The organism is Mycobacterium kiyosense (genome assembly GCA_021654635.1).
GTDB classification, from domain to species: Bacteria; Actinomycetota; Actinomycetes; order Mycobacteriales; family Mycobacteriaceae; genus Mycobacterium; species Mycobacterium kiyosense.
Genome location: AP025179.1, coordinates 2,302,455 through 2,532,430 on the forward strand (window position 1 = coordinate 2,302,455; position 229,976 = coordinate 2,532,430).

199 protein-coding genes, 1 tRNA gene, 1 other RNA gene and 25 pseudogenes (2 of these 226 cut by a window edge) are annotated in these 229,976 nt (G+C 67.1%); 125 read left to right on the forward strand and 101 right to left on the reverse strand.

The window, feature by feature from the left end:
• From L6444_RS10880 to L6444_RS10915, 8 genes are all read left to right on the forward strand, one after another.
• Nucleotides 1–417: the final stretch of a Rieske 2Fe-2S domain-containing protein gene (locus tag L6444_RS10880; protein WP_236982420.1), read on the forward strand. Its footprint begins 720 nt before the window's first position; 417 of the gene's 1,137 nt are visible here — the last part of the coding sequence; the start codon falls outside the window, past its left edge; the stop codon is at nt 415–417.
• Between the two features lie 11 nt (nt 418–428).
• The gene (locus tag L6444_RS10885) at nt 429–695 is read left to right on the forward strand and encodes a ferredoxin (RefSeq protein ID WP_236982422.1); all 267 of its coding nucleotides are present in this window, start codon (nt 429–431) and stop codon (nt 693–695) included.
• A gap of 125 nt (nt 696–820) precedes the next feature.
• Nucleotides 821–1,171 carry a hypothetical protein gene (locus L6444_RS10890; protein ID WP_236982424.1) on the forward strand — a complete coding sequence of 117 codons (351 nt, stop codon included), beginning with the start codon at nt 821–823 and terminating at the stop codon, nt 1,169–1,171.
• Between the two features lie 47 nt (nt 1,172–1,218).
• Nucleotides 1,219–3,675, forward strand: a complete 2,457-nt coding sequence (locus L6444_RS10895) for a TPR repeat region-containing protein (protein WP_236982426.1) — start codon at nt 1,219–1,221, stop codon at nt 3,673–3,675.
• A 1-nt stretch (nt 3,676) separates the two neighbouring features.
• On the forward strand, nt 3,677–4,375 hold the full coding sequence (locus L6444_RS10900; RefSeq protein ID WP_236982428.1) for a hypothetical protein: 699 nt from the start codon (nt 3,677–3,679) through the stop codon (nt 4,373–4,375).
• Nucleotides 4,376–4,377: 2 nt separating this feature from the next.
• Nucleotides 4,378–4,722, forward strand: coding sequence for a hypothetical protein (locus L6444_RS10905; protein WP_236982431.1), 345 nt, complete (start codon nt 4,378–4,380; stop codon nt 4,720–4,722).
• Complete coding sequence (locus L6444_RS10910) at nt 4,722–5,237, forward strand: hypothetical protein (protein ID WP_236982433.1); 516 nt, start codon at nt 4,722–4,724, stop codon at nt 5,235–5,237. The genes L6444_RS10905 and L6444_RS10910 overlap by 1 nt, the downstream gene beginning before the upstream one ends.
• The gene (locus L6444_RS10915) at nt 5,230–6,033 is read left to right on the forward strand and encodes an SDR family NAD(P)-dependent oxidoreductase (protein WP_236982440.1); all 804 of its coding nucleotides are present in this window, start codon (nt 5,230–5,232) and stop codon (nt 6,031–6,033) included. Before L6444_RS10910 ends, L6444_RS10915 begins: the two co-directional genes overlap by 8 nt.
• Nucleotides 6,034–6,095: 62 nt before the next feature.
• Here the strand turns inward: L6444_RS10915 and L6444_RS10920 are convergent, their stop codons facing one another.
• The 7 genes and pseudogenes from L6444_RS10920 to L6444_RS10950 all read right to left on the reverse strand — a co-directional run bounded on the left by L6444_RS10920 (nt 6,096) and on the right by L6444_RS10950 (nt 12,363).
• Nucleotides 6,096–7,169, reverse strand: coding sequence for a hypothetical protein (locus tag L6444_RS10920; RefSeq protein ID WP_236982443.1), 1,074 nt, complete (start codon nt 7,167–7,169; stop codon nt 6,096–6,098).
• 11 nt (nt 7,170–7,180) lie between these two features.
• Nucleotides 7,181–8,107, reverse strand: a complete 927-nt coding sequence (locus tag L6444_RS10925) for an alpha/beta hydrolase (protein ID WP_236982445.1) — start codon at nt 8,105–8,107, stop codon at nt 7,181–7,183.
• A pseudogene (locus tag L6444_RS10930) lies at nt 8,104–8,930 on the reverse strand (SDR family NAD(P)-dependent oxidoreductase). Before L6444_RS10930 ends, L6444_RS10925 begins: the two are co-directional and overlap by 4 nt.
• Nucleotides 8,927–9,406 (reverse strand): nuclear transport factor 2 family protein, encoded by a 480-nt coding sequence (locus L6444_RS10935; RefSeq protein WP_236982447.1) that lies wholly within the window; start codon nt 9,404–9,406, stop codon nt 8,927–8,929. The pseudogene L6444_RS10930 and the gene L6444_RS10935 overlap by 4 nt, the downstream one beginning before the upstream one ends.
• 64 nt (nt 9,407–9,470) lie before the next feature.
• Entirely contained in the window at nt 9,471–10,457 is a 987-nt protein-coding gene (locus tag L6444_RS10940) for an acyl-CoA dehydrogenase family protein (RefSeq protein WP_236982449.1), read from the reverse strand.
• The gene (locus L6444_RS10945) at nt 10,454–11,602 is read right to left on the reverse strand and encodes an acyl-CoA dehydrogenase family protein (protein ID WP_236982451.1); all 1,149 of its coding nucleotides are present in this window, start codon (nt 11,600–11,602) and stop codon (nt 10,454–10,456) included. Before L6444_RS10945 ends, L6444_RS10940 begins: the two co-directional genes overlap by 4 nt.
• Nucleotides 11,584–12,363, reverse strand: a complete 780-nt coding sequence (locus L6444_RS10950; RefSeq protein ID WP_236982453.1) for a crotonase/enoyl-CoA hydratase family protein — start codon at nt 12,361–12,363, stop codon at nt 11,584–11,586. Before L6444_RS10950 ends, L6444_RS10945 begins: the two co-directional genes overlap by 19 nt.
• A gap of 113 nt (nt 12,364–12,476) precedes the next feature.
• Here L6444_RS10950 and L6444_RS10955 point away from each other — a divergent pair, with 113 nt between their 5' ends.
• Both L6444_RS10955 and L6444_RS10960 read left to right on the forward strand, forming a co-directional pair.
• Nucleotides 12,477–14,366 carry a flavin-containing monooxygenase gene (locus L6444_RS10955; RefSeq protein WP_236982455.1) on the forward strand — a complete coding sequence of 630 codons (1,890 nt, stop codon included), beginning with the start codon at nt 12,477–12,479 and terminating at the stop codon, nt 14,364–14,366.
• Nucleotides 14,363–15,235 (forward strand): SDR family NAD(P)-dependent oxidoreductase, encoded by an 873-nt coding sequence (locus L6444_RS10960; RefSeq protein WP_236982461.1) that lies wholly within the window; start codon nt 14,363–14,365, stop codon nt 15,233–15,235. The genes L6444_RS10955 and L6444_RS10960 overlap by 4 nt, the downstream gene beginning before the upstream one ends.
• Nucleotides 15,236–15,244: 9 nt before the next feature.
• Here the strand turns inward: L6444_RS10960 and L6444_RS10965 are convergent, their stop codons facing one another.
• The 6 genes from L6444_RS10965 to L6444_RS10990 all read right to left on the reverse strand — a co-directional run bounded on the left by L6444_RS10965 (nt 15,245) and on the right by L6444_RS10990 (nt 20,329).
• On the reverse strand, nt 15,245–15,856 hold the full coding sequence (locus L6444_RS10965; RefSeq protein WP_236982463.1) for a Dabb family protein: 612 nt from the start codon (nt 15,854–15,856) through the stop codon (nt 15,245–15,247).
• On the reverse strand, nt 15,849–16,196 hold the full coding sequence (locus tag L6444_RS10970; protein ID WP_236982465.1) for a hypothetical protein: 348 nt from the start codon (nt 16,194–16,196) through the stop codon (nt 15,849–15,851). The genes L6444_RS10965 and L6444_RS10970 overlap by 8 nt, the downstream gene beginning before the upstream one ends.
• 64 nt (nt 16,197–16,260) lie before the next feature.
• Entirely contained in the window at nt 16,261–17,178 is a 918-nt protein-coding gene (locus L6444_RS10975; protein WP_236982467.1) for an alpha/beta hydrolase, read from the reverse strand.
• Nucleotides 17,175–18,002: an IclR family transcriptional regulator gene (locus L6444_RS10980; RefSeq protein ID WP_236982469.1), complete on the reverse strand. Its 828-nt coding sequence runs from the start codon at nt 18,000–18,002 to the stop codon at nt 17,175–17,177. The genes L6444_RS10975 and L6444_RS10980 overlap by 4 nt, the downstream gene beginning before the upstream one ends.
• Before the next feature lie 223 nt (nt 18,003–18,225).
• Nucleotides 18,226–19,134: a biphenyl-2,3-diol 1,2-dioxygenase gene (gene bphC / locus L6444_RS10985; RefSeq protein WP_236982471.1), complete on the reverse strand. Its 909-nt coding sequence runs from the start codon at nt 19,132–19,134 to the stop codon at nt 18,226–18,228.
• Between the two features lie 10 nt (nt 19,135–19,144).
• Nucleotides 19,145–20,329, reverse strand: coding sequence for an acyl-CoA dehydrogenase family protein (locus tag L6444_RS10990; RefSeq protein WP_236982473.1), 1,185 nt, complete (start codon nt 20,327–20,329; stop codon nt 19,145–19,147).
• A gap of 157 nt (nt 20,330–20,486) precedes the next feature.
• Here L6444_RS10990 and L6444_RS10995 point away from each other — a divergent pair, with 157 nt between their 5' ends.
• Nucleotides 20,487–22,100: a flavin-containing monooxygenase gene (locus L6444_RS10995; RefSeq protein ID WP_236982475.1), complete on the forward strand. Its 1,614-nt coding sequence runs from the start codon at nt 20,487–20,489 to the stop codon at nt 22,098–22,100.
• Nucleotides 22,097–22,903, forward strand: a complete 807-nt coding sequence (locus L6444_RS11000) for a mycofactocin-coupled SDR family oxidoreductase (RefSeq protein ID WP_236982477.1) — start codon at nt 22,097–22,099, stop codon at nt 22,901–22,903. The genes L6444_RS10995 and L6444_RS11000 overlap by 4 nt, the downstream gene beginning before the upstream one ends.
• A 279-nt stretch (nt 22,904–23,182) precedes the next feature.
• On the opposite strand, the gene L6444_RS11005 is transcribed toward L6444_RS11000, so the two are convergent.
• Nucleotides 23,183–24,043 carry an alpha/beta fold hydrolase gene (locus L6444_RS11005; protein WP_370652881.1) on the reverse strand — a complete coding sequence of 287 codons (861 nt, stop codon included), beginning with the start codon at nt 24,041–24,043 and terminating at the stop codon, nt 23,183–23,185.
• Nucleotides 24,044–24,171: 128 nt separating this feature from the next.
• Here L6444_RS11005 and L6444_RS11010 point away from each other — a divergent pair, with 128 nt between their 5' ends.
• The 7 genes from L6444_RS11010 to L6444_RS11040 all read left to right on the forward strand — a co-directional run bounded on the left by L6444_RS11010 (nt 24,172) and on the right by L6444_RS11040 (nt 30,994).
• Nucleotides 24,172–25,335 carry a cation:proton antiporter gene (locus L6444_RS11010; RefSeq protein WP_236982481.1) on the forward strand — a complete coding sequence of 388 codons (1,164 nt, stop codon included), beginning with the start codon at nt 24,172–24,174 and terminating at the stop codon, nt 25,333–25,335.
• A 124-nt stretch (nt 25,336–25,459) separates the two neighbouring features.
• Nucleotides 25,460–26,461, forward strand: a complete 1,002-nt coding sequence (locus tag L6444_RS11015) for an Acg family FMN-binding oxidoreductase (protein WP_236982483.1) — start codon at nt 25,460–25,462, stop codon at nt 26,459–26,461.
• Nucleotides 26,462–26,504: 43 nt separating this feature from the next.
• Complete coding sequence (locus L6444_RS11020; protein WP_236982485.1) at nt 26,505–27,638, forward strand: 4Fe-4S dicluster domain-containing protein; 1,134 nt, start codon at nt 26,505–26,507, stop codon at nt 27,636–27,638.
• Nucleotides 27,631–28,485, forward strand: a complete 855-nt coding sequence (locus L6444_RS11025) for an FAD/NAD(P)-binding protein (protein ID WP_236982487.1) — start codon at nt 27,631–27,633, stop codon at nt 28,483–28,485. Before L6444_RS11020 ends, L6444_RS11025 begins: the two co-directional genes overlap by 8 nt.
• Nucleotides 28,486–29,244 carry an NADH-quinone oxidoreductase subunit B family protein gene (locus L6444_RS11030; RefSeq protein WP_236982489.1) on the forward strand — a complete coding sequence of 253 codons (759 nt, stop codon included), beginning with the start codon at nt 28,486–28,488 and terminating at the stop codon, nt 29,242–29,244.
• A complete protein-coding gene (locus tag L6444_RS11035) occupies nt 29,241–30,527 on the forward strand; it encodes a Ni/Fe hydrogenase subunit alpha (RefSeq protein ID WP_236982497.1) in 1,287 nt (428 codons plus the stop codon). The genes L6444_RS11030 and L6444_RS11035 overlap by 4 nt, the downstream gene beginning before the upstream one ends.
• The gene (locus tag L6444_RS11040) at nt 30,524–30,994 is read left to right on the forward strand and encodes a hydrogenase maturation protease (RefSeq protein ID WP_236982499.1); all 471 of its coding nucleotides are present in this window, start codon (nt 30,524–30,526) and stop codon (nt 30,992–30,994) included. Before L6444_RS11035 ends, L6444_RS11040 begins: the two co-directional genes overlap by 4 nt.
• Here the strand turns inward: L6444_RS11040 and L6444_RS11045 are convergent.
• Together L6444_RS11045 and L6444_RS11050 are read right to left on the reverse strand one after the other, a co-directional pair.
• Nucleotides 30,981–31,442 (reverse strand): hypothetical protein, encoded by a 462-nt coding sequence (locus L6444_RS11045; RefSeq protein WP_236982501.1) that lies wholly within the window; start codon nt 31,440–31,442, stop codon nt 30,981–30,983. The two genes, L6444_RS11040 and L6444_RS11045, sit on opposite strands and share 14 nt — an antisense overlap.
• Before the next feature lie 122 nt (nt 31,443–31,564).
• Nucleotides 31,565–31,975, reverse strand: a complete 411-nt coding sequence (locus L6444_RS11050; RefSeq protein WP_236984007.1) for a pyridoxamine 5'-phosphate oxidase family protein — start codon at nt 31,973–31,975, stop codon at nt 31,565–31,567.
• 290 nt (nt 31,976–32,265) lie between these two features.
• Here L6444_RS11050 and L6444_RS31060 point away from each other — a divergent pair, with 290 nt between their 5' ends.
• From L6444_RS31060 to L6444_RS11070, 4 genes are all read left to right on the forward strand, one after another.
• Nucleotides 32,266–32,589, forward strand: a complete 324-nt coding sequence (locus L6444_RS31060) for a hypothetical protein (RefSeq protein ID WP_370652877.1) — start codon at nt 32,266–32,268, stop codon at nt 32,587–32,589.
• Between the two features lie 12 nt (nt 32,590–32,601).
• On the forward strand, nt 32,602–34,632 hold the full coding sequence (locus L6444_RS11060; protein WP_236982503.1) for an erythromycin esterase family protein: 2,031 nt from the start codon (nt 32,602–32,604) through the stop codon (nt 34,630–34,632).
• Between the two features lie 69 nt (nt 34,633–34,701).
• Complete coding sequence (locus L6444_RS11065; protein ID WP_236982511.1) at nt 34,702–35,715, forward strand: 1-phosphofructokinase family hexose kinase; 1,014 nt, start codon at nt 34,702–34,704, stop codon at nt 35,713–35,715.
• Between the two features lie 49 nt (nt 35,716–35,764).
• Nucleotides 35,765–36,535, forward strand: coding sequence for a universal stress protein (locus L6444_RS11070; RefSeq protein ID WP_236982513.1), 771 nt, complete (start codon nt 35,765–35,767; stop codon nt 36,533–36,535).
• A gap of 9 nt (nt 36,536–36,544) precedes the next feature.
• Here L6444_RS11070 and L6444_RS11075 read toward each other — a convergent pair whose 3' ends face one another.
• A complete protein-coding gene (locus tag L6444_RS11075; RefSeq protein WP_236982515.1) occupies nt 36,545–36,976 on the reverse strand; it encodes a hypothetical protein in 432 nt (143 codons plus the stop codon).
• Between the two features lie 111 nt (nt 36,977–37,087).
• On the opposite strand from L6444_RS11075, the gene L6444_RS11080 reads away from it, so the two are divergent.
• The 6 genes from L6444_RS11080 (at nt 37,088) to L6444_RS11105 (ending at nt 43,612) form a co-directional block, all read left to right on the forward strand.
• Nucleotides 37,088–37,984, forward strand: coding sequence for a universal stress protein (locus L6444_RS11080; protein ID WP_236982517.1), 897 nt, complete (start codon nt 37,088–37,090; stop codon nt 37,982–37,984).
• Between the two features lie 13 nt (nt 37,985–37,997).
• Entirely contained in the window at nt 37,998–39,506 is a 1,509-nt protein-coding gene (locus L6444_RS11085; protein WP_236982527.1) for a bifunctional aminoglycoside phosphotransferase/ATP-binding protein, read from the forward strand.
• A 95-nt stretch (nt 39,507–39,601) separates the two neighbouring features.
• Complete coding sequence (locus tag L6444_RS11090) at nt 39,602–40,588, forward strand: Acg family FMN-binding oxidoreductase (RefSeq protein ID WP_236982529.1); 987 nt, start codon at nt 39,602–39,604, stop codon at nt 40,586–40,588.
• Between the two features lie 33 nt (nt 40,589–40,621).
• Nucleotides 40,622–41,725: a 3-oxoacyl-ACP synthase III family protein gene (locus L6444_RS11095; protein ID WP_236982531.1), complete on the forward strand. Its 1,104-nt coding sequence runs from the start codon at nt 40,622–40,624 to the stop codon at nt 41,723–41,725.
• Entirely contained in the window at nt 41,709–42,620 is a 912-nt protein-coding gene (locus L6444_RS11100) for a 3-oxoacyl-[acyl-carrier-protein] synthase III C-terminal domain-containing protein (RefSeq protein WP_236982533.1), read from the forward strand. Before L6444_RS11095 ends, L6444_RS11100 begins: the two co-directional genes overlap by 17 nt.
• Nucleotides 42,621–42,742: 122 nt before the next feature.
• The gene (locus L6444_RS11105; protein ID WP_236982534.1) at nt 42,743–43,612 is read left to right on the forward strand and encodes a universal stress protein; all 870 of its coding nucleotides are present in this window, start codon (nt 42,743–42,745) and stop codon (nt 43,610–43,612) included.
• 9 nt (nt 43,613–43,621) lie between these two features.
• Here the strand turns inward: L6444_RS11105 and L6444_RS11110 are convergent, their stop codons facing one another.
• The 6 genes from L6444_RS11110 to L6444_RS11135 all read right to left on the reverse strand — a co-directional run bounded on the left by L6444_RS11110 (nt 43,622) and on the right by L6444_RS11135 (nt 49,646).
• Complete coding sequence (locus L6444_RS11110; protein ID WP_236984009.1) at nt 43,622–44,401, reverse strand: glutamate racemase; 780 nt, start codon at nt 44,399–44,401, stop codon at nt 43,622–43,624.
• Nucleotides 44,402–44,406: 5 nt separating this feature from the next.
• Nucleotides 44,407–46,341 carry a methyltransferase domain-containing protein gene (locus tag L6444_RS11115; protein WP_236982536.1) on the reverse strand — a complete coding sequence of 645 codons (1,935 nt, stop codon included), beginning with the start codon at nt 46,339–46,341 and terminating at the stop codon, nt 44,407–44,409.
• A gap of 147 nt (nt 46,342–46,488) precedes the next feature.
• Nucleotides 46,489–47,043 carry a hypothetical protein gene (locus L6444_RS11120; RefSeq protein ID WP_236984011.1) on the reverse strand — a complete coding sequence of 185 codons (555 nt, stop codon included), beginning with the start codon at nt 47,041–47,043 and terminating at the stop codon, nt 46,489–46,491.
• 183 nt (nt 47,044–47,226) lie between these two features.
• On the reverse strand, nt 47,227–48,222 hold the full coding sequence (locus L6444_RS11125) for an NAD(P)H-dependent flavin oxidoreductase (protein ID WP_255731165.1): 996 nt from the start codon (nt 48,220–48,222) through the stop codon (nt 47,227–47,229).
• 119 nt (nt 48,223–48,341) lie between these two features.
• Entirely contained in the window at nt 48,342–48,734 is a 393-nt protein-coding gene (locus tag L6444_RS11130; RefSeq protein ID WP_236982539.1) for a DoxX family protein, read from the reverse strand.
• 138 nt (nt 48,735–48,872) lie between these two features.
• Complete coding sequence (locus L6444_RS11135; RefSeq protein ID WP_309297854.1) at nt 48,873–49,646, reverse strand: SDR family oxidoreductase; 774 nt, start codon at nt 49,644–49,646, stop codon at nt 48,873–48,875.
• Between the two features lie 221 nt (nt 49,647–49,867).
• On the opposite strand from L6444_RS11135, the gene L6444_RS11140 reads away from it, so the two are divergent.
• From L6444_RS11140 to L6444_RS11155, 4 genes are all read left to right on the forward strand, one after another.
• Complete coding sequence (locus L6444_RS11140; RefSeq protein WP_236982542.1) at nt 49,868–50,302, forward strand: SRPBCC family protein; 435 nt, start codon at nt 49,868–49,870, stop codon at nt 50,300–50,302.
• 2 nt (nt 50,303–50,304) lie between these two features.
• Nucleotides 50,305–51,090, forward strand: a complete 786-nt coding sequence (locus L6444_RS11145; RefSeq protein WP_236982544.1) for an SDR family NAD(P)-dependent oxidoreductase — start codon at nt 50,305–50,307, stop codon at nt 51,088–51,090.
• A 10-nt stretch (nt 51,091–51,100) separates the two neighbouring features.
• Nucleotides 51,101–52,273 carry an acyl-CoA dehydrogenase family protein gene (locus tag L6444_RS11150; RefSeq protein ID WP_236982553.1) on the forward strand — a complete coding sequence of 391 codons (1,173 nt, stop codon included), beginning with the start codon at nt 51,101–51,103 and terminating at the stop codon, nt 52,271–52,273.
• A gap of 172 nt (nt 52,274–52,445) precedes the next feature.
• The gene (locus tag L6444_RS11155) at nt 52,446–53,180 is read left to right on the forward strand and encodes a 3'(2'),5'-bisphosphate nucleotidase CysQ (protein ID WP_236982555.1); all 735 of its coding nucleotides are present in this window, start codon (nt 52,446–52,448) and stop codon (nt 53,178–53,180) included.
• Here L6444_RS11155 and L6444_RS11160 read toward each other — a convergent pair.
• Nucleotides 53,164–54,438 (reverse strand): sulfotransferase family protein, encoded by a 1,275-nt coding sequence (locus tag L6444_RS11160; protein ID WP_370652875.1) that lies wholly within the window; start codon nt 54,436–54,438, stop codon nt 53,164–53,166. The genes L6444_RS11155 and L6444_RS11160 overlap by 17 nt on opposite strands.
• Before the next feature lie 33 nt (nt 54,439–54,471).
• Here L6444_RS11160 and L6444_RS11165 point away from each other — a divergent pair, with 33 nt between their 5' ends.
• Complete coding sequence (locus L6444_RS11165) at nt 54,472–55,620, forward strand: DUF1214 domain-containing protein (RefSeq protein ID WP_236982559.1); 1,149 nt, start codon at nt 54,472–54,474, stop codon at nt 55,618–55,620.
• 27 nt (nt 55,621–55,647) lie between these two features.
• Here L6444_RS11165 and L6444_RS11170 read toward each other — a convergent pair whose 3' ends face one another.
• Together L6444_RS11170 and L6444_RS11175 are read right to left on the reverse strand one after the other, a co-directional pair.
• Nucleotides 55,648–56,289, reverse strand: a complete 642-nt coding sequence (locus L6444_RS11170) for a TetR/AcrR family transcriptional regulator (protein WP_236982561.1) — start codon at nt 56,287–56,289, stop codon at nt 55,648–55,650.
• 25 nt (nt 56,290–56,314) lie between these two features.
• On the reverse strand, nt 56,315–57,484 hold the full coding sequence (locus L6444_RS11175) for a MalY/PatB family protein (RefSeq protein ID WP_370653189.1): 1,170 nt from the start codon (nt 57,482–57,484) through the stop codon (nt 56,315–56,317).
• Nucleotides 57,485–57,696: 212 nt separating this feature from the next.
• Here L6444_RS11175 and L6444_RS11180 point away from each other — a divergent pair.
• Both L6444_RS11180 and L6444_RS11185 read left to right on the forward strand, forming a co-directional pair.
• Nucleotides 57,697–58,586, forward strand: a pseudogene (locus L6444_RS11180) (LLM class flavin-dependent oxidoreductase).
• An 11-nt stretch (nt 58,587–58,597) separates the two neighbouring features.
• The gene (locus L6444_RS11185; RefSeq protein ID WP_236982565.1) at nt 58,598–59,659 is read left to right on the forward strand and encodes an NAD(P)H-dependent amine dehydrogenase family protein; all 1,062 of its coding nucleotides are present in this window, start codon (nt 58,598–58,600) and stop codon (nt 59,657–59,659) included.
• Nucleotides 59,660–59,674: 15 nt separating this feature from the next.
• Here L6444_RS11185 and L6444_RS11190 read toward each other — a convergent pair.
• A pseudogene (locus L6444_RS11190) lies at nt 59,675–60,522 on the reverse strand (SDR family oxidoreductase).
• A 152-nt stretch (nt 60,523–60,674) separates the two neighbouring features.
• On the opposite strand from L6444_RS11190, the gene L6444_RS11195 reads away from it, so the two are divergent.
• The 5 genes from L6444_RS11195 to efeB all read left to right on the forward strand — a co-directional run bounded on the left by L6444_RS11195 (nt 60,675) and on the right by efeB (nt 65,917).
• A complete protein-coding gene (locus L6444_RS11195; RefSeq protein ID WP_236982567.1) occupies nt 60,675–61,667 on the forward strand; it encodes an LLM class flavin-dependent oxidoreductase in 993 nt (330 codons plus the stop codon).
• Nucleotides 61,664–62,851, forward strand: coding sequence for a cytochrome P450 (locus tag L6444_RS11200; protein WP_236982569.1), 1,188 nt, complete (start codon nt 61,664–61,666; stop codon nt 62,849–62,851). The genes L6444_RS11195 and L6444_RS11200 overlap by 4 nt, the downstream gene beginning before the upstream one ends.
• 95 nt (nt 62,852–62,946) lie before the next feature.
• A complete protein-coding gene (locus L6444_RS11205) occupies nt 62,947–63,411 on the forward strand; it encodes a hypothetical protein (protein WP_236982571.1) in 465 nt (154 codons plus the stop codon).
• A 3-nt stretch (nt 63,412–63,414) separates the two neighbouring features.
• Nucleotides 63,415–64,620 carry an iron uptake system protein EfeO gene (gene efeO, locus L6444_RS11210; protein ID WP_289624974.1) on the forward strand — a complete coding sequence of 402 codons (1,206 nt, stop codon included), beginning with the start codon at nt 63,415–63,417 and terminating at the stop codon, nt 64,618–64,620.
• Nucleotide 64,621: 1 nt separating this feature from the next.
• The gene (gene efeB, locus L6444_RS11215; protein ID WP_236982581.1) at nt 64,622–65,917 is read left to right on the forward strand and encodes an iron uptake transporter deferrochelatase/peroxidase subunit; all 1,296 of its coding nucleotides are present in this window, start codon (nt 64,622–64,624) and stop codon (nt 65,915–65,917) included.
• Here the strand turns inward: efeB and L6444_RS11220 are convergent.
• Nucleotides 65,899–66,891, reverse strand: a complete 993-nt coding sequence (locus L6444_RS11220; RefSeq protein WP_236982583.1) for an alpha/beta fold hydrolase — start codon at nt 66,889–66,891, stop codon at nt 65,899–65,901. The genes efeB and L6444_RS11220 overlap by 19 nt on opposite strands.
• Nucleotides 66,892–67,067: 176 nt before the next feature.
• Here L6444_RS11220 and L6444_RS11225 point away from each other — a divergent pair, with 176 nt between their 5' ends.
• Nucleotides 67,068–68,066 carry a 5'-methylthioadenosine/S-adenosylhomocysteine nucleosidase family protein gene (locus L6444_RS11225; protein WP_236982585.1) on the forward strand — a complete coding sequence of 333 codons (999 nt, stop codon included), beginning with the start codon at nt 67,068–67,070 and terminating at the stop codon, nt 68,064–68,066.
• Between the two features lie 11 nt (nt 68,067–68,077).
• Here L6444_RS11225 and L6444_RS11230 read toward each other — a convergent pair whose 3' ends face one another.
• The 3 genes from L6444_RS11230 to L6444_RS11240 all read right to left on the reverse strand — a co-directional run bounded on the left by L6444_RS11230 (nt 68,078) and on the right by L6444_RS11240 (nt 70,588).
• A complete protein-coding gene (locus L6444_RS11230; protein WP_236982587.1) occupies nt 68,078–68,926 on the reverse strand; it encodes a sulfurtransferase in 849 nt (282 codons plus the stop codon).
• Between the two features lie 77 nt (nt 68,927–69,003).
• Nucleotides 69,004–69,522 carry a hypothetical protein gene (locus L6444_RS11235; protein WP_236982589.1) on the reverse strand — a complete coding sequence of 173 codons (519 nt, stop codon included), beginning with the start codon at nt 69,520–69,522 and terminating at the stop codon, nt 69,004–69,006.
• A 199-nt stretch (nt 69,523–69,721) separates the two neighbouring features.
• Complete coding sequence (locus L6444_RS11240; protein ID WP_236982591.1) at nt 69,722–70,588, reverse strand: TIGR03619 family F420-dependent LLM class oxidoreductase; 867 nt, start codon at nt 70,586–70,588, stop codon at nt 69,722–69,724.
• A 46-nt stretch (nt 70,589–70,634) separates the two neighbouring features.
• Between L6444_RS11240 and L6444_RS11245 the strand changes: the two genes are divergently transcribed.
• Both L6444_RS11245 and L6444_RS11250 read left to right on the forward strand, forming a co-directional pair.
• Nucleotides 70,635–71,180, forward strand: coding sequence for a TetR/AcrR family transcriptional regulator (locus L6444_RS11245; RefSeq protein ID WP_236982593.1), 546 nt, complete (start codon nt 70,635–70,637; stop codon nt 71,178–71,180).
• On the forward strand, nt 71,177–72,427 hold the full coding sequence (locus L6444_RS11250) for a cytochrome P450 (RefSeq protein ID WP_236982601.1): 1,251 nt from the start codon (nt 71,177–71,179) through the stop codon (nt 72,425–72,427). The genes L6444_RS11245 and L6444_RS11250 overlap by 4 nt, the downstream gene beginning before the upstream one ends.
• 38 nt (nt 72,428–72,465) lie before the next feature.
• Here the strand turns inward: L6444_RS11250 and L6444_RS30080 are convergent.
• The 3 genes and pseudogenes from L6444_RS30080 to L6444_RS30085 form a co-directional block, all read right to left on the reverse strand.
• Nucleotides 72,466–74,066, reverse strand: a pseudogene (locus L6444_RS30080) (Na+/H+ antiporter).
• Between the two features lie 60 nt (nt 74,067–74,126).
• A complete protein-coding gene (locus L6444_RS11260) occupies nt 74,127–75,242 on the reverse strand; it encodes a DUF5685 family protein (protein ID WP_236982604.1) in 1,116 nt (371 codons plus the stop codon).
• Nucleotides 75,243–75,340: 98 nt separating this feature from the next.
• On the reverse strand, nt 75,341–75,463 hold the full coding sequence (locus tag L6444_RS30085) for a hypothetical protein (protein ID WP_255731169.1): 123 nt from the start codon (nt 75,461–75,463) through the stop codon (nt 75,341–75,343).
• Nucleotides 75,464–75,482: 19 nt separating this feature from the next.
• On the opposite strand from L6444_RS30085, the gene L6444_RS11265 reads away from it, so the two are divergent.
• The 3 genes from L6444_RS11265 to L6444_RS11275 all read left to right on the forward strand — a co-directional run bounded on the left by L6444_RS11265 (nt 75,483) and on the right by L6444_RS11275 (nt 78,021).
• Nucleotides 75,483–75,797 carry a protease inhibitor I42 family protein gene (locus L6444_RS11265; protein ID WP_236982606.1) on the forward strand — a complete coding sequence of 105 codons (315 nt, stop codon included), beginning with the start codon at nt 75,483–75,485 and terminating at the stop codon, nt 75,795–75,797.
• Nucleotides 75,798–75,817: 20 nt separating this feature from the next.
• The gene (locus L6444_RS11270; protein WP_236982608.1) at nt 75,818–76,513 is read left to right on the forward strand and encodes a mycothiol-dependent nitroreductase Rv2466c family protein; all 696 of its coding nucleotides are present in this window, start codon (nt 75,818–75,820) and stop codon (nt 76,511–76,513) included.
• 107 nt (nt 76,514–76,620) lie between these two features.
• Entirely contained in the window at nt 76,621–78,021 is a 1,401-nt protein-coding gene (locus tag L6444_RS11275; RefSeq protein WP_236982610.1) for a serine/threonine-protein kinase, read from the forward strand.
• A gap of 49 nt (nt 78,022–78,070) precedes the next feature.
• Here the strand turns inward: L6444_RS11275 and L6444_RS11280 are convergent, their stop codons facing one another.
• Nucleotides 78,071–79,450, reverse strand: coding sequence for an FAD-binding oxidoreductase (locus L6444_RS11280; protein ID WP_236982612.1), 1,380 nt, complete (start codon nt 79,448–79,450; stop codon nt 78,071–78,073).
• 82 nt (nt 79,451–79,532) lie between these two features.
• Between L6444_RS11280 and L6444_RS11285 the strand changes: the two genes are divergently transcribed.
• The 3 genes from L6444_RS11285 (at nt 79,533) to L6444_RS11295 (ending at nt 83,531) form a co-directional block, all read left to right on the forward strand.
• Nucleotides 79,533–80,918, forward strand: a complete 1,386-nt coding sequence (locus L6444_RS11285; RefSeq protein ID WP_236982614.1) for a WS/DGAT/MGAT family O-acyltransferase — start codon at nt 79,533–79,535, stop codon at nt 80,916–80,918.
• Between the two features lie 229 nt (nt 80,919–81,147).
• Nucleotides 81,148–82,374 (forward strand): M24 family metallopeptidase, encoded by a 1,227-nt coding sequence (locus tag L6444_RS11290; RefSeq protein WP_236982616.1) that lies wholly within the window; start codon nt 81,148–81,150, stop codon nt 82,372–82,374.
• Nucleotides 82,371–83,531: a M24 family metallopeptidase gene (locus L6444_RS11295; protein ID WP_236982618.1), complete on the forward strand. Its 1,161-nt coding sequence runs from the start codon at nt 82,371–82,373 to the stop codon at nt 83,529–83,531. Before L6444_RS11290 ends, L6444_RS11295 begins: the two co-directional genes overlap by 4 nt.
• Nucleotides 83,532–83,573: 42 nt before the next feature.
• Here L6444_RS11295 and L6444_RS11300 read toward each other — a convergent pair whose 3' ends face one another.
• The 5 genes from L6444_RS11300 to L6444_RS11320 all read right to left on the reverse strand — a co-directional run bounded on the left by L6444_RS11300 (nt 83,574) and on the right by L6444_RS11320 (nt 94,276).
• A complete protein-coding gene (locus L6444_RS11300) occupies nt 83,574–85,223 on the reverse strand; it encodes an FYVE zinc finger domain-containing protein (RefSeq protein ID WP_236982620.1) in 1,650 nt (549 codons plus the stop codon).
• 767 nt (nt 85,224–85,990) lie between these two features.
• On the reverse strand, nt 85,991–90,058 hold the full coding sequence (locus L6444_RS11305; RefSeq protein WP_236982622.1) for an SNF2-related protein: 4,068 nt from the start codon (nt 90,056–90,058) through the stop codon (nt 85,991–85,993).
• Entirely contained in the window at nt 90,051–92,741 is a 2,691-nt protein-coding gene (locus L6444_RS11310; RefSeq protein WP_236982624.1) for a RecQ family ATP-dependent DNA helicase, read from the reverse strand. Before L6444_RS11310 ends, L6444_RS11305 begins: the two co-directional genes overlap by 8 nt.
• Complete coding sequence (locus tag L6444_RS11315; RefSeq protein ID WP_236982626.1) at nt 92,677–93,603, reverse strand: ATP-dependent DNA helicase DinG; 927 nt, start codon at nt 93,601–93,603, stop codon at nt 92,677–92,679. The genes L6444_RS11310 and L6444_RS11315 overlap by 65 nt, the downstream gene beginning before the upstream one ends.
• Nucleotides 93,548–94,276: a DEAD/DEAH box helicase gene (locus L6444_RS11320; RefSeq protein ID WP_236982628.1), complete on the reverse strand. Its 729-nt coding sequence runs from the start codon at nt 94,274–94,276 to the stop codon at nt 93,548–93,550. The genes L6444_RS11315 and L6444_RS11320 overlap by 56 nt, the downstream gene beginning before the upstream one ends.
• Before the next feature lie 1,802 nt (nt 94,277–96,078).
• On the opposite strand from L6444_RS11320, the gene L6444_RS11325 reads away from it, so the two are divergent.
• Together L6444_RS11325 and L6444_RS11330 are read left to right on the forward strand one after the other, a co-directional pair.
• On the forward strand, nt 96,079–97,731 hold the full coding sequence (locus tag L6444_RS11325; RefSeq protein ID WP_236982630.1) for an NERD domain-containing protein: 1,653 nt from the start codon (nt 96,079–96,081) through the stop codon (nt 97,729–97,731).
• Nucleotides 97,732–97,815: 84 nt separating this feature from the next.
• Nucleotides 97,816–98,082, forward strand: a complete 267-nt coding sequence (locus L6444_RS11330) for a hypothetical protein (RefSeq protein ID WP_236982632.1) — start codon at nt 97,816–97,818, stop codon at nt 98,080–98,082.
• A gap of 36 nt (nt 98,083–98,118) precedes the next feature.
• On the opposite strand, the gene L6444_RS11335 is transcribed toward L6444_RS11330, so the two are convergent.
• Complete coding sequence (locus L6444_RS11335) at nt 98,119–98,826, reverse strand: NUDIX hydrolase (RefSeq protein WP_236982634.1); 708 nt, start codon at nt 98,824–98,826, stop codon at nt 98,119–98,121.
• Nucleotides 98,827–98,938: 112 nt separating this feature from the next.
• On the opposite strand from L6444_RS11335, the gene L6444_RS11340 reads away from it, so the two are divergent.
• Nucleotides 98,939–100,387 (forward strand): ADP-ribosylglycohydrolase family protein, encoded by a 1,449-nt coding sequence (locus L6444_RS11340; protein ID WP_236982642.1) that lies wholly within the window; start codon nt 98,939–98,941, stop codon nt 100,385–100,387.
• A gap of 286 nt (nt 100,388–100,673) precedes the next feature.
• On the opposite strand, the pseudogene istB reads toward L6444_RS11340, so the two are convergent.
• Nucleotides 100,674–101,563: pseudogene (gene istB, locus L6444_RS11345) on the reverse strand (IS21-like element helper ATPase IstB).
• Nucleotides 101,560–103,236: an IS21 family transposase gene (istA, locus tag L6444_RS11350; RefSeq protein ID WP_055578112.1), complete on the reverse strand. Its 1,677-nt coding sequence runs from the start codon at nt 103,234–103,236 to the stop codon at nt 101,560–101,562. Before istA ends, istB begins: the two are co-directional and overlap by 4 nt.
• A gap of 216 nt (nt 103,237–103,452) precedes the next feature.
• Between istA and L6444_RS11355 the strand changes: the two genes are divergently transcribed.
• From L6444_RS11355 to L6444_RS11365, 3 genes are all read left to right on the forward strand, one after another.
• The gene (locus tag L6444_RS11355; protein ID WP_236982644.1) at nt 103,453–105,861 is read left to right on the forward strand and encodes an ATP-binding protein; all 2,409 of its coding nucleotides are present in this window, start codon (nt 103,453–103,455) and stop codon (nt 105,859–105,861) included.
• On the forward strand, nt 105,858–106,214 hold the full coding sequence (locus tag L6444_RS11360) for a hypothetical protein (RefSeq protein WP_236982646.1): 357 nt from the start codon (nt 105,858–105,860) through the stop codon (nt 106,212–106,214). Before L6444_RS11355 ends, L6444_RS11360 begins: the two co-directional genes overlap by 4 nt.
• A 297-nt stretch (nt 106,215–106,511) precedes the next feature.
• On the forward strand, nt 106,512–106,757 hold the full coding sequence (locus L6444_RS11365) for a hypothetical protein (protein WP_236982648.1): 246 nt from the start codon (nt 106,512–106,514) through the stop codon (nt 106,755–106,757).
• Nucleotides 106,758–106,816: 59 nt separating this feature from the next.
• Here the strand turns inward: L6444_RS11365 and L6444_RS11370 are convergent, their stop codons facing one another.
• On the reverse strand, nt 106,817–108,409 hold the full coding sequence (locus tag L6444_RS11370) for a serine/threonine-protein kinase (RefSeq protein ID WP_236982650.1): 1,593 nt from the start codon (nt 108,407–108,409) through the stop codon (nt 106,817–106,819).
• A 239-nt stretch (nt 108,410–108,648) separates the two neighbouring features.
• On the reverse strand, nt 108,649–109,740 hold the full coding sequence (locus L6444_RS11375; protein WP_236982652.1) for a DUF475 domain-containing protein: 1,092 nt from the start codon (nt 109,738–109,740) through the stop codon (nt 108,649–108,651).
• A 316-nt stretch (nt 109,741–110,056) separates the two neighbouring features.
• On the opposite strand from L6444_RS11375, the gene L6444_RS11380 reads away from it, so the two are divergent.
• Nucleotides 110,057–110,800, forward strand: coding sequence for an HNH endonuclease family protein (locus L6444_RS11380; protein WP_236982654.1), 744 nt, complete (start codon nt 110,057–110,059; stop codon nt 110,798–110,800).
• Between the two features lie 201 nt (nt 110,801–111,001).
• Here L6444_RS11380 and L6444_RS11385 read toward each other — a convergent pair whose 3' ends face one another.
• Nucleotides 111,002–112,975, reverse strand: a complete 1,974-nt coding sequence (locus L6444_RS11385; RefSeq protein WP_236982667.1) for a serine/threonine-protein kinase PknD — start codon at nt 112,973–112,975, stop codon at nt 111,002–111,004.
• 201 nt (nt 112,976–113,176) lie between these two features.
• On the reverse strand, nt 113,177–113,602 hold the full coding sequence (locus L6444_RS11390; RefSeq protein ID WP_236982669.1) for a DUF6636 domain-containing protein: 426 nt from the start codon (nt 113,600–113,602) through the stop codon (nt 113,177–113,179).
• A gap of 160 nt (nt 113,603–113,762) precedes the next feature.
• Here L6444_RS11390 and L6444_RS11395 point away from each other — a divergent pair, with 160 nt between their 5' ends.
• From L6444_RS11395 to L6444_RS11405, 3 genes and pseudogenes are all read left to right on the forward strand, one after another.
• A complete protein-coding gene (locus tag L6444_RS11395; RefSeq protein ID WP_236982676.1) occupies nt 113,763–114,512 on the forward strand; it encodes an Rv3717 family N-acetylmuramoyl-L-alanine amidase in 750 nt (249 codons plus the stop codon).
• Nucleotides 114,513–114,522: 10 nt separating this feature from the next.
• Nucleotides 114,523–115,497, forward strand: coding sequence for a serine hydrolase (locus L6444_RS11400; RefSeq protein ID WP_236982678.1), 975 nt, complete (start codon nt 114,523–114,525; stop codon nt 115,495–115,497).
• A pseudogene (locus L6444_RS11405) lies at nt 115,424–116,371 on the forward strand (serine/threonine-protein kinase); the annotation flags it as partial. The gene L6444_RS11400 and the pseudogene L6444_RS11405, both read left to right, overlap by 74 nt.
• A gap of 82 nt (nt 116,372–116,453) precedes the next feature.
• Here L6444_RS11405 and L6444_RS11410 read toward each other — a convergent pair.
• Nucleotides 116,454–116,639 carry a hypothetical protein gene (locus L6444_RS11410; RefSeq protein ID WP_236982680.1) on the reverse strand — a complete coding sequence of 62 codons (186 nt, stop codon included), beginning with the start codon at nt 116,637–116,639 and terminating at the stop codon, nt 116,454–116,456.
• A gap of 51 nt (nt 116,640–116,690) precedes the next feature.
• Between L6444_RS11410 and L6444_RS11415 the strand changes: the two genes are divergently transcribed.
• Nucleotides 116,691–117,020 (forward strand): hypothetical protein, encoded by a 330-nt coding sequence (locus tag L6444_RS11415; RefSeq protein WP_236982682.1) that lies wholly within the window; start codon nt 116,691–116,693, stop codon nt 117,018–117,020.
• 10 nt (nt 117,021–117,030) lie between these two features.
• Here the strand turns inward: L6444_RS11415 and L6444_RS11420 are convergent, their stop codons facing one another.
• Nucleotides 117,031–117,897 carry an alpha/beta fold hydrolase gene (locus L6444_RS11420; RefSeq protein ID WP_236982684.1) on the reverse strand — a complete coding sequence of 289 codons (867 nt, stop codon included), beginning with the start codon at nt 117,895–117,897 and terminating at the stop codon, nt 117,031–117,033.
• Nucleotides 117,898–117,965: 68 nt separating this feature from the next.
• Between L6444_RS11420 and L6444_RS11425 the strand changes: the two genes are divergently transcribed.
• The 3 genes from L6444_RS11425 to L6444_RS11430 are packed head-to-tail and all read left to right on the forward strand — an operon-like array spanning nt 117,966 to nt 119,415.
• Nucleotides 117,966–118,433: a winged helix-turn-helix transcriptional regulator gene (locus L6444_RS11425; RefSeq protein ID WP_459551920.1), complete on the forward strand. Its 468-nt coding sequence runs from the start codon at nt 117,966–117,968 to the stop codon at nt 118,431–118,433.
• Nucleotides 118,430–118,636 (forward strand): hypothetical protein, encoded by a 207-nt coding sequence (locus L6444_RS30525; RefSeq protein ID WP_459551921.1) that lies wholly within the window; start codon nt 118,430–118,432, stop codon nt 118,634–118,636. The genes L6444_RS11425 and L6444_RS30525 overlap by 4 nt, the downstream gene beginning before the upstream one ends.
• A gap of 47 nt (nt 118,637–118,683) precedes the next feature.
• Nucleotides 118,684–119,415 (forward strand): potassium channel family protein, encoded by a 732-nt coding sequence (locus tag L6444_RS11430; protein ID WP_236982686.1) that lies wholly within the window; start codon nt 118,684–118,686, stop codon nt 119,413–119,415.
• Between the two features lie 21 nt (nt 119,416–119,436).
• Here the strand turns inward: L6444_RS11430 and L6444_RS11435 are convergent.
• A pseudogene (locus tag L6444_RS11435) lies at nt 119,437–119,517 on the reverse strand (hypothetical protein); the annotation flags it as partial.
• A gap of 89 nt (nt 119,518–119,606) precedes the next feature.
• On the opposite strand from L6444_RS11435, the gene L6444_RS11440 reads away from it, so the two are divergent.
• Nucleotides 119,607–120,212 (forward strand): class I SAM-dependent methyltransferase, encoded by a 606-nt coding sequence (locus L6444_RS11440; protein WP_236982688.1) that lies wholly within the window; start codon nt 119,607–119,609, stop codon nt 120,210–120,212.
• Here L6444_RS11440 and L6444_RS11445 read toward each other — a convergent pair.
• Nucleotides 120,202–120,816, reverse strand: a complete 615-nt coding sequence (locus tag L6444_RS11445; RefSeq protein ID WP_236982690.1) for a phosphotransferase — start codon at nt 120,814–120,816, stop codon at nt 120,202–120,204. The genes L6444_RS11440 and L6444_RS11445 overlap by 11 nt on opposite strands.
• Nucleotides 120,817–121,336: 520 nt before the next feature.
• On the opposite strand from L6444_RS11445, the gene L6444_RS11450 reads away from it, so the two are divergent.
• Nucleotides 121,337–122,176, forward strand: a complete 840-nt coding sequence (locus L6444_RS11450; protein ID WP_236982692.1) for an alpha/beta fold hydrolase — start codon at nt 121,337–121,339, stop codon at nt 122,174–122,176.
• Here the strand turns inward: L6444_RS11450 and L6444_RS11455 are convergent.
• The gene (locus L6444_RS11455) at nt 122,173–122,721 is read right to left on the reverse strand and encodes a TetR/AcrR family transcriptional regulator (protein WP_236982694.1); all 549 of its coding nucleotides are present in this window, start codon (nt 122,719–122,721) and stop codon (nt 122,173–122,175) included. The two genes, L6444_RS11450 and L6444_RS11455, sit on opposite strands and share 4 nt — an antisense overlap.
• Nucleotides 122,722–122,801: 80 nt before the next feature.
• On the opposite strand from L6444_RS11455, the gene L6444_RS11460 reads away from it, so the two are divergent.
• Together L6444_RS11460 and L6444_RS11465 are read left to right on the forward strand one after the other, a co-directional pair.
• Nucleotides 122,802–123,701, forward strand: coding sequence for a metal-dependent hydrolase (locus L6444_RS11460; protein ID WP_236982696.1), 900 nt, complete (start codon nt 122,802–122,804; stop codon nt 123,699–123,701).
• Between the two features lie 33 nt (nt 123,702–123,734).
• Entirely contained in the window at nt 123,735–125,024 is a 1,290-nt protein-coding gene (locus L6444_RS11465) for a hypothetical protein (protein WP_236982698.1), read from the forward strand.
• 2 nt (nt 125,025–125,026) lie between these two features.
• Here L6444_RS11465 and L6444_RS30090 read toward each other — a convergent pair.
• Both L6444_RS30090 and L6444_RS30095 read right to left on the reverse strand, forming a co-directional pair.
• Nucleotides 125,027–125,650 (reverse strand): annotated as a pseudogene (locus L6444_RS30090) (class I adenylate-forming enzyme family protein); the annotation flags it as partial.
• On the reverse strand, nt 125,542–126,432 hold the full coding sequence (locus tag L6444_RS30095) for a class I adenylate-forming enzyme family protein (RefSeq protein ID WP_255731170.1): 891 nt from the start codon (nt 126,430–126,432) through the stop codon (nt 125,542–125,544). The gene L6444_RS30095 and the pseudogene L6444_RS30090, both read right to left, overlap by 109 nt.
• Before the next feature lie 64 nt (nt 126,433–126,496).
• Between L6444_RS30095 and L6444_RS11475 the strand changes: the two genes are divergently transcribed.
• Nucleotides 126,497–127,093 (forward strand): TetR/AcrR family transcriptional regulator, encoded by a 597-nt coding sequence (locus tag L6444_RS11475; protein ID WP_236982700.1) that lies wholly within the window; start codon nt 126,497–126,499, stop codon nt 127,091–127,093.
• 8 nt (nt 127,094–127,101) lie between these two features.
• On the opposite strand, the gene L6444_RS11480 is transcribed toward L6444_RS11475, so the two are convergent.
• A complete protein-coding gene (locus L6444_RS11480) occupies nt 127,102–128,394 on the reverse strand; it encodes a cytochrome P450 (RefSeq protein WP_236982707.1) in 1,293 nt (430 codons plus the stop codon).
• A gap of 24 nt (nt 128,395–128,418) precedes the next feature.
• Nucleotides 128,419–128,769 carry an MmpS family transport accessory protein gene (locus L6444_RS11485; protein WP_236982709.1) on the reverse strand — a complete coding sequence of 117 codons (351 nt, stop codon included), beginning with the start codon at nt 128,767–128,769 and terminating at the stop codon, nt 128,419–128,421.
• 93 nt (nt 128,770–128,862) lie between these two features.
• On the opposite strand from L6444_RS11485, the gene L6444_RS11490 reads away from it, so the two are divergent.
• Nucleotides 128,863–129,945 carry an NAD(P)H-dependent amine dehydrogenase family protein gene (locus L6444_RS11490; protein ID WP_236982712.1) on the forward strand — a complete coding sequence of 361 codons (1,083 nt, stop codon included), beginning with the start codon at nt 128,863–128,865 and terminating at the stop codon, nt 129,943–129,945.
• Nucleotides 129,946–130,088: 143 nt separating this feature from the next.
• Entirely contained in the window at nt 130,089–131,933 is a 1,845-nt protein-coding gene (locus L6444_RS11495; protein ID WP_236982714.1) for an Hsp70 family protein, read from the forward strand.
• 6 nt (nt 131,934–131,939) lie between these two features.
• On the opposite strand, the gene L6444_RS31065 is transcribed toward L6444_RS11495, so the two are convergent.
• The 3 genes from L6444_RS31065 to L6444_RS11510 all read right to left on the reverse strand — a co-directional run bounded on the left by L6444_RS31065 (nt 131,940) and on the right by L6444_RS11510 (nt 134,783).
• Nucleotides 131,940–132,647 (reverse strand): putative sodium/potassium/calcium exchanger, encoded by a 708-nt coding sequence (locus L6444_RS31065; RefSeq protein ID WP_236982716.1) that lies wholly within the window; start codon nt 132,645–132,647, stop codon nt 131,940–131,942.
• 68 nt (nt 132,648–132,715) lie between these two features.
• Entirely contained in the window at nt 132,716–133,828 is a 1,113-nt protein-coding gene (locus L6444_RS11505; protein WP_236982718.1) for a class I SAM-dependent methyltransferase, read from the reverse strand.
• A 1-nt stretch (nt 133,829) separates the two neighbouring features.
• Nucleotides 133,830–134,783: an SDR family oxidoreductase gene (locus L6444_RS11510; RefSeq protein ID WP_236982719.1), complete on the reverse strand. Its 954-nt coding sequence runs from the start codon at nt 134,781–134,783 to the stop codon at nt 133,830–133,832.
• Nucleotides 134,784–134,897: 114 nt separating this feature from the next.
• Here L6444_RS11510 and L6444_RS11515 point away from each other — a divergent pair, with 114 nt between their 5' ends.
• Nucleotides 134,898–135,623: an SHOCT domain-containing protein gene (locus L6444_RS11515; RefSeq protein WP_236982721.1), complete on the forward strand. Its 726-nt coding sequence runs from the start codon at nt 134,898–134,900 to the stop codon at nt 135,621–135,623.
• A gap of 122 nt (nt 135,624–135,745) precedes the next feature.
• Here L6444_RS11515 and L6444_RS11520 read toward each other — a convergent pair whose 3' ends face one another.
• Complete coding sequence (locus L6444_RS11520; protein WP_236982729.1) at nt 135,746–136,369, reverse strand: MBL fold metallo-hydrolase; 624 nt, start codon at nt 136,367–136,369, stop codon at nt 135,746–135,748.
• On the reverse strand, nt 136,370–137,455 hold the full coding sequence (locus L6444_RS11525; protein WP_236982731.1) for an S-(hydroxymethyl)mycothiol dehydrogenase: 1,086 nt from the start codon (nt 137,453–137,455) through the stop codon (nt 136,370–136,372).
• Between the two features lie 63 nt (nt 137,456–137,518).
• Here L6444_RS11525 and L6444_RS11530 point away from each other — a divergent pair, with 63 nt between their 5' ends.
• The 3 genes from L6444_RS11530 (at nt 137,519) to L6444_RS11540 (ending at nt 140,081) form a co-directional block, all read left to right on the forward strand.
• Nucleotides 137,519–138,577: a class I SAM-dependent methyltransferase gene (locus tag L6444_RS11530; RefSeq protein ID WP_236982733.1), complete on the forward strand. Its 1,059-nt coding sequence runs from the start codon at nt 137,519–137,521 to the stop codon at nt 138,575–138,577.
• Complete coding sequence (locus L6444_RS11535) at nt 138,574–139,395, forward strand: serine hydrolase domain-containing protein (protein ID WP_236982735.1); 822 nt, start codon at nt 138,574–138,576, stop codon at nt 139,393–139,395. The genes L6444_RS11530 and L6444_RS11535 overlap by 4 nt, the downstream gene beginning before the upstream one ends.
• A 173-nt stretch (nt 139,396–139,568) precedes the next feature.
• Entirely contained in the window at nt 139,569–140,081 is a 513-nt protein-coding gene (locus L6444_RS11540; RefSeq protein ID WP_236982737.1) for a DUF3145 domain-containing protein, read from the forward strand.
• Here L6444_RS11540 and L6444_RS11545 read toward each other — a convergent pair.
• From L6444_RS11545 to L6444_RS11555, 3 genes and pseudogenes are all read right to left on the reverse strand, one after another.
• Nucleotides 140,078–140,575, reverse strand: coding sequence for an Rv2253 family sensor-like surface protein (locus L6444_RS11545; RefSeq protein WP_309297881.1), 498 nt, complete (start codon nt 140,573–140,575; stop codon nt 140,078–140,080). The two genes, L6444_RS11540 and L6444_RS11545, sit on opposite strands and share 4 nt — an antisense overlap.
• Nucleotides 140,576–140,606: 31 nt before the next feature.
• Nucleotides 140,607–141,548, reverse strand: a complete 942-nt coding sequence (locus tag L6444_RS11550; RefSeq protein ID WP_370652872.1) for a diacylglycerol kinase — start codon at nt 141,546–141,548, stop codon at nt 140,607–140,609.
• Nucleotides 141,545–143,126 (reverse strand): annotated as a pseudogene (locus L6444_RS11555) (FAD-binding oxidoreductase). Before L6444_RS11555 ends, L6444_RS11550 begins: the two are co-directional and overlap by 4 nt.
• Nucleotides 143,127–143,173: 47 nt before the next feature.
• On the opposite strand from L6444_RS11555, the gene L6444_RS11560 reads away from it, so the two are divergent.
• The 3 genes from L6444_RS11560 (at nt 143,174) to L6444_RS11570 (ending at nt 146,729) form a co-directional block, all read left to right on the forward strand.
• Entirely contained in the window at nt 143,174–143,746 is a 573-nt protein-coding gene (locus tag L6444_RS11560; protein ID WP_236982741.1) for a TetR/AcrR family transcriptional regulator, read from the forward strand.
• Nucleotides 143,746–145,281, forward strand: a complete 1,536-nt coding sequence (locus L6444_RS11565; RefSeq protein WP_236982743.1) for a glycerol-3-phosphate dehydrogenase/oxidase — start codon at nt 143,746–143,748, stop codon at nt 145,279–145,281. Before L6444_RS11560 ends, L6444_RS11565 begins: the two co-directional genes overlap by 1 nt.
• A gap of 152 nt (nt 145,282–145,433) precedes the next feature.
• Nucleotides 145,434–146,729: an MFS transporter gene (locus L6444_RS11570; protein ID WP_236984016.1), complete on the forward strand. Its 1,296-nt coding sequence runs from the start codon at nt 145,434–145,436 to the stop codon at nt 146,727–146,729.
• A 38-nt stretch (nt 146,730–146,767) separates the two neighbouring features.
• On the opposite strand, the gene L6444_RS11575 is transcribed toward L6444_RS11570, so the two are convergent.
• The 7 genes and pseudogenes from L6444_RS11575 to aceE form a co-directional block, all read right to left on the reverse strand.
• Nucleotides 146,768–148,189 carry an acyl-CoA carboxylase subunit beta gene (locus L6444_RS11575; protein ID WP_236982745.1) on the reverse strand — a complete coding sequence of 474 codons (1,422 nt, stop codon included), beginning with the start codon at nt 148,187–148,189 and terminating at the stop codon, nt 146,768–146,770.
• Nucleotides 148,190–148,262: 73 nt separating this feature from the next.
• Nucleotides 148,263–149,518 (reverse strand): annotated as a pseudogene (gene kasB, locus L6444_RS11580) (3-oxoacyl-ACP synthase KasB).
• A gap of 81 nt (nt 149,519–149,599) precedes the next feature.
• The gene (gene kasA, locus L6444_RS11585; RefSeq protein ID WP_236982747.1) at nt 149,600–150,850 is read right to left on the reverse strand and encodes a KasA/KasB family beta-ketoacyl-ACP synthase; all 1,251 of its coding nucleotides are present in this window, start codon (nt 150,848–150,850) and stop codon (nt 149,600–149,602) included.
• Nucleotides 150,847–151,194, reverse strand: a complete 348-nt coding sequence (gene acpM, locus L6444_RS11590; protein ID WP_036359271.1) for a meromycolate extension acyl carrier protein AcpM — start codon at nt 151,192–151,194, stop codon at nt 150,847–150,849. Before acpM ends, kasA begins: the two co-directional genes overlap by 4 nt.
• A gap of 75 nt (nt 151,195–151,269) precedes the next feature.
• Nucleotides 151,270–152,178, reverse strand: a complete 909-nt coding sequence (locus tag L6444_RS11595; protein ID WP_236982750.1) for an ACP S-malonyltransferase — start codon at nt 152,176–152,178, stop codon at nt 151,270–151,272.
• A gap of 140 nt (nt 152,179–152,318) precedes the next feature.
• Nucleotides 152,319–153,647 carry a PucR family transcriptional regulator gene (locus tag L6444_RS11600; protein ID WP_236982751.1) on the reverse strand — a complete coding sequence of 443 codons (1,329 nt, stop codon included), beginning with the start codon at nt 153,645–153,647 and terminating at the stop codon, nt 152,319–152,321.
• A 284-nt stretch (nt 153,648–153,931) separates the two neighbouring features.
• On the reverse strand, nt 153,932–156,721 hold the full coding sequence (aceE, locus tag L6444_RS11605; protein ID WP_236982753.1) for a pyruvate dehydrogenase (acetyl-transferring), homodimeric type: 2,790 nt from the start codon (nt 156,719–156,721) through the stop codon (nt 153,932–153,934).
• A gap of 160 nt (nt 156,722–156,881) precedes the next feature.
• Between aceE and L6444_RS11610 the strand changes: the two genes are divergently transcribed.
• The 4 genes from L6444_RS11610 to L6444_RS11625 all read left to right on the forward strand — a co-directional run bounded on the left by L6444_RS11610 (nt 156,882) and on the right by L6444_RS11625 (nt 158,599).
• Entirely contained in the window at nt 156,882–157,472 is a 591-nt protein-coding gene (locus L6444_RS11610; protein WP_236982755.1) for a hypothetical protein, read from the forward strand.
• A 129-nt stretch (nt 157,473–157,601) separates the two neighbouring features.
• Nucleotides 157,602–158,012 (forward strand): DUF3052 domain-containing protein, encoded by a 411-nt coding sequence (locus L6444_RS11615; protein WP_180914008.1) that lies wholly within the window; start codon nt 157,602–157,604, stop codon nt 158,010–158,012.
• A complete protein-coding gene (locus L6444_RS11620) occupies nt 158,012–158,473 on the forward strand; it encodes a peroxiredoxin (RefSeq protein ID WP_236982758.1) in 462 nt (153 codons plus the stop codon). Before L6444_RS11615 ends, L6444_RS11620 begins: the two co-directional genes overlap by 1 nt.
• Nucleotides 158,474–158,524: 51 nt before the next feature.
• Nucleotides 158,525–158,599 (forward strand) — tRNA-Val (locus L6444_RS11625).
• A 101-nt stretch (nt 158,600–158,700) separates the two neighbouring features.
• Here L6444_RS11625 and L6444_RS11630 read toward each other — a convergent pair.
• Nucleotides 158,701–160,101 carry a tyrosine-type recombinase/integrase gene (locus L6444_RS11630; RefSeq protein WP_236982760.1) on the reverse strand — a complete coding sequence of 467 codons (1,401 nt, stop codon included), beginning with the start codon at nt 160,099–160,101 and terminating at the stop codon, nt 158,701–158,703.
• On the reverse strand, nt 160,098–160,700 hold the full coding sequence (locus L6444_RS11635; RefSeq protein WP_236982762.1) for a hypothetical protein: 603 nt from the start codon (nt 160,698–160,700) through the stop codon (nt 160,098–160,100). The genes L6444_RS11630 and L6444_RS11635 overlap by 4 nt, the downstream gene beginning before the upstream one ends.
• Before the next feature lie 53 nt (nt 160,701–160,753).
• On the opposite strand from L6444_RS11635, the gene L6444_RS11640 reads away from it, so the two are divergent.
• The 10 genes from L6444_RS11640 to L6444_RS11685 all read left to right on the forward strand — a co-directional run bounded on the left by L6444_RS11640 (nt 160,754) and on the right by L6444_RS11685 (nt 168,532).
• Nucleotides 160,754–160,975 (forward strand): helix-turn-helix transcriptional regulator, encoded by a 222-nt coding sequence (locus tag L6444_RS11640; protein ID WP_236982764.1) that lies wholly within the window; start codon nt 160,754–160,756, stop codon nt 160,973–160,975.
• Nucleotides 160,976–161,075: 100 nt separating this feature from the next.
• A complete protein-coding gene (locus L6444_RS11645; RefSeq protein ID WP_236982766.1) occupies nt 161,076–162,701 on the forward strand; it encodes a YfjI family protein in 1,626 nt (541 codons plus the stop codon).
• Nucleotides 162,702–163,250: 549 nt separating this feature from the next.
• Complete coding sequence (locus L6444_RS11650) at nt 163,251–163,553, forward strand: hypothetical protein (RefSeq protein ID WP_236982768.1); 303 nt, start codon at nt 163,251–163,253, stop codon at nt 163,551–163,553.
• 60 nt (nt 163,554–163,613) lie between these two features.
• Complete coding sequence (locus L6444_RS11655; RefSeq protein WP_236982770.1) at nt 163,614–164,384, forward strand: hypothetical protein; 771 nt, start codon at nt 163,614–163,616, stop codon at nt 164,382–164,384.
• A 113-nt stretch (nt 164,385–164,497) separates the two neighbouring features.
• Entirely contained in the window at nt 164,498–164,740 is a 243-nt protein-coding gene (locus L6444_RS11660) for a hypothetical protein (RefSeq protein ID WP_236982772.1), read from the forward strand.
• Entirely contained in the window at nt 164,737–165,402 is a 666-nt protein-coding gene (locus L6444_RS11665) for a hypothetical protein (RefSeq protein WP_236982774.1), read from the forward strand. Before L6444_RS11660 ends, L6444_RS11665 begins: the two co-directional genes overlap by 4 nt.
• Entirely contained in the window at nt 165,399–166,193 is a 795-nt protein-coding gene (locus L6444_RS11670) for a hypothetical protein (protein ID WP_236982776.1), read from the forward strand. The genes L6444_RS11665 and L6444_RS11670 overlap by 4 nt, the downstream gene beginning before the upstream one ends.
• Entirely contained in the window at nt 166,190–166,489 is a 300-nt protein-coding gene (locus L6444_RS11675) for a hypothetical protein (protein ID WP_236982777.1), read from the forward strand. The genes L6444_RS11670 and L6444_RS11675 overlap by 4 nt, the downstream gene beginning before the upstream one ends.
• A 21-nt stretch (nt 166,490–166,510) precedes the next feature.
• Nucleotides 166,511–167,044, forward strand: a complete 534-nt coding sequence (locus L6444_RS11680) for a M50 family metallopeptidase (protein WP_236982778.1) — start codon at nt 166,511–166,513, stop codon at nt 167,042–167,044.
• A 588-nt stretch (nt 167,045–167,632) separates the two neighbouring features.
• Nucleotides 167,633–168,532 (forward strand): SDR family NAD(P)-dependent oxidoreductase, encoded by a 900-nt coding sequence (locus L6444_RS11685; RefSeq protein ID WP_236982779.1) that lies wholly within the window; start codon nt 167,633–167,635, stop codon nt 168,530–168,532.
• Nucleotides 168,533–168,545: 13 nt separating this feature from the next.
• Here the strand turns inward: L6444_RS11685 and L6444_RS11690 are convergent, their stop codons facing one another.
• From L6444_RS11690 to L6444_RS11700, 3 genes are all read right to left on the reverse strand, one after another.
• Nucleotides 168,546–169,181 (reverse strand): OsmC family protein, encoded by a 636-nt coding sequence (locus L6444_RS11690; RefSeq protein WP_236982780.1) that lies wholly within the window; start codon nt 169,179–169,181, stop codon nt 168,546–168,548.
• A 61-nt stretch (nt 169,182–169,242) separates the two neighbouring features.
• Nucleotides 169,243–170,025, reverse strand: a complete 783-nt coding sequence (locus L6444_RS11695; RefSeq protein WP_236982781.1) for a glycine/sarcosine/betaine reductase selenoprotein B family protein — start codon at nt 170,023–170,025, stop codon at nt 169,243–169,245.
• Between the two features lie 112 nt (nt 170,026–170,137).
• Nucleotides 170,138–170,725 (reverse strand): TetR/AcrR family transcriptional regulator, encoded by a 588-nt coding sequence (locus tag L6444_RS11700; RefSeq protein WP_236982782.1) that lies wholly within the window; start codon nt 170,723–170,725, stop codon nt 170,138–170,140.
• 281 nt (nt 170,726–171,006) lie between these two features.
• Between L6444_RS11700 and L6444_RS11705 the strand changes: the two genes are divergently transcribed.
• The 6 genes and pseudogenes from L6444_RS11705 to L6444_RS11730 all read left to right on the forward strand — a co-directional run bounded on the left by L6444_RS11705 (nt 171,007) and on the right by L6444_RS11730 (nt 176,197).
• The gene (locus L6444_RS11705; protein ID WP_236982783.1) at nt 171,007–171,318 is read left to right on the forward strand and encodes a DUF732 domain-containing protein; all 312 of its coding nucleotides are present in this window, start codon (nt 171,007–171,009) and stop codon (nt 171,316–171,318) included.
• A gap of 99 nt (nt 171,319–171,417) precedes the next feature.
• Nucleotides 171,418–172,923: a GMC family oxidoreductase gene (locus tag L6444_RS11710; RefSeq protein ID WP_236982784.1), complete on the forward strand. Its 1,506-nt coding sequence runs from the start codon at nt 171,418–171,420 to the stop codon at nt 172,921–172,923.
• A gap of 121 nt (nt 172,924–173,044) precedes the next feature.
• The gene (locus tag L6444_RS11715; RefSeq protein ID WP_236982786.1) at nt 173,045–173,233 is read left to right on the forward strand and encodes a hypothetical protein; all 189 of its coding nucleotides are present in this window, start codon (nt 173,045–173,047) and stop codon (nt 173,231–173,233) included.
• Between the two features lie 43 nt (nt 173,234–173,276).
• Nucleotides 173,277–174,020 carry an alpha/beta hydrolase gene (locus L6444_RS11720; protein WP_236982787.1) on the forward strand — a complete coding sequence of 248 codons (744 nt, stop codon included), beginning with the start codon at nt 173,277–173,279 and terminating at the stop codon, nt 174,018–174,020.
• A gap of 10 nt (nt 174,021–174,030) precedes the next feature.
• A pseudogene (locus L6444_RS11725) lies at nt 174,031–175,156 on the forward strand (epoxide hydrolase family protein).
• Between the two features lie 110 nt (nt 175,157–175,266).
• Nucleotides 175,267–176,197: pseudogene (locus L6444_RS11730) on the forward strand (cation diffusion facilitator family transporter).
• Here the strand turns inward: L6444_RS11730 and L6444_RS11735 are convergent.
• A complete protein-coding gene (locus L6444_RS11735; protein WP_236982797.1) occupies nt 176,194–177,027 on the reverse strand; it encodes an oxygenase MpaB family protein in 834 nt (277 codons plus the stop codon). The pseudogene L6444_RS11730 and the gene L6444_RS11735 overlap by 4 nt on opposite strands.
• Nucleotides 177,028–177,090: 63 nt before the next feature.
• On the opposite strand from L6444_RS11735, the gene L6444_RS11740 reads away from it, so the two are divergent.
• Nucleotides 177,091–178,011: a cobalamin biosynthesis protein gene (locus L6444_RS11740; RefSeq protein WP_255731174.1), complete on the forward strand. Its 921-nt coding sequence runs from the start codon at nt 177,091–177,093 to the stop codon at nt 178,009–178,011.
• Here the strand turns inward: L6444_RS11740 and L6444_RS11745 are convergent.
• The 3 genes and pseudogenes from L6444_RS11745 to L6444_RS11755 all read right to left on the reverse strand — a co-directional run bounded on the left by L6444_RS11745 (nt 178,008) and on the right by L6444_RS11755 (nt 180,001).
• Nucleotides 178,008–178,867, reverse strand: a pseudogene (locus L6444_RS11745) (SURF1 family cytochrome oxidase biogenesis protein). The gene L6444_RS11740 and the pseudogene L6444_RS11745 overlap by 4 nt on opposite strands.
• The gene (locus tag L6444_RS11750) at nt 178,867–179,364 is read right to left on the reverse strand and encodes a low molecular weight protein-tyrosine-phosphatase (RefSeq protein WP_236982798.1); all 498 of its coding nucleotides are present in this window, start codon (nt 179,362–179,364) and stop codon (nt 178,867–178,869) included. Before L6444_RS11750 ends, L6444_RS11745 begins: the two are co-directional and overlap by 1 nt.
• Entirely contained in the window at nt 179,357–180,001 is a 645-nt protein-coding gene (locus tag L6444_RS11755; RefSeq protein ID WP_236984020.1) for an HAD-IA family hydrolase, read from the reverse strand. Before L6444_RS11755 ends, L6444_RS11750 begins: the two co-directional genes overlap by 8 nt.
• Nucleotides 180,002–180,124: 123 nt before the next feature.
• Between L6444_RS11755 and cobC the strand changes: the two genes are divergently transcribed.
• The 6 genes and pseudogenes from cobC (at nt 180,125) to L6444_RS11785 (ending at nt 186,021) form a co-directional block, all read left to right on the forward strand.
• Entirely contained in the window at nt 180,125–181,183 is a 1,059-nt protein-coding gene (cobC, locus tag L6444_RS11760) for an Rv2231c family pyridoxal phosphate-dependent protein CobC (RefSeq protein ID WP_236982799.1), read from the forward strand.
• A pseudogene (locus L6444_RS11765) lies at nt 181,180–182,308 on the forward strand (Nif3-like dinuclear metal center hexameric protein). Before cobC ends, L6444_RS11765 begins: the two are co-directional and overlap by 4 nt.
• 22 nt (nt 182,309–182,330) lie before the next feature.
• Nucleotides 182,331–183,062: a zinc ribbon domain-containing protein gene (locus L6444_RS11770; protein WP_236982802.1), complete on the forward strand. Its 732-nt coding sequence runs from the start codon at nt 182,331–182,333 to the stop codon at nt 183,060–183,062.
• A 3-nt stretch (nt 183,063–183,065) separates the two neighbouring features.
• Nucleotides 183,066–184,194, forward strand: a pseudogene (locus L6444_RS11775) (bifunctional RNase H/acid phosphatase).
• 681 nt (nt 184,195–184,875) lie between these two features.
• An RNA gene (gene rnpB, locus L6444_RS11780) (RNase P RNA component class A) lies at nt 184,876–185,286 on the forward strand.
• 108 nt (nt 185,287–185,394) lie between these two features.
• The gene (locus tag L6444_RS11785) at nt 185,395–186,021 is read left to right on the forward strand and encodes a DsbA family protein (RefSeq protein ID WP_236982804.1); all 627 of its coding nucleotides are present in this window, start codon (nt 185,395–185,397) and stop codon (nt 186,019–186,021) included.
• 105 nt (nt 186,022–186,126) lie between these two features.
• On the opposite strand, the pseudogene L6444_RS11790 reads toward L6444_RS11785, so the two are convergent.
• Both L6444_RS11790 and panB read right to left on the reverse strand, forming a co-directional pair.
• Nucleotides 186,127–187,664 (reverse strand): annotated as a pseudogene (locus tag L6444_RS11790) (CYTH and CHAD domain-containing protein).
• Between the two features lie 97 nt (nt 187,665–187,761).
• A pseudogene (gene panB, locus L6444_RS11795) lies at nt 187,762–188,615 on the reverse strand (3-methyl-2-oxobutanoate hydroxymethyltransferase).
• A 190-nt stretch (nt 188,616–188,805) separates the two neighbouring features.
• Between panB and L6444_RS11800 the strand changes: the two are divergent.
• The 6 genes from L6444_RS11800 to L6444_RS11825 all read left to right on the forward strand — a co-directional run bounded on the left by L6444_RS11800 (nt 188,806) and on the right by L6444_RS11825 (nt 198,054).
• The gene (locus L6444_RS11800; protein WP_370652867.1) at nt 188,806–190,365 is read left to right on the forward strand and encodes an alpha/beta hydrolase; all 1,560 of its coding nucleotides are present in this window, start codon (nt 188,806–188,808) and stop codon (nt 190,363–190,365) included.
• A 166-nt stretch (nt 190,366–190,531) separates the two neighbouring features.
• The gene (locus L6444_RS11805) at nt 190,532–192,094 is read left to right on the forward strand and encodes an alpha/beta hydrolase (protein ID WP_236984022.1); all 1,563 of its coding nucleotides are present in this window, start codon (nt 190,532–190,534) and stop codon (nt 192,092–192,094) included.
• Between the two features lie 68 nt (nt 192,095–192,162).
• Nucleotides 192,163–193,503: a glutamine synthetase family protein gene (locus L6444_RS11810; RefSeq protein ID WP_236982808.1), complete on the forward strand. Its 1,341-nt coding sequence runs from the start codon at nt 192,163–192,165 to the stop codon at nt 193,501–193,503.
• A 128-nt stretch (nt 193,504–193,631) separates the two neighbouring features.
• A complete protein-coding gene (locus L6444_RS11815) occupies nt 193,632–196,556 on the forward strand; it encodes a bifunctional [glutamine synthetase] adenylyltransferase/[glutamine synthetase]-adenylyl-L-tyrosine phosphorylase (RefSeq protein WP_236984024.1) in 2,925 nt (974 codons plus the stop codon).
• Between the two features lie 17 nt (nt 196,557–196,573).
• Nucleotides 196,574–197,197 carry a PaaI family thioesterase gene (locus L6444_RS11820; protein ID WP_370653187.1) on the forward strand — a complete coding sequence of 208 codons (624 nt, stop codon included), beginning with the start codon at nt 196,574–196,576 and terminating at the stop codon, nt 197,195–197,197.
• The gene (locus L6444_RS11825; RefSeq protein ID WP_236984026.1) at nt 197,194–198,054 is read left to right on the forward strand and encodes a TIGR03619 family F420-dependent LLM class oxidoreductase; all 861 of its coding nucleotides are present in this window, start codon (nt 197,194–197,196) and stop codon (nt 198,052–198,054) included. The genes L6444_RS11820 and L6444_RS11825 overlap by 4 nt, the downstream gene beginning before the upstream one ends.
• A 109-nt stretch (nt 198,055–198,163) precedes the next feature.
• On the opposite strand, the gene glnA is transcribed toward L6444_RS11825, so the two are convergent.
• Nucleotides 198,164–199,600 carry a type I glutamate--ammonia ligase gene (glnA, locus tag L6444_RS11830; RefSeq protein ID WP_236982812.1) on the reverse strand — a complete coding sequence of 479 codons (1,437 nt, stop codon included), beginning with the start codon at nt 199,598–199,600 and terminating at the stop codon, nt 198,164–198,166.
• 179 nt (nt 199,601–199,779) lie between these two features.
• Here glnA and L6444_RS11835 point away from each other — a divergent pair, with 179 nt between their 5' ends.
• Entirely contained in the window at nt 199,780–200,205 is a 426-nt protein-coding gene (locus L6444_RS11835; protein ID WP_236982814.1) for an RDD family protein, read from the forward strand.
• A 154-nt stretch (nt 200,206–200,359) separates the two neighbouring features.
• Here the strand turns inward: L6444_RS11835 and L6444_RS11840 are convergent, their stop codons facing one another.
• From L6444_RS11840 to lipB, 3 genes are read right to left on the reverse strand one after another with little or no spacing between them, the layout of a single operon-like run.
• The gene (locus L6444_RS11840; RefSeq protein ID WP_236982821.1) at nt 200,360–201,106 is read right to left on the reverse strand and encodes a DUF4191 domain-containing protein; all 747 of its coding nucleotides are present in this window, start codon (nt 201,104–201,106) and stop codon (nt 200,360–200,362) included.
• Nucleotides 201,107–201,158: 52 nt separating this feature from the next.
• Complete coding sequence (gene lipA, locus L6444_RS11845) at nt 201,159–202,094, reverse strand: lipoyl synthase (RefSeq protein ID WP_236982823.1); 936 nt, start codon at nt 202,092–202,094, stop codon at nt 201,159–201,161.
• On the reverse strand, nt 202,091–202,780 hold the full coding sequence (gene lipB / locus L6444_RS11850; protein WP_236982825.1) for a lipoyl(octanoyl) transferase LipB: 690 nt from the start codon (nt 202,778–202,780) through the stop codon (nt 202,091–202,093). Before lipB ends, lipA begins: the two co-directional genes overlap by 4 nt.
• 66 nt (nt 202,781–202,846) lie before the next feature.
• Here lipB and L6444_RS11855 point away from each other — a divergent pair, with 66 nt between their 5' ends.
• The gene (locus L6444_RS11855; RefSeq protein WP_236982827.1) at nt 202,847–203,206 is read left to right on the forward strand and encodes a DUF1622 domain-containing protein; all 360 of its coding nucleotides are present in this window, start codon (nt 202,847–202,849) and stop codon (nt 203,204–203,206) included.
• Here L6444_RS11855 and L6444_RS11860 read toward each other — a convergent pair.
• A pseudogene (locus L6444_RS11860) lies at nt 203,203–204,138 on the reverse strand (TIGR01777 family oxidoreductase). The gene L6444_RS11855 and the pseudogene L6444_RS11860 sit on opposite strands and share 4 nt — an antisense overlap.
• Nucleotides 204,139–204,142: 4 nt before the next feature.
• The gene (gene sucB / locus L6444_RS11865) at nt 204,143–205,909 is read right to left on the reverse strand and encodes a 2-oxoglutarate dehydrogenase, E2 component, dihydrolipoamide succinyltransferase (RefSeq protein WP_236982829.1); all 1,767 of its coding nucleotides are present in this window, start codon (nt 205,907–205,909) and stop codon (nt 204,143–204,145) included.
• 217 nt (nt 205,910–206,126) lie between these two features.
• On the opposite strand from sucB, the gene L6444_RS11870 reads away from it, so the two are divergent.
• A complete protein-coding gene (locus L6444_RS11870; RefSeq protein WP_236982831.1) occupies nt 206,127–207,908 on the forward strand; it encodes an SDR family oxidoreductase in 1,782 nt (593 codons plus the stop codon).
• On the opposite strand, the gene L6444_RS11875 is transcribed toward L6444_RS11870, so the two are convergent.
• Nucleotides 207,905–208,243: an aminopeptidase gene (locus L6444_RS11875; RefSeq protein ID WP_236982833.1), complete on the reverse strand. Its 339-nt coding sequence runs from the start codon at nt 208,241–208,243 to the stop codon at nt 207,905–207,907. The genes L6444_RS11870 and L6444_RS11875 overlap by 4 nt on opposite strands.
• 149 nt (nt 208,244–208,392) lie before the next feature.
• On the opposite strand from L6444_RS11875, the gene L6444_RS11880 reads away from it, so the two are divergent.
• The gene (locus L6444_RS11880; RefSeq protein ID WP_236982835.1) at nt 208,393–208,857 is read left to right on the forward strand and encodes an SRPBCC family protein; all 465 of its coding nucleotides are present in this window, start codon (nt 208,393–208,395) and stop codon (nt 208,855–208,857) included.
• 3 nt (nt 208,858–208,860) lie between these two features.
• Here the strand turns inward: L6444_RS11880 and L6444_RS11885 are convergent.
• Nucleotides 208,861–210,410, reverse strand: a pseudogene (locus tag L6444_RS11885) (leucyl aminopeptidase).
• Between the two features lie 116 nt (nt 210,411–210,526).
• Between L6444_RS11885 and gcvT the strand changes: the two are divergent.
• A pseudogene (gcvT, locus tag L6444_RS11890) lies at nt 210,527–211,626 on the forward strand (glycine cleavage system aminomethyltransferase GcvT).
• Nucleotides 211,627–211,680: 54 nt separating this feature from the next.
• Complete coding sequence (locus L6444_RS11895; RefSeq protein ID WP_236982837.1) at nt 211,681–212,784, forward strand: branched-chain amino acid aminotransferase; 1,104 nt, start codon at nt 211,681–211,683, stop codon at nt 212,782–212,784.
• Here L6444_RS11895 and L6444_RS11900 read toward each other — a convergent pair.
• The 4 genes and pseudogenes from L6444_RS11900 to L6444_RS11915 all read right to left on the reverse strand — a co-directional run bounded on the left by L6444_RS11900 (nt 212,781) and on the right by L6444_RS11915 (nt 215,829).
• Nucleotides 212,781–213,517 (reverse strand): annotated as a pseudogene (locus tag L6444_RS11900) (adenosylcobinamide-GDP ribazoletransferase). The gene L6444_RS11895 and the pseudogene L6444_RS11900 overlap by 4 nt on opposite strands.
• A complete protein-coding gene (cobT, locus tag L6444_RS11905) occupies nt 213,514–214,578 on the reverse strand; it encodes a nicotinate-nucleotide--dimethylbenzimidazole phosphoribosyltransferase (protein WP_236982839.1) in 1,065 nt (354 codons plus the stop codon). Before cobT ends, L6444_RS11900 begins: the two are co-directional and overlap by 4 nt.
• Nucleotides 214,575–215,108: a bifunctional adenosylcobinamide kinase/adenosylcobinamide-phosphate guanylyltransferase gene (locus L6444_RS11910; protein WP_236982841.1), complete on the reverse strand. Its 534-nt coding sequence runs from the start codon at nt 215,106–215,108 to the stop codon at nt 214,575–214,577. The genes cobT and L6444_RS11910 overlap by 4 nt, the downstream gene beginning before the upstream one ends.
• Nucleotides 215,109–215,136: 28 nt before the next feature.
• A complete protein-coding gene (locus L6444_RS11915) occupies nt 215,137–215,829 on the reverse strand; it encodes a DUF3043 domain-containing protein (RefSeq protein WP_370652865.1) in 693 nt (230 codons plus the stop codon).
• A gap of 150 nt (nt 215,830–215,979) precedes the next feature.
• On the opposite strand from L6444_RS11915, the gene L6444_RS11920 reads away from it, so the two are divergent.
• Nucleotides 215,980–217,056, forward strand: coding sequence for a glycerate kinase family protein (locus L6444_RS11920; protein WP_236984030.1), 1,077 nt, complete (start codon nt 215,980–215,982; stop codon nt 217,054–217,056).
• 93 nt (nt 217,057–217,149) lie between these two features.
• The gene (locus L6444_RS11925) at nt 217,150–217,506 is read left to right on the forward strand and encodes an iron-sulfur cluster assembly accessory protein (protein WP_236982843.1); all 357 of its coding nucleotides are present in this window, start codon (nt 217,150–217,152) and stop codon (nt 217,504–217,506) included.
• A gap of 41 nt (nt 217,507–217,547) precedes the next feature.
• Here the strand turns inward: L6444_RS11925 and L6444_RS11930 are convergent, their stop codons facing one another.
• A complete protein-coding gene (locus tag L6444_RS11930; protein ID WP_236982845.1) occupies nt 217,548–218,228 on the reverse strand; it encodes an Rv0361 family membrane protein in 681 nt (226 codons plus the stop codon).
• Nucleotides 218,229–218,431: 203 nt separating this feature from the next.
• Here L6444_RS11930 and L6444_RS11935 point away from each other — a divergent pair.
• Nucleotides 218,432–219,407, forward strand: a pseudogene (locus tag L6444_RS11935) (carbohydrate kinase family protein).
• A gap of 13 nt (nt 219,408–219,420) precedes the next feature.
• Here the strand turns inward: L6444_RS11935 and asnB are convergent.
• Nucleotides 219,421–221,421, reverse strand: a complete 2,001-nt coding sequence (gene asnB, locus L6444_RS11940) for an asparagine synthase (glutamine-hydrolyzing) (protein ID WP_236982846.1) — start codon at nt 221,419–221,421, stop codon at nt 219,421–219,423.
• Nucleotides 221,422–221,598: 177 nt separating this feature from the next.
• Between asnB and ctaC the strand changes: the two genes are divergently transcribed.
• The 4 genes from ctaC to L6444_RS11960 all read left to right on the forward strand — a co-directional run bounded on the left by ctaC (nt 221,599) and on the right by L6444_RS11960 (nt 224,886).
• Entirely contained in the window at nt 221,599–222,684 is a 1,086-nt protein-coding gene (ctaC, locus tag L6444_RS11945) for an aa3-type cytochrome oxidase subunit II (protein ID WP_370652863.1), read from the forward strand.
• 8 nt (nt 222,685–222,692) lie between these two features.
• Nucleotides 222,693–223,112 (forward strand): cytochrome c oxidase subunit 4, encoded by a 420-nt coding sequence (locus L6444_RS11950; RefSeq protein ID WP_236982847.1) that lies wholly within the window; start codon nt 222,693–222,695, stop codon nt 223,110–223,112.
• A gap of 182 nt (nt 223,113–223,294) precedes the next feature.
• Nucleotides 223,295–224,248 (forward strand): MmpS family transport accessory protein, encoded by a 954-nt coding sequence (locus L6444_RS11955; protein ID WP_236982848.1) that lies wholly within the window; start codon nt 223,295–223,297, stop codon nt 224,246–224,248.
• Entirely contained in the window at nt 224,248–224,886 is a 639-nt protein-coding gene (locus L6444_RS11960) for a DUF2561 family protein (protein ID WP_236982849.1), read from the forward strand. Before L6444_RS11955 ends, L6444_RS11960 begins: the two co-directional genes overlap by 1 nt.
• Before the next feature lie 50 nt (nt 224,887–224,936).
• On the opposite strand, the gene L6444_RS11965 is transcribed toward L6444_RS11960, so the two are convergent.
• The 5 genes and pseudogenes from L6444_RS11965 to ctaE form a co-directional block, all read right to left on the reverse strand.
• Complete coding sequence (locus L6444_RS11965) at nt 224,937–225,350, reverse strand: nuclear transport factor 2 family protein (protein ID WP_236982850.1); 414 nt, start codon at nt 225,348–225,350, stop codon at nt 224,937–224,939.
• 63 nt (nt 225,351–225,413) lie between these two features.
• Nucleotides 225,414–227,067 (reverse strand): annotated as a pseudogene (gene qcrB, locus L6444_RS11970) (cytochrome bc1 complex cytochrome b subunit).
• Nucleotides 227,064–228,276: pseudogene (gene qcrA, locus L6444_RS11975) on the reverse strand (cytochrome bc1 complex Rieske iron-sulfur subunit). The pseudogenes qcrB and qcrA overlap by 4 nt, the downstream one beginning before the upstream one ends.
• Nucleotides 228,273–229,139 (reverse strand): cytochrome bc1 complex diheme cytochrome c subunit, encoded by an 867-nt coding sequence (gene qcrC / locus L6444_RS11980; RefSeq protein WP_370652862.1) that lies wholly within the window; start codon nt 229,137–229,139, stop codon nt 228,273–228,275. Before qcrC ends, qcrA begins: the two are co-directional and overlap by 4 nt.
• A 49-nt stretch (nt 229,140–229,188) precedes the next feature.
• Nucleotides 229,189–229,799: pseudogene (ctaE, locus tag L6444_RS11985) on the reverse strand (aa3-type cytochrome oxidase subunit III).
• Nucleotides 229,800–229,924: 125 nt separating this feature from the next.
• Here ctaE and trpD point away from each other — a divergent pair.
• Nucleotides 229,925–229,976, forward strand: partial view of an anthranilate phosphoribosyltransferase gene (gene trpD, locus L6444_RS11990; protein WP_236982852.1) — the beginning only. It continues 1,034 nt past the right edge of the window; only the first 52 of its 1,086 coding nucleotides appear in the window; it begins with the start codon at nt 229,925–229,927; the stop codon falls past the right edge of the window.

Genomic DNA, 229,976 nt, shown 5'->3' on the forward strand with positions numbered 1-229,976 from the left:
TACCACTACGACGACGGCGACCAGCGGACCATCCTGATCAACTGCCACTATCCGATCGACGCGAGTTCCTTTGTGCTGCAATACGGAATTATCGTCAAGAAGTCGTCGAGGCTGCCCGACGAGCAGGCTATGCAGACCGCGATCAGCCTCGGCGACTACGTGAAGATGGGCTTCGAGCAAGACGTCGAGATCTGGCGGCACAAGGCGCGCATCGACAACCCGTTGCTGGTCGAGGAGGACGGACCGGTCTACCAACTGCGGCGCTGGTACGACCAGTTCTACGTCGATGTCGCCGACGTGCAGCCAGACATGGTGGACCGCTTCGAATTTGAGCTGGACACCACGCGACCGCACGAGGCATGGATGAAGGAGATCGAGGCGAACTTGGCTGCCCGCGCGGGCTCAGCCAGCCGTTAACCTCTGCAGCGATGCGGACCGACAACCGGCTCGACGACATGCCGATGGCACCTGTCGGGTGCCGCCGATGCGGTGCGCGGGTGCTGGTCCGCAAGAGCAGCTGGAACCAGACCAGCGTGCAATGGAACGCGGCGGCGTCAGACGCGTGCCTGGAACGCCGCGAGGCCGACCGGATCGCCGGGCATCATCGGGCCCCGTTCCTGGTCTGCTCGGCGCTGCGTGCATCGATCGAGGATGCCGTTGCGGCTGGAGAACTCGTCGTCGTCGACGGCTCGTAGGGGCGGACGCGGCCGAATTCTGCCGACTGAGTACACACCTGCTGCTGAATCTCGTGCGGATATTGTCCTACGCCGTGCATTAGGGTTCGATTTGGATCGCTGCGATCGTGCGGAGGGGGAGGCGAGTGGCGCCATTACTCGAGGTGAACGTGCAAAACGTGCTGGCCGGGGTGAAAACCATCGCCGCAGCCAAGACAACTGTGGCCGCGATCCACGCACCGGATACGGGAAGTGCTGCTGGTGGTTTGGCCGGCTTCGAGACCGCAGGCGCTCTGGGTGGTGTGCAGGAAGCGGTGGACGACTCGCTGCGGGTCGTCGCAGGACGATACGAGAAGTTGGCCGATATGATCCGCACGTCGGTGACCTTGATGGATGTACTTGATCAAGTATTACCCGCGCAGGCGAGGCAGGAGTTGCTGACCAGGACAGTCGGAAAGGCGATGACAGCGCTGGGTGATATGAACCCGGCTGCCTAGTTCCGGATCATTTCCTTCATAGCCGAGGACGTCCGGGGGGTTGATTCTTGACGCGTCCGCAGAAATCAGTCGTATATAAGGCAAACGCCAACGCGCTGGGTGATCTCGCCGCTCCGACGCGCGAGGTGGGCCGCAAGATGTTGGAGGCCGCCGAAAGCGTCCGTAACTCCGTGCACGGGTTGGACTGGAAGGGCGACACCCAGAACGCGTGTGACGGGCGGGCCGACCGGGAGCTGGCCCAGGATCGCAAAGTCGCCGCGGGCTACGAAGCGCTGGCCACGGCGTACGAAAACGGCAAGACGACGATGCAGCCGATGATCGACAGTCTGCGCAATCAGGCCAAGGGCCTGGAAAACGACTCTTTCAACGTCTCCGAGGACTGGGTTGTCACCGACAACTACAACTACGGCATGGGCAAGCTGGCCATGGTTCTGACGGGTAGCACCGAGCAGGACGCCCAGCACGCGATGGACGATCTCAAGGCTAAGCGCGGCGAGGAAGCCAAGACCGCGACCACGAACCTGCAGAAGCTCGCGGGCGAACTGGGGGTCGCCGATACCAACACCAAGAACGCGATCAACGCGGCGAAGAACGACATCGGTGCCGCCGCCCCGCTGGCGGCGGGCTTGGTGGGCGGACAACAGGCTCGCGACGACGCAAGTGCCGTGCTGGCCGGAAATGCGACACCCCAGCAGGTAGCTCGGGTGCGTGCCGCGTTGACATCGTGGACGCCAGAGGAATTGGCGGCGTTGGCGAGTGGCAGGCCGGCCAATATGCCCCAGGGCCAGTTCGACTACCTGACGTCGTTGATGCAAGCGATGGATGGCCAATCGCCGGCAGCCATCGACGCGGCGATGGGCAAATATGGCTTGCAGGGGGCAATGGGCGACGGCATGCGGATGATGGGCAACCCCAATATCCACACGGCGCTGGGTGGCAACGGAGGTCTGAATACGCTTCCCGCCAAGGTGCGGGAATTGCTCACCAAAGACCCGGTGACAGTGCTCGGGACCAACCCGGAGGTGGCGGCCAAGTCGATTCCGATCACGCAGTTCAACGCGATGAATGACATGCTGGGCAGGGGCAACAGAGCATTGGGCCTGGGGTCGGACGTGGACCGGGCAATGCTGAATCAGGCGTCGCGAATCGCCGCGGGCGAGCATTCGAAGGTTTCTTTGGTTTCTGATCCCGATGCGCCTAAGCGGAATGCCGGCAATTACCTCACCGAAGGCCAAATCAACAACACGGTCAGCGCGATGATGTCGAACGCTTCCATCGATCACCAAGCGGTGACCGACTTCCTGCATGCCGGACCGGCAATGGATCGGGTCAATGGTGGCCACTTCGACAACAACCAAGCATTTACTTCTCTGGCAACCGCGAAATTCGGCCCGAATGACCATGGCTGGAAAGACATGCTGGATTGGATTGGTCCCAACGCGCACACCCCCGGTTTCGAGGGACACGAGGCGGCCGTGGCCGCTGATTCGCTGGCTCACCTGACCGCAAACAATCATGAATTATTGGGCGGACGAATCCCGATCTTCGACTACGGAGACCATCCGAGCGGCCGCTTCGAAAGTCTGGGACAGCGCGATCCGGAGCTGGTTCAGGCGTTGACGCGCAACCTCACTCCCTACTTCGGCAATCTCGGCGGTGTCGAGGTGCCGGGTATCGACACGTCCGGTATTCCCGGTTTTAAGAACTCGACTGAGTTTCAGAATCTCTTCGAAGTGCTGTCGTCGGACAAAGCCTCGGCGGTGGCGCTGCAAGCTGCGGGCGCATCGTGGGATCACTACTATGCCGAGCGTTTCGGCGAGACCGGCAGAGTCGAGTATGCGCGTGCCGCCGGCCAGCTGGAAACGGCACTGCACAATGGTTACCAGGCGGAACTCGAAGACATGAAACGCAACGGCGACACCGCCCGGATCTTGGACTACAACCAGAGATCGGCCGACTGGGACAGCAGGAAAGGTATGCTCAGCGATGTTTTCGGGGCGTTGCCCTTGAGTAAGCTCCCCGGCGGTGACGCTTTGTCATTCCTCGGCAAAATGGTCATCGACGGATACAACCCGTACTTGAAACTCGACGAGATCCCCCCGGTAACGCCAGGCAATGCGCCGGTGGATCCCGTCGCAGCAGCGCTGGCTGCCAACGACCGCCAGTTCAAGGTTCTCACCGACCAGATCTATCACGACTACAGCATTGTCGAAGGCTATGAGGTTCGCGACCCGTCGGTGGTCGGCGCTTTTCAGAATGTGCAGACGCGCAACGGCCCGGTGAATTTCTTCGTGCCGGACGGTAACAATGGCTGGAAACTGGACTGGAACGCTGTCACAAAAAACAGGGACGATTTTATACAGATTTACTCGAACCTCGAACAAGGCGGCCAGCTGAAGGTTGGCGGCTGGCGCGAATCCTATGCGTACGGCACGGACAATACCGTGATCGATCCGGTCGGGCTGCCCGATCCTGGAAACGTGTCCACGCCGCCCGGGCGCTGACGTGCTCGTCGATTCAGTAATTGGCCGCGCCTTTGCGAGCATTACCTGCGCGGTGGCGGGTGTGCTGGTGTTGGTCAGCTGCTCTTGCGCGCACACCCCGGCCACTTCCAAGGTGCCGACTACTTCGATCGCCGCGCCGGCCGGCTACCAGATACCGCGCAATGTGCTGTATGCCGAGCATTGGGTGGTAACACCGGCGGTCGATTTGATGAGCTCGGAGGGCACCTACATTCGCGCCTACACCGAAGCCAATCACGTCGCCGACGACAACGTCGACCGAGCCGAAGGTTCGTATCCAGGTTTTGCCAAAGCCGCCCGGGATCGGAGCTATGACTGGTTGGGAACGGGCCTCCCGGCTAAAGGCTTCTATACCAACTGGGTGCTCAACTTCGCGGTGGCACCCGATGGTTCGGCGACGGCAACCGTCTGCTACGCCGGTGAAGTCTCGCTCAACGGTTCGTTCCCGGACAACTACGGAATTTTCAAGCGCACCATTACTTTTCAACGGACTGGGGTCGCTCCGCCCTCGAATCAGAAAGGTCCAGCGCGTGCGCCGGTCGCGTCAGTGTTCGGCGATTGGTATACGAGTAAGTTCCTCTCGATGTACCCGCCATGGGATCCTGAGTGTGCGGCCGATCCGCCCCCTGTGGACAAGGGTCCGGTTTCCTCGCCGGGTTGGCCGGATCACCTCGGGACTTAGCTGTGGCTGATACCTCGCATCTGCCTCCGGAGGTGCTCTATGCCCTGCGGACGGGCAAGCTTCCGCCGCACCTGCTCGAGGCGCACCCCGATGTCGTCACTGAGGTCGAAGAGTCGCCGGATGACCCCGATGCCGACGACTTCCGACGCAAGTATCAGGCCATGGTCAATGAAGCGATCGAGGACTGGCTTGACGACAACCCTGGTAACGGCGGTCAAATCCCGACCGACGAACGGTTGCGTATCGAGGAATACTGCGAGCGTCAGATCCAGCATCAGTGGCGGATGTTCATCCGAAAACGCGATGGACTCGACCGCGAGAACGACGACGAAGGTTATGAATTTTGATGAGCGGCAACCGAATTCACAGCGGGCGCGCAACCTACGCCCTGTTGCTGGCTGCCGCGATGGCAGGCGTTACGGCGGCCGCTCTGACACTGCTGCCGTGGGTCGTTTTCGACGGTCCGCAAGTGTCGCTGCGGTGGAACGGTCTGGGCAACTACGTCGGCGAGCACGCACGGTATTACGGCGGAGAAATCGACACCGTCGGTGCGGCCGGGTGGATCGTCCTGATCAGTTCCGTCCTAGCGGTCCTTGCCCTCATCGGAGGCACGCACCTGCGACGGCTGTGGTTTCTGGCCTGTGGATGTGCTGTCATCGCTGTTGCTACCCCGGTGTTATGCCTTACCTTTCCGGCGCTGGCGGTTCGCGAAGTGAGGGACGCGGTCGGCTTCTCTGCTGTCGACGACCGATATCTGCTCAATTCGGGGGTGCTGGTGGCCGTGGCTGCCGCCACGTCGGTGTTGTTCGTCTGCGCAGCCCTCATCGGGCCCCGCCAACCGCAGGTCGCACAAGATGACTGACTCGGCCAGGGTCGCGGTGGTAACCGGGGCCAGTCGCGGTGCGGGCCTTGGTATCGCCACGGCATTGAGTGCGCAAGGGTGGCGGGTGTATGGGACGGGACGCAGCATCACTGAGGCGCCCGCTGGGGGCGTTGCCGTTCGCGTCGACCACAGCGACGACGATGCCGTCGCCGCGCTGTTCGGGCAGGTGGCATCCGCTGAGGGGCGGCTGGATCTGCTGGTCAACAATGCCGCCGTCATCTCCGACGAACTGGTGAGCCCAAAACCGTTCTGGGAGAAGCCCCTTGCTCTCGCCGACGTGCTGAATGTCGGGCTGCGGTCTTCTTATGTGGCGTCGTGGTACGCCGCGCCGCTGCTCGTCGCGCAGCAGCGGGGCCTGATCGCCTTCACCTCGTCCCCGGGGTCGGTGTGCTACATGCACGGGCCGGCCTACGGGGCTCAGAAGGCCGGGGTGGACAAAATGGTTGCCGACATGGCCGTCGACTTCCGCGGCACGGGTGTCGCGACGGCTTCGATCTGGATGGGCATCCTGCTCACCGAGCGACTGCGCGGCGCGTTCGCCGGCAACGCAGCAGCGCTGGCGAAGACCGCCGAACATGCCGAAACCCCGGAGTTCACCGGTTATTTGATCGATGCGCTGTACGGCGACCCGGCGCTGGATGAGCTCAGCGGGCAGACGTTCATCGGCGCCGAACTGGCCGAACGCTACGGCATCACCGACGAGGGTGGCCGGCGGCCGCCGTCGCACCGGCACCTGGCCGAGCCCCGGGTGCCGAGCACGGTAGTGGTGCGGTAGCGCTTCGTTGACACTGCGCTGGCGGCGCGGTGCACTCGAACTTCTGTGCCCTCACCGCAGGATCAAATGGAAAATGCGCTGATCGGTGCGTCCTCGGGATAGACCGTCGGCCCGCCGATGTCATAGGCGGCGTTCAGCGCGGCGATGAACGCAGGATCATGCAATGGCTCGCTCGGGATGTCGAGCTTGCCGCCGCGGGCGTTGATGTCGTCGACCATGATGTCGATGGCCTTCTCGATGGTCAGGTCGTCGCAGCCTTCCATGTTCTTCTTCAGCTCGTCTCGGTCGGTGAACACCTCGGCCGACCAGTGCACCAGGAAACGCAGTTCGTCGGTGCGGTGGCGGGCGATCACCTGCTCGTCGTTCTTCAATAGCCAGCAATCTTTTTCGTCCGGATCACCGGTGAACACGGTGTCGAAGCCGAGGCCCGACGGAATCTGTTGTTCCAGTGGCCCGTTGGCCTCCCCGCGATGCACCATCATCTCGTTCTGCACCAGCACGCCGCGGTTGTAGATCGGCGGCAGCACCCGCCGCGGCGCCTTGAGTGGACCATCGGGCCAATAGGTGAAGCCGCTGGTGCCGTCCAAAGAGAACCAGGTGATCACCTGAGCCATCTTGATCAGATAGTCGCGAAACAGGCCGGACTTGCCCATCACGCTGGTGAGCCAGGTCGGTGCGTTCTCGTGCCGCACGCCGCGGAAACTCGGCGCATCCAGATGTCCCGGATCGCGATTGGCGCACGGCCCGTTGATGTTGAACAGCATCATTTCCGGCTTGGCGTACTCGGCGTTCCAGTAATCCTTGGCCAGTTGCAGGAACCGCTCGTTGTAGAAGCAGTCGTGCAGCTGCGGATAGAGCACCGCGCCGTAGTTGGCTAAATATCCGCGGAACGTCGGGGTGAGGAAAAGATCCAGCGACGGCGTGTAGCCGTCGGGGAACAGTCCGCTCATCGTCGCGATCAATTCGTCGGCCGAGGCGAAGTGCTGGGCGATAATCAACCGCCACGGCCCTTCGGTGCGCACCACGTCCAGCAGTCGTTCGCGTTGGTCGTCGGTGTAGACGTCGTCGACCTCGCGCGGCGGGGCGGCCGGGCGTAACACGTCGGAAAGTTCGCGGCGCCGCTCGTCGGTGAGCATCTGTCGTCTCCTTATGGGGTTGGCAATGACGATGTCTTGTCGCAAAAGGGCAGCGGATGAGCGAATTTGGCGCGCAGCAGGCCGCCGAGTTCGGCGATCGCCAGCCGGCCGCGTGCCGTCGCCTCGGGCCGCATCAGGAACCCGTGGTACATCCCCGGATAGCGGGTGAGGGTGGTCTGCACGCCCGCCTCGCGCAGCCGGTCGGCGTAGCGTTCGCCCCAATCCCTGATCGGGTCGCAGCCCGCCGTCACCACGATGGCCGGCGGCAGCCCGCTGAGATCCTCGGCGTAGGCCGGGACGAGATAGGGGTCGGCATCGCAGTGGGCGAGGCCGTGCAGGTAGTCGATATCGTCGCGGCACAGCATCGGGGCATCGGCCAGGTAAATGATCGACGGAGCGGTCATGTCGCGATCCAGACCGGGATACAACAACACCTGCAAGCAAATGCCCGGACCGTGGCGATCACGCGCGGCCAGCGCCACCCCGGCCGCCAAGGCGCCGCCCGCGCTGTCGCCCACGACGACGAGGTCGTCGGTCCAGGGTTGTCGGGCGGCCCACTCGGTGGCGGCGTAAGCGTCGTCGAACTGTGCCGGTGGCGGCGATTCGGGCGCCAATCGATAGTCGACGGCGACGACGATCGCTCCCGATGCTGCCGCCAGCGCGCGGGCCAGCGGTTCGAAGGAGTGATTGGACCCCATCACCAGCCCGCCGCCGTGGAAGTACACCAACACCGGACCGACGGAATCGGTTGTCGGACGATAGATCCGGACCGGAACGGAATCCGCGAGAGTCTCGGTCACGTCGCACATCGCCGGCATGTTTTCGGGCAGGGGAGCGCCTTCGATCGCCGCCCGCACCGCGGCCAGACCGCGCACCCGCATCGGCGGGAGATCACCAAATGAGGCGACCCGTGCCGCGGCGTCGGGATCCAGCGTCATTTCAGAGCCGGAGGACTTTGCGCGGCAAGCACTTCGGCTCGCTGCTTCATGGCCGAGGTGACCGAATCCTGGGTCACCAGATAGAACCGGCCCTTCGCTGCTTGCTCGAACAACGTCTGCGCGGCCGCCAGCGGATCCATGGCCGCGGCCTTAATGTCCAGCATGGCCGCGCGCTGCGCCTCGGCCGAAGCGGTGTCACCGCCCCCATCGACCCCGCCCGCCGACTCGAAGATGTTGGAAACCACGGCGCCGGGCAGCACCGCCTGCACGTGAATGTGGTTGCCGTGCCCGGCTTTCTCGACGTCGAGGCGCAGGCACTCGGTCATCGCGAGCACCGCGTGCTTGCTCATGATGTAGGGCGCCTGCAACGGGATCGCCACCACGCCGCCGACCGAGGACAGATTCCACACACCCACGCCGGATCGTCGGTAGCCATCATCTTCGGCAGAAACGCCCGGACCCCGTGGAAGACGCCGCTGATATTGACGTCGACCACGCGTTGCCAGTTGTCCAGCGGGGTGTCCCACAAGTACCCGAACTGCTCGACTCCGGCGTTGTTGACCAGTAACCGCACCGGACCGATATCGCGGTAGGTACGGTCGGCCAAGTCCTGCACCGCATCCGGGTCACGCACGTCGCACACCACATCGACGGCCCCGCCACCGAGTTCGTCGTGCAGCGCCGCGACGGCGTCGGCATCGATGTCGGCCAGGACGACGGTCATGCCCAACCGGTTCGCGTACCGCGCCAGTCCCGCACCGATCCCCGCGCCGGCGCCGGTGATCACGGCCACACCGCCGCAGAACGCGTCGCGGACGCTCACGACCCGGCGGTGCTTGCTGCGTGCCGCTCGGCCAGCAGCACCGAGTTGGTGGTGTCCAGTACAACCTCCATGTCAGTGATCTGCAGTCCGTCACCGTCGCGGCGTACCCCGACTTCGCTGATACCGCTGGACACCGCGAACGGCACGAAGTCGGCGATCTGGTTGACCAGGATGTAGAACCGTGCCCGCGTCACCACACCGTCGCTGCTGATGCGGTGCAGGTTGGTGGCGTGGTGGCGCAGCGGGTAGGGGCTCTGCTCGCGGTGCTCCGCAAGCCATTCCAGCACCGCGGCACGGCCGTGCAATTCCGGTGACATCAATTCTTCGAATGGGCTTGCGCCGCTGTCACTTCGGCTGATGTAGCGGACGTCCTGCGCGTAGCGCGCGGCCAGCTCGTCGTAGTGCGCTTCGTCGTAGTGGTACCAGAATTCGCCAATGAACTCCTGTAGTTCGGGCAGGCTGATGTCGGTGTTCATGATGGGCAGTCAACCCCGGCCCGGTCGTGGCGGCACCGCAGTTGTCCGGTGAGTGGAACAGTGATCAGGATCCGGTGATCAGCCCCCACAGTCCTCCGGCGCTCGCGTACATCGCCGAGTCGGTGACCTGGTCGTCCCAGTACCGCACCGAACCGAACTCCGACCGCCACGCCAGAGCGGCCCGGGTGAATTCGTGCAACCGGTGCTCACGGGTGGTGCCGATCGCCCCGTGCACCTGATGCGCGTTGCGCACCACCACCGAAGCCGCATGCCCTGCGCACGAACGTGCCACGGCGACAAGGAATTCCAGATTTTCCGCCGCCCAGTCGCTGGTGACCCCGACGGCCAGCGCGGCCTCGGTGGCAGCCCGGGCGAGTGCGGCCTCGGCGGCGATATCGGAGACCAGGTTCTGCACGGCCTGGAATTTCGACAGCGGACGGCCGAACTGGATGCGCGAACTCACATGCTCGATGGACAGTTGCAGAATCTGATCGAGTGCGGCACACACCTGAATGGCGCGCACCAGCCCGGACTTCAGCCGCAGCTGGGTGACCAGCGGTAAACCCACCTGCACGCCCTGCAGCCCGGTCAAAGAGGCGGCCACTTCGTCGCGGGGTTCGCCGATCAGGTTGGCGCCCGGGGTGATCGTGAGCTCCTCGGCGGCGACATCGGCGACCTGGAATCCGCCGTCACCGCGCCATACGACCACCACACGGTCGGCCGTGTCCGCCCAAGGCACGTCACGAGCGCGCCCCTGCTTGTCGAGCATGCACACCGTGCGCACCGCGCCGTCGACCGCCAGCCCGCTGGACTCCAGCAGCCAGCATGCCAATAAGTCGTGTTCCGCCAACGGGATTCGTGCTCCATGACGGGCCGCGGCACTGAGCAGTTCGGCGGCTTCGAACCAGCCGGCTCCGCTGCCGCCGTGTTCTTCGGCGCCGGTCAACCGCACCAGCCCCAGCTCATCGAGCCGCTGCCACAGCTTCGGGTCGTGGGCGTACTCGGCGAAGACGGCGCCCATCATGTCCACCAGGTCCGGGTCGACACTCATCGCATCCCCAATCCGCGCGCGATGACCCCGCGCAGCACCTCGTTGGTGCCGCCGCGCAGGGTGAAGCCGGGCCGCTGATCCACCGCTGCCCGCGTCAACTCCGTGAAGATCGCGTCGGGGGAGTCCTGCAGGTCGGCGAATTCGGCGATGTCACCCTCGGTGGTGGTGCCCAGCACTTTGACGACCGCCGCAGGCACGTCGGCCGGCTCGTGGCGCTCCAGCGCCCCGGCCACCGCGGTGGACATCTGGTGCAGGCCCGCGACCCGCGCCACCAGTCTTCCCAGACCGGCGTCGCGGGGGATGGTGTTGGCGGCCATCCGGTCGGCGCAGGCCGCCAGCAATCCGAACGTGGACAGGAATCGTTCGGGCCCGCTGCGTTCGAAGCTCAGCTCGGAGGTGACCTGCTTCCAGCCGTCGCCGATCTCGCCGAACACCATGTTGTCGGGCACGAACGCGTTGTCGAAGATGACCTCGTTGAAGTGGTGCGCGCCGTTCATCGAGATGATCGGACGCACCTCGATCCCGGGGCCGTGCAGGTCGACGAGGAACTGGCTGAGCCCGGCATGGCGGTTCGACGGGTCTACCGGCGCGGTGCGGGCCAGCGCGATGAAGGCGTGCGCCAGGTGTGCCCCCGAGGTCCACACCTTGGTGCCCGACAGCGTCCAGCCGCCCTCCACCTGCTCGGCCTTGGTGCGGACGCTGGCCAGGTCGGAGCCGGAGTCCGGTTCGCTCATCCCGATGCCGAAGAAGCACTCGCCGCGCACGATCCGCGGCAAGAAGTGCCGCTTCTGCGCTTCGGTGCCGTATTTGAGCAGCGACGGCACGATCTGGCGGTCGGCGATCCAGTGCGCGGCCACCGGGGCGCCGGCGGCCAGTAGCTCCTCGGTGACCACGAATCGCTCCAGAAACGAGCGACCGTGCCCGCCGTACTCGGCCGGCACGGTCATACCGAGCCAACCGCGCTCGGCCAACGCCGCGGTGAAGTTCTCGTCCCAGCGGGTCAGCCACGCGTCGACGGACGGGGTGAACGCGCCCGCCGCGATCTGCTCGGCGACGAACATGCGCACCTCGGCGCGTAATTCCCGGGTCGCTGCGTCGTCGATTCCGGCGGGCGGCACCAGCCTGATCACTGCCGTGTCCGCCACTTGGCGATGCGTTGCTCGTGCTCGGGATCGCGGTGGGCCAGTGGTTGCATGGCGGCGGCCATGGCCAGTGTCGTCTCCAGGGAACCGGTGCGCGACTCCTGCAACAACCGCTTGGCCATCCGCAGCGCGTGCGGGGGGTTCTTGGCGATCCGCTCGGCGAGTTCCCGCGCCGCCGGCAGCAGGTCGTCGTGCGGCACCACCCGGCTGACCAGACCCCACTCCAGGGCCGTCGCCGCGTCGACGCGGTCACCGGAGAAGGTCATCTCCGCGGCCCGCTCGTAGCCGGCGGCGCGCTGCAGAAACCAGGTGCCGCCGTCCCCGGGAATGAGGCCGAGCTGAACGAAGCTCTCCGCGAAAGACGCACGCTCGGAAGCGATTCGGATGTCGCACATCATCGCGACGTCGCAGCCGGCGCCGATCGCGGCGCCGTTGACGGCGGCGATCAGCGGTACTTCGAGGCGCCCCAGCGCCCGCGGAATGCGCTGAATTCCGTCCACGTAGGCGTAGCGCTGGTCGAGCGCGTCGAGGCCGAAGATGCTCGTCTTGTCGGCCATCTCCTTGACGTTGCCGCCGGCCGAGAAGATCTTGCCCTCACCGGTCAGGATCACCGCCCGGATCTCGGTGTCGAGGTTGGCGGAGTCCACCGCGGCTTCGAACGCGGCGATCACATCCTTGCCGGTGATCGCGTTGCCGACTGAGGGCAGGTTGATCGTCCAGGTCCGGATCGGTCCGGAGTCGGTGATTTCCAGGGGGTTGCTCATGCTGGCAACTGTAGGGACTGGCTTTTTGGCGGTTGCCGCGACACCGAGTTAGGTGTCCCGCTGAGAGGAAACGACCGCCGCAACTGCACCTGGTGCCTCCGATACTGAGCCACATGACCGTGTGCCTCGACGAACTCCGGGCCAACCTGCGCGCCGCCGATCCGGGCGTCCTGGTCGCGGTGCTGGCCCAACTCACCGGCGACCCGTCGGTGGTTGACACCTTCGGGCCGCGGATCTCCCACGTGCCCGATCCGCCCGAGCGCGCCGGGGTCACCGATCCGGCCACTGCCGAAGCTTTGGTCGACGCGGTGGTGGCCGCCCTCGGCGCCGAGCGGTCGGCGGGTGCGCTCGCCGCCGACGATCCGGCGATGTTTCGGCGGCTGCTGCCGGTGGCGCTGGGCGGCCAGGTAGACGACGAGTTCGTGCCATTGCTGCTCGAGCAGGGCGGCTTTCAGCTGTCCCAGCCGACCCTGCCACGCACCGTGCCGATTCCGCGGACCACCAACGTGGCGATCATCGGCGCCGGCCTGGCCGGCATCATCGCCGCGCTGGCCGCCGCCGATGCCGGGGTCGACTACCGGATCTTCGATCGCAACGACGAGGTCGGCGGGACCTGGCTGACCACCACCTATCCCGGAATCGGCGTGGACACCCCGTCGGCCTACTACTCGCTGTCACGCGAGGTGAACCCGGATTGGACCAGCTACTACCCGCAGGGCGCCGAATACCAGGCCTACCTGGTGGCGCTGGCCGATAAGCATGGCCTGCGCGACCGCACCCGGTTCCGCACCGAAGTCGAAGCCCTGTGGTGGGACGAGGAACGCGCGCAGTGGCAGATCCACGCGGTCGACCGCGACGGCAACCGCGACGTCAGCTACGCGCGCGTCGTGATCACCGCGGCCGGCTACCTCAACCGCCCGCGCTGGCCGGACCTGCCCGGACGAGAAACGTTCGCCGGCAACAGTATTCACTCGGCGCAGTGGGATCCTGCGCTGGATCTGGGCGGACGCCGGGTCGCGGTGATCGGCGCCGGGTGCACGGCGGTGCAGATCGTCGACGCCTGCGTCGACGAGGTCGCGCACCTGACCGTATTCCAACGGCAGCCGCACTGGGTCGCACCACGCAAGCGGCTGACCGACGACGTTCCCGAACATCGCCGCTACCTCGGCCGGCACCTGCCGTACTACGCGAACTGGAACCGGCTGAAGTCGTACTGGGGTACCGCGGACAACAACTATCCGGTCATCCTGCGGGACCCGCAATGGGCCGAAAACCACCTGTCCATCTCGGCGGCCAATGACGTGCTGCTGCAGATGTGCCTGGACTACATCGACCGGACTTTCGGTGCGGGAAGCGAATTGGCGAAGAAGGTCACCCCCGACTTCGCGCCCTACGGCAAGCGGATCATTCGCGACCCCGGTGGTTACTACGCGGCGCTGACCCGCGATCACGTCGATGTCGAGGCCAGCGAACCGGCCGCGGTCAACGCGAAAGGCATTGTCACCCAAGACGGTCGGCAGATCGACCTGGACGTCATCATTTACGCCACCGGGTATCATCTGGACTTCCTGTCCACTATCGACATTCGTGGCCGCGACGGCCGCAAGCTCGCCGACGAGTGGGGTGACAGCCCGGCCGCCTACCGCGGCGGCACCGTGCCCGGATTCCCGAACCTGTTCGTCAACTCAGCACCCAACTACAGCCCCGGCCACGGCGCGGGCGCCAACTTCTCGATGGAGGTGATGGCGCACTACGTCATCGAATGCCTGCAATTGATGGCGCTGCGCGGCGCATCGGTGATGGAAGTCACCCGGCAGGCCTACGACGACTACGTCGCAGGCATCGATCAGACGATGGCCGGCACCGTGTGGTGCCACACCCCCAGCGCGCACACCTACTACCGTTCCGGATCGGGACGGGTGGTGGTCGCCACCCCGTACCGCCTGGTCGACCTGTGGCACCAGCACCGCGCGCCCATCGAAGAACACTTCGACCTGCGATGACCCGATTGCTGCACGGCAGAACGGCTTTGGTGACCGGCAGCAGCCGCGGCATCGGCCGGGCGATCGCACAGCGGCTGGCCGCCGAAGGCGCCACCGTGGTGGTGACAGCGCGGTCCTGGTCGCCGTCGTCATCGACGCGGTCCGGTGCGGGCACGGTACTGCCCGGCACCATCGGCGAGACGATCGCGATGATCGAGGCTGCCGGTGGTCGCGCGATCGGCGTCGCGGCCGACCTCGACGACCCCGCGCAGCGCGACTCGCTGTTCGACCAGGTGATCGACCGCGCCGGCCGCATCGACATCCTGGTCAACAACGCCGGTTTCGCCGACTACGCACCGGTCGAGGACATGACACTGCAGACCTTCGACCGGACCGTCGAGCACTACCTGCGGATCCCGTTCGTCCTCACCAAAGCCGTAGTCCCGACCATGCGCGACCACGGTGGCGGCTGGATCGTCAACATCGGATCGGTCACCGGACTCCCACCGAGCCGTCCCTACCGGGACTACAACAAGACCGCCGGCGATGTGATCTATGCATCCTGCAAAGCCGCGCTGCACCGGTTCACCCAGGGTGTGGCCGCCGAACTACTCGACGACAACATCGCGGTCAACTGCGTCGGTCCATCGACGGCCGTCCGTACTCCCGGTGCGGCGCAACTGATTCCGGACACTTTCCCCACCGAGCCGGTGGAGTATCTGGCCGAGACGGTGCTGGCGATGTGTCAGCTGCCCGCCGCGCAACGCACCGGGCAGCTGGCCTTCAGCCTGCACTATCCGTGGTCGCAGCGCATCGACGTTCATTCGCTGGACGGCACCACGATCTTGGCGCCGTTGCGTCCCCCGCCGGATGCGCGAATAGACGCCTAGCACCCCGGTTCAGCGGGCGGGCAGCGCACAGAAGCTGTGACAAACCCGGTCCCGGACGATGACGTCGGGACATTCCGGGTCGAACCAACGGTCCACCACCGCCCAGTGGATCGGGTGCATCAGGTAGGGGCCGGCCAGACCGTCGACGTCGGTGAACTCCTGCTCGAAGACGTGCGTCCAGGGTGTAGCACCTACCGTTGCGGCGGCCCGGCTCAGCTGCCAGGCGGTGATGGTGTGCACATGGCGCGGTATCGAGCGTAACTCGTCTTCGAACCGCGCCAGCGTGGCGGCGCCGGTTGCCGGCATGACCCGGAGCAACAGGGTGCGGTACACGCTGCCGCGGGTGCTGCCGGTGTGGGTCAGGTCGCCGGTGTAGTCGACCCCGTTGACCCGGGTGATCGCCGAATCGGTCAGTGCCGCGTCGAAATCTTCTTGCAGCGAACGCCATTGGCTTTCGGAGGGGAACCGCAAGTGCACCAGTACGTCGCCACCGTTGCGGGACCCGGGCATGGTCGGTGCCACGATACGACGGGGCGCGTGGGCGGTGCGGGCACGGACCTCGGCAAGGATCCGGTCCCTGTCGCCGGCGTTTACGTCGAGCAGACGGGTGACGCTATACATCGCACAGGCCGTCCACGGCGTCGGCCGCTGCGGCGAACGACCGGGTTCGCTCCATCACCAATTCGGCGTTGCGAGACCACCATTCACCCAGCGCCGGATCCGGTCTGCCTTGCCAGGTCATCTCCCACCACGCCGGCACGCTGGGCAGCGTCCAGGTGATGGTGACGGTGTTGACGTCGTCGTCGAACCAGATCGGTGGGCTGACCAGCACCTCACGCAACGTCATGCCGCGCTGCCGCGCACCTGGTGCGTACTCGGCCAGATAGGTGTCGACGAACCGGCGCGCGCACCCCGGTCGGGTCACCACCCGGTCGATTACGTACACCTTGCCCTCAGTCATCGGCAACCCGCGGTCGCGAATTGGCGCGCCGGCGCGAATCTCCGGCGGGACGACAGCGGCGCCGTCACGTTCGCGACACCAGCGCGGACAGGGCAGCACATGCCTGGCCGTACGCTTGCAGGGCGATGTCCAGCATCGGCATGCTCATGAAACCGTGGATGCCGCCGTCGAATTGGAGTAGCACCACCGACACTCCCGCTGACTCGAGCGCCGCGGCGTAGGCCAGACCCTCGTCGCGCAGCGGATCGTGGCCGGCGATCACCATGACGGCCGGAGGCAATCCGGTCAGGTCGGCGTGTAGCGGCGCGGCGTAGGGATGGGTGCGGTCGCCCGGCACCGGCACGTACTGGTCCCAATACCACTGCATGGCGGTCTTCGGGTTGTAGTAGCCGCGGCCGTACCTCCGGTAGGACTCGGTGTGGAAATCGGCTGCGATCACCGGGTAGATCAGCAACTGCGCGACCAGGTCCGGGCCGCCGCGGTCCCGGGCCATCAGTGCGGTGACGGCGGCCAGGTTCCCACCCGCACTGTCACCGCCGACGGCGACCCGGCCCGCGTCGCCGCCGAACACGCCGTTGACCGCTGCCCGGGCGACGGCATAGACATCCTCGGCCGCCGCGGGCCACCGGTGTTCGGGGGCCAGCCGATACTCCACCGAAACCACAATCACACCAACGTGATTGACGATATTCCGGCATAAGGCATCGTGGCTGTCCAAGTCGCAGAACACGAACCCGCCGCCGTGGGCGTACACCAGCACCGGTAAATCGTCGCCGGGGGGCCGGTAGATGCGGACCGGGATGTCGCCGCCGGGGCCGGGCACCACGTCGTCGCGGACCTCCCCAACGGGTTCGGGTTCGGCCGCCGGGACGAACCGCGACCGGATCACCGCCCTGGCCTGTGCGCCGGTCATGGTGTGCACCGGCGGGAAGCCGGCGTCCAATGTGTCGAGCAGCGCGGCGATCTGCGGGTCGAGGTTCACGCGTATTGCAGGGCGGCGGCCGGCCGGCGGGGTGCCAAGGGCCGCAACGGTTGCAGCGTGGGAGCCACCCGCTGCGGGCCGTCCTCGGCATTGCGCCAGATGTTCATGGCCGTCATGCGTACCGGCGCGGCGAGTCGCTGGTCGAAGGCCATGCGATTCATCGGGCCGCACACCGACACCGCCGCCACGGCCTCACCCGGACCGCCGATCGGGGCCGCGACGCAACCGAAGCCGAGCAGCGATTCCTCCCGCTCGAAGGCGACGCCGTGTGCCCGGACCTTGGCCAATTCGACGGCCAGTTGAGCGCTGCCGGCAATCGAGTAGCGGGTCTTGCGGGTGTGCAGGTCCACCTCGGCGTCCGCATCGCGGTAGGCCAGCATCGCCTTGCCGACCGCGGTGCAGTGCGCAGGCTGACGACCGCCGACCCGGGTGGGCAGGCCGTCGCACACGCGGTCGCCGACCTTGTCCAGATACACCACGTCCGAACCGTCCAGAACCGCGAGATGCACGACAAGTCCTGTCGCCCGATGCAATTCGGCCAGCTGTGGTTTGGCGGCGCGGACCAGCCGGTCCTGGTGCACGGCGAGCGACCCCAGTTCGACCAGTCGCATGCCCAGCTCGTAGTCGCGGCCGCTGCGGCGCAGCCAACGTAGCTGCACCAGCCGTTCGAGCATCCGGTGCGCCGAGGAACGCGGCAGCCCGGTGCGCCGGACGATCTGGGCGAGGGTGAGCCGTCCGGGTCCGTCGAACGCATCGAGGACCAGCGAGATGCGGTCGATCACGGCGCTCGGTGTGGTTGCTTCGGCCGTCGCGGTCCCTGCCATCGGTCCTCCAAAGGGCTGTGTATCTAGCTGGCATATTCCTATTAGGAATAGCTGTTTCTACCACACGCTGTGTGCGTTGTCACACAAATCGGCAATGCGCAGGGGACCGCGGGCTGTGCGAGCCACCCGGGACTCGCGCGGGCCCCAGGACTCGCGAACGGCACCCGGATGCGATTTCGGCGCCGGATTTCTCGGTGTGGTTACGCTCGAGGGCCCAGCAGGGTCAGGGCCGCATGGCCGCCGGCAGGTCGCTCACCCACTGGTGACCCCAGTAGCTGTCAGCGGTGATTTCCTCTGCGGTGTAATAGGTTTCGTCGACGCGCATACCGTCGGTGCCGAATTCGATGTCCCAGTCCCCAGGCGTGCGGACGTAGAACGAGACCATCTTGTCGTTGGTGTGCCGGCCCAGGGTGGACGACAACTGAATGCCCTCGGCATTGATCCGGTCCAGCGCCTGCCCGACCGCGTCGAGGGTGTCGACCTCCACCATGACGTGCACGACGCCCGGGTCGCGCTGGTGCATGGCCGGGCAGATCGCCAGGCTGTGATGGCGTGCGTTGATGCCGAGGAAGCGCACCCGGATCGGGCCGAATTCCGGTGGGGCCGGAATCCGGAAAGCGCCGCGGGAACGGAAACCCAGGACGTCGGCGTAGAAGTCGAACAGCCCGCCGGGGTCGGTGGCCGGCATGACGACATGGCCCAGGCCCTGATCGCCCGTCACAAATCTCGCGCCGAACGGCGTGATCACCGGGCTGTGGTCGAGCACTGCGCCGTGGAACACCTCGAGTGTGGTGCCGGCCGGATCCTCGAAGGTGATCACCTCTTCGACGCGACGGGCGTCGGCGTCCTGCTGGGACAGTTCTTTGAAGGCCACACCGGCGCTGTCCAGGGTCGCCTTGACCCGCTGCAGGGCGCGGCGATCTCTTACCTCCCAGCCAACGGTGCGCACCCGTTCGCTGTCGCCGGGCACGAAGATGATCCGGGCCGCGCGTTCGTCCATCCGGAGATACAGCGCGTCGGGGTCGGGTCCGGAGCCCTTGGCGAAGCCCAGCACATCGAACGCGAAATGCCGCCAGCGTTCCATGTTGTTGGTCGAAACAGTGATGTAGCCAAGGCTTTTCAGGTCACTCACGGCAGGCTCCTCAGATCAGCGCACGCAGCGGTCCCATCGGGGGCTCGACGCCGAGCGAGCTCAGTGCCGATGCGTGGTAGATCGTGCCCGGGACGTGGATGGCGTGCATCTGGCCGACGTGCACGTCGCGCCAATACCGTTGCAGCGGTTTGTCCATCCGCGAGGCATTGCCGCCGGAACGGGCGAAGATCTCGTCGACGGCCGATACCGCCCGCCACACCGCGCGGACCTGGGTGCGCCGGCCGGCCGCGCGATCGGCGAACGACACCTCCTTGCCGGCGGCGACCATGTCATAGATGCGATCGGCGTTGGCCAGCAGTTCCTGGCGGGCGGCGTTGATGTCGGCGGCGGCCTCCCCGATCGCGTACATGACGTACGGGTCGTCCTTGATCGCGGTTCCGGTGGCGCCGACCCGCTCACGCTGATAATCCAGATGTGCGGCCAGCGCGCCCTCGGCGATGCCGATGGTGGCCGCCGAGATGCCCAGCGGGAACATTGTCGACCACGGCATCAGGTAGAGCGGCTCGGTCATTCCGGCCTCCCGCTGGGCGGTGCCGTCCATCACCTTCGTCGCGTCCATGGTGCGGTAGGTCGGCACGAACGCATCCTTGACGATGACGTCCTTGGAGCCGGTTCCGCGCAGCCCCACCACATTCCACGAGTCCTCGACGATCTCGTAGTCCTTACGCGGCAGGATCATGTGCAGCATCTGCGGCGGCATCAGCGGTATGCCCTTCTCGTCACCGAGCATGGCGCCCAGGATGATCCAGTCGCAGTGGTCGGTGCCCGAGCTGAATTGCCAGCGCCCGTTGAAGAGGTAGCCACCGTCGACCGGTGTCGCCACGCCTTGCGGCGCGTACGGGGACGCCATCCAGGTGTCGACGTCGTCGGCCCAGATCTCCGCGGCGACCTTCGGGTCCGCGTACGCCAACTGGTATGGGTGCACACCGACCACGCCGACGATCCAGCCGGCCGCCGGATCCAGCGCCGCCGTGGCCATGGTCGTCTCGGCGAATTCGCGCGGGTGCGCCTCGAATCCCTGGTACTGCTTGGTCTGCAGCAGCCGGATCAACCCGGCCGACTTCATCGCCTTGACCGTCTGGTCGGTGAGCCGGCCGATGCGCTCGGCTTCGGGAGCCTGCTCGCGCAGTTGGTCGGCCATCTCGACAACTCGGTCCAAAACCCGCTCGCTCATCCTGACGTCCTTTACCTGTGTGGGCCTGTGTCCGGTTTACCGCACCAGGCGCCCGGACTCACCGGGGATCCCGATGAATGGACTGAAAACCAGGATGTGTCGGCGTCCGCTGATTGGGAACGGGTCTCGGTTGCGCGCCCGCGAGGTTCTACCGTGGATGCTTGTGAACGCTGAGCAACCCCTGGACGTACTGGTCGTCGGCGCAGGCTTCGCCGGCCTGTATGCCCTGCACAAGCTGCGCGACCAAGGGCTCGCGGTGCGGGTGGTCGAGGCTGCGCCCGAGCCGGGCGGCACCTGGTACTACAACCGTTATCCCGGCGCGCGCTGCGACGTCGAGAGCGTCGACTACTGCTACTCGTTCTCCGAGGAGTTGCAGCAGGAGTGGGATTGGACCGAGAAGTACGCCACCCAGGCCGAGATCCTGCGCTACCTGAACTGGGTCGCCGACCGGCTCGACCTGCGCCGCGACATCGTTTTCAACACCCGGGTCGTCTCGGCGGTCTTCGACGAGGCGGCGCTGCGCTGGACGGTCAGCACCGACACCGGCGAGGTGTTCACCGCGCGGTTCTGTCTGATGGCGACCGGACCGCTGTCGGATGCGATGATTCCCGACTTCCCGGGACTGGACACCTTCGCCGGCGAGGTCTACCACACCGCTCACTGGCCGCACGAGCCCGTCGACTTCGCCGGCAAGCGGGTCGCGGTGATCGGCACCGGATCCTCGGGCATTCAATCGATTCCGATCATCGGCGAGCAGGCCGCGCAGCTCTACGTCTTCCAGCGCACGCCGAACTTCAGTGTGCCGGCCGGCAACAAGCCGCTGACCCCGCAGGAGTTGGCCGAGATCAAGGCCGATTACGGCGAACGGCGCCGGCTGTCGTGGCGCAGTGGCGGCGGGTCCCCCCACATCACCGCGGACCGGCCCACCATGGAGTTCAGCGCTGACGAGCGCCGCGCCGCATTCGAGAAGCGCTGGCAATTGGGCGGAGTGCTGTACTCCAAGACCTTCCCCGACCAGATGACCGACTTGGTGGCCAACGAGGAGGCGCGCCGGTTCTACGAGGAGAAGGTGCGGGCGGTGATCGACGACCCGGCCCTCGCGGACAAGTTGATCCCCAACGACCATCCGATCGGCACCAAGCGAATCTGCACCGACAGCAACTACTTTCAGACCTTCAACAAGCCCAACGTGACGCTGGTGAGTGTGCGCGATACGCCCATCGAGTCGGTCGACGCGACCGGCATCAACACCACCGAATCGCACTATGACCTCGACATGATCGTTTTTGCAACGGGTTTCGACGCGCTGACCGGCGCGCTGGCCAAGATCGACATCGTGGGACGCGACGGCCTGTCCCTGCGTGACAGCTGGGCGCACGGACCTCGCACCTACCTCGGCCTGGGTATCGACGGGTTCCCCAACCTGTTCGTCATCTCGGGTCCCGGTGCTCCGGCGGTGTTGGCGAACATGGTGTTGCACGCCGAGGCGCAGGTGAACTGGATCGCGCAGACCATCGGCTACCTGGACAGCCACGGCTACGCTGCCATCGAAGCCATCAAGGACGAGGTGGACGCCTGGGGCGCCGAATGCGCCCGACTGGCCGAGGCCACCCTGTTCACCAAGGCCGACTCCTGGTACATGGGCGCCAATGTCCCTGGAAAGCCAAGGGGTTTCATGTTGTTCGTCGGCGGATTCGCCACCTACAACCAGATCTGCGCGGAGGTGGCCGAGGCCGGCTACAAGGGATTCGAGTTGGTCAAGCAGCCGTGAGTACCGGCCTGCGCGACAAAGTCGTCCTGGTCACCGGCGCGTCCGGCGGCACCGGACGGGTGCACTGCCAGCGGTTCGCCGACGAGGGCGCCGACGTGATCGCACTGGACTTCCCGGCGGCGGCCGTCGAATTGCGGGACACCGCAACCGAAGTCGAAAACCGGGGGCGCCGCTGCGCAACCGGCCTGGCCGACGTCTCCGACCTGGCGGCGGTCACCGCCGCCGTCGACGCCGGTGTCACCGCGCTGGGACGCCTGGACGTGGTGATCGCCAACGCCGGCATCCACTCCGCGGGCGCGCCGTCCTGGGAGCTGGACCCGCAGGTGTGGCAGCGCACCCTGGACATCAATCTCACCGGGGTGTGGCACACGGTGCGCGCCGCGGTGCCGCACCTCGGCCCGGAGGGCGGATCGGTGGTTATCATCAGCTCCACCAACGGGATTCGCGGCACCGCCAACTCCGCCCACTACACCGCGAGCAAGCACGCTGTGGTGGGCCTGGCCCGCGCGCTGGCCAACGAGCTCGGCCCCCGCAACGTCAGGGTCAACACCGTGCACCCCGGGGCGGTCGCCACCCCGATGGTGCTCAACGAGAAGACGTTCCGGCGGCTGCGGCCGGACCTGGACAACCCGACCGAAGCCGACGCCGCCGAAGTGCTCAAGGCGCGCAACCTGTTGCCGGTGCCCTGGGTGCAGCCGGTCGACATCGCCAACGCGGCGATCTTCCTGGCCTCCGAGCAGGGGCGCTACATCACCGGCACCAAACTCGTCGTCGACGCCGGCCTCACCCAGAAGACGTCGTGACCGCGCTCTAACCCGCGCCGCGGTTGCCGAACGTCACGCTGGCGCAACGCGCGGCGGCGGCAGCTGCGCTGGCGTGACGCTGGGGGCATTGCGGGCGGGGTGTAGGGCAGGCCGCGGTTGCCGAACGTCACGCTGGCGCAACGCGCGGCGGCGGCAGCTGCGCTGGCGTGACGCTCGGGCATTGCGGGCGGGGTGTAGGGCAGGCCGCGGTTGCCGAACGTCACGCTGGCGCAACGCGCGGTGGCGGCAGCTGCGCTGGCGTGACGCTGGGGGCCCCGGTCATGTCCGCGAGAGGAATGCCAGCACGGTGCTCTCGAACGCCGCTTTGGCCTCGATCATCGCCCAGTGCCCGCAGTTGGGGAACACGTGCAGTTCCGCGTTCGGGATGGTGCGCATCGGTATCAGCGCCATGTCGAGCGGGCTCACCCGGTCGTCGCGGCCCCAGGTCAGCAGCGTCGGTGCGGCCACCTTGTGCATAACCGCCCACGGCATCGGCCGGTCGGTGGCGCTCATCGCCGTCATCATCGCCGAATACGCAGCCTTGCCGTACATTCGGCGCGCGGCAGCCAGCGTCTGCGGGTCGGTGGCCAGCTGCCAGCGTTCCTCGATGAGTTCGTCGGTGACCAGCGCCTGGTCGTACACCATTGACTTGAGCCAGTCGACCAACCGCTGCCGGGTCGGGTCCTCGGTGAACTCCTGCAGCAGTCGGATGCCTTCGCTGGGCCCGGGGCTGAAGGTGTTGGTGCCGATGCCGCCGATCGTCACCAACCGGTCGATGCGATCGGGATAGCGGATCGCGAAGTTGATGCCGACCCCGCCGCCCATCGAGTTGCCGACGATGTGTACCCGGTGCACGCCCAGCGCGTCCAGGAACGGCGCCACCACGCCTTGGGCGGTGAGCATCGGGTGGCCACCGAAGTCGTCGGTGACACCGAAGCCGGGGAATTCCAAGATCAGGCAACGGAAGCGCTCGGCGAAGACGGGCAGCACGCCGCGGAAATTTCGCCAGCCGGTGACGCCGGGACCCGAGCCGTGCAGGAACAACAGGGTCGCCGCCCGGTCGGCGGCAGTGTCGTAGTAGCGCAGCGTGCCGGCCGGCGTGCTGATCTCGCGCAGGTCTGATGCAGAGGTGTCGGACACGTCAGCCACCCTGTCATGACGGCCCGCATCGATGACAGCGACGTTCCGGTGACTGGGCCGCGCGCTATTACAGTCGACGTGACGTGGAACGGAGAATCGGGATGACACCGTGCTGACGGGGCGCTGACGTGCCGGAATTCGGCTTCGACACACTGGCATTGCTGACCGCGGTCGGCTTCGCCGGCCCGTTGCTCGCATCGGTACCGCGGCTGCGCATTCCGGCCGTCATCGGGGAGTTGCTCGCCGGGCTGGTGGTCGGCAAAACCGGCTTCGACGTGGTCGACATGACCAATCCGACGCTGAAGCTGCTGGCCGACATCGGGTTCGCGCTGATCATGTTCGTGGTGGGCACTCACGTCCCGGTCCGCGACAGCGCGGTGCGCACGGCGCTGCCGATGGCGCTGGCAAGGGCGGTTGCGGCCGGTGTCCTGGCGGCCGGCGTCGGGGTCGCCCTGGCGGCTGCGTTCGGAACCGGCCACGGCGCCGTCTATGCCGTGCTGATCGCCTCGTCATCGGCCGCGGTCGCGCTGCCGGTGCTCGATTCGCTGCGGTTGCAAGGTCCGCAGGTGCTCTCGGTCACCGCCCAGATCGCCATCGCCGATACCGCATGTATCGTGCTGCTGCCCTTGGTGATCGACGTCAAACGCGCACCGGTGGCAGCGCTGGGCGCGCTCGCGATCGCCGGATGCGCACTGGCACTTTTCCTCGCATTGCGGGCAGCCGACCGCAGGGGCTGGCTCAAGCGGGTTCGGAAGTACTCCGGCAGGCAGCGTTTAGCGCTGGAGCTGCGCACCAATTTGCTGTTGTTGTTCGCGCTGGCGACGTTGGCACTGCAGACTCAGGTGTCGATCATGCTGGCGGGGTTCGCGCTCGGACTGGCGATCGCCGCCGTCGGGGAGCCGCGGCGGTTGGCCCGGCAGCTGTTCGGTATCACCGAAGGTTTCTTCGGCCCGCTGTTCTTCGTCTGGCTGGGCGCCTCGCTGCAGGTCCGGGACCTGGCTGCCTACCCCGAATTCGTCCTGCTCGGCGCGGGGCTCGGACTGGGTGCCGTGCTGGTGCACGCCGTAGGGCGACTGTTCGGGCAACCCTTGACGCTGGCCGTGTGCTCCTCCGCCCAGTTGGGCGTACCGGTGGCGGCGGCCACCATCGGCACCCAGCAACACCTGCTGCGCGCCGGCGAGCCGTCGGCAATGATGTTCGGCGCCCTGCTCACCATTGCCGCCACCTCGATCGCGGGTTCGGTGGCCGCCCGACGTCTCGGTCCCGAATCGCCGGGGTTGGCGCCGGAATAGCGGGTCGCGCACCGAGCAATGGCACAAAGTCCTCACTGCAGGGGACACCGTGCTCTCGTGCCGCGGCCTGCGCAGCGCCATCTTGGAGGTAAGCAGCACGACGGCACGAATGAGGGCACCTCCGATGAACGCACATTTTCCCGACCGCGGCACCGCCGAGACCGTACTGCGGCTGGCGTCGCGGGCGCCGTCGGTCCACAACACCCAACCGTGGCGCTGGCGGGTAGGGGAGACGAGCCTGCACCTGTACTCCGACGCGACCCTGCAGCTTGCCCACACCGACCCCGAGGGCCGAGACCTGATCCTGAGCTGTGGCGCGGCGCTCAACCACTGCATCATCGGTTTGGCCGCGACCGGATGGCAGGCCAAGGTGGTCCGGCTGCCCAATCCGCACGACCCCAGCCACCTCGCCGCCATCGAGGTGGTTCCGCACCCGGCCGGCCAGCTCGACATCATGCTGGCCGCGGCGATACCGCGGCGGCGAACCGACCGCCGCTACTACAGCTTCTGGCCGGTGGCGGGTGGCGACATCGCCCTGATGGCCGCCCGCGCCGCGCGCGCCGGGGTGGCCCTGCGCCGGGTGGACGCCACCGACAAGCTGAACAGGATTGTGGCCGAATCGGTCTGGAACCACGCCGCCGATCCGGACTACCTGGCCGAACTCTCCGCGTGGAGCGGTCGGCACGCGTCCGCCGACGGTATACCGGCGCACAGCACTCCGGCGCCGGACCTGAGCGCGGCGATGCCCAACCGGCTGTTCGCCCGTCCCGAATTGCGGATGCCTTCCGGCGCCACACCGGACGTGGAGAACGCTGCGGTGCTGGCGCTGGGCACCATGACCGACGACAAGTTGGCCTGGCTGCGGACCGGCGAGGCCACCAGCGTCGTGTTGCTCACCGCGACCGCGTTGGGCCTGTCCAGCTGCCCCATCACCGAGCCACTGGAGATCGCCGAGACCCGGGAAGCGGTGCGCACAGACGTCTTCGGCGCCAACGGCTACCCGCAGATGCTGCTGCGAGTGGGCTGGGCGCCCATCGACGCCGATCCATTGCCGTCGACGCCGCGTCGTGAACTCGAGGACTTCGTCGAGTGGAGTGCCGAGCAACAACAAGCTGTCGGCCAATAGCCGGCGGTTTACAGCGCAACCCCGCGCGGGCAATGATATGTCGATGACCGGGCGGGCCGAAGACTGCGCGTTGCTGGATGTGGGCGGGCTGCACGAACTGGTCGAGTCGCTGATCGAACGCGGTTACCGGGTGGTCGGCCCGACGTTGCGGGACAACGCGATTGTGCTCGCCGAACTCGATTCCGCGGCCGATCTCCCGCGCGGCTGGGGCGTGGACGTGGGCCCGGGGCACTACCGGGTCCGGCGCCGCGACGACGAGGCGGTATTCGGGCATTCGGCCGGAGCGCAGTCGTGGAAGCAGTTCCTGCACCCGCCGCGGTTGCGGCTGTGGGCCGGAACCCGGGACGGGACAGTCCAATCCGAGCCAGAACCGCCGCGTTACGCGCTGCTCGGCGTGCATGGTTGCGACCTGGCCGCTATCGCGACCCTGGACCGCGTGCTCGGCAATGCCGACTATCCCGACGGCTCCTATGTCGGCCGCCGCCGAAACCTGTTCGTCGTGGCGGTGAACTGCACCGAGCCCGGTGGGCTGTGCTTCTGTGCGTCGATGGGTACCGGCCCTGCCGTCGGACCCGGCTACGATCTCGCGCTCACCGAGCTCCTCGACGACGGTGCCGCACCCAGCTATCTGGTCGACGTGGGATCCCCCGAAGGCGCCGAGGTGCTGGCCGGCCTACCGCAGCGCGAACCAACCCGGAGCGAAATCGATTGCGCCCGTGGTGAAGTCGACGCCGCCGCGCAACACATGGGCCGCCGGATGCCCGAGACCGACCTGCGTAACCTGCTGATCGACGCACGCGAGTCGCCGCAGTGGGAGGACGTGGCCGGGCGCTGCCTGACCTGCGGCAACTGCACCATGGTGTGCCCGACCTGTTTCTGCACCAGCACCGAGGACGTCAGCGACCTCACCGGCGAGCACGCCGAGCGGTGGCGAAACTGGGCTTCCTGCTTCGAATTCGACTTCACCTACGTCCACGGCGGCGGCAGCGTCCGGCAGTCCGGGGCGTCGCGCTACCGGCACTGGATCACCCACAAACTGGGCACCTGGCACGACCAGTTCGGCATGTCCGGCTGCGTCGGCTGCGGCCGCTGCATCGCCTGGTGTCCCACCGGCATCGACATCACCGAGGAGATGAACAAGATGGCCGGAACGCCGGAGCGGACCGGCGATGACTGAAGCGACCCGCGTGCTGCCTGCGCTGCATTCGATGGCGCCCGTTCCCTACCGGGTACGCAGTCGCGTTGTGGAGAGCCCGGATTCGGCGACCCTGTGCCTCGAGCCGGTCGGTGAGGCGCTGCGCTCGCCCGAGCCGGGCGAGTTCATGATGCTCTACGCCTTCGGCGTCGGCGAGGTCGCGATCTCGGTCTCCGGTGACCCGACCGTCACCGACGGTTCCATCACCCACACCGTGCGATCGGTCGGTGCGGTCAGTCGCGCGCTGCACGACGCCCAGCCGGGCAGTGTCATCGGCGTCCGCGGGCCATTCGGGACCACCTGGGGTTTGGCCGAGGCCGTCGGGCGGGATCTGGTGATGGTCGCCGGCGGCGTGGGGCTGTGCCCGTTGCGTCCGGCGATCCTGCAGGCGGTGGCGTTGCGGGCCCGCTATGGAACGCTGACGCTGGTGGTGGGCGCCCGCTCGAAGTCCGACTTCGTGTTCGCCGACCAACTCAAGAGGTGGGCCAACGACCCGCAGATCGATTTGCACCTGATCGTCGACGCCGCCACGCAGGGCTGGACCGGTGAGGTCGGGCTGGTCACCGCGCCGCTGCGGCGCTTGACGCTGGACCCGGGCTGCACCACCGCGTTCCTCTGCGGACCGGAAGCCATGCTGCATTTCGGCGCCGAGGAATTGATCGCCAAAGGTGTTGCCGCGCAAGATATCAAGGTTTCGCTGGAACGGAATATGCAGTGCGGCATCGGTTTATGCGGGCACTGCCAACTGGGTCCGCTGCTGCTGTGCCGCGACGGACCCGTGGTGAGCTACGACGTCGCCGGCCCGTTGCTGCGGGTGAAGGAGCTGTAGATGAGCCCACCCAAACTGGCCGTGTGGAAGTTCGCCTCGTGCGACGGTTGTCAGCTGACGCTGCTGGATTGCGAGGACGAGTTGCTCACCCTGGCCGGTCAGGTCACGATCGCCAACTTCGCGGAGGCATCCAGCGCGACCGTCGACGGCCCGTACGACGTGTCGCTGGTCGAAGGTTCGGTCACCACGCCGCACGACGAGCAACGGATCCGTGACATCCGCAAGCAGTCTCGGGTATTGGTCACCATCGGTGCGTGTGCGACGGCCGGGGGAGTGCAAGCACTGCGCAACTTCGCCGACGTCACCGAATTCACCTCGGTGGTGTACGCCCGACCCGACTACATCCAGACCCTGGCGACCTCCACGCCCGCCTCCGCGCACGTCGAGGTCGACTACCAGCTGCACGGCTGCCCGATCGACCGCGGACAGCTGCTCGACACCCTGGCCGCGTTGCTGATCGGCCGCAAACCGCGGCTGCCGGCCAAGACGGTGTGCACCGAATGCAAGATGCGTGGCGTCACCTGCCTGGTCGTCGCCGACGGCACGCCGTGCCTGGGGCCCGTCACCCACGCCGGCTGCGGTGCGCTGTGCCCCAAGCATCATCGCGGCTGCTTCGGCTGTTTCGGCCCGTCGGCGGCGCCACAGACCGCGACGCTGATTCCGTTGTTGCGCCGCGACGGCATGTCCGACGGCGACGTCGAACGGGTGTTCTCGACGTTCAACGTGACCAGTTTCGCCGCCGAACGGCAGCCGCGGTGAGCACCCGCACCCTCAGTGTCGGCACCCTGGCGCGAGTGGAAGGCGAAGGGGCGCTGCATGTCACGGTGAGAGACGGCGTGCTGGAAAGGGTGGAGCTCAACATCTACGAGCCGCCGCGGTTCTTCGAAGCCTTTCTGCGCGGCCGCGCCTACACCGAACCGCCCGACCTGACCGCACGGATTTGCGGAATCTGTCCGGTCGCTTACCAATTCAGCGCGTGCAACGCGATCGAAGACGCCTGCGGGGCGACCCTGGACGACGAGCTCGTCGCGCTGCGCCGGTTGTTGTACTGCGGCGAGTGGATGCACAGTCACGTGCTGCACATCTACCTGCTGAACGCCCCGGACTTCCTGGGCTGCCCCGACATCATCGCCATGTCGCGAAATCATGGCGCCGCGGTGCAGCGGGGCCTGTCGCTGAAGAAGGCCGGCAACGCGCTGATGGAGTTCGTCGGCGGACGCGCGATACACCCCATCAACGTGCGCGTCGGCGGCTTCTACTCGGTGCCGACCAAAGCCGAACTCGCACCGATGGCCGAACGGCTGCGCCGCGCCCTGGACGAAGCGCTGGAAACGGTGGAGTGGGTGTCGGGCTTCGAGTTTCCCGAATTCGAGATGGACCACGAGTTCCTGGCGTTGAGCACCCCGGGGCGCTACCCGATCGAGAACGGCACCATCGTGCGCAGCGCCGGCCCGTCCTTCCCGGTGGCCGATTTCACCGAGCGGGTACGCGAGCACCAGGTGCCGCACTCCTCGGCACTGCAGGCGACGCTGGACGGCGGGCGTCACCTCACCGGGCCGCTGGCCCGCTATTCGCTGAACTCCGCGGCGCTGTCACCGATCGCGGCGCAGGCCGCCGCCCGCGCCGGGCTGGGCGTGCAATGCCGAAACCCGTTCCGCAGCATCGTCGTTCGATCCGTCGAGGTGGTCTACGCGATCGAGGAAGCATTGCGCATCATCGACGAATACCAACGCCCATCCCGCCCGTACGTGGACGTCGAAGCCCGGCCCGGGGTGGGGCACGGCGTCAGTGAGGCGCCCCGCGGTCTGCTCTACCACCGGTACCGAATCGACGCTGAGGGACTGATTTCCGCGGCGACCATCGTCCCGCCCACCTCACAGAATCAGGGTGCGATCGAAGCCGACCTGGCCCGCGTCGTCTCGACCAATCTGGATATCGACGACGCGGCACTGACCCTGTTGTGCGAGAGGGTGATTCGTAACTACGACCCGTGCATCTCGTGTGCCACCCACTTCTTGACCCTCACCGTGGACGGCCGGTGACCGCGGACACCGTCGTCGTCGGACTGGGCAACCGGTTCCGGCGCGACGACGCCGTCGGCATCCTTGCCGCCGAAGCGATCGGCGAGCTGACACTGCCCGGCGTCCGGGTGATCACCGACATCTGCGATCCGATGAGCCTGTTGGAGGCGTGGTCCGGTGCGCGCCGGGCCGTGCTGATCGACGCCGCCGTCACTGCGGCGACTCGGCCGGGCCGGGTCCGCTGCTGCGCGGTGACGGATGTGGCCGCGGCCGGTGGGCTGAGTTCGCATGCCGTCGACGTCGCCGGCACATACGCCCTCGGAATGGCGCTGGGCCGGGTGCCCGATTCGGTGGTGGCGGTGACGGTCGAGGTGGCCGACACCGGGCACGGCACGGAGCTGACCCCAGCGGTCGCGGGCGCGGTGCCGCTAATGGTCAATCTGGCTGTGCGCGAGATCAATCGGCGATCGTCGGCTACGCAGCGCTAGGCAGATCCCGACTGGTTGCGTCGGACCTGACCGGCTGAGCCGGCGCAGGCCGCCAGCCGACGTAGGTCAGATACGCCCCCGCCGCGGCCACCAAGATGCTCGCGCTCATCCATGCCGAACTCATACCGATCGTGGCGTCGGCGGCTTTCATGAAAACGCCGGGGAAGGCCACCAGCAGCAGCCCGCGCGCCGTGAGCATCCACCCCAGCGCGGACACGGTGGCGGCCGGCGCGCCCCGCCAATAGGGGTGCAGGGCCACAATTACGATGCCGATCAGCAGCACGATGGTGCCGCTCATCCAGGCCCAGGCCGGGTTGGACTCGAACCCGTCGAGCAGTGCGCGCATCTCCGATCCGCGTGCCACGGTCGCGGTACCCAGGATTGCGAGGAACGGACCCAGGACGCGTGCGAACGCGTACGTTCTGGGCTGGACGTGTGTGGTGTTCATGGTGGTACCTCCGGCGACCGAGACCTTTCGTCCGGTACCTTCATTCGAGCACTGGACCCGGTTGCGCGCGAGGGACGGAAGTCCCAACTTTCAGCGTCGTGCCCCAACCTTGCCGATCTCGCTCACTGCGAGGTGAACCGGAACCGCCGGCCGGTGACCAGTTCGGGAAGCACCCGCACGTAGTGCGTTTTCGTCGCCGCGGTCCACGACAGCAGCTGCGCCCGCTCGGCCTCCTCGAGATCCTGTTCGTCGCGCACCGAGCGCGCGACGCCCTTGACGATCACGCTCCATCCCTCGGCGAGCGAGTAGTCGTCGGCCTCGAACACAACATGGTTGTTGATCGCCGTGCTGATCAGCTTGGTGCCCTCGGCGGTGCGGAAGAGCACGGTTCGGCGCTGGACGGCGAAGTTGACCGGGAAGATCTCGGGCCGGGCGTCGACACTGGTGACCAGCCGCCCGATCGGGACACTGCCCAGCAGGTCCCAGCATTCGTGCTCTGAGAGGATCGTGACTCCCTCGCCGGACACCGGCATCGATCCGCCCCCTTCGAGTCGTGGTGCGTCGTCACCGACGACGGTAGTCCGCGTGGCGGCCACCGGCGCAAGTGCGTCAGGCATCGGGCACCTGTGACGAAGGACTCTATTGCCGGATGACAGTGTGCTGCAGCCTGGAGTTCGATGGGCGTTGATCGGCATTGGTGGCCGGCAGCAGAGAGTTGGGTATTTGCCATGTTCCGAGCGGTGCCCACCGGAGGGCCGAGGTGCGGCCGATCGCTCGACTGGTGTCGCGCGGATGCGCAATGCTGCCAGAACAAAGCGGTTCCATGCAGCTGACTGACGCCGACGTCGATGCGCTGGCCTGCAGATTCCTGAACTCGCCCTATGCCGATCAGGCCGTGTACTCGAGCTGGTCACTGGACCGGCGTCTCGAGGGGTTCCTGCGTCGTAGGGATTTGACGAGGATCGCCGAGGACGGGGACGCGTTCCGGCTCATCCTGGAACGCGTCATGTCCTACATCGGTTTGGGATATCAGTCGACGGCGGCCGGGGCCGAGGACGCCGACGAAGGGCAGGGACTTCCGTCCCTTGCAGTGGTCAACCGGGACCGGTCGAATAGACATCGGCCCAAAAGTGACTTCGAAATCTAGAGAGTGCAGATCATGACCAGTGCAGCGTCGGCCTCCCCGAGGCGTGTTTTCCGTGACCGGCGTGAGGCCGGCAAGGTGCTGGCCGGGTTGTTGAGCGCCTACCGCGACCGCCCCGACGTACTCGTACTCGGCTTGGCCCGCGGCGGCGTGCCCGTCGCGTGGGAGGTGGCCGCGGGCTTGCGCGTTCCGCTGGACGCGTTCATCGTCCGAAAGCTGGGCGCACCTGGGCACGAGGAGTTCGCTCTGGGAGCGCTGGCTAGCGGCGGCCGGGTCGTCATCAACGACGACATCGTGCGCGGCCTGCGGGTCACCCCGCAGCAGCTGCGTGACGTCGCCGAACGTGAGGGCCGCGAGTTGGCTCGCCGCGAAGCGGCCTACCGGGATGGCCGCCCGCCGGTGGAGGTGGCGGGCAAGACCGTGCTGCTCGTCGACGACGGATTAGCCACCGGTGCAAGCATGTTCGCGGCGGTGCAGGCATTGCGGGAGGCCGAGCCGGCCGAGTTGGTGATCGCGGTGCCGGCCGCCCCGGAATCGACCTGCCGGGAGTTCGCCGCCTTGGTCGACGACGTGGTGTGCGCGTCGATGCCCACCCCGTTCATGGCGGTGGGGGAGTCGTATTGGGACTTCAGCCAGGTCAGCGACGAGGAGGTGCGCCGACTGCTGGCTACCCCCACGACCGGCATCCCGGTGATCAGGCCCGCGACGCCGACACCCGCGGAGGTGCTCAACGTCGCGGCGATCAACGCGCCGCAGGGCATTCCGCCGCGTGAGGTGCTGGAGGAGATCATCGGGGACGCGCGGGTGGTGCTGATCGGGGAGAGCTCGCACGGCACCCACGAGTTCTACGAGGCGCGCGCCGAGATCACCAAGTGGCTGATCGAGGAGAAGGGGTTCAGCGGGGTCGCGGCCGAGGCGGACTGGCCGGATGCCTACCGGGTGAATCGCTACGTTCGCGGCCTGGGTGAGGACGCCAACGCGGAGGAGGCGCTGCGCGGGTTCGAGCGCTTCCCGGCTTGGATGTGGCGCAACACCGTGGTTCGCGACTTCGCCGAGTGGTTGCGCGGACACAACACGCGGCACGCGGCCGCAGGCGGCCACCAAGCCGGTTTCTACGGGCTGGATCTGTACAGCCTGCATCGGTCGATGGCCGAAGTGGTCAGCTACCTCGAGAAGGTCGACCCGGTCGCGGCCGCGCGGGCCCGTAACCGCTACGCCTGCTTCGACCACAACTCCGCCGACGACGGCCAGGCCTATGGCTTCGCGGCGGCCTTCGGTGCCGGCCCCAGGTGTGAGCAGGAAGCGATCGATCAACTGGTTGAGTTGCAGCGCAACGCGTTCGCCTATCTGCGCACCGACGGACAGCTCGCCGAGGACGAACTGTTCTATGCCCAGCAGAACGCGCAAACTGTGCGCAACGCCGAGGAGTACTACCGGGCGATGTTCAGCGGACGGGTCACCTCCTGGAACCTGCGCGATCAGCACATGGCGCAAACCCTCGAGGCGCTGCTGACGCACCTGGACCGGCGCAGTGACTCGCCCGCCCGAATCGTGGTGTGGGCGCACAACTCTCACGTCGGCGATGCGACGGCCACCGAAGTTTGGGCCGACGGGCAGCTCACGCTCGGGCAGCTGGTGCGTCAGCGCTACGGCGAGCAGGCGCGGTTGATCGGGTTGAGCACCTACTCGGGTACCGTGACCGCCGCCAGCGAGTGGGGTGGCATCGCCGAGCGGAAGGTGGTCCGGCCGGCACTGGCGGGCAGCGTCGAAGAGATGTTCCACGAGACCGGGCGGGAGGCGTTCCTGGTGTCCGCGCTCGTCGACCAACGGGCCGGGGCGCCGCTGGCCGACGTGCGGCTGGGGCGCGCCATCGGAGTGATCTACCAACCGGCCACCGAACGGCAGAGCCACTATTTCCACGTGCGCCCGCTCGGGCAGTTCGACGCGATGATCCATATCGACCACACCCGCGCGCTGGAACCCCTCGAGCGCACCAGCCGGTGGATCGCGGGCGAGACACCAGAAACCTATCCGAGCGGTCTGTAGCCGCGTTCCCGCCGGTAGACCAACGCCGAGTAACTTCACCTAAGCCAGTCGAGAAACGGGCAGGGGAACATGGGAATGCCGGCCGGGCCGCTCGCGGGACTGCCGCAGATCGTCACACTGACGATGAATCCGGCGATCGACGTCACCACCGCCGTGGGGGTGGTGCGTCCGACCGAGAAACTTCGCTGCAGCTCTACCCGCTACGACCCCGGAGGGGGTGGCGTCAACGTCGCCCGGATCGCCAGGGTCCTGGGCGGTTCGGTGTTTGCGGTTTTCCCCGCGGGCGGCTCGACCGGTGGCCTGCTGACGTCGCTACTCAGCGAGGAGGAGGTGCCGTTCGCCGAGATTCCGATCACGGCTGCCATCCGGGAAAGCTTCACCGTCAATGAATCCAGTACCGGCCGCCAATACCGGTTCGTGCTTCCCGGACCCCAGCTGAGCGACCGGGAACAGGCCAGATGTCTGCAGGAGTTGCGGATGGCGGCCCGCTCGGCGCAGTTTGTGGTGGCCAGTGGCAGCCTGCCTCCCGGGGTGCCCGACGACTTCTACGACAGGGTCGCCGAGCTGTGCCACGGCGTGGGTGCCTCGCTCATTCTGGACACCTCGGGTGCGGCCCTCGAGTGTGTCTCGTCCGGGGTGTTTCTGCTGAAGGTGAGCGTGCGCGAACTACGGGAATGCGTCGGACGCGAATTGCTCACCGAGACAGATCAATTGGAGGCGGCGCAAGAGCTGATCGCACTCGGGCGCGCGCAGGCCGTGGTGGTGTCGCTCGGCTCGCACGGCGCATTGCTCGCGACCGCTCGGGAAGGCCTGCGATTTGCGGCGGTTCCCATGGCGGCCGGCAGCGGGGTGGGCGCCGGCGATGCGATGGTCGCCGGCATCACGGTGGGCTTGAGCCGGGGCTGTGCGCTGCCCGAGGCGGTGCGGCTCGGGATCGCCGCGGGCGCGGCGATGTTGTTGACCCCCGGCACGGCACCCTGCTCGGCCGCGGACGTGAACCGGTTGCTCGAGCTGGCCGCGCAGCCTTTCGACATCGCCCGCGTTGGCGTCTCAGGTGGGGCCGAACGGCCCCTGCCCAAATGACCACGCACGCCTTAGCCTGAGAGGCAACGATCGCAAGCAGGAGCCGACTATGAACCCACTTGACGCCAAGTCGGTGACCGTGGGCGTGAACGGTTCGCAAGCCGCGGTCAATGCCGCAAAGTGGGCGATCGATGAGGCGGTCAGCCGGCAGGTGCCACTTCGGCTGGTGTACGTCATCGCCAACCACGGGCTTTCCGCCGCATCCGATTGGGATCTCGAGCGCGCCGAAACGGCGCTGTCTCAAGCGGAATGCGCCGTGCTGAGCACCGCACGCAGTGAAGGGAAGTTCGTCGAGGTCGACACGGTGGTACTGTCCGGGGACCCGGCCCAGGTCCTGGTCGACGAATCGCTGGACACGGCCTTGGTCTGCGTGGGCACCGCCAGGCGGGGCTGGGCGACCGACGGGTCGCTGGGTCCCACCGCCGCCGCGCTGGTGGCGCGGGCGCACTGCCCGGTGGCGGTCATCCGCACCAACTACGACGGCTCCCCGACCCGGCTGGGGGTGATCGCGGTGGTGCTCAACGACGAGGCCGACAACGACGAAGTGGTGCGTGCGGCGATGGAGGAAGGGCGGCGCCGGCACGCGATGGTGCGCCAGATCGACCGTCGGCTGGACAGTTGGGTCCGCCGTTATCCCGACGTCCCCGTTCAGGTGGTGGCATCGGGAACCGGGCATGAGGTCAGCGGAAAACATGGCGGCGCAATAGATCTCGCTGTCATAGGCCAGAACGATGCCGATGCGTTGCCGGGCCTGGCGACGCCGAACTGTCATCCGATCCTGGGCTACCCGGACTGCTCGGTACTACTGGTGCGGCACTGATCGTCGGGGTCACCGCAACAGCGAGACGAGACTGATCACCACCAGTGCGGTCAGGGTCAGCATCTGCGGCCACGGTCGCCACGGCGTGGCCTGAATGGCGTAGGACATCTCCTTGAGCGGTGATGTCTGCGGGGGGGCGGCGCGATCGGCGGGCACCGGTGTATGGAACTGGTGGAAATACAGCTGAATGAGAGTGGCCCCGATCCACAGGCCGGCCAGGAAGCTGACCGGTTCGATGCCGCGCCATACGATCAGCGCCGCGATCGCGACGGTCAAGATCATGGCCACGAGGTCGGACACCGAGGTGGCCGAGGGCTTGGCGCCGTACTGTTTGTCCAGCGCCGCCCGACGCCGGCGGTACGGCAACGCGAAGAAGATGAACTTCACCAGGATGTGCACCCCGAGCACGACGGTCACGACGACCGCAACTGTATTGAGCATTCCCCCACCTAATCCGGAACCAAGGCCGCACGTCCACCCGGTTGAGGACTAAAGCCCCACGACCCGCGGCCGTTCGGCCAATAGCGTCATAGGTGTCGAAGGAGAACGCAGATGTCAACCTCACTGAAGCAACACGGAATCGTCGTCGGGGTTGACGGGTCGGCTGAATCGTGCGCTGCCGTCGGGTGGGCAGCGCAGGAGGCCGCGATGCGGAACCTCCCACTGACCTTGGTCCACACGTTGAATGCTTTCGTGCCGACCTTCCCGCAGGTTCCGCTGCCGGCCGGGGTGGCCGTGTGGCAGGAGGAAGACGCCCAACGGGTGCTGGAGGACGCTGCCAAGCTCGCCCAGGACGTCGTGGAGGGGGACCGGAACATCGCCATCTCAATGGATATGAGGTGCGCCCCGGCCGCGCCGACGCTGATCGACATGTCCGAAGACGCCGCAATGGTGGTGGTCGGCAGCCACGGGCGCGGCGCTGCCGGACGAGCCGTGCTGGGTTCGGTCAGCTCGGGCGTGCTGCACGGCGCCGCGTGTCCGGTAGCCGTCATCCGTGACTACGACCAACGGTCGGCCCACGAGTTGCGGCGCGTCGCGGCGCCGGTAGTGGTCGGTATCGACGGCTCACCGGTGTCCGAACTGGCGACAGCGATCGCGTTCGACGAGGCAGCGTGCCGCGGTGTCGATCTGGTGGCGGTGCACGCATGGACCGATCTCGACGCGGCCGACCTGCCGGGGCTGGACTGGCCGGCGATCAGGTCAGAAGTCGAGGAGGTGCTTGCCGAGCGGCTGGCAGGTTGGCAGGAACGTTATCCTGACGTCACCGTCCACCGCGTCGTCAGTTGCGGGCGGCCTGCCCAGGCACTCCTGGAGCACGCGAACTCGGCCCAGCTGGTGGTGCTGGGGAGCCACGGCCGGGGCGGGCTGAAACGGATGCTGTTGGGCTCGGTCAGCCACGCCGTGGTGCATTCCACCCACACGCCGATCATCGTCGCCCGGCCCACCTAGGGCGGCGCATGCCATGACGGTTGCGATCACCGGTGAGGGGCTGGCAGAGTCGGCAAAGATGGCCGCGCAGCCCTTTGTCGACGTTCATGAAACCCACACGGGTGTGGTGATTCTCGCCGGTGAGCGGGCATACAAGGCCAAGAAGCCGGTGCTGACCGACTTCCTGGACTTCCGGGCACCCGAGCAGCGTGAGCACGCCTGCCGGCGGGAAGTCGAACTGAACAGCCGGTTGTCCCCGCACAGCTACCTCGGCATCGCGCGGCTCAGCGACCCGACCGGCGGCCCCGCCGAACCGGTGGTCGTCATGCGCCGCTACAGCGACGACGACCGCCTGGCGACCAGGGTCGCGCGCGGGGAGGACGTCGAATCCATCCTGGACACGATCGCCGGGGTGCTCGCCCGCTTCCACGACCGCGCCGAGCGCGGCCCGGCGATCAGCGTGCAGGGCGGTGTCCCGGCTATCGGCCGCCGCTGGTCCGACAACCTCAACGAACTCGATCGCTTTGCACGCGAACCGCGTTCGCCGATATCGCCCGAGTCGGTGGACCGGGTGCGGCGACTGGCTGAGCAGTACCTTGCCGGCCGTGCCGCGCTGATCGACCGCCGGGTCGACGAAGGTGCCGTGGTCGACGGTCACGGCGACCTGCTGGCCGGCGACATCTTCTGGACCGACGGCCAACCGGCGTTGCTGGACTGCCTGGAGTTCGACGACCAACTGCGCTACGTCGACCGCATCGACGACGCCGCCTTTCTGGCCATGGACCTGGAATTCTTGGGGCGCAAGGATCTTGGTGAATTCTTCCTGGAGTGTTACCGCTCCTACGCCGCCGACACCGCGCCGGCCTCGTTGCGGGACTTCTACATCGCCTATCGTGCGGGCGTGCGCGCCAAGGTTGATTGTGTGCGTCGGGCGCAGGGTCACGCCGAGTCCGCAGCGGAGGCGGTCCGCCACCTCGCCATCGCCGTGGAACATCTGCGGGCCGGCGCCGTTCGGTTGGCCCTGGTCGGCGGAAACCCGGGCACCGGGAAGTCGACGGTGGCGCGCAACCTGGCGCAGGCCGTCGGGGCGCGGGTCATCTCCACCGATGACGTGCGCCGCGAGCTCCGGGAATCCGGTGCGATCGCCGGTGAATCGGGCGTGCTGAACGAGGGCCTGTACAGCGCGGACAACGTCGCGGCCGTCTACTCGGAGGTGATGCGCCGCGCGCACACCTTGGCCGGCCACGGGCAATCGGTGATCCTGGACGGCACCTGGGGCGATCCCCGGCATCGGCAGCAAGCCAATGATATTGCCGCACAAACACATTCGACGTTGATCGAAATCATGTGTAGCGCAACTTCGGACGTCGCCGCCGAACGCATCCGGACCAGGAAGCCGGGCGCTTCGGAGGTGACCGCTCCGATCGCGGGGGCGATGGCGCAGCGCCGCGACGGCTGGGCCACCGCGCACGTCGTCGACACCTCGGGCACGGTGGAGCAGGCAAAGCAAGCGGCACAAGAAGTTTGGCGACGCGCCGTCTAGGGACCCGGTTCAGCAGGAGAGGAAGATGTCGACAAGCACCGATTTGGCGAGCTACTCCGGCGGCATGCCGGCATTGACTCGGGCAGGCGGCTGAGATGCCGACCGCAGTGCCCGACCGTGGGGTCATCGAATATGCGGTAGGTCTGGCCGGCCGGGCGCCTTCGCTGCACAACAGCCAGCCCTGGCGTTGGGTAGCCCGGGCCGGGACGCTACAGCTGTGGGCCGACCCGCGGATGTCGATGCCGGGCACCGACCACAGCGGCCGGGAACTGACATTGAGCTGCGGGGCGGCGCTGGACCACCTGCGGGTCGCGCTGGCCGCCGTCGGTTGGGATACCAGCACCGAGCGGCTGCCCGATCCACACGATTCGGAACTACTGGCGACCTTGACGTTTCATCCGTTGTCCGCGGCCTCGGCGGGCGCCCAGCGCCTGGTGGAGGCGATCGGCCGGCGACGTACCGACCGGTTGCCCTACGCCGCACCCGCCCCCTGGCCGGCGCTGGCCTCCAACCTCCGCGATGTCGTGCAGCCCTACCAGGTGGGTCTGGACGTGATCGCCGACGACGAGCGCCCCCGCTTGGCCGAAGTCTCCCGCCTCACCGAGACCCTGCGTCGCTACGACACCACCTACCTGACCGAACTCCGTTGGTGGACATCGCCGTTCGACTCGGACAGCACCCGGGTTCCGGACAGCTCGCTGGTGTCCACGGCCGAGGCCGCCCGAGTGGACGTCGCCCGCGCATTCCCGCCGGCCGGCGGTGGCCACCGCCGTGCCGGCATCGACCACGACCACTCCAAGATTCTGGTGCTGTCCACGGCCGGCGACGACACCCTGGACGTGTTGCGTTGCGGCGAAGCGCTTTCGGCGGTTCTGCTCGAATGCACCGCGGCCGGCATGGCGACCTGCACGCTGACGCACCTGACCGAACTGGAACAGAGCCGCGACATCATCGCCGAGATGACCGGCCGCCACGGCCGGCCGCAGCTGCTGATCCGGGTCGGTAGATCGCCGGCGCACGAACAACACGTCGAAGCTACCGCCCGCCGCCCGGTGGCCGACATCCTCGAATTCGCCGACTGAACCCTCGTGGGATCGCGGGAAGGAGATGCCCCGATGACCAAGCACTGGCTGGTGATGGAGCCCGACGGGCAGGGCGCACCCGCACCGTACGTCGCCCGGGTGGCGGGCGCCGGGCGGTATCTGCCCGAAACCCGGCTCACCACCGACGAATTGATGGCGACCACCCGCCACCACACGCACATCGACCTGGAGCGGCTGACCGGCATCCGCGAACGCCGGGTGGCGGCGGGCGACCAGGATTCCTACACCCTGGCGGTGTCGGCGGCGCTGAACTGCCTGGCCACCGCGCAGCAGGACCCGGCGTCACTCGACGTGGTGATCAGCTGCAGCATCACCAAGTTCCAGGGCGGCCTCACCCAATGGCTGGAACCGACCATGAGTGGTGCGATCGCCCGCGGGATCGGCGCGCACGGCGCGATGACCTTCGACGTGTCCAACGCGTGTGCCGGAATGCTCACCGGCGTAACGATTCTGAACAACTGGATCCGCCAGGGGGTGGTCGAGCGGGGCCTGGTGGTCAGTGGTGAGTACATCTCCCAACTCAGCGACAACGCCGCCCGGCACATCCGCAACATCATGAGCAAGGAGTTGGCCTGCCTGACCCTCGGCGACGCCGGCGCCGCGCTGCTGCTGGAACGGGCACCGGCCGGCTCGGCGGGCATCGCGCTCGCCGGGTTCACCACCGTCGCCGACTACAGCCGGCTGTGCCTGGCGTATCCGCAGGGGCACGACCCCGGCGCGCGGATGTTCACCAACTCCCGCGGGATACAGCAGGCGGCGATCGCCAACACCCCACTGCTGCTGCACGAAGTCCTTGACGCCGTGGGTATTTCGGTGCACGACATCGACCACGTGATCACCCACCAGACGTCGGCCCGGGCGATCCGCAAGGGGATGACGCGGCTGACCGAGGAGTTCGGCGACAGCCCTCGACACGACGCGGTGATCACTGTCGACCGGTACGGCAACACGGCCTCGACCACCCACACGGTGGCCCTGGTGGAGGAACTCGAGGCCGGGCACATCGCGGCCGGGGAACGGATCGCGTTGCTGGCGCTGGCCTCCGGGCTGGAGATCGGTGTGGTGTTGGTGACTCTCGACGAGGATCTGGTGAAGCGCTATGGGCACAGTCATTGATCGGGTCGACATCGCGCGGCCCCGGTTGCGCGGACGGCACAGCTCCCTGCATCTGGCTGTCGCGGCGGCCAACAAGTGCCTGCACCATGCCCGGTGCGACCCATCCGAGTTGGACCTGGTGGTCAATGCCGGCATCTACCGCGACCGCAACCTGGGCGAACCGGCGCTGGCCGCGCTGATCCAGGACGACATCGGCGCCAACCCGGAGGACCCGCACGCCGGTGCGCACGGCACCTTCTCCTTCGACATCGCCAACGGCTCCTGCGGCGTGCTCACCGCGCTGCAGATCGTGGACGGGTTCCTGCGCAGCCGCGCCATCCGGCGCGCCCTGGTGGTGGCCGGCGACGCCGATCCGGGCCACGGCATGAGCGAGCATTTCCCGTTCTCACCGACCGGTGCCGCGCTGTTGTGCGGCTGGCGTGACGACGGCTACGGGCTGGGACCGGTGTCCTGGGTGAACGCGACCGAGAACCCCGAGCAGGCCGAATCATTGGTCGCCACAGTCGGATTCGCGGACGGCCGCAACGTGCTGCGGTTCGGCCAGTCGCCGGCGATGGACGAGAACTTCGCCGCCGCGGCCGCGCAGGCAGTGCGGGACTGCCTGGCCGCGGAGTCGCTGCGGCTCGCCGAACTCGACCGGATCGTCGCCGCTCCGGCCCGCGACGGCTTCCACTCGGCGCTGGCCGAACACCTCGGTGTGCCGAGCGAGATGATCGCCGTGGCCGGGGACCAGCGCGTGCACACCGCGGCGCTGGCGGCGGCCTACGACGAACTGCTGCCGCACCTGCGGGCCGGGGCCCGGGTGCTGTTCGTCGCCGCCGGTGCCGGCGTGACCGCGGGTGCCGCCCTGTATCGGCGGCCACCGGAGGCCGTCGGGGATCGCTCGTTCACCTGACGTAAGCCCCTTATTCATCGAGTTGAGGACTAAAGCCCCGCGACCGGGGTGGGCCCGGGCAATACCCTTCGGGTGTCAAGGGATGTCACAGGGCGTCAAGGGGTGTCCGGGAAAGGAACGACATGAACGCATCCGTGCAACGTCGCGGTGTGGTGGTGGGAGTCGACGGCTCCGCGCCGTCAAACGCTGCCGTGGTCTGGGCGGCGCGGGACGCGGCGCTACGCAATGTGCCGCTGCACCTGGTCCACATGTTCAAGAGCTACGTGGCGACCTTCCCGCAGATTCCGATGGCCGGCGGCGCGGCGGTCTGGCAGGATGACGACGGCCGGCTGATCCTCGAGGAGGCCGTCAAGCTGGCGCGGGAGTCGGCGTCCAGCCCGATCGAGATCACCAGCGAGGTCAAGGTCTCCCCGCCGGTCCCGACCATGGTGGAGCTGTCCGAAGAGGCCGAGCTGGTGGTCGTCGGCAGCAACGGACGAGGCCTGGTCGGGCGCGTCCTGCTGGGATCGGTGAGCTCGGGTGTGTTGCGTGGCACAGTCTCCCTCGTCGTCGTGCGCGACGACGCACCCGCGGTGGGCGAGGACGCGCCGGTGGTGGTCGGCATCGACGGGTCCGAGGCCTCCGAGCTCGCCACCGCCATCGCGTTCGACGAAGCGTCGCGTCGCGGGGTCGACCTGAAGGCGGTGCACGCCTGGAGCGACGCCGAAGTGCTCGATTTCACCGGCATCGACTGGGAGGCACTGCAGACCGAAGCCGAACAGATCCTGGCCGAGCGGCTGGCGGGATGGCAGGAACGCTACCCCGATGTCACCGTGCACCGCATCGTCGTCCGCGACCGCCCGGCGCAGGAGCTGATCGAGCAGGCGAAATCGGCTCAATTGCTGGTGGTAGGCAGTCACGGCCGCGGGGCGATCGGCAAGCTGCTGGGCTCGGTCAGCAACGCCGTCGTGCACTCCGTGCACACGCCGGTCATCGTGGCGCGCCCGGCGTAATTACGCCGGTCAGGAAGCCCGCGCCGGGGGTTGCAGACGCTCGACGGCGGTGGCGGTCAACACCGTGCCCCAGGCGTGCGCGGCGCTGCGCCGCATCGCCTGCGGATCCCCGGTGGTGACGAAATGGCGGGGCGCCGGGCCGGGCTGACGCAGCCGCGGATAGCGCGCCGCGACGGCCGCGGCCAGCTGCGCGGCCGGGTCGACCAGTCGGGCGTGCGGTAGTGCCGCCGCGAACCAGCGCGCGGCCGCGGGGTAGTGGGTGCAGGCCAGCACCAGCGCGTCGGCTTGTCGCAGAGGCGCGATGATCCTGTCCAGATCGGCCTGAAATCGCGGCGAGCCGGTGCGGCCGGCCTCGATGTGCGCCGACAGCGGCTGCGCGACCCGGGACACCACCGTCCGGCCGGGCCGGGCCAGGCCGCGCCGGTAGTGACCGGCGGCGATGGTGCGCCGCCCACCGACCACGGCGACGCAGACCGCGTCGTCGGGAACCGAGGCGACGCCGTGGCCGATGATGCCCTCCACCGGCACTGCGGTATTGAGTCGATCGGCCACCGTGCTGGCCGCGTTGCACGCCAGCACCACCTCGGTGGCGCCGCGCCGGGCGAGGGCGGCGACCACCGAAGTCAGGCGACCGGCCAGTTCGTCGGCGCCCATCCGGCCGTAGGGTGTGACGCCGGCGTCCGACCAGTACAGCACCGGCAACCCCGGGGCGAGGCGGTCCAGGTGGGTGAGCAGTCCGACGCCGCCGATGCCCCAGTCGACGATGCCCAGGCACGGTTCGGCGGGCATGGCGGTCACGGGTAGGACAGCGGGGCGGTCTGCCCCTTGTCCAAGGGCCCGGAGTCGAAGGCCAGTACCCGCGCCTGCAGCGTCGTCGTCAGCGTCTCCAGCCGGGTGCCGGGGAAGCGACTGCCGAAATACCAGCGGTACTCGTGTTCGGCACGGATCGGATTGTGCCGCAACATATTCCGCCAGTCCGGATGTGAGGTCAAGGCGGCCAGGTCGGCGGCGAACTGCGGCCTGCGATAACGGGTGCGCAGGTGCGCGCGCGCCGAGTGGGCCAGCAGCGGCAACTCGCGCAGTCGCACCGGTTGCTCGACCATGTCGACCACCCATAGCCGTCCGCCCGGCGCCAGCACCCGGCGGATCTCGGCCATCACCGGATCCCAGTCCAGGTAGCGGAAGGACAAAAACGAGATGACCACGTCGACGTGATTGTCGGGTACGTCCAGCGTCGGTCCGCTGACCTGGCCGAAGCGCAGCCGCGTCCGGCCGTGGCTGCGCTCGCGCGCCCGGTCCAGCATGCCGGCGGAACTGTCCAGCCCGACGGCGAAGTCGATGTCGCCGTTGTCGTCCAGGGCGCGCAGCAAAGCGCCGTTGCCGCAACCGATTTCCAGCACCCGCACCCGGCGCCCGAGGTCGGCGTGCACGGCGGTCAGTCGGTTGGCGACCCACCGCCACTCGGTATCGCGGACGCGGATGTCGGCGTAGGCGCGGTCGTACAGTTCGGCCACGCGATCGTAGGATCGCTCGGGTTGCGTTGCGGCGGGCTGGCTTTCGGTCATCGGTTCGGCAGCCGCGCCCAGGTACTTGCGTAGGCTGCCGGCCCACCCGTGCGACTTCTTCCCGGGCGCCGCGATCAGATAAAGCTTGGGGCGAGCCGCCGGTTGGCGGCCCGCCCAGGCAAACCGGTCCTTGCGAGTGGACACGGTCGTGTAGTTGTGGTTGCCGTAGGTCGCCACGCCGAAGACGTCGGCGAAAAAGGGTGCGAACCAGCGGGCGGTCCGGCAGGCGTGAAAGTAGGCGCGTCCGTTCGGGGCGAAAGGGATCGTCATGGCGCGCCACTCGTGCGGCGAAAACTGTTCGGGCCAATCGGTGGAACCGAACATGGGGCCGTACATTCCCGCATGACCGATCAAGTGGAGTTCGCTGATGACCCGGCCGGACAGGGCCAGCCAGGCCAGCTCGGTTTCGAAGTCGCCCTTGTGGTGCAGGCCGGAGACGATCACCTCGGCGTCGGGGCGTGCGGCGGCAAGCTCGCGACCCATGGTGGCCGCGGCCACCGCGAACTCGGACGAGCCGCCCCGGTAGTGGGTGGTGTGTCCGACCCAAATCACCGGCTTTCCTTGGCTTCTGGGTGCGACGTCGGCGAAGGGGATCCGCGAGTGGCTGCCCGCCGGGATCCATGCGCCGTAGTTGCCGACGAGCTCGAGCACTTCTGCGCGGTCCAGGTCGAAGACCCGCATCCCGGCCGCCGGCGGGCTGTACAGGTGCAGGGTGAGGCCGTCGGCTTCGGCGGTCATGTCGTGGATGTCGGCCGGCGAGATCGGGATCGGGACGCCCTCATCCCGGCTGATTTGTTCGGTGACGGCGAGTTGCGTTCCCCGCCAACCGAATCGACGTTCGTGGAATCGTCCCGTCAGGGGCACCACGAAGCCCCCTGAGCCGCCGTGGTCGTGCGGGGCGCAGCCGTGTCCCGGGCGCCAGCGGGCGAGCATGATCTCCACCCGGTCGTCGACCCGCAGAATCGACCGCGAATAAGGGTCGTTGTCGTTGGGGTATTTCGCCAGCGCCGCCAGCAGCGGCCGGGCCGCCGTCGTACGGGCGAGCAGGTCGGAACCGGGGACTTCGCCGCGCACGGCGACCTCGGCCAGCGCGTCCAGCAGTGCTGACACCTCGTCGAGTTGCTCGCGCCCGGTGGCAGTTGGGTGGTGCGCGATGTCGGTCATGTCCTGATCCCCTTGAGATCCGCCAGAGTCCCGGCTTGGCAGCCGGAGCGGCCGCCGTGATGATTTCGTTGCCGTTGTGATGGCAACGCTCTACTCGGGGCCTCTACAGATCCTTGGCGGATTCTTGGCGGATTCTTGGAACGCCGGTCAGTTGCAGAACGTGTTGCCGATGAACTGCCGGTCCGGCGCATCGCCTGAGTAGTTGGTCAGGTGCACCGCGGGCATGCCCTGGTATTGGGTGTTCATCTTCTCGGCGGTGGGCGGCGGAACCTGTTCGGGGAAGGCCAGGATCATGTCGGCGAAGATCTTCAGCCCGTCCGGACAGGTGGAGTCGGGGCGGGCCGGCTGCGGGTTCCAAGCGTGCACCACGACCCGGTCGGTGACCTGGTAGCCCGCGGCGCAGTTCGGGTCGCAGATCTTGAAGACCGCCGTGCCGGTGCCGTCGGCTTCCTGCGGTCCCCAGCTGCGCCAGGTCATGTTCTGCAGCGCCACGGCGACACTGGCGCAGCCGACCACGTTGAGCTTGTCGGGACGCCCGGCGGGCGGGACCGTGTGGTTATAGCAACCGGGAATGGCGAGATAAGGCGGCGGTTGGGGGGCCGTCGAGGTGGGCGGCGACGGCTTTTCCGCTGTTGACCTGGTCAGTTGCACGACCGTGACGACCAGGCCGGCGATTACCAGCGCAGCCAGTACCGCGAGGATGCGGGGCGAGAAGGGGAGGCGACGTCGTTCGGCTGGGGATAGGTCTTGGTCGTGCATACCCAACAGGTTTACCCGAATCTTTGGCCCGCCGGTCTGTTGGCCGCGAACGTAACCTGGCCGTCAATCTCAGGCCGAATGTTCGCAACCCGGTTACATTCGCGCGCTGCAGCGGCGGCCGCGCGGTCAGGCCGGGGCAGCTGCCACCGCACTCGTCATGGCGGCCAGGCGCCCGGTGATCAGCTCCTCGGCCTCGCTGACGATCCGCGACACCAACTCACCGACAGTGGGGATGTCGTTGATCAGGCCCATGGCGGTGCTGACGCTCCAGATGCCGGCGTCGACGTCGCCGTCGTCGAACACCCGCCGGCCGCGGACGCCGGCCACCAGGTCCTTGATGTCCTCGAACTGACCGCCCTTGTTGAGGATCTCGACGACTTCGCGGGACACCACGTTGGAGGCCACCCGCGCGGTGTTGTGCAGGCTGCGGAAGATCAACTCGGTGCCGCGTTCGTCGCCGGCCACGATGGCTTCCTTGACGTTCTGGTGAATGCAGGACTCGACGGTGCACATGAACCGCGAACCCATGTTGATGCCGTCGGCGCCCAGCGCCAGCGCCGCGACCAGGCCGCGGGCGTCGGCGAATCCGCCGGAGGCGATCATCGGGATCTCGATCTTGTCCGCTGCGGCGGGGATCAACACCAGACCCGGGATGTCGTCCTCACCGGGGTGGCCGGCGCATTCGAAGCCGTCGATGCTGATGCCGTCCACGCCCAGGCTCTGCGCCTTGACCGCGTGGCGCACCGAGGTGCACTTGTGCAGCACCTTGATGCCGTTGTCGTGGAACATCGGCAGGTGCGGGGCCGGGTTGGAGCCCGCGGTCTCGACGATCTTGATGCCCGCGTCGACGATCACCTTGCGGTACTCGTCGTAGGGCGGCGGGTTGATCGCCGGCAGAATGGTCAGGTTCACCCCGAACGGCTTATCGGTCAGGTCGCGGGTGCGGGCGATCTCGTTGGCCAGCTCGGCCGGGGTCGGCTGGGTGAGGGCGGTGATGAACCCCAACGCGCCCGCATTGGCAACGGCGGCAACCAGTTCCGCGCGCCCGACCCACTGCATACCGCCTTGGGCGATCGGGTGCTCGACACCGAAGGCCTCGGTGAACTTCGTCGTTAGTGCCACTGTTGTTTCTCCTGTTCGTGCGGTCGCTGCACGTTACCGCAGCCGCGCGTCCACGAGTATCACCAGGCCGCGAATCTGGCCGGCGGGCTTCCCGGTGGGGATACGTTCGCGGCAGGAGTTCAACTATTCCGGTAGACCTTCAGCGCGGTGGTGATCATCGGAATCTGCAGCGGCAGCCGGGCAATGGCAACCGCCCGCATGTACCAGGGCTTGTCCCACCACAGCCGGACCATGTTGAGGTTGCCGGGATAGACCCCGAGAAACAGTGCGACCGCGGCCAGCGCGCCCAGCCGGCGGGTGGCCGGCGCGAGCAGCAACGCGCCGACGCCGACCTCGGCGACCCCGGAGGCCAGGGTGTAGAACCGCGCGGTGCCGGGCAGCTCGACGGGGATGATCTCGTCGAACGGTTTGGGCGCCGCAAAGTGAAGGATGCCCATCCCAACCAGTCCAGCTCCCATCCGGGTCGCGGTCTTTTGGGCAGAGTCACGCTGTGCTATCTCGGTGGAGGTCATCGTCCCATTGTTACCTGCTCGACGATGGTCACCGGTATGCCGACCGTCGACGAGGGTGCTCGTCGCGGCGTGTTCGGACGGCCCGAGCCGCTCGGGAAGGTCAAGTGGTTTGCTGATTCTGTTGCGGTGCAACGTTTTTCATTGCCGGTTGGCGCGACGGTTGATCGCCCGTAACACCCAGGTGGGTGCGATGTCGGCGATCGTCATCAGCGCCTTGCCCTGCCGGCCCACGGCGTAGTGCGGGCCGTGCGGTAGTCGGGGCCGGGTCTGGGCGATGTCGAAGATGGACTCGGCGACGTCCTCGGGCGTGAGATGGACGCCCATGGTGCGCGTGCTTCCGGTTTCGACGCCGTCCACCATCCCGGTGTCGACGAAGAGCGGCCACACGGCACACACCCGGATACCGGCGTCGGCCCACTCCAGTTCGAGTGCTTCGGTGAGCCCGCGGATGGCGAACTTCGACGCCGAGTATGTCGCCAGCTCGGCCTGGCCGTACATGGCCGACGCCGACGACACGTTGATCACCTGGGCGTCGGGCGTCGCCCGCAGGTACGGGTAGGCCGAATGACAGCCGTTGAGCGTGCCGCCCACGTTGACGTCGATGATGCTGCGCTGCTGCTGCAGCGGAATCTCGGCGAAGCGGCCCGAGCTGAGGATGCCGGCGTTGTTGATCAGCACGTCGAGCCGCCCGCCGGTGTGCCCGGCCAGCTCGCTCAGCCGGGTGGTCCACGCGTCGGCGTCTTGGACTTCGAGGGAGTCGACGACGGCTTCGGGTCGCAGCGCTCGACGCAGCTCGTCGAGTGCCTGCGGGTTGCGGCCGTAGGCGGCCACCCGGTAACCCGCGCGGTCGAAACGAAGGGCCGTGGCCCGGCCGATTCCCGCTGTCGCACCGGTGATGGCGACGGTTTTCATGGTCACGGTTGCCCGCATAGAACGTCGCAGAAACGTCGCGCGGTCGTCAATGTTTCGCACTGCCCACAGGCCTTCGTGCCATCGGCGGCCGGATGAATGTTCGGCTTCTCCGCTCGGGCGCGAAATACACTGATCGGCAATTGTTTTAGATCTCGCTGACAGCACGGAAACGCTGCCGTTTAGCATGAGCGGGTACGCGCCTCCGCCAGGCAGGAGATCTCATGGTCGAGATTCACTTGGAACGAACCATCGCCGCGCCCGTGGAGCAAGTCTTCGACTGGCTGGCCGATCCCGCGAATCTGGCGGCGGCGCCGTTGGCCTTCAAAGCCGGGTGGGCCAAAGACTCTCCGGGCACCGGGGCGGGCGCGCTGCGACAGGTGGTGGGCGCCGGCACCTGGTTTCGCGAGGAGATCACCGCCTACGACCGGCCGCACAGCTACTCCTACCTGATCCTGCGGTCGTTTCCCGCGCTCGCTCACGACGGCGGCACCCTGACGTTCACCCCGTCGGGCAACGGCACCCATGTCGACTGGCTGACCAACTACACGCATCCGCTGTACGCCGGCGGCAAGGTGATGGAAAAGATCAGCCGCCCGCTGCTGCGGTCCAGCTTCCTGGCGATCCTGGACGCCTGCGCGAAAGCCCTGGAGAACTGAGCATGCATTCCGACCGGGCCCGCTCGCGCACCTTCGTGGTGACCGGCGCCGCCTCGGGCATCGGGCTGGCCACCGCCCAGCGCCTGCTCGACGAAGGCGGGACCGTAATCGGCGCCGACCTGGCCTCGCCGCCCGACCTGGGCCCCGCGTTCCACTTCGTGACGGCCGATATCAGCGACGACGAGGGCGTCGAGGCGGTGTTCGCCGCGGTGCCCGACCGGCTGGACGGCGTCGTGCATTCCGCCGGGGTGGCCGGCGGCGGCCCGGTGCATCTGCTGCCCCGATCCGAGTGGGACCGGGTGATCGGGGTCAACCTCACCGGCACGTTCCTGGTTGCCAAAGCGGCGCTGGCGCGAATGATCGAGCAACCCCGTGTCGACGGTGAACGGGGCTCGATCGTGACGCTGGCCAGTGTCGAGGGGCTCGAAGGTACGGCCGGCGGCAGCTCGTACAACGCCGCCAAGGCCGGGGTGGTGCTGCTGACGAAGAACATCGCGCTCGACTACGGGCCCAGCGGGATCCGGGCCAACGCGATCTGCCCGGGCTTCATCGAAACACCGTTGGCGGAAAGCGTATTCGGCATGCCGGGAATGGAGGGGCCGCGTGCGTCGATAACCCAGGAGCATGCCCTGCAGCGGTTGGGCCGGCCCGAGGAGGTCGCGGCGATGGCGGCGTTCCTGGTGTCGCCGGACGCGTCGTTCGTGACGGGTCAGGCGATCGCGGTCGACGGCGGATACACCGCCGGCCGCGATCATGGCGTGGTGCAGATGTTCGGCTTCCCACAGTGAGGAAACAACGATGACCGGGACCATCAGCATGCTGGGGCAGGCGTCTGGAATGCGCGAGCTGGTGCGCGCCGAAGCGGCTGGGTGTGAGGCGGCCCGCACCTTGACCGCCGCGGTCGTCGAGCAAATGTGGACCAGCGGGCTGATGACCGCGTTGGGCCCGATGCAGGCCGGCGGCATCGAGCCGTCGCTGGCCGAGATGATCGACACCTGGATCGAGATGGCTTGGCAGGACGGCTCTTTCGGCTGGATTGGGATCGCGAACATGCCGTCACGGTTCGCCGCGGCCAGCTATCTGCCCGACGACGGTTTCGCCGAGGTGTTCACCGCCCATGACAACCACGTCACCATGGGCGGACAGTTCTTTCCCAACGGGCAGGGGACCGTCGTCGACGGCGGCTACCGGCTCAGCGGGTCGTGGAGTTTCGGATCGGGCACCGGGCACTCGCAATACATCGCGGCCGGGTTCTTCCCGATGGACAACGGGGAGATGCGCTGGATCAGCGAAGGCATTCCCGACATGCAGGTGGCGGTGGTGCCGCGGCAGGAGATCCAGTTCAACGACGGCTGGCATGTGCAGGGCCTGAAAGGTACCGGGTCCTACGACTACAGCGCCGCGGATGTGTTCGTCCCGCAGTGTCGCACGTTCGGTCTGTTCGACCGCGTGCCGTTCCGCGGGACCTCGCCGGCCGCGCGGATGGGATTGATGCCGGTGACCGCGGCCGGGCACGCGTCCTGGGCGCTCGGAGTCGCCAAGAGCATGCTCGACGACGTCTCCGAACTGGCGGCGACGAAGTTCCGGATGAGCGACATGGCCTCGCTGGCCAGCCGGCCAACCTTCCAAAAGGGTCTGGCGCACCACGTTTCGGCGTGGCGGGCGGCGCGGTTGCTGGTGCTGGACGCGTTCGGGGCCGCCGAAGCCGCGGTCGCCGACGGCTCGGATCTGACCCCCACGCTGCGAGCGGACATGCGGGCGGCGGCGGTCTTCGCCACGGATGTCTCTCGCGAGTGCGCGGAGTGGGCGCATCTGGTGGCCGGCACCAGTTCGATCCGGGAGGGCAGTCGGCTTGAGCGGGCGTTCCGCGATATCTACACCGGTACGCAGCACGCGTTCATCAGCGAGAAGGTGGCCATGGACTGCGCGCAGATCTGGCTGGGCATCATCGACGACCAGTTCGGGCTCTGAATTTCGTTGCGGCGCTTGGCATTGTCGTGGCCGGGCGTGAAATGGTGGCGGTTTTCCGGTCGATTTTCCGCCCTGGTTTCACGCGCGGCGAAAAAGGACAAGGGCATCGACTACCATAGCCGGGTAAAGTCGGCTAACTTACCTAGATTACCCATGTATTGGGGGACGTGTCATGGATGACCACGCACTGGCCGCGCAGTTGGCCACCGACGCGGGCCGATTGCTGCTGCAGGTCCGCGAGGAGTTCGCCGACGCCGCGGCAGCTGAACGAAAAGCGGCGGGGGACAAGCGATCGCACGACTTCCTGATGGAGGCGTTCGGCCGCGAGCGGCCGCAGGACGCCGTGCTGTCCGAAGAGGGCGCCGACGACCCGGTACGGCTGCGCTGCGAGCGGGTGTGGATCGTCGATCCGCTGGACGGCACCCGGGAGTTCTCCGAATTCGGGCGCACCGACTGGGCGGTGCACGTCGCACTCTGGCAGTCGGGCGAACTCGTCGCCGGTGCGGTAGCGCTGCCGGCGCAGGGAATCACCCTGGCCACCCCGAATGTCGAGCCCCCGCCCGCCGCCGCCGGCAAACCGCGCATCGTGGTCTCGCGCACCCGCCCGCCGGCGATCGCGCTGGCCGTCCGCGACGCGCTGGATGGCACCCTGGTCGAAATGGGTTCCGCCGGAGCCAAAGTCGCCTCGATCGTGCAGGGGTTGTCCGACGTCTACGTGCATGCCGGCGGCCAGTTCGAATGGGACTCGGCCGCGCCCGTCGCGGTGGCCCGCGCCGCAGGTCTGTACACCTCCCGCATCGACGGATCCGCCCTGGCTTACAACCAGCCCGATCCCAAGCTGCCCGACCTGGTGGTGTGCCGACCCGAGTTGGCCGAGGCGGTGCTGGCCGTCACCCGCCAGTCGTGACGAACCGTTCGACGTAGGGCGCGAAGCGCTTTCGCAGCTGCTCCTTGTCGAGCCCGAGATCTTCGGGGTGGTACTCGACGCGTCCGAGCCGTCCGCGCCGGTGACCGGCCAGATACGCCGCCACCGCCTGTCGCGATTCGGCCGACGGCGCGTAGCCGGCGACGTCCCAAACCCGTTGCACCATCGCCAGATCGTCGGCCATGAACTCGTCGAACCGGACGTCGATGGTGCGTTCGGGCGGCAACCGGTCGTGGTCGCGCAGACACGCGCTGAGCAACTCGTCGATGCGGGTGATCCAATACTCGGCGACGGTGGGCACGTCGACCCGATCGACCGACATCCGCATGGTGTAGGTCATCATGGTGGCCATCGACACCGACACGTCGACCGGGTCGCGGTGGGTGATGATGAACGTCGCATCGGGAAAGACGTTGAGAATAGGGATGAATTGTTCGAGATGCTGCGGCGACTTGAGCACCCAGCGCCGGTCGTACCCATCCTGATGTTGCAGCACCTGCAGCATCATCCGCAGGAACTGGTAGCCGGGCGTCTGGTCGTGATCGCGCAGGTAGTCCGACCACCGCGGCAGGTGCGTCAGTGTGGTGAAGAACCCGCTGGAGAAGTCCTGGACCATCAGCCCGATGTCTTCGTGGATGTGGTCGATCGTCATCTCGTGCATCAGCTGGAAGTGCGGCATCAAGGTGTTGGAGATGTTCAGCGCATCGCCGGTGCGCTGGCGGCGCGGCTCGATGCTGCCGTCCTCGCCGGGCGCCGGCAGCGGCTCCTGGGCTTCCCAGTACGGCAGCGACCGCAGCGCCGGGTCGGCGGCGAGCAGGCTGTGCAGGTGCGTGGTGCCGGTGCGCGGCAGGCCGGCGATGACCAGCGGCGCCGCGATGTCGACGTCGAAGACCTCCGGATGCTTCTTGAGGTGGTCGATCACCCGCAACCGGCCCTTGAGGAAGGTCAGCATCAGCGAGAACGCGTAGGTACGGCCGAATGCGGTGAAATGCGGTAGCTCTTCGAAAGCTTCCAGCAGCACCGCCATTCGCTCGCGGTAGCCCTGGTCGCCGAAGTCGGTCAGGCCGGTCTGCGCGGACGCCTGCTCGTGCAGAGCATCCGGGGTCAGCGGGCAGTACTCGGCCATGGCTGCCATGCCGTCGATGATCGCCTGGGCTTCGGGGGTGAAGGTCGGCCGGGCCAGGTCGGTGATGTGCACGGCGTCGGTCACCCGACGGACCCTACCCGGTGGATTACACATTTTACAATAGATGTATTGATGTATGGTATCCGGATGGGTGCACCCGAAAGCTCGGCGGCGTGGCGTGAACTCCTCAGTGCCTTCGCCGATTTCGACGCACTGTTCCTGGAGGGTGCCAAGGCGGTGCGCGGTGAACCGGCCGTCGCCGAGGGCTACCAATTCCTGGCCACCATGCTCGGGATGGCGTTCGACGTGAACTTCTTCGCAGACCCGGTGGCGCCCCGGTTCGCCGATCTGCTGACCCCGTTTCGGCACGACCGCCGCTGGGGCGGCGACAACACCGACGCCTACTACAGCTACGCCGTCGTCGACCCGCGCCGCACCTACCGGGTCAGCGGCGCACCCAACGGCAGCGCCATGTACTCGGTCGCCGTCTACAACGAACCCGAACCCGGTGCCTGGCCCAACCGCACCATCGGCGTGCTCTACGACGAGCAGATGCCGTTGGACGCCGACGGACGGTTCAGCTGCGTGCTGGGTCCGGTGCGACCGGCCGGGTACGACGGCCCGTTCATCGCGCTGGACGGCGACGCACGCGGGGTGCTGACCCGCGACTATCACGTCGATCCCCGGCTGACGCGCCGCGTCGACTGGGCGATCGAGGTGATCGAGCACGGCGGCTTAGACGTGCAGCCGCTGAAAAGTGATGCGGCAGTTGCTCAGTCGCTACGAGCGGTGTTGCGCTGTGCCCAGGACATGTTCGCGATCGTGCCGCTGGTACTGCAGGAACGCAAGCCCGCCGAACTGGCCGACGGGCAGAATCTGTTCCAGAACACCTTCGCCCCGCCGTACCGCGCCGGTGCGGCCACGCATGGCTACTCGATGCAGAACGCGTGCTACGCGTTGGGTGCCTATGCGCTGGAACCCGACGAGGCGCTGGTGATCACCTCGACGCATCCGGCGTGCCGGTTCTGGAATCTGACGCTGTGGAATCAGTACATGGCCGCTCCGGATCTCGAATACGGCCGCGGTGGAATCAATTCCGGAACCGCGGTGCCCAACAGCGACGGCACCGTCACGATCGTGGTCAGCCGTTCGCTCCTCGAGCACCCCAACGCTCTGTCGACCAAGGACCACCCCGAGGGACTGCTGTCGTTTCGCTGGTTCCACGCCGACGAGTTGCCCGAACCGCCGGTCGCCACGCTGGTGCCTGCCGCCGAAGTTCCCCGTGCTGTCACTTGATTCCGCGCGAGCAGACGCAAAAGTCGCCTAAATGGCGCACTTTCGGGCGCCCTTGCGTCTGCTCGGCAGGGGAGGTGTCGTCACCACCGGGCCGATCCAGTGCCGCAACACCTTTCGCAACTGTGCGGGCGAGCGCGGCGGATCCGGCGGCGTCAACACCAGGGACTGGATCAGCCGCAGCAGGTACTCCACCAGGTCGTCGAACTCCCTACCCCGGTATCCCAGTGCGGCCCAATCGATTCCGGTGTGCTCGAGCATCGTCCTTGACCGGGTCAATGCGGTGCCCATCACCATCTGTCGGCTGGTCAGACGTGTCCGGTCCGCATCGAGCAGCGTCGTCAGCAGCGGGTCGTCCGGTAGTCGCTCGACCAGGTAGGCGACGGCGTCGACCAGCAGGTCGACCGGGTCGCTGAGGCCGGACGTGAGTTCGATGATCCGTCCCGTCCAGCCCGCGAGCGCGACTTCGCCCGCGGCGGTGAGCAGATCGTCGATCGTCGCGAAGTAGCGGTACACGGTGGGGCGGGTGACGCCGAGGTCGGCGGCGATGACGGAAAGGCTGGTCTGCTGCCGGCCGCGTCGTTCCAGGCTGCGGATGGCCGCATCGACGACACGCTTGCGGGCCTCCTCATCGTCGGCGGGTGGGGTTCCGCCCCAACCCTTCCGGCCCATCGTTACCGAACCCGGGGCAAGCTGATCATACGGTCAGTGTAGTGCTGTCAAATCTGTCACGCAGCGCCCCGCCCATGCGGGTGACCGCCTCGGTCAAGATCGCTTGCGAGGTAGCGAAATTCACTCGCACGTGACCGGCGCCGCCGGTGCCGAAGATGTGTCCGGAGCTGAGCGCGACGCGGGCGTGGTCGAGGAACCACCGGGCCGGCCCGGACAGCTCGGAGACCACTTTGGGGCCCTCGGTGTGCGCGTCGTCGAAACCGAGCTCGCCACAGTCCAGCCACGCCAGATAGGTGCCCTGGGGCCGCAGCAGCTGCACCCCGGGAAGGTGCTCGCCGACGAGATCAGTAAGCAGCGTGCGGTTTTCGTCGAGGCCGGTGAGCAGGGCGTCGAGCCAGTCGCCGCCGGTGCGGAAGGCTGCGGTGTGGGCGATCAGGCCGAGGTGGCTGGCGCCGTGGCCGACTTCCTCGGGCATCCGGCTCAGGTCCGCGGCGGCCTCGGGACCCGCGATCGCCAGAGCCGCCTTGAGGCCGGCCAGATTCCACGCTTTTGACGCCGAGGTCAAGGCCAGCGCGTTCTCGGCGCCGGGCACGCTGAGGTAAGGCGTGAAGTGCGTACCGGCCAGCACCAGTGGAGCGTGGATCTCGTCGGACACCACCCGGACGCCATGGCGGCGGGCAAGATCGGCAACCGCGAGCAATTCGTCGCCGGTATGCACCGCGCCGGTGGGGTTGTGCGGGTTGCACAACAGGTAGGCCACGGCGCCGGACCGCCCGGCGTGCTTGCGGGCTTGCGCGAACGAATCGTCAAGCGTGGCCAGATCGATTCGTCCGTCCGGGCCGAGCGGCGCCTCGACCACGCGCCGGCCGTCGTGCGAGACGAACGCGTAAAACGGCGCGTACACGGGCGAATTGACGATGACGTTATCGCCGCGGTCGGTGACCAGTCGCAGCATCTCGACCACACCGAGCATCACGTCGGGGACCACCCGGGTATGGCCTACCGAAAAGTCCCACCGCCAGCGCTGCGCGGCGAATTCGCTGACTGCCTGCGCGTAGCTTTTGCCGTGCGGGTAGCCGGTGTCGCCGGCGTCGACGGCGCGATGGATGGCCTCCGCGACGGTGGGGGCGAGGTGGACGTCCATCTCCGCGACCCACAACGGCAATACATCCGCCGGGTGCGCACGCCACTTCATGCTGGTGCGGGTGCGCAGCTGCTCGAGGGTGAGCTCCTCGAGAGGGTTACGCGCCACGCCTGGATTCTAACCGGGAGCCAGATAGGCCCGTGCCGAGCCGATGGCCGGAACAAACGTTAGGTTAGAGTGCTGGGGTGTTCACGCTCAGGTTCGACATGCGGGCACCCGATTGGGCGGCGCCCGCGGCGGACCTGTACGCCGCCGCCATCGACATGTGCGGGTGGGCCGAGACCCGGGGCGCGGTGCTGGCGCTGCTGTCCGAACACCACGGCGCCGACGACGGCCATCTGCCGGTGCCCCTTATACTGGCCTCCGCCATCGCCGCACGCACCCGCAATCTGGCGATTCTTGTTGCCGCGGTGCCGATTCCGTTGTGGGATCCGGTGCGGCTGGCCGAAGAGATCGCGGTGCTGGACCTGATCAGCCGGGGTCGGGTGTCCTACGCACTGGGGGTGGGGCATCGCCGGCAGGAATACGAACATTTCGGCCTCGACATGGCCACCCGGGGCGGGTGGCCGACGAGATCGTCGCGGTCCTCGGGCAGATGCTGCGCGGCGAGGCCGTCGAGTACCGTGGCCGCGCCGTCCGGGTGACGCCGCGCTGCGGATCGGAGCACGGGCCGATGATGTTGATCGCCGGGGGCAGCAAGGCGGCGGCCCGCCGCGCGGGCCGCCACGGCCTGGGTTTCATCGCCCAGACCGAGTCCGCCGGCTTGCAGGACTACTACGAAGCCCAGTGCCGCTCGCACGGCCACCCTCCCGGGATGTTTCAGGGTCCGGTTTCCGGCACTCCCACAACGGTTTTCGTTGCCGAGGACCTCGATCAGGCGTGGCAGGAACTCGGCCCGTATCTACTGCACGACGCGTTGACCGCGGCGTCGTATCGCCCACAGGACGATTCGGTGGCCAGCATCACCCGCGCGGCGAGTGTGGCCGAATTGCGCGCCGAGGCCGGCCCTTACCGGATCTTCACGCCACAGCAAGCCGCCGCCTATGTGCGCAGCGGGCGGCCGCTTCCGTTGCACCCGCTGTGCGGCGGGGTGCCGCCGCAGGTGGCGTGGCCGTATCTCGAACAAGCGGCAGCCGTATCGTCCGATCAGTAGAGGAGCAGTGCATGCGCGTCGTCGTGTGGTCCACCGGGGGAGTCGGGTCCATCGCGATCGACGCGACCTGTCGTCGGTCAGACCTGGATCTGGTTGGTGTGTGGGTGCATTCGCCCGACAAGGTCGGAAAGGATGCCGGCGAGCTGGCCGGTATCGGGCCGATCGGGGTGGCGGCGACCCACGACGCCGAGGCGCTGATCGCGTTGCGGCCCGACTGTGTGGTGTATGCGGCCAGCGGGCCCGAACGCGATGGTGCCGCCGTGCCCGACTACCTGCGCCTGCTTTCGGCCGGCGTCAATGTGGTGTCGACGACGTCGACCGGGTTGATCTATCCGCCTTCGTATTACGCGCCGGACTGGCGAGACCAGCTGCAGCAAGCCGCGCTATCCGGCGGATCATCGTTCTATGCTTCGGGCATCTTCCCCGGCTTCGCCTCCGATGAGTTGGCGCTGCTGATGACCACCCAGTCCAAGAGCATCCGCCGCATCACCGTGAGCGAGGTGGCGCTCAACGACCACTATCCGGTGGCCGACGTGATGATGGACGGGCTGGGTTTCGGTCGGCCGCTGGATTTCGAGCCGATGATGAAGACGCCGGGCTTCATCGAAATGGCCTGGCAGGCACCGCTGAACCTGATTGCCGCCGGGTTGGGCGTCGAGGTCGAGCAGGTGCGCGGCACGCTGGACCGCCAGCTCACCGACCGCGACATCGAGGTTGCGTTCGGCACCATCGCGGCCGGTACCTGTGGCGCCGTGCGCACCCGGGCTGCCGCAGTGGTGAACGGTGGTGAGGCCATCGTCCTCGAACACGTCATCCGGATGGCGCGTCACGTCGCACCCGACTGGCCGGCTTCGGATTTCGACGCCACCTACCGGGTGGAGATCGAGGGTGATCCCGACATCCACTGCATGCTGACCCTGGGCGATGCCGAAGGACACGGCGCCGGGCGCGCGGCGATGGCGGCCACCGCCATGCGGGTCGTCAACGCCGTCCCTTACGTCGTCGCCGCGGAGCCCGGTCTGCTCAGCTCACTGGACGTGCCGATGACGTTGCCGCGGTGCGTGTTCGACTAGCTCGACGAGTGCCGGTCAGGCGAGCTGGACCCGCCCGGTGATGAGGTCCATGATCGGCTTGCCGGGGGGCGAACGACCCGGTGATCGACGCCATGGCATGGCCCTGGTCGACATTGAGCGTGATGCCGTTGATCGATGCCGCGGCGGCGCTGTTGAGCATGATCATCGCCTTGCCGATGTCCTCGGGCGTCAGGGTGGCGCTGCCGGTGTCGTCGCGGTAGTCCTGGGCGAAGGTCAGCCACAGGTCGGCGTTGGCGCGGGCCAGCGGGGTGTCGGTGGGGCCGGGGCAGACCGCGTTGATCCGCACGCCCTTCTTCTGGAAGTGGTAGCCCTGCCAGGCCACATATCCGTTGATCGCCTTCTTACTGAACCCGTAGTGGATGATGCCCTGCGGCTCGCGCTCCTGCGACCAGGCCAGCGCCGACTTGTAGTCCGGAAGTGGCCAGGAAATCCTGCACCAGTTCCAGGTCGTTCTCCCAGCCCATCCCGGCGACCGAGGAGATGAAGCAGATGGCGGCGCCGCGCTGCAGCAGGTCCTTCTCGAAGAGCCGCTCGATGAGGTGGCGATGCCCGATGAAGTTGACCTGCATCAACTTTGGCCCGTCGGCGACGCCGGCGGCCGAAAACAGCGAGTGGACGGGACCGTCGAGTGCGTCGACCGCCCGGTCGATGGAATCCTGGTCGCTGAGGTCCAGCGAGATCACGCGGTCGACGTCGAACTCGACCGGCGCGAAGTCCATCACCGTGACATGGGCACCGAGGTCCTTGGCGATCTGTGCCGCGGCCGCGCCCATACCGGTCGCACCGCCGACCACCAGAACGTTCTTGCCCTCATAACCTAGTAACTCTGACGCCGTCGTCATCGCTTCCCCTTTTTTCCTGGTGGTTCGGTCCGCCGACGTTACAATATCCGGACGAGATGTAAGTTACAAACCTGGCCGTCCGGGCGGTTGACCACGATCGCGGGTCCCACGTAGCGTACGTGGCACAAATATTAGGTTGCATAGGAGAAGGCGTGTACACGCTGCGCTTCGACATGCGTGCGCCGGGATTCGGCGCCGACCCGACGGCGCTGTACGCCGCCGTTCCAGAGATGTGCGCCTGGGCGGAGAACCACGGGGCGCTGGCCGCCGTGGTCTGCGAGCACCACGGCTCCGAGGACGGCTACCTGCCATCGCCGCTGCTGCTGGCCTCCGCGATCGCCTCGCGCACCGAGCGGTTGGCACTGAGCCTGATCCTGATCCTGCCGTTCTACGACGCGGTACGCCTGGCCGAGGACATCGCGGTGCTCGACCTCATCAGCAAGGGCCGGGCGTCCTACATCTTCGCGCTGGGGTACCGGCCGGAGGAGTACGAGATCTACGGGCTGGACCTGGCCGATCGGGGGCGGTTGGCCGACGAGAAGCTGGCATTGCTGCGCAAGCTGCTGGCCGGTGAGACCGTGCTGGACGGGGACCGGCGGATCTTCGTGACGCCGCGGCCGGTGAGCTCCGGGGGGCCGGGGATGATGTGGGGCGGCGGGAGCCTGGCGGCGGCCCGGCGGGCGGGTCGGTACGGCCTGGGGATGCTGGCCAACGCGAACATCCCCGGGATGCGCGAGGCTTACGAGGCCTCCGCCCGCAAGCACGGCTACAAACCGGGGGCGGCGTTCTTCCCCGACCGCAACAACCCTTCGGTGGTTTTCGTCGCCGACGACGTGGAGCAAGCGTGGGCGGAACTCGGTGAGCACCTGCTGCATGACGCGCGCACGTATGCGTCATGGAACCCCGGTGACCAGACGACGGCGGGTTTCTCCCACGTGGACACCGTCGAGGAGTTGCGCGAGACGGGTAAGTCGCACGTGATCATCACGGTGGACGAAGCGGTTTCGCGGGTGCGCGCCGGCAAGATGCTGGCGTTGTCGCCGCTGTGCGGCGGGGTGCCGCCCGAGGTGGCGTGGCCCTATCTCAAACGGGTGGGTGAGGTGGTAGCGACCGCCGCCCAGCCTGTTGCTGCGGAGACCGCATGACGACGACCGAGATCTACTACGACCCCTTCGATTTCGACATCGACGACAATCCGTATCCCATCTGGAAGCGGATGCGTGACGAAATCCCGTTGTACTACAACGAGAAATACAACTTCTACGCGCTGAGCCGGTACGAGGACGTCGCCCCGGAGCTGACGAACTGGGAGACCTACCGGTCCGGTCGCGGCACCACGATGGACATCATCATGAGCGGCATCGAGGTGCCGCCCGGCGTCATCCTGTTCGAGGACCCCCCGCTGCACGATCTGCATCGTCGTTTGTTGTCAAGGGTTTTCACGCCCCGGCGGATGGAGGCGATCGAGCCGCTGACGCGGGACTTCTGCGTACGTGCGCTGGACCCACTGGTCGGTTCGGGCCGGTTCGATTTCATCGAGAATCTCGGGGCGATGATCCCGATGCGCACCATCGGTTATCTGTTGGGCATTCCCGAGGAGAACCAGGCCGACATCCGCGACCGCGGGGGCCGCGCGATCAATCTGCGTGAGGGCACCTTCCGGGCGGTCGACGAGGACCTGTTCGAAAAGAGCTACGAGGTGTTCTCCGACTACATCGACTGGCGGATCGAGCACCCCTCCGACGACCTGATGACGCAGTTGCTCAACGCCGAGATCGAAGACAACGGAGTGGTGCGGCGCCTGGAACGCACCGAGGTGCTGATGTACACCAGCATAATCGCCGGCGCCGGCAACGAGACGACGACGCGCCTGATCGGCTTCATCGGGCAGTTGCTGGCCGACCATCCCGACCAGTTGGCGCAGATCGTGGCCGACCCCTCGCTGATCCCGATGGCGATCGAGGAGGTGCTGCGCTTCGAGGCGCCGTCCCCGGTGCAGGCCCGCTACGTCGCCCGCGACGTCTCCTGCCACGGCACCCTGATCCAGGAGGGGTCGATCATGTTGCTGCTCAACGGATCTGCCAACCGCGACGAGCGCAGGTTCGTCGACGGCGAGCGTTTCGACATCCACCGCGGCGGGGGCCATCTGAGCTTCGGGCACGGACTGCACTTCTGCCTGGGATCGGCCTTGGCACGGATGCAGGCGCGGGTGGCACTCGAGGAGGTCATCAAGCGGTGGCCGGCCTGGGAAGTCGACTATTCGGCCGCCGAAAAGGCGCACACCAGCAGTGTGCGGGGATGGGCGAAACTTCCGGTCGTCACTGGGTAGGCCCGCGGGGAGCGGCCGTTGTCGACCGCTTGTGGGGGATCAAGGCCCCGCATTCGTTAGTCTGAGCTGATTGGATCAGACGGGAATCGGGCTACATGCAGGGCGTATTCATCGGGACCTTCTCGAGCGGCCTTCGAGAAGGCTCGGCGGCGACGCTCATCGCGAGCATCGCCGCCGCGTTCCTGACCCGAAATGGCCGGTCGACGCCTCCGATGCGCGCCGGCGTGGCCCTTGCCGTCGTCGTCGGGGTGATCGCCGTTGTCTTCGTGACCTCGATGATCCGCTGGATGAACCGCGACGACGGCCGCCTCCGGCGCGACCTCGAACGTGCAGCTCGGCACGCCATCAGCCGCCGCGGTTCGCCGGTGCCGGCCGCTGCACCCCACGCGCAGGTGCTGTCCTTCGCACCCGCCGACGGCCCACCGAACTCCGCGACCTCACCGCCGCGGGTGCGGAATACATCGACGGTGTTACGGTGCGGGTCTGGCAGGTCGCGGCCCTCTGTGTCGTCGCCGCCGGTCGTGTTGGCCGCAGCCAAGCACCGGAGAGGAGGCGAGTAGCCAATGTCGAAGCGCACCAGGCGGTTTAACCGATGGGTAGTGGTCGGCGCCGCATTGGCTGTCGCCGCCTGCAGTCGCGGAGGCACTGAGCCGCCGAAAAGCGGAGCAAACGACGTCAAGGTGACGATGAGCAACGACGGCGGCAAGGACCGCTGCGTGCTGAGCACCACCACGGTGCCGGCCGGCCCGGTGAAATTCATCGCGGCAAACGCAAACGCGCCCGGCATCACCGAAGTCGAGTTGCTCAAGGATCAGCGCATCCTCGGTGAGAAGGAGAACCTCGCGCCAGGTCTGGATCCCGTCTCGTTCACCGTCACTCTCGACGGTGGCGCCTATCAAATCTATTGCCCAGGAGCGGATATCGAGTACCAAACGCTGACGGTGACCGGGCGGGCACCCGCGCCGCCCACCGGCACGGTGGCAACCGACCTCAGTCAAGGCACGAAGGACTACGCGACGTACGTCGTCGCCCAAATCGGTCAACTTTACGACGCGGTCAAGCTGCTTGACGACGCCGTGCAATCCGGCGATGTGGCGGGCGCGAAACAGGCCTACGCGAAAGCGCGGCCGTTCTACGAGCGCGCCGAAACCAGTGTCGCAGGCTTTGTGCTGCCAGGCTTTGCGGTCGGTGACAACGAAGGCAACCTCGACTACTTGATCGACATGCGTGAGTCGACTCCGGTCGACGCCAAGATCGGCTGGAAGGGTTTCCACGCGATCGAACGCGATCTGTGGCAGGTCGGCGCCATCACCTCCGCCACCAAGGCGCTGAGCGCCGAATTGGTCGACAACGTAGGCAAATTGAAGGGCACCGTGGCCAACCTGCAGTACCGGCCCGAGGACTTGGCCAACGGCGCGGCCGACCTGATCGAGGAAGTGCAGAACACCAAGATCACCGGCGAAGAAGAGTCGTTCAGCCACTTGGACCTCGTCGACTTCGCGGCCAACGTGGAGGGCGCGCAGCAGGCGTACGCTGCGCTGCGGCCGGGACTGGAAAAGATCGACGACTACCTCGTCAACCAGATCGACCGGCAATTTCAAGACGTGCTGGCTGTGCTGAACGGCTACCGCGATCCGGCGGCCCTGGGCGGTTATCGGACCTACACCCCGGAACTGCGGGCCCGCGATGCACCGAAGCTGACCGCCGTCATCCAGCCGCTGCACCAGAGCCTGTCCATGGTTGCCCAGAAAGTCGTCGCGGTGGGATGACATGACCGACGACACTTCGGCGATCACCGAACCAGTTGACAGCACACCGGTTTCGCGGCGCCGGCTGCTCGGCGGCACCATGCTGGCCGGGCTGGCCGGCGCAGCCGCAGGCGGACTCACCGGCTACGCGGTCGCGGCCGGGCAGGACAGGGGCGACCAGAACGACGCCGTAGACCTGCGCCGCAGCTACCCCTTCTACGGGCAATCCCGTGAGGGCAGTCACCAAGGCGGAATCGCCACACCACCCCAGCGGTACTGCGTGTTCATGTCCTTCTCGCTGGCAGCCGGAGCGGGGCGAGCCGACCTACAGGGGTTGCTGGCCCGGTGGTCGGCGGCGGCCGCGGTTTTGCAGCAGGGCAATCCGGTGGGGGCGGTGCAGCCCGCGGTGGAGGTGCAGCCGCCGGCCGATACCGGCGAAGCGCAGGGCCTGAGTCCGGCCGGCCTGACCGTAACCATCGGGTTGGGTCCTTCGCTGTTCGGCGATCGCTTCGGACTGGCGGGCCGCAAACCCGCGCTGTTCGCCGATCTGCCTGCGCTCAACGGAGACAACCTCGATCCGCGGCTGCGCGGCGGCGACGTGTCGGTGCAGGCGTGCGCGGACGACCCGCAGGTGTGCTATCACGCCACCCGCAACTTGACCCGGCTGGGGCGCGACGTGGTCGCGCCGTCATGGCAGGTGCTGGGTTTCGGTCGCGCGTCGGCAGGGCCCGGCCAGGTTACGCCGCGAAACCTGATGGGATTCAAGGACGGAACCCGCAATGTCATCACCGACGAGCAGTACCGCCGATTCGTGTGGATCGACAACAGCGACCAGGCCTGGCTGAACGGCGGCAGCTACCAGGTCGTCCGCAAGATAAGGATGCTGCTCGAAACCTGGGACACCGACCGCATCGGCGACCAGCAACAGACTTTCGGCCGCAACAAACAAAGCGGCGCACCGCTGGGCGGCAAGGACGAATTCGACACCCCCGACTTCGGCGCCAGAGGCCATGACGGCAAACCGATCATCGACCCGCTGTCCCACATCGGATTGGCGGCACGGGAAAACAACGACGGCGTGATGATCCGAAGACGCTCGTACAACTACACCGACGGGCTGGACGGCGCCGGTCAGCTCGACGCCGGCCTGCTGTTCATCTCGTATCAGAACGATCCGCGCAACTTCATTCGGCTGCAGAACCGGTTGGGCGCCAGCGATCTGCTCAACGAGTACATCCGCCACATCGGGTCGGCGATCTTCGCGATACCGCCGGCGCCCGACAAGGGTCACTACATCGGTCAGTCGCTGTTCAGCTGATCCACCAGCACCGGTCCCTCAGGTTTGTCGCCGAGGGTCTGCAGTTGCAGCGCGATGGCCTTGCCCTGTGCGGTCAGCCGGATGATCTGCGCCAACTCGCGCGGGGCGTCGCATTGCACGTAATGATCGCCTGTCGGGACCACCCAGTAGCGGCTCCGACCCGGCTTGGCCCGCAGATATTTCTGCCATACGTGGTTGGCAACACGCAGCGGCGCGACCGCGTCGTGCAGGCCCCAGATCAGCGTGGTGTCGACCGGGAGCTTGGAAAGCTCTTCCAGCCAGCGCTTTTCGTCGGCGGCGCGCTCATGCAGGTACTGAATGGTGTCCGGCAGCACCCGGATGCCGTCGTTGTAGGCGAAACACTCTGCCAATGCCGAGATCTCGGGGTCGGTGGGCTTGCGACGCGGCATGAACGTGGTGACCCCCAGGCCGGCGGCCAACAGCTCCGGCGTCGTCTCCGCCGCGGTAGCCCGGCCCGTCGCAGTGTCGAGCAGCGCGGTCTGGAACGGGGTCAGGTTCGATAACGGCAGGTAGATGTTGGCGTTGGTGAGGATGAGATCAGTTGGCAGTAAATCCTTTTCGGCGAGCATCCCCAGTGCGATCATGCCGACGCTGCTGCCGCGATCGTGGGTGATCATCCGGTATTCGGTCAGTTTCCACACGTGGGTGATGGCGTGCACGAGCAGACGCGCGTCGTCGTAGAGCGAGTAGACGTAGGGCTCCGGTGGTTTGTCGGAGGCACCGTAGCCGGGGAAGTCCAGCGCGAAGATCTCGAATTCCTCACCCAACTCACGCGCCAGCGCAAAATAGTCGATGCTCGACGTCGGGAAGCCGTGCACACACACCAGCGCGGGCGCCCCCGGCTTGCCGAACCGGCGCAGGAAGATCGAGACCGTTTGCCCGGCGTTGGCGTCGGTCGTCGATCGCCAAGTCAGTTCCGTCCCGCTGCTGTGCCATTCGACGAAGAGGTCCATGCTGCCAGCTTGGCAGGTCGGATGTGCCAGTCCACGCCCAGGGGTGCCCGGACTTCGGATCACGACTCGAACGCGCTGGACAACAGAAACGATAACGATTTCCCAGCTGTGTGCCGGTTTGCGGGAAAATAGTGCGCAGCAAATTGCCGGTGAAGCCTCGGCAGAGATGGGGGACCGTGCCCAAGCGACTCCGTGCTGCGCTCGCCGTGGTGGCGGCGCTATGTTTGCCCGGTGCTGCACCGGAAGGGATTGCCGAGGTGACGACGCCGGCCTGCGAGCAACGCACGTTGGTGCTGACGGCTTTCCCGGCCGAGGCCGACGCGGTGCTCGCACACACCCAGCTGGACCCCAATGCCGTGGAAATGGTTGACCGACAGTACTTCTACCGGGGTTCGATCGCCGGCAAGAAGGTGATCGTGGCGATGACCGGCATCGGTCTGGTCAACGCGACGCGTGTGACCGAAGCCGCGCTGAACCACTTCACCTGCGCCTCCGGCACTACCGTTGGGGCAGTGATGTTTTCGGGCGTCGCGGGTGGGGCCGGGCGCACCAGCGTGGGCGATGTCGCGGTGCCGGGCCGGTGGACCCTGGACAACGGTGCCACGTTCACCGCCGTCGACCCCGGGATGCTCGCGACCGCCCAGACACTCGATGTGAGCCTCAGCGGTGTCAATAACCTGGGTAACCCGTTCTGCCTGTGTCGCAACGTTCCAACCGTCAAGCTGATCGATCTGCAGCGAGCGCCGCGGCTGTTCGTCGGCGGCGACGGCTTCAGCACCGACTCCAACAATGGCCAAGCGTTTCCCTGTGTTCCCAACGGCGGCGATGTCTTCGGCTGCCAACCATGCAGTGCGCCGGGCCGGTCGCTGTTGTACACCGGGAATTTCTTCCAGGCGATCGGGCCGTTTCTGGCCAAGGGGCTGCTGAGCAATCTGAACATCTCCACAGCGCAGAATCCCGCCTTTGACGCGGTGGATCAGGAGACCGCCGCCGCGCAGGCAGTCGCGGTGGCGCACGGTGTCCCGTTCCTGGGTGTTCGCGGCATGTCGGACGGACCCGGAGATCCGCTGGGGCTGCCCGGGTTCCCCTTTCAGTTCTTCTTCTACAAGCAGATCGCCGCGGAGAACGCGGCGCGGGTGGTCGCCGCGTTCTTGGCGACGTGGGCCGGGGCCTAAAGGCGCTGAGCTCAGCCCCGCTCGACGGGGCGTGCCGGATCCGAACTCCACTCCGACCACGACCCGGGGAATAGGGCAGCGCGTTGACCGGCCGCGGCGAGAGCGGCGACCACGACGGCGGCCGTGACTCCCGAACCGCAGTACGTCCCGACCGGGGAATCAGGCTCAATACCGTTCGCCGACAACAGATCATGCAGCTCTGCGGTACCGAGGAGCGTTCCGTCGGCGGTCAGCAAACTGCCGAAGGGAAGGTTCTTCGCGCCGGGGATGTGGCCGGCGACGGCATCGACGGGCTCGACTTCGCCCCGGTAGCGTTCGGGCGCTCGCGCGTCGAACAGCGGCATGCGCGCGGCGCCGGCCTCGTCGGCGGTCAAGGTGGGCTGGCTGCCTGCGTACAGGTTCGGTTGCGGCACAGTCACATTCCCGGTCGGGGGTGCGACGGGTCCGCTCTCCAGTTGGCCATCGGAGGCGCGCCAGGCGGAGAGGCCGCCGTCCAGAATGCGCACGTCGGTCAGCCCTGCCGCGGTCAGCACCCACCAGGCGCGTGCGGAGCCAGCGCGATTCCAGTCGTCGTAGACCACGATCGGCACCCCGTCACATACCCCGCAGCGGCGCAGCGACTCCTGCAGACTGCTGCCGGACGGCAGCGGATGGCGTCCGCGCCCGGAGACGGTGTGGTCGCTGAGATCGTCTTCCAGCGACACATACACTGCACCGGGGAGGTGACCGTCCAGGTAGGCAGGCCGGCCGTCCGGGGTGTCCAGTCGCCAGCGCACGTCGAGGATGCTGACCGGTTCCCCGGCATCGATGAGCCCGGCCAGCTCGGCGGGGCTGATCAATACTTGTTCGCGCGTGCTCACCGGTTCACCTTAGCCAGGCGTACAGCTCCGGGATGTCGACGACATACGGGTGGTGGCCGCGGCGGGGAAAGCCGAGCTCATACCCAGGCTTCCCAGCTGATCATGCTGCGCAGCGGTCCGGCGAAGACCGGTCGAACCGTTTCAGATCGCCACCGCTGTTCGACGAGAGGCGCCAGCGCAGAGGTGACGGCCAGCGGGTCTTCGTCGAGATAGACGACGGTGATGTACTGCGGATCGGTGCGCCAGCCGCGGGGCAGCGGAGCCCAGGTCGCCCCGAATGTCCAGACCCCGGCTACCCCGTGGGTGCCGAGCAGTTCCGGATAGTGTTCGGCGGCAAGCCATTCCAGCCAGGCGTCGGGGCGGGCACCGGCCGGTTCCTCGATGAGCAACAGCACACCGCGGTGCGGCCGGAACGGCACCACCTCCGCCGACACCAGGGCCCGCGGCGCGGCCTGCCACTGCAGCAGACGCAGCCCGCTGATCTGCAGCAACGGCCGGATGCTCGGCATCCGGCCGTTCTCCCGCAGCACCCGGCCCAGCTCGACGAAGTCGTCGAAGGTCTGCTGCACCGGGTCGCCGACCAGGTAGTGCACCACATTGGCGATCTCGCCGAGTGGACCGTGGAGGCCAACCTCGCCGCAGGGTAGTCGCCGTCGGCGATCCAGCGCAGCCCTGACACGATGCCGGGCAGTTGATACTGCTCGGGCATGTGGTCGAGCAGGTGCCAGCGCAGGTAGCTGCCGGCGTCGTCCGGTGATGCCGCGGTGAGGCTGAAAATGCCCGCCCTGACCCGGTTCACGAGACGTTCAACTCCGCCAGTGCCTGCAGATTCTCCAGGAAGTGCTGCAGCGAAGCATGCGCGAAGTTGGCGCTGACAATGGTCGCGCCGTGTGCGAGCGTCTCCGCGATCAGCTCCCGGGCCCGGTCGGGTGCACCGATCGGATCCAGTCGTGCCGAGGGCGCCAGCACCACGTCGAACGACGCCGGAGTCTCGAAGCGGCGCAACCAGTCTCGGGCCTGGGCGTTCGACACGGCGAACGGTGCCCACCCGTCGGCCAGCGTGACGGCGCGCCGCAGCGACCGCAGGGTCCGTCCGCCGACCCACAGCGGCACGCGGTCCTGAACGGCGCACGGGTCGACGATCATGCCGCCATAGGAGTAGAACTCGCCACGGTATTCGGGCTTGCGAACCGACAACGACGCGCGCAACGCTCGCAGCGCGTCGTCACCGCGGGCGCCGCGGTCGTCGAATGCGGCGCCGAGCAGGTCGAACTCCTCTTTGAGTGAGCCGACACCGACACCGAGGATGAGCCGGCCGTTGCTGACCACGTCCAGGGTGCCGTAGCGCTTGGCGATCTCCAGCGGATGGTGGTAACCCAGCACCAACACGTTGGTGGCCAACTTGATTCGCTGGGTGCGGGCGGCCAGGTAGCCGAAGGTGGGCAGCGGATCCCAATAGCGGGCGCCGCGGCGGGCCTGCTCGGCTGCGGGCAGCGCGATGTGTTCGCTGCAGGTCAGGTGGTGGTATCCGAGTCGGTCGGCGGCCTCGGCGACGCGGGCGACGTCGCCGATGGAGGCGTCGATCTCCCAGTCGGAGCTGGCGTCGGGGAACATCGTCACTACCGGGGTGGCGACAGACAACTTTGCGGCGGGGTTGCTCATCGCGCTAGATTCTAACAGTGCTCGAATTGATTCGAACGAAGGTCGAATGACGTCGGCGGTGCGTCGCGCCTATGGCGAACTGGACCGCGCGCAGGTGGTGTCCGCCATGCACGCGCTGGCCCGTCGGGTCGGTGTGCAACAGGTGACGATGCGATCGTTGGCCGCCGAACTCGGCGCCGCAGTGCCGTCGGTGTACTACCACGTGCCGGGCAAACAGGCCGCGCTGAATCTGCTCGCCGAGTCGGTGCTGGCCGACATTCCGGTGCCGCAGGACGGGCCGTGGGAGACCCGGCTGGCCGAGCTGTTCTGTTCGGCCCGCGAGGTGATGCTCGGCGTCCCGGGGGTGGCGGGTCTGCTGCAGACCAGCGGCGGCGGAGAGCGGGCCCGCCGGTTAGACCGGCTGAGCCGCTCGCTGCTGGCCGAATCCGGGGTTTCCAAAGCCGTTGTGGCGGCCGCTCATACCGTGCTGTACACCTACCTGCTGGGCTCGGTCAGCCTGGAGGAGTCCCGCGGCCGTCGTCAGCCCACCAAGCGGTTCCGCGCGGGCCTGGACGTGATCATCGCCGGCGTCAAGGCAATGGAGGAGTCATGACCGTTCCGAATCTGGGGTCGTTGACCGTGGAGAACCAGGACACCCCGGCGGATCGCGACGCCGCGGCGGTGCTGGACCCGGACACCTACGTCGTCGGCGCGCCGTTCGATGCGCTGAGGAGGTTGCGTGCGGACAGCCCGGTGCATCCGGTCCGGATGGCGGGTCTGCCCCGGGCGTGGCTGCTGACCAAGCACGCCGACATCCGGACCGTCAGCCGCGACACCGACACCTTCACCTCCTCGAGGGGCAACACGCTGGTCGAGGTCGAGGCCGGGCCCACCTCGGCGATGCTGCCGGGAATCGACCCGCCGCGACATGTCCACTACCGCAAGCTGATCAACCAGGGGTTCACCGCCCGCAACGTGCTGCGACTGGAACCACACATGCGCCAGGTCGCCCGCAACATCGTCGCCGACATCCTGGCGAAGGGCGAATTCGATGCCGTGCCGGACATTTCCGCGGAGATGTCGCTGCAGGTGATCGCCGGCGTGCTCGGCGTTCCGGCTGAAGACCGGATGGAGGTGTTCCGCTGGAGCAACGCCATCGGCACCCTGGGCATCGAGGACCCCGACTACGCGCCCACACCCGAGGCGCTCGGGCAGGCCGCGGCCGAGATGTTCCGGTACTGCGGTGAATTGGTGAAACACCGGCGCACGCACGGGCTCACCGACGACATCCTCTCGGCTCTGCTGGCCGCGGAGGTCGACGGTGAGAAACTCAACCGCGACCAGCTCAACGAGTTCTTTCTGCTACTGGCCATCGCCGGCAACGAGACCACCCGAAACACGTTGAGCCACGGTATTTTAGCGCTGTCGGAGCATCCCGACCAACGCGCCCTGCTCGCGCGCGACCCCGCAGCCGTCAAGCCCGCGGTCGAAGAACTGCTGCGTTGGGCCACGCCGGTGATGCACTTCCGCCGCACCGTCACCCGCGACGTGGAGATCCGCGGGCAGCGGATCCCGAAGGGCGACTGGGTGCTGATGCACTATCTTTCGGCCAACCGCGACGAGGACGTTTTCGAGCGGCCCGACGAGTTCGACGTGACCCGGGTGGATGCCGGGCACGCCGCCTTCGGCGGGGGCGGGGTGCACTTCTGCCTCGGCGCTCAGCTGGCGCGGCTGGAGCTGCGGGTGCTGCTCGAGGAGCTGTACCCGAACGTGCCCGAACTCACCGTCACCGGTGAGCCCGACCGGTTGAGGTCGTCGTTCTTCCATGGGATCAAACGACTTCCGTGCAGCACGGGCTAGCCTGTGTCCTCCGCCTATTCGGCGCGCGGCGCCAACAGCTATTCGGGGTCGGCGGGGTCGAGCAGCTGCACTTCTTCCAGGTCCATCGCCGCCTGCACCTCACGCAACACGATGTCGTCGATCAAGTTCTGGTTGCGCAACGCGGTGACGGCCTGACGTTGGCGGTCCAATACGGCCAACCGCACCTTGCGGGCCAGGGCGGAGCGTTCGGCCAAGTGGTTGGCGCAGTCGTCGTCGGGGTCGGCCAGCACGATCGCGGCCCGCTCCTCGTACTCCATGCTGAGCCGCTTGAACAGTTCGGGGCCGACCCCCAGCTCCGCGGCGATCTGCGGCAGTGCCTCGCGGGCGGTTTCGACGCTGCGGGTGCGGGCCAGCTGCAATTCGTCGGCTTGGGCGACGTCCTCGGGCAGCCGGGCCCACCGCACTACGGCGGGCAGCGTGCTGCCCTGCACCAGCACGGTGACCAGGATGACGACGACCACCACGTAGATCAGCAGGTTGCGGTCCGGGAACGGGGCGCCCTGGTGCACGGTCAACGGGACCGCCAGTGCGGCGGCCAGCGACACCGCCCCGCGGAAGCCGGCCCAGCTGGCTGGTGACGCAGCGTTGCCGGAACGGGACGTGCCGTTGGGGGCCGCTTCGCCAGCGCGTCGGTGATGCGGCCCAACACCGTGGAGAACTCCACCCAGGCGATCCGCGTCGCCACCACCACCCCGGTGACGGCCAGCGCCAGGTAGGTGGCGCGCGGCAGGCCGCCGCTGTCGACGTCGGTGATGTGGCGGATTGCGCCGGGGATCTGCACGCCGACGAACACCCACAGCGAGCCGTTGATCAGGAACGTGGTGATGTCCCAGAACGCGTAGGACTGCAGCCGCGACCGCGCCCGGATCACCCTCGGCCCGGTGTAGGTGAGCACCAGCGCCGACACCAGCACCGCGACCACACCGCTGCAATCCAGCGACTGGGCGAGCAGGAACGCCGCGAACGGGGTCAGCAGGCTCAGCGCCCCCTCCTCGAGCGGCTCGTCGATGCGCCGGCGCAGCAGCGTGACCAGCCCGCCGACCAGCAGCCCGGCCACGATCCCACCGAGGTAGGACAGCACGAACCGGACGACCAGCGCGGCGGGCCCGACCTCGCGAGCGCCCTCGGCGACCGCCACGGTCACCGCGAACAGCACCAGTGCGGTGCCGTCGTTGATCAGACTCTCGCCGCGCAGCACGGTCAGCGCGCGCCGCGGCAGCCGTTTGGCCAGGCCGGCGACGGCGGCCGCGTCGGTGGGCGACAGCACCGCACCCAGCACGGCGGCGGTGTGCGGCTCCATGCCCAGCGCGCGGGCCGTCCACGAGACGGCGAAGGCGGTCGCGATCACCAGGCCGATGCTGGACATGATGATGATGCGCAGGTTGGTGCGCATTTCCCGGAAGCTGGTGTTCAGGCTCTCCCAGTACAGGATCGCCGGCAGGAACAGCAACAGGACGATCTCGCCGTCGATCTCGACGTTGCCGAAACGCGGGATCAGCCCAAGCAGCGTGCCCAGCACGATCAGCAGGACGGGCGGACCTACCCGATAGCGCCGCCCGAGGAGCGTTCCGACGACCACGGTGGTGACCAGCGTGACGATGACGACGAGGCCGAACACCAGCCCATCGTGCCGCACGCCAGCGGCCACCGCCCGCCCGGAGGGCGCTCGGCGCGCCCGCTAGCTGCAGTCGCAGCAATCCCCGCAGTCGCAGCAGCACGAGTCGCCCTCGCCGCAGCAGGAGTCGCAGCAGCAGTCACATTCGCAGTCGCAGCAACACGCGTCGGTGCAGTTGCTCCACCAGGTTTCCTTGCGCTGTTGCTCGGGTGGCAGCTGGCCGGGCGGAATCTCGCCGGGCGGAAAGTTCCCAAACGGCTCGTTGCCGAAGTTGATCCCCTCCTGCTCCCCATGCGGCGACCCGTGGGGGTAATTGGCGTTGCGGCTGGGCTGACCGAAGGTGCGTGTGACGGCGCGGCGCAGCTCCTTGGTCAGCAGCCGGCGGGGTAGCCGCCCGTCGGTGAAGTCGACCTCGGCCAGAGCCAGTTCGATGCCCAGCACCGCGTCGTCACACAGCGCCCGGACTTCAGGCAGCGACGTTGCGGTCGCGGCCAACGGGTTCCACTTTCCCCGGACCAGGTCGTCGCGGTAGTCCTCGACCGCGTCGAGCAGATGCGCCACCCGCCCGAACAGCTGCCCGACCTCACGCAGCGGCGCCTCGTTGGCCGGGCGTCCGGCCAGCACCGCGGTGTGGGCGAACGCGGCGGCCACCGCGGTCTCGGTCGGCTCGGTCACGGCCAGCAGTGAGCTGCCCGTTCCGGCCGTCGCCTCGAGCTCGACCTGCCGGTCCATCGCGGCCACCAGCACGTCGGCGTCGAAACCCAGCGTGTGGCCGGTGTCGGTGCCGCGACGCACCCAGCGTTCGGCAATGCGACGCGCCGCGGGCCGGATGGCCGCCGCGCCGACCAGTCCGTCGCGGTCGTCGACGTGGTCGCGCACCTTGGCCGCGGCCAGCGCCAACGACACCACCGCGGCCAGCTTCACGCATTCACCGGTCGCCACGTCCGCGCGCCTCATGCCACGCAGCGGGCACGGCCCGGCGGTGCGGCGGCCCGGCTTCGCCGCGGACTGCGCTTCGACGAGCAGCGAGACGATCAGGCCGTCGTAATTGGTGGCGATCCGGGCGGCCTGACCGTAGTCGTCGCGCAGCGCCAGGCACAGGCCGCACAGTTGGGCCCGCCAGGCCGCGGAGAGTTCGCTGCCGAGCCGGTGACGGCAGGGCCGAATGATGCCAAACACGGACTGAAGCTACCCGACCAACTGGGCTTTTGCGCGCAGAACGCGGTGTCGGTAGCCGAGCCAGCAGAACTTTACTGCGATCCGCGGCGCCGAAAGCCTTAGCCGTCTCGCGTTCGCGGCATAGGGTCGATGCTGTGCAGACCCGACTCCTGGCGCTGGCCGCCGCGCTGCTGATGCTGGCGGCGTTGTTCGAGCCCGAGCAAGTCGTCGACCAAGACCATCGAGGTCTCCATCGACGACGTGTTGCAGCAGAACGTCATCACCCGCGACGGCACGCTGGCCGTCGGCGACACGCTCAAGCTGTCGCTGGGCGCCAACCACAGCACCCCGTACCGCTGGACCGCCGACCCGAAGATCGCCGACGGTACCATCCTGCGGCAGGCCAGCCACGAGTACTTCCACGGCGACACCGGCCGGGTGGGCTCGCCCGGCACCGAGGTGTGGACGTTTACCGCGTTACGGTCGGGCAAGACGACGATCGTCGCCAGCTATGGCCCGATCGTCGGTGACGCCGCGCCGTCGTGCACGTTCACCGCAAACGTGACAGTCCAATAGGTCCGACAGGGGAGACGCCGATGACGACCGTCGATTTCCACTTCGACCCGATGTGCCCGTTCGCCTATCAGACTTCGCTGTGGATCCGCGAGGTCCGCGCGCAACTGGGCATCACGATCGACTGGCGGTTCTTCAGCCTGGAGGAGGTCAACCGGGTCGAGGGCAAGAAGCACCCGTGGCAGCGCGACTGGTCCTACGGCTGGTCGCTGATGCGGATCGGCGCGTTGCTGCGCCGCACCGACATGGACCTGCTCGACCGCTGGTACGGCGCGATCGGTCACGAGCTGCACACGCTCGGCGGCAAACCGCACGATCCCTTGGTGGCGCGCGGACTGTTGGCCTCGATCGGCGTGGACGAGTCGACTCTGGATGCGGCACTTGCCGATTCGACCACCCACGACGACGTGCGTGCCGAGCACCAGCGAGTCGTCGAGGCGGGCGGCTTCGGGGTGCCGACGCTATTTCTCAACGGGCAGTGCCTGTTTGGTCCGGTGCTGGTGGACCCGCCGTCGGGTGCCGACGCCGTGAAGTTGTGGAATGTGGTCACCGGCATGGCGGAACTGCCGCACGTCTACGAGCTGCAGCGGCCCAAGTCGGCCGCGGACGCCGAGTTGATCGGCCGCAGCCTGAGACCGTATCTGGACGGTCGCGACTGGGTGAGCATCAACCGCGGTGAGGTTGTCGACGTCGAGCGGTTGGCTGGCGGGGCTTCCTGACGTCCTGACCTGGGTCGGCGCCGGATTGTGTTGTTTCGCACGTTACGCGTGCGGATCTTTTGGGCACACTGGGAGGCGATTATCGTTCCAGCGAAAGGATTTCCGTTTTGTCCTCACCGGATCACCGCTCACGTGCCGGAACCCAGTTCGGGCCGTACGAACTGCGCTCGCTGATCGGCGAGGGCGCAGCGGGCGAGGTCTACGAGGCATACGACACCCGCAAGGACCAGGCGGTGGCGGTCAAGCTGTTGCCCACCGAGTTCGCCGCGAATCCGCGCTTCCAGCAACGGTTGTCCCGGGTGGCGGCGCTGCGCGATCCGCACGTCTTGCCGGTGTACCACTTCGGTGAGATCTCCGGCGTGCCTTACCTGGACACCCGTCTGATCGATGGCGGCACGCTGCGGGACTTGCTGCGTGAGCAGGGCACGCTGGAACCGCCACGCGCGGCGCGCATTGTCGCGCAGGTGGCTGCCGCGCTGGACGCTGCGCATGCCCTGGGTTTGGTGCACGGTGACGTCCGGCCGGAGAACGTGTTGCTCACCTCGGAGGACTTCGCCTATCTCGACTTTGCTGTTGATCCGGCCGGATCCCCGGTGTATCTGGCACCGGAACGCTTGGGCGGCGGCCGAATTGGGCCCCCGAGTGACATCTATTCGCTGACGTGCGTGCTGTACGAGTGCCTCACCGGCAGGCCGCCGTTCGAGGACGACGACGAGCGGGAGGTGCTCAACGCACACATGTTCGGGGCGCCGCCACGGCCCAGCATCATGGGCCGGGCGATCAACCGCGAGTTCGACGGCATCATTGCCCAGGGGATGGCCAAACAGCCTGCGGCACGGTTTGTTTGCGCCGCCGAGTTGGCCAGCGCCGCCGGGGAGGCCGCGCTGTGGGACCAGCCGGCGCTGGTCAGCGGGCCGCCGCTGAGTGAGCCCCGGCTGAGCCCGCCGCCGAGTGAGCCGCCCAAGACGCGGCCGTTCGAGGTGGTGCGGGAGCCCTCGCGGAGGCCGCCGACGGTGAGCCGGGTCGTGCTGAGCGGGGTGACGGCCGTGCTGTTCGTCGTCGCCGTGACATTGGCGGGGGTGCTGGCTTTCACCAACCACCGGCACGCGCCGACCACCGTCGCATCGGCGCCCTCGGCGGCGCCGCCGGTGACATCGACACCTTCAGCGCCGTTCCTGTCGCACCCGGTGCAGGGCGCCGACGCCCTGGGATTCATCGGGCATTCGGCGCGCTGCGATCCTGGGAACCCGCCCGCCGCGGTGGTGCGCACGGCCAAGTCGCTGGCGGTGGTGTGCCAAACCAGCGCCGGCTATTACTACCGCGGTGAACGGATTCGGGACGGCGCCAACATCGAGATCTCCAACGCGGTGCGGTCGGCGGGGGGATTCGACGTGACCAATCCGGCCAACGGTGTCCGCTACGAGGTGCGCCCGAATCAGCTGACCATCCTTAGCGGCCGGCACGTCGACTCGGCTGAGCCGGTGTTGCAGTACGCGTCGGCAGCCTGACTTGGAGTACGGCGACAGTAGCGCCCTGGCCGGCTGAGGGAGCCGAAAATCATCCCTCGCCGAACACCACTCCCGGGTTGAGGATTCCGGCCGGGTCGAAGCTTTCCTTGATGCGACGGAGCAACGCGACCTTGGCCGGGTCTTCGAGTTCGGCGAAATACGCCGCCTTGGCCCGGCCGAGCCCATGCTCGCCGGAGATCGCGCCACCCAATTCCATTGCCAGCGCGAAGATATCGGTCATCAGTTTCTTGCGGGCCACCGGATCCTTGCACAACACCGCCAGATGCACGTTGCCGTCGCCGGCGTGCCCACAACCGGCCACCCCGCCGCCGGCCGAGGTGGCCATCTCCCGCACGGCGGCAAGGAATTGCGGCATCGCGGCGCGCGGTACCACGGTGTCGACGATGTCGTCGGCGCCGATCGCCTTCGCCGTCCAGAACGCTTTTTCGCGCGCCTCGATAAGTTTGCGCGCGGCACCGCCTTCCAGCACATAGCAGTCGACCGCGCCCAACTCGGCGAGCAGCTCGGCGACCTGCTCGACATCTTCGTCTAGGCGACCTTCATTCCGATTCTCCAGAGCCACAACAAGATACGCCTGACAGCTGTCGCTGACCTGTTCGGGGATGCCCAGCTCCAGGTGCTGGGTGTAGACGATCGCGGCCATCGTCATGTTGTCGACGTATTCCAGGATGTAGGGGGAAAGACCCTGCGCCAGCACGGCCGGCACCGCCGTCATCACCTGGTCGAAGTCGGCGAACGGCGCCAGCACGGTGGCGCTGTGCTCCAGCCGCGGATACAGCTTGACGATCACCTCGGTGGCCAGCGCCAGCGTCCCCTCGGAGCCGACGATCAATTGCGTCAGGTCGTAGCCCGTCGAGACCTTGGCGATCCGACCGCCGGTGCGGATGATCTCGCCCGTCGGCAACACCGCCTGCAACCCGAGGATGTTGTGCCGGGCCACCCCGTACTTGACCGCCTGCATCCCGCCGGCGTTGGTGCCGACGTTTCCGCCCACGCTGGACGACAGCTCACCCGGGTGCACCATGTAGCGCAGCCCGTGCGGGTCGGTCGCGGCGTCGAGTTCGGTCAGCGTCACGCCGGGCTGCACGACGGCGACCTGGTTGGTGGTGTCGACCTCCAGCACGGCGTTCATCCGTTCGAACGAGATCAGCAGCCCGCCGGGCTGCGGCCGGGCCGCACCCGACAGTCCGGATCCCGATCCGCGCGCGGTCACTGGAATGCCGTGCTCCCCGGCGGCCACCAACAACGCCGCCACTTCCTCCGCACTGGCGGGCTTGGCGACGTAGGCCGGCTTGACCGGCGCCAGCGTCAACTCCTCGTCGTGTGCGTAGTCGTCGGGAATCGCGTCGCCGGTCACCAGGTGGTGCTCTCCGACGATATGCGCCAGCCGCGCCGCTATGTCGCTCACAGCGACTCAATCTATCTTCGTCCCGCCAAGTTGGGACTTCCGACTCTCACCCGTGGGCGTACCGCGGCGAATAGTGAAAATTATGGAGCGTTTGTCAGCATTGGACGCAGCTTTCCTCGAAGTCGAAGACTCCGATCCGCACGTGAGCCTGGCGATCGGCGGCGTGTCGATCATGGAAGGGCCCGCACCGGGTTTCGACGAGTTCGTCGCCGCCTTCAGCGAACGGGTGCAGAACATTCCCCGTTGCACCCAGATGCTGCACCGGCATTCGCTCGACATCGGATCCCCGGAATGGGTGGAGGACCCGCACTTCGACATCAGCCGGCACCTGCACCACCGGGCGGTGCTGGCGCCCGGCGGGGATGCCGAGCTGTTCGAGTTGGTCGCCGCCATCATGGAACGCCGGCTGGACCGGGAACGCCCGCTGTGGGACTGCTTCGTCATCGAAGGGCTCAGCGACGGGCGCTGGGCGGTGCTGACCAAGCTGCATCACTGCATCGCCGACGGCATTGCCACCACCCAGATGCTGGCGCAATTCAGCGACGACGGCGGTGGCGAATCATTCGCCACCCACATCCACGCCGCCACCGAACCCGAGCAGCGCTGGCGCCTGACGATGAATCTCAATCCGCTGAGCTGGGCCCGCAGCGCCGTCAGCGCCGGCCGCGCCGTCGAGCACGCGGCGTGGGGTGCCGCCGGACTGACCGCCAGCCTGTTCAGCCCGGCGCCGTCCACGTCGTTGAGCGGGCCGGTCACCAAAATGCGGCGTTACGCCGTCGCGCGGGTGAAGCTGGCCGATCTGCACGAGGTCGCCGACGCCTTCGACGTGACACTCAACGACGTCGCGCTGGCCGCGATCACGTCCAGTTACCGGCGCCTGCTGCTCGAGCGCGGAGAGAAGCCCAGCCGCAACTCGCTGCGCACACTGGTCCCGGTGTCGGTGCGTGGGATGAACCACTTCAACATGACCGACAACCAGGTCTCGGCGATGCTGCCGCTGCTGCCCGTCGACGAGGACGACCCGGTCACCCAGCTGGAGCTGGTGCACGACCGGCTTACCGCGGCCAAGGGCAGCGGGCAGCGCGAGGGTGGCAACGCGGTCATCTCGCTGGCCAAGAACGTGCCGTTTGTGTTGTCCGCGTGGATGGTTCGGTTGCTGAGCCGGCTGCCGCAGCGGGCGGTGGTGGCGCTGGCGACGAATGTGCCGGGCCCGAGGACCGAACAGAAGCTGCTGGGCCGTCGGGTGCTGGAGATGCTGCCGATCCCGCCGATCGCGCTGAACCTGCGCACCGGTGTCGCGATGGTCAGTTACGCCGATAGCTTCATCTTCGGCATCACCGGCGACTACGAGAACGCACCCGATGTGACGGCGCTGGCCTCGGGAATCGAGCAGGGGGTGGCGCGGCTGGTCGAGATCACCCACGCCCTGCGGGTCAAGCGGCGCACCAAGCCCCGCGCCGCGGTGTGAAGGTGACCGGCAGCTTGGCCAGCCCCGGTCATGCGCGGGTTGCTCAGGTGGTAGTCGACGCCTTATTCGTCGACTACCCTGCCGCGCCGTGCGCTGCCTGAGGCCGCGGCGCGTGGGCGTACTGGGCTATCTTTGCACTAATACGCTCTGGGCCGATCGGAATCGCTCGGGCTCGCTCGGGTCTGTTCGGGTTCGCTCGGCTCGGCTCGGGGGCCGCTCGGAAAAGTAGGTGGGTGACATCAAGGACTGGGCGGCAGGGGCCACCATCGGCGGCGTGGCGATCCCGGACAAGCCGGACCTGACCCGGATGCGCCGGGAGCGGTTCGCGCGGCTGCAGACCGAGATGGCGACGCAGGGTCTGGACGGCCTGGTGTTGGTGACGTCGAGTGCGGTGACGTATGCGACCGGGGTCGCGATGCCGGCGATGGACGGCGACCGGGCGGCGTTGTTCCGTGCGGTGGCGATCGTGGTGCGCGGTGAGGCGATGGTGCACCTGTACTCGATGGTCGCCGACGCGGTGCCGCTGGGCGTGCATCTGCATCCGCCGCTGTTCCCGGATCTGGACGACGGTATCTCGGAGTTCGCGTCGGAGTTGTCGGAGCATTTCAAGAAGGGTGCGCGGGTGGGGATTGACCACTTCTCGCACCCGATGATCCGTGGTTTGCAGGGTGTTTCGTGCGCGGACGCGTCCGGGGTGATGGGTGCGGTGAAGTTGCTCAAGACGGTGGATGAGGTTGCCTGCATCCGGCAGGTGCAGCTGCTCAACGAGCTGGCGATGGAAGATGCGTTGCGGGCCTTGCGGGTTGGGGTGCGCCAGACCGACCTGAGTGCGGTGTTTCTGCGGCGGGTGTTCGAGCTCGGGGCGTCGGCGGGCGGGATCGACCCGATCTGGCAGGTGATGGCACCTTCGCAGGCCGCGGGACCGTGGACCTCACACGGCGATCTGGCTTATCCGACGGTCACCACGGATCGATTTTTGCGGTACGGCGACGTGGTGTGGGTGGATGCCGGGATCATGTGGGAGGGGTACGCCTCGGATTACGGACGCACCTGGTTGGTGGGCCGGGGGCCGAATGCCGTGGAGCGTAAGCAGTTTCGCCGATGGCGGACGGTGGTCGACGCGTGCCTGGACATCTTGGCGCCCGGGGTGACCGGTGCGGAGCTCACGCGCAAGGCCGTGGAGACCAACGGCGGGGTGCGGCCCTGGATGACGCATTTCTATCTGGCGCACGGGGTGGGTGTCGACAGTGCCGAGATGCCGCTGATCGGGACCGACCTCGGTGATGATTTCGATGCGCAGCTGGTGATGCAGCCGGGGACGGTGCTGGTGCTGGAGCCGGTGATCTGGGACGACGGTGAGGGCGGGTATCGCGCCGAAGACATTGTGGCGGTGACCGATCGGGGCTGGGTCAAGCTGAGCGGGTCTAATTACGATCCTTTCGGGAGCTTCTCGTGAGTCCGGCGCCGCGTGATCCCGGGGTGCGGATCGGGACGATGAGCCTCGAGGACGGGGCTCGGGTCGACTTCAGCTGGCTGCGCGGGGAGCGGCGGCTGAAAGTGTTGTCCGGCATGGACACCCAGGGTCTGGATGCGCTGATCCTGGGTGGTGCGGGCAATGTGCACTACGTGTCGGGGGCGCGGCTGTTGGGGCGGGCCGGGGTCTTGCCGTTCGGGCCGTATGCGGTGGTGGTGCGCTCGTCCGGGCGCGTGCACCTGCTGTCGACGTGGGACGAGGGCGTGCCGCCGGAGATCGACCGCGAGGATCTGTATCCGCTGAGTTGGAACCCGATGAATTTGATGGCCTCGCTGGCGGCCGTGCCCGGGCTGCGGGAGGCACGCCGGATCGGGACCGACGGGATGACGCCGTCCTTCGCGTTGCTGGCCGCGTCGTTGGGTGTGTCGGAATTCGTGGACGCCGGGCCGGTTCTGGATGTGGCGCGGCGGGTGAAGACGGCCGAGGAGATCACGTGTCTGACTGTGGCGGCCGCGATTTCGGAGTCGGCATTGAGTGTCATGGAGTCGGCGTTGCAGCCCGGGGTCACCGAGCGGGAGCTGCTGGCGGTGTACTACTCGACGGTGGCGGGGCTGGGCGTGCCGGTGGCGCCTACTGAAAGTGTTTGTTTTGCAACGCCGTTGCGGGGGTCGGTGCCGTTTCGGCATGTGCCTCGGTCTCGGGCTGTTCGCGAGGGGGAGCTGGTGGTGTTGGCGCCCTCTGCTTTATATGCCGGATATGAGGCGGGGCTGGCGTGTACGCGGATGGTGGGGGGATCCCGGTCGGTGCGCTCGACCGCGCTGGCTGGGCGGTGCGCGGCGGGGATGGATGCGCTGGTGGCGGCGTGCCGGCCGGGGGCTTTAGGTGCGGATCTGTATAAGGCTTGGGAGCGTTTGGGTTTCGGGGCGGCGTCGGTGCTGTTGGCGCACGGACTTGGGCTGGGGGCGGAGCCGCCGGTGATCGGGTTGGGGCGCGGGCTTGGGGCAGTGCTGGAGGAGGGGATGGTGTTGAGCGTGCAGTCCTGGGTTGTTCAGGCCGGCGTCGGGGGGTGCCTGGAGCGGGCGACGGTGCTGGTTTCCGCTGGCGGGGCTGAGGTGCTGTCGCGGTATGGGAGGTTGTGATTTGTATGTTGTTTCGGGGGTTGACGGCGGTGATGCGTTCCGTCAACAACCAGCAGCCCCTCGTCCTCTTCTTTCAGCCGATCTCTTGGCGGTCTTCAGCCGCGCATCGAGAAAATCTGCGACCGATGGGTTCGCCACAATCTGCTTCTCGCCGTCGGCCGCTCGGCGCGCCCAGTGATGATTGGACCGTTCGAACACCACAGTGTGCCTTGGGTCCGTGCCGATCAACATTCTGCGCGTTAACAAGATTCGGCCGTTATCGCGAGCTTCACTGCGCGTAGGCGGGCGAGACGACATACATGCTGGGCAAAGCCACAGATTTCTGTACGGTTCGCGAATGCAACGCTTGCAGATCGGGACTGCGCAGCAATCGCATAGCACGACCTTATCGACGCACAGCGCACAGGTTACGTCGCTGCAGTAACTGCATTCTGTGATTTCCAGCCCGAAATGTCCCTCGCGATCGATGAATCCGGAGTCCAGCAGAGCACCTGTGCCGAAGTCGCTGCGGCGGCCTTCGACCTCGCCGGGGGCGAGCTTGCTCTCGTAAAGCCAAGTTTGGCCACTAATCATCGTCGCCAATTGTTGGATATGAGCTCCAATGTCGAGACGCGTCCAGTCGGATACAGGGACGTGCAGTTGCTGCAGCTCGGCGCGGAATGCATTGGGGAGCGCACGTAGCTTAGGAATGCGAGTGATGTCCGATATCCCCCAGGCAGACAAAGCGCCGGCGCTGGCATCACCTGTGGCGCGCGGCGCCGTCTTCAGAACTCCGAGTGGCTTCACGCTAAGAGAAATCTTGGCTGCGTTTGCCACCGTCGAAATTCTGATTTCCGCGGGATCAGTGAATATGCCGATCTGGTCAGCGTCGCCAAGGGCAATCGACCGTGACAGTGCGGTGGAGGCGGGAGCGTCTGGGGACGCGACGATCGCGTACCACTCGGTGTGATCGATCGTGCGAATGCCAAGAGCGGCAAGCGATGCCATGGTCACAATCACGGCGTCGGTATCACCAAGCGCTGCATGCGCTCTAACTACCGGGACGGGTTCCCATTCATCCGCAATCCACTCAAATGTACTGCCGGGAAGTGCCCAGGTTGCTAGACCTTGACGCTCGGAAGATCCTTCGAAGGTAGCGCTATAGATGCCTGCAGACGTGACTGCCAATGAATATCCGAAGCGATCCCATCTCGCGACCAGCGGAAAGATTTTGGGCCTTCGCATGCCGTTAAAGATTGCGCCGACCGGCTGAGGCACAGTGTGCGCAGGCTCCGGCAATTGTCCGAGCGGAGGGAACTCGTCGGCAAGGATTGCGCAGAGTTCTCCATCGGGAGTCTTGAATGACTTTGGACTGCAGCCCGAAACTTCGAGCTCCTCGACTGACCACCCCGGCCTGAAGGATCGTTCCGACTGAATATCTAAGTAAGATTCAGCGATGGGTTGTTCCGGTCGAAGTGGAGTGACTATAGGTGCGATCTGAACTCCGAACAGCGCACTTGCGGCGAGGCGCAGTCGATAGCTGGCGTCAATGTTGTTCCTGCCGTAAGCAATCCAGCTGTCGATGGATCCGTTGCGTACGATTGCCTTCTCGAAGACTTCTCCCCTGTTGACGAGGACCACAAGGGCGTCACTGTCTTTGCCGATGAGGGCGCGGGCGCCGCGAGCTACCAGGTCCTTTGGTAGGTTGGCCAATTCGTTGTCCGTAGCCGGACGTAGTTCGTCGCATGCGCCACAAATGTCTCCGCGACGGCAGAACGCGCACATGACGCGTTGGCACCTGGCGCAAGGGACAACAGAAGGATCACGTCCACAGTCTGAGCAGGCGTGATCACCGCACAGCACGCAGATGCTCGGCGGTGCTGTGTGCTCAGACGATAAGCATCGTCGGCAAACGGATGCTGAGCAGCTGAGGCATGGCATGGTCGCTAAATGTTCGACACCGTCACAGGCCCGGCACGCCCAGGTTTGGCACGCGTCGCAGAATGCAGCCGTGCCTACCTCATAGAAGTGTCCATCTCGGCACACGCCGAAATCCATTGAGGGGGGGTCCCGCTGTCGCTCAATACAGGGGGGATGCGGCTCGCCGTTGAATGTTCGGTACGAATGAACCGCAGTGCCGTGTCCGCGCCATCGCTCGACGACTTCGAACCCGTTGAGCACCACTGCGGTGAAAGACCGCACGGCATGCTTCTGTAATGCCCGGCCCAACGAGGGAAGAAGTGGTGAAAACGCTTGAGCGGCAGTGATATCGAGAGACAATCCTAGCTTCTTGAGTGAGGCAACATCGGCTGGCATCAATACCGTGGTCGAATCGGGTTCGGCCAGGACCGAGATTGGCTCGATTTTTCGGCTGGCGAGTTGGCACTCTGACGGAGACGGGAAGTGACCAGTGATATTCAAGGCTTCGTCGGCTCGCTTTGCGAGGCGCCCCCCCGGGCATGCCTAGTGATTGGAGGCGGTCAAAGCACGCAAGTTGTAGCGCAAGCGACCGTGCGTCGGGGCAAGAGTGCCATTGAGCAGGGGGGATCAGAGTCAATTTGCCCTTCCACATATGTGGATACAACTACCGCATCATTCCGGCGTTGCAGAGCGACGAGCGCATCACTTATCACCACCTCGGCAAGCACGTCGCTATCAAGAGAGGGTTCGCGCCAAACAAGGTGAGCTTCTTGCCGATTGTTCAGTATCATTCCGCCACCGTCTGCAACCGTGACTGTCTCTCTGACTACTCGGTCGGCCTCCAAGTAGATGTCGACGAATTTGGAGCGGCGAGTGACTATGACTGCCGGTGGTGGTGGTGGGGGGACTTCAGTGCGGAGTTTTCGGAGAAACGAATTCGCATTAAACTCCCGCTCGGAGGACACTCTTACTTCGGGGTGGTGTGGCAGCTCGTTCAGTGCCGCGGGTTCGATGGACGTGGAGTGCGCCGGAATAACCGCATACTCAACGGACACCGCCGCCGCCGTTGCCAGTCGCGTGCGCGAGGGATCTCCCACATCGGAGCGCTCGGTATAATCGCGCAAAACCAATCCCGCATCGAGTGTGAGACCATTTGCTGCTGCGTATGAACGCATTTGGGCCCGATAGTGGTCATTCGCATCCTCGTCACGAACAAGATTTATCGGCTGCGATCCGTTGCGATGCAATGTCGCAACTCGTTCGCCGACCAGCAAAACAGCTCCGGCGTTAATCCGCCAAGCTATCGCTGACTCGTCATCTAATTCGGGAGCACGTTGCGCAGCGGCACAGTTCCGGCACAACCCGCCGCTCACTCGTCGGCAGCCGTTACAGCAAGTCAGGCTACAGAGAGGACATTCTTTGAAGAGTGCGTCATCGCCGCACGCGCTGCACAGATACTGATCGCAGGACTGGCAGTGGGCCGTCTCGGAAGCGTCCACCCAATGGGAATCTGAGCACAATGCCAGTACGCTAATACTTTCCGAGCTAGCATCACTAATCACTAGGGGTGCTTCCCGGCAGCTCTGGTCCCACTCATAAGTGAGCGTTCCCTCAGCGCCGTTCGGTCCCGACCAGCATTCCTCGACTAACCAGTCGTCCTCGTCGAGGACGACAGCGAGCAGCTTGGCCCGAGCACGAATGTCAGGGCGTCGGCTGAGTCGCTTCTCCTCGGAGCGTAACGCTCGTTCCAAACGGGCCCGGTCGTCGGGAGCAGCTTCGGCGATCTGCGCCGTGTAACCTTTACGGATCCTCTTGAACTCTGCTGCTTGAACGGCTTCGACTTGCTTAACCCTCTCGCCGCGTAGCGCTTCAAGCTGCCTTGCAGCGGCCTTCTCGAAGTCCACGATAATCTTGGCCGGGATATCGAACGCGGGTGGCAAAGTTTCTCCGTCTTGGAGGGGTCGGCGAGGCAACCGTCTTTCGTTGTGTCCGTTCACCTCTGCGGTGATGAGATGCTCCGTTGTCTCGGCCTCGCCGATCGTCGACCGGAACGTCGCCTGCCCGCTCCACGATCCCGACGGCACCAGCCGACGTCCTCGAAGGGTCATGGTGGGCGCATGCTCGAACGGGGTCGGGCCGATGTCATCTGGAATTACAGGGACGGTCGCATGCATGTCACCGCGCATACGTAACAGCCCAAGAAGTTCATCGAATACAGGGGAGCCGACAGCGCAGAGCTCGGCATCAGGATGTTGTTCGAGTCCAAGCCGGTCGAATGCCAGATGCAACAATGTTCGACCACCTAGCTCGTCTGTAAACTCCTCACCGAATTGCGCTGTGAGGAAGGCGCCTTCACCTGCGCCTGTGTCGTGTACCAGCTCGGCATCCAGGGCTTGCAGCACACTCCTTGTCCACTTCTGCACGCGCCGTTGTCGCCTTCGCGACCGCTCACTCACTTCAGGGGCAAGTTCGGTGGTGCCAGCCTTTGAAAGCCCCTTGCGATGCTCGAAAGCCGAATTCATCCAGCTGCTTAGGCCGCTGTCGGCGGCTATCAGAGTGGACGCGCTTTTGCGTGCCTGTTCCAACTCGGCACCGAGCTGGTTGAGGAGTCCTTCCATCTTGCTGTCGGTGTTTGCGAACAGCGCTTCTAGTACACGGGCTTCGAACGTCGCAGACTTGGCATCGTCCAGTTCACCGAGGATTGTGGTGACCTGTCCGAACAACAGCTCGAACATCCGCAGCTTTTCGGCTAATAGGCGATACACACTTTCGTCGATTGTGCGCTGTGCGTAGAGGTTCGCAATAAACACTTCATCTTTGGGCTGAGTTAACCGGTCGACACGTCCGATGCGCTGCTCGATCCGCATGGGATTCCAGGGCAGGTCAAAGTTCAGCACGCAGTTGCAGAACTGCAGGTTCTGTCCCTCTGCGCCGGCATCCGTGGAGATCATAATCGGTGCGTCTCCCGACCTGAAGGCAGCGATGGTGGTGGCGCGCTCGCCGGCCGACATGGCCCCATGAAACGAACGCGCCTTCAGTCCCTCGGCTTCCATGCGCCGGAGCAAACCGGTGACGGTGTCTGTGTGTTGGGTGAAGATGAGTACGCGACCGTGTTCACGGAGCCAATTACGCGTTATTTCAAGAGCTTTGTTTTCGCGCGCAGAGCCCACGATGTCCATCGCGAAATGGCCGACTTCGTTCAGGACGGAACGAACTCGTGCATCACGATGTCGTTCTGCCATCCGCAACGCGGATGTGCCCATCGAGAACGGGCTCGCAGTCAGCCGGAGCGCCAGACTGCGCCGACGCATGGCGTCACCCGGATCGCGCATGACATTGCGCAGCAGATCGGTGCTCAGTGTGTACAGCTCGCGCTCGCGCGGTCCGAGGTCGACTGGTACGTCCACGGCACGCCGCACCACCCGATCTACTCCGGCTTGCGCGCGCGTAGTTCGTATCATCGCGCTGCTTATCAGGCGACGAAGCGCCGCAGGATCATCTGGGGTGCGCGGGTCGTAAGAGCGCATGAACTGTCGTTTGAACTCATTGAGTGAGGTAAAGGTGCCAGGTCGAAGCAGCTCGATAAGACGGTAGAGCTCGAGCAAGTCGTTCTGCACGGGCGTGGCCGTTAGGAAAAAGGCGTACCTGCACGCCGTGGTAAGGGAGGTAATGAGGTCGCGAGTCTTACGCGCCCCCGCGCTCGCGGCGCGATGAGCTTCATCGATAATGACTATGTCCCAAGGCTTTTCCGTTAGCCTGTCGGCGACGTTGCGGCCCAGCGTCAGGCTTAAGATCAGTTTTTCCTGTTTCTGTACCTCAGATCCTCGGTATGCCACCTCGAAAGATATGTCGAATTTCTGCTGCATCTCCTCGCGCCATTGGTCGCGAAGGGGAGCCGGACACAGGATGAGGACACGCCTAGCCAGACCGCGCAGCGTGAGTTCCTTGATTGCCAGCCCAGCTTCGATTGTCTTGCCGAGACCAACTTCATCGGCTAGGACTGCACGCCCTCGAAGGCGCGACAATGCGTGGCGAGCCACAGCCTCCTGGTGTGGCATGCGGTCGACATTGGCGACATCGACGGCAAGAAGCTCCTCGAAATCATCGAGAGTCGCGAGTTCCTCGCCTTGAAGGCGGAGTTCCACAATCTCTAAAGGGTCGAATCCTGCCGCTTTCAGTTGATCGCCGAGGAGTGCACGGGCTTCCTTGAGAAATCCTATTGTTTGGTTTGCAGTCCAGTCATATTCAGTGTCCGCGTGGAACTGACGATCGACCGTGCGTCTACGAGCCGCTTTGGATCTGCTCGTTTTTGTGGTTAAAGTGTTTGGCTTGGTTTGGGTGATCCGGATAGGAGTTCCGGGCGGGAGCAACTCCAAACGGTATACGTCGTCCACTTTTCGAAGCCGGAGTAGCCCACCGTCTTGCCCGTAATCTTGCAGTCGCTCGATAAGAATGTCCCCTGTGAGCTGGCGACCCCGCCCACTCCATTGGGCGTGAAAGGCCTCTCCGTCGAGCTCCAGGACGACGGAGGAGCTGTGGGCTGGCAGGGTAAGCGCGACGGATTCACGCTCAGTCAGAGTAAGTTCGCCAGTCTCCAGCAGTTGATGAGTAATTCTTTTCTCAATCATTGTGTGACACCGCGATTCCTAGTGTTTGAGCCCCAGTCGAAGTCAGAGACAGGGTGTCGTAGGAACTTCGCGAGCTTTCGCGTTCGACGATGCGACGTTCTACAAGACCATCCGACAGCAGCTTGTTCAGTGCCTCGTGCCAGCGCTTCTCCCCATTTCGTACGTGACGCAAGGCGCCGAACTGAGGGCAACTGAGTACACCTGCACCGAGAGGGCGTCCTTCGCCCAAGGATTCCTTGCCAAGGACCGCAGCGCGTAGGCTCGCTTCGCCATAGGATCCGCGCCGGTACGACGAGGCCCAGGCGATGGCCTGAAGCACAGTGAGTTCAGCGTTCACCAGCAACTCGGGGTCGGGGACCAAGTGGTCGGCAAGGGTCGTCCATGGCGGTGACTCTTGACTGCAGCGGTCGCAGGGTGCGATGTTCCGGCTTGTGCAATCGGCGATCTGGTCTCCGAAGTGCGTTCCGATGACGACCCGTCGGCAATCCGACTGATTTGTGGCGTAGGCGATCATCGCTTTGAGGCGACGCTGCTGCCACAGCTTCCACCTGGCAGACTCTCGTTCCAGTGCGGGGCGGGATGCAACTCTAGCCAGCAGATGGACCCGGCGAAGCCGACGAGAACTCGAGAACGTCACGAGGCGGTCGAGGGACCAGTCAATCAGCTTTCGTTCTAACGTGTCTGGCTCATAACCACGCTGATCATAGAGCTGTTGGAAGTCCAGTTGAACGCGGACATTAGGGCGGGCTCGATTCGCCTTATAGAACAGTTCGCGGAACAGCCTTCTATCACTTTCTTCCGTTGGCTCTCGTGAACCGACTTCGACGGTGCCCCGCGCTGAACAATCGAGGCCCAGGCGCAGTGCGTTGACGCGTTCGAGTTGGGCTAAGTGGACGTTGATTTCGTCGTCACTGATGCCGAGCTTGTCGGCAACCTCGTCGATGTCAAATACCCTGCTCTCACCACGTTGCGGACATCGCCAAAGTTCGCTCAGCAGTTGTTGGGTGATGGCTGCGTCTGACTTCGATTCATGCCCATCGACCAAACTGCGTCGACGAGCAATATCAGCTCTCGTGTACAGCAGTAAGCACTCGCCGATGACATCGCGGGCTCGTGCCGCCCTCCCGGCCTCCTGCGCGTAGCCATCGAGTGAGTCCGGCAGGTCGTAGTGAACCACCCACGCAATATTGGGCTTGTTGATGCCCATGCCGAATGCTTTGGTAGCAACGATGATTCGGGTGGTGTCTGAGTCGAAGTCTTCCTGGACAGCGTCTCGCTGTTCGGGGACCATGCCTGCGTGGTACGCCCTCGCGGCGTGACCCGCCCGCCGTAGAACGGCTGCGACTTCCTCGGCGAGTGCACGTTTCGAGACATAAACGATGCCGGGATTGCTGCCCGACCACGTGACGAACCGCAGAAGTTCTCGAAGTCGGTCCCTCCCGTCGGCGCATTCGTGGACTCGGAACCGCAAATTAGGCCGGTCGCTGGGTTCGCGCACCGTGAGAGGATTGTGCATGTCCATGGCCGCTACGATGTCGACCTCCACCTCAGGAGTGGCCGTTGCAGTCAATCCAATACGTGATGGGCGTGTCTCGAAAGTCGCGACTGACGCCGGTACCTGCCGGAATTCGGGCCGAAAATCGTGACCCCATACCGAAACACAATGCGCCTCGTCCACTACGACTCCGTTGAGTTGCTGGCGTCCGAGCGCGCCACGCAGGACCGGATCACGGGCCAGTCGTTCAGGTGAGACATAGAGAAGACGAACCTGACCACTGGCGGTGTCACGGAGTATTTCTATCTGGACTACCCGTGAAGTGGAGCCGATGATTCCTTGCACCGGCCTGATACCTCGGCGGCCGCGCAGCTCATTGACTTGGTCTTTGATCAGCGCGACCAGCGGTGAGACGACGACAGTGGCCCGTGCTTGGGGGGCCAGCAAGGCCGGCAGTTGGAAGCAGACGGATTTGCCGAAGCCGGTTGGCAGAACGGCGAGAACATCGTTGCCTGCAGCGATCGCGCACATCACCTCCAGCTGCTTGGCGTGGAGATCAGTGATGCCAAATAGTTTCTCGGCAGCCTCGATGAATTTCGGCACAGGGTCCTCTCCCTCAACGAGGCGCAGGCTTTCCAACAGCTGACTGACGTCGTCGCGTCCGAACGAAATTGCCGCAGTCAGGTCAGGTGCAGCGCCAGTGACGAATTCGATCGCGCGCGTCCATGCGTCGTCGCGGTCGACCGCCTCGTGGATCGTAGGGTCGGGTAGTGAGCCGAGGAGGACGCGCTGTGCTTGTGTCGGTGAGTGCAGTCGGCGGTCGCACACAAGTGCGGCACCTCGGTCGGTTTCGGATCTGATCAGACGTCCGAATCCCTGAGTGAACTGCATCGCTGTCAGGGGGAGGACGTAGTCGAGGAAGGGGTCATCGCCCCGCTCGGCGATTGCGCGTTGGCGTGCGGATACCAGAGGATCATCCGGGTGTGGATATGGGGGCTTCTCGATGAAGAGATACGACAATGTTTCGCCCGGTGCGTCGAATCCTTCCCAATACGACTTTAACCCGTACAGCACTGTGCCCGGCTCGGCTTTGAACCGCTGTGCAATCTGGCTGCGTCCCTGCTCACCTTGGACGAGTAGTTCGACCCCCCCGTTCGGCAAGTTCGGCGGATTTGGTCCGAACGGCATCGGCCACCGCCTCCATGCGTACTCGCGCCGCGAAGAGTGTGAGGGTCTTTCCACCGGACAGCGACAGAAAACCGGTCTGGTCGGCGGCCATCTCCTCACAGAACTCACGTTCATTGACCGGTATCGGGATGGGCAGGTGGTTGGTCAGTATGACGACCGATTGCTGCTGATAATCGAACGGAGACGCGAGCCGAAGTGCACGAAACACGCCGTCAGCGGGTTGCGGGTCGATGCGGATACCCAATCTTGAGGCGATGTAGTCGAAGCGGCGCTCGACGGTCAACGTCGCCGAACAAAGCACCGTCGAATGCGTCCTGTCGACCACTGACTGTTGAAACGCGGGGAATACGTGAATCGGCAGCCGTTCGAAACTCCAAGCGGCGGAATCATCCTCGTCTGTGCTGAGCCGATAAACCCACAGGTGTCCGTCAGGTAGCGGCCCCAACGTGTAAAGGAGATTGATGGCGGCGTCGACTCGCTCCGAGTATCCATCAAGCCGTCGTTTGGCTGACGCGGCACCGGCCACTTGGTCCAGCGAGTGGCGAAGAGAAGTAATGGCTTTCGCGAATTGAATCAGGTTGTATCGAACCGAGGATGCGGCCTGCCGAAGTGCTCTGAACTCGGGGCGACTATCGACAAGTCCGGAACGGAGGACCGCCGTATCGGTCTTTCCGCCGTATTCATGTAGATATGTGTTGATTGCGGACGCAAGGTCGGCAGCGCTCAATCGGACGGCGCTGGAGCCCGTGGCAAGTTGTTGAATGGCATGGTCTGTTGACTGATCTCTACCAGTGCGGCAACGGATTTCACGAATCAGTTTCGACCGGGGAGATAGAGAGTTGACAAGGATCTCGAGCTCCACGGCATCGACTCGTTCTGTCCACGCAGCTGTCAAAGAGTTCCTCTAGAGCGTGAGCCTCGTCAAAGACCAGATCGGCGCGCCCCTCAGCGAGAACGTCGCCTGGAGCCTGACTTACCTTGACCCACGCTGCGATTAGTGCGTGGTTCACCGACACGACACCCGGGGATCCGCTGATGTCGTTGATCTGCTGGACGAGAGGACATACAGTGGCCCACTTGCAGTGGGAGCGTTCGCAGCCCGCGGCGGTGGTCCGTAACCGAGCACGTGTGCGCGCGTAACGGATGTCCGCGCGTCGAATGACGTCGTCGGTAACGTCATCCCAGGTGCCGTTGGGAGACTGGGCTATTGCCCGCATCGCGACGGCGATGCTGAACCCCGAGGCTTCCTGGTCCGGCAACACGTCCTCGAGCTCACGTGCGCAGACATAGTTGTTGACCCCTTGGAGCTGTCGGAATGGGGCGCTTAGCAGACCCTCTTTCTGCAGGGCCGCGGCCTCCTCTCGAAGCTGTCCCTGGAGCGCTCTTGTTGCGGTCGCGATTACGACCGGTTGTCGCGGTCTAGATGCCCGCCCGAGAGCCGGCAGAAGGTAAGCCAGTGATTTGCCCGTGCCAGTCGGTGCTTCGACAGCGAGTCTTCCGCCGCCGTCAAGCACCTCAGCTACCGCTTGGGCCATCTCCTGTTGACTCGGGCGGGGCCGGAGTCCGCGACGCTGTCGGAGCAGCGGAAAAGTGTCGCGAGTCCCTGACCACGCATCGGAGGATGGGGGGAGCGGTCGGGGTCAGCAGAGGGTCAAGAGGTCGAGTCAGTTGGGACAGGTCGGGTGCTGATTGGAGTCTCGGTAAAAGCAATGCCAAAGGATGATGGTGCGTTTCGAGGATCGCGACAGCTAGCTGCCAGCTAGCCTCAGCCATGTCGACTTCGTCAAGAAGTCTGGTGACGACCGCTGCCGTCGTCATGGCGTTGGATACGGCAAGGTGGGGTGCCTCATTAGTGACCCCATACCGCTGTGCGAGGTCGGCAAGCTGACGGTTCGGAAGCGAGATATCGACCAATAGCGAAAGGTCGATGCTGTCGGCGCTCTGGGGGGAATGGTGGGTATTGAAGTCCCTCGCGATCCGCAGCGCGCTTGAGGAACGGCAGGTCGAAGGCAAGCAGATTGTGGCCAATAAGCAAGTCCACGTCCTGTAACCGGGTAGTAAGGACGCGTACCGCATCGGCAAGCAGGAGTGCGTCTGCTGAGCTAGAGACGTTACCCGGGTGAGCAATTACGACGTCCAGGAGGATTGTGCCGTCGAGCCCCACGAGGGCTAGTTCGGTAATAAAGTCGGTAGTGCGATTTAGGCCGCTCGTTTCCAAATCCAGCACCGCGACTCGGTCGCGCGGAACCCGCACGGGTTGGGCGACATACCAGTCATCACTGGCTGCGTCATTGTCGTCTATGTCGACTGAGTGCGATTCGACGCCTCTAGGCTCTGCGCAGTGCAGGAGCCCCCCGGAAGTCACACCAAAGTGTTGCGGGAAGCGATCGGGCCATTGCTGAATCCGTTCAAGAGGCTGAGCGAAGCCCTCTTTGCGGAGCCGTTCACGAAGCTCGACCGCGGACAAAGGTCCGTGGTCGGCGAGTATTTGATGGGCTGCCTCGGCTGCCGGATGCAGTGTGCGCCGCGGTTCCGTCAATGCGGCTCCCGGCGCACCATGGGGTGCTTTCTCAAACGTGACACCCCATTACGTGGACTGAACCGTCAGCGATTCTTCGTTGCCCGGAAGGTATCCAGCCGTTGACGGCGACACTATGTCCAGCCACAGGGTATGACACCGGCTCGGCGGAGTTGTGGATCCGTGGTGCAACTGTAAGTCTGGCAGCCGCTGGGATTCGTAACGGTCTCAGTGTGTCGATCTTGGCTAGCGTTCTGGTTGGCTGCACACCTCTGAAGATGTTGAGCGCTACAGAGGCAAGAAAGCTTTCGCTGCCCACGTCGCAGAGTGTCTGGCCCAACTTGAATGATGTGTTGGGAGCGAGTCGCATGTTGGAAGAGGGCAGAGAGCAGGGTCGCTGCAGCTCAGTCTCGCTCCGGATCTGCTCGTCCTTCAATCTCGGAAACTCGCCATTGTTGACGAAGACCCTATTTAGGACACCGAAGTCCAAGGCTTCTATGACAGCTCCTTTCACTCTGGGTCGCACGTGCTGCGGGCGAACCTACTTTGGACCACCGACATATTTTGAAGATGTTCGCAGCGCTCCGTTGGGTGTTTGACGAAGGCTCTTGGTACGAGTTGGGAGCGTTCTTTGAATATCAGATGTGCCGACCTAAATTGCGGGACAACAAGACTGAGATGTGATAGTGGCCATCTGTCCGTATGCTGCATTGGCCGGTAACGACTCTGTTGTTCGCGAATTAATGTCACCTTCTCGTTGTTCAATCGTGCGATGGCGCCCACTGAATCGGTACGCTGCGATGCTTCTAAGGGGGTTACATGACCACCACCGAAACGCCACGCCTGAACAACGGCGCCGAACGCTGCATCTATCACACCCTGCTCGATCAGCTGCAGCCCGACGACCTAGTCGTCGCCAACCAGCGTGTCACCGACCATCTCAAAGACCACGAGGTCGACTTCGTGGTGGCCATCGAGGGCGCCGGCATCGCCTGCTTGGAGGTCAAGGGCGGTGAGGTGTGGCACGACGGTGACGGTTGGTGCCAATACCGCGGCGGCAAACAAGTGCGCATCGAACCGATCCGCCAAGCCCGCGAAGCCTGCTACGCGCTCAGAAACTACGTCGAGAGCGACCCTCGATGGACCCAGGGGCGGCTGCGCTGGGATCATTTCGTCGTCCTACCCAATACCGAGCTCCCGAAAGACTTTTCGCTGCCGGAGTGCCCGCGGTGGAAGATCTTCGACCGCACCGACCTACCCAGCCTCGCCCACCAGCTTCGCCACATCCTCATCCGCCAAGAGCTCGATCGGCCACTGCTCACCCAGGACGGGATCGGCCAGCTGACCACCGTGCTCATCGGCAGGGGACTGCCGCAGCGCGACGTCGTGGCCCGCGCCCTGGCTCACGAGGACGCCGCCGACACGCTCACCGGGCATCAGTCCGTCATCCTCGATGCCATCCGACTCATCAATCGTGTCGAGGTGCGCGGCGGTGCCGGCAGCGGCAAGACCTTCCTGGCCATCGAGCAGGCGCGCCGGCTCGCGCAACAAGGTCAGCGCGTCGCGCTGGTCTGCTACTCCCACGGCCTGGCGTCCTACCTCGAGCGCATCAGCGCCGCCTGGCCCCGCCGCCAGCAGCCGGCCTACGTCGGGGAGTTCCACGCCCTCGGCGTCCTGTGGGGTGCGCCCGAGGGGCCCGACGAATCGCTGCGCAACGAGCAGACCGTCCAGTTCTGGGAGCACGACCTGCCGCAGCAGATGGCTGATCTCGCAGCACAATTGGAGCCGGGCCACCGCTACGACTCGATCGTCGTCGACGAAGCCCAGGACTTCGCCGACGCGTGGTGGGACCCGCTGCTGGCCGCCCTGAAAGACGACGAGACGGGTGGGCTGTACGTCTTCAGCGACGAGGGTCAGCGGGTGTTCAACCGCCATGGCTCGCCGCCCGTTCCGCTGGTGCCGTTGATTCTCGACCACAACGTGCGCAACACCAGACAGATCGCCACCGCATTCCAGCCGCTGGTCGATCACCCGATGCGCTTCCTCGGCGGCGACGGACCTGCCGTGAAGTTCGTGGCCTGCACACGGGAGGACGCCCTGAACGCCGGCGACGACGAAGTCGAGCTACTCCTAGAGGAAGGATGGCGCCCCGAAGACGTCGCCCTGCTGACCACCGGCAGCCGACATCCCGAGCAAAAGGAACGCCAGGCTGCCGGCAACGCCGCCTACTGGGACAGCTTCTGGGATGCCGAGCAGGTGTTCTACGGCCACGTCCTGGGCTTCAAGGGCTTGGAGCGGCGAGCGGTGGTCCTCGTCGTCAACGAGGCTGCGGCGTTCGAGCGCTCCCGCGAACGGCTCTACGTGGGGCTGTCCCGCGCACGCGACCAACTCGTGGTCTGCGGCGACCCGGACTTCATCCGCGAAGTCGGTGGACCGGATCTCGCCCGCCGACTAGGTGTCCCATCCAGCTAGGGGGGTGCATAGTCGACGACATTTTGGATTTCGGTGCGCGCGCCTCACCCATAACTCTCAACTAGAGCTTTACCCTTTCGAACCATGACGGTCCGGGGGAGCTCGCTACTGCCAGAGCTCGAGATTTTGTCGGCGCTGGATTTCGACACCGAGATCCCATGCATCTGCCAGAAGTTCTGCGATGAAGCAGAGCACCGGGCGGACTGGTGGGTCACGCTGTCCTGCGGGTGCCGATACCCGTTCTGCAAGAAGGCGTTACAAATCTCCAAGATCCGGCTCAAGGTGCGACCACTGACGTGCCGGCTGTGTTCGGCGGAAGACATCACCATCAAGAGCGTCAAGCGTACGTAGCCACTGCGGCGGAGATGCGGCGTGGGGCCGGGTGGTTCAGTCGGTATCGCGAGGCATGGTCAGTTGACCTCTCCGGCGACGTCGGGCCGGCGGTGAGCCGCGCCGGAACTTCTGAGCGGGTCGACCTCTGCCCTCGTTGACGAAAGTGCCCGTAGGTTGGATCAGGGGCTCCATCAGGCGCCGGAATGCATCGCGGTCCAGGTTGTGCCCGGCCACCGCTTCATGCGCGCTGCGCAGCTCGCGCAAGGTGAATTCCTCGCCGAGCAGTCCGTCCGGGTCGGGTCGATCGACGTAGCGGGCCCGCAGGTCTGCCAGGGCGTACTCCACTATCTCCGGGTGGTCGTAGGGGAGTTTCCCCGGGTCGCGCGCCAGGGCCAAGGTAGTGCGCTCCGACGAACGCGACTCCAGTTGATGCGGCTGCACGACCTGGATATGCGCGACCGACAGCACCCAGCCGCGTTTGTCGCGACCCGGCTTGTCAAACACCTGGAGTTGGCGCGGCCGCAACCCGCGGATGTTGGCCTTGTCCTGCAGGCAACGGTCGACAGCATGCGCGAGTCGCTCCCTGTCGTGGAGAAAAGTTCCTGGCAGCGCCCACCCACGACCGCTAGGTCGACGGACCAGCAGAACCACTAACTCGTTGTCGGCGTCCAGGCTGAGCACGGCGGTGTCCACGGCGACGGACGGCTGGGGATAGTCCTCCAGCGCCTTGCCGTGGGAGTCGATGTACTTGTGATCGGTCATGTCGGTGCCTCAGAGTACAGTGCAGGTATATAGAGCGCTTAGCGCAATAAATGGTGTATGATTATTGCGGATCGCGCGTAAAATCGGACCGGCGTAGAAGGAGATGGTGGCCATGGCTGCATATGACGACAGGTTTGAAGGTGCACTGCTGGGCATGGCAGCGGGCGACGCCCTGGGTGCGCCTTACGAATTCGGGCCACCGCGCGGGCTCGACAAGGAGGTCGCGATGGTCGGCGGCCGCGGCTGGGAGGTCGGGGAGTGGACCGACGACACCGCGATGGCGATCGCCATTGCAGAAGTCGCCGCGACCGGCGCAGATCTGCGCGAGGAGTCCGCGCAGGACGCGATCGTCACCCGCTGGCTGCAATGGTCGAGGAACACCAAAGACATTGGGCTCCAGACTTCTTCGGTTCTGCGCGCCGCCACCCGGGATGGCGCGATCACGGCTGAGCGTGCCCGAACCCAGTCGCAGGCACTACATGCGCGAACCGGCCGCAGCGGCGGCAACGGTTCGCTGATGCGCACCGCACCGGTCGCCCTGGCCCACATCGACGACGAGGACGCGATGGTGCACGCCGCAACAGCGATCAGCCAGCTCACCCACTGGGAGCCGGATGCGGGCGAAGCCTGCATCATTTGGTGCGCGGCCATCCGCCACGCGGTGCTCACCGGCGAACTCGATGCCCGCATCGGGCTGCGCCACCTCGAGCCCGCACGGCATGAGCTTTGGGCACAACGACTCGATGCGGCTGAGGCGGCACCGCCGTCGTTCTTCGCCAATAACGGGTGGGTGGTGTCGGCGCTGCAGGCCGCGTGGTCGGCCATCAGCACCACGCCGGTGCCGGCCGACGACCCTGGCGCCGGTGTGTTTCGGGCCGACCATCTCCGCCGCGGAATCGATGCCGCGGTACGGGCGGGTCATGACACCGACACCGTCGCGGCGATCGCAGGAGCACTGCTAGGGGCGGCCTACGGTGCGTCCGCGGTTCCGCTCGAGTGGCGCCAGCTGCTCAACGGCTGGCCGAGCCTCGACGCGCGTGGCTTGGTCAAGCTCGCCAATGCGATTAAGCGCCAAGGGAAGCCAGACACTTTCGACTACACCTACCCGGGCTCGCCCGTCGACACGTTCGCCCGGCACCCGTACGACGACCGAGTCCTGCTCGGCGGGATCGGGGCCTTGCGTCAGCTGCGTTCGGAGGTCGATGCGGTTGTCTCGCTGTGCCTGCTGGCCGACGACGACGTCCGCAACGACATGCCGCACGTCGAGGTGCGCCTGATCGACCGGGTCGGTCGCGACGAAAATCCGCACTTGGATTACGTGCTGCTGGACGCAGTGCGCGCCGTCGAGCAGTTACGGGCCGAGGGCCGCACGGTGCTGGTGCACTGCGTCGGGGCCTACAGCCGCACCCCGACCATCGGGGCGCTGTACGGAGCGCGCCTGCGCAGCGTGGCCGTCGACACGGCGCTGCGTGATGTCACGGCGGTGTTGCCCAATGCGCATCCCAACGCTGACTTCCGGAACGCGTTGCGGCGCTTGAGGAGGTGCAGCCATGAGCGCTGAGCGCGGTTGGATCGGCGAACCGGGGTCTTCGATGAAGATCTTCGTGAGCAGTGGATCACCCGCCATCGAGAGCTGGGCCACCATCCTTATGCTGCTGCCACTGCCGAAAATCCCGAGCGTTGGGAGTGCAAGTGCGGCCCAGACGCCGACGGGACTGAAGTCTGGCGCATCCTGACGATCGAGTAGCTCAAACCGAAGTTAGGCCGCCTGAGGAACGCCAAGGCGAAGCCGCAACCGGAGCAAAAATGAAGTCCGAATCGACAACGGAGCCGGGCTTTTCTCTATGTCAACCTGACTCAGGACCACTGTGACGGCTTGATTCGGGACCACCTCGGCGAGGAGGTGGTGGCTCAGGCGTCTTCGTAGGCTGTGATCGCGAGCTGCTACCGCGGGTATGGCTGAGCCGGTATGAGGTGGTGCCGGTTTCGATGATGGTGCCGTGGAAGGTGAGTCGGTCGACGATCGCGGCGCAGAGTCGGGGGTCGGTGAAGGTTTTGGTCCAGCCGGAGAAACTCTCGTTGGATGCGATGGCTACTGACGCCTTTTCCTCGCGTTCAGTGAGTACTTGGAACAGCAACTCCGCGCCCCGGCGGTCGAGTTCCATGTAGCCGAGTTCGTCGATACATAAAGATCGACGCGGCCGTAGCGGGCGATCGTGCGGGCGAGTTGCTTTTCATCGGCGGCCTCGACGAGTTCGTTGACCAGTTTGGTCGCCAGTGTGTAGCGGACGCGGAAGCCTTGCTCGGCGGCGGCGGTGCCCACACCAATGAGCAGGTGGGACTTGCCGGTGCCCGAGTCGCCGATCAGGCAGAGCGGGTCGCCTCGGCGTATCCAATCGCCTTGGGCGACGGTATGTACGGTGGCGGCGTTGATGTTTGGGTTGGCGTCGAAATCGAAGTCGCCCAACCATTTCTGACGTGGAAACCCGGCCGCTGCGACTCGCCGCAAGGTGGATCGGCGGTCCCGGTCATCGCATTCGGCCAGGAGCAGTTCGGCGAGGAAGCCGTGGTAGGTGAGCTGTTCACGCTCGGCGACTTTCACTGCTTCGTCGATCACCGCACGCACGGTCGGCAACCGCAGGCGTCGGCATGCGGAATCGACGGCGGCTTGGGCCGCTTGTGGGGTCATCCCGCGTTGGCGGCGCAGGGTGTTGGTGACTTTCGTGGCCGTGCTCATGATCCAGTCGTTCCTTCCATTCCGTCACCGGGTGGCGGTGTTGGGGGTCTGCGTTGGAGCAGCTCGTCGTAGGCCGCGACGTCAGGCAGCGGCCGGGTGTCGGGTGGCAGGCCGGCGATCACGGTCGCTGGATCAGCCAGGCGGCGCTGGGTCAGACTGACGACCCGGTAATCGACGGTATTGGCATGGTTACCGGCGTGACGGTCTGATTCGAGACCACCACCGGCGGCATGCAGGCGTGCTTCGACCGCGACCACATCCGCTGAAACGGCACCGACCGACAGGGCGGCGTGGATCCCGGCGATCACATCGGTAGCGCGCATGCTGCGGTGCAGCAGCAGCACGTCGATTAGCGAGCGAGTCCCGCCAGCATCGCCGTCGACGCGGCGGGCCTGCTGCCAGAACGCCTCGTGCGCTGCGGTGAAAGTGCCGGCGGCGCGGGCCTGAGCAAGCGCGGTGGAGCCGGGCAACGCGCCGGGTTTGCAGTGCAACACCTCCAGATAGTGGTCGAGGTTGATCGATTGCCCGTTGCGGGTCGTGACGCGTTCATGGCGTGCGGCGATAGTGCGGCCGTCGAAGACGACCAACTCCGAGGCCCGCAGCGACACCCTGACTTTGCGTCCGATCAACCGGGCGGGAACCGAGTACTTCGCCGACCGCGCCGTGATCAGCGCCGACCGGTCCACCCGTGGATGCAGCACCAGCCCCGGGTCGAACCGCTCGGCAGGCAGAGCGGCGAGATGTTCTCGTTCGGTCTGGAAGTCCTGGCCCACGGTGTGCAGCCGGCCGGTGACCCGCCGATGATCCTCACGTGCTTCGCAGCGGCGGATGTAGTCGTTGAGCTCTGACAGCGAGTCCACTTCCGGCATGGGCGTGAGCCAGGTGCGGCGGAAACGTCCGATCTCGCCCTCGACTCCGCCTTTCTCGTGGGCGCCTTTCACTCCCGGCTGGCAGTAGAACGGGTCGAACCCGTAGAACGATCTGAACAGCACCCACCGGTCGTTCTCGACCCTGCCCCGACCGCGGCCGAACACCACCGAGGTGACCGCAGACTTCAAGTTGTCGTAGCGGATATGGCGCACCGGGATGCCGCCGATCACGTCGAATGCTTCGATGTGGCCTTCGAGGAACGCCTCCTGCGACTGAGTCGCATACACCCGATGGACTGCCTTGCCGGACATCGACATTCGAAAAACGAACATGTAGCAGCGGGTTCTGACACCAGCGAGGATGACGTGAACCTCGCCGAAATCAACCTCAGCTTCAGCGCCGGGCGGGTGTTCCTGCGGCACGAACGCTTCCTGCGCCTGCTTACCGGACTCGGCGATGATCTCCGCACGACGGACCCGGACATAGTCACGCACCGACGAATACGACACATCCTCAACGCCGTGTTCATCGGCCAGACGATTGCAAATCCTTGTCGCAGTGTGGCGTTGCTTGCGGGGCGCATCCAGATCGGTCCGCAGCATCGCATCAATCGCAGGTTTGAGCGGGCCCAGTTTCGGCGACTCCCGCACCGGTGTCTTCCGCCTCGGCGGCTCCGGATTCGCCAACGCGTGCCGGACCGTATCCCGGCCAACCTTGTACTTACGAGCAAGCGCCCGAATACCCAAACCCTCGACCCGGGCGTCCCTACGTATCTGGGCGAACAGCTCCACACGACTTCCCATCCGGAACCCTCCGACAGCGAGCCAATAATCGACACGCCAACCGTCGAGGGTGGTCCTGAATCAAACCGTCACAACACACCGGTCTGAAAGAAGGTGGTCCTGAATCAGGCCGTCACACCGGTCCTGAATCAAACTGTCATAGCCAGGCTTTCATTCCAATCGTTCTCTAAGACCAAAAAGGGCACGTCTGTCACCGGGCCGTAGTTCAATCGGGTCATGCACGAAGAGCTAGCGCCTGCGCCCAGCGAGCAGTCCACCCGGGACGTCATCCTGCAGATGCTCGCCGACGATTCCGAGACCGACGATGCGATCAAGAACGCCGTGCTCGACGCACTGGCCACGGTCGGTGACCCAACCAATGGAGATGTCCAGCAGCGCACGTCGCCCACATTTCTGACGAGTATCTCGGTGGCGGGGTTCCGCGGTATTGGGCGGCAGGCGAAGCTCGACCTCTACCCTGCCCCGGGCCTGATGGTGGTCAGTGGCCGCAACGGCTCCGGTAAATCCAGCTTCGCCGAAGCACTCGAACTGACCCTGACCGGAACCAGCTATCGCTGGCACGAGAAGAAAGAAAAGATGTGGGCGGAGTCCTGGCGGAACCTGCACCATCACGACCCGTGCGCAATCCGGATCCACTTCGCTGCGGAGGGTACTGGGCCCTTCACGCTCGGCGTGGACTGGAAAGACGACGCAACGCTGGCTGAGCGCAGCGCGTGGACACAATTCGGATCGGCCCAACGGGCGGAGGGCACCGATGGTCTGGGTTGGGCTCGCCCGTTAGAACTGTGGCGTCCCGTGCTTTCCTATGACGAACTCGGCCGCGTATTCGACGACGGGCCTGCCGCGTTGTATGACGCGCTGAACAAGTTGTTGGGCCTGGACGTGCTCGCGGATGCCGAGAAATGGCTCGCCGCCAAACTGAAGTCCACAAAGGCTGCACGCGATCAGGCGGATGACGAGCGCAAACGTCTGCTCGGCATGCTCGCCGAGTCGAGCGACGAACGCGCTGAGCGCGCAACGAAACTGCTGAAGAAGCGACCTGTTCCGCTGGATGAAGTAAGGGGGCTGGCGACTGGTTCCGATGATTCAGATCTCAAGGTCGTCCCCGCGCTTCGGGCGTTGACTCAGCTCGAAACTCCGTCGCTCGATGAGATTGACTCCGCTGCAAGCCGTTTGCGTACCGCTGCCCAGGCCGTTGCGCAGCTCGCCACCACCGTCGTCGACACGACTCGCCAACGGCTCGACCTGCTCGAGGCCGCGTTAACATTCCACGCCCACGCCGGCGACACGGACTGCCCGGTTTGCGGCAAGGGCAGGCTCGACGGCGACTGGGCGACGCAGGCGCGCGCGGATGTCTCTAGTACCGAGTCCACACTGGCCGAATATCGCGCCGCGACCAACGAACTCAATCAAGCGCGAAGTTCCGCGCGCAGGCTGCTGGTGGGCCTTGAACAAGTCAGCAAAGTGCCGGCCACCGAATTGGCCGGGTTGGCGGCGTACAACGCCGCGGTTTCTGCGGCTGTAGCTACGCCCACCGGTGATGTGGACTTGGCGTCCCACCTGGAATCTGCCCTGATCGCCGTCGGCGAAGCAGCTGAGAGTTTGCGCTCGCAGGCTGCAGAAGCGTTGACAGATCGAGAAAGTGGCTGGGCTCCGCTAGCCGCGAAGCTCGGCGGATGGGTCGGGCTCGAGGAGGATGCGCGCTCGCTCGACGACACCTTGAAGACCATGACGGCGGCTAAGAGCTGGATGAATAAGAACGGCGAGGCTTTCCGAAATTTGCGTTTGAAACCCGTTGCCGCGCAGGCACGCAAGATATGGGCGCAGCTCAGGCAGGAAAGCAACGTCGACCTTGGCGAGATCACCCTGCAGGGTAGCGCGAATCGCCGGCGCGCAGAGCTCAGTGGATCTGTGGATGGACAACCCACCAAAGCGCTGTCGGTCATGAGCCAAGGTGAGCTACACGCGCTCGCGCTGGCGTTGTTCCTGCCGCGAGCAACTGCCGCGGCCAGCCCGTTCCGGTTCGTTGTGCTCGACGATCCGATCCAGGCAATGGATCCCGCCAAGATCGACGGCTTCGTGCAGGTGCTGGGTGAGATCGCCCAGACCCATCAGGTGATCGTGTTCTCCCACGACGATCGGCTGGCCTCGGTGATTCGCGAAACCGGTGTCGACGCACGACTGGTCGAGGTGGTGCGCGAGAGCGAGTCGAAAGTGACTGTGCGCGATAACATTAACCCGGCCATTCGTCAGGTCCGCGATGTGTTCGCACTGATCAAGGACGACGGCCTTGCCGATGACGTCAAGGCGCGCGTGCTGCCGGGGCTGTTCCGGATGGCTTTGGAATCGGCTGCCAAGCAAACGTATTACACCAAGCAGTCACTGGCCGGATGTCCGCGATCGGAGTGCGAGGACGCGTGGCTGGCGACGAAGAAGACCATTCCACGGGTGGCGTTGGCGGTGCTGGGTGATGCCTCAGCCGATCTGACCAAGTGGCTGGACCAGAAACCGGAACGACGGCGTTCGACGCGACTGTGCAACGCCGTTCACAACAAGGCGACCGTGTCCATGGCTGACGCACGCGACCTGGAACGCACCGTCGAGGAAGTGCTAGCGCTGCGATGAGCGCGGCCGAACTGCTCGGCCAAGCGCGGCGGCTGTTGAACACGCGAAGCGTTGGAGGGCTGTCACCGCGCATGGCTGCATTCATTGCCCGACAGGCACTCGAAGACATTGTGGCCCAACGGTGTAGTGCGCTGGGAGTCGTGTCACCCGCTGCGAATATGCGCAGCAAGTTGCTCGTGCTGCGCGCACTCGACGAGCCCGCAGTAGCTGATGCGGCCGCCGTTGCCTGGAGTCGGCTTAGCAACGCCTGTCATCTGCACGCGTACGAGATGCAGCCGTCGCTGACGGAGGTGGAACACCTCTGCGGGCTGGTCGCTTCGTTGCTGCCGGAAGGAGTGAACAGTGGGCCGTAGATTGATTTTGCTGCAGCTTCGTCGCAGGCCAGTCCGCTGGATACGTTGGTGCACAGCGAATCTAGGGGAATCATTCTCATTGCTACCCATCGACAGCCTAGAATGGAGCAGGCCTGAGAGGGCTGATCTAACAATTGCTGATTTCTGGAGCTGCCGTGACGCATCCACCCTCACGTGCTGCCGAGCTCGACAACGCACTGCTCGGACGCATCTGCTCGGTGTAAAAGGGGGGTGGTGAAATTCCCACCTTGAGCCAGAAGCGAATGAAACAGGATCGTCGCCGTCGATCGTTCCGGCGTGTTCGTTGCAACCGACCGTTCAGATCGTCTGGGGACCGGCCCCCAACTCGTCCCAGCGTGGATGGTTGTTGGGGCATGGGAGCATCTCTGCGCTCATGGTGAGCTGACTCAGGACGAGTTGCTCAACGACCTCAATGTGAAGCGATCAGCCTTCGTCTGTGCGCTGCTCGCTCAGTTTGAGGATGTGATGGTCGAATCCGCGCCGGCAACGACGCTGCAACTCATCCGTGGTCAAACCCCTTGAACAGCGACGCTGGGTGGCGGAGACCGAGAACGAGTGGAGCGATAGGGCACCGAGCCAACTCAGTTGTACGCCGTGCTCCCCGCCACCGGATGCGTCGTGCTGATCAGCTTCGCGATACAGTGATCCCGGTCGAATCCTCTACTGCTGCACCAACTCAACGCGCCCTGGGCATCGCCGAACGTATAGCCCGCAATCGTCACCCAGTAGTTGGACTCGGAGAAGGTCGACCAGTCACCGGACCACAGCAGCTTGGCGTTGTACAGGCTCCGCAGCCGCTCGTGCTCCCGCAGCGCCATCGCGTTGTCCCACGCGACGCCGCCTTCGATCGTCCCGGGACGCTTGGAGCTGAGCTGGGGAACCCACCTATTCATCGCATCCGACGCGACGACCGAGCGATCGAGATTCACGTACTGCCTCAGCTGCACTTCGGCATCCTGAACCTGCGCGGCGGTGGTCGTTGGAACCGCGACCGAACGCGTCGTCGTCGGCGGCGTCGTCTGGTAACTCGGCTGAGCCGTCGTCTCAGAGGTGGACTGAAGAGCAGGTTGCGTCGAGGGGGGATAGGCAACAGCAGGCGAGGGATTATCCGAACCAGAGTTCTGATTCGCGACCACGGCGACCGCGAGCACGATCACGACCACTACAAGTGTGGCTGCGACCGCGACCAACGCTGGCACCAGATAACGTCGTGAATCCTGCTGCGGCGGCATCGTTAAAAGCGTTGGCGCAGAATTGAACTGCGCGTTGAAGTGCTGGTGATCACGCGGCGGTGGCGGTGGCGGCTGGTACTGCGAGGCGTACACCGTGTCCTCGGTCGCCGAGGTCGGCCGCGGCGCCGTCAGCGCCCGCTTGGCTGCCCGGGCCAACGCCCCGGCGCTGCCGTAGCGGTCGTCGGGATGCTTGGCCATCCCGCGCGCGATCACCTCGTCGAGTGCCGCCGGAACCGCCGACCTGGCCATACTGGGTCGCGGCGGCGGCGCGGACAGGTGAGCCGCGATGACCTGCTGGGCGGTACCGACGAACGGCTGACGGCCGGTCAACGTCTCGTAGAGGACGCAGGCCAGTGCGTAGATGTCCACGGCCGGCGTGGCGGGCGCATCGCTGTTGAGCCGCTCGGGTGCCATGTAGGCGAAGCTGCCCACCTGGTAGCCCGTCATGGTCAGATGGCTCTCGCCCGGCGCCTCGGCGATGCCGAAGTCGACCAGGTAGGCGAAATCGTCGGGCGTGACCATGATGTTCTGCGGCTTGACGTCGCGGTGGATCAACGCTTTGGCGTGCGCGGCATCCAGCGCCGCCGCGACCTGGCTGATGATCTCGACCGCCCGCTCCGGCGTGAGCATCCGCTTGGCGAGGATGTCGTGCAGGGTCTCGCCCTGCACCAGTCGCATGTCGATATAAAGCGTGTGGTCGATCTCGCCCCAGTCGTGAATCGGAATGACATGCGGCTCTTGCAGAATCGCCGCCGCGTGCGACTCGCGCAGGAACCGCTCCCGGAACGTCGCGTCGTCGGCGAACTGGTCGGTGAGCACCTTGAGCGCGACAGCCCTTCGCTTGTCGGTATCGAACGCCTCGTACACCTCACCCATGCCGCCCTTGCCGAGCAGCCGGTTGACTTCGTACTTCCCGAACGTCCCGCCCACGAGTGTCTTCATCGTGTCCGCCTTCCTCCCGACAGTCAGTATGCGACGGGGGTACGACAGACGGCAGGCGTTTGCCGCGAAAGGCTTACCTGCGGCGCGCGGCGCGTGGTCGGAAGGCTGGTGTGCGGCGACTCCCGCCGACAAGGTGCTGTAAGAACGGCATGATCGGGCACAGTGATCCGAGACGGATGAGACTGATGTGACACCTGAGCCGTGCGGTACCAGGTTTGCTGAATCTACCGCCCGACCCGTCAGGCAGTGCCCGCTACGTCGGGTCTCTTCCTACGATTACGCACCATGCTGCTGAGCAATGACGCACCGATGAGGACCACTCCGATCATGCCGGTCACGATCTCGTTGACGTGGAATCTGATCGAAATCAGCAAGATCACCGCCAGCGCGCCGATCGCCCAGTGCGCACCGTGTTCGAGGTACACGTATTCCGAGAGGGTCCCCTTACGCACCAGGAAAATGGTGATCGACCGGACGAACATCGCTCCGATGAAACCAAGCCCCAACGCGATCAGAATGGGATCGGCCGTGATGGCGAACGCACCGATTACCCCGTCGAACGAGAACGACGCATCCAGCACCTCGAGCTGGAGGAACAGGAAGAACCCGGCCTTGCCGGATGCCTTGACGAGTTGGGAGGGTCCGCCGGCGCCCGGATCGGTGGCGTCGTCGTCGACCGCGAACATCGACCCCAGGCTGTCGACCACCATGTAGACGACCATGCCGAGCAGGCCGGACAGCAGCACCGAGTGGCGTTGTTCGTTGTCTGAAAGGAATTCGGAGGTCAGGACCAACGCCAGCGCCGCAGCCGCCACGGACAGGTGGCCGCGTTTGCCCGCTTTGCCAAGCGGGCGCTCCAACCACGAAAGCCAGGTGATCTCGCGCTCACAGAAGATGAAGTCCAGGAACAACAACAGCAGGAAAGTGCCTCCGAAGGCGGCGATCTGCGGATGCGCTGTGGTCAGCGCGGTTTCGTAGCTGGGACTGCCATCGGGGAAGTACGCGGCATCGTTGGGTGGGGGATTGAGCGCGAGCTGCATAGCCTGGCGTGGTGCGAGGCCCGCGGTCATCCACACCACCAGCAGCGGGAAAAAGATCCGCATGCCGAACACCGCGACCAGGATCCCGACGGTCATGAAGATCCGCTGCCAGAACGCGTCCATTCGCCGCAGCACCGTCGCGTTGATCACCGCGTTGTCGAAGGACAGCGACACTTCCAGCACGCCCAGGATCGCGCACAGGATGAGCGCGTGAATTCCCCGGTAGAGGTACGCGGCGACCAGCGAACCGATCGTGACCGCAATCGACGGCCAGAAAATGCGCAATTCCACGCGTGCCCCTATCGACCCGGCCGGGTCAGCCGGGGTGCTCGCAGGTGATTACGGTGACGGCGGAATCGTGAGCGCTGGCGCGAGACCTTCACGTGTGCGCGTACCGCTCGTCGCACCTCACGTCTTGACGCCCCTCATCGAACTCCTTCGCGAACCCCTGGAACTCAGGCTAGTCTCTACGCGTTTGCCGAGGCTCGGCGCAAGTCGAGTTTCGCCGGGGTGGGTGTTGCTCGAACCGATCTGCCGGGGTCCACGTGGAACCTGTTGCGGCGCAGCTCACCTAAATGTGTCGGTGCACCGCGATAGAAGTGACGGTGTGAATCGTTTCATGGCCGCCGCGGTCGTGGTCCTCGCTGCGCTGATGTCGGCTACGGCCGTCGGATGCAGCGCGCCCGCCGCCCCGCCGGGCACCGCGGTGTCCACCCGCGTATCTCAGGCGCCTGCGTCTTCGGTGCCATCGCCCGCAACATCGACCACGGCACCCGATACGGCCCACCACATCGCGCAACTTCTCACCTCCGTGCCAGTCGTGGAACACCTGCCAAAGCTCCCGGGATACCAACGCGGCTGTAAACCCGGCCAGGGCTGCGTGTTCGGGCCCGCGTGGACGGACACCCAACACACCGGATGCGACACCCGCAATCGGGTGCTGGCCGCACAGTTGACCAACGTCGTCTTCAAACCCGGCACCCGGGACTGCAAAGTGATCCGCGGCATCCTCAACGACCCGTACACCGGGGCCACGCTCGAGTACGGCGGCCCCACGCACGACGACATCGAGATCGACCACGTCTTTGCGCTGAACCGGGCATGGGACGCCGGCGCCGCGCAATGGACCGCCGACCAGCGACTCCTGTTCGCCAACGACACCGACAATCTGCTCGCAGTCTCCGGCGCCGAGAATCGGCGCAAATCGGACTCCGGCCCAGATGAGTGGTTGCCGCCCAATCGGCAGTTCGCCTGCCGCTTCATTGAGATCTACCTGAGCGTGGCCGTCAAGTATCGGCTCACGGTCACCCAGCGGGACAAGTCTGTCGCCGAAAGTACCTGCCCCCCTTGACGTTGCCGCAAAGCCGACGACTAGCGGCGTCACCATGACAACGGAAGGGGAGCCATGGAGCCATGACCTTTGCAGAACGTTGATATCACCGGCGATAGCGCTTTCGTGAAAAGACCGCCGTCCCGCCGAGACGAGCTCGGATGCGCATGCACTGAAGATGTTGCGCTCCAAGAAAACTCGACGCGGCCCAGGGTGGGGGGCCTACTTGCGCTGCAACTCCAGGATTTGGTCGTTGCGGCCGCCGACGTAGATGTTGCCGCGATTGTCGACGGACAACCCCCAGGGATAGTTGAGACCGGTGAAGGGCAGCTCGATCTGGTCCGAGGACCCCGCGGGTAACTTCAGGGCGCGGTTGTTGCCGCTGTCGGTAACGTACACAGCGCCCTGGCTGTCCAGGGTGACACCGCCGGGCTGCTTGAGGCCCTTGAACGGTACGGGCACTTGCTTTTTCGTGTCCGTCGGCAGCATCAGGATCCGATTGTTTCCGCCGTCGGAGACGTAGATCGTACCGTTGCCGCTGACCACCAAACCCGTCGGGCCGTTGAGGCCGGTGAAGGGCACCTCGGTCTGGGTGTTGGAGCCGTCGGTCAGCGCCACCACACGGTTGCGGGCCGTGTCGGTGACGTAGACGGTGCGACTGCTGTCCACCGTCAGACCGGTCGGATTGCCGAGGTCGGTGAAGGGCAGCGTGATCGGGGCGCTCGCACCGTAGCGAAGGACCAGTACACGCTTGTTGCCGGCGTCGTTGACGTAGATCGATCCGTTGGGGTCGGCCGTCACCCCAGTGGGAAAGCTCAGTCCCTCGAATGGCAGCTGGTCGGGCGTCTTCGAGCCGGGGTGCAACGCCAGGATCCGGTTGTGCTCGGTGTCGGCGACGTACACCGTGCCGCCGTAGTCCACCGACAGTCCCTGTGGGTCACGAAGTCCGGTGAACGGCAGGGTCACCTGCTGGAACTCGTCGTGGGCGGAGTCCGACCTGCCGAAGACGACGAGGCCCGCGACAGTTGCAGCCACGGCGACCAACGCGGCCACCGAAAGGGCGGCGGCTTTGCGACGCCACCACGGCCGCGACGGTGTGGGCGCGCTCCCTCGTGCCGGAGCCGGCTCTCGCGCGGGAGTGGGCGGCAGGGTCGGCAGGGGCCGGGCGAGGGTCGGTGGGCCGTGCACATGCTGCGGCGACGCGTGCTGCGGCAAGGCAGTGCGCGGTGGTCCGGTCTGGGGTGCCGTGGCGTGTGGGCCGGTCTGCCTGGGCGGGGCCTGCGGCATCGGGACCGGCGCACGATTCCCGGGCCGGGCGCCGTAGTGAACGTGTTCGGGGATGGCCGGTCGCATCAGGGTGGGCGGTTCCGGCGGCGCGGCCGGCGGTGCGGTGAGCGCCTCGCGGGCAGCCCGCGCCAAATCCACCGCGGTGTCATACCGGTCGCCGGGATGCTTGGCCATGCCCTTGGCGATTACGGTGTCCAACCCCGGCGGCAGAGCGGGATTGGTGTTCGACGGCCGCGGCGGCGGACTGGTGAGATGCCCGGTGATCTGTCGCTCCAACGTGTTTCCCGGAAACGGGTGCTGGGCGGTCAAACACTCGTAGAGGACACACGACAGCGAGTAGATGTCCGATCGCGAGTCGATGGGTTTGGTGCTGAACCTCTCGGGAGCCATGTAGTGCCAGGTTCCCACGAAGTCTCCCGCCGCGGTCAACGCCAAATCGTCTGTTGCACGGGCGATTCCGAAATCGAACAGGTACGCGAAGTCGTCGGCGTCGAGCAGGATGTTGGACGGCTTGACGTCGCGGTGCAGCAGCCCGTTCCGGTGCGCGGCATGCAGCGCTTTGGCGACCTGGTCGATGATGGCGACCGCGCGCTCCGGCGGCAGCGGCCCGTTGTTCAGCACCGTCTGCAGGTCGCGCCCCTGGATCAATTGCATGTCGACGAACAGCCGTCCGTCGATCTCGCCGTAGGTATGGATCGGGATCAGGTGCGGGCTGCTCAACCGCGCGGCCGAGTGGGCTTCGCGGCGGAACCTTTGCTGGAAAACCTCGTCATTGGAAATCTCCGACGGCAGAATCTTGAGCGCGACGACCCGGTCGGTGGCGGTGTCGAACGCCCGCCACACCTCGCCCATGCCGCCGCGACCCAGCAACTCGATCAACCGGTATTTCCCGAACGAAGTTCCCTCCAACAAGCCCTCCTTCGATCTTCGCCAGCTACTGCCAGACCATCATGCTCCCATGCCCGGCCACGCCGCTAGGCCACGTCCGCGCAAGACGCTGTTAACCAGTTGTTCGCCAACCTCCGCCGGAAGCCCCGACCGAGACCGCTGTTTGCCCGCCGCGACGGCGACATCGCCAGCCCAGCCAGCCAGCCCAGCCAGCCAGCCCAGCTATCCCAGCTGAAAGGAATCCCGCGAAACCTGGAAGAAATGCCCACCGCCGGACTCGGTGCACTTGATGCCCGCCTGCTCGCTACTGGCACAGGTGATGGTGCCGGCGCTGATGGTCTGGCCGTAGTTCAGCGTCGGCTCGCCGGGCATGGCCAGGGTGTCGCCGTGGCAACTCCCGTGGCCGGGCTTACCGGGTTCCACCGCGAATCGGTTGCCCCACTTGATGTGCTGGGCACATTCCGGTGGTGGCGGCGGGGTGAAGGTGTACTCGTGGATGTCGCAGGCGGCGCCGTCAGCGCCGAGCATGCAGACGATGTTCCCCGACGGCGACTGAAAATACTTCGAGTCCGCGTGTGCGACGGCCGGAACAGCGATGGCGGCGGCCGCCCCGACGGTCGCGACCAGCCCGAGCTTGAAGGTGCGCATGCCGCGAGCGTAACGCCACAGCGAAGAAAGCGGCCCGAAATGACGGTGCGATAGCACTCGTGGGGAAGGTTGCGGAAAAAGGAAGTCAGCACTGGGGGACCAAAGAAGGACCAAACAAGGTGAGGGGCGCGCGACCGGGCCCGGTTGTTACCATCGCGCGGTGACCCGAGTTTCCCGGCGCGACGTGCTCAAATACGCCGCCGCCGCACCGCTGGTCGTCGCCGCAGCCCTCAGCGCGCCGCACTCGAAGGCCGCTGGGCTCGCCGATATGACCGTCTTCCTCGACCCCGGCCACAACGGCGTCGCCGACGCCTCCATCAACCGGCCGGTCCCCAACGGTCGGGGCGGCACCAAGCCGTGCAACACCTCGGGCACCGCGGCCAATGACGGGTATCCCGAGCACGCGTTCACCTGGGCCGTCACCAATATGGTCGCCGACAATCTGCGCGGGATGGGCGTCAAGGTCGGCCTGTCCCGGGGCGACGACAACTCCGTCGGACCCTGCATCGACGAGCGTGCCGACCGCGCCAACGCGGCCCATCCCGACGCGATCGTCAGCATCCACGCCGACGGCGGCCCGCCGTCCGGGCACGGCTTCCACGTCAACTACTCCAGCCCCCCGCTGAGCGACAACCAGCCCGAGCAGACCATGCAATTGGCCAACGCGATGCGCTCGGCGCTGCTGCAAGCGGGTTTTGCGCCGTCGAATTACATCGGATCCGACGGCCTCTATGGTCGCGCCGACCTGGCCGGCCTGAACCTGGCGAAGTACCCGGCCGTCCTGGTCGAACTCGGCAACATGAAGAACGCCGACGACGCCGCCACCATGGAAAGCCCCGACGGGCGCGCCCGGTACGCCAACGCCGTCACCCAAGGGATCGTCGCCTATCTCCAAGCCAAAGCGGGGTAGCATCCGACGCGTGATCGCGGTTGCCGCAACCCTGGTGGTGGCAGCCGCGGTCGTGGCGCTCGGCGTCGTCTACCTCAATCGCGACGCGCCAACACCCCACCGGACCGCCGCACCGCCGCTGCCGTCCACCACCCGAACCGCACCGCCCGGCCAACCCGACCTGGCAAGCGAATTCGCCCAATTGGCGGCCCGACTGAACGCGACCATGGGCCTGGCGGTCGCCGCCGTCGGCAGCGCCGAGCCGCCCGCGACGTGGGGCAGCTCGGAGCAGGGCCCGGCCTGGTCGACCAGCAAGGTGCCGTTGGTGATCGCCGCCTACCGCGAGCAGGGCCACATCACCGACAAGATGAGGGCCGCGATCACCGAATCCGACAACGCCGCCGCCGAGGCGCTGTGGCAGCAGTTGGGTGAGCCGGCCACCGCCGCCCGCAAGGTGCAGCAAAGCCTGCAGGAAACCGGCGACCCGACGACAGTCCAGTCCCGCAAAGTCCGGCCCGAATACACCGCTTTCGGCCAGACCATCTGGTCGCTGGCCAATCAGGCGCACTTCACCGCTAACGCGTTCTGCGACAAGCGCAATGACCCGATCTTCGATCTGATGGCGCAAATCCAGCAGCAGCAGACCTGGGGAATCGGCACCATGGCCGGAGCCCGATTCAAAGGCGGCTGGGGCCCCCTCGGAATCCGGCATATACCTGGTCCGCCAGCTCGGCGTGATCGACACACCGGCCGGGAAAACCGCCGTCGCCATTGCCGCGCAACCGATTTCGGGATCCTTCGACGACGGAAGGCACGCCCTCGACGAAGCCGCCACCTGGCTGACCAGCCACCTCGCCCAGCTGCCCGCCGGAAAGTGCCCGGGCAAAGGCTAGACAAGCCGGCGCCGTGCCGCATAATCCCTACGGGAGGCGATGACGGTGTCAGCGGGAGATCAGCGAGTCGGCACGACCTTCGGCAAATACACGATCACCGGCGTCCTCGGTAAAGGCGGCATGGGCGAGGTCTACGAGGCCTACGACAACCAGATCGGCCGGTCGGTCGCCCTGAAGATCATCAAGAGCCAGTACGCCCACGACCGCAAGTTCCGCACTCGCTTCGAGCGGGAATCGCACGCGGCGGCGACGCTGCAGGAGCCGCACGTCATCCCGATCCACGGTTTCGGCGAAATCGACGGCTCGCTGTTCATCGACATGCGGCTGGTCCGTGGCAAAGACCTGGAAGCTCTGCTGGCCAAAGGACCGCTGGATGCGCCGCGGGCCGTCGCCATCGTCAACCAGATCGCCGCCGCGCTGGACGCCGCGCACGCCGAGGGCCTGGTCCATCGCGACGTCAAGCCGCAGAACATCCTGGTCACCCCGGCCGACTTCGCGTACCTGGTGGACTTCGGGATCGCCGAGGTGGTGGGGGAGAACACCCGGCTCACCGCGACCGACATGCGCGTCGGGTCGTGGGCCTACATGGCGCCGGAACGATTCGCCGGCACCGAGATCACTCCGGCCGCCGACATCTACTCACTGGCTTGCGTGCTGTACGAAGCGTTGACCGGTGAACTGCCTTTCCCGGGCAAGACCCAGGGCGGGTTGATCGCGGCACACATGTCCACGCCGCCGCCGCGGCCCAGCCAGACCAACCCGCGGGTTCCCGCGACGTTGGACGACGTCATCGCCCGCGGCATGGCCAAGGAACCCGACGACCGCTACGGCAGCGCCGGGGCGCTGGGTCGCGCCGCCGAACGGGCGCTGCGCAGTGGTGTGCGCACCGTGGTGGATCCGACGGACGAGCCGACCCGGCAGCTGTCCTGGGCGCCGGCGCCACCCACCCTGCCGCGGGCTTACCCCCGTCTCCACCGTCGCCGCCCGCGCCGCCGCCGTATCAGCAGGTCTACCCGCAGACGTACCCGCCGTCAGGGCCGCAGCCGGTGATCACCAATCAGGTTGCGGATCAACAAGATCGGCGTTGGGTGCTGCCCGTGGTGATCGGCGCCTGCGTGGTGCTGGTGCTCGGAGTGATCGGCATGGTGGTGAGCCTGCTGAGGAAGCCGGATTCGCCGCAGAGCGGTGCCGCATCGTCGGTGAGCGTCCCGCCCACGATTCCGCCGTACTCGGGCGAGCCGACCGACTCGTCCAAATTCGCCGCAGCCGAGCCCGTCGCGACCCGCCAACGTCACCCCCTCCGCTGGTGGCCGGCCCGGATCAAAGCGCCGCGCACCAAAGCTGCGACTTCGGTTATCACCGCAACGACAGCACCGCATTCGGCTCACGCAGCGGCCGGGGCTCGCCGCAGACGTCGTGCTTCTTCGCGCAGTCCGTGCTGGACTCGTACTGGAGTGCCTACGGAAATGCGACCACCGATGCGCGGACGGTGTCGGCGCCGGGTTCGGTTGCCTGCCCGACGATTCCGGGCGCGGAATGCAACGGGGCGAACTTCGTCATGCGGTGCGCGGGCGACGGCCCGAACCCGTGGATCCGGTGCACGGGCGGTAAGGAAGCGGTCGTCTACCTCTGGTAGCAGGATGGCATCACGCCAACCAATCCCGGATCGCCGCGGCGAACCGCTCCGGGGCATCCGACTGCACGTAATGCCCTGCGCCGTCGATGATCTCGGTGCGGTGATCGGGGAAGACCTGTTCCCACCGGCGCAACTCGTTGTCGCCGAACGCGATGTCGCCGGTGGCCCAGATGATGAGAGCCGGCATCGATGCCAGGCCCGGCAGGGCGGCCTCGATCTCAGCCAGGAACGTCCGAGAGCCGGTGATGCGGCGGGGAAAGACCGCCGAGGCGTACCGCCGCTCCGGGCTGTCCAGGGCCTTGCGGTAGTGCGCCATCTCGGTGCCGCTGGGCTTCCGCCACCGGTGCCCCGCCGGGATCATGGCGTTGACGAAGAGGTTGAACTGCCTTATCAGCAACCGTCCGAGCGGTCCGCCCATCAGGCGCGAGAAAATCTCGAAGTGTGGGCCGCTCACCGGCCAGGCCCAGGTATTGGCCACCACCACCCGATCGAAGGCGTCGGGATTACGCGCGACCGTAGCCAGCCCGATCGGCCCACCCCAGTCGTGGACGACGACCGTCACCCCGCTCAAGCCGAGCCTGTCGACGAAAGCGGCGACCACCTCGGCGTGCTCCTCGGGCACATACCGGTAGCCCGGCGCGGCCTCGGACAATCCAAATCCTGGATAATCGATTGCCACACAACGGAATTCATCACGCAGGGCGCGGATGGTGTCCCGGTACACGAACGACCAGGTGGGGTTGCCGTGCAGGAACAGCAGCGTGGGCCCCGACCCTTCGTCCACATAGTGGATGGTGTGCCCGTCGATCTCGACGAAGCGGCTCTGAAACGGGAACAACGTCTCGTCGACCCAGGCGGGTCGATCGGTGACGGTCATGCCTAACCCCTTCCTACGGATCCTGCTTGATATACTAAAGCACACTTCATTTTATAAAGCAGGGTGAGATGGGAAAGAACTTCGGTCAGTACTGCGGCCTGGCCCGCGCGCTCGACGTGGTCGGCGACCGCTGGAACCTATTGATCGTGCGACAACTCCTGGTGGCGCCCGCCCGTTACCGCGAGCTGCTCGACGGTCTGCCGGGTGTAGCCACCAACCTGCTGGCCGGCCGCCTGCGTGAACTCGAGGCGGCCGGAGTGATCGAACGACGGCTGGCCGATGGCGCGGCCGTCACCTACGCGCTCACCCCTTGGGGGGCGCAGCTGCGCGAACCGATCGAAGGGTTGATCCGCTGGTCCACACCGCTGATGATCCGGGGCCCAGAAAACGACGTCTTCCGCGCCGAGTGGCTGCTGGTGGCGCTGCCGGCACTGCTGGCCGACCGAGTGCCCGGGGATCGGTCGGTGACGGTGGGCATATCCGTGGCGGGTGAGATGGTGCAGCTGCGGATGACGCAGTCTCGGGTGTCGAGGTGAGCTTGCCGGATGGTCGTGAGTTGGACGCCGTGCTGCACGCCGAGGCCGCGATGGTGCTGGGTCTCGCGGTGGGGATGCTCACCCTCGACGACGTCGCGGCCGCGGTGCACATCGACGGCGACCAGGCCGCTGTGCGGGCCATCTTCGAGCGGCCGGTCAGCCCAACGTCGGCAGCGTCACGCTCGGCCGGATCCGCCGACTGACGCCGACGGCGAAAGCCTTTGCCGGTGGCCCGGATACGCTGAGCCATATGTCTGACCTCTCCAAGGAACAGCTGTGGAAGCAGCGCACCGAGTGGCCGCTGGCCCTGATTGCCGCCGCCTTTCTCACCATGTACTCGATACAGGTGCTGACCCGGCCCGGAGCAGAGTTGTCGCACTCGCTGCAGGTGGCGTGCTGGATCGCGTGGAGCCTGTTCGTCATCGACTACCTCGTCCGCCTGCTGTTGGCGACAGACCGTTGGCAATGGTTCCTGCGGCACTGGTTCGACTTCTTGATCGTGGTGCTGCCGCTGATCCGGCCACTGCAATTGGTGCGGCTGGTGGTGCTGATGGGAGCGCTGCAGCGGGCCGTGGGTGACGCGGTGCGCGGCCGGATTCTGCTGTACACCATCTCTGGGGTACTGCTGTTGATCTATGTGGGCTCCCTCGCCGTGCTCAACACCGAACGCGGCGTGCCACACGCCACCATCGACTCGTTCGGCACGGCCGTCTGGTGGGCGATCACCACCGTCACCACCGTCGGCTACGGAAACCTGTATCCGGTCACCGTCACCGGACGGGTCATCGCCGTGGTCCTGATGATGGGCGGCATCGGCCTGGTCGGTGTGGTGACGGCATCACTGGCGTCCTGGATCGTGCAACGCGTCGAGGAGACCGACACCGCCAACCAGGCGGCGACCGCCGCCCAGATCGACGAGCTTCGCGAGGAGATCCGGGCCTTGACCGACCAGCTGCAGCCCCGGGAAGCCAGATGGCTGTAGCAGACTCGTAGCCCGGTGCGGTCAGCGACGCGCCGACCCGGTCAGCTGCTGGCCGTCGGCGCCTTGCAGCAGACAGATCACGGTGCTGGGGTTGGGATCGGCAGCCTCCTGCAACACCGAATCGGCTTGCGGGGGAGTCTAAGCACCGCGCCGGCCAGCGGCGGCTCATTCGGGCAAGTTCCCGTCGGACCGTGCTAGTTTCGGCCGAGATGTTTCGCCGCCGACTCTCCGAAGCCCAGCACGTCATGCAACCCGCCCTGCGGTTGCGCGACCAGGCCGAGGCGCTCGCCGGATACATCGAACGCGGCGACACCGTGCTGGACGTCGGGTGCGGAACCGGGTATCTGTCGGCCTATCTACGCGACATGTACGGCGCGGACCCGACCGGCATCGACGTGACGGACGCACGCGTGACCGACATTGCGTTCGTCGAATTCGACGGCACCTCGATCCCGTTCCCGGACAACTCATTCGACCATGTCGTGCTCAGCGAGGTGCTGCATCACAGCCACGACCCGGTGCGGTTGACAACCGAATGCCACCGGGTGGCACGCCGGCGCATCTTCGTCTTCGAAGACATGCCCGACGGGGTGATCGGCAAAGCCGCGCTGTACGCCCACGTGCACGCGTTCGCCCGCTACCACCGCTACCCTTACGCGCCAGCGCGTTTCGACGAGTACCGTCAGGCACTGGCCTGGCTGGCCACTACCGCAGCGAATGTCGCGCGCATCCCGCAACCGCCGGAGTGGCTGAGCGTCTATCCGCGCGTGCTGTTCGTCTACGACGTCACGACCTGATTGCCTCGACCGCCCAGGCGGGCATCACCGGCGCGCGGGTGAGGCCGTGACCGGCCTGACCGATGCTGCGCAGCAGCCATTGCACGCGCAGAATGCAGCAACCCATCCGCACCATGGCGAAAATCTCATACCACCACAGCGCCTGAAGGGGGCGGCCGATCATCTCCTCGAATCGGGCGACGACCCGCTGCCGCGTGTCGAAGCCGGGCAATTCCGGATCGGCTGTGATGCCGTTGACCTCCATGGTCTGGCGTCGTGTGGCCAGCCACCACGCGAAGTCGGTTTCGGCCGGGCACAGGCAGGCCTGCTCCCAGTCCAGCGCCCCGACGATCGCGCCGCTGTCGTCGAAGATCGCGTTGGACAGGCGGGCATCGCCCCAGCACACCGCCAATTCGGCGGGGTCCTCGGGCCGGTGACGGTGCAGCCAGGCGAACGCGTCGACGATCAGTTCGGGCACCTGCGTGTCGGTGGCCCACTCGACATAGTCGCGCCACCATGCGAGTTCGGCGGTGTTGCCCACGCCCTGCGGGCGTCGCAGCCACGGCGCCTGGTCGACCGGAACCCGTTGCAGCGCAACAAGTGTGTCCAGAAACGAGTCGTGCACCCTCCGTTGCACCTCGATCGCGGCGCCGTGCAGCCAGCCACGGGATGCATACGACGTGTCCGACGGGGGTGTGCCCGACGATGCGCGGCATCACCAGGAAGGGCGCGTCGAGCCAGTGCGTGTCGGGTTCGTAGTGGATCGGCGATGGTGTGGCGATGCCGTGGGTGTGCAGGAACTGCTGGGTGCGGGTCTGGCCGGCCAGGTCGTACTCGGCATAGACCCCACCGCCGGTGGGCGGGATCCGCACCACGTATTCCCGGGCGTCTTTGCCGGCGCCGTGGACGCTGAACAGCAGGCTCACACTCGACCATCCCGCGGCCCGGTTGGCCGGCCGCAGTTCGCCGACGTCCATGGGTGTGCCGAACCTGTGCTCGAACCACGCCGCGAGCTGGCGACGAGTCGTGGCAAGGTCTCGTTGGAGGAGGGACAGTCCAGCCATGGACAGACATTTACATATTGCGTAACAGATGTAAATAGCAGAGGGTTACATACCCGGTGACTGACGTAAAGGGGGTAACTGATGGCGCGACCTGAGCCACTGACCTTCGGCGATATCCACGACACGGCGAAGCCGTTGGCCGTCGCGGTACACGGCTTCCCTGACACCCCGCACACCTGGCGCCATCTGGGTCCCGCCCTGGCCGACCTGGGATACCGGGTGGTGGCACCCTGGCTACCGGGTTACGACGCCCCGGCCAGCGGACCGATCAGCGTGGGAACCTATGTGCGACACATTCTTTCGGTACGGTCCAGCCGTGGCGGTGACGAGCGCTCCGTGCTGATCGGCCACGACTGGGGTGCCCACACCGGCTACGGCACCGTCGGCTTCCAGCCCGACGCGTTCCGCCGGCTGGTGACGCTGGCCGTGCCGCCCAGCGCGGCGCTGGGGGAGACGATGTTGGGCTACCGGCAACTCAAGCGATCGTTCTACATCTGGTTGATCCAGCAGGTAGGCCTAGCCGAGACGGCACTGACCCAGCCGGGCTTCTGGGAGCAGCTCTGGGCCGATTGGTCGCCGGGATACGATCCGCAACAGGATATTTCGTGGCTGCGCGAACACGTCACCGCCGAGAACATCGCGAGTGTCATCGCCCCGTACCGCGCCACCTTCAACCCAGCGTTCGCCGACCCCGACGCGGAAGCCGAGGCGATGGCCACGTTCACGCCACCGCCGATCCCCACCCTGTACCTGCACGGCTCCCAGGACGGTGGACTCGGCGCCGAGGTGGTCGCCGGCGCCGCCCGCCATCTACCGGTGCCCGGCTCGGCATTCGAAATGATCGACGGCACTGGTCATTTCCTGCATCTGGAACAACCCGAGTTGGTCAACGCCCGCATCTGCGGATGGCTGGCCGGCTAGGCCGTGCGCGCCGCCCGGCGGTCGATGCCCGCGGCATAACGTAATTCGTCGAGAAAGCGCTGACGGTCGTCCCCGCCCACCAGATAGTGGCACACCGCAACCCGGACCACCGTCGCCGCCGCCAGGTCGGCGTTCTCGCCGGGGATCAGCCGGGCGATCCGCTCGTGCAGAATCGGCATCACCCGTTTCATCTGCGCAAGAACATGTTCCGGCTCGGTGTCGACCAGGAATCCCAGCGAATAAGTGTGCTGGAAATCGACGACGAATTGTAAAGCCGCGTCCAATCTTTCGCGGCCACGCAGACCGGCCATCGCCGAGGCGATCCCGGCGTCGAAGTTGTCCTGCTCATAGAGGCCGAAGGCGGCCAGTAACTCGTCTTTGGACGGGAAATACCGGTACAGCGTGGGCCGGGACACCTTCGCCTCGGCGGCCACCTCCGAGAGCATCAACCGTTTGCGCCCGCTGCGGGCGAGTACCACGAACGTGGCGGCCAGAATCCGGCGGCGAGTCGAGGATTCGGCAGCAGGCGGCACACGGGTGGACACCCTGAGTACTTTACATCTGTGCCGTCAAATGTCACACTGCGAATCGAGACACACGGTGATCTGACGTAAGGCAAGTGGTGATGACGGACCTGGTCGTCCGGAAGATGTCGTTCGAGTTCGACACGTCGGTGTCCGAGGTGCCGTTCCTGTGGCAGCCGGCTAATCCGCATTTCGCGATCTTCTGCAACGCGTTCACCTTCATCGCGGTGCCGTTCGAGAAATACATCATCGCCGCACTGCGCCAGGCGCAGGATCGGCTGGCCGAAGACCCGGAGGTCGCCGCGGAAGCCGACGCCTTCCTGCGGCAGGAAGCCCAGCACTCCGCGGCGCACCGCAAGCACATGCTGGCCCTGATCGAGCAGTACCCCGGCCTGCAGCGCTGCTACGACCAGACCATGGCGTCGTATCAGGAGTTGATCGCCGCGCACCCGGTCGAGTTCCACGCCGCCTACATCGCCAACCTGGAAGCCACCTTCACTCCGATGTTCAAAGTGATTCTGGATCATCGGGATTCGCTATTCGGCGGTGCGGACCAGCGGGTCGCGGCGCTGATGATGTGGCACTTCGTCGAGGAGATCGAACACCGCAGCTCCGGGCTGCGGCTGTATCGGCACCTGATGCCCGATCCCTGGTATCGGGTCAAACGCATCCGGCACACGTTCCGGCATGTCGGCTACATCGCGAACACAGTCGCCCGGGCCTTCGACGAATGCATCCCGCTGCCCGACCGCGGGACGTCGGCCGAGCAGGTGATGGCCGATCCGTTGCGCAGCGAGTTCGGCTACCGCATCGGCAGACGGGGCGTACGCCCGGTGTTTCATGCCGTACCCGACACGCACCTGATCAAGATGCTGTGGCGGTTGGCGTTGTCGCAGACGCCGTACCACGACCCGGCCGACCAGCCGCTGCCGCAGTGGGCGGCAACCTGGATGGCCGAGTACGACCGCGGCACCGATATGACGACATACGCCGGCGGCTGAGGCCGTTGGAAACCCCGAGAAAGGCGATTCAGCTTGCTGTCCACCAACTATGGCGGGCTGGTGCCCGAGGACGAATCCCTGACGCATCAGATCGTCGACACGTTCGCCACGGTCAGCCAGTCGGATCCGTCCTGGACCGAGAAGATCTGGACCATCGCGCACGCCCGCGACAACTCGCTGCAACTGGTGCTCGGCGTCGGCAAGTACACCAACAGGGGAGTGTTCGACGGCGCGGGCGGGGTGTGCCGCGGTACCGAGCAGTGGACGGTGCGTGCCGGCCGGCGGCTGTCGTCGGACCCGTCGGGAACCGACGTCGGACCCGTGCACTACCGCGTCGTCGAACCACTCAAAGCCGTTCGCGTCACCTTGGACAAGACCGAGCACGCACCCATCGCCTTCGACGTCACCGTGCGGGGCAGCTTCGACGCGGCACTGGAAGACCCCTGGCCGGACCGTAGCCCGGACGGCTACCGGGTGAGCCATAACGTGTTGCGCTACCACCAGATTGGCGTCGCATCCGGCTGGGTGGAGGTCGAGGGGGAGCGCACCGAGGTCACGCCTGCGACGTGGATCTCGATCCGTGACCACTCGTGGGGTCTGCGGCCCGGCGTCGGCAAGCCGATCCCCGGCCTGCCGCGCGGGGGCCGGCGGATCAACCAGATGTTGATGACCTGGTGCCCGATGACGATGGTGCGTCCGGACGGATCGGCCTACTCGCTGTTCGTCTTCTTCCAGCAGGAGCGCGGCGAGGGTTTCGAGGCCACCAGATTCCAGGCCGAACAGCAGAACGAGGACGGCACCGCCTACCGGTTCGCGGCCGTCGACCAGGACCTGCACTTCGAGGACGGCAACCGCCGGCTCACCCACGGCACCATCACGCTGACCGAAACCGACGGCAGCACAAGGCCGTTGACCATCACCGCGGCCGGACCCACCGGCTTTCACCTGGGCACGGCCGGCTATTACGGCTGGAACGACTGGGTGTACGGCCAGTGGGTCGGCGAATTGAAGGTCGAGGGGTACCACGTCCCGGACTGCGACCAGCCCGAGATCGCCCGCCAGGTACACCAGTTGCGGGACCTGTTGGTGCGGGTGGAAGATCCCGCCGGCGGGGGTGGGGCTGGGCAACGCCGAGACGTTCGCGCTGGGCGCCTTCCCCGAACGTGGCCTCAGCGCCGAGAATTCGTTTCTGTAGCTGTTCAGCCCGTCGTCGCCGCTGCCCGGTCCGTCGCGGTCAGGTCGGCGCGCAGCAGGTGTTTGAGGATTTTGCCGGACGGGTTGCGCGGGATGTCCCGCACGATGAGCTCGCGGGGCAGCTTGTAGGCACTGAGGCGTTCGGCACCGAAGGAGCGGAGTTCTTCGAGCGTCAGCGAGTGACCGGGGTGCGGGGTGATGACGGCGACGACCGTTTCGCCGTAGTCGGGGTGCTCGCGGGAGACCACCGCGATATCGGCGATTGCCGGGTGCGCGGCGAGTTCGTTTTCCACTTCGACGGAGTAGATGTTGCGTCCACCGGAGATGATCATGTCCTTGAGGCGGTCGACCAGGGTGATGTAACCGTCGGCGTCGATCGTGGCGACGTCGCCGGTGTGCAGCCAGCCGTCGCGGATGGTCTCGGCGGTGGCCTCCGGATTGCGCCAGTACCCCTTCATGACGGTCTCGCCGCGCAAAACGAGCTCGCCCGTGCCACCGGGGCCGACGTCATTGCCGTCCGGGTCGACGATCCGGGCCTCGGTGTTGAACAGCGCATGTCGCCCGCTGGCATCAGGGCGCTCGCGGACCTCCTGGGCGCTGCTGTAGATGCCGCCCGGGCCGCCCTCGGTCTGCCCGCATGCCTGAATCAACTCGAGGTGTGGCAGCGCTTCGAGCGCTTCCTGCACCGCTGAGGCCGGCATGGGTGCGGCACCGAACAGGCCGACGCGCCACGCGGACAGGTCCCTGGTGGCGAGCTCGGGATGACGCAGCAGTAGCTGATACATCGTCGGGACGCCGAAAAAATGCGTTGACCGAATGCTTTTTCGAGGGCATCGAGTACTGCGTCCGGGCTGAAGGCCGGCAGGATCACGTGCGTGGCGCCCAGTTGAGTGCCTCCCACAACCAGAATGGTGAGGTCGGCGGCGTGATACATCGGCGCGACATGCAGCACCCGATCGCCGTCCCGCAGCCCGAGTACCGCCGCGGCGTTCAGGCCCACCCAGAGGACGCGGTGATGGTCGAACAGCGCGCCTTTCGGGCGCCCAGTGGTGCCCGAGGTGTACAGGATGGCCGCATCGTCACTTTCGGATACCTCGACGTCCGGTGCGGTATCCGGTTGTGCGGCAGCAAGTCTCGCCAGCTCCGGATCCAGTGCGATCGGCGGATATACCAGCGACGGTGCGGCTGCGCACCTGCCGGCGGCCTCCGCCGCGGTAGGGCCGAAAACCAGCACGGCCGCCTGCGAGTCGTCGAGCAGGTACTGCAGCTCGGCGGCAGTGGCCGCCGGGTTCGCCGGGACCACCAGGGCGCCCAGGCGCCACGCGGCATACGACGCGAGATAGAAGCTGTCGCTGTTAGCCGACATCAGCACCATGCGATCGCCCTTGCGCAGCCCAGTCGTCGCCAGCGCCCTGGCCGTCTGGTTCACTTTCGCGTCGACCTCGCGGTAGCTCAACTTGCGATCGCCGAAGATCAGCGCCGGACGGGCGGGGCAGCGTCCCGCGTTGGTTGCCAGAACACCTGCGAGGGTAGCCATGCTTTCCAAATGTAATGTTGACTATCCAATTGGTCAATGACCTTTCCTGGCGTATAGTCAGCCCATGACCATCGATGGGGCAGTCGACGTCCCGGCGGATCTGACGGCCAAGGCGCGGATCCGCAACGCGGCTCTGGAACTGTTCGCCGAGAAGGGCGCGGCCAACACCAGCATCCGGGAGGTGGCCGCCGAGGCGGGAATCACCCACGGACTGGTGGTCCACCATTTCTCCAACAAGGACGGGCTGCGCCGCGCGGTCCGCCAGCATGTCTTCGAATTGCTCCGGCAGGCGCTGGAATCGGTGCCGGCCGAAGGCGGCGCCCAGCAGATCCGCCATGCCCGCGACAGCAGCGTGGACCGACTACTGACCGCCAAGCCGGCGCTGATGACCTACCTGCGCCGGGCGATGCTGGACCCGGTCGAATCCGATCCGGAACTCGTCGCCATGCTGGCCGACTTCACCCTCGCCGAGGTTCGCAGCCTTCGGTCGCGCGGCCTTGCCGGCACCGAGACGCCCGATTATCTACAGGCGATGGCCGTGATGATCCGGGAACTCGGGCCGCGATTGCTTGCCCCAGTGGCTCAACAGTTTTGGGGCTGCCTCGCGGGGGAACACGCCGGGCCGGCTCCCTCGCTCGAAGTCGCGATGAAGCCCAGTTAGGGCTGCGCCTAACTCCAGGTGACCGGCAGGCGTTTGATGCCGTGGATGAACTGCGACAGCAGCCGAGCCGGCTCCGCCGTCGCGGTGATGTCGGGGATCTCGCGACGCAATTCGTCGAACACCACCCGGATCTCGCGGCGCGCCAGGTTGGCGCCCAGGCAGAAGTGTGCGCCGCCACCGCCGAAGCCGACATGCGGGTTGGGGTCGCGGGTCACGTCGAAAGTCCACGGGTCGGCGAACTTCGACTCGTCCCGGTTGGCCGAGCAGTACCACATCGAAACCTTGTCGCCGGCAGCCATTTTGGTGCCGGACAGTTCGAAATCCTGGGTAAGGGTGCGGCGCATGTAGATCACCGGTGAGGCCCAGCGCACGATCTCCTCGACCGCGCTGTGCGCCAGCCCGTCGTAATTTGACCACCACTTCTCCCGCTCGGCCGGGTAGCGGGACAGCGCCAGCACGCCGTGACTGATGGCGTTGCGGGTGGTCTCGTTGCCGGCCACCACCAGCAGGATGAAGAACATCGCGATCTCCGACGACGACAGCCGCTCGCCGTTCACCTCGGATTCGACCAGCGCGGTGGTCAAGTCGTCGTGGTGGTGGACCCGGCGGTCGTCGGCCAACGCGGTGGCGTAGGCGCCGATGTCCATCGAAACCTGAAAGAACTCCGCGAAATCGGTGGTCAGATCCGGGTCGCCGAATCCGAGAATCACGTTGGTCCAATGGAATATCCGCTGATGGTCCTCCTCGGGGATGCCCATCATGTCGCAGATGATCTGCAGCGGCAGCGGTCCGGCCAGTTCGCTGACCAGATCGGCGTGCCCGTCGGGATGCCCGGCGATCATCGACGTCACCAACCGGTGCGCCCGATCCCGCACCGAGGCCTCGATTCGGGCCACCACGCGGGGCGTGAAGGCCCGGCTGACGATCGAACGCAGCCGCTGATGACGCGGGTCGTCCAGCACGATCATCGATCCGAAATACTCGGCCAGCTCCGGTGTTTGGTCGTTGATCGTGATGCTGGGACTCGAGCTGAAAACCTCCGGATGGCGGCTGGCGAAGAACACGTCGTCCAGCCTGGTCAGTGCCCAATGCCCGGCGCCGGAGTCGAATCCCTCATAGTCGACCGCGGGCCAGAACGAGATAGGCGCCTCACGCCGCAAAGTGGCGAAGGCGCCGTCGCGATAGTCGTCGTCGCGAGCCCAGAAATCCAGCGAGCCCAGCTCGATATCGGCCAGCGCCACCCGAGGTGGCGGCGCGCCGTTCAATCGCGGCGTCAGGCCGGACTCGGTCTTGAGGTCCATGCGCTTCTCCTCTTCGGTTTCGCGTCAGTGCGAACAGACCGCCCGGCCGGGCGTACCGGTGGAATGCGCGTCGTTGACCACGTTGCCATCAACCACGATCTTGCAGGCGATGGTGCCCTGACCCTGCGCACTGAGCACGAAGACCTCGCCGCCGAACGCCTGGAACTGAGTCGACCACGGCAGCGCCACGTTCACCGCGTGCTGCTGGCCCTTCTCGTCCTGCCACGAAATGTATTCGGCGACACCGGGTCCGCTGACTTCGTAGCGCACTTGGGGGAATTCGCCCGGCATGGGCGTGGCGTGCGCGACAACCGTGGAAGCCGCGAACGCGGTACCGCTGACCAACAGGAACGTGGCTAGGCGACGACTGTTCATAAATGTTCATGTTGTCATCACCCCGGGGTGATTACGAGACCCTTTCGCCAAGCAACTTAGGGTGAACCCGGGCGGGGCGAACCTGGAGGTCTGATGTCGCAGAGCGCAAAGAGAGTCGTCGTATGGGGCACCGGGTTCGTGGGCAGGATGGTGATTCCCGAGATCGTCAAGCATCCGTTGTTCGAATTGGTGGGCGTCGGCGTCAGCAACCCGGACAAGGTCGGCCGCGACGTCGGTGACATCTGCGGGCTGGCCGAACCGGTGGGCGTCACCGCCACCGACGACGTCGACGCCCTGATCGCACTGAAGCCCGACGCTCTGGTGCACTATGGCCCCACCGCCATGCACGCCAAGGACAACATCTCGCTGATCACCCGCTTCCTGCGGGCCGGCATCGACGTGTGCTCGACGGCGATGACGCCGTGGATCTGGCCGACCATGCACCTCAATCCGCCCAACTGGATCGAGCCGATCACCCAAGCGTGCGAGCTGGGTGAGGCGTCCTGCTTCACCACCGGCATCGACCCCGGATTCGCCAACGACCTGTTCCCGATGACCCTGATGGGGCTGTGCTCCGAGGTGAAGAAGGTGCGCGCGTCGGAACTGCTCGACTACACCAACTACGAAGGCGACTACGAACGGGAGATGGGCATCGGGCGCGAACCCGAGTACAGCCCGATGCTGGAGAATTCCGACGTGCTGATCTTCGCCTGGGGTGCCACCGTGCCGATGATCGCCCACGCCGCGGGCATCATGCTCGACGAGATGACCACCACCTGGGACAAGTGGGTCACCCCTACCGACCGCAAGTCCGCCAAGGGCGTCATCAAGGCGGGTCAGGTGGCCGCGGTCCGGTTCACCATCAACGGGCTCTACCGGGGCGAGACACGCATCCAGCTCGAGCATGTCAACCGCATCGGGCTCGACGCCGCCCCGGACTGGCCGACCGGCCACGACAACGACGTCTACCGCGTCGACATCGAAGGAACCCCGAGCATCTTCCAGGAAACCGCGTTCCGGTTCACCGATGGCACCGGCCGAGACGCGGCCGCGGCCGGCTGCCTGGCGACCGGCCTGCGGGCCCTCAACGCCGTCCCGGCGGTCAACGACCTGTCGCCGGGCTGGGTGACCGCACTGGATCTGCCGCTGATTCCCGGCGCCGGCACCATTCGCTGACCAGCGCAAACAGTTCGGCGTCGGATGCGCTGCACAGCGCACGCATAGCCGATGCAGAGATTGGCTATATGTTTTAGCGAAAGCATTGTCGGGGGCCGGGGAGGCGATGCTGAAGATTCGGCGGAACACGGGGATTGGACCAGATGGCAGACGGAGCTAGGCCCGCGCTGGGCCTGTCGATCGGCGCCACCAACCTGGCTGCCGTGACCCCTGACCATTCCATCACCCGCAGACCCGTGTTGACCCTGTTCCGGCAGCGCCCGCCCGAGGTGGGGGTGCCCTCCGAGAACCCCCGGCTTGACCAGCCCGGACTGGTGATCAGCGATTTCGTGGATCGGGTCGGGGACCGCGTCGGGATCGTGGCCGCCGACGGTTCGGTGCACCGCAGCGAAGCGCTGGTGGCCGACGGGTTGCGGGCACTGGCGTACGCGGCCACCGGTGGTCGCGCCCTGCCCGACCACGTCGCCGTGACGTATCCGGCCCACTGGGGTGCGCCGGCGGTCGACGCGCTGGGTGCCGCGCTGGGCCGGGTGTCGGAATGGTCGAGCGCCGGAAAACCGCCGGCGCTGATCCCCGACGCGGCGGCAGCGCTGTTCGCGGTCCGCGCCAACCCGGGCATCCCAGCCCGCGGGATCGTCGCGATGTGCGACTTCGGGGGCAGCGGCACCAGCATCACCCTGATCGACGCCAGCGGCGACTACCAGCCGGTGGCCCCGACCGTGCGGTACCACGACTTCTCCGGCGACCTGGTCGACCAGGCGCTGCTGACCTACGTGATGTCCGAGATGCCGGCCACCGGGTCGTTCGATCCGACCGGCACCGCCGCGATCGGCTCGCTGAGCCGGTTACGCATGGAATGCCGCCGCGCCAAGGAACGCCTCTCGGCCACGACGGTGACCAGCCTGTCCGACGAGGTGCCCGGGATGCGCGGCGACGTCCGGCTGACCCGCACCGAACTCGAGGAGACGATTCGCGGCCCGCTGGACGGATTCTTACAGGCCCTGGAAAACATGCTGGGGCGCAACGGAATTCACCCCACGAGCCTGGTTGCGATCGCAACCGTGGGCGGCGGCGCCGGCATCCCGGCGGTGACCACGTCACTCTCCGGGCGGTTCGGCGTGCCGGTGGTCACCACCCCCCGCCCGCAACTGACCGCGGCCATCGGGGCGGCGTTGCGCGCCGCGCGCGGCCCAGGCGACAACATCGCCACGGCATTGACGCCGGCCGCGCCAGCGGCCATGGCAGGCGCCGTCGCGGCGTCGGCGCCGCCGCCCCCCTTCGAAGACGTGGGACCCGATCTGCACACCGATGCGCCGGTCTCGGTGATGCAGCCCGCGCTGGCCTGGTCGGAGGCCGACCCGGAGTCCCGCGCCCTGCCGGCCGCCGCCGCAGTGTCCAAGGCGGCCTCCGGCGAGCGCGGCGGCTCGGGGTTTACCGCAGCCCGCCCGCAGATGTCGTTCGAGCACGACGACCGTCCCGACCCGGAGCGCAAGGCACCGGTACTGCCCTGGTATCGACTCCCGGCGGTGATCCTTGTCGGCACGGTCGTGGCAGTGCTGCTGGTGGGAACCGCGGTGGCGATCGGGTTGTCCGGTCAGGGCCCCGGCACCCAGTCGCCGCGCACGGTGCCAGCGACGCCGGGCACCTCCGCACCGCCGCCGTCCGCAAGTCCGCAACCGAGCGCACCGGGATCGGCGCAGGAAACGGCACCGGCCTCCCAAGTTCCCGCCCCGGCCTCTCCGGCTCCCGCCCCGGCCTCCGAACCCCGCAGGCGCCAGCCACCGAGGCACCGCCACCGGCCGCACAGCCCACCGCCGAAGCTCCGCCCCCGCCGAAGTTCCGCCCCCGCCGCGCAGCCTCCGGCGCCACCTATTCCGAATCCCCCTGCGGCGCCGCAACTTCCGCCGATACCGCGAATTCCCGGCCTGCCGCACGTGCCGGGGATCAAGATCCCCGGCGGACCGCTATCGGGTATCAGGATCGGCTGAACCGGCCTACGTTTTTGCCGTCTCCCGGTCTTTCTGCTCGGCCCGGTCTTCCTGGTCGGCTTCGTCCTTGGGCGCGGTCTCGTCCGTGGACTCGGCCTCGTCGTTGCTCTCGGCCTGCTTCTCCTGCTCGGCCCGGTCTTCTTTGGTCGCCTTGATGATCTCTTCGTTGAAAGCCTTGTCTTTTTCCAGGTTTTCCTCGGCGGCTTCCCGGGCTTCGCGGTCGAGTTCTTCGTCCGACTTGTTCTCGGCCGTCTGGTCTGCGTTGGCGCCGCGGTCGCTGGTGGCGTTGAGATCCTTCTCTTTGGAACCCTTGCCCTCGTTGTCCTCGCCGCTGTCGGCCTTGGCTGAGTGCGCCTTGGGCGCGTCGTCCGCGGACTCTTTCGGGGCCGCGTCTTTGGCGGTGTCGCCGTCATCCTCGCCGCGCTCGGCCGCGGCCTTGGCCGCCGGGGAATCGTCCTCGTTACCGTACTTGGGGTTGCCGTCGTCGTCGATCCAGTCGTTGACCGCGGTGCCGGTGATCGTGCCGCCCGAACCGGGCAGGACCAGCGTGGGACGGTCCTCGTAGGCCGTCATCATCTTGGCGGCTTCTTCTTTGTCTTCTTCGTCGGGCTCGGGAACCTCGCTGGTCCGGTCTTTGCTGTCCGACTCCGCCCGGTCGGTGGATTCGTCGTCGGCCTTGGCCTGGTCGGCGGCCTCGTCGTCGTTCGCGCTCATGATGTTTGCCCCCTAGGCGGTTGCGGTATGTATCCGCAGGGGTTACCCACACAGGCGTCGGGCCGAAACTATTCCGGTGCGGAGCGCTTGACCAGCACGATCGAGGCCAGCGGAATGCGCATCGGCTCCGGCGCACGCGCCAACCGGTCGGCGATAGTGTCCTCGAGGCAGGCGACGAATTCGGTTGCGCGCGGGTCGGCGGTGCCGCCGTCGAGTCCGGCGGTCAGGGTCGGAAACAGGGCCGCGCGCGCAAAAGCGGCCCACTGCCGGCCGAAAGTTGTTGCGTCGCCGTCGGTTTGGTAGCGAGCCCAGAACCGGTCGTCGGCGTTGAAGATTTCCAGATGATCGATCGTCAAACCTTCGAACCAGCCGCGCGGAGCGAACGGAGCGCGAAAATCCTTCTCGCTGCGGGCAACCACCGGGATCACCATGCGCCGTACCTCGTCGAAGCGCAGCAGGCCGTCGGCGGCCAACTCGTGCAGCCCCGCGATGAGAGCCTCGTTCAGCGGCCGATAGCCGAATTCACCGTCCTCGTCCAGGGCCATGGTCAGCACCACCAACCGGCCGCCGGGACACAGTTCGCGGCCGCGGAACGCCACGAAATCGTTCCAATCCAGCGCGGACTGATGTTCGAACGCCCTGCGGGCTTCGCTGTTCTTGCTGAACGCGACCTGCACGTGGTCGGTGAACTCCGGGGCACCCGCCGGTACGCGACTCAGCCACTGGATGGCCCACGACGTCCAACCCAGATTGACCGTGCCGGTCGGCAGGATCTGGCCGTAGAAGGAACGACCGATGGCCGAGGTGAAGCTCGCCGGGTCGCGGAGCAGGTAGCTGTCCGGGTCGTCGGCCATGGTGCGGAACAGAGTGGAGAAGTCGTTGTTCGGTACGTCGGTGTGCGCCACCATGATTGCGTGGTCGTGGCGGGTGCGGCCGCGCAGCACTTCGATTGCGGCAGCCATCGGCTTCAGCGAGTTGTAGCCGGTGGCGGCGCCGTAGTCGGCGATGACCACCGGTTGCGGTGGCCGGGGTAGCGGCACCTGATGCGCGGCCTGCTCGAACAGCGCGACGGCGGGCAGCAGTCCGGCGGCCTGCAGGCGCGAGGACTGCGAGTACGTCGCGCTCTCCATCGGCTCGGGCCGGACCACGATGCTCGACTCGGGAAGGCGGACTGGTTTCATGTCAGTTCCCGGTGCGGAAGCTGACGCCGGTGAGCCGCTCAGAGATCTCCCAAAGACGTTGGCAGTCTTCGGCATTGGCAGCACGGGCGGGAATCTTGGCTTCGGTCACGCCGCCGCCGGCGGCCTCGTACACCCCGCGCGGCCCGTAGAACGCCCCACCGTCGGCGGCCGGGGTGGCGGCGGCGTACAGCGCGGGCAGGATGCCCTCGTCGACCTCCTGCCAGAGGAACGGGGTGAAACGCCACGACGCGGTGTAGAAGCGCTGCATCAACGTCGGCTTTTCGCGACCGTGCGAAGGGCCGCTGATCTGCAGGTTGGTCTTGGTCAGCCCCGGATGCGCGGCGTTGGACACGATGCCCCAGCCGGCGGCACGGCTGCGACGGTCCAGTTCCAGGGCGAACATCAGCACCGCCAGCTTCGACTGACAGTATGCCGCCATCGGCGCGTAGGACTTCTCGAACTGCAGATCGTCGAAGTGGATGCGGCCGCGGCGGGCGGCGATGCTGCTCAGCGAGACGACCCTGGCTTTCGCCGCGGCACGCAGCAGCGGCAGCAGGTGCCCCGTGAGCGCGAAATGCCCCAGATGGTTACTGCCGAACTGCAATTCGAAGCCGTCGGCGGTGGTGTCACGCTCCGGCGGGGTCATCACGCCCGCGTTGTTGATCAGGATGTCGATCGGGCGGCCCAGCGAATTCAGGTGCTCGCCCAGCGCCGCAACCGACGCCAGCGACGACAGGTCCAGCGACTTGATGGTCAGCTTGGCGTCGGGCACCACGGCGCGGATCTGCTCGATGGCCGCCTCGCCCTTGGCCTGGTTGCGGATCGCCATCACCACGTCGGCCCCGGCCGCCGAGAGCCGCTTGGCCAGGCCGAACCCGAGTCCGCTGTTGGCTCCGGTGACGACGGCGAGCTTGCCGGACAGATCGGGCACCGTGGCGACGAGACCGCTGGCCATGTAAACGCTCCTTCTCCGGTTTTCGTCTGCGATCGCCACCAGTGTCCCCCGTCGCCGCGGGTTTTCGCTCGTCGGCCCGTCGATCTGCACCGGCTACCGTGTCACACTGCGGGGATGAACAGCAGACGGGTCGCAAAAATTTCGTTGGCCCTAGCCATCGTCATGTTGATCGCATCGGTGGCCGGATTCGTCATCACCCTGGTGCTCAACGCGTTCTTCCTGGACAAGTACAACGCGTACGGGGAGGTGCCCGTCCCGGGAACCGGCAGCGTGCACCTGCCCGCCGGTGATGCCACCATCAGCCTGCACGCCCTGGTCGCCGGCGGCACCAACGGAAGCGGCCTGCCGGTCCCCCCACTGGGCATCACCTTTTCGCCGCCCGAGGGCGCGCCACAGCCCGATGTGACCGAAAGCATCGGCAGCACAACGACAGTCAACAACGACGCACACGTGCGGGTGTGGAACATCCGGGTGCACACCGAAGGTGACTACCGGGTGACGACCGAAGGGCAGACCGGCGGATACATCAACCCGCGCCTGGCCTTCGGTCACCAGAGTTCCTACGGATACCTGGTGTGGGTGTTCGTGGCGTTGTTCGTTTTCGCGCTGGTCGATCTGGTGGTGTCGATCGTATGGGTGGGCCGGGCCGGGCGTAAAGCGGTGCCGCTGGTGGCTGCTGCGCCCACTGCGCCCACTGCACCCTTCCCGACGGCGTATGAGCCGACCGGCGAGGGGGTGCGGGTCGAGCGGCTGAAAACTCTTGCTGCGCTGCGTGATTCGGGGGCGCTGACCGAAGCGGAATTTCAGGCCGAGAAACGCCGCATCCTCGACGAGCGGTAGCGCTGAAGGTTCGCGGCTAGGCCCGGGCACGGGCTCTGCGGCGTCGAGCGTCCTCAAATGTGCGTCGACACGCCGGTGCGGACCGGCATGTTGAGGACGCTCGCGGCGAAGAGCGAAGGCCGTCAGTGCCCCCGGGCCACCCACTCCTCGTAATGCACGATCTCCTCGCCGATGGTGGTGCTGTCGCCGTGGCCGGTGTGCACGACGGTCTCGCCGGGCAGCTTGCCGAGCCGCCCGGAGATCGACTCCAGGATCGTCGGAAAATCCGAATAGGACCGCCCGGTGGCCCCGGGGCCGCCGGAGAACAACGTGTCGCCGCTGAACACCACACCCAGGTCGTGGGCGTACCAGCACACCGAGCCGGGGGAGTGCCCCGGAGTGTGCAACGCCCTCAGCTCGGTGCCACCCACCTTTACCGTCTCGTCGTCGGCGATAGCTCGAAAGTCGCTGTCCGGGTGCGTCATTCGCCACAAAACCTTGTCAGCAGGATGCAACAGCACCGGCGCATCGAGCGCCTTACCAAGCTCGGGGGCCACCGTCACGTGGTCGTTGTGCCCGTGCGTGCACACCACCGCGACGACATGCCGGCCCCCGACCGCCTCGATGATCGGTTCCGCGGAGTGGGCGGCGTCGAACACCACCACGTTGGAGTTGTCCCCGACCAGCCAGATGTTGTTGTCGACTTCCCAACTGCCGCCGTCGAGTTCGAAGGTGCCGTGCGTGACCACCCGGTCGATGTCCACCATTTACAACACCACCACCGAGCGCAGCACCTTACCGTCATGCATCTTGTGAAAGGCCTCCTCGATGTCGTCTAGCCCGATTTTCTCGGAGACAAACTTCTCCAGCGGCAGCCGGCCCTGCAGGTAGAGGTCGATCAGGGTGGGGAAGTCGCGCTCGGGCAGGCAGTCGCCGTACCACGACGACTTCAGCGAACCGCCGCGGGAGAAGAAATCCACCAGGGGCATGTCCAACCGCATGTCCGGCGTCGGCACCCCCACCAGCACCACCGTCCCGGCCAGGTCGCGGGCGTAGAACGCCTGCTTCCAGGTCTCCGGGCGGCCGACGGCGTCGACCACCACGTCCACCCCGAAGCCCCCGGTGAGGTCCTGAATGGTCGCCACCACATCGAATTCGCGGGCGTTGACGGTGTGGGTGGCGCCGAACTTGCGGGCCCACTGCAACTTCGTGTTGTCGGTGTCCACGGCGATGATCTGCTTCGCACCCACCAGCGCGGCCCCGGCGATGGCCGCATCGCCCACGCCGCCGCAGCCGATCACGGCGACCGTGTCGTCGCGGGTCACCGCGCCGGTGTTGATCGCCGCGCCCAGCCCGGCCATTACCCCGCAGCCCAGCAGGCCCGCGACGGCCGGGTCGGCTTCGGGATTGACCTTCGTGCATTGGCCCGCGGCGACCAGCGTCTTGTCGGCGAACGCACCGATACCCAGCGCCGGGGTGAGCTCGGTGCCGTCGGTCAGCGTCATCTTCTGCTCGGCGTTGAACGTGTCGAAGCACAGGTGTGGCCGGCCGCGTTTGCAGGCCCGGCACTGCCCGCACACCGCGCGCCAGTTCAAGATCACGAAGTCGCCCGGTTCGACACTGGTGACACCTGGGCCGACGGCCTCGACGGTGCCCGCCGCCTCGTGGCCGAGCAGGAACGGGTATTCGTCGTTGATGCCGCCGTCGCGGTAGGTCAGATCGGTGTGGCACACGCCGCAGGCGGTGATGTCGACGACGACCTCGCCCGGTCCCGGGTCCGGGATGACGATGTCGACCACCTCGACCGGCTTGCCCTTGGCCCGTGAAATCACACCGCGCACTGTCTGACTCATGGTTAACCAACCTACTGTTCGCCGCCGTCGACCGTGCAGCCAGCCGGTGTAGCGTCGCTGAGCATGACGGCACCCGAAACCACCGAGGCGTTCACCGAGCGCATGGTCGCGGCCATCAACGGGGCCAGTTTGGCGATCCTGCTGAGCGTCGGGCACCAGACCGGTCTGTTGCAGACGATGGCCGAGCTGCCGCCCTCGACCAGCGAGCAGATCGCCGAGGCGGCCGGTCTCAACGAGCGCTACGTGCGGGAGTGGTTGGGCGGCATGACAACCGGACGCATCCTCGACTACGACCCTGCCGCCGCGACGTACTCGCTGCCCGCCCACCGGGCCGCTGTGCTGACGCAGGCCGCGGGTCCGCGCAACCTGGCCGTGGTGGCCCAGTTCGTGCCGTTGCTCAGCGGGGTCGAGCAGCAGATCATCGAGTGCTTCCGCGCCGGCGGCGGCCTGCACTACCGCGAATATCCGCGCTTCCACGCGCTGATGGCCGAGATGAGCGGCATGGTGTTCGACGGCGGCCTGATCGACGTCGTGCTGCCCATCGTCGACGGACTCGTCGACCGGCTGCGCGCCGGAGTGGACGTGGCCGACGTAGGTTGCGGCAGCGGACACGCGAGCAACCTGATGGCACAGGCGTTTCCGGCCAGCCGCTTCACCGGGATCGACTTCTCCGCGGAAGCCGTCGCCGCCGGCGGCGCGGAGGCCGCGCGGCTGGGGCTGGGCAACTCGACCTTCGAGAGCCACGACCTGGCCCGGCTGGACAAGGTCGGCAGCTACGACGTGATCACCGCGTTCGACACCATCCACGACCAGGCGCAGCCCGCGCGGGTCTTGGCGAACATCCACCGCGCGCTGCGTCCCGGCGGGGTGCTGCTGATGGCGGACGTCAAGGCGTCCAGCCAGGTGGAGGACAACATCGGCCACCCGATGGGCACCTATCTGTACACGACCTCGCTGATGCACTGCATGACGGTGTCGCTGGCGCTCGACGGCGCCGGCCTGGGCGCGGTGTGGGGGCGACAGCTGGCCACCTCGATGCTGGCCGACGCCGGCTTCGACGACGTGCAGGTCGCCGAGATCGACTCGGACCCGTTCAACTACTTCTACATCGCCCGCAAATGAGGGCCTTGGAAGCCCTCGACGACTGGCCCGTCCCGAATGCCGCCGCGGCGGTCGTCGGGCCGGACGGGGTACTGGCCAGCCACGGCGAGACGGCCCGGGTGTTCCCGCTGGCGTCGGTGACCAAGCCGTTGGTGGCGCGCGCCGCGCAGATCGCCGTCGAAGAGGGCGTCGTCGAACTCGACACCGCAGCCGGGCCGCCCGGGTCCACCGTCCGCCACCTACTGGCGCACGCGTCGGGACTGGCCATGCTCACCGGGGACGTGCTGGCCAAACCGGGCACCCGCCGGATCTACTCCAACTACGGGTTCGCCGTGCTGGCGCAGACCCTCGAGCGGGAGTCCGGCATCGAGTTCGGCCGCTACTTCACCGAAGCGGTGTGCGAGCCGTTGGGCATGACGACCACCCGCCTCGACGGCGGCGCCGCCCAGGCCGGCTACGGGGCCACCTCGACCGTCGACGACCTGGCGCTGTTCGCCGGGGATCTGCTGCGTCCGGTCACGGTGTCGGCGCAGATGCACGCCCAGGCCATCGACGTCCAGTTTCCCGGCCTCAACGGGGTGCTGCCCGGATACGGTGCCCAGCGGCCCAACGACTGGGGCCTGGGCTTCGAGCTGCGGGATTCGAAGTCGCCGCACTGGACGGGGGCGCACAACTCGGTGCGCACTTTCGGTCATTTCGGCCAGTCGGGCGGTTTCCTCTGGGCGGATCCGGCCGCGGATCTGGCGTTGGTGGTGCTGACCGACCGCGATTTCGGCGACTGGGCGCTGGCGCCCTGGCCTGCACTTTCCGACGCGGTGCTGGGCGAATACCTGGGTTAGAGCGCCCGGGCGGGAGCAAAAGGAAAACGCACACTAGCGCAACACAGGTCTCACAGGGCACAATAGACACGCACGACACACAAATAGTTGCGTAGGCATCTCAGGCACGTTGCTCGCTGGGTCCACCAGGTCGTTGGGGAAGACGTCCCTCGTGGAACCGAAGGAGCAAGAAGATGCGTGCGTCGAATCAGTTTGCCGACGTGACGGCAGGCGTGGTGTACGTCCACGCTTCGCCGGCCGCGGTGTGCCCGCATGTCGAGTGGGCGTTGTCGTCGACCTTGCAAGCCAAGGCGAATTTGGTGTGGACCCCGCAGCCGGCCATGCCCGGGCAGTTGCGCGCGGTCACCAACTGGGTGGGTCCGGTCGGGACCGGTGCCCGGTTGGCGAACGCGTTGCGCTCATGGTCGGTCCTGCGGTTCGAAGTCACCGAGGACCCCAGTCCCGGCGTCGACGGCCACCGCTTCTGCCACACCCCGCAACTGGGTCTGTGGAGCGGGGCGATGAGCGCCAACGGCGACATCATGGTCGGGGAGATGCGGCTGCGCACGCTGATGGCCCAGGGCGCCGACACCCTTGCCGCTGAGCTGGATTCGGTGCTGGGCACCGCGTGGGACGAGGCGCTGGAGCCGTATCGCGACGGCGGCGACGCCGGCGAGGTGACCTGGCTCAGCCGCGGTGTCGGCTAGCCCGCTGGCTTGGCCGAGACCGGCATGTCGACGTTGCCCTTGCAGGCGCCACTGGCGATGTCGGTGTGGAACACCCCGGTGAGGATGCCGTATTGCCCTGGTGTGTAAACGGTTATCGACCGGGCCGGGTCGTATTCGACGCTGCCGTCGGGTAGCAGGCAATCCCACTGCCAGGTCATCTCACGCACCCACTGGGCACCGTTCCAGGTGAATTCGACTGTGCGCGGCATGGATTCGTTCTTGGGCGGAGCAGGATTGGTCACGGTAGCCACGCAACTGCCCGCCGAGCAGCTGGAGCTCAGGACCGCGGTTGTGCGGTGGGCGAATTCGGGCTGACCGGCCGCCACGCTGGTGCCCGACTTCGCGTTGGCCTCCAGCACCATCACGTACTCGCCGTTCCAGGACGCCACGTCACCGGCGGAGGCCGCCGGCGCCACGCACAGCGAAACCGCGGCCACCGCCGCGGTCGTCAAGGCCTTGCCGAAACCGGACATGCCGAACATGTCGGTCGCGGTGACCCTACCGTTACAGCCGCTGGGGTCGCAGTACCCGCAGCGCGGCCGGCACCGCCGAGATCTCGGCGGGCAGCGGACACGCGAAGTCGCCGTCGGCGTACACGTTGATTCCGGGGCACTCGACTTCGACGGTTTTGGCGCGCGCGGTGGTCACCTCGTCGAGGTGGACGTGCGTGCCCTTCAGCGCGGTGGGGAAGAAGCGGATCAGCTTGGTCCGCGACTGCGACTTCACCATGGTCAGGTCCAGCAGGCCGTCGGCGCGATCGGCGTTGGGGCAGATCAGCATTCCGCCGCCGTAACTGCGGGTGTTGCCGAACGCCGTCATCGTCAGATCGGCCTCGATCTCGCGCTTGCCGTCGAGCACCAGCCGGAACGGCAGCAGCCGCAGCTGTGACAACTCGGCCAGCATCGCGATGTAGTACCGCATCCGGCCGTGCGGCCAGCTCATCCGGTTGGCCCGGTCGGTGACCAGCGAGTCGAAGCCGGTGGCCGCCACGGTGCCGAACCACTTCTGGAAACCGTCGCTGCCGGTGATCCGGCCCAGGTCGATCGTCTCGGTGCAGCCGTCCACCACGATGTCCGCGGCGGCCTCGGGATCCTTGGTGGGAATGCCGAATTCGCGGGCATGGTCGTTGCCGGTCCCGGCCGGGATGACGCCGAGTGGGACCTCGGTGCCCGCCAGCACCTGCAGCGCGTTGGAGATGGCGCCGTCGCCGCCGGTGACCATCACCGCGTCGGTGCCCTTCTCCAGCGCAGCGGCAACGAGATAACGGGCATCCTGTGCGTCGTCGCCGATGATCTCGACGACCTCCACCCCGCGGTGGTGCAGCCGGGCGATCGCGCGCCGGGCCGCCTCGATCGCGGCCCCGTGCCCGGACAGCGGATTGGTCAGTGCGGTCACCCTGCCGATTTCGCGACGGCCCAGCGGCCCGGTGGCCGGCTCTGCGCTCACGGAATCAGCTTGCCGGGGTTGAGGATTCCCGCCGGGTCCAGTGTCGCCTTGACCGCGCGCAGCACCTGCACACCCAGCTCGCCGATCTCCTCAGGCATCCAGGCGCGGTGATCGGCGCCGACCGCGTGGTGATGGGTGATCGTTCCGCCGGTGGCCATGATGGCGTCACAGGCGGCCCGCTTGGCTGCGAACCACTGCTCGATCGGGTTGCCGCGCTGCCCGGCCACCACGGTGAAATACAGCGACGCCCCGGTCGGGTAGACGTGCGATACGTGGCACATCACCAGGGCGGGTGTGCCCGATTCGCCCAGCGAGGTGGTCAGCGCTTCGGTGACCGCGGCCTTCAGCGCCGGGATGTTGGACCAGTCGGTGGCCGTTTCCAGCGTCTCGCACAGGGCTCCGGCGGCCAGCAGCGAGTCGCGCAGATAGGGCGCGCCGAACCTGCCGTGCTCCCAGGCCCGGGCCGGACCTTCGCCCAGCGACTTTCCGCCGCGGGCTTCCAGCACGGCGCGCGTCTCGGCGTGCCTGCTCTCGGCGTGCTCGGTGGTGCCCTCGAACAGCGTCAGCCCCAAACACCCGCCGGCGGACTGTTCTTCGCCGATCGACTCGTGGGTGGCCAGGTTGACGCCGGTCTCGGTCTCGTCGGAAAGCCGCACCACGGTGGGGCCGGTGCCGATCTGGGTGATGGCGCGCAGCGCCGCCACTCCGGTCGCGAAGTCGGGGAACGACCATGCCTCGTAACGGGTCGTCTCGGGCTTGCGGTGCACCCGCAAGGCGCACTTTGGTGATGACGCCGAGCACGCCTTCCGAGCCGATCGCCAGCTGGCGCAGGTCGGGTCCGGCCGCCGACGCCGCCACCCGGCCCAGGTCCCATACGCCGACCGGGGTGATCATGCGCAGCCCGATGATCATGTCGTTGAACCGGCCGTAGCCGGCCGAATCCTGGCCCGACGAGCGCGTCGCCGCGAAGCCGCCGATGGTCGCGTACTCGAAGCTCTGCGGGAAGTGCCCCAGCGAGAAGCCGTGCTCGCCGAGCAGGCGCTCGGCGTTCGGGCCGGTGACCCCGGCCCCGAGTTCGGCGATGCCGGAAACCTCGTCGAGCGAATGCAATTCGTCGAAGCGACGCAGGTCCAGCGAGACCACGGCGCCGAACCGGCCGCGGACGGGATCGAGGCCGCCGGTGACGTTGGTGCCGCCGCCGAACGGCACGACCGCGATGCCGTGCTCGGAGCAGTAGCGCAGGATCTCCAGCACCGTCTGGTCGTCGCCGGGAATCAGCACCGCGTCCGGCGCATCTTGGACGCCGGTGTTCTTGCGGCGCAACATGTCCGGAGTGGACTTACCGCCGGCTCGCAGCAACCGGTCGCGGTCGCCGGTGCGAAAGTATTCCGCGCCGACGATCTTGGTCAGCGCATCCTGATCCTGCTGGGTGAGGACGCAGGGACGCAGTCGCACCCGATCGGCTTCGAGTTCGACCTCGTCGGAATCCGCAAGGCCCACCACCTGCTCGAGCAAGCCGCGGATGCCGTCGGAGAGCGGCTTGGCCGCGGCGGGATCTCCCCAGGCGTTCCATTTCATCGGCGGAAGGAGTTCCTCGGCGTGCGTCATGCGTTACAGTATTACACATGGTGTCAATCAGTAACGCCACGCATGCGGACACCGGGGACCGGATCCTGGCCGCGGCCGCGAGCTGCGTCGTCAACTACGGCGCCGACCGCGTCACCCTCGCCGAGATCGCCCGCCGCGCCGGCGTCAGCCGTCCCACCGTCTACCGGCGCTGGCCCGACACGCAGTCGATCATGTCGACCCTGCTGACCAACCACATCAAAGCCGTGATGCAGGACGCGCCGTTCGACGGCGACGACCGGCAGGGCCTGGTCAAACAGGTCGTGGCAGTCACCGACCGGCTGCGCCGCGACGAACTGATCAAATCGGTCATGCATTCGGAGCTGGCCCGCGTCTACCTCACCGAGCGGCTGGGCACCAGCCAGCAGTTCCTGATCGACGGCCTGGCCACCCGGCTCGAGCTTGCCCAGCGCCACGGCAGCGTCCGCGACGGCGACCCGCGCCAACTCGCGACCATGATCCTGCTCATCGCGCAGTCGACCATCCAATCCGCCGACATCGTCAAACCGATCCTCGACGACGACGCGCTGGCCGAACAACTCACCTACACGCTGAACGGATACCTGTCCTGATGGAACACTCCACCGCGCTCAACGCTGCGCGCCGCACCGCCGACCTGACCGCCCTGGCCGACGGCGAGCCGGTCGACGTGCTGGTGATCGGAGGCGGCATCACCGGCGCCGGGATCGCGCTGGACGCCGCCTCCCGCGGGCTGCGGACCGCGCTGGTGGAAAAACACGATCTGGCCTTCGGCACCAGCCGCTGGAGCTCGAAACTGGTGCACGGCGGCCTGCGCTACCTGGCCAGCGGCAACGTGGGCATCGCCCGGCGCAGCGCCATCGAACGCGGAATCCTGATGTCGCGCAACGCCCCTCACCTGGTCCACGCGATGCCCCAACTCGTTCCGCTGCTGCCGTCGATGAGTCACGCCAACCGGGCGCTGGTGCGGTTCGGCTTCCTGGCCGGCGACGCGTTGCGGGTGCTGGCCGGTACGTCGTCCTCGACCTTGCCGCGGTCGCGGCGGATCCCGGCCCGGCGCGTGATCGCGATGGCGCCCACCGTCAAGCGGGACGGTCTGGCCGGCGGATTGCTGAACTACGACGGTCAACTGATCGACGACGCCCGGTTGGTGACGGCGGTCGCGCGTACCGCCGCTCAGCACGGCGCCCGCATCCTGACCTACGTGGCCGCCTCGGCGGCCACCGGCACCTCGGCGACGCTGACCGACCAGCGCACCGGGCAATCGTTCGACCTGACGGCCGCGGCCGTGATCAACGCAGCGGGCGTGTGGGGCGGCGAGATCGACCCGGCGCTGAAGTTGCGGCCGAGCCGCGGAACGCATCTGGTGTTCGACGCCGCCGCTTTCGGCAATCCGACTGCGGCACTGACCATTCCGATTCCCGGGGAGATCAACAGATTCGTGTTCGCGATGCCCGAACAACTCGGCCGGATCTACCTCGGGTTGACCGACGAAGACGCCCCGGGCCCCATTCCCGATGTGCCGCAACCGTCGTCGCAGGAGATCACCTTCCTGCTGGACACCGTGAACACCGCGCTGGGCACCACCGTCACGGCTGCCGACGTGATCGGCTGCTACGCGGGTCTGCGCCCGCTGATCGACACCGGAGCGGGCCGCACCGCCGACGTGTCGCGCGATCACGCCGTCGTCGAGTCACCCACCGGGGTGATCAGCGTGGTCGGCGGCAAGCTGACCGAATACCGCTACATGGCCGAAGACGTGCTGAACCGGGCGATCAGCCTGCGAAACCTGCGCGCGGGGGCGTGCCGGACCCGCAACCTGCCGTTGATCGGCGCGCCGGCCAACCCTGGTCCGGCCGCCAGCCCGGCCAGCCTGCCGTCGTCCCTGGTGGCCCGCTACGGCGCCGAGGCGGCCAGCGTGGTGACCACCGCCAGCTGCCCGCGGCCCACCGAACCCGTGGCCGAAGGCATCGACGTCACCCGGGCCGAATTCGAGTACGCCGTCACCCACGAGGGTGCGCTGGATGTAGCCGACATTCTGGACCGCCGGACCCGCATCGGCCTGGTGCCACGCGACCGCGCGAAAGTGGTCGCGGTCGCCGCGGAGTTCCTGGCCGGGGTCAGCTGAGCGGGGCAGTGGGTTCGACCCCCTGCAGTTGGGGTAAGAAACCACCGGTGGACACCCAAAGCCAGCCGCAGCGCTGGACGCGCGACCAGATCACGGTCACCCACCCGGAAACGGTCGCGCGAACCATCGCGGGCACCGCGATTGGCAACTTCATGGAGTGGTACGACTTCGGCGTCTACGGCTACATCGCCACCACGATTGCGCAGGTCTTCTACCCCGGTCACAGCGTCAGCGCGGTGCACCTGATCGCCACCTTCGGCACGCTGGCCGCCGCGTTCGTGGTGCGACCGCTGGGCGGATTCATCTTCGGCCCGCTCGGCGACCGGATCGGACGCAAGCGGGTGCTGGTGATCACCATCCTGCTGATGACCACCGGCACCACCCTGAGCGGTCTGCTACCCGGCTACAGCGCGATCGGCATCTGGGCGCCGATCCTGCTGGTGATCGCCCGCATCTTCCAGGGTTTGTCGACCGGTGGCGAGTTCACCGGAGCGATGACCTATCTGGTGGAACAGGCGCCCGACCGCAAACGCGGCATGATGGTCGGGTTCCTGCCGCTGGGCAACCTGGTCGGCTTCGTGGTGGCCGGGTTTCTGGTCACCGGCCTGCAGGCCTGGCTGCCCGACGACGACTGGCTGGCGTGGGGCTGGCGGCTGCCGCTGCTGCTGGGTGCGCCGCTGGGGCTGATCGCGCTCTACATGCGGCTGCAGCTGGAAGAGTCGCCCGCCTTCACCCATCTGGATCACGGCGCCACCGAAGAGGATGTGCCGCAACAGTTTCGGGACACCATCGTGGAGCAGTGGCGGCCGATGCTGATCTGCGCGGCGTTGGTGCTGACCTCCCAGGTCGCCGACTTCATGATGACCGGATATCTGCCGACATACCTGAAAGTGGTTGTGGGCGTTGAGAATGTCGGGCTGGTGATGATCGTCATCGTGCTGGCGATCCTGATGGCGGCGGTGGTGTTCGTCGCCAAACTGTCCGACCGCATCGGGGTCAAACCGATCATGTGGACGGGCTGCGGCCTGCTGCTGGCGGCGTCGGTCCCGGCGTTCCTGCTGATCCGCTCCGGCGGCCTCTACCCGGTGGTGTTCCTCGGTGTGCTGTTGGTGGGCTTGATGGAACTGTGCTTCGACAGCACCACCCCCTCGGCGCTGCCGGCGTTGTTTCCCACCCGAGTGCGCTACGGCGCCTTGGCGATCTCCTACAACGTCGCGATCTCCGCGGTGGGCGGCACCACGCCGTTGATCGCACAAGCGCTGATCTCGAGCACCGGCAACCCGATGGTGCCGGCCTATATGCTGATCGTGGCGGGCCTGGTCGGGGTGATCACGCTGCGCTTCATGCCCGAAGTCGCGCGCAAGCCACTGCCGGGATCCGGTCCGTCAGTGGAAACCCAGGCGGAGGCCGACGCGCTGGTCGGTGCGGAACGAGACCCGCGAGTGTAACGCCACTGCTTGGCATTTCGCGCTCGCGACAGAGAGATCTACAGCGGGATGTTCTTGTGGCGGCCACGGCGAGCGGGCGCCTGAGCCAACGCCTCGGTGAGCTTGCTGCGAGTGTGCGCCGGGTCGATCTTCTCGTCGACCACACCGATGTCGATGGCGCTGTCCACCCCACCGGCGATCCGCTCGTGCTCGGCGGCCAGCTCGTTGTGCAGCGCTTCGCGCTCGTGCTCGGGCGCGGCCGCCAGCTTGCGCTTGTGCAGGATGCCGACCGCGGCCTTGGCGCCCATCACGGCCACCTCGGCGTCCGGCCAGGCGAACACCTTGGTCGCGTTGAGTGAACGCGAGTTCATCGCAATGTAGGCCCCGCCGTAGATCTTTCGGGTGACCAGGGTGACCCGCGGCACGGTGCACTCACCGAAGGCGTGCAGCAGCTTGGCGCCGCGTCGTACCACCCCGCCCCACTCCTGGTCGACACCGGGCAGGTAGCCGGGCACGTCGACGATCACCACCAGGGGGATGCCGAACGCGTCGCACAGGCGCACGAAACGCGCTGCCTTCTCGGCACTTTCGGAGTTCAAGCAGCCGCCGAGGCGCAGCGGGTTGTTGGCCAGCACGCCGACCGTGCGGCCCGAGAGCCGGCCCAGACCGACCACCATGGACGGTGCCCACTTGGCCTGAAACTCGGTGAACGGCGCGTCGGCGTCCAGGATCGCGGTCACGATGGGGTGCACGTCATAGGCCCGTCGAGCCGACTCGGGCAGCAGCGCCTTGATGTCGGTGTCCCCGGCCTCGGCCTTGCTGCGGTCGAAATGCCCTTGCTGGCAGAACAACCGGACCAACTCGCGGCCGCGCTCGTAGGCGTCGAGTTCGTCGTCGGCGACGATGTGGCACACCCCGGACTTCTTGTGGTGGGTCTCGGGACCACCCAGCGACGCCATGTCCACGTCCTCGCCGGTGACGCTGCGGACCACGTCGGGCCCGGTGACGAACACCCGGCTCTCCGGGGCCATCACGATGACGTCGGTCAGCGCCGGCCCGTAGGCGGCGCCGCCGGCGGCGAAACCGACCACCACCGAGATCTGCGGGATGTAGCCCGAGGCCCGGATCATCGCCTCGAACACCGTGCCGACCGCGTGCAGCGCACGCACCCCCTCGGCCAGCCGGGCACCGCCGGAGTGCCAGATCCCCACGATGGGGCACTGCTCCTCGATGGCGGTGTCGTAGGCGTTGACGATGTGCTGGCAACCCTCGGTCCCCATGGCGCCGCCCATCACGGTGCCGTCGGTGCAGAACGCGATGGTGCGCACCCCGTTGACGGTGCCGGCGGCGGCCAGCAACCCGGAACGGTCCCGCTCGTGCAGCAGTTCCACACTGCCGTCGTCGAAGAAGTTGCTCAGACGCAACAGCGGATCGCGGGGGTCGAGCGACTCGCCAACTGCCTCGGGGGCCATGATTGTCATCGCAGATCTCCTAAGTTCGCCAGGTATGTTCCGGGTTTATCCGATGAAGCTTGGCTTTTTCTTGGTGCGCCGCCTAATAGCGTCCAAACGCGATCGCCACGTTGTGACCGCCGAATCCGAACGAGTTGTTGATCGCGTAGCGGTAATTGCCCGGCCGAGGCTTGCCGGCCACCACGTCCAGATCGATCTCGGGATCCAGGTTGACCAGGTTCAGTGTCGGCGGCACGACCTGGTCGCGCAACGCGAGCACGGTCAGGATCGACTCCACCGCGCCTACCGCACCCACCGAGTGGCCCAGCGCGGACTTCGGCGCGTACACCGCCGGCTTGTTGCTGCCCAGCGCGTTGTTGATGGCCCTGCCTTCGGCCACGTCACCCACCTGGGTGCCGGTGGCGTGCGCGTTGACGTGGTCGATGTCGTTGGGGGGTCAGGCCCGCCAGCTGGATCGCGCGGGACATCGCGTGCCCGGCGCGCTCGCCGTTGGGGTCCGGCGCCACCATGTGGAAACCGTCGGAGGTGATGCTGGCCCCCCATGATCCGGGCCAGGATGTTGGCGCCGCGAGCCTTGGCGTGCTCCTCGGTCTCGATCACCATCAATGCGCCGGCCTCACCGAACACGAAGCCGTCGCGGTCCTTGTCGAACGGGCGACAGGCACCGGCCGGGTCGTCGTTGTTGGTGGACATCACGATGCGCATGTTGGCGAACCCGGCGATCGGCACCGCCTCGATCCGCGTCTCCACGCCGCCGCAGATCGCCATGTCGGCCTCGCCGAGCACGATCTGCTGCCAGGCCCGGGCGATGCCCTCGGACCCCGACGCGCACGCGGAGACCGGCGTCATCACCCCGGCCTTGGCGTGGCGTTCCAGCCCGACGGCCGCCGCGGCGCCGTTGGGCATGTACTTCTGCACAGCCAGCGGCGAGATCGCGCGGAATCCGCGGGCCCGCATGTCGTCGTAACCGAAGACCAGCTCCTCGGCCGACCCCAGACCGGTGCCGATGGACACCGCCAACCGGTTGGTGTCGACCTCGGGGTTGCCGGCGTTCTCCCACACCCGCCGGCCGATGACGGTCGACATTCGCTGCAGGTATGCGGTGCGTCGCAGTTCGACCCGAGTCAGCTGACTGTCGAACTCTTCGAGCAGGTGCCCGCCGATCCGGACCGGCAGGTCGAACTCCTCGACGAACGGGTCGTCGAGGGTCCGAATCCCACTTTGGCCGTCCAGCAACAACTTCCAGGTGTTTTCGGCGTCAGTTGCCAACGCCGTCGTCATGGCAATGCCGGTGACGACCACATTCGGGAATGCCTTCCCGGTGACCAGCTCTGTCATGGCTCTAGAGAACGTTCCTTCCGTGCTTGTCCGGCTTCTCCTCGGGCCGGTAACGGCCCGCCTCGTCGCCAAACGCCATGCTTAGTAACGCCCGAACGCGAGCGCCACATTGTGGCCGCCGAACCCGAACGAGTTGTTGATCGCGTAGCGGTACTCGCCGTAGCGAGGCTCGCCGGCAACCACATCAAGTTCGATCTCAGGGTCCGGGGTCTCGTAATTCAGTGTCGGTGGAATGACTCCGTCCCGAAGGGTCAGCACCGTTAGAACAGACTCGAGCGCGCCGACGGCGCCGATCGAGTGCCCAAGCGCCGACTTCGGCGCGTAGACAGCGGCATTCTCACAGCCCGCCACTCTGATTGCATTTGCTTCAGCCGCGTCGCCGATCGGCGTCGCGGTTCCGTGCGCGTTGACATGGTCGATGTCGCGGGCGGACAGACCCGCCAACTCCATCGAGCGCTGCATCGCCCGGCCGGCCCGCACACCGTCGGCGGCGGGAGCCACCATGTGGAAAGCGTCCGAGGTGATGCCGGCACCCATCAGCCGGGCCAACGGCTTGGCGCCACGGGCCTTCGCATGCTCCTCGGTCTCGATGATCATCAGCGCCCCGGCCTCGCCGAACACGAAGCCGTCGCGGTCCTTGTCGAACGGTCGCGACGCGCGCTCGGGCTCGTCGTTACGCGTCGACATGGCCCGCATCATCGAGAACGCCGCAATGGGCAGCGCCTCGATCGGGCCTTCGACCCCGCCGCAGACCGCGAAGTCCGCGTCGCCCATCACGATCTGACGCCACGCGTGGGCGATGGCCTCCGAGCCCGAAGAACAGGCCGACACCGGGGTGATGACCCCGGCGCGTGCCCCGAGCTGCAGGCCCACCACCGCCGCGGCGCCGTTGGGCATGATCATCTGAACGGCCAGCGGCGACACCTTGCGGGGGCCGCCCTCGTTCATCAGGTCGTAGCTCTCCACGATCCGCTCGGCGCCACCCAGACCAGTGCCGACCACGACGCTGAAGCGGTCGGGATCGACCTCCGGGGCTCCTGCGGTCTCCCACAGTTGCCCGCTCAGCAGTTTGGCCAGCCGCTGGACGTAGGACATGCGCCGTAAGTCGAGGCGGCCCATGTGGACGTCGACGGGTTCCTTGAGGTGCCCACCGATCTTCGCCGGTAGGTCCCACTTGGTGACGAATTCGTCTTCGAGGACGTGGATGCCGCTCTCGCCGGCCAACAATCCCTTCCACGTGCTCTCGATGTCCGGCGCGATCGACGTCGTCGCCGCGACGGCGGTTACCACAACGCTGGGGTAACCGCCATTAGCAGTGGAAGGCTTGGTCACTTGCTCTCTGCTTCCAGCCTCGACTTGACGTTCGCGACGGCCTCGGGGTTCTCGGTCTCGAGCTTCGCGCGCAGCGCCTCGGCAGCCTCGGGGTTCTCTTCCTCGAGCTTCTGGATGTAGGCGACGACGTCACCGACGGTGCGCAGACCGGCGAGGTCCTCGTCGGGGATCTTCACGCCGTACTTGTCCTCGGTCTGCACGGCGATCTCGACCATCGACAGCGAGTCGATGTCCAGGTCGTCGACGAACGACTTCTCCGGGGTGACCTCGGAGGGCTCGATGCCGGTGACCTCTTCGATGATCTCGGCGATACCGGCGATGATTTCTTCCTGACTGACGGCCACAGTTAGTTCCCTTCGTAATATGTTGTGTGTAAACCGATTTGACGTGCTTTCTTGGTTCTGGACGGAACCCGGCGGTTACAGGCTTGCCAGTTCGTCCAGATCTGCGGGTGACTTGACGGCACGCGTCGGAACCCCCCGAAGTTCACGTTTGGCGATGCCGGTCAGAGTGCCCGCGGGCGGGAACTCCACGATCGCCGTCACATTCTGCTCACGCAGATATGCGGTGCACAGATCCCAGCGCACCGGCCGGGTCAGCTGGGAAACCAGGGCCTGCATCGCCGCGGCGGCGCTGGCCACCGGCCGGCCGTCGAAGTTGGACAGCAGCGTGGCGGTGGGCTCGGCGGTCGCGATGCCGGCCGCGGCGGCGGCGTAGCCCTCCAGGGCGGGCGCCATGAACTCGGTGTGGAAGGCCCCGGCCACACCCAGCGCGCGCACCCGGGCCTTGGCCGGCGGATCCTCGGCGAGCTTCTCCAGGGCGGTCAACCGGCCGGCGGCCACGATCTGGCCGGCGGCGTTGCGGTTGGCCGGAACCAGGTCGAGCTGCTCGAGGCGGGTCAGCACCTCGGCCTCGTCACCGCCGAGCACGGCGGACATGCCGGTGGGCTCGGCGGCACATGCCTTGGCCATCTCGGCGCCACGGGTGGCGGCCAGCATGACCGCGTCGTCGGAGGCCAGCACCCCGGCGATGGCGTAAGCCGCGATCTCGCCGACAGAGTGACCCGCGACCACCATTTCCCGGCCGGCGAGGGCTCCGCGCCTGGTCAGCTCCTGATGGGCGAGCAGCGTGGCGGCCACGATCAGCGGTTGGGCGACGGCGGTGTCGGTGATCTCCTCCATCGACGCCGTGGTGCCCAATCGGGCCAGGTCCAGGCCACTGGCCTGGGACCATGCGGCAACCTGGTCTGCTGCGCCGGGCAGTTCCAGCCACGGCGACAGCATCCCCTCGGTCTGGGAACCCTGTCCGGGTGCAAGCAACGCAATCACGTGTCTAAGAGAACACTGTGAAGACGGTTTTGCGGGGTGTAACAGATTATGAACCTCGTCTTAGGTTTTTGTATACATCCCACAAAATAGCCTCTTAAGCTACATGTTTGAGATACGGCCGCGATCTGTCGTCTAAATCACTATCTGCCGGATACGCCGCCAATACCCCCTCTGACCGGGGAGGGAAGCGGCGGGACCGAAATGTTGGCGGCGGCGGGCGGAGTCGTGGGGTAGTTGAGCTGGCCCACCGTCGCGGCCACGCGCAGCACGTAAGCGTCGCGTGGCTGGGTGGGATCGCGCCCGGTGAAGTCGGTGATCCGCTTCAGTCGGTAGCGCACGGTGTTTGGATGAACGAACAACTTCCTGGCACAAGCCTCAATCGCACCGCCAGAATCTAAGAAAGCGTCCAAGGTTTCGACGAGTGTCGGGCCGGCGTCCGCCAGCGGCCGCATCACATCGGTGTGCAGCGCCACGATGGCCGACGCATCGCCCATCAGAGCCCGCTCAGGAAGCAGCTCGCGGGCCAGGACCGGCCGCGGCGCACCCCGCCAGCCGGCGACCGCGTTCATCCCCGAGATCGCCTCGGAGGCGCTGTGATAGGCCGCCGTCAACATCGGCGCCGTCGGGCCGATCACCACCGGGCCGTCGGAGAACGCCTCCATCAGCTCCTTGAAGAACTTGTCGGTCGGCGACAGCTGGCCCGAGACGATGGCGACCAGCCAGGTGCCGTGCACGTCGGTCAGGGCAGCCCGGCCGTGCCGGATGGCGGCGTCGCGCACGTCCTGACTGGCGCGGCTGGGGCCCGGGTCTTCGGCGCCGTCGCGGCCGGGCGCCGGGGTTCCCACCACCACCGTGGCCGGCGCGGTGGTGTCCCAGTTCAGCGCGGCCGCCCTGGAGAGCAGCTCCGGGCCGGCGTCGCCGCGGACTATCGCGTCCACGACGCTGGCCTCCATCCGGCTGTCCCAGGCGCCCCGCGCCTCGGCGGCATCCGCGTAGGCGCTGGCCGCGGTGAACGCCAGATCGCGGCTGTACTTCAGGATTCCCACCGTCAGCGCGGTCAGCTGCTCCTCGGAGCGGGCCAGCAGCGGCACGACCTCCTCGAAGAACTCCATGGTGACCCGCACCATGTCCACGGTGTGGCGCAGCGCGATACGCCGGGTCAGGTCCTGCGGCACCAGCTCGAAGGCCTGTGCGGTGTAGCTGACGTTGCTGTGCGGGTCCTGCATCCACTCCACGAAGTTGACCACCGCGGTCTGCACCACCAGCGCGACGCTGGCCCGTTGGGAGGCTTCCAGGTCGGCGAAGAACGGCAACCGCTCGTGCATGGCCGAGACCGCCTCGGTGGCCAGCCGGCCCGAATACTGCTTCAACCGCCGCAGCAGCGAGTCGGGGACGGTGTCCAGCAGCTCCAGCGGGGACCTGGGTTTGGGCAGGTTGGCAAACGGTCCCGCGAAGGCGTTGTCATTCACACCTAAAAGCTACGCCTGTTTTCTGGAAGGTTCCGCTAAATGTGGGGCGGCTGGCGGGGGCTTTGGTACCCGCGTGCCGGGGGGTGCGCCAGCGTGATGTTGGGCGTCGAGTGTCACGCCAGCGTGACGCTCGGCGGGGGTGGGGGCGGGAGCGACGCCGGGGTGGGGGCGGGGGCGTGGTACCCGCGTGCCTGGGGAGCGCCAGCGTGACGTTGGGCGTCGGGTGTCACGCCAGCGTGACGCTCGGCGGAGAGGAGGGGATCGGTGGGGAGATGCGACGTGCGTCAGGCGACGCCCGGATCGGAGGTCTGCTCGGGGGCGGCCTCGACGTCGTCAATCTTGTATTGACGGGCGGCCGCCACGGCCACCGACGGGTCGATCTCGCCGTCGCGGGCCAGCGCCTCGAGCACCGCGACCACCGTGGATTCGGCGTCGGTGTTGAAATAACGCCGCGCGGCGGGCCGGGTGTCGGAGAACCCGAACCCGTCGGTACCCAACGTGACATAGGTTCCGGGCACCCACGGCCGGATCTGCTCGGGCACTGCCCGCATCCAGTCGGACACCGCCACCACCGGCCCGCGGGTGTCCTTCAGGGCCTTCGTCACGTATGCGGTCCCGGCCGGCTCGTCGGGATGCCGCAGGCGGTGCTTCTCCACCGCCACGCCGTCACGGTTGAGCTCGCCCCAGCTGGTCACCGACCAGACGTCTGCGGCCACGTCCCACTCCTCGGCCAGCATGTCGGCGGCCTTCAGCGCCGAGGGCATCGCCACCCCGGAAACCAGGATCTGCGCGGTGCTGGACCGCTTCTCCTTGGCCGCGCGGTACCGGTAGATGCCGCGCAGCAAGCCCTCGGGGTCGAAGTTCTCCGGCTCGGGCGGCTGCGCATACGGCTCGTTGTAGAGAGTGATGTAGAAGTAGACGTTCTCCGGGTTCTTACCGAACATCCGCTCCAGGCCGCTCTCGACGATGTAGGCGATCTCGTAGGCGAATGCCGGGTCATAGGCGACCACCGCCGGATTGGTGGCCGCTAGCAGCAGCGAATGCCCGTCGGCGTGCTGCAGACCCTCGCCGACCAGCGTGGTGCGCCCCGCCGTCGCGCCCAGCACGAACCCGCGGGCCATCTGGTCGGCCGCGGCCCACAGCCCGTCGCCGGTGCGCTGGAACCCGAACATCGAATAGAAGATGTAGAGCGGGATCATCGGCTCGTTGTGCGTGGCGTACGAGGTGCCCGCCGCGGTGAACGACCCCACCGACCCGGCCTCGTTGATGCCTTCGTGCAGGATCTGGCCGACTTCGCTCTCCTTATAAGCCAGCATCAACTCGGCGTCGACAGCGGTGTACAACTGGCCGTTGCGGTTGTAGATCTTCAGCGACGGGAACCAGGAGTCCATCCCGAACGTGCGGGCCTCGTCGGGAATGATCGGGACGATCCGCGGCCCAATCTCCTTGTCGCGCAACAATTCCTTAAAGGTGCGCACCAACGCCATGGTGGTGGCGACCTCCTGGTTGCCCGACCCCTTCTTCAGCGCTTTGTAGGCGTCGCGGCCGGGCAACTTGAGCGCCTTGGCCTTGGTGCGGCGCTCGGGCAAGAACCCGCCCAGGGTGCGGCGTCGGTCCAGCAGGTAGCGGATCTCCGGGGCGTCGGCGCCGGGGTGGTAGTAGGGCGGCAGGTAGGGGTTTTCTTCCAGCTGGGCGTCGCTGACCGGGATACGCATCGAGTCCCTAAACCGCTTGAGGTCTTCCAGCGCAAGCTTTTTCATCTGGTGCGTGGCGTTGCGGCCCTGGAAGTGCGCGCCCAGCGAGTAGCCCTTGATGGTCTTGGCCAGGATCACCGTCGGCTGCCCCTTGTGGGCCAGCGCGGCGTGGTAGGCGGCGTAGACCTTGCGGTAGTCGTGGCCGCCGCGCTTGAGATTCCAGATCTCCGAGTCGCTCATGTCGGCCACCAGCGCCTTGGTGCGCGGGTCGCGGCCGAAGAAGTGATCGCGCACGTAGGCGCCGTCGTTGGCCTTGTAGGTCTGGTAGTCGCCGTCGGGGGTGCTGTTCATCAGGTTCACCAGCGCGCCGTCGCGGTCGGCGTGCAGCAGGGCGTCCCACTCGCGGCCCCACACCACCTTGATGACGTTCCAGCCGGCGCCGCGGAAGAACGACTCCAACTCCTGGATGATCTTGCCGTTGCCGCGCACCGGGCCGTCCAGGCGCTGCAGGTTGCAGTTGATCACGAAGGTCAGGTTGTCCAGCCCCTCGAGCGCGCCGACGTGCGCCAACCCGCGGCTCTCCGGCTCGTCCATCTCGCCGTCGCCCAAAAAGCACCACACGTGCTGGTCGGAGGTGTCCTTGATGCCGCGGTCGTGCAGGTAATGGTTGAACCGCGCCTGGTAGATGGCGTTGAGTGGGCCCAGACCCATCGACACCGTCGGGAATTCCCAGAAGTCGCTCATCAACCGCGGGTGCGGGTAGGACGGCAACCCGCCGCCGGAATGGCTGTGTTCCTGCCGGAAACCGTCGAGGCGGTCCTCGGACAGCCGGCCTTCGAGAAACGCGCGGGCGTAGATCCCCGGCGAGGCGTGCCCCTGGATGAACACCTGATCCCCGCCGCCGGGGTGCGACTTGCCGCGGAAGAAGTGGTTGAACCCGACCTCGTAGAGCGCAGCGGAGGAGGCGTAGGTCGAGATGTGGCCCCCGACGCCCACACCGGGCCGTTGCGCGCGGTGCACCATGATCGCCGCATTCCACCGGATCCAGGTCCGGTAGCGCCGCTCGACGTCCTCGTCGCCGGGGAACCAGGGCTCCAACTCGGTCGGGATGGTGTTGACGTAGTCGGTGGAGGTCAGCGCCGGGATGGACACCCGCTGTTCACCGGCCCGTTCCAGCATCCGCAGCATCAGATAGCGGGCCCGCGCCGGGCCGGAGCGCTCCAGCAATTCGTCGAAGGACTCCAGCCACTCCGAGGTTTCCTCGGGGTCGATGTCGGGCAGATAGGAGGCCACGCCTTCGCGGATCACCCGAACTCGATCGGGTTCGCTTGTGCTGCTTGAGGTTTTGGCTAGATCGTTGCGGGCGAACTCGGTGGTCAACTTCCGCTCCTGTAGTTGGCGGGGGATCGGCTTGGGTGGCCGCCCCTCTATCGTGCCGCACCGGAGCCGAGCGCGGGTACTTGCCGTGGGTGACCGCTGGCAGACCCCGAAGTAGGTGCTAGTGGGGCATTTGGGATCGGGACGCGGTAACGTCCATGCCGTGCTCACTGGATGGCGTGCCGTCCCTCGCAGGCACGTGGGGGAGTTCCCCAGGCGAGGCGCCCTGGCTCTGGGATGTGTTGCGGTGATGACGATCGGAGTCGTCGGCTGCACGAAGATCGCCGACGGAAGCGGCGTGGCCGACACCAATGTGGCACCGGCATACCGGTCCTCGGTGTCGGCGTCGGTGTCGGCGTCGTCGGTGACCTCGAGCGTGCGGGAATCCCAGCGGCAGCAATCCGTGACGACCAGCATGATCCGCACCTCGTGCGGCACCCTGGGCAACGCGGTCTCGGACACCATCGACAAAGTCAACGCCTACGTCGCGGCGCTCAACGCCGGGAAGAACACCGGCCCGACCGAGGGTCCGGCGATCGACGCCCTCAACAACGGCGCCAACACCGTGACCAGCAGCATCAACAACGCGCTGTCGCCCGAGCAGCGCGACGCCTTCAAGGCCTACAGCGATGCGGCCCGCGCGGTGGCCAACGCCATCTCCACCCACGTAGGGCCGTCGGAGTTCAACCGGCGGGTGGATGCCTTCAACAAGGCGAAGTCGCGGGCGGTGGATTCCTGCAAGGGCTTCATCTGAACCGGGTGGCCGATCGGGGCTCGGCCGGGCTGCGGAAACTGTGCGTGGGCTAGCCGTATGAACTCGACGGTGCCTGTGCGACGATAGCGTCGATTGCTTCTCGTGTGGTTGGTAGAGGGAGGTTCCACGGTGGTCGCGGCGGATCACGCTCGCAAGTTGGGCATCCAACGGGACCAGGTTGTCCAGGAGTGGGGCTGGGACGAGGACACCGACGACGACATCCGTGCCGACATCGAGGATGCCTGCGGCAGCGAGCTGCTCGATGAGGACACCGACGAGGTCGTCGACGTCGTGCTGCTCTGGTACCGCGACAACGATGGCGACCTGGTGGACATCCTGATGGACGCCATCAGCCCACTGGCCGAGGACGGCGTGATCTGGGTGCTGACGCCCAAGACCGGCCGGCCCGGACATGTGCAGCCCGCTGACATCGCCGAGGCGGCGCCCACCGCCGGCCTGATGCCGACCTCCTCGGTGAACCTGGGCAACTGGAGCGCGAGTCGACTGGTCCAGCCGAAGTCGCGGACCGGTAAGCGCTGATGCTCGACGTCGGAGCCACCGCCCCCGACTTCACCCTGCGCGACCAGAACAACCAGCCCGTCTCGCTCGGGGCTTACCGCGGCGCCAAGAACGTGCTGCTGGTGTTCTTCCCGCTGGCGTTCACCGGGATCTGTCAGGGCGAACTGGACGCCGTGCGGGACAACCTGCCGGAATTCGAGAACGACGACACCGCGGTGCTGGCCATTTCGGTGGGTCCGCCGCCCACCCACAAGATCTGGGCGGTGCAGAGCGGGTTCCTGTTTCCGGTGCTGTCGGACTTCTGGCCGCACGGCGCGGTCAGCCAGGCCTACGGGGTGTTCAACGACGCGGCCGGCATCTCCAACCGCGGCACGTTCGTGGTCGATAAGGCGGGGATCATCCGGTTCGCCGAGATGAAGCAGCCCGGCGAGGCGCGCGACCGGGCGGTGTGGACGTCGGCGCTGGCGGCGTTGCGGGAGTGAGCGTTTTGGGTGCCGGGCGGTTCGGCGTGTAGCCTGCTGCGCCGGGGCATAGGGCGCGTAGCTCAGTGGTAGAGCTCTGGTTTTACACACCAGCGGTCGGCGGTTCGATACCGTCCGCGCCCACCAGTGTTATTGCAGGTCAACGGCGTTGGGGTCATTCGAGGCCGACCCCCCGTTGTGCCGAGAGTGAGTCAAGAGGCCGACAGAATGGCCTATTTCGCGGCGCATCACTGCCCGCTGCCGGCGCGTGATCGACCGAGCAGCGCGTCGCCCGCCGATGCCAACGCGTCGTCGTAGACGTGGCCGTAGACCCGCAGCGTCATCGCGGGATCGTGGCCGAGCCATTTCGCGGTCGCCGCTACCGTCGTGCCGCCGTCGAGCAGCATCGTTGCGGCGGTGTGCCGAGCGTCGTGCAGCCGGATTGTCGGGACGGCCGCGACCTCGCAATGGCTGCGGAACATCTTCGAGTAGGTCTCGGGCCGCACTGGCGAGCCGTCCGCGCTGACCGCGACCAGGCCGGTGTCCGGCCACCGCTTACCGATCCGCAGCCGTTCGGACGCCTGCGCCGCCTTGAGTGTGCGCAGCGCGGCGAGCACGTCGCCCGGCATCGGCAGCACGCGGCGGGACCGGCGCGACTTCGGATCGCCGGTCACCGTTCCCTGACCTGCGACCACGACGCGGCCCTGAGCGATGCTCACGGTGCCGGCGTCGAAATCGACATCGGTCCAGCGCAGCCCGAGTACCTCGGAGCGGCGTAGACCGGCCAGCGTGAGCAGCCAGCAGGCGGCGAGGCGGTCGTCGGCGATGTGCTCGCGAAAGCGCGTGGCCTGCTCGGGTGTCCACGTCGACATATCCCTGTTGGCGACCTTGGGCCGCTCGACCAGGCGCGCGACGTTGCGGGCGACCAGGCCGCGCGCCATCGCGTCATCGAGCGCGTGAGATAGAACGCCGAGCATGGTGACCACGGTGCGGTTGCTGACGCCGCCTGCGATCTTGGGCCGCTCGGGGTCACCGGGCCGCGCTGCGATGTACCGGCCGCGCTCGGGCCGCAGCACGTCGCCGCCGGCCACCAGGCGGTCGAGCGCTTTCATGCCGGGGTTGCCGAAGGCGGCGTGAAGCTCGGCGTAGCTCGCCCCGGCGGGCCGCTCACGCAGGTAATTCAACACCTCGGAGGATCGCTGACCGCGCTTGTCGCGCTGGGCAACCGGCGTGCCCGCGAGCCGCAGTGTCACCAGCGCGTCGAGGTCGGCTGTCCGCAGGTGCTGCAGCGGGGTCGCGCCAAGGTGTTCGATGACCGGTTTGAGGTGGTCGCGGTACCCGGCCAGCGTGTTTGGCCGCACGTCGCGCCGACCGTCGAGCCATTCGGTCAGGAACTCGGCGACGGTCGTGCGGTCGCGCTTGACGAACGTGCCGGCCGCGACCTCGGTTGTGACGCGCCGGTACTCGCGGCGAGCTTCGGCGAGCGTGGAGTAGGTGAACCGCTGCCGGTCGCGCGTCCCGTCCGGCCGAGTGCCGATGTCGACCTGGAATGTGTAGGTGGTTGCGCCGCTTTTGGCCTTGCGCCTGGTGATCGGCTCGGAGCGCCGGGTGCGCTTGGGCTGCTGATCGGCGGTGTTCTCGGTGCTCATCGGCGGTTCGTCTCCTTGGTTATCTCGATGTCGCGTTGCGGGGGTTGTGGCCGTTTCGGTAGTGGTTTGTCGTCGAACCATCCTTCGGCCTTCGCGCGCTTGAGCAGGCGGTCAACGGTGGTCTTGCTGACATTCAGTCGTGCGGCGACGGTTGGGCGCACCGGCAGCCCGAGGGCAAGGGCTTCCTCGGCGATCTTCGCTGCCTGATAGACCGGAGGGGCCGCGACATCCGGTTGGGTCCATGCTTCGACGGTCTCGCCGAAGAACCACACCTGACCGCCTTTTCGCGCGATCCACTGCGCGGCGGTGTAGGCGAGTCTGCGCACCGGCACCGCGCGCACTGCCTCGTAGTCGACCGCACCACCGTCGCCGGCCGTAATCGTCAGTTCGGTGATTCTGGGACCGCTGTCCTTCGCGGTCTGCACGCGCACCACGTAGGTAAAGGGGTGGCCGACCAGTCGGACAGCCACGCGCTCCCTCGGCTCGGGGATGCGCCCAAGCGGGCCGATGCGGGTGTCGGGGGTCGCCGGGTCGGCGTAGTCGACCGAATCGACATCGCCGCGCTGCGGTTTCGGGGAGTCACCTTTGCGCGAACTCATACTAGGTGACTCTACGTACTAGACATTCACCACACAAGTCTTAGATTGAAGTAATGCAGACACCAACAACCACCAAATCTGTTCCAACGCTGGACGAATTGCGCAGCGGGCCACCGACACTGAGCGTCGAACAGGCAGTGCGGTACCTCGGATGCAGCCGCGCGTACGGCTACCAGATGGCGCGCGAGGGGCGGTTGCCAACGATCAAGCTCGGTGAGCGCCGGGTGCGCGTCCCGGCGCTGGCGTTGCTAAAGATGCTCGGCGGCGAGGCGTAACCGAAAGCAATTGCACCGCAGCGCAATTCACGCTGCGAAGAAACGAGCGCCCCGCCGGGCACCGATACCCGAGCGGGGCGACTTACCGAAATGAGGCCGAGTGAGCCAACGCCACCAGGATAACGCCGCTGACGGCGCGGGGAAGGGTCCGTTTGGCAAGCGCGATGCCGACGACTACGAGCAGCGCCAACGCGACATCGCGGCCCTGTTCGACGCCGACCCGGTGCCGCTGCGCGCTGGGAGCCTGCCGCCGTTTCCCGCCGACGCGCTGCCGGAACCCTATGCCGCGATGATCGCGGCGACCGCCGCTGCGCTACAGGTCGATACCGCGATGGTTGGCCCGATGGTGCTCGGTGCGTTGTCGGCGGCGTGCGGCGGCTGCGTCGAGGCCGAGGTGCACCACGACTGGCACGAGGTCGCCGTGTTTCACCTGCTCATCGTCGCCGGGCCGAGCGAGCGCAAGAGTCCGGTACTGTCTCGCGCGGTCGAGCCGCTGCGGGCCGCTGAGCGGCAAATGGCCGAGGTGATCGCGCCGCGCCGGGCCGAGGCGCTGGCACGCCAACGTATCGCCAAGCAGCGCGCCGACAACGCCGAGCGTGAAGCGTCCAAGCTCGACGCGACCAAGCGGAGCAGCAGCGATGACAGCGGCTATGCGGGAGCCAGCCTCGACCCCGTGGAACGCGCGGTCAGGCTGGCCGCTGCGGCTGCCGAAATCGTGGTGCCCGAGCTGCCGCGCCTGCTCGCCGACGACGCGACACCCGAGGCGCTGACCGCGCGCCTGGCGGCGAACAGCGGTCGCTTGGCCGTGGTGTCGGCCGAGGGCGGTGTTTTGGGCACGCTCGCGGGCCGGTACTCGCGCGGGATGGCGAATCTGGACACCTGGCTCAAGGGTTACGTCGGCGATCAGATCATCGTGGATCGTGCCGGCCGAACCGGCGAGGTGATTGACCGGCCGGCTCTGACCGTCTGTTTGGCGGTGCAACCCGCCGTGCTGGCCGAGGTGCGCGCCGATCAGCGGTTCGACGGCTTCGGGCTGCTCTCGCGCCTGTCCATCGCGCAACCGCGCTCAATGGCCGGCCACCGCGACCCTGACGCCGCTGTGCCGACGCCCGAGCATGTCAGCACCGCATACACCGCCGCGCTGACCGACCTGGCGAGGCGGCTGCACGAACGCGCGGGCGGGCCGGTCGCGGTCAAATTCAGCCCGGCTGCGCGAGAGGAAATCGCCGACATACAGCGCCGCGTGGAACGGCGGCTGACCGGCGGCGGCGATCTGAGCGGCGACATGGAAGCGTGGGGCGGCAAGCACGTAGGCCGCGTGATCCGCGCGGCGCTGCTGCGGCATATGGCCGAGCACGGTGCCGGCGGTGCCGACAAGCTGGTCTCCGCCGAAACGGTCGCCGCCGCGTGGCGCATCGGGGAATTCTTCGCCGCCCACACACGCGCCGCATTCGGCGTCGCCGACACCAGCGGCGTGAAGCTGTCTGACCTCGCCGCCGCGCTCGACTACCTCCGCGAGCGACACCAGGTGATGCCGATGTATCCGATACGGCTGCGGGAGCTAAGCAAGAACGGCCCGATTGTGTTGCGTCGCAAAAGCACTCGCGATCCACTGCTAGACGTGCTCGACGATTTCAACATCATTCGCGTCAGGGTCATTGACCGCGTGAAGGTGGTTTATCTGCATCCGCTCGCCGCGCCGCCTCACGGTTCGGGGCTGCTGTGACGCCGCCAAATGCCGCACGGTGCCGCATGGATGCCGCACGCAATGCCGCATCAACGCTAGGCATTCTGAGCTGGGAAAACGCCACCGTGCCGCATATGCCGCACGATTTGGCGCGAATCACCGCAAAGAGCGGATCGTTACTACTGCGAAACCGACCTATCTGTCTGTCTGACCAGCGTGTTTGTGCGTCGTTGAGCTGCGAGGCGGCGGCAGATCGTACGAAATCGTGCGGCATATGCGGCATTTCATCGTTTCCGCAGGTGGGGCGGCGTCCAACCAATGCGGCATTGCGTGCGGCACCTATGCGGCATCATGCGGCATCTGGGCGAGCAGCGGGTCAGAGCGCGGGTGTTGCCGCTGGTCAGGACACGTTAGGTCGACGCCGCACGGTGCCGCACGGTGCCGCATTGGCCGCGAGAGGCGGCGAGCCTTGACCTGATGACCGCCGACGCCGCCTTTGGTTGACCTCGGGAGAGGCGGCGTCCATCGACCCAATTCATCGACTGCCCGGCGACCGACGCCGAGCTAACTGCAACCGAGGAAACCGAGATGACCGTCAACAACAGCAACACCCAATCGACCCAACCGACCGATGACCAGATAGACGCCGCGATCCTGGCCGCACTCACCGAAGCGCAGGCGAGCAGCGGCGAGGAACTGCACAGCTGGGCTGCGATCCGGCAGCGTCTACCCGGCTCACTGGATCGTGCGAACGAACGCCTGATCGCGCTGTGGCACGCCGGCCGCGTCTGGACGTGCAAGGTCCGAGGCCGCAACTACGTCGCGTTGGGCGACGCCGACGACGTGCGTTTGGCCGAGGCCCACCGTGCCCGCGCCCCCCTGGCGCTATGAACCGGCCGAGCTGTCCGCTCTGGCCTGTCCGACCACCCGAATACCGAGAGGAACGAAACGATGAGCGATCCGACCCAGAACCGGCCCGACGCCGCCGAGCGCGAGCGTGCACGCGCGGCGGTGGAGCTGCGGGTCCAAGGGCACCCGTTCGCCCATATCGCCGCGCAGCTCGGTTACGCCGACGAGAGCGGAGCACGGCACGCGGTGTCGCGTTCGCTCGCGCGTCGCGAGGCTGAATCCATCGACGAACTGCGCGCGGTGCATAGCGCGAGGCTTGAGACGGTGCTGTCGAGCTTCTGGTCGGGCATGGTGTCCGGTGACGCCGACGCCGCCAAGATCGTGCTGCGTGCGCTCGACAGCCTCGCGAAACTGTTCGGCCTCGACGCACCGACCAAGGTCGCACTCGGCCCGCCGGTCAGCGAGGTCGACTACGCGAACGAAGCTGCACAACTCATCGAGCGCTTGCAGGCGCAGGGAGAGCTGGGCGAGTTCGTCGCCGGGCTGCGGGCGCAGGCCGTGGCAGACGTGGACAGCGAAACGGCCGTGGCCGATGGCGATTATCCCGGCGCGCAGCTCGACGCGCGCAGCGCGGCTCACAGCGGCGAATTGCCTCCCGATGACTTGGCCGGTTGGTCCAACATCGGTGATCCAATGCCCGCGCCGGCCGATCCTGCCGCACCACCCGCAATAGCTCCGGTGCCCGAGCCGGAACCTGAGCCGCTGCCCGCCCCGCAGCCGGTCCAGTCTCAGCAGCCGGCCGCACCGCCGGCATGGATGCGACGCAACATCGGCGGCGACGGCTATAACCCGACCTCGGGGTGGCGTCCGTAGGCGCGAGTTACCCGACTCTTACGGGTAAGACGTTGTGCCGCAGCAGTTTTCGCGACACGCCGACCGTCACAGCGTGGCAGCCCGGCTGCACGGTGCTGTGCTCTGATAGGTCCATGACCGCCGTTGTCCCGCATCCGCTGATTGATCCGGCTGCGCTCACCCCAAGCCAGTGGTCGGCTCGCCTGGCCGCGTACCTGAGCCGTGGCCGTGGCAACGATGACCCCGAGGTGGTCGCTTGCCGGCAGGCGCTCAGCTTCTGGCGTTGCCGTCGAGTGATCGACGCCGAGGCCGGCCAGATCGCACCCGACCACCTCGACGCGCTGACGGCTCGGCTGCGCGAGGCGGTGGCCGGATGATCCCCGGCGCGAAATACGGCACCCCGGCTTTCCTCGCCGCTCAGCTGCCGCAGCAGCGTCCGACCCCGACCCAAGAACAGGGCCGGGACCGGCGTCGCAAGCTGCTGCCGATCTATGCGTGGCCGGGCGACTGGTCGCTCACGGCCGAGGTCGCCGCCATCTGCGACCCGCTGGCCGAACGTGTCGCCGCCGCAACCAATCCGGCTGCCTATCTGCGCGCGGTCACCGAGCTGGCCGACGCGGTGCACCAGGCCGTGCATGTCGTGGTCGGGTTGATCGCGCAGGCCGATGCCGAGCGCCGGACACGGCACCTCGGGACCGACGAGCGCGGCCGGTCGATTCGTGCCGTGGTGGACCTCGCCGAGCGGCCCGCCGCGCCCGAGGTCGACAGCCTCGCGCTGGTCGAGGGCACCTGGCCGGCGACCCTGGTCGTGCTGGCCGAGCCGTACAGCGCCGCTCTGGCGCGGCTGTTGGGCGGTGCAGCAACGCCGACCGTCAGCGACCGGCTGCTCACCGCGCTGGTCGAGGTAGACGCCGCAGCGGGTGCGCTGAGCCGGCGGCTCGACCGCGAGCGGGTGTACCAGGCAAACCGTGCCGGCAATCGCACCCCGTCGCCCGCCGACCGTGCCCGCGCCGAACTTCACGAACTAGGAGTGCTATGACCGCCCCACCTGTGCAGACCTACGGCAGTTTGTTACCGGTGCCGTTCGCGGTGCCGCCGGTCAACCCCTCACCACAAGGGCTGTACGCCGCGACCACCTGGACCGAGGTCACTGGACCGTCGCGGCACCTGGCCGGCGTCGAAATCCGGCCGGCGGGCAACTACGGCGGCGACGACGCCTCGGGTGTGTGGGAAACCGACTGGTGCGGTGCGCCGCCGATGAACAACGCCGAGCGCAAGGAAGGCACCCGACCCGAGGGGTTGGACCCGTTCGCACCTGTGACCATCTGGGCATATGACGAGTGCGACCTGACCGCGCCGTCGCGTACCGAGGTCCAGCAGCGGGCAGCGCAGATTTTCCGGTTGCGGGAACAGGTCTCCGTGGAGCGCGAGTTTTCCAACCGGCTGTTGACTGACGCCGGCACACCCGAGCAGGTCGACAGCTTCACGGTGGCCGTGGGCTACCTGGAAGCCGAGTTCGCCCGCACCAACACCACCGGATACGTCCACGTCGGGGCGCAGTGGGCGGCGGTGGCGGCGGCGTCCCATCTCATCGGCAAGTCAGGCACCCGACTGGTCAGCCCGCTCGGGCACACGTTCGTCTTCGGCGGCGGCTACGTCGAGGGGTTGGAAGACACCCTGGTAGCGACCTCGCAGCCGTTCGGATGGCGGGACGAAACGGTGCTGCGCACGGCCATTGACGAGAGACACAACATCTTCGCCGCCATCGCTGAGCGCACCGTGCTGGTCGGATACGAGGCCGTGATCGGCGCGGCGACGGTGACGCCGTGAGCACCGCAACCCTTGCGCCCGACCGGCCCGATTCCTACGCCGGACCCCGCTGCCAGTCCTGCGGCGGGCCGTGCTGGCTGTGGAAGGGCAGCGTGCACGGTTACACCTGCTCAGCGTGCCTGACCGCCTACCTCGACGCTGGTGCGGCCCGAGGTGCCGAACGCGACCGCGCGGACCGCGCCCAAACGCTGCGCCGAGTGTTTGGCCACGACACCCCGGCTCACTCGGAAGATCGACGCCGGGACGGTGGTGGTCCCGCGTTATGTACCGCACCCCGTCCCGGCGTCGGTCACTGAATCGAAAGGACGACCAGCACAATGCCTTTGACCCTGGCCGACATCACCGCCGGCCAACGCGCGCATCTAGAAACGTGCATCCACGAGGCCGGCCATGCCGTCGCTGGCGTGGTGCTAGGTGCGGAGCTGCGCAACGCCGTCGTCGTGTCGAGCAAGGTCACTGGCACCGAAGGGCTGACCACATTCAGCGACCGCCCGCACGGGACCGATGCGCTGATAGCTCATGCGGGGCCGTGGGCGCAGGCGCGTTGGCTTGCCGGCCGGCGACCTACGCAGCGGGAGTTCTATGCCGTGTTGGACACCACCGGCCACAAGGACAGCCGAGTGCTGACCGCCAGCGGCGGCATGCATACCGGTGCCGATGTCGTGCCGCTGTTGACCTGGTGTTGGCCGGCGGTGGCGCGGACCGCGACGCAGCTTCACCGAACCGGCGAGGTGTACCAGGCCGACGTGCTCGCCGCGCTGGGCATCACTGACGGCGGCGGCATGACCTCCGTGCAGCTCGCCGCCATCCGGTCTCGCTGCCGCGAGGTGCCGCCCATTCGCGCCGCCTGATGCGAACACCCGTTCGGGAGCGACCCCCCGTTGTGCCGCAAGTGTGCCAAGACTCGCAGCCACGGCACCGCACGCGGTAGACAGAAGCGGCCCGTAACCGGCTGCCGGGCTGCGGGTTTCCGAGACTGGTCGATACTGCGCGATACGCCGTAGACAACCGGGATCGGATTTACACACCAGCGGTCGGCGGTTCGATACCGTCCGCGCCCACCATCCAAAGCCGATCAGATACCGGTTTTGAGGTCAGGCTTCAGCATCGGTCGCCCGTGACCGACCCGGCAGGTGTCTACTCGCCGAATCCAGCGCGTCGTCGGATACGTGGAGCGTAGAGCGCGCACACGTCGCCACGTGGCAGACAGAGGTGCATAGTGCATCATCCACGGGCCGATATTGAGCAGTGTTGCCATTGGTGTGAGGTGCCCGCCGACGAGACCATGGTCAGCAGTCGGTTCGCTTCCGAGGAACCCGCCATCACCACACTGCCGGTTGCGCTCAGATCGCCGGGGCCGGTTTCTCAGGCACCCCGCGCCGATCGGGGGCCAGATGAACGGAGCGTCCGCCTCGTTTGAAAGGTCATAGGAGTACCCCATGAGCAAGTGGACGGCCGCCGACATACCCGACCAGACAGGTCGCACCGCCGTCGTCACCGGCGCCAACACCGGAGTGGGCTACCAGACGGCCGCGGCGCTCGCGGCGAAGGGCGCACATGTCGTGCTAGCCGTCCGCAATCTCGAAAAAGGAAGGGCTGCCGCAGACCTGATCGCCAGGGCTCACCCCGGTGCGATCGTGGCTATCCAAGTGCTTGACCTGGCCTCGTTGGACTCCATCCGCACAGCGGCCGACGAGTTGAAGTCCAAGCACGACTCCATCGACTTGCTGATCAACAATGCAGGCGTGATGACGCGAACGAAGTCGACGACCAAGGACGGCTTCGAATTGCAGTTCGGCACCAATCATTTGGGCCACTTCGCGTTGACCGGCTTGCTGGTAGAGCGGGTGCTCAGGGCCCCAGGCTCGCGGATCGTCACCGTCAGCAGCCCGGGTCATCGCTTCCCCCGCAGCGGCATCCGCTTCAACGACCTGCAGTGGGAACGTGACTACAAACCCCTTGACGCATACGGCCAGTCCAAGCTCGCCAATCTGATGTTCACCTACGAGTTACAGCGACGCCTGCAGGGCACGAACACCATCGCCGTTGCCGCCCATCCCGGAGGTTCCAAAACCGAGATTGTGCGCAACTCGCCGCCCCTGGTGCGCTTCATGGGGCCGCTCTTCCAGAGCGCCGAGATGGGTGCCCTGCCGACGTTGCGCGCGGCGACCGATCCAAGCGTGCTGGGCGGGCAGTACTACGGCCCCGGTGGCTTCGCCGAACAGCGCGGCTATCCCAAGGTGGTGGCCTCGAGCGCGACGTCACACGACGTCGCGGCCCAACGTCGGTTGTGGGCGATATCCGAAGAGCTGACGGGAGTTGTTTTCCCGTTGGGTTGAGCGGCGATGCCCGCTAGCTTGACGCGGTGGGGAAGGCGTGTTTCATGTCGCCGCCTTCGGCCGCCACGTCGGGATCCACCACATCACCCTTGACGGCGAGCAGCGTCTGGATCGTGACGGGCTCTGCGAGCGCGGCCTCGGCCAGGCACATCCCCTTGGCTTCCTGGATGAGTTGACGCAGCCGTTCCTGCGGCTCGTCGGAGTCGATATCGACCAGGTAGCGCAGACCGAGGCAGACTCCGCGCTGACCTGTGTCGCCCTTGACGTAGCCGAAGGACAGTTCGCTTTCGACTTCGATGTTGCGCACGTCGAGGTCGCGGTCGTTGGCCAGTGTCGTCAGATGACTGGCCAGGCAGAACGCCGCTCCGGCGGCGAAATACACCAGCGGTGCCGGTGCGCTGTCGGCGCCAGGCGGAAGGCCGGTGCCTTCGTCGGCCCACAGTTGGTAGGCGCCATAGCCTTTGACCCCCGGTTTGACGTCTGCATGCTTGCGCAATCCCTCGTCGGTTTTCAACGAGACTTTGACCGGGAAGTGGAAGACCGGCTTTTTGTTGTTTCCCAAGTGATTTGGGGCACCGGCGAGCCTGGGCAGGTTCACCTCGGGCTCTTCGAGCCTGCTCACCAGTGGTGGTGCGACGTCGGCGGTCATTGTTCGTTCCCTTCTAATCGGTGGAATTCGTCAGACAGCGGCCCTGGCGTCCGCGGCCGGGCTAGCAGTTGCATCTGATGGTGAACTCCTTTTCCTGTCCGGCAAGGGATTCGGAGTCACTGTGCAGGCGAATGTTCTGCCTGACGTCGGCGATGTTGGCGCGATACGCCGCCTGGACGGTTTCGATCCAGTCCCGGCCGCCGTCGGCCTGATAGGGCAGATCGACGGTGTGGAGCTGGGGTGTGGTGGTGTCCAGTGGACAGCTCAGGGCGGCGCGCAGCGTGGCCCGCTGGTGTTCGGGGTCTCCGACGCGTCCGCACGGTGAACCGATGGGGTAGTCGACCAGCGCAGTGCGCGGCGGTCGGTAGGCCTCGGAGATGTCACGCAGGGTGGACAGCATCAGGGTGGGCAGTCCACCGGCCTCCAACGCCCGTGCCAGCACTGCGGTGGCCTGGTGGCATTGCGGGCAGAACGGTACGACGAGAACGAGATCGACGTTCTGGCGGCGGAATTCGTCGTGGATGCGCGGCGCGGTTTCGGTGGCCAGCTGCTTCCATTTGGTGATCGAGCCCAGAATGCTGACCGCATCCGGCGCCAGCGCACCAATGGTGCCCTCGGCCTCGAGTTCGGCCATGCGGTCGCGCGGAAAGGCCACGTTGAGGTCCTCGTCGGCCCAGAAGCGTGCCGGGGTGGCGTGATCGAACACGATCTGGTCATTGGGCACGGTGCGGGGGATGAGGCGGTAGGACAGGTCATTGGTGCGCTGCAGTGGTTCCTGTCCCGGCGCGTGTGCGCCGAGACTGACCAGCAGCCCCACGGTCAGTTCCGGCACGGGTTTGTGCACCGGCACCATTGTCGGTGCATCGAAGTGGGGCAGTTCGGCTGACCGGCGCGGTGCATCGGACCCTGCACCGGCGTCGCGATAGAGCAGGGGTGCAAGGGCACGCTGGTGATCGCTATACAGATACGACATGGTGAACCTCCGAAGGTGATTGGGTGGCCAGTCCGCGCAGGACGAGTTCGACAAGCTCGTCGGCGTTGACTCGATGACCCGTTTTGTGGCCGATCGCGACCGCCGCGAAAAGTGCGTCCGCAGCTGCCCCTATCAGCTCCGGCCGGAGTTCGCCGGCCTTGGCTCGAGAAGTCAGGTAGGACGCCAACACGTCCTTCCCGGTTGCGACGAAGTCGCGCAATGCCGCATCGGCATGGCTGGCCGAGAAGAACACCGACACCAAATCGGCGTTGGCGGAAAGGGTTTCGTCGAATGCCCGAATCAGGGGCGGCAACACCGTAGTCGCCGGTTGATCGGCGTGCTCGATGAGCAACTCGCGTAACTGCGGAAGGAAACCGCGCTCCTCGAGCACGGCCGCCACCAAGACTTCTTTGCTGTCGAAATAGTGGTAGAGCAGCCCCGGCGCCACACCCGCGGCCTGGGCGATGTCTTTGATCGACGTCCCGTCAACGCCCTTGCGGGCAAACACATTCAACGCCGCCTCGATGAGCTGCTCGCGACGTCGCTGGGCCTGCTCCTGTCGTGTGGTCATGCCAGCAGCCTATATTTGATTGAACGTTTAGTCAATGAATGGGTTTCGCTGCGGAACTCCTCGCGGCCGGGCAGCTGCTTCGACACGATCTGGGCCTTGGCGCGCGGACGGGACCTTTCGCGGCCCGGTCCGCTCAATTAGTCTGCACAAACGCACTGGTGCCAGCAGAAAGGCGCATCATGACGCGTAAGAACCGTGCGACTCGGGCTCGTACGACTGCCGGGAAAGGGACCCCGACGTCCTTACTCCGCCGGCTGATTCTCCTTGGCGGCATCCCCCTGTTGGCCGGAACTGCTCTGCTGGGCAGCGCCGGGACCGCAGGCGCCACGCCCGCCGACGACGCCTATCTGGCCCAACTGCGCGCCGCCGGCCTCACCTGGCCACCCAACGCGGACGAGGCACTGATCGGGGAGGCGCACCTGATCTGCTACGACCTCACCTGGGGCTGGGAGCCTCAACAGATTGCCGATGACATCCATGCGCACATGAATGCCCGCGGCGTGACGTTGTTGGACGTCGGAACCATGGTCAACGCCGCCCATTCCATCTACTGCCCGGGCAACGTCTGCGACGCACCCAGCCTCTGCACCTGACTGACGCTTTTCCGCGCGGGCGCGACGGGCTGCGATTTGCCGCGGGGGATTTCGCGGTGGGGTTAGGCTCGCGGCCTGACCACGAGGTGAGGGACGGCGATGACTACTTACGACTTCATCGTGATCGGGGCCGGCTCAGCCGGATGCGCGGTTGCCGGCCGACTGGCCGATGAGTCGTCGGCCAAGGTGCTGCTGATCGAAGCCGGCGGTTCGGATCGGCGGCTGACAGTCCGTGCGCCGCTGGCCTTTCCGCGTCAGCTCGGGACTTCACTGGACTGGGCCTACGAGAGCGAACCGGAAGCAGGTTGTGCAGGCCGGCCGATCCCGCAGCCGCGTGGCCGGGTGCTCGGCGGCACCAGCGCGATGAACGCGATGGTGTGGGTCAAGGGCAGCAACCTCGACTACGACGGCTGGGGGTTGTCCGGCTGGACCTGGAACGACGTGGAACCGGTGTTCAAGCGCATCGAGGACGGACCCATGCGGGTCACCCGGGTGGCCGAGCCCGACGAGCTGTCGATGCGCTTCGTCGAGGCGGCACGCGCCGCCGGCGTCGCCGCCGTCGACGACGTCAGCGGCCCCGGACTCGACGGCGCGGCGATCACCCCGGTCACCATCTACCGGGGCCAGCGCTGGACCACCGCGCGCGCCTACCTGCGCAACCAGCGTAACCTGACCGTCGTCACCCGGGCCGACGTCGGCCGCGTGCTCATCCGGGGCGGCCGCGCGGTCGGCGTCGAATACCGCCGCCGCGGTCGCGCCCAGCAGGCGTTCGCCGCGCGCGAGGTGGTGCTGAGCGCCGGAGCGTTCGGCACACCGCAACTGCTGCAGCTCTCCGGCATCGGGCCCGCCGACCGGCTGCGCAGCCTCGGAGTCGCACCCGTTGCCGACAGCCCGAACGTCGGACAGGGCCTGACCGATCACCCCAATGCGTTCGCAATCTGGTCGCTGGCCCCCGGCCATGTCGGGCTGGCCGACGCCGCGAATCCAAAGTGGTTGCTGCAGTGGCTGTTACATCGGCGCGGCAAGCTCACCAGCAACGGATGCGAAGCGGTGGCGCATATCCGCTCCCAGCCCGACCTGCCGGCCTGCGACTTCCAATTGGTGTTCAGCCCCGCCGATGCCCTGGCCGATCCGCAGTCCAAGAAGCTGGTTCCCACCGTCACGATGCTGCATTCGTACTGGACACCCAAGAGCCGCGGCAGCGTCTCGATCCGCTCGTCCGATCCTTTGGCGCCACCGGTGATCCGGCTGAATCTGCTCTCCGAGCGCGAGGACGTCGACGCGCTGACCCGGGCGGTGCAGCGGTCCCGGGAGATCATCGGCACCGAGCCCATCGCGTCCGCCGTCGGCGCCGAGCGGCTACCGGGGCCCGGCATGGATATCGAGGAGTCGGTCAGGCAGACGGCGATCACCACGGCACATCCGGCGTGCAGCGTCGCGATGGGCAGTGCGTCCGACAGCGCGCTGGACGAACAGTTGCGGGTGCGGGGCGTGGCGGGATTGCGGGTCGCCGACGCCTCGGCACTGCCCAGGATCCCGCGGGCCAACACCAACGCGCCGTCGATCATGATCGGCGAACGCTGCGCGGACTTCCTGCTCGGCTGAGCCGCGAGTGGCGCCGAGCGTGTGGCCTACGCACTGATCGGCAGCGCTTTTCAGCCATAGTCCCGCGCTCGGCGAGCCGGTCTCGTGGACGAGTCCGAGCGGGTATGGCACGCTCGTTGGCGTGAGCGACCTACCTGGCTCTTTCAGCAGCAGCGCACGTCAGACGTCGGGGCCGCCGGTGCGGCCGCTGTCGTCGGACCAGCAACCGGCGACCAAAGCCGACCTGTATGCGGCGGTGGACGCGATGCGCGCCGACATGCGCCAACTGCTCGAGCAGATCAGCACTCTGATCAAGGACGCTCAGAAGTAGCGCGGATGCCCGACATCGAGCATGTCGTCCTGATCCACGGGACGTGGGGCCGCGGCGACATGTGGGGTCCGGCGCGGGTGCCTTCGAGGAGCGCGGTTACACCGTGCACACGCCGACGCTGCGCCATCATGAACTGCCTCCGCAAGAGGGCGCGACGAAGATCGCGTCGCTGAGCATGCGCGACTACACCGACGATCTCGCCGCGCTGGTCGACTCGCTGGACTCGCCTCCACTCCTGGTGGGATTGTCGCTGGACGGCTTGCTGGCGCAATTGGTGGCCGCACGGACGCGTCATGCCGGCGTCGTCGCCGCCTGCCCCTCACCGGCCGCCGGTATCGTCGCTGCCACTCCGCCGACCGTGCGCAGCTTCGGCGGCCTCTTCGGCAGACACTTTCTGCACCCCAGGCCCTGGGCAAAGCCGCTGAATCCTCCGACATGGCAACGGTTTCGGCGGTGGGTCGCCAATGCGCAGACCGAGGCGGGCGCCCGCGAGATGTACGGCGAATTCGTCTACGAGTCGGGGCGAGCCTACTGCGAGATGGTCTTCCCGTTCCTGGACCGGGGCAAGGCCACCACGGTCGACTTCGCCGCAGTCACCACACCGGTCCTGCTGATCCGAGGCGAATGCGACCGAGTCGTGCCGCCACAGATCGCTCCGATCACCGCGGGTCGGTATGCAAAGGGGACCTTCGTGGAGATTCCCCGCGCCGATCACCTCGTCTTCGACGGCGCGGCGCTGCCGGTCACCATGGCCCGTATTGACGACTGGCTGGCCGCCCAGAAGTAGGGTCGGACGGGTGAAACCGTTCCGCATCGACGTCCCCGACACCGTTCTCGACGATCTGCAATCCCGACTGGCCCGCACCCGCTGGCCGGAAGCCGAATGCGTGGACGACTGGAGTCAGGGCATCCCGCTGCGCTACACCCGCGACCTCGCCGCCTACTGGGCCAACGACTACGACTGGCGCACAAGGGAATCCGCGCTGAACCGGTTCGACCACTTCGTCGACCAATTCGACGGCCTGGACATCCACTTCATCCATCAGCGATCCCCGCACCAGGACGCCTTCCCACTGGTGATCACCCACGGCTGGCCCGGCTCGATCGTGGAGTTCCACAAAGTCATCGAACCGCTGACCAACCCCACCGCCCACGGCGGCCGCGCCGAGGACGCCTTTCACGTGGTGTGCCCGTCGCTACCCGGTTACGGATTTTCCGGAAAGCCCGGCCGCACCGGGTGGGGCGTGCCGAAGATCGCGCTGGTGTGGGAAGAGCTGATGGGCCGACTGGGCTATGACCGCTACGGCGCGCAGGGTGGCGACTGGGGTGCGGCCGTCACCACCCAGATCGGACGCAACGGTGGCAATTGCGCGGCGATCCACCTGAACATGCCGCTGGGCATGCCGACCCGCGAGACGCTGGCCAGCCCCACCCCGGAGGACCAGGCGGCGCTGGCCGCGTTGGCTGAGCATCGCAAAAAGCGGCACCGGCTACTCCAAGCAGCAGTCGACGCGACCGCAGACGCTCGGCTACGGCCTGGTCGATTCTCCGGTGGGGCAGCTGGCCTGGATCGTGGAGAAGTTCTGGGCATGGATGGACTGCGACGGCCACCCGGAGAACGTTTTGACGCGAGACGAGTTGCTGGACAACGTGATGGTGTACTGGGTGACCGAGACCGCGGCGTCCTCGGCGCGGCTGTACTGGGAGAGCTTCAAAGTGTGGGGCGACACCAGCCGCGTCGAATTGCCCACCGGCGTTGCGTCTTTCCCGAAAGAGGTGCTGCCCGCGCCGCGGTCCTGGTGCGAGCCGAACTACCACATCACGCACTGGACCACGATGCCGCGCGGCGGGCACTTCGCCGCCCTCGAGCAGCCCGAGCTGTTCGTCGAGGACGTGCGCAAGTTCTTCGCCACCGTGCGCTGAGAACGCTGCGTCGAGCGTGAACGGCACGACGCGACACGCCGCGTCGGCATCGTGGATTTCACGGTCGGTGCCAGGTAGTTGGGGGCCGTGGAGCGTGGCACGCTTAGCCCATGCATCAGATCACCGGGACCCGGGATCCCGCCACCAGCTTTCCCCCTGGACAACGCCGTCGACGACGTGGCGGAGCGCCGCGGCGCCAACCGTGCCGTTGCGCTCAGTGCAGTCGGCTTGGCCGTGACAGGCCTCATCGAGCTGGCGATCGCTGCGATCTCCGGCTCGGTGGCTCTGCTGGGAGACGCGCTGCACAACCTGTCCGACGTATTGACCAGCGTGGTGGTGTTCGTCGGATTCCGGGCGTCGCGACGACTGCCCTCCGAACGTCACCCGTACGGATTCGAACGCGCCGAGGACCTCGCGGGCATAGGTGTCGCGCTGGTTATCTGGGCCAGCGCCACAGTGGCCGGAATGCAGAGCGTGGAAAAGCTGTTGCGGCACGGCGAAACTCGCAATGTCGGATGGGGCATCGCCGCGGCATTGGTGGCCATCGCCGGAAACCAGTGGGTGGCCCGCTACAAATTGGTGGTCGGCCGCCGCATCCAGTCGGCGACGCTGATCGCCGATGCCCGGCACTCCTGGCTGGACGCGCTGTCCTCGGCGGGCGCCCTGGTGGGGCTGTGTGGGGTGGCCGCGGGCTGGGGCTGGGCCGACGGTGTGGCCGGCATCGCGGTCACCGGGTTCATCTGCCACGTCGGCTGGGAGGTCAGTTCGGAGATCGGCCACCGGCTACTCGACGGGGTGGACCCGCAGGTCATCACCACCGCCGAACAGGTCGCCGCGGAAACCGAGGGCGTGCGCCACGCGCACGCGCGGGCCCGGTGGACCGGTCGTACCCTGCGGGTCGAAGTCGAAGGCTGGGTCGACCCCAACCTCACCGTCGTCGATGCCGACCGCATCGGCCGGCGGGTCGCCGACGAACTCGCCCCCCGGCTGCCCGAGATGCGCAGCTTCAGCTGGGCCGCGCGCGGGGTGCAGCCGGCCTAGACGATTCGCCAGCCGCGCCGAGCGCGAAACCTCATGTCCCACAAGTAGATCTGATACAGAAATACCCAGAAGCCGTTCGGGATCAGCCGGTCGGCCAGCCGCAGCGCCGTCAAGAGCAGCTCGAACCGGCGCTGCTGGGTCTCCGACCAGTCGAAGTTCATCATGGCCCGGAACTCCGGGGCCAAGAACCCCGCCGTCGCAAACAGATTGAAGCGCCCGGCCGACGCGTGCACCGGCCACGGCAGGAACGCCATCGAGGCCACCCCGCGCAGATGCTCGCGCACCGGCGGATCGATGTGCAGCTCGTCCAGGGACCGCTTCCAGTACTCGTCGAAGGCGATCCGGTCCGGTGGCCACATGCGGTCGGGCACCTGCAGTGTGGTGCCCAGCTTCTTGGCGTCCTGGTAGACGGCGTCGGCGCTGGCGTCGTCGAGCGGGCCGTGCAGGTATTCGTGTTGTTCGACGAAGTAGCGGTACAGGCAGGCCGCCACCCACAGCTGCAATTTCGGGTCGAAAGCGTTGTAGGACACCGGGCTTGACGCGGTGGACCGCACCTGGCGGTGCGCCGTGTCGACGGCACCGCGGATGAGTTTGCGGTCGGACTCGGTCCCGACGGTCGCCACCGCCAGGTACGTGCCCGTGGTGCGGGCCCGCTTGAACGGGTGCTTGTAGACGTTGCCGCTGTCCACAGGACTCTCCAGCACGCCATACCCGACGCCCGGCAGGGACAGTTGCATGATGACATTGGCCGCCGGCATCAGCATCGCTGCCGGGTTCAACAGGTCGGCGACCCTGGTCGCGGGCCGCCTCCTTGCGGATCCTTTCCCCATCAACCGAGTAGATCACGGATGGGCCGGTCAGTGAATACGCCTCCGATATGAGACGCTGCCGAAGTGTTGTCGGTACGGCAGTCCCGGATGGCCGGTCTTGCGGCGGGCTACCTCGCCGATCTGGTGTTCGCCGATCCACGACGCGGCCACCCGGTGGCGCTGTTCGGTACGGCTGCCGCGGCACTGGAACGGTTCACCTACCGCGACGCCCGGATGGCCGGCGCGCTGCACGTGAGTCTGCTGGTCGGCGCGGCGGGCGTGCTGGGTGCGGTGCTGCAGCGCGCGGTCGGCCGGGTGTTGGCCATCGCGATCGCCACCTGGGTGGCCCTGGGCGGAACGACGCTGGCGCGCACCGGGTCTCGGATGGCCGATCTACTGGATGCCGGCGATGTCGAGGCCGCCCGACGGCTGCTGCCGTCGGTGTGCGGGCGGGATCCGGCGGTGCTGGACGAGATCGGGCTGAACCGCGCGACGCTGGAGTCGGTGGCCGAGAACACCTCGGATGCCCAGGTGGCGCCACTGCTGTGGGCGGCGGTCGGCGGTGCGCCCGCGGTACTGGCCTATCGGGCGGTGAACACCCTGGACGCGATGGTCGGCTACCGCTCGCCGCGCTACCTGCGATTCGGTTGGGCCGCAGCACGATTGGACGATCTGGTGAACTTCGTGGCGGCGCGGTTCGCGGCGGTGCTAGTGGTCGGGTGCGCGCCGCTGGTCGGCGGTTCGCCGCTGGGCGCGATCAGGGCCTGGCGCCGCGACGCCGTCCGGCATCCGAGTCCCAACGCCGGTGTCGTCGAGGCGGCATTCGCCGGTGCCCTGGGCCTCAGCCTGGGCGGCCCGACCCAATACCGGCACGAGCTGCAGATCCGGCCGACCCTGGGTGACGGACGGCAGCCCACCGTCGACGACCTGCGTCGCGCCGTGACGCTGTCGCGGGCCGTACAGGCTGCCGCCGTATTAGTGCTGGCGGGGGCGCTGCGGCCCTAACGCCGGCGACCGTACCGGTCGGCCAACTTGTCCTCGACAGTCTTCGCCGCCGGCGCCGACGCGCGCCCCTGGTCACCAGGTGCGGTAGCCGATCGTTGTTGCTTCTCCTGGCGCCGCGCCCGCAATTCGGCGTAGACGAAATACCCCAGCGCGCTGGGCGCCACCACGCCGAACAGAATCCACTGGATCCCGTAGGACAGGAACGGCCCGGCATCCAGATGCGGCAGCCCGATCACCCCCAGGCCACCGGGCTGGTCCTCCACCAGCACTGCAGATACGAACCCGCCAGCGGCACCTTGGTCAACGCCGAAACCTGTTCGGTGCTGACCGAATACACCTGCTGATAACCGTCACGGGTGAACGGGTCCTTGCCCGCCACGGTCGGCTCCGAGTCGCGCAGCCGCGCGGTGATGGTGACGGTCTGGCTCGGCGGCGGGGGGATCTGCGGAACGTGCGAACCGGGTTCGGGCCGGACGTATCCGCGGTCGACGAGCACGATCGGCCCGTCGTCCACGGCGAACGGTGCCAGCACCTCGAAGGCCTGGTCGCCCTCCACCACCCGCAGCCGGGCCAACACTTGCACGTTGGGAAGGTAGTGTCCGGTGGCCGTCACCCGGCGCCACTGGGCATCCGGTGCCGACGAATTTTGCTGTGGCAAAAGGGTTTTCAGTGACACCGGGGCGGTGTTCAAGGAGTCGGTGATCTGCTGATTCTCCCGCGACGTCCTGGTGTTCTTGCCCAGCTGCCACGGGGCGAGCACGGTGAAGCACAAGTAGGTGAACGCGATGCACACCAGCCACAGCGCGATCCATCCGGGCCGCAACAGAAATGCCAGACTCGGGGTCCTGCGCGCCATCAACCCGAACCGTTCCGCGCGAGCTGCTCGTCGACCCAGTCGTGCAGACCGGGCAGCGCCGCCTCGATGACCACGAACGTCTCCACGAAGTCGGAATGATCGCCGTAGTAGGGATCCTCCACGTCGGGGACGAAGGCACCAGATCGGGGATCGAACGAACGCAGCATCCGCAGCCGGCTGTCGTCGACCCCGAGCTCGCGCAGCATCCGGGCATGGTTGCGCCCCAGCGCCACCACCAGATCCGCGGCCAGGTGGTCGTCGTTGAGCTGGGCGGCGCGATGCTCGGTGGGGTAACCGTGGTCGCGCAGCACCCGTTTGGCGCGGCGGTCGGCTCCCTCCCCGGCGTGCCAGTTGCCGGTGCCGGCGCTGGTGACCCGCACCACGTCGCCCAGGCCGCGTTCCCGGATCTGATGGGCGAACATCTTCTCGGCCATCGGCGAGCGACAGATGTTTCCCGAGCAGACGAAGGTCACGTGCAACGATTTCGGCTCAGACACCCAACGCCCTCCGCAGCTCGTCGACCGTCGTGACATGCCGCACCCCGGCACCGTCGACCGGGTCGGGAAAGTCGGCGCGCCCGTAGCCCCAGCCGACCACCACCGTGTCGATGCCGTGCGCGGCCGCGCCGTCCACGTCGTGGCTGCGGTCACCGACCATCAACACCCGCTCGGGCAGCGGTTCCAGCTGGGCCAGCGCATGGCCGAGCACCTCGGTCTTGGACCGGCGCGAGCCGTCCGGGCAAGCGCCGGCGATGACCTCGAAGTGCTGGTCCAACCCGAAATGGGCCAGGATGCGGCGGGCGGTCGGCTCCAGCTTGGAGGTCGCCACCGCCAGCCGCACACCGGCCGCCTGGAGATCGGCCAGCAGCGGTGCGATGCCGTCGAACAGGCTGTTCATCGCCCAACCGCGGCTGCCGTACTCGGCCCGAAATGCGGCGAACGCCTCCTCGGCCCGCCCGTTGAGCTCCATGCCGCGAAACGTCTCGTCCATCGGCGGGCCGACGATCATGGCGACCAGGTCGCCGTCGGGGATCGGGGCGCCGACGTGGGTGAGCGCATGCCGGAAACAGGCCACGATGCCGACCGCCGAATCCGTCAGAGTGCCGTCGAGGTCGAAGATCACCAACTGCGGCATCTCGTCCGCGATAGAGCCCGTCACGCTCCCATTGTCGTCGATGCAGGCCCACGCCTGCGCCGTGGTACCGCTCGAGGTGCGCCGGATGCCTGGTCTACGCACGGGCGCACTAATGTTCCAGTGATGGCAAGTCCGGATCAGCACACGTCGACTCGCCTTGCGCTGGCGCGCTATCACGGCGATCAAGACGTCGTGCCCGGGATGCTCGATTTCGCCGTCAACGTCCGGCACGCGCAGCCGCCGTCGTGGTTGCTCGAGCGGCTGGCGGCGCGGCTGCCCGACCTGGCCTCCTATCCCAGCAGTGGTGACGTGCGTGCCGCGCAGCAGGCCGTCGCCGCGCGGCACGGCCGGGCCCGCGAGGAGGTGCTGGTGCTGGCCGGTGCGGCCGAGGGGTTCGCGTTGCTGGCCAACCTGCGACCCCGGCGGGCGGCGCTGATCGCGCCCGCGTTCACCGAGCCCGAGGTCGCGCTCGGCGCGGCAGGAATTCCGGTGTGCCAGGTAGTGCTGCCCCCGCCGTTCACTCTGGACGGGGCGCAGGTGCCCGAGGACGCCGACCTGGTGGTGGTGGGGAACCCGACCAACCCGACGTCGGTGCTGCACACCCGCGAGCAGCTGCTGGCGCTGCGCCGGCCGGGCCGGATCGTGGTTGTCGACGAGGCGTTCGCCGACGCGGTGCCCGGCGAGCCGCAGTCGCTGGCCGGCGACGCGCTGCCCGACGTGCTGGTGTTGCGCAGCCTCACCAAGACGTGGGCGCTGGCCGGCCTGCGGGTGGGCTACGCGCTGGGCGCGCCGGATCTGCTGGCCCGGTTGACCGCCGCCCGGCCGCACTGGCCGGTGGGCACGCTGCAACTGACCGCCATCGAGGCCTGCTGCGCGCCGCGGGCCGTCGCCGCGGCGGCCGCCGACGCCGAGCGGCTGGTGCAGCTGCGCGCGGCGATGGTGGCAGGCCTGCGGGCCGCCGGTGTGACGGTGGTCGACGGGCGCGCCCCGTTCGTGCTGTTCGGTGCCGTAGAATCGATGCGAAACAAGTTGCGCGACAAGGGTATTGCGGTACGACGCTGCGACACTTTCGTCGGCCTGGACGGCGGATACCTGCGCGCGGCGGTACGGCCCGAGTGGCCGCGGTTGGTCGACGCGATCGCCGAAACGCGGACGCCGGTGCCCAGCGGGAGTTGCCGATGAGCGTGCGGCTGGCCGAGGTCATCGGCGTGCTGGACGAGGCCTATCCGCCGCGGCTGGCCGAGTCGTGGGACTCCGTGGGCCTGGTGTGCGGCGACCCCGACGACGTGATCGAGTCGGTGACCATCGCCGTCGACGCGACACCGGCCGTCGTCGACGAGGTGCCCGACCGCAGCCTGCTGCTGGCGCACCACCCGCTGCTGCTGCGCGGTGTGGACACCGTGGCGGCGAGCACGCCCAAAGGCGCCCTGATCCACCGGCTCATCCGCTCGGGTCGCGCGCTGTTTACCGCGCACACCAACGCCGACTCGGCGGCACCGGGGGTGTCCGACGCGCTGGCCGATGCGCTCGGGCTCGCCGTGGAAGCCGTCCTGGACCGCTCGCCGGCCGCCTCCGAGCTCGACAAGTGGGTCATCTACGTGCCGCAGCCCAACGCCGACGCGGTGCGCGAGGCCGTCTTCGCCGCCGGCGCCGGCCACATCGGCGACTATTCGCACTGCAGTTGGAGTGTCACCGGCATCGGCCAGTTCCTGGCGCTGGACGGGGCCAACCCGGCGATCGGCAGCGTCGGCACCGTCGAACGGGTGACCGAGGACCGCGTCGAGGTCGTCGCGCCCGCCCGTGCCCGGGAAGCGGTGCTGGCCGCCATGCGCCGCGCCCACCCTACGAGGAGCCCGCCTTCGACGTCTTCACCATGGCGGCGCTGCCCGCCGGCACCGGGCTGGGCCGCATCGGCACGCTGCGCAAACCCGAACCGCTGCGCGACTTCGTCGCGCGCGTCGATGCCGCGTTGCCGCGCACATCGTGGGGGTGCGCGCCGCCGGCGACCCGGACCGGCCGGTGGCGCGGGTGGCGGTGTGCGGGGGAGCGGGCGACTCGTTCCTGGGCGCGGTCGCCGCCGCCGACGTGCAGGCCTACGTCACCTCCGACCTGCGGCACCACCCCGCCGACGAGCATCGCCGGGCCTCCGCGGTGGCGCTGGTCGACGTGGCACATTGGGCCAGCGAATTCCCGTGGTGCGCTCAGGCGGCTGGCGTGCTGAGAACGCAGTTCGGTGGATCGCTGCCGGTGCGGGTATCCACCCTGCGCACCGATCCGTGGAATCTGGGCACGGGACACCAGTGCTGAGTGAGAGACCTGGAGATCATTGATGAAAGCCGAAGTGGCGCAGCAGCGTTCGCTCCTGGAATTGGCGACGCTGGACGCCGAGCTGTCCCGCATCGCGCATCGGGCCACCCACCTGCCGCAGCGGGAGGCCTTCGAGCGGGTACAGGGTGAGCACAGCGCCGCCAGCGACCGGCTGGGGGCCGTGCGGATCGCGGTGGAGGACATGGACGCCGAGGTATCACGGTTGGAGTCCGAGATCGACGCGGTCCGCAAGCGCGAGGACCGCGACCGATCGTTGCTGGCTGCCGGCGCCGCCGACGCCAAACAGCAGTCCGACCTGCAGCACGAGCTGGAGACCCTGCAGCGCCGCCAATCCAGCCTGGAGGATTCGCTGCTGGAAGTCATGGAGCGCCGCGAGGAGCTGCAGGCGCAGCAAGCCGTCGAAGACACCAGCATTGCAAAGCTGCAGGTCGAGCTGGCCGACGCGCAGCGGGACCTCGACGCCGCCCTGGCCGAGATCGACCAGACCCGCGCTGAGCACAGCTCCCGCCGCGACGCGCTGGCCGCATCGCTGAACCCCGACCTCGCGGCGCTCTACGAACGGCTGCGCGCCGGGGGAGGACCGGGCGCCGGCCAGCTACAGGGTCACCGGTGCGGAGCCTGCCGGATCGAGATCGGCCGCGGTGAACTGGCCCGGATCAACGCGGCCGCCGAAGACGAGGTGCTGCGGTGCCCGGAGTGCGGCGCGATCCTGTTGCGGATCAAGGGGCTTTGAGCGGTGAAAGTCGTCATCGAAGCCGACGGCGGGTCGCGGGGTAACCCGGGGCCCGCCGGCTACGGCGCGGTGGTGTTCAGCGCGGATCGCCAGACCGTGCTGGCCGAGTCCAAGCACGCCATCGGGCGCGCCACCAACAACGTCGCCGAGTACCGGGGACTGATCGCCGGCCTCGACGACGCGGTGAAGATGGGCGCCACCGAGGTGTCGGTCCTGATGGACTCCAAGCTGGTGGTCGAGCAGATGTCGGGGCGCTGGAAGGTCAAGCACCCCGACCTGGTGGAACTGCACGCGCAGGCGCAGGCGCTGGCGTCGCGGTTTCGCCGGATCAGCTATTCGTGGATCTCCCGGGAACAGAACGCGTACGCCGACCGGCTTGCCAACGAGGCCATGGACGCGGCGGCCCAGACCGACCGGCGCGATGAGAAGGTCGCGGTGCCGCTCAACGACGCGGCTCGCAAGGCGGCGACGCAGACCCCGGCCGACGCGACCATCGGCCCGGGCTGGACCGGCGCCCGCGGCACCCCGACCCGGCTGCTGCTGTTGCGCCATGGGCAGACCGAGTTCTCGGCGCAGCGTCGCTACTCGGGTCGCGGCAACCCGCCGCTGAACGAAGTCGGTTGGCGCCAAGCGGGATTGGCGGCCCGATATCTGAACCAGCGCAGGGGGATCGCGGCGGTGATCTCCTCACCGCTGCAGCGCGCCCACGACACCGCGACGACGGCAGCCCGGGCGCTCGGCCTCGACGTCACCGTCGACGAAGATCTGATCGAGACCGACTTCGGAGCGTGGGAGGGGTTGACCTTCGGCGAGGCAGCAGCACGCGACCCCGAACTGCACCGCCGCTGGCTCTACGACACCGGCACCGTCCCGCCGGGCGGAGAGAGTTTCGACGACGTGCTGCGCCGGGTTCGCCGCTGCCGCGACCGCATCATCGCCGCCCACGGCGGCGAAAACGTGCTGGTGGTCTCCCATGTCACGCCGATCAAGATGCTGCTGCGGATGGCATTGGACGCCGGGTCGGGCATGCTGTACCGGCTGCATCTGGACCTCGCCTCGCTGAGCATCGCCGAGTTCTATCCCGACGGGGGCGTCGTCGGTCCGTCTGGTCAACCAGACGGCCTACCTCTGAGCGAGGACGCGTTAAAAAACCCAGCTGCCCCTGCGGCGAGATGACGAACCCGTGTTTTTGCTCGCCGTCGACGAGTTCGCAGGCGGTCATCGTCTGATCCACGCCGCACGTCTGCAGCGGCCCGTCGGTGTAGACGATCTTGCTGTGAATGGGCAGCAATTTGTAGTCCTGGGCGGTCAAGGAGCGGCCGGTCACGCCGGGGCCGGACGGAATGGCGTCCATCGCCGACAGATCGACGTTCGAGAAGACCGCCGCGTCCTTGCTCACGCCGGGCGCATAAACCAATCCGACGTGGTTGTACTCGGTGCCCGGCAGGCTTCCCCAACAAGACATGTACGCGCCGTTCTGCTTGTGCACGAACATCATCCGGCACCGATAGCCGGTCGGGGTCGCGAATTGCACACCGGAGGTCATGTAGGCCGAGTAATTCTGGTAATCGGCGGTGTTGACCGCGCCGTAGTAGCTCAGACTCGGGAACTGGTCGGGATCTGCGGCCGCGGTGGGGGCGAACACCGGCAGTGCGGCAACGACCGACAGCCAGACGAAGATGGACGACCTCATGAATCTCAGTATGGGCGCGGATCCGGGCGGAATTCCCCGGCTTATTCCACATAGCGGTCCCGGGCGAACTTGTCCACGCTGGCCTGCACTTCTCGTGCGGGGTACGGTGTTCGACGCGGACGAGTTGGCTGGGCGGCCGCGGCACGGGCTCGGGTAGCTCCGTGTCGAGGAAAGTCCGGACTTCACAGAGCAGGGTGATTGCTAACGGCAATCCGAGGTGACTCGCGGGAAAGTGCCACAGAGAACAGACCGCCACCCTCGCGGTGGTAAGGGTGAAACGGTGCGGTAAGAGCGCACCAGCATCCCGGGTGACCGGGATGGCTCGGCAAACCCCACCCGAAGCAAGGCCAAGAATGGCCGCACCACAAGTGCGGTCGCGCAGACGCCCGAGGGCTGCTCGCCCGAGTCTGCGGGTAGGCCGCTCGAGGCACCCGGCAACGGTGTGTCCAGATGGATGGTCGCCGCCGTGCCGCCGTTGGTTAACGCCGCGGCGGTGGGGAACAGAATCCGGCTTACAGGCCAACTCGTCCGCCCCGCGCTCGCTGACCTGACCCGTCCGACATGATGGTGACCATGACGGCGAGCGCCACCGGAATCTCCTTCGTGAAACGGCCCGCAGGAACATCGCTTGCTGTCGCGATGACGCTCGGCCTCCTCGGGGTGATCCTGGTGTGTATCCCCGGCGCCGGACCCGCGTATGCGGCCGATGCCGCGCCGGCCGGTGACATCCTGTCGATCGGCGACCCGGCGGCCCCGGGCCAGATCGAGTTGTACCTGGACCCGCTGTGCCCCTACAGCGGGAGGTTGCTCCGCGAGCAGGGCGCCGAGATCGGTCGCCGCATCGAGGCCGGTCGTCTGCATATCGATCTGCGATTCGTCAACTTCCTCGAAAAGTACTCGGCCAGCGGCACTTACGACGTCCGTGCCATTTACGCGTCCTTCATCGTCGCCGATCACTCGCAGTCGAGCGACATCAGCTGGCAGTTCATCGAGCAGATCTTCTCCGCCGATCAGCAACCTAAAGAAGAAGGTGCGACAGATCTGAGCAACGATCAGCTCGCTGGTCTGGCCGACCGCGTCGGGGCGCCGCCGTCGGCGCAAGAACTGATCAAGCTCGGCCTGCCCGTGCCCTACGACGCGCGCACCATCGCCGCGAACAACCTCGCCTTGCTGCGCGATCTGCCCGAGCCCGGCGTGCCCACGGTCGTCATCGGCGGTAAATCGGTTGACGGAAACACTGACTGGCTCGACCGTCTCCCGCGCTGACCTGAGATTGGGGCTGCGTTCAGGAAACTCCCGGCGGCGGTACTGGACGCCGGGCCTGGAAACTCGCTCACCCGCCGCAGCTGAAAACGTCTCCCGCGCTCAGCTTCAGCGCCGGTCGGCGCGCACCGCCTTGTCCAGTGCGCTCAGCGCCGCATCCAACTGCTGACGGCTGGAGTCGGCCAGGTCGCTCTCCAACTGGTATAGCAACCCGTAGGTGAAGGTGTCTTCGCCGGCGGCGTGGGCGAGGTCGGCCTGCGTCAGCAGGTGCTCGCGGCTGACCGCGCTGTCTTGATGGTCACCCAGCAACGTCTGGATGACCTTGGCCTGCTGGGCCACGCGGTTGGCGCCGGTGGCCGCCGCGGTATAACGCAAACGCTTGGCGCGCTTGCGGATTGCGTGCAGCGCCTCGTCGGCGTCGGCGGCCTGCTCGGCAACTTTCTCGGCTGCCAGGGCCTTCTTCGCGGCCTTGCGCACCCCCCGATACGCCGCGTCGATCGTCACCGGCGCAGGTTCCTGTCCCGACACGGTGACCGGCGGCGCCGTCGCAATCGCGTCCAGCGCGTCCAGTAACCGGAAGTAGCGCTTGGACCGCATCGCACTCAGCGAGCGCCGCAGCCCCGCCTGATAGCGACGCTGGGCGCCGTCGACCAGGCGTTCCCACACCGGTCCGCGAACCAACGCGGGATCCAGACTCTTCAGCGCGCGCTCGTAACGCTCGCCGAGCACCTCGGCGTCGCGCGCCACCCCCAGCACCCCGGCGAGCTCGCGCATCTCGTCGAGAACCCAGGCGTCGTCGGCCAACCCGAACGATTCCCGGGATTCCTTGAGCAGACTGCGGATCTTGCGCGTGGTCACCCGCATCTGATGGACCGAGTCGAAGACGTCGGCGCGCACGGCACGGTCCCACACCAGCAGCTCGTCGACTTGCTGGGCCACAGCGCGATGGACCGGGTCGGTCGGCTCGGGACCCGGCGCGGGCTGCGCCGTCGAGCCCAGCACCTTGGCCAGCTTCGAGCCGTGCCCGGCCGGCGCCGCGCCGGCATCCAGCAGGCGGTTGCTCAGCCGGTCGAGCAGCTGGAGATCCGCGTTGCCGTTGCGCTTCTCGTCGGTTCCGCGCAATTCGAGTTCCCATTCGCGCCACTGTTGCTCGGCGGGGCCGGTGTCGTCGGTGTCCGCGGCCGACCACGCCGTGACGTGGTCGTTGCAGAACTCGGCCAGCGCGGCGCCGTCGGCGCCGTAGAGCACCTGGATCTCGCGGCGGGTGGTGATGCGCGCGACCGGTTCGACCGGGCGGTCGCGGACGATCGCCAGCACCACGTCCAGCAACTCGGCCGGCACGGTGTCGGAGTCGGACGCGTCCAGGGGGAGCGTGGATCTCGGTGCGGGAATCGGGGCCGGCCGGCAACTTCAAGTGCCAGCCCGCGTCCGACCCGCCGGTGCGGCGGCGCAACGTGATCCGGTTGCGTGCCAGATCCTGCCCCGGGGGTGTCGAAGTAGACCGCGTCGAGCTCCTCGGTGGGCGATTTCTCGACTCGGGCCACCGCCGCGATGCCCTCGAACGACGGTGTCACCGTCGACTCGACGACGTCGAACTTGCGCTCGACCTCCAAATGTCGCGCCGACTTTGGCGCCTTAGTAGGCATCTTCTTCTCCGGGAGAGCGCATGGGTCAGGGGTCGCACATAGGGTGCCACACCAAAAATTAACGAACCGGCTCAGGACCGTCCGTCGCTGAGAAGTTCTAGAAGCAGTGCTCGTCGGCCGGGAAGGCGCCGCTGGCCACCTCGTCGGCGTATTGGCGTATTGCATTGCGGCGCGCCGCAATTGGTCACCCACATCGGCGAATCGCTTGACGAACCGGGCGGCCTTGCCGCCGCTCATCCCGGCCATGTCCTGCCAGACCAGCACCTGGCCGTCGCAGTTGGGCCCGGCCCCGATGCCCACCGTCGGGATGGTCAGCTTCCCGGTGATCTGGGTGGCCAGCTCGGCCGGCACCATCTCCATCACCACGGCGAACGCACCCGCTTCGGCGACCGCGATCGCGTCGTGGACGGTCTGTTCGGCGGCATCACCGCGGCCCTGCACCTTGAAGCCGCCGAGGGTGTTCACGCTCTGCGGGGTGAAGCCGATGTGGGCCATCACCGGGATGCCCGCCGCGGTCAGGCACGCGATCTGCTCGGCGACCCGCTCGCCGCCCTCCAGCTTGACGGCGTGCGCGCCGCCCTCCTTCATGAACCGGGTGGCCGAGGCCAGCGCCATAGCGGGCCCGCCCTCGTAGCTACCGAACGGCAGGTCTGCGACGACCAGTGCGTGCGGCGCGCCCCGCACCACACCGCGGACCAGCGGGATCAACTCGTCGATCGAGATCGGCACCGTGGTGTCGTAGCCGTACACGACGTTGGCGGCGGAGTCGCCGACCAGCAGCACCGGGATGCCGGCTTCCTCGAAGACCCGCGCGGTCGAGTAGTCATAGGCCGTCAGCATTCCCCACTTGTGGCCTTCGGCCTTCCATTTCTGCAGGTGGTGGGTGCGGATCTTGGGCCGCGGCGCCGAGACGGCAGCAGAATTCGAACCATAGACGTTCTCAGACATCATTGTCCTAATTGGTGGTCGGGTCGATCCTCGAGGCCCTACCGGGTCCCCGGGTTCGTCTGACCCCGTCATTCTGCCACCTCGTTGCTGCGGGCGCACCGAGGTGTGAGAAACGCCATCGGCGTGCGTCCGCGCTAGGGCCGGTTCGGCCGCTGACCAGGAATGTGCACGCTCTCTGGCACGATTGGGACCCATGTGCCTGACTCGCCGCGACAGAATCGCGCGCTCACTGCTGGTCTGGACCGCGCTGGCCGCTGTGGTACTGACTTCGGCGGGCTGCGTCCGCGTGGTCGCCGGACGGGCACACATGGCCGAGCCGCGGCTGGGCCAGCCGGTGGTGTGGACGCCGTGCCGCAGCTCCAACCCCAACACGAAGATTCCGGGCAACGCCATGTGCGGCAAGCTGGCCGTGCCCGTCGACTATGCCCATCCCGACGCCGGCACGGCATCGCTGGCGCTGATCAGGTTCCCGGCCAGCGGGGAGAAAATCGGTTCGCTGGTGATCAACCCCGGGGGACCCGGCGAGTCCGGCGTCGAGGCGGCGCTGGGCATCTTCTCCTCGCTGCCCAAGCGGGTGCACGAACACTTCGACCTGGTGGGCTTCGACCCGCGCGGCGTGTCGAATTCCCGCCCCGCGATCTGGTGCAACTCCGACGCCGACAACGACCGGCTGCGGACCGAACCGAACGTCGACTACAGCCAGGCCGGCGTGGAGCACATGGAGAACGAGACCAAGCAGTTCGTGCAGCGCTGCGTCGACAAGATGGGCAAGGAATTCCTGGCCAACGTCGGGACGGTCGCCGTCGCGCGGGATCTTGACGAGATCCGCAAAGCGCTGGGCGACGCCAAGCTGACCTACCTGGGCTACTCCTACGGCACCCGAATCGGCTCGGCCTACGCGGAGGCCTTCCCGCAGAACGTGCGGGCGATGATCCTGGACGGCGCGGTGGATCCCAACGCCGATCCGATCGAAGCGGACCTGCGGCAGGCCAAGGGATTTCAGGACGCGTTCGACGACTACGCCGCCGACTGCGCCAAAGACCCGAGCTGCCCGCTGGGCAACGACCCGGCCAAGGCCGTCGCGGTCTACCACGATTTGATCGACCCCCTGGTCGACCCCGACAACCTGCAGGTGGGCAGGCCCGCGAAGACGAAAGACCCGCGCGGGCTGAGCTACAGCGACGCGATCGTGGGCACCATCATGGCGTTGTACTCACCGAACCTGTGGCACCACCTGACCGACGGTCTGAAAGAACTGGCCGACGAACACCGCGGCGACACCATGCTGGCGCTGGCCGACATGTACATGCGCCGCGACTCGCACGGCCACTACAACAACTCCACCGACGCCCGGGTGGCCATCAACTGCGTCGATCAGCCGCCGATCACCGACCGCGCCAAGGTGGTCGACGAGGATCGCCGGTCCCGTGAGCTCGCACCGTTCATGAGCTACGGCAAGTTCACCGGATTCGCACCACTGGGCACCTGCGCGTTCTGGCCGGTGCCGCCGACCAGCCGCCCGCACGCCGTCACCGCACCCGGTCTGCCACCGACCGTCGTGGTGTCGACCACCCACGACCCGGCGACGCCGTACCAGGCTGGGGTGGACCTGGCTAACCAGCTGCACGGCTCGCTGCTCACCTACAACGGAACCCAGCACACGGTGGTGTTCCAGGGCAACAACTGCATCGACGACCACATCACCGCGTACCTGGTCAACGGCACGGCGCCGCCCAGCGGCGCGACGTGCTGACGGCCCGCAACCCTGCGCCCACCGCGATTCTCACGACGCTGCGCCGGCGCGTCGCGTCGTGAGAATCACTGTCGGCGTCGGGGGCTGGTGGACAGGCCGTGGGCGATCGATTCGAAACCAAGGAGTAATCGTTTCGCGTCCAACTGCCCCTGCGGAAGGTGAGACGATTTCGGCCATGTTGCGCCTGAGAACGGTGAGCTCGGCGCTGTTGTCGTTCGGACTGGTCATCTGCGGGCAGGAGCCGCTTGCCGCCGCAACTCCCGAACCGGATCCCGGAACCGGGCAGAACCAGCTCCCCGCGGCGCCGGCCGCGACGGCACAGCAGGGCTGGGGATCGTGCCGCGATTTCGTCGGCGACCTGACCGACCTGCCCTCCGCGCAGTGCGCGACCGTGGCGGTACCCGTTGACTACGACAAACCCGCTGGCGCACAAGCGAAGCTGGCGGTGATCCGGGTTCCGGCCAGCGGCCAGCGACTCGGGTCGCTGTTGTTGAACCCGGGCGGACCCGGCGCCTCGGCGGTCGACCTGGTCGCCGGAATGGCCGCCAACCTCAAGGACACCGACATCGCCCGTCATTTCGATCTGGTGGGCTTCGACCCCCGCGGCGTCGGCCACTCGACACCGGAATTGCGCTGCCGCAGCGACGCCGAATTCGACGCCTACCGGCGCGACCCGATGGTCGATTACAGCCCGGCCGGGGTGGCCCGCATCGAGGGGGTGTACCGGCAGTTGGCCCAGCAGTGCGCCCAGCGGATGGGTCAGGCGTTCCTGGCCAACATCGGCACCGCGTCGACGGCCCGGGACATGGACATGGTGCGCCAGGCGCTCGGTGACGAGCAGATCAACTATCTGGGCTACAGCTACGGCACCGAGTTGGGCACCGCCTACATCGAACGGTTCGCCCCGCACGTGCGGGCCATGGTGCTCGACGGCGCCATCGACCCGACGATCGGGCCGATCGAGCAGACCATCAACCAGATGGCGGGCTTTCAGACGGCGTTCAACGACTACGCCGCCGACTGCGCCAAGTCGACCGCTTGCCCGCTGGGCACCGACCCCGCCCAATGGGTCAACCGCTACCACGCACTGATCGATCCGCTGGTGACCAAGCCGGGCAAGACGTCCGACCCGCGCGGCCTGAGCTACGCCGACGCCAGCACCGGCACCATCAACGCGCTCTACACCCCGCAGCATTGGAAATATCTGACCAGCGGCCTGCTGGGTCTGCAGCGCGGCACCGACGCGGGCGATCTGCTGGTGCTGGCCGACGACTACAACGGCCGCGACAAGCAGGGCCACTACGACAACGGCCAGGATGCGTTCAACGCGATTCGATGCGTCGACGCGCCGACGCCCACCGACGCCGCCTCCTGGGTCACCGCCGACCGGCGCCTGCGCGAAGTGGCCCCCTTCACCAGCTTCGGACAGTTCACCGGGTCGGCCCCGCGTGACATCTGCGCGCTGTGGCCGGTGCCGCCGACCTCGACACCACACGCCGCCGCGCCCGCTCCGGCCGGAAAAGTGGTGGTGGTCTCCACCACCCACGATCCGGCCACCCCCTATCAGGCGGGGGTGGACCTGGCCCGTCAACTGGGCGGCTCGCTCATCTCCTTCGACGGAACCCAGCACACCGTCGTGTTCGACGGGAACAATTGCGTGGACGCCGCGGTGATGCGGTACTTCATGGATCTGACGCCGCCGCCACCGAACTTGCGGTGCCGGGCGTAGCGCCCGCGCAACGTGTCTGGCGTGGCGTCCGTAACACCGATTTAACAGACCGTGCCTAGTGTGCGGGTATGGATCGCCAGAAGGAGTTCGTACTCCGCACCCTGGAAGAGCGCGACATCCGCTTCGTCCGACTGTGGTTCACCGACGTGCTCGGTTTCCTCAAGTCGGTGGCGATCGCACCGGCCGAACTCGAGGGCGCCTTCGAAGAGGGCATCGGCTTCGACGGATCCTCGATCGAGGGCTTCGCCCGGGTCTCGGAGTCCGACACCGTCGCGCACCCCGACCCGTCCACCTTCCAGGTGCTGCCCTGGGCGACCAAGGCCGGCCACCACCACTCCGCGCGGATGTTCTGCGACATCACCATGCCGGACGGTTCGCCGTCCTGGGCCGACCCGCGGCACGTGTTGCGCCGCCAGCTGCAGAAGGCCAACGACCTCGGCTTCTCCTGCTACGTGCACCCCGAAATCGAGTTCTTCCTGCTGCAGCCCGGCGCCGAAGACGGCAGTGAACCCACTCCGATCGACAACGCCGGCTACTTCGATCAGGCGGTGCACGAGTCGGCGTCGAAGTTCCGCCGCCACGCCGTCGAGGCGCTGGAATTCATGGGCATCTCGGTGGAATTCAGCCACCACGAGGGCGCGCCCGGCCAGCAGGAGATCGACCTGCGGTTCGCCGACGCACTGTCCATGGCCGACAACGTGATGACCTTCCGCTACATCATGAAAGAGGTGGCGCTGGAGGAGGGCGTGCGGGCGACCTTCATGCCCAAGCCGTTCGGCCAGCACCCCGGTTCGGCGATGCACACCCACATGAGCCTGTTCGAGGGGGACGTCAACGCCTTCCACAGCGACGACGACCCGCTGCAATTGTCCGAAGTCGGCAAATCCTTCATCGCGGGAATCCTGGAGCACGCCTCGGAGATCAGCGCCGTCACCAACCAGTGGGTGAACTCCTACAAGCGGCTGGTGCACGGCGGCGAGGCGCCCACCGCCGCGTCCTGGGGTGCGGCCAACCGTTCGGCGCTGGTGCGGGTGCCGATGTACACGCCGCACAAGACCTCGTCGCGACGCGTCGAGGTGCGCAGCCCGGACTCGGCGTGCAACCCCTACCTGGCGTTCGCGGTGCTGCTGGCCGCCGGACTGCGCGGAGTCGAGAAGGGATACGTGCTGGGTCCGCAGGCCGAGGACAACGTGTGGGACCTCACACCGGAGGAACGCCGCACCATGGGCTACCGCGAGCTGCCCACCAGCCTGGACAACGCGCTGCGCGCCATGGAGTCCTCCGAACTGGTCGCAGAAGCGTTGGGGGAGCACGTATTCGACTTCTTCCTGCGTAACAAGCGCGCCGAGTGGGCGAACTACCGCAGCCATGTGACGCCGTTCGAGTTGCGGTCGTATCTGTCGCTGTAGCGCGTTGCGCTACCGTCGGTATCTGTGGCGCCACTCCTCCTGACCGCTCCGCTTCGTCGTCGGCGCGTGTCGTGACTAAGCCCGCGACGCAACGACCCAAGTTGCCCAGCGTCGGCCGGCTCGGACTGATGGACCGCCGGGCTGGTGACCAGATCGCGCAACTGGGCTGGGACCAACACGACGACCAGGCGCACGTCGACCTGTTGTGGTCGCTGTCGCGCGCCCCGGACGCCGACGCCGCGCTGCGCGCGCTGATCCGGCTGTCGGAGAACCCCGACACCGGATGGGACGAGCTGAACGCGGCGCTGCTCGGCGAACGCAGTCTGCGCGGACGGCTGTTCGCGGTGCTGGGCTCGTCGCTGGCGCTGGGCGACCATCTGGCCGCCAACCCGCAGTCCTGGAAGCTGTTGCGCGGCAACGTCAAACTACCGAACCGGGACCAGCTGACCCGCGCCTTCCTGCAATGTGTCGAGGAATTCTCCGGAGCGCCGGGCACCATCGTGCACCGACTGAAGGTTCTCTACCGCGACCGGCTGCTGGTGCTGGCCGCATTAGACCTGGCGCCCACCGTGGAGGACGAGCCGGTGCTGCCGTTCGTCACCGTCGGCGCCCACCTGTCCGACCTCGCCGACGCCGCGTTGGCGGCGGCGCTGCGGGTGGCCGAGGGCACCGTGTGCGGCGACCGGCAGGCCCCGCGGCTGGCGGTCATCGCGATGGGCAAATGCGGGGCGCGGGAACTGAACTACGTCAGCGACGTCGACGTGATCTTCGTCGGCGAGAACGCCGACCCGCTCACCACCCGCGTCGCCGGGGAGATGATGCGGGTGGCGTCGTCGGCGTTCTTCGAGGTGGACGCCGGCCTGCGCCCGGAGGGCCGGCACGGCGAGCTGGTTCGCACCGTGGAGTCCCATGTCGCCTATTACCAGCGCTGGGCCAAGACCTGGGAATTCCAGGCGCTGATGAAGGCCCGCGCCGCCGCCGGCGACCCCGAGCTGGCTCAGCGTTACCTCGAGGCGCTGACGCCGATGGTGTGGACCGCCTGCGAGCGCGAGGATTTCGTGCCCGAGGTGCAGGCCATGCGGCGCCGCGTCGAGCAGCTGGTGCCCGCCGATGTCCGCGGCCGAGAACTCAAACTGGGCAGCGGCGGGCTGCGCGACGTGGAGTTCGCCGCGCAGCTCCTGCAGCTCGTGCACGGCCGCAGCGACGAGTCGCTGCACGTGGCGTCCACCGTCGACGCGCTGACGGCGCTGGGCGAGGGCGGCTACATCGGGCGCGAGGACACCGCGAACCTGATCGCCTCCTATGAGTTCCTGCGCCTACTCGAGCACCGGCTGCAGCTGCAGCGGCTCAAGCGCACCCACCTGCTGCCCGAAAGCGACGACGAGGAGGGGGTGCGCTGGCTGGCCCGCGCCGCCCACATCCGCCCCGACGGGCGCCACGACGCCGCCGGGGTACTGCGCGAAGAACTCAAACACCAGAACGTGCGGGTGTCGCGGTTGCACGCCAAGCTGTTCTACCAGCCGCTGCTCGAATCGATCGGACCGCCCGGACTGGAGATCGCCGGACGCGGCATGACCTCGGAGGCCGCCGAACGTCAGCTCGCCGCGCTGGGGTACGAGGCCCCGCAGATCGCCTTGAAGCACATGTCGGCGCTGGTGAATCAGAGCGGACGGCGTGGGCGGGTGCAGTCGGTGCTGCTACCACGGCTGCTGGACTGGCTTTCCTATGCCCCGGACCCCGACGGCGGTCTGCTGGCCTACCGCAAACTCAGCGAGGCGCTGGCCTCCCAAACCTGGTACCTGGCCACGCTGCGCGACAAACCGACGGTGGGTCGGCGCCTGATGCATGTGCTGGGCACCTCGATGTTCGTGCCGGATCTGCTGATGCGCGCACCCGAGGTCATCCAGTCCTACGGCGACGGCACCGCCGGCCCCAAACTGCTCGAGACCGACCCCGCGGCGGTGGCCCGTGCGCTGGTCGCCTCCGCGGGCCGGCAGAGCGACCCGGCCCGGGCCGTCGCCTCGGCGCGCACACTGCGCCGTCGGGAACTGGCCCGGATCGGTTCGGCGGACCTGCTCGGCATGCTCGAAGTCACCGAGGTCTGCGCCGCGCTGACCTCGGTGTGGGTGGCGGTGCTGCAGGCCGCGCTGGATGCGGTGGTGCGAGCCAGCCTGCCCGCCGACGGCAAGGCGCCGGCGGCGATCGCGGTCATCGGGATGGGCCGACTCGGTGGCGCCGAACTCGGCTACGGTTCGGACGCCGACGTCATGTACGTGTGCCAGCCGGCCGAAGGCGTCGAAGATTCGGTGGCCGTGAAATGGGCGACGACGGTCGCCGAACAGGTGCGCAAGCAGCTGGGTACGCCCAGTGTCGATCCGCCGCTGGAGGTCGACGCCAACCTGCGGCCCGAAGGCCGCAACGGCCCGATGGTCCGCACGCTGGCCTCCTATGAGGCCTACTACGCGCAGTGGGCGCAAGCCTGGGAGATCCAGGCGCTGCTGCGGGCGCACGCGGTGGCCGGCGACGCCGAGTTGGGTCAACGGTTCCTGCTGATGATCGACAAGACGCGCTACCCACCCAACGGGGTGTCGGCCGAGGCGGTGCAGGAGATCCGCCGGATCAAAGCGCGCATCGAGTCCGAGCGGCTGCCGCGGGGTGCCGACCCCAACACCCACACCAAGCTGGGCCGCGGCGGACTGGCCGACATCGAGTGGACCGTGCAACTGCTGCAGTTGCGGCATGCCCACGAGATCCCGGCCCTGCACAACACCTCGACGCTGCAGTCCCTCGATGTGATCGCCGAGCACGGGCTGGTCGCCGCGGACGAAGTCGACCTGCTGCGGCAGGCGTGGCTGACGGCCACCCGGGCCCGCAACGCACTGGTACTGGTCCGCGGCAAGCCCACCGATCAGCTGCCCGGACCGGGCCGTCAGCTCAACGCGGTCGCGGTGGCCGCGGGCTGGCACAACGACGACGGCGGGGAGTTCCTGGACAACTACCTGCGGGTAACCCGACGGGCAAAAACCGTGGTACGCAAGGTGTTCGGCAGTTGACCCAGGATCCGGTAGCGCTGACCGCGCTGTTAGAGGTGTTGAGCGCGGCCGAGGCCGATCGGGTGACCGGACTGTACGCGCCGCTGGCCGAGGCGGTGCGCGAGCTCGTCGACGCCACCATCCGCACCGAGGTCGGCGACGACGTCGTCGCCCAGGCGCGCACCATGATCGAGACGGTCACCCAGACGTTGCGGCAGCGGACCCGGCCGGTCGGGGTGAGCTACCGGGTGGACGGACGGCCGCTGCCGTTGAGCAATGCCGTTGTCGGCGTGCGTAATCCGATCGCCCCGCCGCTGGTGGTGCACCATGACGGCGCCGGCCGGTGCTGGGCCGAGTTCGAGCTCGGGTCGGCATACGAAGGTCCACCGGCGCTGGTGCACGGCGGCGTCAGCGCGCTGATACTGGACCAGATGCTCGGCGAGGCGGCCAGCGAGGGACTGACCAAGCCGCGCTTCACCGGAGCCATCACGGTGAAATACCTGCGCGGCACGCCGCTGGGACCGCTGCGCTGCGAAGCCTGGATCGACCGCAAAGAGGGTGTCAAAGTGTTTGCGCGCGGCCATATCTCGGATTCGGCCGGGGTCACCGTAGAGTCCGAGGGCATCTTCATCGAGCCGTCTTGGGCGCGGGACTGGCGATGAAGTTCTACGTCAGCATCGCTTTCCTGAACACCCCGGAGACCATCGAGATCGCCAAGGCTGCAGACGAACTCGGCTACGACGGCGTCGGGATCCCCGACCACGTCGTCAACCTGGAAACGCTGCAGACACCGTACCCCTACACCAAGAACGGCGAGCGCCGGTGGCAGCCCTTCACCGACTGGCCCGACCCGTGGGTGCTCGTCGGCGCCCTCGCCCAGGTCACCACCCGGCTGAAGTTCGTCAACACCGTCTACATCCCGGCGATGCGCAACCCGTACTCGGCCGCCAAAGCGATTGGCACCGCAGCGGTTCTGGCTGCCGGCCGGGTGGAACTGGGCATCGGGGTGGGCTGGTGCCGCGAAGAGTTCGAGTTGATGGGGGAGCAGTTCGCCGCCCGCGGCAAACGCACCGACGAGATGATCGCCTTGATGCGCGAACTGTGGTCACCGGGCTGGACCGAATTCGACGGGCAGTTCTACCGGGCGCCGCGACTGGAGATGCAGCCGACGCCGCCGCCGATACCGGTGTATGTGGGCGGGCTCAGCGACATCGCGCTGCGCCGCGCCGCCCGCTACGACGGCTGGATCGGCGACTTCATCAAGACCGAGGACGCCATCGAGCGAATCGGCCGGCTGCGCCAGCTGCGCGCCGAAAACGGTTTGACCATGCGCGATTTCACCATCTTGACGCCGCTGACCGACGCCTACACCAAGGATCACTACCGGCGCGCCGAAGACGGCGGCATCACCGGAATCATCACCATGCCGTGGATGTTCTACGCCGGGCCCAAGGCCTCGCTGGCGGAGAAGATCGACGGGATGCGGCGTTTCCGCGACGACCTCGGACTCGACGGCTGAGCCGGCTGAGACGGCTGAGCCGGCTGAGACCGCTCACCGCGGCGCTGCAGCGGCGCTGACAAGCAAACAGCCCGCCCGGTAGGCACCGGACGGGCTGTCGCCGAACTGCTTAAACGTCGTAGTACAGCGCGAACTCGTAAGGGTGAGGCCGGATCTGGACCGGCAGGATCTCGTTCTCCCGCTTGAAGCTGATCCACGTCTCGATCAGGTCAGGTGTGAAGACACCGCCCTCGGTGAGGTACTCGTGGTCCTCTTCGAGCTTGTCGATCACCGCGGACAGCTGGACCGGCGCCTGCGGGATGTTGGCGGCCTCCTCCGGCGGCAGCTCGTAGAGGTCCTTGTCGACCGGGGCCTGCGGCTCGATCTTGTTCTTGATGCCGTCCAGGCCGGCCATGAGCATCGCCGCGAACGCCAGGTACGGGTTGCCCGACGAGTCCGGGCAACGGAACTCCAGCCGCTTGGCCTTCGGGTTGCTGCCGGTGATCGGGATACGCACGCACGCCGACCGGTTGCGCTGGCTGTAGACCAGGTTGATCGGGGCCTCGTAGCCGGGCACCAGCCGCTTGTAGGAGTTCACCGTGGGGTTGGTGAACGCCAGCAGGGACGGAGCGTGGTGCAGCAGGCCGCCGATGTAGTAGCGCGCGGTGTCCGACAGGCCGGCGTAGCCGGTCTCGTCGTACATCAGCGGGTTGCCGTCCTTCCACAGCGACTGGTGGGTGTGCATACCCGACCCGTTGTCGCCGAACAGCGGCTTGGGCATGAACGTGACGGTCTTGCCCTCGGCCCACGCGGTGTTCTTGACGATGTACTTGTAGAGCATCATGTCGTCGGCCGCGTGCAGCAGCGTGTTGAACTTGTAGTTGATCTCGGCCTGCCCACCGGTGCCGACCTCGTGGTGGCCCTTCTCCAGGCTGAAGCCGGCCTTGATCAGGTTCTGCAGCATCTTGTCGCGCAAGTCGACATAGTGGTCGACGGGCGCCACCGGGAAGTAACCACCCTTGGGGCGTACCTTGTAGCCGCGGTTGGGGCTGCCGTCGGCCTCGGTGGGTGAGCCGGTGTTCCACCACCCCGAGATCGCGTCCACCTCGTAGAACGAGCCGTTGGTGGTCGAGTCGAAGGTCACCGAGTCGAAGATGTAGAACTCGGCCTCGGCGCCGAAGTACGCGGTGTCCGCGATCCCGGTGCTGATCAGGTAGTTCTCCGCCTTGCGGGCCACGTTGCGCGGGTCGCGCGAGTACGGCTCGAGGGTGAATGGGTCGTGCACGAAGAAGTTCAGGTTCAGCGTCTTGGCTTCGCGGAACAGGTCGATCTGCGCGGTCTCCGTGTCGGGCAGCAGCAGCATGTCGGACTCGTGGATCGACTGGAAACCACGAATCGAGGATCCGTCGAAGGCCAGGCCGTCCTCGAAGACGCTCTCGTCGAAGAACGAGATCGGAATGGTGAAGTGCTGCATCACTCCAGGCAGGTCGCAGAAACGGACGTCGACAAACTCGACGTTTTCGTCTTTGGCTAGTTTGAAGACGTCGTCGGGCGTCTTTTCCGTCACAGAAGGCTCCTTTACTCGGTGATTCGCGGCCGACGCTAAGGAGCTGATGTTGCCAGGTGGTCAAGCCCTTGTTGCGCCGACGTTACGTACCACGGCGGCGGCAAGGGGACCCGGCTCAATGCCGAGCCCTATTGTGAGGCCATGGCCCGCAAGATCGTAACTGGTGCCCGGTCGCGGCGATGACGCGGGAATCAAGTCCGGGATATCCGGGGGAAAAGCTCGGCCTGCCGCAGACCGGGCCGGGTTCGCTGGCCCCGATGGGCAGGCGGGTGGTGGCGCTGCTGATCGACTGGCTGATCGCCTACGGGCTGGTTGCGCTCGCGTTGCGATTCGGCGCCATCTCCGAAGCCGCACTGGCCTCGGCGATCCCGTTGTTGTGGCTGGTGCTGGGCGCGGTGTCGGTGCGCTTGTTCGGCTTCACGCCCGGCCAGTTGGCGTTGGGCCTGCAGGTGGGCGCGGTGGACGGCCGGCTGCCGATCGGCATCGGGCGGGCCCTGGTGCGGGGCGTGCTGATTTTCCTGGTGGTGCCGCCACTGTTCACCGACCCGGACGGGCGTGGGCTGCAGGATCTGGTGACCAAGACCGCGGTGCTGCGGCGCCGTTAGGCGGGCCTAGCGCCGAGGGAGTCCCTCGCCGTCTTTGGCGTGAGCGGCCTCAAATGTACGGTGAAACGGCTGTTTGACCGGCATTTTGAGGACGCCCGGCGCAGCGGAGTCGGCCGCAGAAACGGCGCCCGGACGGGCCGCCCGCGAGCACCAGCTATTTGCGGCGCACCGTGCGCTGAATACCGCGGGTCTTGCCGGCGTTCGGCAGCGGGCCCTTCGGCAGCATGGAGGCCCCGGCCCGCGAGCCCAGCGCCGCCAGTCGCGACTCCAGCGAATCCATCTGCTTGACGGTGATATTCGCGGGCAGCCGGGTCAGATGGCGTTCCAGCTTGGCCAACGGGATCTCGCCCTCGCCGTTGCCGACGATCACGTCGTAGATCGGGATGTCGCCGACAAGTCGGGCGGTGCGCTTCTTCTCCTGCGCCAGCAGCGGCTTGACCCGGCCGGGCGAACCCTCACCGACGAAGATGACGCCCGGGCGGCCGATCACCCGGTGCACCAGATCGAAATGACCGGTCTGGGCGATACCGGGAGTCACCCGCCACTTGCCGCGCAGATTGTCCAGCACCCATCCCGCGGCGCCGGCCTGGCCCTCAGCCTGGCGGTAGATGCTGCGCTGGGCCCGTCTGCCGAAGATGATGAACGCCAGCAGCGCGCCCAGTGCCAGGCCGAACGGGATCGTCAGGATCAACGCGTGCGCCCAAATGCCGATCGCCACCGCCGCGGCCACGATCAGCACGAAGGCACCGACCATGTACGGCAACAGTCGCTTATCCTGCTTGCGCTGCATGTTGAAGGCCTGCCACAGCTGACTGCGGCGCTCTTTGGCCGCCGCCTTGCGGGCGGCCGTCGCCTCGGCCTTGGCGGCCTTGCTCTCGGCAGCGGGTCGGGATTTAGCCATAGTCATCAAGGATACGTATGCCGTGGCAGGTGACTGCGCGGTCCCGGACCGGCTATGTCCGCGACGACGACCGCGACGTGCGCGCCTGCTCGTAAAGCCGGCCGGCCCGATACGACGAGCGCACCAATGGCCCGGCCAGCACCCCGGCGAAACCCAGCCCCTCGGCGTACTGCGCGAACTCGACGAACTCGTCCGGCGTCACCCAACGCTGCACCGGGTGGTGGCGCGCCGAGGGCCGCAGGTATTGGGTGATGGTGACGATGTCGCAACCCGCGGCGTGCAGGTCGACCAGCGCGGTGCGCACCTCGTCGGGCGTCTCACCCAGGCCCAGAATGAGGTTGCTCTTGGTGACCAGACCGAAATCACGGGCCGCGGTCAGCACGTTCAAACTGCGCTCATAAGTGAACGCCGGACGGACCCGCTTGAAGATGCGCGGCACCGTTTCGACGTTGTGCGCCAACACTTCCGGACGGGATTCGAACACCTCTGCAAGCCGTGCGGGTGCACCGTTGAAGTCGGGAACCAGCAGTTCGACGCCGGTGTTGGGGTTCAGCTCCTTGATGGCGCGCACCGTTTCGGCATACAGCCACGCCCCGCCGTCGGGCAGGTCGTCGCGGGCCACACCGGTCACCGTGGCATAGCGCAGCCCCATGGTCTGTACGCTCTGCGCGACCCGGCGAGGTTCGTCGCGATCAAGTTCGGCCGGCTTGCCGGTGTCGATCTGGCAGAAGTCGCAGCGGCGGGTGCACTGGTCACCGCCGATCAGAAACGTGGCCTCGCGATCTTCCCAGCATTCGAAGATGTTGGGGCAGCCGGCTTCTTCGCACACCGTGTGCAGTCCCTCACGGCGGACCAGGCTCTTCAGTTCGGTGTATTCCGGTCCCATCCGGACCCGCGTCTTGATCCACGACGGCTTGCGCTCGATGGGGGTCTGCGCGTTACGCACCTCGAGGCGCAGCAACTTTCGGCCTTCGGGAGCGACAGTCACCCCGACGATGTTACGCGCGCGGCGCGATGTTCTCGGACCGGCAGCAAACCGTCCAGGGCGGCGCAGACGGCGTCGGCGACGGCCGCGCGTACCTCGGCGACGGTGACCGGGCGGTGCAGCTCGGCCGACAGCGACGTCACCCCGGCGTCGCTGATCCCGCACGGCACGATCGCGCTGAACGCATCCAGGTCGCAGTCACAGTTGAGCGCGAATCCGTGCAGCGTCGTCGCGCGCGCCACCCGCACCCCCATGGCGGCGACCTTGCGGGCGGGCCGGCCCGGAACCCACACCCCGGAGCGTCCCTCGATCCGGCCGGCGTCCAGGCCCACCTCGCCGCAGACCGTGATCAACGCCTCCTCGAGGCGACGCACGTAGTTGACCACGTCGAGCGGCTCGGCCAGCCTGATGATCGGATAGCCGACCAGCTGACCCGGGCCGTGCCAGGTGATCTTGCCGCCGCGGTCGGTGTCGACCACCGGTGTCCCGTCCAGCGGGCGCTCGTGCGCTTCGGTGCGCCGGCCGGCGGTGTAGACGGCCGGATGCTCCAGCAGCAGCAGCGTGTCGGGACCCCCGGCCGCGCGGGCGCCGGCCAGCTCACGCTGCAGCTGCCAGGCGGTGCGATATTCGACCGTGTCGAGTTGGCGCACCTCGATCGGGGCGGAGCCGGACCGGATGGATTCCGTCACCTCAGCGACGTTACTGGACGCCCAGCGGGCATCGGGAAGCTCGGGCCGGGAGATAATCGGCCGACAATGACCTACATCCAGATCGTGGACCGCATCGGCGCCGGCATCGACGGCGTGGGTGTCGCGGTGATCATCCTCGGCGCCGTCAACGCCATCGCCCGCTTCCTGTCCGGGGCACTGCGCAAGCAGCCGCAGGCCTACCAGCAGCTGCGCGTCGATCTGGGCCGCGCGATCCTCGTCGGGCTCGAGTTCCTGGTGGCCGGCGACATCATCCGCACCATCGTCGTCACGCCCACCGGTCAGAGCGTCGCAGTGCTGGCCGGCGTGGTGGCGATCAGGACTTTTTTGAGCATCTCGCTGACCGTGGAGATGACCGGTCGGTGGCCCTGGAGACGTGACGAGCCGCGAACGCCGGACCCTGCTTAGTCCAGGTGGCGTCGGGCGGTGGCGTAGTCCAGCGCCTCGCCGATGGTGTTGTGGTGGAACTGAAACCCCGCTTGCTCCAACGCCGTCGGGATGACACGCTGCCCGCTGAGCAGTCCCTCGTCGGCGAATTCACCCAGCGCCGCGCGCACCGCGAAACCGGGCAGCGCCAGTGGGGTCGGGCGGTTGATCGCCCGGCCGAAGGCGGTGGTGAACTCGGCGTTGGTGACCGGCGCCGGCCCGGTCATGTTCACCGGCCCGGACAGCGTGGGATGGGAGATGGCGAACAGCAGCGCCCGCACCTCGTCCTCGAGGCTGATCCACGACATGTACTGACGGCCGTTGCCCAGCCGCGCCCCCAAGCCGACCGAGAACACCGGCCGCATCATCCGCAGCGCACCACCCGTCGGCGCCAGCACCACCCCGGTGCGGGCCAGCACCACCCGGGTGCCGTCGTACTGGGCCGGCAGCGTCGCGGCCTCCCAGTCCACACACACAGCTGGGCCAGGAAACCCCTTCCGGCAGAATCGTTTTCGTCGACCACACGGTCCCGGGTGTTGCCGTAGTAACCCACCGCGCTGGCATTGATCAGGGTGCCGACGCCGGCGTCGGCGACGGCGGCGGACAACACCTCGGTCGGCGTGATCCGGCTGTCGCGCAGGCTCTGCTTGAACGCACCCGACCAACGGCGCGAGCCGATGTTGATCCCGGCACAGGTTCACCACCACGTCGACGCCGGCGAGTGCGTCGGGATCGAACTCGCCGCTGTCGGGATTCCAGTGCAGCTCTTCGGAATTCGCCGGTGCCCGGCGCACGATGCGCAACACCTGGTGGTCGGCGGCGCGCAACGCCGCCGTCAACGCCGAGCCGATCAGACCCGACGAACCCGCTATGGCGACGGTGGCTCTGGGGGCCTGGGGACCAGGGTGAGCCACCGTCTCACAGCCCTAGATCGGCCTCGAAGGCCCCTTCTTCGAGGCGGTTTTTGACGGTGGTGAGGAACCGTCCGGCGTCGGCGCCGTCGATCAGCCGGTGGTCGTAGGTCAGCGGGAGATAGCAGATCGACCGGACCCCGATCGACTCGTTGCCCAAGTCGTCCACGATCACCCGTGGCCGCTTGACGATGGCCCCGGTGCCCAGCATCGCGGCCTGCGGCGGCACCAGGATCGGCGTGTCGAACAGCGCCCCCTGGCTGCCGATGTTGGTGATGGTGAAGGTGCCACCGGACAACTCGTCGGGCTTGAGCTTGTTGGTGCGGGCGCGGTCGGCGATGTCGGCGATAGCCCGGGCCAGTCCGGCCAGCGACAAATCGCCGGCGTTGTGGACGACCGGGGACAGCAGGCCCTGCTCGGTGTCGACGGCGAACCCGAGGTGCTCGGCGTCGTAGTAGGTGATCTCCTTGCTGTCCTCGTTGTAGCTGGCGTTGATGTTCGGGTGGGTCTTGAGCGCGTCGATGACCGCCCGCGCGATGAACGGCAGATACGTCAGGTTCACGCCCTCGCGTTCGGCGAACGCGGTCTTGGCGCGCGCCCGCAACGCCACGATCCTGGTCATGTCGACCTCGTGGGTCTGCGTGAGCTGCGCGGTGAGCTGCAGCGATTCGCGGGTCTTCTTGGCGGTGATCTGACGGATCCGGCTGGCCTTCTGGGTGGTGCCGCGCAGATGCGCCAGGGCGGGCGCCGCACTGGCCGCCGCGGCGGGCTTGGCCGCCTCTTTGGGTGGCGCGGGCTGGGCGGCCGGCTCCTTGGCGGGCTGTTTCTTCTTCTCCGCCGCGGCCAGCACGTCCTGCTTGCGGATGCGGCCGCCCACTCCGGTACCGGTCACCTCCGAGAGGTCGATGTTGTTCTCCGCAGCCAGCTTTCGCACCAGGGGAGTGACGTAGGGGGAGCCGTCCCTGGGTGCGTCGGCGGCGGGCTCGGACTCGGCTTCGGTTTTGGGCTCTTGCTTCGGCTCCGGCTTGGCTTCCTGTTTCGGCTCCGGCTTTTCTTCTTGTTGGGGCTCGGGTTCCGGCTCCGGCTCCGGCTCCGGTTCGGGCTCGGCCTGCTGCTTGGGCTCGGGCTTGGGTTCGGACTTGCCCGCCGATTCCGAGCTGCCGACCCGCGCGAGCTCGCCGCCGACCTGCACGACGTCGTCCTCGTCGGCGGTGATGCTCACCAGCACCCCGGCCACCGGCGAGGGGATCTCGGTGTCGACCTTGTCGGTGGACACCTCCACCAGCGGGTCGTCCACCTGCACCGAATCGCCGACCTTCTTCAGCCAGCGCGTCACGGTGCCCTCGGTGACCGACTCGCCCAGCTCAGGCATCAGCACCGGCGTCGAGTCGCCGCCACCGGACGCCTCGCTGGACTTCTCGTCCTTGGTCTCCGGTTCGGGCTCCGGTTCGGGTTCGGACTCCTGCGCCGGCTCGGCCTCGGATTTCTCTTCGGCCGGTGCGGCCTCCTGCGAGCCGCCGTCGTCGCCGTCGTCTTTGGAGTCGCCGATGACGGCCAGCTCGCCGCCGACCTCGACGACGTCGTCCTCCTGGGCGACGATCTTGGTCAACACTCCGGCGGCCGGCGACGGGATCTCCGTGTCGACCTTGTCGGTCGAAACTTCGACGAGCGGCTCGTCGACTTCGACCGTGTCGCCTTCCTGCTTGAGCCAGCGGGTGACCGTTCCCTCGGTGACGCTCTCACCAAGTGCCGGCATCTGGACTGAGAAGGCCATCTCTGTTGACTCCTCGAACGGTCGTCGGTCGGCGCAGGTCGACCTCCGGCTTACCACACAGTCGTGAACCGGATCCAAAACCCACGTAGATCTCGAAACCTATCCTGTCACTCTGCCACCAGCACCGCGCATTCAGGGCGCGCCGATCTCCGCTTGCTACGGTGGGCCACTGGCAAAGCCAGCCAAAGGGCAGCAACTCGCAGGTCGCGGAGGTTCGATGCGGGCACCACAGAACGCACCCCAGCGGTTCGTCGACAGCGGCGACGGCGTCCGGATCGCCGTCTACGAAGACGGCAACCGGGAAGGCCCCACCGTGGTGCTGGTACACGGCTGGCCCGACTCGCACGCGTTGTGGGACGGTGTCGTTCCGCTACTGGCGCAACGGTTCCGGATCGTCCGGTACGACAACCGCGGGGTCGGTCTGTCATCGGCGCCCAAGCCGGTGTCCGCCTACACAATGGCGCGCTACGCCGACGACTTCGCCGCCGTGATCGCCGAACTGAGCCCCGGACAGCCCGTGCATGTGCTGGCCCACGACTGGGGTTCGGTCGGGGTGTGGGAATACCTGGCCCGGCCCGGCGCGAGCGACCGGGTCGCCACCTTCACCTCGGTGTCCGGCCCCGCGCACGATCAGCTGGTCGACTTCATCTTCGGCGGGCTGCGGCGGCCGTGGCGCCCGCGCGGCTTCGCGCGCTCCCTGAGCCAGGCGCTGCGGCTGACCTACATGGCGTTCTTCTCGGTTCCGGTGCTGGCGCCGCTGCTGCTCCGGCTGGCGTTCCGCAGCGCCGCGATCCGACGCCAGGTCGTCGACAACATCCCCGCCGAGCAGATTCACCACTCCGACAACATCGCCAGCGACGCCGCCAACTCGGTGAAGGTGTACCCGGCCAACTACTGGCGCTCCTATTCCGGCGAATTCCGCCGCCAGGGCGTCCACATTGTCGACGTGCCGGTACAACTCATCGTCAACACCAAAGACAAGTACGTGCGGCCGCACGGCTACGACCAGACCTCGCGCTGGGTGCCGCGGCTGTGGCGGCGCGACATCCGGGCCGGGCACTTCTCACCGATGTCGCACCCGCAGGTGATGGCCGCCGCGGTGCACGACTTCGCCGACCTGGCCGAAGGCAAACCGGCCAGCCGGGCGCTGCTGCGCGCCCAGATCGGCCGCCCCCGCGGCGAATTCGGCGACACGCTGGTGTCGGTGACCGGCGCCGGCAGCGGGATCGGCCGCGAGACCGCGCTCGCGTTCGCGCGCGAAGGCGCCGAACTGGTGCTCAGCGACATCGACGAGGCGACCGTCAAGGAGACCGCCGCGCAGATCGCCGCCCGCGGCGGCGTCGCGCACTCCTACGTGCTCGACGTGTCCGACGCCGAGGCCGTCGAAGCCTTCGCCGATCGGGTCTGCGCCGAACACGGCCTGCCCGACATCGTCGTCAACAACGCCGGCATCGGGCAGGCGGGCAACTTCCTGGACACCCCGCCCGAGCAGTTCGACCGGGTGCTGGACGTCAACCTCGGTGGCGTGGTCAACGGCTGCCGCGCATTCGGACGCCGGCTGGTCGAGCGCGGCACCGGCGGTCACATCGTCAACGTGTCGTCGATGGCCGCCTACGCGCCGCTGCAGTCGCTCAACGCGTACTGCACCTCCAAGGCCGCGACGTTCATGTTCTCCGACTGCCTGCGAGCCGAACTTGACGCCGCCGACGTTGGGCTGACGACGATCTGCCCGGGCGTGGTCAACACCAACATCGTCGCGACCACCCGCTTCGATGCCGGCGGCAAGGGCGACGAACAGCTCGACGGCAGGCGCGGCCAGCTGGAAAAGATGTTCGCGTTGCGCAGCTATGGGCCGGACAAGGTAGCCAATGCCATTGTGTCGGCGGTGAAAAAGAACAAGCCGATCCGGCCGGTCGCCCCCGAAGCGTATGCGCTGTACGGCGTCTCCCGGGTGCTACCGCAGGCGCTGCGCAGCACCGCGCGGATGCGGGTGATCTAGATCCGGGTCGGATCGGTGCGCCGCACCACCAGCGGCCCGACGAGCGCGACCAGCCCGACCAGCGCCAGCGGGATCGTCCAGGCGCGCCGGCTGGACAGCGACGACTCGCACGCCGCCACGAAATCGGTGTGCGGAATGATCTGGTTCAGGATCGGGATGTTGGCTCCGTTGCGGTCGTTGGCGCTTCTGGCGCCGGACAGATCGGAGGAAATCGCGTTCCCGCAGCTAACCGTTCCGCCGTTGCTGTTGGATACCGACACCGGCACCAGCAGGCCGATCACGCCGGCCAGCAACAGCGCGGCACCCAGCACTGTGATCAACCGTCGCACTGTCATTGTTCGGCCTTTCCCGAATGTGTTGCTGCTGATCTAGTAGCCGCGCTCATCAGGAGCTAAACCGGGCCAGGTCTAGTGGCCGGCCACCGCGATACTTCCCGCCCAGGTGGGTACCCGCAGTCTCGGATTCCGATGCGGAAGGATGTGCCATGACAATCAGCGAAGCGCTGGTCGCGACCCGCGACGTGTCTTCTTCCCGCCAAGAGGTGTGGGACGTGATCGCCAACGGATGGACCTACGCGCAGTGGGTGGTCGGCAACAGCCGAACCCGCGCGGTGGACGCGGAGTGGCCCGAACCCGGCGCCGAAATTCAGCACTCGGTCGGAGTGTGGCCGCTGGTCATCAACGACAAGACGGTGGTCGAAAGTTGCCGTCCCGGCGAGGAGATCGTGCTGCGGGCGCAGCTGGGCATCATCGGTGCCGCACGAATCACGTTGCGGCTGCACGACATTCCCGACGGATGCCGAATCGAGATGATCGAAGTGCCGGTCAGCGGCCCGATGAACGTGCTGCCGGATCGCCTCGCGATGGCGGCGGTGTATCCGCGCAACGTCGAGTGTCTGTGGCGGCTGGAGGCCCTGGCCAAGGGCCGACAGCCCAGCGAGGTCAGCTGAGCGTCAGCCGTTTTCGGCGATGTCCTCGAGCACCGCGTACATGGTGCGGGTCGGCACCCCGGTGCCGCCCTTGGGGGAGTAGCCCCACGCGCTGCCGGTGTTGTACGCCGGACCTGCCACGTCGATGTGCGCCCAGGACACCCCGTCGGCGACGAACTCCCGCAGGAACACCCCGGCCACCAGCATCCCGGCGAAACGCTGCCCGCTGATGTTGGACAGGTCGGCCACCTGCGACTTCAGGTCGTCCTTGAGTTCGTCGGGCAGCGGCATCGGCCAGCCGTTCTCGCCGACCCGCTGCGAAATCGCGGCCACCCGGTCGCGGAACTCGTCGCTGCCCATCACCCCGGGGATCCGCGCGCCCAGCGCCACGGTCTGCGCACCGGTCAGCGTGGACGTCTCGATCAGATAGTCCGGGTTGTCCTCGCAGGCCCGCACGATGGCGTCGGCCAGGATCAGCCGGCCCTCGGCGTCGGTGTTCTGCACCTCCACGGTGATGCCGCCGTACTGGGTCAGCACGTCGCCGGGGCGCTGCGCGGTGGACGAAGGCATGTTCTCGGCCATCGGAACGGTGGCGATCACGTCGATCGGCAGACCCTGCTGGGCGGCGAGTGCCACGGTGGCGATCACCGCTGCCGCTCCGCCCATGTCGGAGGTCATGTGGTGCATGGAGGCGGCCGGCTTGATCGAGATGCCGCCGGTGTCGAAGGTGACGCCCTTGCCGACCAGAGCGACCTTCTTGGCCCGTTTGGGGTTTTTCGCCAACCGCGATCCGCGGTGCGTCAGGCGCACCAACCGGGGCAGCCGCGACGAGCCCTGGCCGACACCGATCAGCCCCCCGTAGCCGGCTTTCTTCAGCGCCTTGTCGTCGAGAACCTCCACCTCAAGTCCCACCGACTCACCCAGTTCCTTTGCGCGCCTTGCGAATTCAGCAGGGAAGAGGGCGTTGGGGGGAGTGTTGACGAAATCGCGGGCGGTCGCCACCGCGGCCGCGACGGCCGCGCCGTGCGCAGCCTGGCTCTTGGCGCCCTTGGCGCTGGACAACACGGTGATCTTGCGCAGCCCCGGGTCCTTCGGCGCGGTTTTGGTGCTGCGGAAAGCGCTGAACCGGTAGCTGCCCAGGATCAGGCCCTCCACGACCGCCGAGCCGACATCCTCGCCGGGCAGCTCGCCCAGCGTGGTGATCACCGACTCGGCCTTGCCCAGCGAGCGTGCCGCAACCCCGGCCGCACGCCGGACCACGTCGGCGGGCCACTCCTCTCGCGTGACTTGCCCAAACCGACCGTCAACACGCTGCCCACCGGCAGCGACGAGACGACCAGCCGGTGCACCTGCTCGGCGCCGCCGGTGGCGCCCAGCGCCTGCAGGCCCGCCTCGATCTCGGCGACCGCCTCGGCGGGCAGCAGCTCACCGGCAGCGGCGACGGTGGCGCCGGGGCGCTCGTCGTCGCCGACCGAGACCACCGGCACCACCAGCACCGACGAACCGGCCCCGCGTTTGGGCAGCGCGGTGGCCACGTTGACGGAGGGGGCTTGGTATCCAGGTTCAGTCGTCACGCGACCCCACCCCTAATCGCCGCTGAGACCCTGCGCTTGGGCAGTGTCGCGCTCACCGGGGCCGCCACGTCACTCGAACACCTGGCTCAGTGTGTCAGCAGCTAGTGTGGGACGCCGTGACCGACGAGCCGCTGCACGGACCCCTGGAAGACCGCCACCGAGCGTTGGGCGCCAGCTTCGCCGAGTTCGGCGGCTGGACGATGCCGGTGTCCTACGCCGGAACCGTCGGCGAGCACCACGCCACCCGCAACGCCGTCGGCCTGTTCGACGTCAGCCACCTCGGCAAGGCGCTGGTGCGCGGCCCGGGCGCAGCCCGCTTCGTCAACTCCGCACTCACCAACGACCTGAACCGGATCGGACCCGGCAAAGCGCAATACACGTTGTGCTGCACCGAATCCGGCGGCGTCATCGACGACCTGATCGCCTACTACGTCAGCGACGACGAGATCTTCCTGGTGCCCAACGCCGCCAACACCGCCGCCGTGGTCGCGGCGCTGCAAGCCGCCGCACCCGCCGGCCTCACCATCACCGACCAGCACCGCGACTACGCCGTGCTGGCGGTGCAGGGACCCCAAGTCCACCGACGTGCTGAACGTGTTGGGGTTGCCGACCGAGATGGATTACATGGGTTACGCGGATACGGCGTATTCCGGTGTGCCGGTTCGGGTTTGCCGCACCGGGTACACCGGCGAGCACGGCTACGAGCTGCTGCCGCCGTGGGACTCCGCCGCAGAGGTGTTCGACGCGCTGGTGGCCGCGGTCGCCGATACCGGCGGCCAGCCCGCCGGGCTGGGCGCCCGCGACACGCTGCGCACCGAGATGGGCTACCCGCTGCACGGGCACGAACTGTCGCTGGACATTTCGCCGCTGCAGGCGCGCTGCGGCTGGGCGATCGGCTGGAAGAAGGACGCCTTCTTCGGCCGGGCCGCGCTGCTCGCCGAGAAGGAAGCCGGTCCGCGGCGGCTGCTGCGGGGGGCTGCGAATGGTGGGCCGCGGGGTGCTGCGGTCCGGGCTGACCGTGCGGAACGGGGACGAGACCGTCGGAGTCACCACGTCGGGAACGTTCTCGCCGACCCTGCAGGCGGGCATCGCGCTGGCGCTGATCGACACCGCGGCCGGCATCGAGGACGGCCAGAAAGTCACCGTCGACGTCCGCGGCCGCGCCGCCGACTGCGAGGTGGTGCGTCCACCGTTCGTCGAACCGAAGACGCGTTAGGCGAGCCACTCGCATGGAAAAAACCCGTTTCCGGCCGGTTATAGAATCAGCGCCATGGCCAGCCCACTTGAATTCACGGTCTCGCGCGCGGAAAACCCCGCCACCGAGGCCGAGCGGGCAGCGATCCTGGCCGACCCCGGCTTCGGCAAGTACCACACCGACCACATGGTGTCGATCGACTACAAAGAGGGTCAGGGCTGGCACAACGCCCGGGTCCTGGGCTACGGGCCGATCGAACTGGACCCGTCGGCGATCGTGCTGCACTACGCGCAGGAAGTGTTCGAAGGCCTCAAGGCCTACCGCTGGGCCGACGGCTCGGTGGTGTCCTTCCGCGCCGACGCCAACGCCGCGCGGCTGCGCTCCTCGGCGCGGCGGCTGGCGATCCCGGAACTGCCGGACGCGGTGTTCATCGAGTCGCTGTGCCAGCTCATCGCGGTGGACAATGCGTGGGTGCCCAAAGCGGGCGGGGAAGAGGCGCTGTATCTGCGGCCGTTCATCATCGCCACCGAACCGGGTCTGGGGGTGCGGCCGGCCAAGGAGTACCGCTACCTGCTGATCGCGTCGCCGGCCGGCGCCTACTTCAAGGGCGGCATCAACCCCGTCACCGTCTGGATCTCCACCGACTACGTGCGGGCCAGCCCGGGTGGCACGGGTGCGGCCAAATTCGGCGGCAACTACGCCGCCTCGCTGCTGGCGCAGGCCGAGGCCGCCGAAAACGGGTGCGACCAGGTGGTCTGGCTGGACGGTGTGGAACGCCGCTATGTCGAAGAGATGGGCGGGATGAACCTGTTCTTCGTGCTCGGCAGCGGCGGCTCGGCACGGTTGGTCACCCCGGAACTGTCCGGCTCGCTGCTACCCGGCATCACGCGAGATTCGTTGCTGCAGTTAGCCATTGACGCGGGGTTCAGCGTCGAAGAACGCAAGATCGACATCGAGGAGTGGGAGAAGAAAGCCGCCTCCGGTGAGATCACCGAAGTGTTCGCCTGCGGCACCGCCGCGGTGATCACCCCGGTCGCCCAGGTCAAGTACGGCGACCGTGACTTCACCATCGCCGACGGCAAGCCCGGCGAAGTGACCATGGCGCTGCGCGACACGCTGACCGGTATCCAGCGCGGCACCTTCGCCGACACCCACGGCTGGATGGCCCGGCTCGGCTAGCGTGCCCAGGCGGCAAAGGCGACCGCGCACACCGTCGTCGTCAGCTCGATCGCCGCACCCAGCACGTCGCCGGTGACGCCGCCGAACCGGCGCACACAATGCGCCACCAGCCCCCACCCGCACACCACCCCAGCAGCGCCGCCGCCGGCCCCGCCACGCCGCGCGAAGCTATTGGCGCCGCGGCCACCAGCAGCACGGCCAGCCACGCCAGCACCACCCAGCCGGGTTGACTGCCGGCCACCCGCGCCCCCAGCGCGCTGCCCGGCGCCGCCGGCACCGAGCGCCGACAGGCCAGCACCGCACTCACCCGCCCGGCGACCACGGCCTCGACGACGGCGCCGGGCGCCAGCGCCGAGAACGCCGTCGCCTGCAGGGCGATCACCATGACCACGGCGGCGACGCCGAACGGCCCGCTCGACCCGTCGCGCATCACCGCCAGCGCCTTCTCCGGCGGCCCGTAACAGCCCAACCCGTCGGCGGTGTCGGCGACCGCGTCGATGTGCAGGCCGCGGGTCGCCAACAGCAGTGCGGCCACCGCCAGCAGCCCCGACAGTGCGCTACCGGGCCCGAACGCCGCCGCCCCGCACCAGGTCACCGCCGCGGCCAGCGCGCCCAACGCCGCACCCACCACCGGCAGCGCCGTCATCGCCCCGCGGCCCATCGGCCCCGACCGGGAGCCGGGCCCGGGCAACACCGTCCCGAACGCGAAAGCCGTTGCCAGCGAACGGATCACGTGACCGGGTCGGCGGGCCCGGTCACCGGACCGGAAACGCCGGCCTCGGTGAACGTGGCCATCGACGACAGCGCGGCCACCGCAGCGCGCAGCACCGGCACCGCCAACGCGGCGCCGCTGCCCTCACCCAGGCGCATCCGCAGATCGAGAATCGGCTCCAAATCCAGCGCCCGCAGGGCCAGCGCGTGACCCGGCTCGGTGGATCGGTGCCCGGCCTGCCACCAGAGCCGCGCGCCGGGCGCCAGCCGTTCGGCGACCAGCGCGGCCGCCGTCACCGCCATCCCGTCCAGCAGCAGCGGGGTCCGCCGGATCGCGGCCTGGGCGCAGAAGCCGGCCATCGCCGCGAAGTCGGCGCCGCCACAGCTGCGCAGCAGCGCGACCGGGTCCTCGAGCACCGGCCGGGCCCGGAACAGGGCGTCGCGCACCGCGGCCGTCTTCCGCGACCAGGCATTGTCGTCGATCCCGGTGCCGAAGCCGACGACGGCGACCGGCTCGGTGTTGGTCAGTGCCGCCACCAGCACCGCGGCCGGGGTGGTGTTGCCGATGCCCATGTCGCCGGCGATCAGCAGGTCCGCGCCGGCGTCGACCTCGTCGTCGGCGATCCGCTGGCCGGCCGCGATCGCGCGCGCCGTCTCCTCCTGGGTCAACGCATCCTCGACGGCGATGTCGCCGCTGCCGCGGCGCACCCGGTCGCCGATCCCGGCGCCGGTCGCCTCGGAGTCCACCGCCAGGTCCGCGACCCGCACCGACGCGCCGGCGAGTTGCGCCAGCGTGTTGATCGCCGCCCCACCCGCCTCGATGTTGGCGACCATCTGGGCCGTGACTTCCGGCGGATAGGCCGACACACCGCTACCGGCGACGCCGTGGTCGCCGGCGAACACCACCACCCGGGCCCGCTGGAACTGGCGCGGCGGGCATTGCCCCTGGCAGGACGCGACCCACACCGACAGGTCCTCCAGGCGGCCCAGCGCACCCCGGGGCTTGGTCAGGGTGTCCTGGCGGGTGCGGGCGGCAGCCTCGGCGGTCTGATCCGGCGGCGGCACCGGCGCGAAACCGATCATGCCGGGGCCTTGATCGTCAGCGCCTGCCCGGCCACCACCAGCACCACCCGCTCGCACAGCGCCGCCAGCCGCTGGTTGAGGCTGCCCAGCTCGTCGGCGAACCGGCGGCCGGCGGCGCTGGCCGGCACCACCGTCAGACCCACCTCGGGACTCACCAGCACCAGCGTCGAGCAGAACGTCTGCACCGCGCAGACGAGCTCGGCGACGGGCGCATCGACCGATCCGCCGTCCCACCCGTGATGGCGGTCCAGCGCCGCGGTCAGCCAAGTGCCCAGATCGTCGACGAGCGTCGGGGCCGCGGGGGACCGGCGCAACTCCGCGGTCACGTCGGCGGTCTCCACCGTCGTCCAATGCCCGGGCCGGCGGGCTCGATGCCGGGCGACGCGGCCCGCCCACTCCTCATCGGACGGGTCAACGGGGCCGGCCGCCACATAGCGGACCGGCGCCGTCGCTGCCAGTGACGTCGTGATCGCTTCCTCCGCCCAGCGGGACTTACCCGACCTGATACCGCCGACCACCAGCGTGCGCACGTGCGGTCAGGCGGCTTTCAGACCGTTGTCAACCGACACTGCTGCCGCGCTTGACCTGAGGTCGCGGCATCCGCGTCCGGCGCATCTGCGAGGCTCGCCCGGCCGCGTAAATGCCCAGCTTCCAATGGCTTTCGGTGTTCTTGGGGAACTTCTCGTCGACCAGTCTGCCGACTTTGCGACCCAGGATGAGCCCGTCGACCATCATGATCGCCATCAGCACCAGCATCGCCGGCGACGTGTAGACCTGCAGCTGCGGCGGCAGCACGAACATGATGGCCAGCAGGAACAGCGCCGACGGCATGAACAGGCCGAGCACGTTGCGCCGGGAGTCCACCACGTCGCGGACGTAGCGGCGCACCGGACCCTGGTCACGCGGCAGCAGGTACGCCTCCTCGCCGGCCTTCATCCGGTCCTGGCGCTCGGTCATCCGGGCTCGGCGGGCGACCTTCTCGGCGCGGCGTTCCTCGCGGCTCAGCTTCGGACCGGCCAGCGACTTGCGCCGGGCGCGCGCCTCGGCTGCCGTCATCGGCGCCGGCGCGACCGGGCCCTTGCGGCTCTGCCGACGCGCCTCGTCCCGCTTGGGTGTCGGTCGGCCCTTGGGTCCCGTCCGCGCCGCGCGAGACGCTGCCTGTGCCGACGCGTCATCCGCGTCGACGTCCGGCGCATCTCCGCCCCCGGCGCCACCTGTTTGTAAGCCATTCTTGCGGCCCAGCAACTTCACAGAGGCCAGGTTACTTCGCTGCTGCCCGCAGAATTTAATTGCGCCGGTATACCGGCCCGGTTGGACCTACGCTGGCCTGTGATGAACGGCTCGCAGGCGTCGGATGATGCTGCCGGTGACTTCGGGCCCGGCAGACTTCAGCTGCCCTCGATGCGGGTGCTGGTCGCCCCCGACTGCTACGGCGACAGCCTGTCGGCGGTCGAAGCCGCCGCCGCCATCGCCACCGGCTGGACCCGGTCCCGGCCGGGTGACTCGTTCATCGTCGCGCCGCAGTCCGACGGCGGCCCCGGCTTCATCGAGGTGCTGGCCAGTCGGATCGGCGGGATCCGACGGCTGCGCGTGCGCGGGCCGCTGGACACCGACGTGACCGCCCGCTGGGTGTACGAGGAGCCGACCCGCACCGCCTACCTCGAATGCGCACAAGCGTGCGGCCTGGCCCTGCTGGGTGGGCCGCCGACACCGGAGACGGCGATGGCCGCCCACAGCCGGGGCGTGGGACAGCTGATCGCCGCCGCGCTGGAAGCCGGGGCGCGTCGGGTGGTGGTCGGTCTGGGCGGCAGCGCCTGCACCGACGGCGGGAAAGGGATGGTCGACCAGTTGGGTGGCCTGGACACGGCCCGAAAATGGCTGGGCGGCGTGGAGCTGATCGCGGCCTCCGACGTGCTGTATCCGCTGTTGGGGCCGTGGGGGGCGGCGCGGGTGTTCGGGCCGCAAAAAGGCGCCGACACCGTCACCGTGGCGAAACTGGAGGTCCGGCTGGAAGCCTGGGCGCTGGTGCTGGACACCGTCGCCGGACGCGACGTCAGCGCCGAGCCCGGTGCCGGCGCCGCCGGCGGGATCGGGGCGGCGCTGTTGGCCCTCGGCGGCCGCTGCGAGTCCGGTGCAGCCATTGTGGCTGAACTCACCCGCTTCGCCGACGACCTCGCCGAGGCGGAGCTGATCGTCACCGGTGAGGGGCACTTCGACGAGCAGTCGCTGCACGGCAAGGTGGTCGGGGAGATCGCGGCCGCCGCCCGGCCGCTCGGCATTCCGGTGATCGTGCTGGCCGGGCAGGTGTCGGTGGACAAGTCCACCACCCGCGTGTCGGGCATCATGTCGGCCCTGGCGATGTCCGAATACGCGGGCTCGGTGCGGTTGGCGCTAGCCGACGCGGCCAACCAGCTGATGGGATTGGCGTCCGAGGTGGCCGCGCGACTCGGGAATAGCGGCCCGCCGGGGTACCGTTGACTCAGTGGGTTTTCCTGTGGCAGCGCCGTCCCGGCTTCATAATCGAAACCGGAATTGGGCGCCCCACCCGACCATCAGTCAGTAGGAGAAGCAATGACGGTGCAGAACGAGTCGACCGCCAAGACGCACGGCGTGGTCCTGACCGAGGCCGCCGCCGGCAAGGCGAAGGCGCTGCTGGAGCAGGAGGGCCGCGACGACCTGGCCCTGCGGATCGCGGTCCAGCCGGGCGGCTGCGCGGGCCTGCGTTACAACCTGTTCTTCGACGACCGGACCCTGGACGGCGACCTGACCGCTGACTTCGGCGGCGTCACGCTGACCGTGGACCGGATGAGCGCACCGTACGTGGAAGGCGCGTCGATCGACTTCGTCGACACCATCGAAAAACAGGGCTTCACCATCGACAACCCCAACGCCACCGGATCGTGCGCGTGCGGGGACTCGTTCAACTGAGCGCCGACGTCACCTGCTGCGACTGAGCCGGGCCTGACCGGTCAGTACTGTCCTGCGGTGCGCAGCACGTAGGAACACACCATGATCTGGCCGCGCTGGAACAACAGCTGCGCCACGCCCTGGACGTCTTTGCGTTGCGACCCCCCGACGGCGGGTGTCGCGTTCATGGAGAACAACACCTGGGCCTGGTACTGGGACAGATAGACGATCTTGTCGATCGAGGTGACCTGCACCTCGGAGAACTGCTTGCGGAACGCGTCGCTGCTCAGCTTGGCCAGCGCCAGGTCGGAGCGCTTGTCCTTGACGGCGTCGTAGATGCCGCACAACGCGTTGCGCACGATGACGTCGGTGTCCTTGTGCGCCAGGGCATCCAGGTAGTTCTGCACGGCCGCTTTTGCCGATCCCTCGGAGAAAGTGCTGCCGGTGTTGGCGCCGTTGGTGCGCACCCCGTACACGATCGCCGTGGTCAGCGCGGCCACCAGCGCGATGGCCAGCAGAACGCCGATCAGCAGCCGCTTGGGCCGCCGCGGCTTGGCGTAACCGCCCGGCGGGCCCGGCGGCGGAGGCCCGGGATGGGGCATGCCGGGCGGGCGCTGCTGCCCGTCGAGGTCGGGCGGAAAGTCCAGCGTCTGCGGCTGCTGAGCTCCGGTCTCGGGGTACGGCTGCCTGGGCGCAGACCCCTCGGCGCCCAGCGCAGGGTTCGGCGGGTGCGGACCGGCCATCGGTTTTTCTCCTACGCTGGTGGGACGAGGCGACGAGTGGGTTGCCGCGCGAGCCCAAGCATCCGGCAACCGGGTCAGTTCTTCTAGGCAGGCTAGCGCAACGGCTCGAGCCCGCTATGGATGTCGGCCTCGCTATGACTGCGTTGGCCGCCCGGCCGACGTCCATGAGAGGCTAGACGACCTAAACGAAGGGCGGAGATTTAGTGACCATCGCGGTGACCGGTTCCATTGCCACAGACCATTTGATGCGTTTTCCCGGTCGATTTTCCGAACAGCTGCTCCCCGAGCACCTGCACAAGGTGTCGCTGAGCTTCCTGGTCGACGACCTGGTGGTGCACCGAGGGGGAGTGGCCGGCAACATCGCCTTCGCCATCGGCGTGCTCGGCGGCGACGCCGCGCTGATCGCCGCGGCCGGCGAAGACTTCGCCGATTACCGGGACTGGCTGCAGTCCCACGGGGTGAACTGCGACCACGTGCTGATCTCCAACACCGCGCACACCGCGCGATTCACTTGCACCACCGACACCGAGATGGCGCAGATCGCGTCGTTCTACCCGGGGGGCGATGTCGCAGGCCCGGGACATCTCGCTGGCCGAGATCGTCTCGAAGATCGGCACACCCGAGCTGGTCATCATCGGGGCCAACGACCCCGAAGCGATGGTTCTGCACACCGACGAATGCCGCAAACTGGGACTCGCGTTCGCCGCCGACCCGTCTCAGCAGCTGGCCCGGCTCTCGGGCGACGAGATCAAGCAGCTCATCGACGGCGCTGCGATCCTGTTCACCAACGACTACGAGTGGGACCTGCTGCTGTCCAAGACCGGCTGGTCGGACACCGACGTGATGGCGCAGATCGGGCTGCGGGTGACCACGCTGGGCGCCAAGGGCGTCGACATCGTCCAGCCCGACGGAACCACCCTGCACGTCGGCGTGGTGCCCGAGAAAAGCCAGACCGACCCCACCGGCGTCGGCGACGCGTTCCGGGCCGGCTTCCTGTTCGGTCGCAGTGCCGGACTCAGCCTGGAACGCTCGGCGCAGCTCGGTTCGCTGGTCGCGGTGCTGGTGCTGGAGTCGACCGGAACCCAGGAGTGGGAGTGGGACCGCTCGATCGCCGCGGCCCGGTTGGCCGGCGCCTACGGCGACGACGCGGCCACCGAGATCGCCGCAGTGCTCGGCTGAGAGGCGCTCGGCGTCACAACTCGACGGGGTAGACCGGCTCACTGATCTGCGGCACCACCGTGTGCTCGACGAAGATCGCGTGCCACAGCATGAAGATCAGCACCGTCCACAAGCGCCGGCTGTGGTCGCTGCTGCCCTCCCGGTGCTCGTCGAGCATCCGCACCACCGCGGCCAGGTCGATCAAGTGACCGGCCTGCGAGGCGCCCGTCATCTCGTAGGCCCACTCCAGCAGTTCGCCGGCGCGCAGCCAATGCCGAATGGGCACCGGGAAGCCGAGCTTGGGCCGGTTCAGCACGTGTGCGGGCACGATGGGTTCCAGTGCGCGCCGCAGCGCGTATTTGGTGGTGGTGCGGGTGATCTTGGCCTGGTAGGGCAGCCGCGCGGCGACCGCGAACACCTCGGGGTCCAGGAACGGCACCCGCAGCTCCAGCGAGTTCGCCATCGTCATCTTGTCGGCTTTGACCAGGATGTCGCCGCGCAGCCAGGTGAACAGGTCGAGGTGCTGCATGCGTGCCACCGGATCCCAGCCGGCCGACTCGGCGTAGATCGACGCGGTGACGTCGGTGTGGGTCCAGTCGGGCCGGAATCCGGGCAGCACGTCGCGCAGCTGCTGATCGGAAAAGCTGCGGGCGTTGCCGTAATAGCGCTCCTCGAGGGTCAACGACCCGCGGTGCAGCAGGCTCTTGCCGCGCATGCCTTCGGGCAGCGGCCGCGACACCTTGCCCATCGAGCGGCGCAGCGGCCGGGGCAGATAGTTGAACGGCTTGAGCGACAGCGGCTCCCGGTAGATCGTGTAGCCGCCGAACAACTCGTCGGCGCCCTCACCGGACAGCACGACCTTGACGTGCTTGCGGGCCTCGCGGGCGACGAAGAACAGCGGCACCAGCGCCGGGTCGGCGACCGGTTCGTCGAGGTACCAGACGATCTCGGGCAGCGCGGTCACGAATTCTTCGGCGCTGACCACCTTGGCGATGTGCCGGGCGCCGATGGCCTCGGCCGAGGCCACCGCGACGTCGAGCTCGGAGAAGCCCTCGCGCTCGAAGCCGGTGGTGAAGGTGATCAGCCGCGGGTTGTGCCGGATGGCCAGCGCGGCGATCGCGGTGGAGTCGATGCCGCCGGACAAAAACGATCCGACGGTCACGTCGGCGCGCATGTGCTTGGCGACCGAATCCTCCAACACGGCGGTGATCTCGTCGTAGCGGGCCTGCTCGGTGCCCGGGGCGATCGGCACGGCGGTGAATCGGGGCCGGAAGTAGCGGGTCACCTCGGGCCGCGCGCCCGGCCGGATCCAGGCGTAGCAGCCCGACTCCAGCCGTCGCACGCCGAGGTGCAGCGTCTCGGGCTCCGGCACATACTGCAGCACCACGTAGTGCTGGATGGCGCGGCGGTCCAGGCCGGCGTCCCCGGTCTGGAATCCGACCAGCTCGGCCAGATCCAGCAAGCACTTCTTCTCGCTGGCCACCGCCGTCCCGCCGGGGCCGGTCGCCATGAACAGCGGCTTGATGCCGAACGGGTCGCGGGCGCAGAACAATTCGCGGTTGACGGTGTCCCACAGTGCGAAGGCGAACATGCCGCGTAGCCGGTTGAGCACGCCGGCGCCCCAGTGGTGGTAGCCGGCGACGATGGCTTCCCCGTCGCCGTCGGTGGCGAACACGGCGCCGTGCTCGCCGCGCAGTTCCTCCCGCAGCTCCAGGTAGTTGTAGATCTCGCCGTTGAACACCAGCACGTAGCGGTCCGGCTGTTCCGGCGGGCCCCAGCGCAGCGGTTGATGCGAGTGGGCGATGTCGATGATGGACAGCCGGTTGAATCCGAACACGGCGCCGCCCCGGGATCCGTCCGCGAAGTCCGGATCGGTCCAGGTGCCCGGCTCGTCCGGCCCGCGGTGGCGCATCAGATGCGACGCGCGGGCGATCACGCCGTCGGCCAGCGCCGCGTGCGCCGCGGCCGCCTCGGTCGCGCCTTCAGCGCCGTCCGGGCTGCCCGGATCGGCGACGAAAGCCAGCAGTCCACACACGGCGCCCCAGTATGCCGCACTTCACGACCGCCCGTGAGGCGACGCCCGGCGGGTCGGGGTGACCAGGCGGTCGCCTGGTGGTGCGGCGTGGTCTACGCTGCGTAGTATTCGACGTCCGAGTTAGCCGAATCGGCCGAAGGCCGAGTCGGCCCAGCTTGTGATACAGGAGGCGCCAACGTGACACGTCGCGGGCTGGATCGTTCGCACAGCTTGTCGCAGAGCAGTTCTGGTGGCGTACGCGCTTTCGGCCGCCGCCTTCGTCCGGTATTGCTGGTCGCGACCCTGGGCGTGCTGGCGGTCACCCTCAGCGGATGCAGCTGGCAGGACGCGCTGGCCCTGGGCTGGCCCAAAGGCATCACCCACGAGGGCCACGCCAACCGGCAGCTGTGGATCGGGGCGGTAATCGCCTCGTTCGTCGTCGGCGCCATCGTGTGGGGCCTGATCTTCTGGGCCGCCGCCTTCCACCGGAAGAAGAAGACCGACACCGACCTGCCCCGCCAGTTCGGCTACAACATGCCGCTGGAGCTGGTGCTGACCGTCACGCCGTTCCTGATCATCTCGGTGCTGTTCTACTTCACGGTCGTGGTGCAGGAGAAGATGCTGCATCTGGCCAAAGACCCGGAGGTGGTGATCGACATCACCTCCTTCCAGTGGAACTGGAAATTCGGCTACCAGCGGGTCGCATTCAAGGACGGGACGTTCAACTACGAAGGTGCCGACCAACCCCGCAAAGAGATGATCTCCAAGCCCGAGGGCAAGGACTCCCACGGTGAAGAACTCGTCGGCGCGGTGCACGGATTCAACCCACAGGACCGGCAGTATCTGCACTGGGACAAGATCGAGATCTTGGGCACCAGCACCGAGATTCCCGTCCTGGTCCTGCCCGCCCACAAGCGCATCGAGTTCCAGATGGCCTCGGCCGACGTCATCCACGCCTGGTGGGTGCCCGAGTTCCTGTTCAAGCGCGACGTGATGCCCAACCCGGCGGCCAACAACTCCGTCAACGTCTTCCAGGTCGAGGAGATCATCCGGACCGGCGCATTCGTCGGCCACTGCGCCGAGATGTGCGGCACCTACCACTCGATGATGAACTTCGAGGTCCGCGTGGTGGAGCCCAACGAGTTCGTCGCTTTCCTGCAGCAACGGATGGCGGGCAAGTCCAACGCCGAGGCCCTGCAGGCGATCCACCAGCCGCCGCTGGCGACCACCACTCATCCGTTCGAAACCCGCCGCGGCGAATTGGCCCCGAGCCCTAGAGGTTAGGACAACTCATGAAGATCGAAGCCCGGCTGTTCGCGATCATCTCCGGCTTCTTCGTACTGGTGACGCCGCTGTACGCGGTGCTGACGGCGCTGTACGCCACCGGCGGCGTCGAATGGGCGGGCACCACCGCACTGGCCCTGACCGCCGGCTTGGCGTTGATCGTGTTCACCTTCTTCAGGTTCGTCTCGCGGCGGCTCGACACCCGGCCCGAGGACTACGAGGGCGCCGAGATCAGCGACGGCGCAGGCGAATTGGGCTTCTTCAGCCCGCACAGCTGGTGGCCGATCATGATCGCCCTGTCCGGGTCGGTGACGGCCGTGGGTATGGCGCTGTGGCTGCCGTGGCTGATCGTCGCCGGCGTGGTGTTCATCCTGGCCTCGGTGGGCGGACTGGTCTTCGAGTACTACGTTGGGCCCGAGAAGCACTGATCGAATCCCGAAAGGTCACAATCAGGGCATCAGTTGATCCGCGGTCAGTTTGCCGCGGCGCCGGTGGCCCGACCGGTTGGGTAGGGTTTTCGAGGCACCATGAGAATTCACCGAGCGCGCGTGCCCGGGTGCAGCCGCGGAGTCACACGCGCCGGTCGGGCAGTTGGACAGGGTAGGCAGACATGAGCGGGCCGAATCCGCCGGGACGGGAACCTGAGGAACCCGACCCTGCCGCCGAGCCCTCCGAACCCGAATCCCTGGGCGAAGAGTTCGACGGTGACCTGGACGACGAGCTGAATCCGGTCGATGATCTCGACCACGCCGACGATTTCGACGACGGCGGCGGGCACGCCGATGCGACCGATGCCTACTCGCAGGCGTACTCGGCGCCGGAATCGGAGCTGTTCGTCAGCGGCCGGTACGTGCCCGCCGATCTGGCGCTCTACGACTACGACGGGTACGAGGACTTCGACGACGATCACGCCGCGCCGCGGTGGCCGTGGGTGGTCGGCGTCACCGCGATCCTGGCCGCGATCGCGCTGGTGGCCGCGGTGTCGGTGTTGGTAGCACGTACCGACACCAGCAAACTCGCCAGCCCGGGGGCCACGACCACCACGTCCTCGACGCCGCCGGTCCAGGATCAGATCACCACCACCAAACCGCCGCCGCCGTCCTCCGAGCCGCCGCCCACCTCGGTGCCGCCTCCGCCGCCCAGCGAAGTCCCCACCGCGACCGAGACGCAGACGGTCACCGTGACCCCTGCGCCGGCGCCCGCTCCGGTGCCGCCCGCGCCGACGTCAGCGCCGCCACCTGCCAGTTCCCCGGCGGCGGCACCGCCGCCGGTCACTACGACCACGCCCGCCGGGCCGCGCCAGGTCACCTACTCGGTGACCGGCACCAAGGCGCCGGGTGACATCATTTCGGTCACCTACGTCGACGCGTCCGGTCGACGCCGGACACAGCACAACGTGTACATACCGTGGTCGATGACCGTCACGCCGATCTCGCAGTCCGACGTGGGCTCGGTGGAAGCGTCCAGTCTCTTCCGCGTCAGCAAATTGAACTGCTCGATTATCACTAGCGATGGGACGGTATTGTCCTCGAACACCAACGACTCGCCTCAGACGAGCTGCTGATGGTAGGCCGATATTCCGCATACCGCCGGGGGCCCGACCCCGTGGTCAATCCTCAGGTCATCGATCGCATCATGATCGGTGCGTGCGCTGCCGTGTGGCTGATACTGGTCGGTGTCAGCGTGGCCGCCTTCGTGGCCCTGGCCGACCTGGGTCGCGGCTACCACAAGGCGTCGCACAGTCCCCACACCACCTGGGTGCTGTACGCCATCATCGTCGTCTCCGCGCTGATCATCGCCGCCGCCATCCCGGTGTTGCTGCGGGCCCGCAGGATGACGCAGGCCGAGCCGGTGGTGCGGTCCAGGGCCCTGCAGGGCGGCGGATCCGCCCGGCAGACCGGCCGACCCACGGGGCGTGCCACGCCCGCGCCGGCACCACGCGAATCGGTGAAAGCCTATGGGGCGCTTGACGAATGGTCCGGGGAGACGGTGGACCGGATCTGGCTGCGCGGGACGCTGGCGCTGACCAGCGTGATCGGTGCGGCGCTGGTCGGTGTCGGGTTGGCGACCTACCTGATGGCCGCGGGCCACGACGGGGGCGCGTGGGTGAGCTATGCGTTCGCCGGGCTGATCATCGCCGGCACACCGGCGGTCGAGTGGTATTACGTGCGGCAGCTACGGCGCGGCCCCGCGGCGCACTAGACCCGTGTCGTGTTGCCGCTGATGTCGTGCGCGAAATTGGCATGTCGTGTTCAGCGGCGGGGTACGGAAGTACCGGCCGGAATGCGAAACCCTCGTCCGACATGGACGGTCTTGATGCGCCAGCCAGTGGATGTCCGCGCGTAGGTCATCTCGGCGTCCATGTGGACGGTCCCGGGCCGGCCGTCGTAATCCGACGCGATCCACAGCTGCCACCGACCGGTGGCCGTGTCGGCGACGACGGTGATTATCGGGTTGAGGAACGTATGCATCGCACAGGACACACGGGCCGTGGCGGCGGGCAGTTCGGCGGCGATGGCCTCGGCGCCGACGGTGGTGCCGAAATCGTCGCTGCTCCAACATGCGTCGGCGGTAAAGACGTCGGCGATGGCGGCCAGATCGAGGGTCTTCGCTGGACGCCGTCTTCGACTTGCTCGAACACGGTTTGGGTCAACGGGATGGACCATCTGAGACCGCGGATGGCACCCGCCCGCTTGGCGGACCGACTCCTGCGCGCTCGGTGGCGTGTCTTAGTGGTGCTCCCCGTTAGGTGAGCCGTTGCCGTTCTCCTGGCGCTCGCGCAGCGCGGTGAGGGCACGGTGCTCGGCGGCATGGCTTGCCTCGCGCAGCGCCGCGTCCTCCGATGCCGGGTCGGCGAACAGGAAGCTGCCGCTGCCGGGGGAGCCGGCCGAGCCCAGCTTGTTCATCTTCTTGGGCAACGGGGCGCCCTGGTATTCCAGCGGGATGGGGTGGCCGTGGTCGTCGACGGGACCCAGCGGCTGGTGCAGTTCGATGTAGGCGCCGTGCGGCAGGCGCTTGATGATGCCGGTCTCCACACCGTGCTCGAGCACCGCGCGGTCGCTGCGCTGCAGCCCGACGGCCCACCGGTAGGTGATGAAGTAGACCAGCGGCGGCAGGACCACCATGCCGATGCGGCCGATCCAGGTGGTGGCGTTGAGCGAGATGTGGAACTTGAACGCGATGATGTCGTTCATCGCGGCCAGGGTCAGCACCATGTAGAAGCTGATCGCCATCGCGCCGATCGCGGTGCGCACCGGCACGTCACGCGGCCGCTGCAGCAGGTTGTGGTGGGCGTAGTCGCCGGTGAACCGCTTCTCCAGGAACGGATAGATGATCAGCAGGATGAAGACCAGTCCCATGATCAGGCCGACCCAGACCACGGCGGGAATGGTGTGGTGCCAGAAGTAGAACTCCCACGCCGGCCAGATACGGGCCAGGCCCTCGGTCCACATCATGTAGAAGTCGGGCTGCGAGCCGGCCGAGACCTGAGAGGGCTTGTAAGGGCCCAGGTTCCAGATCGGGTTGATCTGCAACAGCCCGCCCATCAGGCCGAGCACACCGACGATGCAGGCGAAGTAGGCACCGGACTTCACCGCGAAGCCCGGCATCACGCGCACGCCGACGACGTTGTGCTCGGTGCGGCCGGGGCCGGGGAACTGGGTGTGCTTCTGGAACCACACCAGCGCCATGTGCACGCCGATCAGCGCCAGGATGATGCCGGGGATCAGCAGGATGTGCAGCGCGTAGAGGCGCGGGATCAGGATGGTGCCGGGGAAGTCGCCGCCGAACAGCGCCCAGTGCAGCCAGGTCCCGATGATCGGCATGCCCAGGGTGATCGACGACAGGGCGGCGCGCAGGCCGATACCGGACAGCAGGTCGTCGGGCAGCGAGTAGCCGAAGTAGCCCTCGAACATCGACAGGATCAGCAGCAGCGACCCGATCACCCAGTTCGCCTCACGCGGGCGGCGGAACGCGCCGGTGAAGAAGATGCGCGCCAGGTGCACCATGATCGAGGCGGAGAACATCAGCGCGGCCCAGTGGTGGACCTGGCGCACGAACAGGCCGCCGCGCACCTCGAAGGAGATGTTGAGCGCCGTCTCGTAGGCCCGCGACATCTCCACCCCGCGCAGCGGTTGGTAGACGCCGTTGTAGGTGACCTCGGACATGGACGGGTCGAAGAACAGGGTCAGATACACACCGGTGAGCAGCAGCACGATGAAGCTGTACAGCGCGATCTCACCGAGCAGGAACGACCAGTGCGTCGGGAACACCTTGTTGAGCTGGCGACGCACCGCGGCCGACGGGTGATACCGGGTGTCGATGCCTTCGCCTTGAGCGGCCAGCACGTCACCGATCTTCGGGGGGACTCAGTTTCGGACTCATGTTGTGGTGCGCTCCCAGAATGCCGGACCGACGGGCTCGATGAAGTTGCCGTTGGCAACGAGATACCCGTTCTTGTCGATTGTGATCGGCAGCTGCGCCAGCGCACGGGCCGCCGGACCGAAGATCGGCTTGGCGAAGTGCAGCGCGTCGAACTGCGACTGGTGGCAAGGGCACAAGATTCGGTAGGACTGCTGCTCGTACAGCGACGAGGGGGCAACCCAGGTGCGAGCAGACTTTGGTGAAGGCGAAGAACTCGCCCCAGTTGAAGCTTTCCTGACCCTTGCGCTTGACCACGCGGTCCATGTCGCTGGGCTTGATGCGGATGAGCATCACCGGGTTACGGATACCCAGCGAGATCGCCGAGAGCTTCTCGTGGGATTCCACCGTGGTGCCGTCGCCGTCGGACTCCCGCCACGGGAAGACCGTCTCCATGCCGCCGGCGTCCATGTCCTCGGGACGCATCTTGACGTAGGGCGGTCCGTCGTGGGCACCGGTGGCCCGCGCCAGATAGATGGTCTCGCCCTTGAACCGCGGGGTCCATCCCGAGGTCCACAGCGTGGCTTGCATGCCTTCGGCGGTGGGGACGACCGGCTTCCACGGATTCTTGATCAGGCCACCGGCAAACGCGACCAGGGTGCCGAGGCCGAACGCGCCCAGCCCCAGTCCGAAGGACGCGCCGATCAGCTTGCGGCGCCCGATGGTGGAGCCTTCGTAGGCGTCGGTGAGGTTGGCCACCACCGTCTTGCGGTCGATCTCGCGGGAGGCGCCGTCGTGCCGGTCCTGGATCGTGATCTCTTCGGGGATAAAGCGTTTCTGGAAGAGCACCGCGCCGATCGCGATGGACAGCACCGACATCCCGAAGGTGAATCCGTACAGCGGGGTGGCCAGCGAGTAGAGCAGGCTGCCGTCGGCGCCCTTGGGCTTGTACTCCCACGGCCAGAACAGGAAAACCAGCAGCAACGCCAGGCCGAAGCCGCCGCCCAGCAAAAGCCAGGTGGCCACCGAGCGCGCGGCGCGCTTCTCGGCTTTGGTGCCCGGAACCGGCCAGCGCGGCTCCTTGTAGACGATCTCGACGCCGTCCATCTTGCTGCCCAGGTCCAGCAGTTCCTGGGTCGACATCTCGGCCAGCGCCGCGTCGTCTGGTTCCTTGTCGCCCGAGTGTGTGCCGGTGTCGGTGTCCGAACCGAGTTTCGCGTCAGATTCGCTCATGAGCGCGCCCCAATCCACAGTGCCAGCGAGATGGCGCCGACCATGCCGATGATCCACATCGCCATGCCCTCGGGTGCGGGTCCGAATCCGCCCAGGCCGTAGCCGCCCGGGGTGCGCTCCTCGGCGACGGTGCGCACGTAGGCGATGATGTCCTTCTTCGACTCCAACGAGAGCTGACGGTCGGAGAACTTCGGCATGTTCTGCGGGCCGGTCAGCATCGCGGTCAGGATCTGCTGCTCGTTGGCGGGACCGAGGTCGGGTGCAAACTTGCCGGAGGACAGCGCGCCGCCCTTGCCGGTGAAGTTGTGGCAGGAGGCGCAGTTCAACCGGAACAGGTCGCCGCCGCGGCCGAGGTCGGACCCGCGCAGCGACGCCATCTGCAGGCTGCCGTCGGGGTTGCGCAGCACGGTCGGGCCGCCGCCACCGTAGGCCTGCACGTAGGCGCCGATCGCGTCGATCTGGTGTTCGTCGAAGATCGGTTCCTTGCGCTGCGCCTGGGCTTCACCGCGCATGGCGGGCATCCGGCCGGTCGACACCTGGAAGTAGACGGCGGCGTCGCCGACACCGATCAGGCTGGGCCCGTGGTCCGGCACACCCTGCAGGTTGGCGCCGTGGCAGGACACGCAGGAGGTCTCGTAAAGCTGCTGGCCGCTTCGCAGTTGGGCCAGGCCCGACTCGTCGGCCACCGCCACCTGGGGGGTCGGGGTCAGCACCGCCGCCAACCCGCCGGCGATGGTCAGAGCGATCAGCAGCAGCAACGCACCCGACAGCCGACGGCGAAGGCGCCGCCGCGAGCGATCGTCGCGCCGCTTTTCCGGCTGGCCGGGCCGCCGGCCGGATCGGGTGAATCCCAGTCTCTTCAACTGAGCACTCCTGTTCTCGGGCCTGTTGGGAGGGGTGGGCTGAAACGGATTAGCGGATGAAATAGATCACCGTGAACAGCGCAATCCACACGATGTCGACGAAGTGCCAGTAGTACGACACGACGATGCTCGCGGTGGCCTGCGCCGGGGTGAACTTACTCATGGTGGTGCGCACCAGCAGGAAGATGAAGGCGATCAGACCGCCGGTGACGTGCAGTCCGTGGAACCCGGTCGCCAGGTAGAACACGCTGCCGTAGGCGCTGCCGGGAATGGTCGTGCCGTGGGTGGCCAGGTGGTAGTACTCGTAGGCCTGACCGAGGATGAAGAACAGGCCCATCAGGAACGTGATCACGTACCAGCGGCGCAGTCCGAAGACGTCGCCGCGTTCGGCCGCGAACACCCCATCTGGCAGGTGAACGACGAGGCGATCAACACCAGCGTCACCGGCACGGCCTGGTACAGGTTCAGCTCCGTCGGCGGCGGCGGCCAGTTCCCGCCGGCCTGCGCTCGCGCCGTGAAGTAGAACGCGAACAGGCCAGCAAAGAACATGAGCTCGCTTGACAGCCACACTATGGTGCCAACACTGACCATGTTGGGGCGGTTCAGCGAATGGACTCGCGACGTAATCGCAGTACCCGAGGTCCCTACAGCACTCGTCACATCCGCAAGTATGACGCTTTGTAGTTGTCGAGCACTACCCGGGTCAGAAATTTCCGGTAAATCGTGTCGCGCATCATTTTCGGCCGCCTGGCCGGTGCGGCAGGTCGGCGTGGGACCATCGGCGCGTGGCTGCGTCATCGGAAGCTGTGTCGCGCGGGGATTCCCCGGGCGTGTCGC

Excerpts from the sequence above, each read along its gene's own strand:
- L6444_RS10885 (WP_236982422.1), top strand. The coding sequence starts at position 429 with ATGCGGACCGACAACCGGCTCGACGACATGCCGATGGCACCTGTCGGG.
- L6444_RS10910 (WP_236982433.1), top strand. The coding sequence starts at position 4,722 with ATGAGCGGCAACCGAATTCACAGCGGGCGCGCAACCTACGCCCTGTTG.
- L6444_RS10915 (WP_236982440.1), top strand. The coding sequence starts at position 5,230 with ATGACTGACTCGGCCAGGGTCGCGGTGGTAACCGGGGCCAGTCGCGGT.
- L6444_RS10920 (WP_236982443.1), bottom strand. The coding sequence starts at position 7,169 with ATGCTCACCGACGAGCGGCGCCGCGAACTTTCCGACGTGTTACGCCCG.
- L6444_RS10925 (WP_236982445.1), bottom strand. The coding sequence starts at position 8,107 with ATGACGCTGGATCCCGACGCCGCGGCACGGGTCGCCTCATTTGGTGAT.
- L6444_RS10935 (WP_236982447.1), bottom strand. The coding sequence starts at position 9,406 with ATGAACACCGACATCAGCCTGCCCGAACTACAGGAGTTCATTGGCGAA.
- L6444_RS10940 (WP_236982449.1), bottom strand. The coding sequence starts at position 10,457 with ATGAGTGTCGACCCGGACCTGGTGGACATGATGGGCGCCGTCTTCGCC.
- L6444_RS10950 (WP_236982453.1), bottom strand. The coding sequence starts at position 12,363 with ATGAGCAACCCCCTGGAAATCACCGACTCCGGACCGATCCGGACCTGG.
- L6444_RS10955 (WP_236982455.1), top strand. The coding sequence starts at position 12,477 with ATGACCGTGTGCCTCGACGAACTCCGGGCCAACCTGCGCGCCGCCGAT.
- L6444_RS10960 (WP_236982461.1), top strand. The coding sequence starts at position 14,363 with ATGACCCGATTGCTGCACGGCAGAACGGCTTTGGTGACCGGCAGCAGC.
- L6444_RS10965 (WP_236982463.1), bottom strand. The coding sequence starts at position 15,856 with ATGTATAGCGTCACCCGTCTGCTCGACGTAAACGCCGGCGACAGGGAC.
- L6444_RS10970 (WP_236982465.1), bottom strand. The coding sequence starts at position 16,196 with ATGACTGAGGGCAAGGTGTACGTAATCGACCGGGTGGTGACCCGACCG.
- L6444_RS10980 (WP_236982469.1), bottom strand. The coding sequence starts at position 18,002 with ATGGCAGGGACCGCGACGGCCGAAGCAACCACACCGAGCGCCGTGATC.
- L6444_RS10990 (WP_236982473.1), bottom strand. The coding sequence starts at position 20,329 with ATGAGCGAGCGGGTTTTGGACCGAGTTGTCGAGATGGCCGACCAACTG.
- L6444_RS10995 (WP_236982475.1), top strand. The coding sequence starts at position 20,487 with ATGCTTGTGAACGCTGAGCAACCCCTGGACGTACTGGTCGTCGGCGCA.
- L6444_RS11015 (WP_236982483.1), top strand. The coding sequence starts at position 25,460 with ATGAACGCACATTTTCCCGACCGCGGCACCGCCGAGACCGTACTGCGG.
- L6444_RS11020 (WP_236982485.1), top strand. The coding sequence starts at position 26,505 with ATGACCGGGCGGGCCGAAGACTGCGCGTTGCTGGATGTGGGCGGGCTG.
- L6444_RS11025 (WP_236982487.1), top strand. The coding sequence starts at position 27,631 with ATGACTGAAGCGACCCGCGTGCTGCCTGCGCTGCATTCGATGGCGCCC.
- L6444_RS11030 (WP_236982489.1), top strand. The coding sequence starts at position 28,486 with ATGAGCCCACCCAAACTGGCCGTGTGGAAGTTCGCCTCGTGCGACGGT.
- L6444_RS11045 (WP_236982501.1), bottom strand. The coding sequence starts at position 31,442 with ATGAACACCACACACGTCCAGCCCAGAACGTACGCGTTCGCACGCGTC.
- L6444_RS11050 (WP_236984007.1), bottom strand. The coding sequence starts at position 31,975 with ATGCCGGTGTCCGGCGAGGGAGTCACGATCCTCTCAGAGCACGAATGC.
- L6444_RS31060 (WP_370652877.1), top strand. The coding sequence starts at position 32,266 with ATGCAGCTGACTGACGCCGACGTCGATGCGCTGGCCTGCAGATTCCTG.
- L6444_RS11060 (WP_236982503.1), top strand. The coding sequence starts at position 32,602 with ATGACCAGTGCAGCGTCGGCCTCCCCGAGGCGTGTTTTCCGTGACCGG.
- L6444_RS11065 (WP_236982511.1), top strand. The coding sequence starts at position 34,702 with ATGGGAATGCCGGCCGGGCCGCTCGCGGGACTGCCGCAGATCGTCACA.
- L6444_RS11070 (WP_236982513.1), top strand. The coding sequence starts at position 35,765 with ATGAACCCACTTGACGCCAAGTCGGTGACCGTGGGCGTGAACGGTTCG.
- L6444_RS11075 (WP_236982515.1), bottom strand. The coding sequence starts at position 36,976 with ATGCTCAATACAGTTGCGGTCGTCGTGACCGTCGTGCTCGGGGTGCAC.
- L6444_RS11080 (WP_236982517.1), top strand. The coding sequence starts at position 37,088 with ATGTCAACCTCACTGAAGCAACACGGAATCGTCGTCGGGGTTGACGGG.
- L6444_RS11085 (WP_236982527.1), top strand. The coding sequence starts at position 37,998 with ATGACGGTTGCGATCACCGGTGAGGGGCTGGCAGAGTCGGCAAAGATG.
- L6444_RS11090 (WP_236982529.1), top strand. The coding sequence starts at position 39,602 with ATGCCGACCGCAGTGCCCGACCGTGGGGTCATCGAATATGCGGTAGGT.
- L6444_RS11095 (WP_236982531.1), top strand. The coding sequence starts at position 40,622 with ATGACCAAGCACTGGCTGGTGATGGAGCCCGACGGGCAGGGCGCACCC.
- L6444_RS11100 (WP_236982533.1), top strand. The coding sequence starts at position 41,709 with ATGGGCACAGTCATTGATCGGGTCGACATCGCGCGGCCCCGGTTGCGC.
- L6444_RS11105 (WP_236982534.1), top strand. The coding sequence starts at position 42,743 with ATGAACGCATCCGTGCAACGTCGCGGTGTGGTGGTGGGAGTCGACGGC.
- L6444_RS11110 (WP_236984009.1), bottom strand. The coding sequence starts at position 44,401 with ATGCCCGCCGAACCGTGCCTGGGCATCGTCGACTGGGGCATCGGCGGC.
- L6444_RS11115 (WP_236982536.1), bottom strand. The coding sequence starts at position 46,341 with ATGACCGACATCGCGCACCACCCAACTGCCACCGGGCGCGAGCAACTC.
- L6444_RS11130 (WP_236982539.1), bottom strand. The coding sequence starts at position 48,734 with ATGACCTCCACCGAGATAGCACAGCGTGACTCTGCCCAAAAGACCGCG.
- L6444_RS11135 (WP_309297854.1), bottom strand. The coding sequence starts at position 49,646 with ATGAAAACCGTCGCCATCACCGGTGCGACAGCGGGAATCGGCCGGGCC.
- L6444_RS11140 (WP_236982542.1), top strand. The coding sequence starts at position 49,868 with ATGGTCGAGATTCACTTGGAACGAACCATCGCCGCGCCCGTGGAGCAA.
- L6444_RS11145 (WP_236982544.1), top strand. The coding sequence starts at position 50,305 with ATGCATTCCGACCGGGCCCGCTCGCGCACCTTCGTGGTGACCGGCGCC.
- L6444_RS11150 (WP_236982553.1), top strand. The coding sequence starts at position 51,101 with ATGACCGGGACCATCAGCATGCTGGGGCAGGCGTCTGGAATGCGCGAG.
- L6444_RS11155 (WP_236982555.1), top strand. The coding sequence starts at position 52,446 with ATGGATGACCACGCACTGGCCGCGCAGTTGGCCACCGACGCGGGCCGA.
- L6444_RS11160 (WP_370652875.1), bottom strand. The coding sequence starts at position 54,438 with ATGTGTAATCCACCGGGTAGGGTCCGTCGGGTGACCGACGCCGTGCAC.
- L6444_RS11165 (WP_236982559.1), top strand. The coding sequence starts at position 54,472 with ATGGGTGCACCCGAAAGCTCGGCGGCGTGGCGTGAACTCCTCAGTGCC.
- L6444_RS11170 (WP_236982561.1), bottom strand. The coding sequence starts at position 56,289 with ATGGGCCGGAAGGGTTGGGGCGGAACCCCACCCGCCGACGATGAGGAG.
- L6444_RS11175 (WP_370653189.1), bottom strand. The coding sequence starts at position 57,484 with ATGAAGTGGCGTGCGCACCCGGCGGATGTATTGCCGTTGTGGGTCGCG.
- L6444_RS11185 (WP_236982565.1), top strand. The coding sequence starts at position 58,598 with ATGCGCGTCGTCGTGTGGTCCACCGGGGGAGTCGGGTCCATCGCGATC.
- L6444_RS11200 (WP_236982569.1), top strand. The coding sequence starts at position 61,664 with ATGACGACGACCGAGATCTACTACGACCCCTTCGATTTCGACATCGAC.
- L6444_RS11205 (WP_236982571.1), top strand. The coding sequence starts at position 62,947 with ATGCAGGGCGTATTCATCGGGACCTTCTCGAGCGGCCTTCGAGAAGGC.
- efeO (WP_289624974.1), top strand. The coding sequence starts at position 63,415 with ATGTCGAAGCGCACCAGGCGGTTTAACCGATGGGTAGTGGTCGGCGCC.
- efeB (WP_236982581.1), top strand. The coding sequence starts at position 64,622 with ATGACCGACGACACTTCGGCGATCACCGAACCAGTTGACAGCACACCG.
- L6444_RS11220 (WP_236982583.1), bottom strand. The coding sequence starts at position 66,891 with ATGGACCTCTTCGTCGAATGGCACAGCAGCGGGACGGAACTGACTTGG.
- L6444_RS11240 (WP_236982591.1), bottom strand. The coding sequence starts at position 70,588 with ATGAGCAACCCCGCCGCAAAGTTGTCTGTCGCCACCCCGGTAGTGACG.
- L6444_RS11245 (WP_236982593.1), top strand. The coding sequence starts at position 70,635 with ATGACGTCGGCGGTGCGTCGCGCCTATGGCGAACTGGACCGCGCGCAG.
- L6444_RS11250 (WP_236982601.1), top strand. The coding sequence starts at position 71,177 with ATGACCGTTCCGAATCTGGGGTCGTTGACCGTGGAGAACCAGGACACC.
- L6444_RS30085 (WP_255731169.1), bottom strand. The coding sequence starts at position 75,463 with ATGGTCTTGGTCGACGACTTGCTCGGGCTCGAACAACGCCGCCAGCAT.
- L6444_RS11270 (WP_236982608.1), top strand. The coding sequence starts at position 75,818 with ATGACGACCGTCGATTTCCACTTCGACCCGATGTGCCCGTTCGCCTAT.
- L6444_RS11285 (WP_236982614.1), top strand. The coding sequence starts at position 79,533 with ATGGAGCGTTTGTCAGCATTGGACGCAGCTTTCCTCGAAGTCGAAGAC.
- L6444_RS11305 (WP_236982622.1), bottom strand. The coding sequence starts at position 90,058 with ATGATTGAGAAAAGAATTACTCATCAACTGCTGGAGACTGGCGAACTT.
- L6444_RS11310 (WP_236982624.1), bottom strand. The coding sequence starts at position 92,741 with ATGCCGTTCGGACCAAATCCGCCGAACTTGCCGAACGGGGGGGTCGAA.
- L6444_RS11320 (WP_236982628.1), bottom strand. The coding sequence starts at position 94,276 with ATGGCCCAAGCGGTAGCTGAGGTGCTTGACGGCGGCGGAAGACTCGCT.
- L6444_RS11325 (WP_236982630.1), top strand. The coding sequence starts at position 96,079 with ATGACCACCACCGAAACGCCACGCCTGAACAACGGCGCCGAACGCTGC.
- L6444_RS11330 (WP_236982632.1), top strand. The coding sequence starts at position 97,816 with ATGACGGTCCGGGGGAGCTCGCTACTGCCAGAGCTCGAGATTTTGTCG.
- L6444_RS11335 (WP_236982634.1), bottom strand. The coding sequence starts at position 98,826 with ATGACCGATCACAAGTACATCGACTCCCACGGCAAGGCGCTGGAGGAC.
- L6444_RS11340 (WP_236982642.1), top strand. The coding sequence starts at position 98,939 with ATGGCTGCATATGACGACAGGTTTGAAGGTGCACTGCTGGGCATGGCA.
- istA (WP_055578112.1), bottom strand. The coding sequence starts at position 103,236 with ATGGGAAGTCGTGTGGAGCTGTTCGCCCAGATACGTAGGGACGCCCGG.
- L6444_RS11355 (WP_236982644.1), top strand. The coding sequence starts at position 103,453 with ATGCACGAAGAGCTAGCGCCTGCGCCCAGCGAGCAGTCCACCCGGGAC.
- L6444_RS11360 (WP_236982646.1), top strand. The coding sequence starts at position 105,858 with ATGAGCGCGGCCGAACTGCTCGGCCAAGCGCGGCGGCTGTTGAACACG.
- L6444_RS11370 (WP_236982650.1), bottom strand. The coding sequence starts at position 108,409 with ATGAAGACACTCGTGGGCGGGACGTTCGGGAAGTACGAAGTCAACCGG.
- L6444_RS11390 (WP_236982669.1), bottom strand. The coding sequence starts at position 113,602 with ATGCGCACCTTCAAGCTCGGGCTGGTCGCGACCGTCGGGGCGGCCGCC.
- L6444_RS11420 (WP_236982684.1), bottom strand. The coding sequence starts at position 117,897 with ATGACCGTCACCGATCGACCCGCCTGGGTCGACGAGACGTTGTTCCCG.
- L6444_RS11425 (WP_459551920.1), top strand. The coding sequence starts at position 117,966 with ATGGGAAAGAACTTCGGTCAGTACTGCGGCCTGGCCCGCGCGCTCGAC.
- L6444_RS11430 (WP_236982686.1), top strand. The coding sequence starts at position 118,684 with ATGTCTGACCTCTCCAAGGAACAGCTGTGGAAGCAGCGCACCGAGTGG.
- L6444_RS11450 (WP_236982692.1), top strand. The coding sequence starts at position 121,337 with ATGGCGCGACCTGAGCCACTGACCTTCGGCGATATCCACGACACGGCG.
- L6444_RS11460 (WP_236982696.1), top strand. The coding sequence starts at position 122,802 with ATGACGGACCTGGTCGTCCGGAAGATGTCGTTCGAGTTCGACACGTCG.
- L6444_RS30095 (WP_255731170.1), bottom strand. The coding sequence starts at position 126,432 with ATGGCTACCCTCGCAGGTGTTCTGGCAACCAACGCGGGACGCTGCCCC.
- L6444_RS11475 (WP_236982700.1), top strand. The coding sequence starts at position 126,497 with ATGACCATCGATGGGGCAGTCGACGTCCCGGCGGATCTGACGGCCAAG.
- L6444_RS11480 (WP_236982707.1), bottom strand. The coding sequence starts at position 128,394 with ATGGACCTCAAGACCGAGTCCGGCCTGACGCCGCGATTGAACGGCGCG.
- L6444_RS11485 (WP_236982709.1), bottom strand. The coding sequence starts at position 128,769 with ATGAACAGTCGTCGCCTAGCCACGTTCCTGTTGGTCAGCGGTACCGCG.
- L6444_RS11490 (WP_236982712.1), top strand. The coding sequence starts at position 128,863 with ATGTCGCAGAGCGCAAAGAGAGTCGTCGTATGGGGCACCGGGTTCGTG.
- L6444_RS11495 (WP_236982714.1), top strand. The coding sequence starts at position 130,089 with ATGGCAGACGGAGCTAGGCCCGCGCTGGGCCTGTCGATCGGCGCCACC.
- L6444_RS31065 (WP_236982716.1), bottom strand. The coding sequence starts at position 132,647 with ATGAGCGCGAACGACGACGAGGCCGCCGACCAGGCCAAGGCCGACGAC.
- L6444_RS11505 (WP_236982718.1), bottom strand. The coding sequence starts at position 133,828 with ATGAAACCAGTCCGCCTTCCCGAGTCGAGCATCGTGGTCCGGCCCGAG.
- L6444_RS11510 (WP_236982719.1), bottom strand. The coding sequence starts at position 134,783 with ATGGCCAGCGGTCTCGTCGCCACGGTGCCCGATCTGTCCGGCAAGCTC.
- L6444_RS11515 (WP_236982721.1), top strand. The coding sequence starts at position 134,898 with ATGAACAGCAGACGGGTCGCAAAAATTTCGTTGGCCCTAGCCATCGTC.
- L6444_RS11520 (WP_236982729.1), bottom strand. The coding sequence starts at position 136,369 with ATGGTGGACATCGACCGGGTGGTCACGCACGGCACCTTCGAACTCGAC.
- L6444_RS11525 (WP_236982731.1), bottom strand. The coding sequence starts at position 137,455 with ATGAGTCAGACAGTGCGCGGTGTGATTTCACGGGCCAAGGGCAAGCCG.
- L6444_RS11530 (WP_236982733.1), top strand. The coding sequence starts at position 137,519 with ATGACGGCACCCGAAACCACCGAGGCGTTCACCGAGCGCATGGTCGCG.
- L6444_RS11535 (WP_236982735.1), top strand. The coding sequence starts at position 138,574 with ATGAGGGCCTTGGAAGCCCTCGACGACTGGCCCGTCCCGAATGCCGCC.
- L6444_RS11540 (WP_236982737.1), top strand. The coding sequence starts at position 139,569 with ATGCGTGCGTCGAATCAGTTTGCCGACGTGACGGCAGGCGTGGTGTAC.
- L6444_RS11545 (WP_309297881.1), bottom strand. The coding sequence starts at position 140,575 with ATGTCCGGTTTCGGCAAGGCCTTGACGACCGCGGCGGTGGCCGCGGTT.
- L6444_RS11560 (WP_236982741.1), top strand. The coding sequence starts at position 143,174 with ATGGTGTCAATCAGTAACGCCACGCATGCGGACACCGGGGACCGGATC.
- L6444_RS11565 (WP_236982743.1), top strand. The coding sequence starts at position 143,746 with ATGGAACACTCCACCGCGCTCAACGCTGCGCGCCGCACCGCCGACCTG.
- L6444_RS11570 (WP_236984016.1), top strand. The coding sequence starts at position 145,434 with ATGGAGTGGTACGACTTCGGCGTCTACGGCTACATCGCCACCACGATT.
- L6444_RS11575 (WP_236982745.1), bottom strand. The coding sequence starts at position 148,189 with ATGACAATCATGGCCCCCGAGGCAGTTGGCGAGTCGCTCGACCCCCGC.
- L6444_RS11620 (WP_236982758.1), top strand. The coding sequence starts at position 158,012 with ATGCTCGACGTCGGAGCCACCGCCCCCGACTTCACCCTGCGCGACCAG.
- L6444_RS11630 (WP_236982760.1), bottom strand. The coding sequence starts at position 160,101 with ATGAGCACCGAGAACACCGCCGATCAGCAGCCCAAGCGCACCCGGCGC.
- L6444_RS11635 (WP_236982762.1), bottom strand. The coding sequence starts at position 160,700 with ATGAGTTCGCGCAAAGGTGACTCCCCGAAACCGCAGCGCGGCGATGTC.
- L6444_RS11640 (WP_236982764.1), top strand. The coding sequence starts at position 160,754 with ATGCAGACACCAACAACCACCAAATCTGTTCCAACGCTGGACGAATTG.
- L6444_RS11650 (WP_236982768.1), top strand. The coding sequence starts at position 163,251 with ATGACCGTCAACAACAGCAACACCCAATCGACCCAACCGACCGATGAC.
- L6444_RS11655 (WP_236982770.1), top strand. The coding sequence starts at position 163,614 with ATGAGCGATCCGACCCAGAACCGGCCCGACGCCGCCGAGCGCGAGCGT.
- L6444_RS11660 (WP_236982772.1), top strand. The coding sequence starts at position 164,498 with ATGACCGCCGTTGTCCCGCATCCGCTGATTGATCCGGCTGCGCTCACC.
- L6444_RS11665 (WP_236982774.1), top strand. The coding sequence starts at position 164,737 with ATGATCCCCGGCGCGAAATACGGCACCCCGGCTTTCCTCGCCGCTCAG.
- L6444_RS11670 (WP_236982776.1), top strand. The coding sequence starts at position 165,399 with ATGACCGCCCCACCTGTGCAGACCTACGGCAGTTTGTTACCGGTGCCG.
- L6444_RS11680 (WP_236982778.1), top strand. The coding sequence starts at position 166,511 with ATGCCTTTGACCCTGGCCGACATCACCGCCGGCCAACGCGCGCATCTA.
- L6444_RS11685 (WP_236982779.1), top strand. The coding sequence starts at position 167,633 with ATGAGCAAGTGGACGGCCGCCGACATACCCGACCAGACAGGTCGCACC.
- L6444_RS11690 (WP_236982780.1), bottom strand. The coding sequence starts at position 169,181 with ATGACCGCCGACGTCGCACCACCACTGGTGAGCAGGCTCGAAGAGCCC.
- L6444_RS11700 (WP_236982782.1), bottom strand. The coding sequence starts at position 170,725 with ATGACCACACGACAGGAGCAGGCCCAGCGACGTCGCGAGCAGCTCATC.
- L6444_RS11710 (WP_236982784.1), top strand. The coding sequence starts at position 171,418 with ATGACTACTTACGACTTCATCGTGATCGGGGCCGGCTCAGCCGGATGC.
- L6444_RS11735 (WP_236982797.1), bottom strand. The coding sequence starts at position 177,027 with ATGGGGAAAGGATCCGCAAGGAGGCGGCCCGCGACCAGGGTCGCCGAC.
- L6444_RS11755 (WP_236984020.1), bottom strand. The coding sequence starts at position 180,001 with ATGCCGCAGTTGGTGATCTTCGACCTCGACGGCACTCTGACGGATTCG.
- cobC (WP_236982799.1), top strand. The coding sequence starts at position 180,125 with ATGGCAAGTCCGGATCAGCACACGTCGACTCGCCTTGCGCTGGCGCGC.
- L6444_RS11770 (WP_236982802.1), top strand. The coding sequence starts at position 182,331 with ATGAAAGCCGAAGTGGCGCAGCAGCGTTCGCTCCTGGAATTGGCGACG.
- L6444_RS11785 (WP_236982804.1), top strand. The coding sequence starts at position 185,395 with ATGACGCTCGGCCTCCTCGGGGTGATCCTGGTGTGTATCCCCGGCGCC.
- L6444_RS11800 (WP_370652867.1), top strand. The coding sequence starts at position 188,806 with ATGTGCCTGACTCGCCGCGACAGAATCGCGCGCTCACTGCTGGTCTGG.
- L6444_RS11810 (WP_236982808.1), top strand. The coding sequence starts at position 192,163 with ATGGATCGCCAGAAGGAGTTCGTACTCCGCACCCTGGAAGAGCGCGAC.
- L6444_RS11815 (WP_236984024.1), top strand. The coding sequence starts at position 193,632 with ATGGACCGCCGGGCTGGTGACCAGATCGCGCAACTGGGCTGGGACCAA.
- L6444_RS11825 (WP_236984026.1), top strand. The coding sequence starts at position 197,194 with ATGAAGTTCTACGTCAGCATCGCTTTCCTGAACACCCCGGAGACCATC.
- L6444_RS11835 (WP_236982814.1), top strand. The coding sequence starts at position 199,780 with ATGACGCGGGAATCAAGTCCGGGATATCCGGGGGAAAAGCTCGGCCTG.
- L6444_RS11840 (WP_236982821.1), bottom strand. The coding sequence starts at position 201,106 with ATGGCTAAATCCCGACCCGCTGCCGAGAGCAAGGCCGCCAAGGCCGAG.
- L6444_RS11855 (WP_236982827.1), top strand. The coding sequence starts at position 202,847 with ATGACCTACATCCAGATCGTGGACCGCATCGGCGCCGGCATCGACGGC.
- sucB (WP_236982829.1), bottom strand. The coding sequence starts at position 205,909 with ATGGCCTTCTCAGTCCAGATGCCGGCACTTGGTGAGAGCGTCACCGAG.
- L6444_RS11870 (WP_236982831.1), top strand. The coding sequence starts at position 206,127 with ATGCGGGCACCACAGAACGCACCCCAGCGGTTCGTCGACAGCGGCGAC.
- L6444_RS11875 (WP_236982833.1), bottom strand. The coding sequence starts at position 208,243 with ATGACAGTGCGACGGTTGATCACAGTGCTGGGTGCCGCGCTGTTGCTG.
- L6444_RS11880 (WP_236982835.1), top strand. The coding sequence starts at position 208,393 with ATGACAATCAGCGAAGCGCTGGTCGCGACCCGCGACGTGTCTTCTTCC.
- L6444_RS11895 (WP_236982837.1), top strand. The coding sequence starts at position 211,681 with ATGGCCAGCCCACTTGAATTCACGGTCTCGCGCGCGGAAAACCCCGCC.
- cobT (WP_236982839.1), bottom strand. The coding sequence starts at position 214,578 with ATGATCGGTTTCGCGCCGGTGCCGCCGCCGGATCAGACCGCCGAGGCT.
- L6444_RS11920 (WP_236984030.1), top strand. The coding sequence starts at position 215,980 with ATGCGGGTGCTGGTCGCCCCCGACTGCTACGGCGACAGCCTGTCGGCG.
- L6444_RS11925 (WP_236982843.1), top strand. The coding sequence starts at position 217,150 with ATGACGGTGCAGAACGAGTCGACCGCCAAGACGCACGGCGTGGTCCTG.
- L6444_RS11930 (WP_236982845.1), bottom strand. The coding sequence starts at position 218,228 with ATGGCCGGTCCGCACCCGCCGAACCCTGCGCTGGGCGCCGAGGGGTCT.
- L6444_RS11950 (WP_236982847.1), top strand. The coding sequence starts at position 222,693 with ATGAAGATCGAAGCCCGGCTGTTCGCGATCATCTCCGGCTTCTTCGTA.
- L6444_RS11955 (WP_236982848.1), top strand. The coding sequence starts at position 223,295 with ATGAGCGGGCCGAATCCGCCGGGACGGGAACCTGAGGAACCCGACCCT.
- L6444_RS11960 (WP_236982849.1), top strand. The coding sequence starts at position 224,248 with ATGGTAGGCCGATATTCCGCATACCGCCGGGGGCCCGACCCCGTGGTC.
- L6444_RS11965 (WP_236982850.1), bottom strand. The coding sequence starts at position 225,350 with ATGGTCCATCCCGTTGACCCAAACCGTGTTCGAGCAAGTCGAAGACGG.